The 230,686-nt window shown below is 40.5% G+C and carries 183 protein-coding genes, 1 tRNA gene and 1 pseudogene (1 of these 185 cut by a window edge); 65 read left to right on the top strand and 120 right to left on the bottom strand.

Features of this window, described 5'->3' with window-relative positions; genetic code table 11:
• The 5 genes in view from BLR37_RS16525 to BLR37_RS16505 are tightly spaced (at most 57 nt apart) and all read left to right on the top strand, a layout consistent with a single transcriptional unit that may run on beyond the window.
• Positions 1-691, top strand: the 3' portion of a protein-coding gene (locus tag BLR37_RS16525; protein ID WP_090770451.1) for an XrtY-associated glycosyltransferase XYAG1. Its footprint begins 488 nt before the window's first position; only the last 691 of its 1,179 coding nucleotides appear in the window; the start codon falls outside the window, past its left edge; the stop codon is at positions 689-691.
• Complete coding sequence (locus tag BLR37_RS16520) at positions 691-1,551, top strand: glycosyltransferase family 2 protein (protein WP_090770449.1); 861 nt, start codon at positions 691-693, stop codon at positions 1,549-1,551. The genes BLR37_RS16525 and BLR37_RS16520 overlap by 1 nt, the downstream gene beginning before the upstream one ends.
• A 57-nt stretch (positions 1,552-1,608) precedes the next feature.
• Positions 1,609-2,235, top strand: coding sequence for an exosortase Y (xrtY, locus tag BLR37_RS16515; protein WP_090770446.1), 627 nt, complete (start codon positions 1,609-1,611; stop codon positions 2,233-2,235).
• Entirely contained in the window at positions 2,235-2,792 is a 558-nt protein-coding gene (locus BLR37_RS16510) for a WcaF family extracellular polysaccharide biosynthesis acetyltransferase (RefSeq protein ID WP_090770444.1), read from the top strand. The genes xrtY and BLR37_RS16510 overlap by 1 nt, the downstream gene beginning before the upstream one ends.
• A gap of 2 nt (positions 2,793-2,794) precedes the next feature.
• Positions 2,795-3,538 carry a polysaccharide deacetylase family protein gene (locus BLR37_RS16505; protein ID WP_090770442.1) on the top strand — a complete coding sequence of 248 codons (744 nt, stop codon included), beginning with the start codon at positions 2,795-2,797 and terminating at the stop codon, positions 3,536-3,538.
• Here the strand turns inward: BLR37_RS16505 and BLR37_RS16500 are convergent.
• The 28 genes from BLR37_RS16500 to BLR37_RS16360 all read right to left on the bottom strand — a co-directional run bounded on the left by BLR37_RS16500 (position 3,528) and on the right by BLR37_RS16360 (position 29,438).
• Entirely contained in the window at positions 3,528-4,163 is a 636-nt protein-coding gene (locus BLR37_RS16500; RefSeq protein WP_090770440.1) for a class I SAM-dependent methyltransferase, read from the bottom strand. The two genes, BLR37_RS16505 and BLR37_RS16500, sit on opposite strands and share 11 nt — an antisense overlap.
• Positions 4,164-4,547: 384 nt before the next feature.
• Positions 4,548-5,378, bottom strand: a complete 831-nt coding sequence (locus BLR37_RS16495; RefSeq protein WP_090770438.1) for a hypothetical protein — start codon at positions 5,376-5,378, stop codon at positions 4,548-4,550.
• Between the two features lie 42 nt (positions 5,379-5,420).
• A complete protein-coding gene (locus BLR37_RS16490) occupies positions 5,421-6,206 on the bottom strand; it encodes a DUF4099 domain-containing protein (protein ID WP_090770436.1) in 786 nt (261 codons plus the stop codon).
• A 3-nt stretch (positions 6,207-6,209) separates the two neighbouring features.
• Entirely contained in the window at positions 6,210-7,412 is a 1,203-nt protein-coding gene (locus tag BLR37_RS16485; protein WP_090770434.1) for an ArdC family protein, read from the bottom strand.
• Between the two features lie 108 nt (positions 7,413-7,520).
• Positions 7,521-7,994 carry a M23 family metallopeptidase gene (locus tag BLR37_RS16480; RefSeq protein WP_090770432.1) on the bottom strand — a complete coding sequence of 158 codons (474 nt, stop codon included), beginning with the start codon at positions 7,992-7,994 and terminating at the stop codon, positions 7,521-7,523.
• Positions 7,991-8,410 carry a hypothetical protein gene (locus BLR37_RS16475; RefSeq protein WP_143009598.1) on the bottom strand — a complete coding sequence of 140 codons (420 nt, stop codon included), beginning with the start codon at positions 8,408-8,410 and terminating at the stop codon, positions 7,991-7,993. The genes BLR37_RS16480 and BLR37_RS16475 overlap by 4 nt, the downstream gene beginning before the upstream one ends.
• A gap of 50 nt (positions 8,411-8,460) precedes the next feature.
• A complete protein-coding gene (locus BLR37_RS16470; protein WP_090770428.1) occupies positions 8,461-10,443 on the bottom strand; it encodes a type IV secretion system DNA-binding domain-containing protein in 1,983 nt (660 codons plus the stop codon).
• Positions 10,444-10,452: 9 nt separating this feature from the next.
• On the bottom strand, positions 10,453-11,292 hold the full coding sequence (locus tag BLR37_RS16465) for a DUF4138 domain-containing protein (RefSeq protein ID WP_090770426.1): 840 nt from the start codon (positions 11,290-11,292) through the stop codon (positions 10,453-10,455).
• Complete coding sequence (gene traM / locus BLR37_RS16460; RefSeq protein WP_090770424.1) at positions 11,289-12,524, bottom strand: conjugative transposon protein TraM; 1,236 nt, start codon at positions 12,522-12,524, stop codon at positions 11,289-11,291. Before traM (BLR37_RS16460) ends, BLR37_RS16465 begins: the two co-directional genes overlap by 4 nt.
• Entirely contained in the window at positions 12,505-12,921 is a 417-nt protein-coding gene (locus BLR37_RS16455; RefSeq protein ID WP_143009597.1) for a hypothetical protein, read from the bottom strand. The genes traM (BLR37_RS16460) and BLR37_RS16455 overlap by 20 nt, the downstream gene beginning before the upstream one ends.
• 12 nt (positions 12,922-12,933) lie before the next feature.
• Positions 12,934-13,554, bottom strand: a complete 621-nt coding sequence (gene traK, locus BLR37_RS16450; protein ID WP_090770419.1) for a conjugative transposon protein TraK — start codon at positions 13,552-13,554, stop codon at positions 12,934-12,936.
• Positions 13,555-13,556: 2 nt separating this feature from the next.
• On the bottom strand, positions 13,557-14,696 hold the full coding sequence (locus BLR37_RS16445) for a TraJ family protein (protein WP_090770417.1): 1,140 nt from the start codon (positions 14,694-14,696) through the stop codon (positions 13,557-13,559).
• Positions 14,689-15,480 (bottom strand): hypothetical protein, encoded by a 792-nt coding sequence (locus BLR37_RS16440; RefSeq protein ID WP_090770415.1) that lies wholly within the window; start codon positions 15,478-15,480, stop codon positions 14,689-14,691. The genes BLR37_RS16445 and BLR37_RS16440 overlap by 8 nt, the downstream gene beginning before the upstream one ends.
• On the bottom strand, positions 15,477-16,142 hold the full coding sequence (locus BLR37_RS16435) for a hypothetical protein (RefSeq protein ID WP_090770413.1): 666 nt from the start codon (positions 16,140-16,142) through the stop codon (positions 15,477-15,479). The genes BLR37_RS16440 and BLR37_RS16435 overlap by 4 nt, the downstream gene beginning before the upstream one ends.
• A gap of 5 nt (positions 16,143-16,147) precedes the next feature.
• Complete coding sequence (locus BLR37_RS16430) at positions 16,148-16,798, bottom strand: hypothetical protein (protein ID WP_090770411.1); 651 nt, start codon at positions 16,796-16,798, stop codon at positions 16,148-16,150.
• A complete protein-coding gene (locus BLR37_RS16425; protein ID WP_090770409.1) occupies positions 16,795-17,460 on the bottom strand; it encodes a hypothetical protein in 666 nt (221 codons plus the stop codon). Before BLR37_RS16425 ends, BLR37_RS16430 begins: the two co-directional genes overlap by 4 nt.
• Positions 17,461-17,472: 12 nt before the next feature.
• Positions 17,473-18,102 (bottom strand): TraG/VirB4 family ATPase, encoded by a 630-nt coding sequence (locus BLR37_RS16420; protein ID WP_208599670.1) that lies wholly within the window; start codon positions 18,100-18,102, stop codon positions 17,473-17,475.
• Positions 18,099-19,763 carry a group II intron reverse transcriptase/maturase gene (gene ltrA / locus BLR37_RS16415; protein WP_090770407.1) on the bottom strand — a complete coding sequence of 555 codons (1,665 nt, stop codon included), beginning with the start codon at positions 19,761-19,763 and terminating at the stop codon, positions 18,099-18,101. The genes BLR37_RS16420 and ltrA overlap by 4 nt, the downstream gene beginning before the upstream one ends.
• Positions 19,764-20,343: 580 nt before the next feature.
• A complete protein-coding gene (locus BLR37_RS16410; protein WP_090770405.1) occupies positions 20,344-22,281 on the bottom strand; it encodes a TraG family conjugative transposon ATPase in 1,938 nt (645 codons plus the stop codon).
• Complete coding sequence (locus BLR37_RS16405; protein ID WP_090770403.1) at positions 22,259-22,567, bottom strand: hypothetical protein; 309 nt, start codon at positions 22,565-22,567, stop codon at positions 22,259-22,261. The genes BLR37_RS16410 and BLR37_RS16405 overlap by 23 nt, the downstream gene beginning before the upstream one ends.
• On the bottom strand, positions 22,564-22,875 hold the full coding sequence (locus BLR37_RS16400) for a DUF4134 domain-containing protein (RefSeq protein ID WP_090770401.1): 312 nt from the start codon (positions 22,873-22,875) through the stop codon (positions 22,564-22,566). The genes BLR37_RS16405 and BLR37_RS16400 overlap by 4 nt, the downstream gene beginning before the upstream one ends.
• 30 nt (positions 22,876-22,905) lie before the next feature.
• Complete coding sequence (locus tag BLR37_RS16395; protein WP_090770399.1) at positions 22,906-23,217, bottom strand: DUF4134 family protein; 312 nt, start codon at positions 23,215-23,217, stop codon at positions 22,906-22,908.
• 11 nt (positions 23,218-23,228) lie between these two features.
• Positions 23,229-23,543: a hypothetical protein gene (locus BLR37_RS16390; protein WP_090770398.1), complete on the bottom strand. Its 315-nt coding sequence runs from the start codon at positions 23,541-23,543 to the stop codon at positions 23,229-23,231.
• Positions 23,544-23,569: 26 nt separating this feature from the next.
• Positions 23,570-24,199, bottom strand: a complete 630-nt coding sequence (locus BLR37_RS16385) for a P-loop NTPase family protein (RefSeq protein ID WP_090770396.1) — start codon at positions 24,197-24,199, stop codon at positions 23,570-23,572.
• A gap of 46 nt (positions 24,200-24,245) precedes the next feature.
• Complete coding sequence (locus BLR37_RS16380) at positions 24,246-25,226, bottom strand: relaxase/mobilization nuclease domain-containing protein (protein WP_090770394.1); 981 nt, start codon at positions 25,224-25,226, stop codon at positions 24,246-24,248.
• The gene (locus tag BLR37_RS16375; RefSeq protein WP_143009596.1) at positions 25,223-25,618 is read right to left on the bottom strand and encodes a hypothetical protein; all 396 of its coding nucleotides are present in this window, start codon (positions 25,616-25,618) and stop codon (positions 25,223-25,225) included. Before BLR37_RS16375 ends, BLR37_RS16380 begins: the two co-directional genes overlap by 4 nt.
• Positions 25,619-25,758: 140 nt before the next feature.
• Positions 25,759-26,706, bottom strand: a complete 948-nt coding sequence (locus BLR37_RS16370) for a toprim domain-containing protein (protein WP_090770391.1) — start codon at positions 26,704-26,706, stop codon at positions 25,759-25,761.
• A gap of 1,859 nt (positions 26,707-28,565) precedes the next feature.
• Positions 28,566-29,438: a DUF808 domain-containing protein gene (locus BLR37_RS16360; RefSeq protein WP_090770387.1), complete on the bottom strand. Its 873-nt coding sequence runs from the start codon at positions 29,436-29,438 to the stop codon at positions 28,566-28,568.
• A 283-nt stretch (positions 29,439-29,721) separates the two neighbouring features.
• Here BLR37_RS16360 and BLR37_RS16355 point away from each other — a divergent pair, with 283 nt between their 5' ends.
• Together BLR37_RS16355 and BLR37_RS16350 are read left to right on the top strand one after the other, a co-directional pair.
• Entirely contained in the window at positions 29,722-31,992 is a 2,271-nt protein-coding gene (locus BLR37_RS16355) for a GH92 family glycosyl hydrolase (protein ID WP_090770692.1), read from the top strand.
• Positions 31,993-32,467: 475 nt separating this feature from the next.
• Positions 32,468-34,165: an SWIM zinc finger family protein gene (locus BLR37_RS16350; RefSeq protein ID WP_090770385.1), complete on the top strand. Its 1,698-nt coding sequence runs from the start codon at positions 32,468-32,470 to the stop codon at positions 34,163-34,165.
• 254 nt (positions 34,166-34,419) lie between these two features.
• On the opposite strand, the gene BLR37_RS16345 is transcribed toward BLR37_RS16350, so the two are convergent.
• Complete coding sequence (locus BLR37_RS16345) at positions 34,420-35,241, bottom strand: RteC domain-containing protein (RefSeq protein ID WP_167356627.1); 822 nt, start codon at positions 35,239-35,241, stop codon at positions 34,420-34,422.
• A 756-nt stretch (positions 35,242-35,997) separates the two neighbouring features.
• Between BLR37_RS16345 and BLR37_RS16340 the strand changes: the two genes are divergently transcribed.
• Positions 35,998-37,137, top strand: coding sequence for a hypothetical protein (locus BLR37_RS16340; protein ID WP_090770381.1), 1,140 nt, complete (start codon positions 35,998-36,000; stop codon positions 37,135-37,137).
• A gap of 159 nt (positions 37,138-37,296) precedes the next feature.
• On the opposite strand, the gene BLR37_RS16335 is transcribed toward BLR37_RS16340, so the two are convergent.
• From BLR37_RS16335 to BLR37_RS16325, 3 genes are read right to left on the bottom strand one after another with little or no spacing between them, the layout of a single operon-like run.
• Positions 37,297-38,688, bottom strand: a complete 1,392-nt coding sequence (locus BLR37_RS16335; RefSeq protein WP_090770379.1) for a RagB/SusD family nutrient uptake outer membrane protein — start codon at positions 38,686-38,688, stop codon at positions 37,297-37,299.
• Between the two features lie 14 nt (positions 38,689-38,702).
• Complete coding sequence (locus BLR37_RS16330; RefSeq protein ID WP_090770378.1) at positions 38,703-41,855, bottom strand: SusC/RagA family TonB-linked outer membrane protein; 3,153 nt, start codon at positions 41,853-41,855, stop codon at positions 38,703-38,705.
• A 9-nt stretch (positions 41,856-41,864) separates the two neighbouring features.
• The gene (locus tag BLR37_RS16325) at positions 41,865-43,319 is read right to left on the bottom strand and encodes a TlpA family protein disulfide reductase (RefSeq protein ID WP_090770376.1); all 1,455 of its coding nucleotides are present in this window, start codon (positions 43,317-43,319) and stop codon (positions 41,865-41,867) included.
• Between the two features lie 623 nt (positions 43,320-43,942).
• On the opposite strand from BLR37_RS16325, the gene BLR37_RS16320 reads away from it, so the two are divergent.
• From BLR37_RS16320 to BLR37_RS16310, 3 genes are all read left to right on the top strand, one after another.
• Positions 43,943-44,329: a helix-turn-helix domain-containing protein gene (locus BLR37_RS16320; RefSeq protein ID WP_090770374.1), complete on the top strand. Its 387-nt coding sequence runs from the start codon at positions 43,943-43,945 to the stop codon at positions 44,327-44,329.
• Between the two features lie 58 nt (positions 44,330-44,387).
• The gene (locus tag BLR37_RS16315) at positions 44,388-45,119 is read left to right on the top strand and encodes a LytR/AlgR family response regulator transcription factor (RefSeq protein ID WP_090770373.1); all 732 of its coding nucleotides are present in this window, start codon (positions 44,388-44,390) and stop codon (positions 45,117-45,119) included.
• Between the two features lie 243 nt (positions 45,120-45,362).
• Positions 45,363-46,442, top strand: a complete 1,080-nt coding sequence (locus BLR37_RS16310) for a sensor histidine kinase (RefSeq protein WP_090770372.1) — start codon at positions 45,363-45,365, stop codon at positions 46,440-46,442.
• Between the two features lie 686 nt (positions 46,443-47,128).
• On the opposite strand, the gene BLR37_RS16305 is transcribed toward BLR37_RS16310, so the two are convergent.
• Together BLR37_RS16305 and BLR37_RS16295 are read right to left on the bottom strand one after the other, a co-directional pair.
• Positions 47,129-48,007 carry a hypothetical protein gene (locus BLR37_RS16305; protein ID WP_143009594.1) on the bottom strand — a complete coding sequence of 293 codons (879 nt, stop codon included), beginning with the start codon at positions 48,005-48,007 and terminating at the stop codon, positions 47,129-47,131.
• Between the two features lie 995 nt (positions 48,008-49,002).
• A complete protein-coding gene (locus BLR37_RS16295) occupies positions 49,003-52,671 on the bottom strand; it encodes a hypothetical protein (RefSeq protein ID WP_143009593.1) in 3,669 nt (1,222 codons plus the stop codon).
• A 474-nt stretch (positions 52,672-53,145) separates the two neighbouring features.
• Here BLR37_RS16295 and BLR37_RS16290 point away from each other — a divergent pair, with 474 nt between their 5' ends.
• Positions 53,146-53,661, top strand: coding sequence for an RNA polymerase sigma factor (locus BLR37_RS16290; protein ID WP_090770364.1), 516 nt, complete (start codon positions 53,146-53,148; stop codon positions 53,659-53,661).
• Positions 53,662-53,823: 162 nt separating this feature from the next.
• On the opposite strand, the gene BLR37_RS16285 is transcribed toward BLR37_RS16290, so the two are convergent.
• A complete protein-coding gene (locus tag BLR37_RS16285) occupies positions 53,824-54,186 on the bottom strand; it encodes a response regulator (protein ID WP_090770361.1) in 363 nt (120 codons plus the stop codon).
• A gap of 486 nt (positions 54,187-54,672) precedes the next feature.
• Between BLR37_RS16285 and BLR37_RS16280 the strand changes: the two genes are divergently transcribed.
• Positions 54,673-55,035, top strand: coding sequence for a response regulator transcription factor (locus BLR37_RS16280; RefSeq protein ID WP_090770358.1), 363 nt, complete (start codon positions 54,673-54,675; stop codon positions 55,033-55,035).
• 223 nt (positions 55,036-55,258) lie between these two features.
• Here the strand turns inward: BLR37_RS16280 and BLR37_RS16275 are convergent, their stop codons facing one another.
• The 7 genes from BLR37_RS16275 to BLR37_RS16245 all read right to left on the bottom strand — a co-directional run bounded on the left by BLR37_RS16275 (position 55,259) and on the right by BLR37_RS16245 (position 61,988).
• Positions 55,259-55,603 carry a hypothetical protein gene (locus BLR37_RS16275; protein ID WP_143009592.1) on the bottom strand — a complete coding sequence of 115 codons (345 nt, stop codon included), beginning with the start codon at positions 55,601-55,603 and terminating at the stop codon, positions 55,259-55,261.
• 254 nt (positions 55,604-55,857) lie between these two features.
• Complete coding sequence (locus BLR37_RS16270; protein ID WP_090770353.1) at positions 55,858-56,082, bottom strand: hypothetical protein; 225 nt, start codon at positions 56,080-56,082, stop codon at positions 55,858-55,860.
• Positions 56,083-56,458: 376 nt separating this feature from the next.
• Entirely contained in the window at positions 56,459-57,376 is a 918-nt protein-coding gene (locus BLR37_RS16265; protein ID WP_090770351.1) for a DUF4625 domain-containing protein, read from the bottom strand.
• 20 nt (positions 57,377-57,396) lie between these two features.
• Positions 57,397-58,635, bottom strand: coding sequence for a hypothetical protein (locus BLR37_RS16260; protein WP_090770349.1), 1,239 nt, complete (start codon positions 58,633-58,635; stop codon positions 57,397-57,399).
• A gap of 32 nt (positions 58,636-58,667) precedes the next feature.
• A complete protein-coding gene (locus BLR37_RS16255) occupies positions 58,668-59,138 on the bottom strand; it encodes a DUF4625 domain-containing protein (RefSeq protein WP_090770348.1) in 471 nt (156 codons plus the stop codon).
• Positions 59,139-59,148: 10 nt separating this feature from the next.
• Positions 59,149-61,536: a TonB-dependent receptor gene (locus BLR37_RS16250; RefSeq protein ID WP_244154680.1), complete on the bottom strand. Its 2,388-nt coding sequence runs from the start codon at positions 61,534-61,536 to the stop codon at positions 59,149-59,151.
• 134 nt (positions 61,537-61,670) lie between these two features.
• Positions 61,671-61,988, bottom strand: coding sequence for a hypothetical protein (locus BLR37_RS16245; protein WP_143009591.1), 318 nt, complete (start codon positions 61,986-61,988; stop codon positions 61,671-61,673).
• A 713-nt stretch (positions 61,989-62,701) separates the two neighbouring features.
• Here BLR37_RS16245 and BLR37_RS16240 point away from each other — a divergent pair.
• The 5 genes from BLR37_RS16240 (at position 62,702) to BLR37_RS16220 (ending at position 68,558) form a co-directional block, all read left to right on the top strand.
• Complete coding sequence (locus BLR37_RS16240; RefSeq protein ID WP_090770344.1) at positions 62,702-63,271, top strand: dihydrofolate reductase family protein; 570 nt, start codon at positions 62,702-62,704, stop codon at positions 63,269-63,271.
• 335 nt (positions 63,272-63,606) lie between these two features.
• Positions 63,607-64,203 carry a GIN domain-containing protein gene (locus BLR37_RS16235; protein WP_090770342.1) on the top strand — a complete coding sequence of 199 codons (597 nt, stop codon included), beginning with the start codon at positions 63,607-63,609 and terminating at the stop codon, positions 64,201-64,203.
• A gap of 419 nt (positions 64,204-64,622) precedes the next feature.
• Positions 64,623-64,880 (top strand): DUF6922 domain-containing protein, encoded by a 258-nt coding sequence (locus tag BLR37_RS25595; protein ID WP_244154679.1) that lies wholly within the window; start codon positions 64,623-64,625, stop codon positions 64,878-64,880.
• A 483-nt stretch (positions 64,881-65,363) separates the two neighbouring features.
• Entirely contained in the window at positions 65,364-67,295 is a 1,932-nt protein-coding gene (locus BLR37_RS16225; RefSeq protein WP_090770339.1) for a TlpA family protein disulfide reductase, read from the top strand.
• A gap of 666 nt (positions 67,296-67,961) precedes the next feature.
• Complete coding sequence (locus BLR37_RS16220) at positions 67,962-68,558, top strand: GIN domain-containing protein (RefSeq protein WP_090770337.1); 597 nt, start codon at positions 67,962-67,964, stop codon at positions 68,556-68,558.
• Between the two features lie 79 nt (positions 68,559-68,637).
• On the opposite strand, the gene BLR37_RS16215 is transcribed toward BLR37_RS16220, so the two are convergent.
• A complete protein-coding gene (locus BLR37_RS16215; protein ID WP_090770335.1) occupies positions 68,638-69,564 on the bottom strand; it encodes a ClpXP adapter SpxH family protein in 927 nt (308 codons plus the stop codon).
• A 143-nt stretch (positions 69,565-69,707) separates the two neighbouring features.
• Between BLR37_RS16215 and BLR37_RS16210 the strand changes: the two genes are divergently transcribed.
• On the top strand, positions 69,708-70,088 hold the full coding sequence (locus BLR37_RS16210) for a winged helix-turn-helix transcriptional regulator (protein ID WP_090770333.1): 381 nt from the start codon (positions 69,708-69,710) through the stop codon (positions 70,086-70,088).
• A gap of 5 nt (positions 70,089-70,093) precedes the next feature.
• Here BLR37_RS16210 and BLR37_RS16205 read toward each other — a convergent pair whose 3' ends face one another.
• Positions 70,094-70,759, bottom strand: a complete 666-nt coding sequence (locus tag BLR37_RS16205; RefSeq protein WP_090770331.1) for an FAD-binding oxidoreductase — start codon at positions 70,757-70,759, stop codon at positions 70,094-70,096.
• A gap of 289 nt (positions 70,760-71,048) precedes the next feature.
• Here BLR37_RS16205 and BLR37_RS16200 point away from each other — a divergent pair, with 289 nt between their 5' ends.
• On the top strand, positions 71,049-71,645 hold the full coding sequence (locus BLR37_RS16200; RefSeq protein ID WP_090770329.1) for a GIN domain-containing protein: 597 nt from the start codon (positions 71,049-71,051) through the stop codon (positions 71,643-71,645).
• Between the two features lie 106 nt (positions 71,646-71,751).
• Here the strand turns inward: BLR37_RS16200 and BLR37_RS16195 are convergent, their stop codons facing one another.
• The 5 genes from BLR37_RS16195 to BLR37_RS16175 form a co-directional block, all read right to left on the bottom strand.
• A complete protein-coding gene (locus tag BLR37_RS16195; RefSeq protein WP_090770327.1) occupies positions 71,752-72,921 on the bottom strand; it encodes an ATP-binding protein in 1,170 nt (389 codons plus the stop codon).
• Between the two features lie 84 nt (positions 72,922-73,005).
• Positions 73,006-74,079 (bottom strand): phytase, encoded by a 1,074-nt coding sequence (locus BLR37_RS16190; protein ID WP_090770325.1) that lies wholly within the window; start codon positions 74,077-74,079, stop codon positions 73,006-73,008.
• A 1-nt stretch (position 74,080) separates the two neighbouring features.
• On the bottom strand, positions 74,081-75,340 hold the full coding sequence (locus BLR37_RS16185; protein ID WP_090770323.1) for a hypothetical protein: 1,260 nt from the start codon (positions 75,338-75,340) through the stop codon (positions 74,081-74,083).
• A 23-nt stretch (positions 75,341-75,363) separates the two neighbouring features.
• Entirely contained in the window at positions 75,364-78,141 is a 2,778-nt protein-coding gene (locus BLR37_RS16180) for a TonB-dependent receptor domain-containing protein (RefSeq protein ID WP_090770321.1), read from the bottom strand.
• Between the two features lie 262 nt (positions 78,142-78,403).
• Complete coding sequence (locus BLR37_RS16175) at positions 78,404-80,008, bottom strand: tetratricopeptide repeat protein (RefSeq protein ID WP_090770319.1); 1,605 nt, start codon at positions 80,006-80,008, stop codon at positions 78,404-78,406.
• A gap of 257 nt (positions 80,009-80,265) precedes the next feature.
• On the opposite strand from BLR37_RS16175, the gene BLR37_RS16170 reads away from it, so the two are divergent.
• Complete coding sequence (locus BLR37_RS16170; RefSeq protein WP_167356626.1) at positions 80,266-80,766, top strand: sigma-70 family RNA polymerase sigma factor; 501 nt, start codon at positions 80,266-80,268, stop codon at positions 80,764-80,766.
• A gap of 49 nt (positions 80,767-80,815) precedes the next feature.
• On the opposite strand, the gene arsB is transcribed toward BLR37_RS16170, so the two are convergent.
• The 4 genes from arsB to BLR37_RS16150 are packed head-to-tail and all read right to left on the bottom strand — an operon-like array spanning position 80,816 to position 83,575.
• Positions 80,816-81,904, bottom strand: a complete 1,089-nt coding sequence (arsB, locus tag BLR37_RS16165; protein ID WP_090770316.1) for an ACR3 family arsenite efflux transporter — start codon at positions 81,902-81,904, stop codon at positions 80,816-80,818.
• 1 nt (position 81,905) lies between these two features.
• Positions 81,906-82,322, bottom strand: a complete 417-nt coding sequence (locus tag BLR37_RS16160; RefSeq protein WP_090770314.1) for an arsenate reductase ArsC — start codon at positions 82,320-82,322, stop codon at positions 81,906-81,908.
• Between the two features lie 18 nt (positions 82,323-82,340).
• On the bottom strand, positions 82,341-83,186 hold the full coding sequence (locus BLR37_RS16155) for an arsenite methyltransferase (RefSeq protein WP_090770312.1): 846 nt from the start codon (positions 83,184-83,186) through the stop codon (positions 82,341-82,343).
• Positions 83,187-83,242: 56 nt separating this feature from the next.
• Complete coding sequence (locus BLR37_RS16150) at positions 83,243-83,575, bottom strand: ArsR/SmtB family transcription factor (RefSeq protein WP_090770310.1); 333 nt, start codon at positions 83,573-83,575, stop codon at positions 83,243-83,245.
• 198 nt (positions 83,576-83,773) lie between these two features.
• Between BLR37_RS16150 and BLR37_RS16145 the strand changes: the two genes are divergently transcribed.
• The 3 genes from BLR37_RS16145 to BLR37_RS16135 all read left to right on the top strand — a co-directional run bounded on the left by BLR37_RS16145 (position 83,774) and on the right by BLR37_RS16135 (position 88,508).
• The gene (locus BLR37_RS16145) at positions 83,774-84,694 is read left to right on the top strand and encodes a FecR family protein (RefSeq protein ID WP_167356625.1); all 921 of its coding nucleotides are present in this window, start codon (positions 83,774-83,776) and stop codon (positions 84,692-84,694) included.
• A 138-nt stretch (positions 84,695-84,832) separates the two neighbouring features.
• Positions 84,833-87,448: a TonB-dependent siderophore receptor gene (locus BLR37_RS16140; RefSeq protein ID WP_208599668.1), complete on the top strand. Its 2,616-nt coding sequence runs from the start codon at positions 84,833-84,835 to the stop codon at positions 87,446-87,448.
• Positions 87,429-88,508 (top strand): PepSY-associated TM helix domain-containing protein, encoded by a 1,080-nt coding sequence (locus tag BLR37_RS16135; RefSeq protein WP_090770304.1) that lies wholly within the window; start codon positions 87,429-87,431, stop codon positions 88,506-88,508. Before BLR37_RS16140 ends, BLR37_RS16135 begins: the two co-directional genes overlap by 20 nt.
• Before the next feature lie 6 nt (positions 88,509-88,514).
• On the opposite strand, the gene BLR37_RS16130 is transcribed toward BLR37_RS16135, so the two are convergent.
• The 8 genes from BLR37_RS16130 to BLR37_RS16095 all read right to left on the bottom strand — a co-directional run bounded on the left by BLR37_RS16130 (position 88,515) and on the right by BLR37_RS16095 (position 95,442).
• On the bottom strand, positions 88,515-89,822 hold the full coding sequence (locus BLR37_RS16130) for an HlyD family secretion protein (RefSeq protein ID WP_090770302.1): 1,308 nt from the start codon (positions 89,820-89,822) through the stop codon (positions 88,515-88,517).
• Positions 89,812-92,004, bottom strand: coding sequence for a peptidase domain-containing ABC transporter (locus tag BLR37_RS16125; protein ID WP_090770300.1), 2,193 nt, complete (start codon positions 92,002-92,004; stop codon positions 89,812-89,814). Before BLR37_RS16125 ends, BLR37_RS16130 begins: the two co-directional genes overlap by 11 nt.
• A gap of 1 nt (position 92,005) precedes the next feature.
• A complete protein-coding gene (locus BLR37_RS16120) occupies positions 92,006-93,088 on the bottom strand; it encodes a hypothetical protein (RefSeq protein WP_090770298.1) in 1,083 nt (360 codons plus the stop codon).
• A 237-nt stretch (positions 93,089-93,325) separates the two neighbouring features.
• Positions 93,326-94,258, bottom strand: coding sequence for a grasp-with-spasm system ATP-grasp peptide maturase (gwsG, locus tag BLR37_RS16115; protein WP_090770296.1), 933 nt, complete (start codon positions 94,256-94,258; stop codon positions 93,326-93,328).
• A 152-nt stretch (positions 94,259-94,410) separates the two neighbouring features.
• Complete coding sequence (locus BLR37_RS16110) at positions 94,411-94,608, bottom strand: hypothetical protein (protein ID WP_090770294.1); 198 nt, start codon at positions 94,606-94,608, stop codon at positions 94,411-94,413.
• 30 nt (positions 94,609-94,638) lie between these two features.
• On the bottom strand, positions 94,639-94,839 hold the full coding sequence (locus BLR37_RS16105; RefSeq protein WP_090770292.1) for a hypothetical protein: 201 nt from the start codon (positions 94,837-94,839) through the stop codon (positions 94,639-94,641).
• 34 nt (positions 94,840-94,873) lie between these two features.
• On the bottom strand, positions 94,874-95,074 hold the full coding sequence (locus tag BLR37_RS16100; RefSeq protein WP_090770290.1) for a hypothetical protein: 201 nt from the start codon (positions 95,072-95,074) through the stop codon (positions 94,874-94,876).
• A gap of 80 nt (positions 95,075-95,154) precedes the next feature.
• Positions 95,155-95,442: a hypothetical protein gene (locus BLR37_RS16095; RefSeq protein WP_090770288.1), complete on the bottom strand. Its 288-nt coding sequence runs from the start codon at positions 95,440-95,442 to the stop codon at positions 95,155-95,157.
• Between the two features lie 291 nt (positions 95,443-95,733).
• On the opposite strand from BLR37_RS16095, the gene BLR37_RS16090 reads away from it, so the two are divergent.
• From BLR37_RS16090 to BLR37_RS16070, 5 genes are all read left to right on the top strand, one after another.
• Positions 95,734-97,677, top strand: coding sequence for a histidine kinase (locus BLR37_RS16090; RefSeq protein WP_090770286.1), 1,944 nt, complete (start codon positions 95,734-95,736; stop codon positions 97,675-97,677).
• A 4-nt stretch (positions 97,678-97,681) separates the two neighbouring features.
• Entirely contained in the window at positions 97,682-98,428 is a 747-nt protein-coding gene (locus BLR37_RS16085; protein ID WP_090770284.1) for a LytR/AlgR family response regulator transcription factor, read from the top strand.
• Between the two features lie 307 nt (positions 98,429-98,735).
• Positions 98,736-99,989, top strand: a complete 1,254-nt coding sequence (locus BLR37_RS16080; protein ID WP_090770282.1) for a 6-bladed beta-propeller — start codon at positions 98,736-98,738, stop codon at positions 99,987-99,989.
• Positions 99,990-99,993: 4 nt separating this feature from the next.
• Positions 99,994-102,813 (top strand): carboxypeptidase regulatory-like domain-containing protein, encoded by a 2,820-nt coding sequence (locus BLR37_RS16075; RefSeq protein ID WP_090770280.1) that lies wholly within the window; start codon positions 99,994-99,996, stop codon positions 102,811-102,813.
• 102 nt (positions 102,814-102,915) lie between these two features.
• A complete protein-coding gene (locus BLR37_RS16070; protein ID WP_090770278.1) occupies positions 102,916-105,279 on the top strand; it encodes a mechanosensitive ion channel domain-containing protein in 2,364 nt (787 codons plus the stop codon).
• Between the two features lie 56 nt (positions 105,280-105,335).
• On the opposite strand, the gene BLR37_RS16065 is transcribed toward BLR37_RS16070, so the two are convergent.
• Together BLR37_RS16065 and BLR37_RS16060 are read right to left on the bottom strand one after the other, a co-directional pair.
• Positions 105,336-105,743 (bottom strand): cupin domain-containing protein, encoded by a 408-nt coding sequence (locus BLR37_RS16065; protein ID WP_090770277.1) that lies wholly within the window; start codon positions 105,741-105,743, stop codon positions 105,336-105,338.
• Positions 105,744-106,098: 355 nt separating this feature from the next.
• The gene (locus BLR37_RS16060; protein ID WP_090770275.1) at positions 106,099-107,517 is read right to left on the bottom strand and encodes a glycoside hydrolase family 28 protein; all 1,419 of its coding nucleotides are present in this window, start codon (positions 107,515-107,517) and stop codon (positions 106,099-106,101) included.
• A gap of 229 nt (positions 107,518-107,746) precedes the next feature.
• Between BLR37_RS16060 and pepE the strand changes: the two genes are divergently transcribed.
• Positions 107,747-108,442: a dipeptidase PepE gene (gene pepE / locus BLR37_RS16055; RefSeq protein WP_244154678.1), complete on the top strand. Its 696-nt coding sequence runs from the start codon at positions 107,747-107,749 to the stop codon at positions 108,440-108,442.
• A 54-nt stretch (positions 108,443-108,496) separates the two neighbouring features.
• Here the strand turns inward: pepE and BLR37_RS16050 are convergent, their stop codons facing one another.
• From BLR37_RS16050 to BLR37_RS16015, 8 genes are all read right to left on the bottom strand, one after another.
• Positions 108,497-109,039: a GNAT family N-acetyltransferase gene (locus BLR37_RS16050; RefSeq protein WP_090770273.1), complete on the bottom strand. Its 543-nt coding sequence runs from the start codon at positions 109,037-109,039 to the stop codon at positions 108,497-108,499.
• Between the two features lie 174 nt (positions 109,040-109,213).
• Positions 109,214-111,064 (bottom strand): glycoside hydrolase family 2 protein, encoded by a 1,851-nt coding sequence (locus BLR37_RS16045; protein ID WP_090770271.1) that lies wholly within the window; start codon positions 111,062-111,064, stop codon positions 109,214-109,216.
• Between the two features lie 68 nt (positions 111,065-111,132).
• Positions 111,133-112,212, bottom strand: a complete 1,080-nt coding sequence (locus BLR37_RS16040) for a glycoside hydrolase 5 family protein (RefSeq protein WP_090770269.1) — start codon at positions 112,210-112,212, stop codon at positions 111,133-111,135.
• A 21-nt stretch (positions 112,213-112,233) separates the two neighbouring features.
• Positions 112,234-113,280 (bottom strand): glycoside hydrolase family 43 protein, encoded by a 1,047-nt coding sequence (locus BLR37_RS16035; RefSeq protein ID WP_244154677.1) that lies wholly within the window; start codon positions 113,278-113,280, stop codon positions 112,234-112,236.
• Between the two features lie 89 nt (positions 113,281-113,369).
• Positions 113,370-114,347, bottom strand: a complete 978-nt coding sequence (locus tag BLR37_RS16030; RefSeq protein ID WP_244154676.1) for a glycoside hydrolase family 43 protein — start codon at positions 114,345-114,347, stop codon at positions 113,370-113,372.
• Between the two features lie 77 nt (positions 114,348-114,424).
• Positions 114,425-115,135 carry a DUF3823 domain-containing protein gene (locus BLR37_RS16025; RefSeq protein WP_090770265.1) on the bottom strand — a complete coding sequence of 237 codons (711 nt, stop codon included), beginning with the start codon at positions 115,133-115,135 and terminating at the stop codon, positions 114,425-114,427.
• 12 nt (positions 115,136-115,147) lie between these two features.
• Entirely contained in the window at positions 115,148-117,052 is a 1,905-nt protein-coding gene (locus BLR37_RS16020) for a RagB/SusD family nutrient uptake outer membrane protein (protein WP_090770684.1), read from the bottom strand.
• Between the two features lie 19 nt (positions 117,053-117,071).
• Entirely contained in the window at positions 117,072-120,275 is a 3,204-nt protein-coding gene (locus tag BLR37_RS16015) for a SusC/RagA family TonB-linked outer membrane protein (protein WP_244154675.1), read from the bottom strand.
• Between the two features lie 35 nt (positions 120,276-120,310).
• Between BLR37_RS16015 and BLR37_RS25135 the strand changes: the two genes are divergently transcribed.
• The gene (locus tag BLR37_RS25135; protein WP_143009590.1) at positions 120,311-120,682 is read left to right on the top strand and encodes a hypothetical protein; all 372 of its coding nucleotides are present in this window, start codon (positions 120,311-120,313) and stop codon (positions 120,680-120,682) included.
• A 97-nt stretch (positions 120,683-120,779) separates the two neighbouring features.
• Here the strand turns inward: BLR37_RS25135 and BLR37_RS16005 are convergent, their stop codons facing one another.
• Positions 120,780-121,796, bottom strand: a complete 1,017-nt coding sequence (locus BLR37_RS16005) for a glycoside hydrolase family protein (protein WP_090770682.1) — start codon at positions 121,794-121,796, stop codon at positions 120,780-120,782.
• Positions 121,797-121,953: 157 nt separating this feature from the next.
• Between BLR37_RS16005 and BLR37_RS16000 the strand changes: the two genes are divergently transcribed.
• The 4 genes from BLR37_RS16000 (at position 121,954) to BLR37_RS15985 (ending at position 126,694) form a co-directional block, all read left to right on the top strand.
• The gene (locus BLR37_RS16000; protein ID WP_090770259.1) at positions 121,954-125,124 is read left to right on the top strand and encodes a ligand-binding sensor domain-containing protein; all 3,171 of its coding nucleotides are present in this window, start codon (positions 121,954-121,956) and stop codon (positions 125,122-125,124) included.
• A complete protein-coding gene (locus BLR37_RS15995; protein WP_090770257.1) occupies positions 125,109-125,924 on the top strand; it encodes a response regulator transcription factor in 816 nt (271 codons plus the stop codon). The genes BLR37_RS16000 and BLR37_RS15995 overlap by 16 nt, the downstream gene beginning before the upstream one ends.
• Before the next feature lie 67 nt (positions 125,925-125,991).
• Positions 125,992-126,456, top strand: coding sequence for a DoxX family protein (locus tag BLR37_RS15990; protein ID WP_090770256.1), 465 nt, complete (start codon positions 125,992-125,994; stop codon positions 126,454-126,456).
• 153 nt (positions 126,457-126,609) lie between these two features.
• Positions 126,610-126,694, top strand: a tRNA-Ser gene (locus BLR37_RS15985).
• A 731-nt stretch (positions 126,695-127,425) separates the two neighbouring features.
• On the opposite strand, the pseudogene BLR37_RS25755 reads toward BLR37_RS15985, so the two are convergent.
• Positions 127,426-128,208 (bottom strand): annotated as a pseudogene (locus BLR37_RS25755) (recombinase family protein); the annotation flags it as partial.
• Between the two features lie 465 nt (positions 128,209-128,673).
• Here BLR37_RS25755 and BLR37_RS15960 point away from each other — a divergent pair.
• The 3 genes from BLR37_RS15960 (at position 128,674) to BLR37_RS15950 (ending at position 132,176) form a co-directional block, all read left to right on the top strand.
• Positions 128,674-129,948 (top strand): hypothetical protein, encoded by a 1,275-nt coding sequence (locus tag BLR37_RS15960; RefSeq protein ID WP_090770250.1) that lies wholly within the window; start codon positions 128,674-128,676, stop codon positions 129,946-129,948.
• 111 nt (positions 129,949-130,059) lie between these two features.
• Positions 130,060-131,094 (top strand): hypothetical protein, encoded by a 1,035-nt coding sequence (locus tag BLR37_RS15955; RefSeq protein ID WP_090770248.1) that lies wholly within the window; start codon positions 130,060-130,062, stop codon positions 131,092-131,094.
• An 80-nt stretch (positions 131,095-131,174) separates the two neighbouring features.
• Complete coding sequence (locus tag BLR37_RS15950) at positions 131,175-132,176, top strand: hypothetical protein (protein ID WP_090770246.1); 1,002 nt, start codon at positions 131,175-131,177, stop codon at positions 132,174-132,176.
• Between the two features lie 58 nt (positions 132,177-132,234).
• Here BLR37_RS15950 and BLR37_RS15945 read toward each other — a convergent pair whose 3' ends face one another.
• The 3 genes from BLR37_RS15945 to BLR37_RS15935 form a co-directional block, all read right to left on the bottom strand.
• Positions 132,235-133,233, bottom strand: coding sequence for a hypothetical protein (locus BLR37_RS15945; protein ID WP_090770244.1), 999 nt, complete (start codon positions 133,231-133,233; stop codon positions 132,235-132,237).
• A gap of 96 nt (positions 133,234-133,329) precedes the next feature.
• Positions 133,330-133,860 (bottom strand): hypothetical protein, encoded by a 531-nt coding sequence (locus BLR37_RS15940; RefSeq protein WP_090770242.1) that lies wholly within the window; start codon positions 133,858-133,860, stop codon positions 133,330-133,332.
• Between the two features lie 3 nt (positions 133,861-133,863).
• Positions 133,864-135,054 (bottom strand): hypothetical protein, encoded by a 1,191-nt coding sequence (locus BLR37_RS15935; protein WP_090770240.1) that lies wholly within the window; start codon positions 135,052-135,054, stop codon positions 133,864-133,866.
• Positions 135,055-135,214: 160 nt separating this feature from the next.
• On the opposite strand from BLR37_RS15935, the gene BLR37_RS25130 reads away from it, so the two are divergent.
• The 9 genes from BLR37_RS25130 (at position 135,215) to BLR37_RS15895 (ending at position 142,095) form a co-directional block, all read left to right on the top strand.
• Positions 135,215-135,418, top strand: a complete 204-nt coding sequence (locus BLR37_RS25130; RefSeq protein ID WP_143009588.1) for a hypothetical protein — start codon at positions 135,215-135,217, stop codon at positions 135,416-135,418.
• Positions 135,419-135,625: 207 nt separating this feature from the next.
• Complete coding sequence (locus BLR37_RS15930; RefSeq protein WP_090770238.1) at positions 135,626-136,063, top strand: plasmid mobilization protein; 438 nt, start codon at positions 135,626-135,628, stop codon at positions 136,061-136,063.
• Complete coding sequence (locus BLR37_RS15925) at positions 136,018-137,325, top strand: relaxase/mobilization nuclease domain-containing protein (protein WP_090770236.1); 1,308 nt, start codon at positions 136,018-136,020, stop codon at positions 137,323-137,325. Before BLR37_RS15930 ends, BLR37_RS15925 begins: the two co-directional genes overlap by 46 nt.
• A gap of 10 nt (positions 137,326-137,335) precedes the next feature.
• The gene (locus BLR37_RS15920; RefSeq protein WP_090770234.1) at positions 137,336-138,568 is read left to right on the top strand and encodes a YWFCY domain-containing protein; all 1,233 of its coding nucleotides are present in this window, start codon (positions 137,336-137,338) and stop codon (positions 138,566-138,568) included.
• 2 nt (positions 138,569-138,570) lie between these two features.
• Positions 138,571-139,200 carry a conjugative transposon protein TraK gene (traK, locus tag BLR37_RS15915; protein WP_090770232.1) on the top strand — a complete coding sequence of 210 codons (630 nt, stop codon included), beginning with the start codon at positions 138,571-138,573 and terminating at the stop codon, positions 139,198-139,200.
• The gene (locus BLR37_RS15910) at positions 139,197-139,418 is read left to right on the top strand and encodes a hypothetical protein (RefSeq protein WP_090770230.1); all 222 of its coding nucleotides are present in this window, start codon (positions 139,197-139,199) and stop codon (positions 139,416-139,418) included. Before traK (BLR37_RS15915) ends, BLR37_RS15910 begins: the two co-directional genes overlap by 4 nt.
• 29 nt (positions 139,419-139,447) lie before the next feature.
• Positions 139,448-140,506: a conjugative transposon protein TraM gene (traM, locus tag BLR37_RS15905; protein ID WP_090770228.1), complete on the top strand. Its 1,059-nt coding sequence runs from the start codon at positions 139,448-139,450 to the stop codon at positions 140,504-140,506.
• 81 nt (positions 140,507-140,587) lie between these two features.
• Positions 140,588-141,859, top strand: coding sequence for a hypothetical protein (locus BLR37_RS15900; RefSeq protein WP_090770226.1), 1,272 nt, complete (start codon positions 140,588-140,590; stop codon positions 141,857-141,859).
• A 53-nt stretch (positions 141,860-141,912) separates the two neighbouring features.
• The gene (locus tag BLR37_RS15895) at positions 141,913-142,095 is read left to right on the top strand and encodes a histone H1 (protein WP_090770224.1); all 183 of its coding nucleotides are present in this window, start codon (positions 141,913-141,915) and stop codon (positions 142,093-142,095) included.
• Between the two features lie 54 nt (positions 142,096-142,149).
• Here BLR37_RS15895 and BLR37_RS15890 read toward each other — a convergent pair whose 3' ends face one another.
• From BLR37_RS15890 to BLR37_RS15850, 9 genes are all read right to left on the bottom strand, one after another.
• Positions 142,150-142,734 carry a hypothetical protein gene (locus BLR37_RS15890; RefSeq protein ID WP_090770222.1) on the bottom strand — a complete coding sequence of 195 codons (585 nt, stop codon included), beginning with the start codon at positions 142,732-142,734 and terminating at the stop codon, positions 142,150-142,152.
• 102 nt (positions 142,735-142,836) lie between these two features.
• The gene (locus BLR37_RS15885; RefSeq protein WP_090770220.1) at positions 142,837-143,781 is read right to left on the bottom strand and encodes a restriction endonuclease; all 945 of its coding nucleotides are present in this window, start codon (positions 143,779-143,781) and stop codon (positions 142,837-142,839) included.
• Positions 143,782-143,808: 27 nt separating this feature from the next.
• Positions 143,809-145,539, bottom strand: coding sequence for a diadenylate cyclase (locus tag BLR37_RS15880; protein ID WP_090770680.1), 1,731 nt, complete (start codon positions 145,537-145,539; stop codon positions 143,809-143,811).
• 106 nt (positions 145,540-145,645) lie between these two features.
• On the bottom strand, positions 145,646-146,476 hold the full coding sequence (locus tag BLR37_RS15875; protein ID WP_090770218.1) for a DUF6602 domain-containing protein: 831 nt from the start codon (positions 146,474-146,476) through the stop codon (positions 145,646-145,648).
• An 18-nt stretch (positions 146,477-146,494) separates the two neighbouring features.
• Entirely contained in the window at positions 146,495-146,926 is a 432-nt protein-coding gene (locus BLR37_RS15870) for a hypothetical protein (protein ID WP_090770216.1), read from the bottom strand.
• Positions 146,923-148,113, bottom strand: coding sequence for a hypothetical protein (locus BLR37_RS15865; protein WP_090770215.1), 1,191 nt, complete (start codon positions 148,111-148,113; stop codon positions 146,923-146,925). Before BLR37_RS15865 ends, BLR37_RS15870 begins: the two co-directional genes overlap by 4 nt.
• A 25-nt stretch (positions 148,114-148,138) precedes the next feature.
• Positions 148,139-148,816: a DUF6904 family protein gene (locus BLR37_RS15860; protein ID WP_090770213.1), complete on the bottom strand. Its 678-nt coding sequence runs from the start codon at positions 148,814-148,816 to the stop codon at positions 148,139-148,141.
• 144 nt (positions 148,817-148,960) lie between these two features.
• Positions 148,961-150,328, bottom strand: a complete 1,368-nt coding sequence (locus BLR37_RS15855; RefSeq protein ID WP_090770211.1) for a hypothetical protein — start codon at positions 150,326-150,328, stop codon at positions 148,961-148,963.
• Between the two features lie 59 nt (positions 150,329-150,387).
• On the bottom strand, positions 150,388-150,795 hold the full coding sequence (locus BLR37_RS15850; RefSeq protein WP_090770209.1) for a hypothetical protein: 408 nt from the start codon (positions 150,793-150,795) through the stop codon (positions 150,388-150,390).
• Between the two features lie 152 nt (positions 150,796-150,947).
• Between BLR37_RS15850 and BLR37_RS15845 the strand changes: the two genes are divergently transcribed.
• The 7 genes from BLR37_RS15845 (at position 150,948) to BLR37_RS15820 (ending at position 154,244) form a co-directional block, all read left to right on the top strand.
• Entirely contained in the window at positions 150,948-151,595 is a 648-nt protein-coding gene (locus BLR37_RS15845) for a UPF0758 domain-containing protein (protein WP_090770207.1), read from the top strand.
• Positions 151,596-151,960: 365 nt separating this feature from the next.
• Positions 151,961-152,482 carry a hypothetical protein gene (locus BLR37_RS15840; protein WP_090770205.1) on the top strand — a complete coding sequence of 174 codons (522 nt, stop codon included), beginning with the start codon at positions 151,961-151,963 and terminating at the stop codon, positions 152,480-152,482.
• Between the two features lie 58 nt (positions 152,483-152,540).
• Positions 152,541-152,678: a hypothetical protein gene (locus tag BLR37_RS25395; protein WP_167356624.1), complete on the top strand. Its 138-nt coding sequence runs from the start codon at positions 152,541-152,543 to the stop codon at positions 152,676-152,678.
• A complete protein-coding gene (locus tag BLR37_RS15835) occupies positions 152,675-152,911 on the top strand; it encodes a hypothetical protein (RefSeq protein ID WP_090770204.1) in 237 nt (78 codons plus the stop codon). Before BLR37_RS25395 ends, BLR37_RS15835 begins: the two co-directional genes overlap by 4 nt.
• Positions 152,908-153,390 carry a J domain-containing protein gene (locus BLR37_RS15830; RefSeq protein ID WP_090770202.1) on the top strand — a complete coding sequence of 161 codons (483 nt, stop codon included), beginning with the start codon at positions 152,908-152,910 and terminating at the stop codon, positions 153,388-153,390. Before BLR37_RS15835 ends, BLR37_RS15830 begins: the two co-directional genes overlap by 4 nt.
• 42 nt (positions 153,391-153,432) lie before the next feature.
• A complete protein-coding gene (locus tag BLR37_RS15825) occupies positions 153,433-153,876 on the top strand; it encodes a DUF6908 domain-containing protein (RefSeq protein ID WP_090770200.1) in 444 nt (147 codons plus the stop codon).
• Entirely contained in the window at positions 153,873-154,244 is a 372-nt protein-coding gene (locus BLR37_RS15820) for a hypothetical protein (RefSeq protein ID WP_090770198.1), read from the top strand. The genes BLR37_RS15825 and BLR37_RS15820 overlap by 4 nt, the downstream gene beginning before the upstream one ends.
• A gap of 186 nt (positions 154,245-154,430) precedes the next feature.
• Here the strand turns inward: BLR37_RS15820 and BLR37_RS15815 are convergent, their stop codons facing one another.
• Together BLR37_RS15815 and BLR37_RS15810 are read right to left on the bottom strand one after the other, a co-directional pair.
• Entirely contained in the window at positions 154,431-155,270 is an 840-nt protein-coding gene (locus BLR37_RS15815) for a hypothetical protein (protein ID WP_090770196.1), read from the bottom strand.
• A 72-nt stretch (positions 155,271-155,342) separates the two neighbouring features.
• Positions 155,343-158,090, bottom strand: a complete 2,748-nt coding sequence (locus BLR37_RS15810; protein ID WP_090770194.1) for a DUF4365 domain-containing protein — start codon at positions 158,088-158,090, stop codon at positions 155,343-155,345.
• A 215-nt stretch (positions 158,091-158,305) separates the two neighbouring features.
• Between BLR37_RS15810 and BLR37_RS15805 the strand changes: the two genes are divergently transcribed.
• Together BLR37_RS15805 and BLR37_RS15800 are read left to right on the top strand one after the other, a co-directional pair.
• Positions 158,306-158,635, top strand: coding sequence for a hypothetical protein (locus BLR37_RS15805; RefSeq protein WP_090770191.1), 330 nt, complete (start codon positions 158,306-158,308; stop codon positions 158,633-158,635).
• Positions 158,636-158,642: 7 nt separating this feature from the next.
• Positions 158,643-160,292 carry a DUF4209 domain-containing protein gene (locus tag BLR37_RS15800; RefSeq protein ID WP_090770189.1) on the top strand — a complete coding sequence of 550 codons (1,650 nt, stop codon included), beginning with the start codon at positions 158,643-158,645 and terminating at the stop codon, positions 160,290-160,292.
• 25 nt (positions 160,293-160,317) lie between these two features.
• Here the strand turns inward: BLR37_RS15800 and BLR37_RS15795 are convergent, their stop codons facing one another.
• The 6 genes from BLR37_RS15795 to BLR37_RS15770 all read right to left on the bottom strand — a co-directional run bounded on the left by BLR37_RS15795 (position 160,318) and on the right by BLR37_RS15770 (position 172,241).
• The gene (locus BLR37_RS15795) at positions 160,318-162,093 is read right to left on the bottom strand and encodes a hypothetical protein (RefSeq protein WP_090770187.1); all 1,776 of its coding nucleotides are present in this window, start codon (positions 162,091-162,093) and stop codon (positions 160,318-160,320) included.
• A gap of 98 nt (positions 162,094-162,191) precedes the next feature.
• Positions 162,192-162,938 carry a hypothetical protein gene (locus BLR37_RS15790; protein WP_090770184.1) on the bottom strand — a complete coding sequence of 249 codons (747 nt, stop codon included), beginning with the start codon at positions 162,936-162,938 and terminating at the stop codon, positions 162,192-162,194.
• A gap of 340 nt (positions 162,939-163,278) precedes the next feature.
• On the bottom strand, positions 163,279-164,454 hold the full coding sequence (gene porV, locus BLR37_RS15785; RefSeq protein ID WP_090770182.1) for a type IX secretion system outer membrane channel protein PorV: 1,176 nt from the start codon (positions 164,452-164,454) through the stop codon (positions 163,279-163,281).
• A 10-nt stretch (positions 164,455-164,464) separates the two neighbouring features.
• Positions 164,465-164,881, bottom strand: coding sequence for a DUF4279 domain-containing protein (locus BLR37_RS15780; RefSeq protein WP_090770179.1), 417 nt, complete (start codon positions 164,879-164,881; stop codon positions 164,465-164,467).
• Between the two features lie 321 nt (positions 164,882-165,202).
• Positions 165,203-171,754, bottom strand: a complete 6,552-nt coding sequence (locus BLR37_RS15775; protein ID WP_090770177.1) for an RHS repeat-associated core domain-containing protein — start codon at positions 171,752-171,754, stop codon at positions 165,203-165,205.
• 19 nt (positions 171,755-171,773) lie between these two features.
• The gene (locus BLR37_RS15770) at positions 171,774-172,241 is read right to left on the bottom strand and encodes a T9SS type A sorting domain-containing protein (protein ID WP_090770175.1); all 468 of its coding nucleotides are present in this window, start codon (positions 172,239-172,241) and stop codon (positions 171,774-171,776) included.
• Between the two features lie 1,057 nt (positions 172,242-173,298).
• Between BLR37_RS15770 and BLR37_RS15765 the strand changes: the two genes are divergently transcribed.
• Together BLR37_RS15765 and BLR37_RS15760 are read left to right on the top strand one after the other, a co-directional pair.
• A complete protein-coding gene (locus BLR37_RS15765) occupies positions 173,299-174,615 on the top strand; it encodes an ATP-binding protein (protein ID WP_090770173.1) in 1,317 nt (438 codons plus the stop codon).
• A 979-nt stretch (positions 174,616-175,594) separates the two neighbouring features.
• On the top strand, positions 175,595-175,957 hold the full coding sequence (locus BLR37_RS15760) for a response regulator transcription factor (RefSeq protein WP_090770171.1): 363 nt from the start codon (positions 175,595-175,597) through the stop codon (positions 175,955-175,957).
• Between the two features lie 334 nt (positions 175,958-176,291).
• On the opposite strand, the gene BLR37_RS15755 is transcribed toward BLR37_RS15760, so the two are convergent.
• From BLR37_RS15755 to BLR37_RS15740, 4 genes are all read right to left on the bottom strand, one after another.
• A complete protein-coding gene (locus BLR37_RS15755) occupies positions 176,292-177,023 on the bottom strand; it encodes an acyl-CoA desaturase (RefSeq protein WP_090770169.1) in 732 nt (243 codons plus the stop codon).
• Between the two features lie 258 nt (positions 177,024-177,281).
• The gene (locus BLR37_RS15750) at positions 177,282-177,473 is read right to left on the bottom strand and encodes a cold-shock protein (protein ID WP_039473721.1); all 192 of its coding nucleotides are present in this window, start codon (positions 177,471-177,473) and stop codon (positions 177,282-177,284) included.
• Positions 177,474-177,644: 171 nt separating this feature from the next.
• Positions 177,645-177,923, bottom strand: coding sequence for a 7(1) septoil knot domain-containing protein (locus BLR37_RS15745; RefSeq protein ID WP_090770167.1), 279 nt, complete (start codon positions 177,921-177,923; stop codon positions 177,645-177,647).
• A 140-nt stretch (positions 177,924-178,063) separates the two neighbouring features.
• Positions 178,064-178,357: a hypothetical protein gene (locus BLR37_RS15740; protein WP_090770166.1), complete on the bottom strand. Its 294-nt coding sequence runs from the start codon at positions 178,355-178,357 to the stop codon at positions 178,064-178,066.
• Between the two features lie 376 nt (positions 178,358-178,733).
• On the opposite strand from BLR37_RS15740, the gene BLR37_RS15735 reads away from it, so the two are divergent.
• The 3 genes from BLR37_RS15735 to BLR37_RS15725 all read left to right on the top strand — a co-directional run bounded on the left by BLR37_RS15735 (position 178,734) and on the right by BLR37_RS15725 (position 181,805).
• On the top strand, positions 178,734-179,915 hold the full coding sequence (locus tag BLR37_RS15735) for a GAF domain-containing sensor histidine kinase (RefSeq protein ID WP_090770163.1): 1,182 nt from the start codon (positions 178,734-178,736) through the stop codon (positions 179,913-179,915).
• A gap of 272 nt (positions 179,916-180,187) precedes the next feature.
• Positions 180,188-181,396, top strand: coding sequence for an ATP-binding protein (locus BLR37_RS15730; protein WP_090770161.1), 1,209 nt, complete (start codon positions 180,188-180,190; stop codon positions 181,394-181,396).
• 76 nt (positions 181,397-181,472) lie between these two features.
• Positions 181,473-181,805 carry a hypothetical protein gene (locus BLR37_RS15725; protein WP_090770159.1) on the top strand — a complete coding sequence of 111 codons (333 nt, stop codon included), beginning with the start codon at positions 181,473-181,475 and terminating at the stop codon, positions 181,803-181,805.
• Positions 181,806-181,816: 11 nt separating this feature from the next.
• Here the strand turns inward: BLR37_RS15725 and BLR37_RS15720 are convergent, their stop codons facing one another.
• From BLR37_RS15720 to BLR37_RS15665, 12 genes are all read right to left on the bottom strand, one after another.
• Positions 181,817-184,216 (bottom strand): glycoside hydrolase family 95 protein, encoded by a 2,400-nt coding sequence (locus BLR37_RS15720; protein WP_090770157.1) that lies wholly within the window; start codon positions 184,214-184,216, stop codon positions 181,817-181,819.
• 96 nt (positions 184,217-184,312) lie between these two features.
• Complete coding sequence (locus BLR37_RS15715; RefSeq protein WP_090770155.1) at positions 184,313-186,127, bottom strand: right-handed parallel beta-helix repeat-containing protein; 1,815 nt, start codon at positions 186,125-186,127, stop codon at positions 184,313-184,315.
• Positions 186,128-186,212: 85 nt separating this feature from the next.
• Entirely contained in the window at positions 186,213-188,462 is a 2,250-nt protein-coding gene (locus tag BLR37_RS15710; RefSeq protein WP_090770153.1) for a beta-galactosidase, read from the bottom strand.
• Positions 188,463-188,541: 79 nt separating this feature from the next.
• On the bottom strand, positions 188,542-189,021 hold the full coding sequence (locus BLR37_RS15705) for a DUF5018-related domain-containing protein (RefSeq protein WP_143009586.1): 480 nt from the start codon (positions 189,019-189,021) through the stop codon (positions 188,542-188,544).
• A gap of 18 nt (positions 189,022-189,039) precedes the next feature.
• Positions 189,040-190,932 (bottom strand): RagB/SusD family nutrient uptake outer membrane protein, encoded by a 1,893-nt coding sequence (locus tag BLR37_RS15700; protein ID WP_090770151.1) that lies wholly within the window; start codon positions 190,930-190,932, stop codon positions 189,040-189,042.
• A gap of 12 nt (positions 190,933-190,944) precedes the next feature.
• Positions 190,945-194,220: a SusC/RagA family TonB-linked outer membrane protein gene (locus BLR37_RS15695; RefSeq protein ID WP_167356623.1), complete on the bottom strand. Its 3,276-nt coding sequence runs from the start codon at positions 194,218-194,220 to the stop codon at positions 190,945-190,947.
• Positions 194,221-194,434: 214 nt separating this feature from the next.
• Positions 194,435-195,487, bottom strand: a complete 1,053-nt coding sequence (locus BLR37_RS15690; protein ID WP_090770147.1) for a FecR family protein — start codon at positions 195,485-195,487, stop codon at positions 194,435-194,437.
• Positions 195,488-195,592: 105 nt separating this feature from the next.
• Positions 195,593-196,171 carry an RNA polymerase sigma factor gene (locus BLR37_RS15685; protein WP_244154674.1) on the bottom strand — a complete coding sequence of 193 codons (579 nt, stop codon included), beginning with the start codon at positions 196,169-196,171 and terminating at the stop codon, positions 195,593-195,595.
• Between the two features lie 401 nt (positions 196,172-196,572).
• A complete protein-coding gene (locus BLR37_RS15680; RefSeq protein WP_090770145.1) occupies positions 196,573-197,814 on the bottom strand; it encodes an MFS transporter in 1,242 nt (413 codons plus the stop codon).
• Positions 197,815-197,816: 2 nt separating this feature from the next.
• Positions 197,817-200,192, bottom strand: a complete 2,376-nt coding sequence (locus BLR37_RS15675) for a hypothetical protein (RefSeq protein ID WP_090770143.1) — start codon at positions 200,190-200,192, stop codon at positions 197,817-197,819.
• A gap of 14 nt (positions 200,193-200,206) precedes the next feature.
• Positions 200,207-201,907, bottom strand: a complete 1,701-nt coding sequence (locus tag BLR37_RS15670; protein ID WP_090770677.1) for a RagB/SusD family nutrient uptake outer membrane protein — start codon at positions 201,905-201,907, stop codon at positions 200,207-200,209.
• Between the two features lie 23 nt (positions 201,908-201,930).
• Positions 201,931-204,996: a SusC/RagA family TonB-linked outer membrane protein gene (locus BLR37_RS15665; RefSeq protein ID WP_090770141.1), complete on the bottom strand. Its 3,066-nt coding sequence runs from the start codon at positions 204,994-204,996 to the stop codon at positions 201,931-201,933.
• A gap of 382 nt (positions 204,997-205,378) precedes the next feature.
• Here BLR37_RS15665 and BLR37_RS15660 point away from each other — a divergent pair, with 382 nt between their 5' ends.
• The 3 genes from BLR37_RS15660 to BLR37_RS15650 all read left to right on the top strand — a co-directional run bounded on the left by BLR37_RS15660 (position 205,379) and on the right by BLR37_RS15650 (position 208,090).
• Positions 205,379-206,680 (top strand): hypothetical protein, encoded by a 1,302-nt coding sequence (locus BLR37_RS15660; RefSeq protein ID WP_090770139.1) that lies wholly within the window; start codon positions 205,379-205,381, stop codon positions 206,678-206,680.
• A gap of 266 nt (positions 206,681-206,946) precedes the next feature.
• Positions 206,947-207,663 (top strand): glycohydrolase toxin TNT-related protein, encoded by a 717-nt coding sequence (locus BLR37_RS15655; protein ID WP_090770137.1) that lies wholly within the window; start codon positions 206,947-206,949, stop codon positions 207,661-207,663.
• 10 nt (positions 207,664-207,673) lie between these two features.
• On the top strand, positions 207,674-208,090 hold the full coding sequence (locus BLR37_RS15650) for a hypothetical protein (protein WP_090770135.1): 417 nt from the start codon (positions 207,674-207,676) through the stop codon (positions 208,088-208,090).
• An 89-nt stretch (positions 208,091-208,179) separates the two neighbouring features.
• Here BLR37_RS15650 and BLR37_RS15645 read toward each other — a convergent pair whose 3' ends face one another.
• The 3 genes from BLR37_RS15645 to BLR37_RS15635 all read right to left on the bottom strand — a co-directional run bounded on the left by BLR37_RS15645 (position 208,180) and on the right by BLR37_RS15635 (position 211,350).
• On the bottom strand, positions 208,180-208,806 hold the full coding sequence (locus BLR37_RS15645) for a hypothetical protein (RefSeq protein ID WP_090770133.1): 627 nt from the start codon (positions 208,804-208,806) through the stop codon (positions 208,180-208,182).
• A 43-nt stretch (positions 208,807-208,849) separates the two neighbouring features.
• Positions 208,850-209,494, bottom strand: coding sequence for a DNA alkylation repair protein (locus BLR37_RS15640; protein ID WP_090770131.1), 645 nt, complete (start codon positions 209,492-209,494; stop codon positions 208,850-208,852).
• A gap of 194 nt (positions 209,495-209,688) precedes the next feature.
• Positions 209,689-211,350: an alkaline phosphatase family protein gene (locus tag BLR37_RS15635; RefSeq protein ID WP_090770129.1), complete on the bottom strand. Its 1,662-nt coding sequence runs from the start codon at positions 211,348-211,350 to the stop codon at positions 209,689-209,691.
• Between the two features lie 435 nt (positions 211,351-211,785).
• On the opposite strand from BLR37_RS15635, the gene BLR37_RS15630 reads away from it, so the two are divergent.
• On the top strand, positions 211,786-214,920 hold the full coding sequence (locus tag BLR37_RS15630) for a GH92 family glycosyl hydrolase (RefSeq protein ID WP_090770127.1): 3,135 nt from the start codon (positions 211,786-211,788) through the stop codon (positions 214,918-214,920).
• 118 nt (positions 214,921-215,038) lie between these two features.
• Here BLR37_RS15630 and BLR37_RS15625 read toward each other — a convergent pair whose 3' ends face one another.
• From BLR37_RS15625 to BLR37_RS15590, 8 genes are all read right to left on the bottom strand, one after another.
• Entirely contained in the window at positions 215,039-217,801 is a 2,763-nt protein-coding gene (locus tag BLR37_RS15625; RefSeq protein ID WP_090770125.1) for a glycoside hydrolase family 2 protein, read from the bottom strand.
• A 270-nt stretch (positions 217,802-218,071) separates the two neighbouring features.
• Positions 218,072-218,266, bottom strand: a complete 195-nt coding sequence (locus BLR37_RS15620) for a hypothetical protein (RefSeq protein ID WP_090770124.1) — start codon at positions 218,264-218,266, stop codon at positions 218,072-218,074.
• Between the two features lie 171 nt (positions 218,267-218,437).
• Positions 218,438-220,675, bottom strand: a complete 2,238-nt coding sequence (locus tag BLR37_RS15615; protein ID WP_090770122.1) for an alpha-N-acetylglucosaminidase — start codon at positions 220,673-220,675, stop codon at positions 218,438-218,440.
• Positions 220,676-220,682: 7 nt separating this feature from the next.
• Positions 220,683-223,235: an alpha-galactosidase gene (locus BLR37_RS15610; RefSeq protein ID WP_090770120.1), complete on the bottom strand. Its 2,553-nt coding sequence runs from the start codon at positions 223,233-223,235 to the stop codon at positions 220,683-220,685.
• A gap of 57 nt (positions 223,236-223,292) precedes the next feature.
• Positions 223,293-224,933, bottom strand: coding sequence for a RagB/SusD family nutrient uptake outer membrane protein (locus tag BLR37_RS15605; RefSeq protein ID WP_090770118.1), 1,641 nt, complete (start codon positions 224,931-224,933; stop codon positions 223,293-223,295).
• Positions 224,934-224,964: 31 nt separating this feature from the next.
• On the bottom strand, positions 224,965-228,363 hold the full coding sequence (locus BLR37_RS15600; RefSeq protein WP_090770116.1) for a SusC/RagA family TonB-linked outer membrane protein: 3,399 nt from the start codon (positions 228,361-228,363) through the stop codon (positions 224,965-224,967).
• Between the two features lie 145 nt (positions 228,364-228,508).
• Positions 228,509-229,606, bottom strand: a complete 1,098-nt coding sequence (locus BLR37_RS15595) for a FecR family protein (RefSeq protein WP_090770115.1) — start codon at positions 229,604-229,606, stop codon at positions 228,509-228,511.
• A gap of 72 nt (positions 229,607-229,678) precedes the next feature.
• Positions 229,679-230,191: an RNA polymerase sigma-70 factor gene (locus BLR37_RS15590; protein ID WP_167356622.1), complete on the bottom strand. Its 513-nt coding sequence runs from the start codon at positions 230,189-230,191 to the stop codon at positions 229,679-229,681.
• Positions 230,192-230,686: the final 495 nt, after the last annotated feature.

Here is a 230,686-nt window from a genome sequence, read left to right as displayed (position 1 = left end):
ATTACAATACTGCCATATCCATGCCACCAGCGATCAGGAAAAAGATGATATACAGAAAATTATTAATCCGAAAAGCATAACCGTAATTCCCAATCTGGTTAATTTTCAAGCATCAGCTGCCAGTTCAAAAACCATGAATTTTGATAATGATCCAGCAGTTTTCCGCCTGATCTTCCTCTCCCGTATCGAAGAAAAGAAAGGATTAGAACTGCTATTCGAAGCTTTATCACTGTTGAATATCAATTGGCAGTTAACCGTTGCCGGCTCAGGCAAGAAAGAATATGTAGATTACCTTAAGATAAAAGCCTCAGATTTCAATATCAGCAGGCATATAAATTGGATTGGACAGGTTGAAAACAAAGATAAATACCGGATAATTGCCCAACACGATTTACTAGTACTAACTTCTTTTAACGAAAATTTTGCCAATGTAGTGATCGAAAGCTTAAGTGTAGGTACACCGGTTTTAATATCCGATCAGGTTGGCTTATCAGATTATGTAACCAGTCAAAAGTTAGGCTGGGTTACCACTTTAAATGTTAATGCTATAAAAGAAACCTTGCTGATAGCCTTTTCACAAAAAGAAAAAAGGGAAATGATTAAAGCATCAGCTCCAGAGATTATCAGGAAAGATTTTAACGATGACGTTTTAGCCAACCGATACCTTGAACTTTACAAACAGTTAATATAGTGAATCCGGATTTTAGCTTTATTGTGTTAACTTTTAATGAAGAAATTCATTTGTCGAGGTTACTGGATTCAATTAAAGGTTTGAATGCCAAAATTTTTATACTCGACAGTGGCAGCACCGATAATACGCTCAAAATTGCCAAAGATTATGGGGCCGAAGTAAAAAGCAATCCTTTTATCAATCATCCCAAACAGTGGGATTTTGCATTAAATAATTTTGAAGTTAAAACCCCATGGACAATTGGTCTCGATGCCGACCAGATTGTTACGTCTGAACTTTTTGATCGACTCAAAAATTTTAAAGCTCATGATTTTGAAGGCATAAACGGTATTTACTTTAACCGCAAGAATTTTTTCCAGGGCAGCTGGATCCGTTACGGAGGCTACTACCCTATTTACCTTTTAAAAATGTTCAGAACGGGAATTGGTTATTCTGATCTGAATGAAAATATGGATCACCGTTTTATTGTTCCTGGTAAAACCACCATATGGAAAAACGGGCATATTCTGGAGGAAAATCTGAAAGAAAACGATATTGATTTCTGGTTTAAAAAACATGAAAAATATAGTGATCTGATTGCTCATGAAGAGATAGAACGGATGCAGAATATCAGAGTGCAGGCCCTTAGGCCAAATCTTTTTGGTAACCCTGATGAAAAGAAAGCCTGGTTAAAGCGGCTTTGGTGGAAACTCCCCCTGGGCTTAAGGCCTTACTTATACTATGGGTACCGCATGATTTTTAAATTGGGGATTTTTGATAATAAAACCGCCAGAAAGTTTCATTATTTGCAGGGACTCTGGTTCAGAAAGTTAGTAGATAAAAAAATTAATGCGCTAAAGCAGCGTTCCCCGAAGCATTAAAGTTTAATATTAAGTAAAAAAGAAAAGCTTACCTTTATTGCGAAACATCCCGGTATCATGAACGAAATCCCGAATAAAGAAGCCAAAAAACAAGCCGATAGGAAAGCGATTAAGTTTGTAATTGCACTTTTCATATTGTACATATTGTTTAGTCAGGGCAACCTGTTTATGAACAGTGTAACTACACCCGGTGCAAAATATTATAACGCGTACATTTCCCAGCACTTTAATTATATACAAGGCTTAAGAACGATTTTGATTATACCTGCAGTATGGATTATTAAAGCATTTGGTTTTTATGCAATTTACAATGAAACCGATGTAATGGTGGTTGCAGGCCCATATTTACGTATTAACTACTCATGTCTGGGCCTTGGCGTAATGAGTTTTTTAGCTGCTTTTGTACTCGCTTTTCCAGCTCCGTGGAAATCTACTTTCAGAATGCTGGCTATAGGATTGCTTAGCATTTACCTCTTAAATGTTTGCAGAATTGCAGGCTTGGGTGTGTTGCTCGGCTTTTTCCAGTCGCAAAGACAGAATTTCACCTACCACCACGAAATATTCAATATCATTGTTTATATCTGTGTTTTTACACAACTCTATTTTTGGATAAGAAAAAATACTAAAGGAGCAGCCAAAATAAAAACGGCGGTAAACGCTCCATCCGAATCAGATTCATTTTGATGTTGAAAAAGACACAATTACATAAAAATTTCGACACCGGAGATTTTCAAACAGGAGCATCAGCCATAAAGCAATTTTTATGGTACTTTACCGATATATTTTTTTTTAAAAGCAGGCTAATGCCCTTTAGTACAATCCTTGTTTTTGTACTAAAGTTGTTTGGCGCAAAAATTGGAAAACAGGTTAGGGTTAAGCCGGGGATTCATATCAAATATCCCTGGAGGCTTATTGTTGGAGATTACAGCTGGCTTGCTGATTGTTATATTGAAAACTTAGCGCCGGTTAGTATTGCCTCAAATTGCTGTATTTCCCAACGAGCAGTACTTATAACAGGAAATCATAATTACAGTAGCATTGGTTTCGATTTAATTGTTGCCCCCATCACGCTCGAAGAAGGTGCCTGGGTAGGCGCTTCAGCTAAAGTTGGTCCAGGGGTAACCTTGCATAGCCATGCCATATTAACTATGGGCAGTGTGGCTACCAAAAATCTTGAAGCATATAGTATTTACCAGGGTAACCCGGCAATAAAGGTAAGAGAAAGGACAATTTCCGGCTAAAAATGAATTTGCCTATTGCCATGTTTCATCATATTGCTGATAACCCTCACCCCAGTTTGAAAGGTTGGACTATAAGTATAAATCAATTCAACATTTTTCTGGATTGTATAACCGAACGTGGTTATGAGACCACTACATTCGAAACCATTAACCTAATGAATCCGAATGCAAGTCTTAACAAAAAAATCATCATTACCTTTGATGATTGTCCAGCATCATTGTTTGATTACGTCGTGCCTGAGCTGCTAAGGCGGGGAATGAAGGCCGTATTTTTTATTCCAACGGCGCAGATTGGAGGTATAAATTTGTGGGATGTTGAGGAGCAGGGATTTGAAGCAGTTAGGTTGATGTCTGCCGATCAATTGAAATATCTTTCAGCAAGCGGCATGGAAATTGGCAGCCATGGAGACAACCATAAAAGACCAGAGCCAAACCAAGAGGCTTCCAAAAACGAAACCCATCAATCCAAAGCTATATTAACAGCGCTACTGGGTAAACAAATCACTTCTTTTTCCTATCCCTACGGGCAAATACCAAAACATTATCCTGCCCTATTAAAAAGTGCCGGTTATCAATTCGCGGCAGGTATTTATACGCCCTTTCAAACCAACCTTTCATTAAGAAGATTTGGCATCCATGAAAGCGATACCAAACAATCTATGAGCTTTAAACTTGGTCATATTTACAGGGGGTTGCGTTTCATTGGTGATCCTTTACTGCAGCTCTACAATCTCATCAGGGTTTAAATAGAGCTATCTTCCACTTTTGTCCGATCTGGTTTTCTACTGTATCCATTTTTAAAGGCTTGTAGTGCTTCGTTAATTTTTCCCAAATTACATCGTGTCCGATATAATCGCACATCGAGATAATCAGGTAGCCGTTTGGATATAAATTATCTCTGATTACCTTTTCTATCGTTTTTAGCGGCCGGTCAAAATAATAAAGCGTTTCGTTGAAAACGATTACATCAAATTTTTTATCCAGCTTTTTACGATCGAAATCCAGTTGTGAAAAATTCGCTTCAGGAAACTCTTTTTTCCCAATTTCGATAGCCTGTTTTGAGATATCAATTCCAAAATACTCTAGTGAATTCTTATTCTCTCTAAGGTAGTGGTACAAGACCCCTTGCCCACATCCTACATCAAGCAGCGTTGGCGCTCGGCAGTAGAGTTTCACATAACCGGAAATTATTTGATAGTGTTGCTTTTCATTATCGCTATATAGATAATCCCAAACACCGTTGCTAAATTGTTTCTCCCAAATACTTCGAGGTACTCTATTTCCAAATGCGAATCGCCAAAATATCTTTTGGTAAAGTATATTCCCAATTTTACTGGCAATTCTATCTACAAGTAAAAATCTCACTGCCATATACTTGATAAAAACATCGCCATATTTTTTTCGTATTATATCAACAAAGTGCTCATTGCTGCCTATTAACCTTATACTTATTTATTGCTAACTTACCTGAACCATTAACTTTAATGAAGCTAAAGCAAAGGTGTAGATTTTTATTTGGTATATCGATTTGACAATCCCTTTTTTTGATGGAAAAATGGGAAAACAAGGGCATCTTCTTCATACTATAATTTGATCCTTTGCTCTCACTACTTATCTGCTAAAAGAAGTTATTTCGAAATCCTAAAGCCGACATCTTAAATTCTACCTTAAAACAAAGTCACAATTCAATAGCGAATCACTATAAGTTTTAATGAATAAACCCATCTATCTAAATATTCGATACAAAGTATTTGATTAGCGGCCAATTCTTGATTTAGTTTGCTCACTATTTGGTTCTTTATTTTGACTCACCTCATTTATATTTGACTCACTTATCTGGTCACTAATGGCAGTAGAGGGCGGAAAGATGCGTTCTGTTTTTATAGGCTGCATTTCTTTAGAATAAACATTTAGGGTTTTCATCTCAGGATTTGCCGAAAGATACACGGGCTGAACTTTTCCATCGAGTTCTAAGGGCAGCTCAATTAAGTTCCCATACTTCAAAGCCCTGATTACTGCATCACGCTTCTGCATATCTTCCAAGCCTTTAAAGTTATAGCGGTCCACTGTTGCTTCAAGATCAAAGCCGTATCCCGGATAGAACCGGTTCAAAGGATGGTTGCCGCGCTCGTTAGTTACCTGCAAATCCAGTGAAAACCAAACAGGAATACGCTCTAAGGTATCTGCGCCACCATGGGTTAGGTCACGCAAAAAAATATCCTTTTGCAGAGAAAGGCCACATAAAAGTTTGTATGACTGCAGCGCTGTCATCCGGTGATGCTTTTCAATGTCAAAGATTTTTGAAACCGGCTGATCAGTGTTGTAACGCTTAAGTGTTGCTTCAAATCCATTTAAAAAGTAGGCATCGGTTTCTCTGGATTTATTAAACTGAAGATCAAAATGCATCATATCTACTCCTTTTCCAGGGTCGGAGCGGAATTCAGCAGGAATATATTTTTGATTTAGGCCAATGTTAAATGATTCTGGCTTTTTGTAAATAGCACTTTCCAAGACTGCATTAAGCCGCGTTCCAAAGCCAAGGTGGTCAAGCATTTTTTGTAGGTATTCTAAGTTATTCTGATTCATAATGGTAAAGTTTAAAGGTTGATGAAATTGATTATTGCTGGTTTATCTAACGCGGCTTTTAGAATTCTCTTGAGTAGTGAAAGCAATTTGCAGGGCTTTGTGTTCTTGCATAGTAGGCTCTGCTACACCTTGCATATCAGCGAGCGCTTTATTAAAAGAGGGAGTATGGTGATCAAGTTGCGTGCTAATATTACTTAGCGGCTGAATATCTTTAATTAATAGATAGGAAATGCCTCCATCCACCAGCACTGAAAGGATTAGTTCCCGGCGATCTGCAAGTAGGCCGCTCGCTTGGGTGACCCGGTGCTGAAATCGCGTTCCGTCCCCTAGTTCAATCAGTTCTCCTTTTTGAAAAGATTCCTTTTGCTCCTGATCAAGTATCATCCCATTTACCAGGTCTGGCGCTTGGACTTGTGGAACACTGTATCCAACGAAATCATTGGTAACCCGGTCATATTCGATGTTGTACATCTCAGAGATGCCTTCCTCAATCTGGATGCTCTTAGCAATAAAATCCTTCTTGCCTTCAATAAGCTGATGCATTTCATGATCAGTCAACAGCGAATGTTGCCTTGGGGAATGGTAGATGGGATTGATCAAAACTTCCACTTCATTATTTGCATTGCGGCGAAGGGAAAGCCGCGCATCCAGTCTTTCGATATCAAATTTTTCCCCCTTTAGCTCAAAAAGACTGATTAGCTCAGTGCGTCTTCCGGATAATAGCGCACTGATTTCTTCTGGATTAAGCAAGAGCTGGCCTTGGTGATAAATGCCGAGTTTTTCTAATTGCGCTAAAGGCAGATCGCTAGATTGAAATAATGTTTTCATAGGTTATCTTTTTAAGTTGTGGTTTTCAGTGGGTTTCTGCTCAGTAGGATTCTGCTCTATAGTAGATCCGAGCTGTGAACTTTTAATTCCGCTAAGCGAGTGATAAAGCTGGTCGTGTTTTGAAAGGGTGAAAACAATTCCCGAAGGCTGCTGCTCGACTTTGAGCCGCCCTTGTTTTAAATGGCCTTGAATCTTATAGATCTGTCCGTTATAACTGAGCTCATCCCCGGTGGATAAGTATTTTACAGTTCTTTGCGGATTACCATTTAACAGCGTTTCCGTGCTTGTATCCTTCTCCAGGAAGATTTCTTTCTTCTGCTCAAAAGCGCTTAGGAATGAAAATATCTTTTCCGCATCTGCAGCGGCACTGAAGATTTCAAATGGAGTATCTTCCAGTATCGATACCCAGCTCTCGATGTAGGCGGTATGCTGCGAGGGGGCATGTCCGATCCGAAACTCATCTCCTATTAGCATCGATGCGATCTCTGCCCGGAGTTCCTCTTTAGCATATGCTTCCATCCCGTTACTCATGAGTTCCGCTCTGTTTAATCTACCGGGATGCCCGGTCCAGTGGGCAAGCTCATGGAGCAGCGTAGCATAATATCCTGAAGAAAGCTCAAATTGAGACCGGTCAGGCATAGTGATCACATCATATAGCGGATGATAATAAGCCCGGTCTATAAACTGGTGTTCTATTTTAGCTCCGCTGGCAGCTATCAGCGATTCAGCCCTTTCCAGTGGATCCCATTTTACCTCCGTGCTGTTAGCTGGTGCTAGCAGTGGAAGTCCGCTCATCTGCTGAGCATTAAAAACCCAGGCATTACTGATGATGGGAGATTTGAGCTGGATTTGTTCCGAAATCGCATTACCTAACTCATCATAAATCCGGTTTCCCTTCTCATCAAGCAGGGTTTTATTCTGATGGGTTTTAATGAACTGGATCAAGGTGCCGTGCTCCTTGTGCTTAACCTTAAATCCAGCTGCTTCTGCCTGCTTGAAGGTGAGCCATCTGGGATCCTCAAATCCGCTCAACAATAAATTTATAGCGTTTATGCCTTTGTAACGCTGCCTGGTCTGTTGGTTGTAAGGCATTGAAAAGCCTGGGATACCTTTAGAATTCCAAGGCTTTTGCCAGGGAGCAGTTCCTTTTTTTAATTCTTCGATGAGCCTGCGGGCTACCTGAAGATACAGAGGGGTCTTATCCATCGCTTTGCCCTTTCTTGCTTTTTTCGCGGCAGTTTACTGCACTGTATCCAGCTTTAGCTAAACCCCTCGCCTGCCCGTGGCAGGGAAATAAAATATTATCTTTCATAATCATGGAGCCACTGCCCAGCTACTTTGAAGCTGAAGCAGAAATTTTAGTGGATGAATGGGTTGATTTTGATAGCGCACGCTGAAGTGAAGGTGCTCTGCGGTACTGCGGCCGGTGCTTCCTGAAATCCCGATCACCTCACCTGCTTTTACGCATGTTCCTTGTCTAATAAGAACTGCGGAGAGATGTCCATAGATGCTTTGAATTTCTCCATGAGCGATCCGAATAAAATTTCCAAGAAACGGATTGCTTGCGCAGCTTATCACTCTTCCCGCTAACACTGCATAGATAACCGAATGGTTTGCAGCCAAATCAACCCCGCTGTGAAAATCTTGCAGGCCGGTTATCGGATGAACTCTCAAGCCGTAAGGACTGGTGACGTGTAGAGCGGAAATGGGAAGATAAACCTGAGCAAATCCAGCTTGAGCAAAAAATAAGCTTAAGCAAATCCCTATGGCTGGACACAAAAGTTTCATCTCCCGCCCCTTTCTGCAGATAAGCCTCCTGAACTAGTGATTTGCGAGCTGAGACCAAGCTGGACGGACAAGCTAACGGTTGCGAACTGAGCTGCACTGGGACTGGATTTTAGAAGTTCCATCGCCTGCAGCTGAGCGCTTAAGCCTGTTTTTTCTTGTAGCATATTGACGCTGAGCAGTAACTTAAAATCCTGCATTTCCAGCTCCTTTGAAGAAGATAAAAGCTGTCCATAGAGCGCGTTTTTATCCTTCATTATTAAAACCTGGTCACTAGGAAAGCTGGAAAGTGATAGATCCCCGAAACTCACGCTTACCAAAGTACCTGCAGGGTTAAGACCAGATATAACCCCTAATTTCATTTTTCCATGCTGGGCTGAGTCTGAAACCAGTGCCAGCATACCTGAATATTTTTCCATAAAATTTAGCATTAAGATTTATTTGGGCCAGTATTAGCCCGGAGAAGTAATTAGCTAGCTGGAAAGCGGGATATGAGCCGCGCTACCTCAGCATTAATACGTTGGAAGTTCTCAGAAAGGATTTGTTCCTTTTTACCCTTAAAGTCATAATAGACTGGCATCTCAGGATACTGGGATTCTTCTTTTGCAATTTTTTCCAGATCCAGATTTACCTTACAATTAATCACTGAGGGCGAGAAGCTCCCGTTGTAGCTTTCGTCTGTATCACCAGCAAGCATACCGACGAGTTCTCCTGCCTTCAGTGAAGCAATTTTACCTGAAGGAATCAGGTGTTCTAATTTTTCGCTTAAAGAAATGGAAGTTTTATTGCGATCAATGGAAAGGCTTTCGCTGGTCTGTTTGACCTTACCAAAGAGTTTTTCTAACCAGTCAAGGGTTTCTTTATTGCGCACCGAACCGGAAAGCACGTTTCCCACAACAGCGCAAATTGTCGATGCTACTTCCTTGCCATATTGCTGTTGGAACTGGGGAAGCTCTTGGAGGCCCATTAATACTGCGACTTTATTGCTCCTAGCTGTAGCAATCAGGTTTTCAATCCTATGCACATATATTGTGGGCAGCTCATCGAGCAAAAGCGCACTGGGCAGATTCCCTTTGGAGTTAATGAGCCTGATAAGACGGTTCAGTACCACCGAGTAACAGGCTGAATTAATGTTCTGCGTATTGGGATCATTGGCCAGAATCAGGGTTGAAGGTGAGGAAGGATCACTGATTTTTAAACAAAAATCATCCCCGGAAAACACCCAAAAGGTTTCTTTGGTGGCCAGCCTGGAGATAAAAATTTTTAGCGTTCCAATCTGCCCTTCAAGCTGGTCAAAGGCTTTGGCCCGGTAAGCGCTCATAAACGGCGAGAGCAGTGAGCTGAGTTCCGCATTACTTACCAGCGCCGCAAAAATCTGATCATAAGAGCAGTTTAAAAAGCTGAGGATATGTGGCAATGTGGAATAACGGCCATTTTCATACCTGGAAAAAAAATAAATGCAGGCTGAGAGAAAATTAACCGCGCTCTGGGTAAAAAACTGATCACTCCCTGAAGATTTATCTCCCTTTTTTAAAGCTTCTACCAGCGCTTCTGCAGTCTCTGAAGCGTCTGCTAGGGTAAGGATATAATCCGGTCTTAATACATTAATCCGCTGTGAGTTTTCAAGCTGGTTTAAATTCAGTACGTGAAAGTTGTGCAGCGGCATTCGCCCCTGTTTTTTTGCTAGCAAAAAATGATGATAAGCGATCTGCGCAAGGTCACAAAACTTAAAATCATATAAGGCCAAACAAAAGTCCTTTTCTAGCAATTGACGGATAACAGGCATCACGATGCTGAAACTTTTTCCTGAACCAGGGGTTCCTATGAGCAGGGTACCGCGGAAAATATTCTCCAGGTTAATAAAACCAGTATGAACTTTTTTACGGTAATAAAAAAGCATAGGGATACATACCCTATAAGGTCCAGGCTTTGCTTTAGTGGACTGCATAAAAGATTCCTCTTCGATATTCCAGCGGTCTCTTCCCAGTTTTGCGCTAATAATCTTAGAGATATTGTCCATGGATATATGAATTAGGATCGTCCCTGCTACCAGGCAAAAGCAATAACTAAGCTCTTCCCAACCTAAAAGCAGCACGATCTCTCCTCCCCTTTTGTTCTGGAAGTAAAGACCACAGAAAAACAAAATAAGCCCAATGGATAACGGGTAGGCAATTGCCCTTTTAGCGTCCAACTCTTTCTGCTTTCTTGCCAGCGTCCCAATAGATACTAAAACGATCAGCAGCAAAGTAAATAACCTGGAGAATAGCGGAAGAGTATAAATTATGATTTTAGAAAGCGCTGATAAAGGCCGCAACATCCAGTAGCTGGAAAGAAAATGCGGCAAGGGTGTTTTAGTACAGTAAACAAAAATCAGGATATCTAAACAGATTGAAAAATAAATGCAGAACTGCAAAAAACGGTGCAGTGCTTGCTGCTCTTTGCTTTCTTCCATAATAGCCGTTTAAAAACTGTCAGCATGGATCAAATCAGCATATGCAATGTTTAAGCTTAAGGTCCGGCTGGAAGGCTGTTTTTCACTCAAAGACACTTTGAGCAGTTTTTCGCTGGAAAAACTCACTTTTTTAATGACATAAATGTTGCGAAAATTCTTTTTAAAGCTGCATGGAGCATAAAGGGAAAACACTGGCTGAATTTCGATGGACTGTTGGTTTGTGGCCCTGTGGATTTTTTTATCTTCGATGCTGAAGCGCACCTGATCGATATCATACTGCATTAAAGTCTCATTTTTAAAACTGATATCTAAAAAAATCAGCTCTCCAATCGAGTAAACCTGACTTAATTCTGCTGAAATGCCCCGCATGCTCATCCTAGTTAGCGGATGCTTGACTCTTTTGAGGAGCATATCCATTGCATGGGATTTTATCTTTAGGGTAGAAATTTCACCCGGCGCTGGGTCTAAGGGAACCATCATGCTGGGAAGAATTTCGATATCAACCGCTGATTGATTTGCTAAGCCCGGTGGCGAGAGCAGCAGGTGATACTGGGCCATAAAAGTCTCGCCTACTATGGTGACTACGCCTAAATCAGCGCTTGACATATTCTTTTTTAACGAGTCAGTATTAATTTTAATGCTAAGCAAATTCTTTAGGGGCAGCTCACCGGTAATGAATTTAAGGGGTAAATCCACATAGCGAATTGGCTCCGGCGAGCGGAAATGCAGGCTGCTATTCGTGCTGATTTCAATTGTAGCAATAGCCGAAAGCGGCCTATAGCCGGACTCTTGCCCAAACAGGCTGACCACGGCGAATAACAGGGAGATTAGACACAATATTTTTTTCATTTTTCTTTTTCTTTAAAATTGTTTTGTCTGGACTTAAGCTCGCCTGGATCAACCAGGTAAATTATCGAGGCGTAATTGATCCGGGCTTTATTTTGCCGGATCAGGCGGCTGGCCGCACCACTGGAAGACTGGAACACCCTGCCAAGCAGGCTCATGAGCTGTTTATGCTCTTCACCGGATTCATTGAGCTCTAGGTTCCCAATCGAGGAGCCGGCGAGCTCTTTAGAAAACTCCCTGAATACAGAAGAAGGCACATAAATGCCGCGCTGACCATCGCGGTCGTAAACGCTTAAGTTTACGGGCAAGATTTCTCCGTCAATGAGCGCAGAGCTGACGCTCACCTGAACGCGCTGGGCAGAAAAAGAGGAAATCACCCCATACAGGTAACTGCCTTTTTTAATCAGGAATTTTCCAGCCCATATATCGCAAAGCAGACGCATGCGAATTCTGGAACCAGAAAATCCGGTAACCTGTTCATCGATTACAGCCGGAATATTCACCCCTTGCTTTTCTAGCGTGGTAATGGTGTTAAAATTTCGGGCCTTCGCGGGGCTGACCATACTCACTTTTAAAGCGCTCTGTTTAACGCCACCAGAGAATTCTTCAAGCGTTTTTTGCTTTGCTTCAGCGGATTTGCGCCCGGGATCATTGGCTTTGCCCATACTATCGATAATAGCCATCTGCGCCCTGAAGAGTTCCATTGGATCTTTAGCCCGGGGCTGCTGGAGCTCTAAGGGCTTATCCCCAGGCTGCATCGCACTTAGCGCTGCGCTAAGTGCACGCTCCTGCGCTAACTGAGACCTGCTGAATTCTTTTGCGCTACTGAAATTATTCAGCGGTATTGCTTGTTTCCCTGCAGTGCTTTTTTGCATTCCGGCGTACCGCGATCGGATCGAAAGCTCAATAGAATCCAGCATACGTTTTTCTTTTTCTGAATAAACAGAGCTTCCTTCAGCTTTTAGCGGATCTTCATCAGCTAAATTCTCTACCGCGCTATAACCATCTCCTTTAGTGAATTTATCCTGAAAGGCCTGGAGCTTATCCTGCAGCTTTTGGCTTTGAACCTGGGAAGAAACTTCCGCAATTTCACTCTTCAAGTTCATTTGTGCGGAATCACGCTGACTTTTGGCAAGAGAAGAACTCCGGCTAAAAACGCTGAATAAAATCAAAATAAAAGGCAGGCAGATCAGTGGCAGAATATACCTGGGGCTTTTAAGGTTTATCTTTTTCATCAGAGAGGATTTTGGATTGAAGTATTTTGATTTGACGGGTAATTTCCCCTATTCTAGCACTGTCTTTAGAGCTGATATGCTTGGCAGATAATTTACCATTCAGCTCACTTTGCAGCAACAGTACCTGAGACAGAGCTGATGCTGCCGTTAATGCGCCACCCATTTGGGAAACTCCCGGCGGCTTATGCTTAAAGGAAACGCTGGCAGATAAATGGGGAACTTCAGGATGCCTAAGCACAGTAAAACAAAGGATAAGCGAAATAATTAAGACCGTTGACATCAGTGCTAGACTTCCTTTAGGGTGCTGGGTTAACAGCTGCCTAAATCTGTATGCTATTGCGCCGAGTTGACTGGAAATCGGGCCATGCAGCCGGCTAAGATTGAATGTATTTTTCATCTTGTTTTTCATTTATAATGGATTTTTTTGAACGCTGGACAAATCTTTATTTTCAAGGGTCTTCCAGCGGGTAATCAGCACCGCATGCGGGTTATTTTCTGACCTGGCTGCCAGATCGCTTAAATATCCTTCGGTTACCAGCGAGCGGGTGATTACCGAACTTCTCCGGTCGATTCTCTGGGTACCATAGTAGCGGAAATACTTGTTTTTCTCATCGAGAAAAATCGAGTCAGCCTGAATAGTCAGCACAGCTGAGGAAGAAAGCACTGAAGAGAAAAAGTTGCGTTCTTTTAAGTTATTGTACTGCTGGACCCCGCTTTCATCAATCAGGTACATCGCCTGGCGCATCTGGCTTTCGATATATTTTTCATCCGGGCTTAGCGAAAAGAAAAGGCTATGGAACCGCGCAATATCTGCCCGGTACTCTGCTGCCCGGTTAGCCTGTAAATCCGTCCTTTTTGCTACTATGGGAATATTCCCTGCGTCCAGCAAATAAATGCTTTTTCTGGCATCACTCACCTGCCTGTAGGCAAAAAAGCAAACCACTACACTCACCACAAGACAAAGCAAAAAGCTCGTTAGACATAAAAAGCTGGCCAAGCGGATTTTGGATTCAATGTTTTTAATCAGCATAACTATCCTCCCACCACGCTAGTAGCCACGCTTTGCATCTTGGAAGCCCCTGAGCTCATCGCGCTGGTCGCTGAGTTTACCCCCGAAGTGGATACAATCCAGGTGGAGATACTGGGAACGGTAAACATGGTGAGCGCCCCGATAATAAAAGTGATAATGACTATACCAAAAGACAGCACACCGTTTGATGCAAACCAGGTCAGTTTTTCCATGCTCTCACCAGATCCTTCCAGCAGTTCCTGGTAGCGGCTAATTTCCGCCTCCAAGGCAAAATGCTGAAAGAGTGAGGCCACATACATCACTAAATACCCAATGCCAGAATACAGGTTTACCGAGATAAACCTGGCAATCCAGGTGGAAAACGAATCTCGGAAGGCTGGCAAAATACTCATCGCTACCGAAAAAGGCCCCAGGATAATCAGGATGGTAGAGAAAATGATTTGCACAATAAATATTACATATACACTGATGCGCAAAATCCAGATAGCAAGGGTTTCAAGTAGCGAACTTGCCAACAACTGAAGCCCGATCTGCAAGCGGTTGCGCATTTCCACCACCGGATTCCAGAGCTTCGAAAAACCTTCTTTTACTGAACTTTGCACCGATTCCCATGCATGCTCATACCAGCTGTCGGCTTCCTGCTTGGCAACCTCTGTCTCGGCCTGGATTTTAAAGAGCTCGTCAGCCACATCTACCATCAGCTTGGCACGCTGCATGCGTAGTGCATTGATTTCCCCTTGGCTTGTGTCAAAAAGTGCCGAAGAATTATTTTCGATGATTTCGGTGGGAAAGGCGACCACTTTGGTAAATACTGGCCACCAGAGAATGACCATCGAAAGGCCAAACGGCCTGAGCAGCGGCATAATTTCCAGTCTTTTATCCCCTGAGATCATCTCATAGGCTTTAATGGCAAAAAAAATGAGCATGAAAATGGCGCACAGCACCTGCGCATCGGCAATAAAAGCATCGTAATTCGTCCAGATGGCAGATTTCATCTGTTTTAAAAAATGCATCGTCCCTTCATCGTACACCCCATTTCCCTGCAAAAAATTAAAAGTTTCCTTGAAAGAATCATTAACTGATGGCGGAGTTGACTGCACAAAAAAACCGGCAGTGCCGGTTGATATTAACAAGCTATTCATTGCCTCCCCCTACTCTTAATTCTGCTTCTTTAAGTATTCTATCTGCAATTGCGATATCAATTTTACCCCATTTAGAAAGGGTTTTGCGAGCCCCGGAAGCAGTTTTTTTCACCTCTGAAATTGAAATGTATTTTCCTGCCAGCCGCTTTTTTTCAAGCCAGGTAGCCTGGAGCTTTTGATATTCACCAAGTAACCGCTGATAAGATAGCAGCCGTTCGCCGCGCTCAAGGGTTGTGCTGCGCGTGAGCTCCAGCCGCTCTGCAATCTCGTCCTTTTCAGCTAAATACCACTGATAGATTCCGCTGGAGACCAGGTATTTTTGCTCCTTTTCCCCTGCCCCGTCCAAAGGGTTCCTTTCAGGATAAATCAGCGGGGAGAATTGCTTTTGGTAATACAGTAGCCATAAAGGATCTAAATCAGAAAGCAGGCCAGTATAAACTGAGGACTTCGATAAAGCAGAATTCCTGAGGGTATCGCTATGCAGCCTGTATGCTTCATCGGCGCTTGAAGTGGCAGCTGTGAGCATTAACCGCTGGGTCTGCGGACCGAAAGGGCCTAATGGACGCAGATCCGTTTTGGGGTAATTTGGATGCAGTGCCCAGGTGGCCCAATAGAGTGGATTGAGTCCTAAAAATCCTGGTCTTGGTGTAAACTTACCCCTGTCCCAGGATTTAAATACCATACGCTCCTGCTGGTGCTCAATGTGTTCATCATGAATCAGGCGCTGGGCCCGGGCTAAAAGACTTCCTGCACATAGCAGGAGAAATAAGAATAGTCTAGTCATTTTCTTTTTAGTGTTTTTAAGTTAAATAGCAGATTTTCTACCATCCGCTTATCGGTGTTAATAAAGCCTTTATAGGGATTTATCGTCTTAAGCATCCCATTCACCTTAACCCAGTACATGCACTTTTTGATACTATACAGCAATGCCCGGATGGTTTTAAGTTCCAGGGAGATCTTTTTTAAAAGCTGATCGCGGCTGGCATAATCCATGAGCAGGTTTTCCCCTTCCTTAATCACAACAGCTGATACCTGTTCAACTAGCCTAAGCCCCCTGTTTCGCAGCTGCTCGCAGCTCCCTTGAGCAAAAAGCAAAAGCGCGGGTGAAGAGCGCGCAGCATCTAGCACCGCATTGCTTTCAGTGATAATTTCGGCGCTTAGCTGCCCAATCTGGCGCAGCGCTTGCGCACTTTTCAAGCCGTTTTCAACCTGGGTTAACGAGGCATAAATGAGCTGTTCGGTGAGTATAACGCCAGCTAAATTGAGCTGAATCTGTTTAAACTGGGAGGTAATTGCTCTCAGGTCAGACTGATGAGCAAGTTCTGCTGAAAGCCGCACTGCATTATTTTCGCTCACAATGGCAAAATGCTGGCGGTCGAAAACGATGCGCTGGGCTATCGCCTGGATGTTAAAGCTTAAGACAAGTAACAAAAGAATGAGTTTCATTTTTTTTAAGGTTTTAGTCTCGCTAGGTTAATGATTCGCTCTACCAGGGCGCGGTCGCGGGCGGTGAAATTTGAAAAAAGGTTGCTTTTATTCTTTTTTGCCATAGCTGATGCCCTCATAACCAGGCAAAGCCCTTTTAAGGTGCCGGATATTGATCGCAGCTGACTGATCACGCCGCTAAAAAGTAGCTTGCGGTTTGCAGCGCTCATCTGGGATAGCTCAGTATAACTTAAAGCAAGGCCATATAAAAATTTTAAAAGTTGCCCTGAACGCTCAGCAAGGTCTCTTTGCGCAGCTAATGCCAAAGGGATCTGCATGGGGTCCTGTCCGCAAAGCACAATCAGCTCAGATTCATGAGCATAAATCTCCGAAATTAATGGAGATGCTTCAAGACTGATTTGAAGCGTACTGATCAGCGGACCCGCAAGCGAAAACCGCGAAGAAATCTGCCGGTAAGTTTCTTTCAAGTTCCCCATTTCAGCTTTATTGAGGGATTCATTAGCAAGGGTTACCCCGTGCTTATCCCTTAGCTCACTCTGGCGCCTATGCTCTGATTTACTCTCAGCAACCAACTGATGCAAAAGGGCAATGTTAATTTGGGCCTGAAGGCTAATGCTAAAGCCTAGTAGCGCGAAGAAAAGTAATACCTTTTTCATCGCTTTAGGATTTTAGCTTTAGATAGCACCTCCTCTGCAATGCGCTTATCGATATTGATAAACCCGGCGTAGGGATTAATTGAGGCAAAGAATCCGCGCTGCTTCGCCCAATACATCGAGCGGTAAATCCCGTAGGATACTCCCCGGATGATGCTTAGTTCAAGCACAATTCTAGACAGCAGCTTTGCTCTCTGGCCAGAATCCATTAGCGACTCCCTCCCTCCGTGCAGCACAAAGGCGCTTACCTCGGTTGCCAGACGAGCGGCGCGGGTTTTAAATTCCTGGGCGCCACTTTGGGCGAACAGCAATAGCTGAGGATTGCTTTTAGCAATCAAAATCGCTTTATTCGCATCCTGGATAATATCCTGGGAAATATCAGAGATATCTTTTACTGAGAGTAGCGATCCCATTACAGCGGATACTTCGCTTAATCCCCTGTAGATATTCCGCTGCAAATCATTGGCTATAGCTAACTGGCCGGTGAGGGAAAGCTGGGCTTTTTGGATTAAGGTAAGCTCACTGCTGCTCTTTTTTAGCTGGGAATCCATCATCGAAGATCCCGCTGCGACTGCGCCCGAGGTTACAGGGTCAACATAAATTTGCGCGCGCAAAGAAAATGCTGCCAATTGCATTAAAAGCAGCAAAAAAATGATTGTTTTCATAAGCCTAAAATTTTAAAGTGAATGGTTAACTTTTTTCACAAAAGCATCTAAAGAAAGTCCCGAAGACTCCATTTCGGCAATGAAGGATTCGAGCCCCTGATGAAAGGATCCCTCCCTGGAAATGTAGTATTCCAATGCCCGCTTTTCAGGCTTTTCGGTTGAGAATGTGAGATACTGCCGGAGCGATACTTCTACCCCATAAACTTCTCCCACAAGACCCCTTCTGATATACACTTCCTTGAATCTACTTCGGCCCGATTTATTATCCAGGGCATTGATGGTGAAGATTTTTCTTTGTTCAGCAGCGTTTAGTGAGAGCAGAGTAGATACCTGGGCATAGTTTTCTTTAAACTTACCCTGGTCTAAAAGGCAGATGGTATCTGAGTTGGCAATGATACTATCTTTTACAATAGCATTCCCGATAATATCTCCGAGTTCCTGAGTAACCACAATGGCCTCTCCCCAGAATTTACGTACTGTTTTATACATATAAACCAGGTAAGATGCCATTAATGGAGAAGCGATCGCCTTATCGGGTAGGTCGGCGGGATTACTCCCGCTTTCCCCCCTAAGAACCGTACGTGAGAGTTTCCCCTCATACGGCTCAAGCAACTTAAAGCCCATATATATGAGCCGGCTCATGTTAACCTCAACTTGAGTTGGTCGTGGCTTCTGCGGCAAGGTTTATGTACCAATGTGATGCGAATGTCTTCACCAAACCTGCGTTTGGTAATAGCCCATTCATCATCCGCATTGATATCCCTACCACATAAATCACATTTACGGTCTTGCTTCAACCACAATGCTAACAGGGTCTTTTTACCATCCAAAGCTTCAAGCATTCTAAACACTTTGCGCTTTTGAAAGTAAGGTTCCCATTCTTGGTCAAAAGGGTTTGCATCCTGTTTGATCTGAATATGTCTGAGTATTTTAAAGTCGTACGCTCGTTTAAGGGAAAAGACTTCGCTTGTTCCTTTGTATCCAGGCGTATCAGTCGCAAAACACCAGTTTCTGTTCTTGATCCTGCGGAAATACCTTTCTGAAATCCAGTATCTCCCCTTTTTAGGATGTCTCCTTAATGCCCAAGACCATAGCTTGTGAAACATCAGGAAATCAACTTTCCTAAAGGTATCTGAGGCTGCACTAGTTTTAAAATAGTTCGCCCAACCAGTTATTACGGGGTTTAATTGCCTAATGAGAACATCCTGGCGACTGGTTTTATTAGCACGTATAATGCCTCCAATCTTTTCGGATAGTTTCGAAAGACTTGCCTTTGATGGTGAAGTCATAACAGATCCATTATCATGCTCACGAATGTTGAAGCCTAGAAAGTCGAATCCATCAGTAATATGCGTTATCTTGGTTTTCTCATGTGAAAGCGATAAACCTCTTTCTGCAAGGAATTCTTTAACTAACGGCAACACTTCTGTTTCCAATTGTTCTTTAGTTCTACCCGTGATAATGAAATCATCAGCGTAGCGGATCAATTTTACCTTTGGTACAATTACCACCTTGTTGACTTTTCTGATTTTAAACTTACTTGCAATCAATGACTGCAATCCATCCAACGCAATATTGGCCAGAGTTGGTGAGATGATACCACCTTGCGGAGTACCTTCGTGAGTGGAAAAGCGCTCATTCTTAAAGATGAAACCACATTTCAGCCATTTTTGGAGAATGCTTTTGTCCATCGGAACATTAGCAAGTAACCACTCATGGCTGATGTGATCAAAGCATCCTTTGATATCGGCTTCAAGTACCCACTCTGGAGAATAACTCTTTGATAGCAGGCTATGCGCAAACTGCAATGCATCCTGGGCGCAACGTTCCTTGCGGAAACCATATGATGGTCCGTCCGCTGTTGTTTCAGCGACTGGCTCTAAGGCCAATAGATACAATGCCTGCATTGCCCTGTCTTTCATTGTAGGAATTCCCAGAGGACGCTCCTTACCATTGCTCTTTTTAATATTAACCCGTTTTAACGGTTGAGGTTGATAACCTCTCCTTTTCAGGTCGTTGATCGCCCGAAATTTAGCAATTGGGGTAGACCACAATTTGTTGTCCACTCCCGCCGTATTCCTACCTTTGTTAGAGGTTACCCGCTTTACTGCCAAAGCTTTGGCATAAAACGAATGAGTCAGTAGCCATTGCAAAGCTTTCACTTTGTTATGTCTGAACTCTTTTTGAGCCTTTACAAGTCTAACTTGTAGCTTTCTAACTTCTGATTCACATTTGTCCCAGTCAATACTGTTCCAGTGGGAAACTTGATCAGAAGGCGCACACGATTTTTCAATTACGTTCATTTGCTTTCCTCCTTTTGAAAGTTCTAATAGTTAATTGTAATAAGTTACCATACGGAAGTCTGCCCGCTTTCGCGTGGGGTGACATTGAAACCCCTATCCAGCCCATTACAGGATGGCCTTCGCTTTTTCCGCGTTCTTATACCCGCACCGCTATCGGCTTACCTTGCGGTTCGCTTTCCTGATTGAAACAGGAACGGTACGGGCTTACCGAGTTCTACATAAGTGACAAATGAATGGGTTAGGCTCTGTCTATCCACCGGCAGTGCTAATGTTCGTGTATCCCATGCTTGGACTGGGATAACCGACTGCTTCCCTTTTGGGTTATAGCCTATCAGTATCTTTGGCTAGTGCGAAGTTACGATGGTTCAATCGACAGTTCACTTATGTTAGCCATACCACTCAACCTTGAGCCCCAATCTTATGATACTAAAGATTGTTGCTAAGCCTCACGGCTTATGCTCCTTCATCCGAAAGGGCTCTTTTACTCGGCAGCTTCATACAAAACCGTTACCAGTAATGCATGTGCCGATAGGTTACTGCTGACGAAACAACAGGTCTGGTCATAGTGCCAGACAATCACTTATGCAACTTCTCGTCGCACCCACGCTTCTTCTAAAATAATTGCTTTTCTCTGCTGGCTACGGTGGCGCATCTTTTGCAAAAAAACATCCATAATGATCAGTGTGATAATAGGAAAGAGTACTTTATGCTCGCGGATCGCATCGATTTCGAAAACGATAAAGGGTTCAGAAAATAAAGATTCATCCACCTTTTCATTGAGCAGGCTTCCAAATTCCTCGCCCGAGCAAAACTTTTTAAGCACATAGCGGTATTCATCCAGATCGAAGCTCACGCGTTCCTGCTGCTTAATCTTTGCTATTTTTTCCAGTGAATACGCATAAAAAGAATCGAAGCTTAAAGGAGGTGGGGCTTCAGCTGAAAAATACTGGGCATAGTAGGCCGAAATCACCCCGGAAATTACTGTATCCTCTACCTGGGATACTTCTCCCTGAGCTCCGCGGAAAAGCAGGCAAATCAGCGTTTTTAAAAAGTCTTTTTTTTCAATATTATATTCAAGGCGTGAAATGGCGAAAGGGTTCATGGTAATGGGATGCTCTTCGCTGTAGGTGAGGTAGCGTCCGTTGAAATAGGCGCAAAGGCCACTATAAGAATGCCCAGTATCGACAATAACCACGTCCATATTATAGCCCATATACTGCTGGATGAGTGCGTTCATAAAAAATGATTTTCCTGATCCTGATCCACCCAGTACGAATTTTGAGCGATTAGAAATCCTTCCGCTTCTCATGGGCAGATCAGCTGGATCTATACCAATAGGAATACCCTGCCTATCGGTGAAGTGGATCAAAAAATCACTCTTTTCACTCTCCGCAAGCTTTTCTTTAAACATCAAACATACCGCCGCCTGGCAGCTTAACAGATACCAATCATAGCTTTTTAGCGATACCCCGTTTCCAGGAAATACTGAGCGGTATAGCTCTAACTGATTGTAGGCATTTTTAGAGGGAATAATCCCGCTGGAGAAAAGCGAAGACTCAATATAATTAACGGCTTTAGCCATATCATCCCTTCTTGCGCACAATAGCATATTGTAATGTGCGTTGACCAGCAGCTGGTTTTCCCTAGCAACTTCCACCAGCAATTTATCAATGTCCTCCACGCACATTTGGTTTGCAGGATCGGGAATGCCAGCATGGCGTTTACGCTTCAGGGAAAGCTTATTTAAGGTTAGCCCTTGTGGTGGAATTTCCAGCAACTGGTTATAAATTAAGCATTCGTAGCTGGGAAGTTGATGCAAGAAGTAAAGGTTATCTAAAGGAAAGCCATTAAAAGCCTTTCCATCAGTCTTCTCTTTGAAAGTGCCAAGGCTCATGGGAAGATCTATTGCGTCGATATCGATCAGCGAAATGCTTTTGATTTGTTTTTCTCCTATTTCCAACCCATCCGCTTTGGCTTTTAGGTTGTTAAGGGAAATGTGCGCGGAGGAAAAGTCCATGGCCAGAATGCGCTTGATGAGCGTGTTGATTTCCTTTTCTTTAAGTAGCACTGGTTCAAGGCCATTTTGATGAAGTAAATCAATCACCTTGGTTACTTTGGAGCTAAAATCAGCCAAGGCTTTTGGATCATAGACATAAAAACTCCCTTTTTTTATCTGCCGGGTCAGTGTCAGGTAAGTTGTGATTTTGCTGTATGACCTACCTTGGAAATGATCGTAATAACTCTGCTGCAAGAATTCATCACTTTTTTTAGCCTGGTAAGCCATAGCAGAAAAAATATCCTGCTTCTGGATAATATGCCCTTCGCCTAGGATTTTTATCACATTGACCAGTAAAAGGTGAAAGGAAAGATAACTGGCACCTTCAGCGCAATACTGAAGCACTGGATTGGTCATTTCAATAATGACCGAAAAATCTCCACGCTCCCCGTAAAGCAGGTCCATGTCTGCAGATGCTGTGATCCCGCAATAAGGCAGCTCAAAGGTTTTCTTTGTTTTCATAACGGATATTGATGTTTAGGGGTTGAATGAAAATTCCATTGTGCCTGGATTTACTGTGCAATCCCTTTTTTTGCTGGGAAAGCACATAATAAAGCATCACGCCGATGCTACCAAGGGCCACAGCAGCACCCAGGTACATATTAATAAAAGCGCCGGTAGTTCCGCCCAAAATGAGCCCACCGACAAGTGCTACCGCACCCCAGGCGATGAATTTTCCCTTAAGGCCTTTATAGCTTAAGGGCTTCTGGAGCCCTTTATAAACTGGAAAGGTTTGCGGAGCGTTCATACGCCAAAAAATGCTTTGATGACCACCGAAACCAAAACCAAAAAAAGGCAAGAGCCTCCCCAGCTCATCACTTCTTTATTGATATCCCTGTCGCCAGAATTCCACTTGATATACACCATTACCCCACCAATGAGCCCAACGACCGCGCCAATGCCTAAAATCAAATTCCCTACCGGATCGACGTAGCTGGCCAGTGAAGAGGTTGCGGCATTGATCCCGGTAGTGCCTCCGCCTTGCGCGTAGAGGGAGCCCGAATACAATAGGGAGGCAAAAGAGATCGATAATACTTTTGTTTTTTGCTTGTTCATAATTTTAAAGTTTAAGGTTTAAAGAATCAACTACAGACCAAAGAGCGCGCGAAGGAATACCGAGCAGAGTAAAAGAAAAAGGCTAGAAAAAAACCAGCCCATCACCTGAGCATCGATATGGTGCCGGCCAGATTGCCAGTTCAAAAATACCCGCAGTCCTCCGAGCATGCCAACGATCGCGCCCAGCACCAGACTCAAATCAGAAAAACTATAATAATAGCCGTGCATGGAAGAGCTGGCCTGGTAAAATTCCCTGATCCCGGGGGGATCCTGCAAAAAGAGTGTAGTTCGGTTAATACCAATCAATATGCGTAAAGAGGGTAAAATTCCATTCCAGTACATAGGGCTAGAAATTAAGTAGGAATCTGCCTGGTGAAAAGGATAGCATCATTAGCTGCGAGCTCCATTAATTCTCCAAAAAGTACTCCGCCTGAACTGCGAATCTCTCCCGAGCTTAGCAGCTCCTGGGGCCCATTCGCATTCCCGCTGGGCTCAGGGCTATAAACTGAAGCGTCGATGGGCTCTTCTAAATCGGCGAGCGAGATCATTAGCGAAGGTTCACTAGTGCCAGTCAACTTGGGTTTCAAGAGATCAAAAGCGAGATTGGCCAGATAATAAAGCAGGTAAACTGCGCCAAGGCCATAAATAAATGGGGTCCAATTGGTCATAATAAAAAAATTAGGTTTATAAATTGCTATGCTTGTTTAGTGAGATAAAGCGAGTAAATCAGATCCAGGGTTGCGCAGTAGCGTTCAATCAGTTGGGAATCCAATTTAAGGGAGCTAATGCGCTGAAAACCGATATGCTCACCAATACCAGTACTCAACGGGGAAATCTGGCGCAATAAGGAATCGATTTCCAGCTTAAATTCATAACCCGCTGAGCTGACAATGCGGTTGGGTAGAAAAACCAGTGAGAGGTCTGTTTTAATTCTTTTGGCGAGGCTGGCAAAATAAATGGTTGAATTCAGGGTCGGCCTGTCGTAACAAAATGGGCAAAATAAAAGATCCAGCTTTAAGATTACACCAAGGATCCGCTCGTCATGCATACTGGAAGGAAGTTCGATGAAAACATAAGCATCATTTTCAGCGGCAAGCCTTGCATATAAAAGCTCAAAATGCGATAAATCACAATGATAGTATTCAAAAGGCAATTGGTGCTCTAGTATGGCTGATCTTTCAAAAAGGAGTCCAAGCATGCCCCCAACCTGCATATCGATAAGATAAATTTTCTTTTTTTCTTTGCTGGCCAGGTAACTGACTAGGAGTAAAAGCAGCGTACTCTTACCCGTTCCTGGCTTAATGTTGCCAAATGCAATAACCATAATGAAAATGTTAGCGGTGATAATTAGAAGTGATTTGCGTTTAAGTCTAACGCTGATGCTGCAGTTTCGAGATAAGTGGCTCCTGGGTTACCTTTCCAATGAAGCGCTGCAAATCCATGAGCTCTTCACCAGCGAACAATTGAGCCAAATGGTGATCGATTAGCACAAAGCTGGTAACGGTTTTATTTGAAAAAAGATAAACCACCTCTAAATTAGCTGCTGATAATAAAAAATCAGCTAAATCGGACCTATAGCCGATTATTTTCCTCCAGGATCCACCAGGCCCTAACTGATAAATGGGTTCAGGGCGTCTACAATGAATAAGTATAGCGCTGGAAATAAAAGATTGTATTTCCTTGGTTCTTCTATAGTCTGGTTTGGCCGCAGAAAGTCCCTCCAGCAGCGCATCCCTTCGAATCCTAAGCAAAGTCTTCCCGTATTTACGCACCAGAAAATTATCCTTATGGCTAAAGAACCGGTATCCTTTTTGGTTAAATAAGAGCTTTAGTTGAACGGTACTGCTGCAGCGGTATTTGATTAGCCGGGAAATATCATCTTTAAATAGCTTTTCCTCATCCACCCCGCAGATCCTGTTTAGCTCAGTGACCGCGCGCATGCGGTCAAAAGAATCAGATATCTTACTCCCATCTATCCTCACGTCGGTAGACACAATGTGAATGTGCCGGTTAGGGGTATCTTTATGTAAGAAAATCAGGTAAGGTTGCTCCTTATAGCCCATCGCCTCTAGCCACTTGTGTGCAATATCTAAAAATACCTTTTGTTCTATTTGGCTGCCTTTGGTAGATAACACCGCATGAAACTGATCGAAATGACTTCTTGCATTTAGCGAGGAGATTGCGCCAAAATAATGTTCGATATCAATTGTGCGAATAAAGCTGTAAGCCTTTAATAGTTCCATGTTACGAGCGCTTAATAGCTCGGCCACCCCGGTATTCACTTTCTCCATATTATAGCTTACCGCTGGAAATCCTTTAGCTTTAGTAAATAGGCGTACTACGGTGTTCATAAGCTGTTTCTTTTGCGGTTCATTCTAATCATCATCATCCTGATGGCTTTGGTAAGGCACTCGGTCACTGCCTCAAACTCACGGGCAATTATCTTTTGGAGAAAGCGCTGTTCTTCATTTACCTCATCAATTGGCTTTAGCTTAAGTGCTTCGCTTACTTTTTGCAATTGCGCATTTATCTGGGAATAATCAGCACCAATTTGGGTAAATACCTGTAGTAGCGCTGCTGGGTTTACGTCCAGCATCTGCCCATAAATAATCTCTTGCCTGATAAGTTCTGAGATGGTAATGCCCATTGGGGTGGCAAAGGCAAGAAGTCTGGAATACTCATGATCACTCAGGTAACAGCGTACTAGGTTCCCGCGGCGACCAGATCTTTTTATTTGGTTCATAAAACGCAGATTAAGAAATAATTGTTAGATCAAAGGCCTTCTTTTTTTCGGCTTGCTAATCCAAATTGATCATTTGAATCTCAAATTGGGATGCACCAAACGGGATCCTAGAAATATGCTTGTTTGGCTATTTGGCTGATCTAGCGCCGGCTTGAATTCAATGGGGGAGCAAATCTAGATGAAGCGGAGCTGGTATTTCTCCCCAGATTATGCTGGATCTTTTCATTATAATCATTATATCCTTCATAAATTTCAGAACAGTCTTTGCTGTAGTGAACGCTTGTTAAAAACTCCTCAGTTGACTTTCTCCCTGAAGGATCATGGTCAAAGAATATATCAACATTTGAATATTCGCTGGCTTTTTTTATTGCTGGTTTTAAAAAAGAAACGGAGTTTAAAATCAAAGCGCTTGCACTATTTCCTGGGTATTCAATTCTCCAGCTTAAAAAATCCATCATCCCTTCAAAAACGGCAAGCTTATGTGGATCTGCTGAAATAAAACTCATTGATTTTTTACCCAGACAGCCTTTAAACAAGCTGTTTCTTACCTCCCATCCGCCTAGATCATTCTGCCACCCAGCTGCAAACAGTTCTTTGCGATCACCATTCTCTTTTTTAATGCTATAGTATACCTCTTTAATAAATCCTTCAGCGGCTGCTGAAATTCCTCTTTGCGCTAAGTAATTGCTAATAGCGGGATTACCACCAAGCTCTCTTATCTCTCTAATTAAATAAGAAGGATGTTTTAAGGGGATTTCTATCTGAGCTGACCGAGTTTTGAGTGGTAGGGAATCAGGGTTTCCATAGACTTCTAATAATTTACCTATCGATTCCCGGAAAGAAAGCGCAGGCCAATAGCTCAATGCAAAATCAATTACATTTCCACCCTTTGCCAGGCCATGATCATACCAGATGCCAAGCTTTTCATTTACGCAGAATGAAGGCATAGTATCAGTATCGCGAAGCATAGAAAGATAAAAAAGCTCTCCTGCAGAGCGCTTAAGGGGCTGGTAGCCTAATTTAGAAAGCAGAGTTACAATGTCAGTTTCTTCCCTAATCTTGCTAAGATCATATTTATTTTCTTCCATAATGCGCTTTGTTAGTTCTCTGGTATTTAGTGAAGGGGTTGTTTTTTTGTGGAAAAGAATAGTTGATCAAAGTCATCAGCAAAAAGATAAAAATCGAATGCTTCCAAGAGAAGATTGCCTCTAACTATAAGCAGAACAGAGGTACAAAAAAAATGGGCAGAAGCGCTAGTAACGCGCCTGCCCATTTTTCTGGTTGTACCAAATTTATTTTTTCGGAACTACTCACCTCAGTTTCTACAAACTGGACTCTATAAGTCTGCCAATGCGCTTTCACCTTGCATGATCAAGGCTTCGCAAAATTTCCCGTGTTAGCAGGATAATGTTTCGTTCCCGTACGTCAAAGACCTTGGCTGCGCCGGGAAGCCAAACGTTTCCTGGGCGTGCAGCACAAAGTTTCGACATCTAACTATTTTTCTTTGAGGATCAATATGGCGATCACTAACGATTTATTTTGAAATCGTCCCTCATCTCCCGCAAAGCCAATATTCTTCCAATATGGAACGGGCCATTATTCTTTTTTAAACCTCAAACCTTCATTTTTTAGCTATTTTTTTCCTGGATAGCACGATTAACTACAGCTCTGGAATTAAATTTTCCACCTTCATGGTTTTGTTTTTCTCATCGCCTTAAAAATTTTGCCATCAAAAACCATAACACCGTATTAAAAGGGTAAATACTCCTTTTCACCAACGAAAAGTGACTATAGCTAGATAATGAACTTTATTATTTGCTTGTAGCAGCAAGGGTAATGCAGTCAGCGTACGCAATTTCTCTTGACTTCATTAAAAAAAGCAATAACGATAACAAATTTTGGCAATTTGATTCAGGATCACCATAGTGATCACTAGTATGTAATTTGACAGTTGAACTTTCAAATTACACAGTTAAGTAGACACATGGGTTTCGGCTGAAAATTCGGAGATATGGAATGAATCATGGTAGATACCATATAAAAATACCTAATGCATCAGGTTCCCTATCCTATCCGATAGTTTCTTATTGTTGATTTATTTTGCTCGTTTACTTTGGATGATTTTAATTACTCGATATGCCTTTGGGAATTAGTCAAATCAATCAAGAGATTTCGTTTATTTATAGAAAGAAAGCCCAATCCTGCTGCTGTAAAAATCAAGGGTAGAAGATAATCGTCTATTGGGCAAGCCAGCATGGTAAAAACCCCTTGTATTCCCTGAGCCTGATATATGTGTCCCGGACAATTGCCCCCCCATTAAGCGCCCGATCACAAATATTGCAAACCGTACCAGAAGTTGGACTCCAGGAACAATAATTTGCTGATAGATCAATAAAAAAATTGGGATCATATACACTGCCGCCACCATCAAACGTATAAACACGTTCTTCAGCAGGGACTAAGCACCCCCCTACAGTGCCTTGCGCCATTAATTTTGACTCAAGCAACAATAATATGCCAACGCAAAATATAAATATTGCCCTTTCCATTTGAACAAAATTAAAACTAATTGCATTATAAATACTACAAAAAACAGATAGTTTTTGATAATTATCAATGTGAATAAGAATGTTTACGAAACTTCTTTCTAATGCTATCCTGTATGAAAAAGAGGGGCTGAGAGCAATTTAGAGCTACTTAAAAGATAAATTCAAACAGATTTGGCGCTGGAAGCCTAAGCAAATCGCACATTCCGAACAGAAGTTGAAAAGTAGGAGTTGTTAGCACGAGCATAACATTACATTTTAGTGAGCCATAAAATGACTTTATCTTAAACTGTACAAAAAATAAAGCACAGGCTAAACTGCCCTAGCTAGTTAAAGATACTGCTTAGCAAAAAAGAAAGGGATGATTTGAAAACCGTAGCTGGACTACTTGGTTTGAAATATTAAGCTTTGCGTTTAAAAAGCTTAATGATTTTTTTAGTGGCGATTACAAGGGCAACTGAAGCCAAACCAACAACTAAGCCTGCACCAAATTCCTTGATTATAGAAGGAACACCTGGCAAAAGGTGGTGCATGAATTCAATATTGTGCACAAAAATCCCCCCTGAAACAAGGATTAGTGCAATTGTACCTACTACACTTAAAACTTTTATTACAATAGGGAGCGAAGAAACCAGTAATTTACCCAATGATGCAATTGCTCCTTTTCCATTAGAACGCTTAATTAACCTATAACCTGCATCGTCCATTCTAACGATAACAGCTACAATGCCATAAACCCCTATTGTGGCCAAAAGTGCAATAATCGAAACTGTTACAACCTGCAAAGTCACGCTTTCTTCAAGCACGCTGCCCAGGGCAATAATTACAATCTCTATGGAGAGAATAAAATCAGTTGTTATAGCCGATCTGACCTTAGTTTTCTCTGCGTTTTCAGTTTCTTCTATAACCTCTTCAGCAGCTTCATCGGGTCCTGCTGTACGATGAAAAAGATATTCCACAACCTTTTCAACTCCTTCAAAAGCCAGATATATCCCACCCAGTACCAAAATTACCTTAATGGCAACCGGAAAAAACACATTTAGCAAAAGCGCAATTGGTACAATAATGAGCTTATTGATTAGTGATCCTTTGGTAATAGCCCAAAGCACAGGAAGCTCTCTTGAGGATAAAAAGCCTGTAGATTTTTCGGCATTAACAGCAAGATCATCGCCCAATATGCCAGCTGTTTTTTTAGCTGCGACCTTAGCACTCACTGCCACGTCGTCCATCAAAGCACCTATATCGTCTAAAATTGCAAAAAAACCTGAAGCCATATCCTTATCTAATTGGGGCTGCAAAATACCAAATCAATCTTACTCCGAAAGAAAAAACATTAAAAGATTATTCATTGGTCAGACTTACACAACTCAACAAAAAATAGTGAGTGCTTACGTATAGCAAAAAGAGGTTATTTTTTAACAAATTTAATAAATCGTTTTACTAACTTGCTTTCCTAATTAAATAGGCTATCCGAACTGATAAATTTATCATTGAATGAAGATGGAAGCATCGAATTCAGAAATGTTAGGCTTGAGGGCTTCTGTTGAAATTTTATATATGAAAAAATACTGCTACTCTTTATTGTGCTGCATTTTAGCACTTCCTTTTTTTACTAGTGCGACAAAGGCTCAAGTAAAAAAACAACCGGTAGATTACGTTAACCCCTACATCGGCAACATCAGTCATTTATTAGTGCCAACCTACCCTACTGTGCATTTACCCAATAGTTTGTTAAGGGTCTATCCGGAACGTGATAATTTTACCGTGAATACCATCCACGGTTTGCCGCTAGTGATTACGAGCCACCGTGGCAGTTCGGCATTTAACTTAAGTCCATTTCAGGGCGATTTGAAAAACGTTAAAAATACCCTGGCCTACGGTTACGATAATGAAATAATTAAGCCGTATTATTATGAGGTAGATCTGGATGACTATGGTATTAATGTGCAATTTGCCCCTTCTCATCAATCGGGAATTTATGCACTTAACTTTTCACAAACAAGCTCTCCATACCTGATTTTAAATACCCGAAATGGCGAACTTGCAGTAAACAAAAATGTAGTGAGTGGCTTTCAGAGACTGAGTAACAATACCAAAGTTTATATTTATTTTGAAACTGATTTGTTACCACTTGAATCGGGTAAACAAAAAGGCGCAGCTATCGATACTCAAGACCCAACCGCTGCCGGCCAAAACGCTTACCTGGTTTTAAAATATCCCGCCAATACTAAACAGATCAAAGCACACTATGGCATATCTTTCATTAGCACCGAACAGGCCAGGCTAAACCTTAACCGTGAAATAAAGGATTACGAGCTAAACAAAGTAGCGCAAAGGGGAAAAAATATCTGGAATGCTACGCTTGGCAAAATTGCTATCGAGGGCACAGATGAAACGGCTAAAACCATTTTTTACACATCGCTTTACCGTACCTATGAGCGCATGATCAGCTTATCCGAAGATGGAAAATATTTCAGCGCCTTTGATGGAAAAGTTCACAATGATAACGGAATTCCCTTCTTTACTGATGATTGGATTTGGGATACCTATAGGGCAACTCACCCATTGCGGGTGATTATTGAGCCGAAAATGGAAAGCAACATGATCAACTCCTACCTGCGTATGGCGCAGCAAATGGATGATCATTGGATGCCAACTTTCCCCGAAGTTACGGGCGATAGCCGCCGAATGAACAGTAATCACGGTGTAGCGACAATAATCGATGCCTATAACAAAGGACTTCGAAGTTTTAACCTTGAAGAGGCTTATCAATATTGCAAGGCTGGTATTACCGAAAAAACTTTATCTCCTTGGTCAGCAAAAAAAGCAGGTGCCTTGGATCAGTTTTTTAAAGACAAGGGATATTTCCCCGCATTGCCTCCCGGGGAAAAGGAAACTGCACCGGAGGTTCATGGTTTTGAGAAGCGTCAACCAATAGCGGTTACTCTGGGTACTGTTTACGATGAATGGTGTCTGGGCAATATTGCGCAACAACTGGGCAAAACCGATGAGGCGAAAGACTTTTTAGAGAAAAGTAAAAGCTACCATACCGTATTTAATAAAGATACCAAATTCTTTCATCCAAAAGATATAGATGGCAAATTTATACAGCCCCTGGATTACCGGTTTTCGGGCGGATTGGGCGCAAGGGAAACATATGATGAAAACAATGGCTGGCTTTACCGCTGGGATGTCTTGCACAATCTGGGCGATCTGGTAGAAATGATTGGAGGGAAACAGGCTTTTGTTGATGAGCTGGAGAAAATGTACAATACCCCGCTTGGCAAAAGTAGGTTCGATTTTTATTCGCAGTTACCAGATCATACCGGCAATGTCGGACAGTTTTCAATGGGCAATGAACCGGCCATGCATATTCCCTATTTGTATAACTATGCTGGTCAACCCTGGCGTACCCAAAAACGTGTACGCAGCTTACTTGCGCAGTGGTTTCGTAATGATTTGATGGGTATTCCGGGTGATGAAGACGGCGGCGGATTAACCTCTTTTGTCGTTTTCTCCCAAATGGGTTTTTATCCAATTACCCCAGGGCTCCCCATGTATGTTATCGGGAGCCCAACCTTTGCGAATGTAAAACTGGATATTGGAAACGGCAAAAAATTCGAAGTAGCATGTTTGAATTACGCACCCGAAAACAAATATATCCAGTCTGCAAAACTTAATGGAGTGATCTGGAACAAATCCTGGTTTTCCCACGAAGATTTAATGCAAGGTGGAAAATTAGAACTCACCATGGGCAAGCGTCCAAATAAACTATGGGCATCTTCAGAAAGCTCGGTTCCTCCATCCTTTATAATGCCTGGAAAATAATATTATTCGTTAAGTAGTAAAATACAGTAAGATAAAAATCAATAATATTGATAAAGGGATATGTTAGTCAAAAATATGTCCCATTTTTATTTATTACATTCTGGACGATAGCGTATTAACTATCGGTTTCTCCGCATATTAAAAACTGACTTTAATATGAACCAGGTTAGGCAATCAACTATCACCCTTTTTGATGATAAAACCAGAAGGCATTGCCCCTTTCTCACCAAAAATGAGTAAGGAATAATCTACTGGCCTATAGCCGATTTCTCCACATCAGGAAATTGGTAAAACAGGGGTAGCTAAATTGGTTTACCACGCTACATGTAAATTTTCGATTTCGGCAAAAGTGGGCAAGAATCAACTTCTGTACAAGACATTCCGTTAATCCCCCCTAGTACTTTTAATGTACCGGGATTTGCATTTATGAAATATCATTGAAAAACCTATTTTTGAGTACATCTGTACTTGAAGAATGAAAGAGGAAATTACCAGCAAGAATTTTAAAACCAAATTGGATAGTGAGTTGATCAAAAAATCACAGCGGTGCACAGTCAGAGAGTGTGATGAGGTTAGCCCTAGTGATTTTGAATCCTATGTTGACGAACATGATCAAAGCTATGATGTGAGGATACAGTTAGAAAAGGGTACTGTGATCAACTCTACTTGTGAATGTAAAAGCGCTTTCTCATTCTGCCAGCATAAGATTGCACTTTTAGCTTTTATTGCCAAAGGTATAAAACCAGCCGCTAAGATCACTGCCACCAAAAAGATCGACCCTGTAAAACAGGCCTTGGAGCAAGCTGATCCCGAGAAAATTAGAGACTGGATTTTAAAGACGTTAAAAAAAAACAAGGATCTGAGTATTGCTTTCATGAATGAATTCTCTGGTAAATCTGAGAATTACACTCCAGAGGAAGTTATTGCGCTAACACATGATGCGGTAAAGGCAGTAATCGGTAAAAGACGAAAAGCCGAAGCTTTTGAAGTAAAAAAGATCATCGATCTGTGGATGGAGCTTCATAAGCCAATTTTGGATCAATATTTTGCTGAGCCCGCCAATGAAGAATATTTTAAGCAGGTTCATACCATAATTGACACTGTGATTGAATACAAATATCGTATACTAACCGGTAGCAAAAGATTTGAGACCTATTTCAAACAGGTTTTAACCCAGATAGAAGAGGTTATTTTAAATATTCGAGATGAGGAGACCTGCATAAAGTGTCTATCTTATTTTTCGAAAGAATTTTTTCTTGATGGTTATGGTGGGATTCGTCGGGAATACACGAATATATTCATAAATATATTTAATTCAAGTTCAATCCAGATGCGCTATAGGATAGTAAGTATTATAGCTGAAATTTATCGGGCTAGGAAAGACGAACGAGTAGAGGATTCAAAAGAATTATTGCAGTTGTTGCTGCACATGGTTGTATTCAATAAAAACTTCCCTGAATATAAGGATATGTTCCGTCCAATCAGGCACGCAATTGTTTATAACATTAGACTGATAGATGCACTAATCGAGCTCGGAGAATTGAATACTGCAGAAACTTACTGTATTGAGCAAATCAATCAAAATACCGATTCCCGTTACGATTTGGATTATATTTCAAGATTGAAACGGATTTACACCCAAACAAAAGATGATGAGAAACTTGTGGGAGTTCTTTCAAGGGAATTGCTGCACAAGCCTGACTTCGATAATTATACCTTTGTTATTTCTAATATTGAACATGATGCCCAATTTAAAAAATGGAGAAATCAGGTTTTAGCAAATGCAAGGCAGCTTGCCAGTTTTAACAAAAATGCTGCAGATTTTTCTCTGGCGCTGCGAAATTCAGAAGGGGATTTTAAGGGACTACTAGCATATCTGGATGAAAATGCAGATTACGACAGTATTGCACTGTATACAAATCAGTTAATCTTATATTCGGCAGAAGCTTTTATGAGAAAGCTTATTACCAAAATTGATAGTGGCCGCGATGAAAGGCTGAACCTGGATAATCCTGCTGAGCTTGAAGAAATATTGGAAAAAATTTATCAAATAGCGGCATTGAAATATGGGGTGGAAAATCTAATGCTTATAATAAAAGACAGAGTAAAGGTTTATGAGAGATGGGCCAATTTATTCGTGAGATATGTGGGTAGAAAATCATCAGCCAGTTAATTCTTCTAAATTTAAATGAACTTACTCGATAAAATAAATAACATATAGAACGGTATTGATTTGAATTAGTCATAATACTAATCGCTGTTACATTTTTAGATTTATCGCAACTGTCAGATTGAGTTATGACTAATTCATAGCATGGCCCTTTCAGCTTCCCTTTGATTGAAAACATATTTCTTCTAGGGGTAAAAACCCATGGAGCCTCTCATCCAATACAAAATCAAAAAATCTATTTGATAAGTTTGTTTAAATCACAGCTTCTTTTTGCCTGCAACTTCTCCCTCCCAGTCATAAATTTGCTTTTGCAGCGCATCGCGCATTTGATCCAGAAACTTAGTTTTGCTCATACCCTTTCGCTGCTTGATTTGAGAAAATTTACTGGCATATCTATTCAGATCGACTTCAAACATTCGTTGAAACACTTCGGCAATTGCACTCAATCCAGCTTTCCCGCCATTGAACTGGCCAGTAAGCCACAGGCCATAGATAAGTTCAATCATATCAACAATCTCACCTGTCCAGGCCAATTTTTTATTCCTTTTATTTCCGATACGGCCATCTTTCCCGAAAGTGAGCTGATCGCTTAAATATCTTTGTAGCATTTCGTAAGCTTTAAAACTTGAAAAAAGATACTCATGACCTGTGCCAAAGGATGGGTCTACCCTGGGAACTAGACTCATTTCAAGCTTGGAAGAGGTCGAACCACGTAGAAAGTATAATCGGTCAAGCTCTTCGCTATCAAGCCTGAAATATTGGTAATGAAATTCATGCAAGCGAAAAAAGCGGTTAATGTAACGCATCTGATCATTGTAGTGTTCTTTTAGTGCCTTCTCACCCCTGATTGGCTTTGTATTATCAATTGCAAATAGCTCAGTATAAAAAATCAGCCACCTGTAGAACTTAGGTTTTTCTGTTTTAAAAAACCATATTTCTTCTTCCTCACTCTTAAAGGGATTTGCCTCTACCAGGGTTTTCAACTGATCTAAGTATTTTTGCACAATTAGAATGGCATTCTTTAACATCTGGTTTTTAGGCAATGTAGAACTATTTAAATCTTCGAGATCAGCTTTCATTTGCTGATACAAATCGGCACTTAGTTTTCTTATCATATTTTTCTTCTAGGTTGGATAAGGCATTATTCTCCACAAACAAGGAGGCAATGACCTTGTTTATAGACAAATTTTATTTTTTTCTATTTATCAATCGAGTGCGCCAACTAGTATTTAAGCTATCCCTCCCTTTATTCGCCAAATATTTTGAATCGCATAAAATCCTTGACTTCGACAAATAAAATAATTTCTACAACGCTTATCAAGTTGCTGAAGAGTTGCTGAATTCAGCAACCCTAACAATTTATAAGCAAAGTTGAATTCAGTAAAAAGCGCGTTTTCCAAAGGTTATAGAACAGGAATATGCACAACCTTTAAGTTAAGGTTAAACAACATTACAAAAGATGAGATACGATTTACGTAATTTCAGGCAGGAAATCAGGTGCCGGACTTGACGAAATCCTTACAGCTAGGATCATTCTAGCCCGGATGAAGACAGTTCCTCGTAAAAAGTCTTCTGCAGTTCGTGCTCCCATCTAGCACTACGCTGTCGGAATTGGCGCAGATAAAATATACTTTCGGCGTAACCAGACAGCCATTGAGCTGATTTTGGATATTGCCAAAATGAACGGCATAACACTTTCCCTTTTTTATTCTGATTACCAACTTAAGGATTGTTCGTCCTAGTGCAATCCCCGTTGGTGTAACTTGAGATACTGCTGGTGTAAAAACCTTGGCTGATTAATAAAAGCCAGATAAATTGATGTAAAATTTATCTGTATGGTTTACGAATTCATCTTCTTTGAGGAACATTTTCATCATCTTATCACGAAAACTACCTTTCCTAAAAATTTCTCTACTGAGTCGTCAAAAAGTCTGGACAAGGAATACTCGCGCTTAATTAGAGTATTTAGAGATATAGCAGTTCTGGGAAAAAAGAAAAAGAAAATAATAACCTACTTTAACTTTCACCAAAAAAACCTAATTATACTGATTGACAAAGTTTACCAACAGTCAGAAGCGCAAAAAAGCAATCAGGGTAGAAAAACAATATTGCCACTACTGGAGCAATTAATTACAAAAATGATCGCTTTTTTGGAATGGACCCAGAAAATGTTTCCTAAATTCTTTAATGCAAATGAAAAGTTACCCAAGATTATTCTCCTTACTGAACTGGAAAAAATCGAAGCTAAAATCAGGCTGGTTATCGACGAGTTAAAAAAGAGAAAATTTCGGGACGAGTTCTCAGGACTAATGAAGGTTATCGGTGATACGAAACTTATTACAAACTATCGGGAGATAGCCTACTGGCATGCTACATGGAATATAATTTACTGCAGATTAATTGCGCATGACATTCGCGATGAATTTGGGATATTAAAGGTCATGATAGAAAATGGAATGAACCATAGCGAGTTCTACAGGTTCACAAAGAATTTTATATCCCAGGAAGTGGAAAAAAAGCCGACTCTTGATGAACAAATAAGTTCTATCTGCGGATTCCGTAAAGAAATTAGGCTATTATTTGGGAAAACCAATTCAAAGCAGTTTTCGGAATACCCTGAAATCAAAAAAATGCTTAAAAATTTTATCAAGGAAGAATTGCTTATGCTTCGGGCCATGGAGTTTGTAAATCATGGACTGGCGGAAGCTGGAATTATGAATGCAAACTATAAAGTTTCGTTTTCTGTCAAACAGCTTGCTTTTTTCGTGCATCTTCAAATGGAAACTGGAATTATCATCTGGCAGCGGGCGAAGTTCGCCCACCAATACATTGCCAGACACTTCAGTACTGTGGAACGGGATTCCATTTCAGAAAAGAGTGTTAGAAATGCACATTATAATCATGCAGGCGAAGATATCAAAAAGGTTATAGCCAAGCTTGGAGAAATGTTAGCATTGGCACAGGAACGATATTAGCATCAAATATTTTTGCATCAGGAAAAGCCTGGATCGATAACGTAAGCAAGCAAAACAAAATTCGGGCATTGTCAACGGTTCGTGAACCACCGAATCAGCTAAACAAACAGCTACTGCAAAACATAAAGGTGCCCAATTCAGGCACCTTTATGTTTATATTTATCTTGGATTTTGTGGGATATCGTGATAGGCCAATTCCGAGAGAGGTATTGGAAACACATAACGCAGATCGTTCGGAGGTAAAGATATCTCCTTGCCATCTACCGTCTTTTTCAATGTAACCGAGAACTGCGGTTCTCGGTTCAACCTTCTTAAATCTGACCACCGTATTCCCCGTCCAATTAATTCTTTTCTCCGTTCGGTTAGAATAATAGCCAAAGCTTCCTGTGCGCTTGGGGCTGTTCTTGCTACATAAGTTCCAGTTTTATATCTTTTAACAAGCAATGTATTTAAATCTTGCATTGCGGCTGCGATATTTCCTTTCCTTGCAAAACTTTCCGCTCTTATCAGATACAGTTCATCAGTTGCCAGACCACAAAATAAGTAAGCGTCTCCAGAATATGAACCCCTGTAATTTAATATCCCGATTCCTTTATTGATAAAAAAAGCACTTTTCCTAAGATCCGATACTTCATATTGGGAATACAGTTCTGGAGCCACGCCGGTTTGGGCTGATGAACTAAATGTATTCAATATCAACGAACTATAATATATCATCTCTGCGTTTCCGGCCGAAAGGGCTAGTGGAAATGCTCTTGTTGAAGACATATTCAAAGCATTATAGTCAATTAGCGTAGAATATTTGTTCAATGCATCATTTGCTGCAGCCCCAGCCTCTTCATAAAGTCCCATGCTTAAATATGCCCTGGAAAGGAGTGCATTGGCAGCTATCTTGGAAGGCCTCGATAGGTAGACAGTTTTTTCCGGCAAAAGTTCAACTGCTTGCGTTAGATCTGAAACGATCTGATCATACACTTCTGCTACAGTACCCCTATCAAAACGCTTGGTAACGTCGGAGGTGTTAGGTAGTGGAACTCCAAGCGATTCATTATTGCCAGAGGGAATAAACGGCTCGCAGAAGGTCTGGGAAAGTGCGAAAAATGCCTGAGCCCTTAGAAATAGTGCCATCCCTTTTACTGCATTATACATTTTTCTATTTTGGTCGGAAACATCGATCGTTTCTATTCCGTCAAGCACGATATTACAGTAAAAAACCTGCCGATAAGGATAGTCCCAATCAACTGAAAACATTTGGAGATCCTTACTCCATATATAGGAATCCCGTTCGTGGGCCTGCAGGGCCTTTAGTCCGGCATCGCTTATCAGTAGGTCATCCGCTGCGGTCTGGTTAAGAGAAGGAGAGACATTCTGGACGAAATACCTGTAGTTATCCAAAAGCGCCTGGAAATCATCCAAACTTTGGGGGATTACCAATGCTGAATCTGGCTTTTTATCCAGAAAGCTCTTGCCACAGGACATGGTGAAAGAAATTATCAATGCAATGGTGATCGGAATACTGATTCTATCCGATAATAATTTTTGTTTTTTCATAACTTGAATCTTAATTAAAAATCACCCCTAATTCCCAATGCTATAGATTTTGGGAGCAATGCGGACTGAAAATCTGGGTCTATACCGCTTTTGCTTTCCTGCCAGATGATCCCCAAGTTGTTAAGGTATACCGATACCTGGAGCCTTCTGAAAACCTTTCCAGTTTTGTCAGCTGGCAATTGGTAAGAAAAATTGATATCCTGCAATCTGATGTTATCCCCGTGCTCTGTTAGCACGTTAGCATACTTATAAAACTCATCCCTGGCCGTATTTGCGACAAGAGGCACACTCGGAACACTAGTAATCGACTCATCACCCGGATTTTTCCAGCGAAGGGTATAGTCACTATGGCCGCCCAATCCCTTTGTCGTGCCATAACTGATGGAAGGCCGGTGAAAATAATACCCGAAGCGGTAAGAAATATTAGCTGAAAATGACCATGGGCCGAAATCAATATTATTTCGGATCGAGCCATACACTGGAGGCCGGGCGGGACCATTGTAAACTAGATCAGCTAAAGTCGAAGATGATATTATCTTAGTATAGTCTTTTGAGGGTACGCCATTCAAAAAACCGATAGGATCTCCTGTCGAGGGATCAAGACCTCCCCAGGCGTAGCTTGAGATTGCACCAATCGGTTTTCCAACTACTGGAAGGAGTCCACCGCTAATGTATGCTGAATTCAGGTTTCCGGCTGGGTAAGCAGTTACCTTATCCATCGCAACACTAAAAAGAAGATTCGTACTCCAACCGACAATGCCCTTTATGTTCTGCGTATTTAAGGTTAGGTCAATTCCATAACCTTTTGTATCTGCTGTATTGCCCCTAAAACTGCTTATCCCAGTCGACGTTGCAACAGGGGTAGTTCCTAAAAGATCGGACGCTTTTCTGCTGTAATATTCAATACTTCCAGAAATCCGGTTTCCTTTCGTTGCAAAATCTACTGCAATATTCACCATCCTGATCTTTTCCCACCTTAAAGAGGGATTTGGCGGACTTTCTATCTGAGCAAAAGGAAGCTTGATGCTTGAAATGGTTCCGTTTGAATAACTGGCTGTGGTATATGCAGATAAGGAGCGGAACACGTTACCGCTATAACCATACGTAGTTCTGAGTTTCAAAAGCGGAAGAAACCCAATGTTATAAAAAGGTTCCCGAGCAATATTCCAGGCAAGCCCAGCTGAATAAAGCGGTACCCCCTTTTTATTAGCATCTACGCCAAAAAGATTACTCTGGTCAAGCCTCGTACTGGCAGAGAATATATAACGCTGCTTATATGAATAAGATGCGTTAACATAATATGATAGGAAACGATCGGTTAATTGGTTCATCCCGTCGCTGAAAGGAATGTTCTCAAATTGTGCCGTATTAAAAGAAAGTGGAAACCTGGTCAAATAATCTACTGTTGAGCTTCTCACATATTCTTCGCTATACCCGTATGCTCTAGTCTGGGAAGAATTGGTAACCATTTGCCGAACCTCAGCGCCAGCAATAGCACTTACATTATGGTCACTACCAATCGATTTATCAAATGCCAGCTGGCCGCGTAAATTATGGCTAATACTGTTGCCAATCGACTCATCCAATATCCCGCCAATAGGTACCCTGCGGGTTAAACTTCCATCGGCATTGATCGAAGTAAATTGGTTTATCAGGTTTCTCAAATAGTAAGAATTTTCTCTTTGGAGATTTGACTGGTCCTGCGAACTCTTGGCAAACTGATACAGAATGCTCGCAGAAAGGAATGGAAATATATTATACTTCAAACTGGTATTGATCCTAAATTCTGTATTTACTAGACTATTCTTATTTTGATCGATATCAGCTAAAGGATTATATTGCCAATCCAAAAATCCTTTTTTGACCATTTCATTTTTAAAGGATTCGCGTAGTCCTCTTGTAACATTTGGATACCCTTCAGAACCATCGACAAGGCGGGCATAAGAATATGCTATCAGCCCTTGATTATTATTATTGGTCTCTGCCTGTAAGAAACTGATGGCCGTATTTAGCTCAAGCTTTCTTTTGAAAAAGTAATTTACCTGGTTGGCATTTAGGGTAATCCGGTTACTCGAGTTGCCAACATCTGAGTTCAGGTTCTTATCAAACCCACCTGAAATAAAATGAAGGCTGTTCCCGCTCCCACCACTGATATTTAGCGAATACTGCTGATCGACGCTAGTTCGCTGCATATATTTTCGCTGATCTTCACGGACATCAATTGCCCTGTATTGATCGATCATTCTATCAGCATCCTGTTGCGATATTTTACCATCTCTTTTGGATATAAGCAGCTCAACAACGGGTGAGATAGCAATATTAGATAGAGATGTTTCTGCATCCTTATAAAACCCAGAATTGAAGAGTGAGGCTTCGATATCAATATAATCACTACTGGACATGCGCGGCAGATAATAAATATCTGGTTTCGCCCCGATTGTCAGCGAGGTAAATATTCCAACTTTGGCCTCACTGCTCTTTCCTTTTTTGCTGTTAAGAACAATTACACCATTTCCTGCCCTTGCTCCCCAAATAGATGCCGCTGCGGCATCCTTTAAAACTGTTATACTTTCTATGTCATTTGGATTTATAGCATTTAAATCTCCTTCATAGGGAAAGTTATCAAGGATTATTAAAGGAGCACGGTTTGAAAAAAGTGTGCTCTGCCCCCTAATGCTTATATTACCACCAGCAGCTGGGTTTCTGTTTACGACCAAGCCTGAAGTTACATCTTCAATGCGGGAAAGGATATTTGCAGAAATTCTTCTATTGATAATTGATTGGTCCAGTTGCACGAAAGATCCTGTGGAGCGTTCCTTTGGCAAAGACTGATACCCATCACTTATAATCGTAATATCCGCTAACTGATTATCCAATGGTTCTAGGTTTATTACAACCTGCTTTGGATCAAAAGAAAAAAGCCTTAAGGTTTTGACCTTATATCCAACATAGCCGATTCGAATGTTTATTGCAGCTGAGTCAGAAGTTAGACTGAAATTACCTTTTTCGTCAGTACTTACTTTCTTTTCATTTGAAATGTCCGTTACCAGTGCGCCTGGGAGTGGAGCGTTTTTGCTGCCCCTAATCTGAGCTTTGAAAATATGCTGTCCGTATACTTTAGTTCCAAAGGATAACAGCAGTAAAATTATTATTATTTTATAGTTCATAACTATTTTTTAATTGGTCCGCCTATACTTCTCCATTTCATTTTGCCTACCTTCTTGCTCTGAGATTACAAGTACTTGAGTAAATACCTTTTTCTCCTCCAACCGCAATCCATATTTCTCAAGGTTCCTATTAAGTTCATCCCTATCCTTTAGCGAGGATTTAACTTCAATATCCACGTTGTAATCAATTCCTGTTTTATCCAATACCAGCGGGGCATCCTGCATGTAGACCATGTCCAACTGTAGCGCAAGGATCGATAGATTGGCATTTTGGATCTTGAATCCGAAGGGGTTAAAACCGGCAATAGCTTCTCCCCCTATGGATTTCATATCCACCTTCTTAGTTCTTAGCAATACCAGACAGTTAAGTTTACGTTTCTCAATCCGGCAGTTATAATTGGGAAAAAGCGTCTTAAGCTCAGATTTCATGATGTCATAAGCTTTGATCGAAAGATGGGGAGGAACTACAAGCTCATAGCAATAAGTATGCTTCCGCATCCATTCATATACATCCTCATTTTTTGGGCGACTAAAAACACTGCTGTCAGAAATGTTATAAACTGTATTTTTTCGATTGAATTCCCTTTTGCCTTCACCAAAGGCATAGGCAAGTATTTTAGGAGCTGAGTTATTACGTACTAAAATTTTAAATCCTGATAGGGAATCCTGATTTCTATTAAACCCAGGGTGAATGCCAGGCACATAAGCCGAAAGCACGCTATGAAAAATCATCTGACGGCCGTCACCACCATTTTCGTTCATAAAAAGTGGTTTTTCTTTGTCAAAAGCAAGAAATACATCCGTTTTTGTTCTTAAATCCTTTAGGTCACCTGTAATCATCTGCTTGATCTTTGCCGAAGTTGCTTCCTCAAAACCAGTAGTTGCCCTTAATATCCCTTGTTTGTCTATCCAAACTAAGTGCGGTATCACATTGTGTGGAAATAAGGCTGCTAAGGATCTATCTGATACAATTTTGGGAAGATTAAATTTAACTCCGGTTTTAGCCTCCTGTAGTGGTAAGAAACCGTTTACTATGTCAGCAAGTTGAGCTGTTACCGGAAGGATCTGAATTTCATCGGAGAACTGTTTTTGAAGGTTCTCCATTGAGGGCATCATTGCCACGCAGGGCGCACACCAGGTTGCCCAGAAATCAATAACAATTAATTTGCCCCGCAGATGCTCAAGACTTTTATCTGTTGATTTCCCTTCAATAAGAAATTGTCTTTTAGTATTCCAGAATGATTCCGGAACCTTATCTCCTATTTTCAGAACTTCTCTCGAAGTCTCTGTCATTCCCTGTGCAGATGCACAGAAAATATTCAGACAGATATATAGTAAAGTTATAAGGCTTCTCTGGCGAAATGGCTCGCATATATATATTTCAGCAGGCCATGACAATCTATTTTTTCTATTAAAAAAAAGGCATGGCAAAGCCCTATCGATATGAAATATCGTTTTTTTCATTGTTGGTTGATTAAGTTAGTTGATGAGAAAATTGAATGAAATAGACTAAGGCAGGTGCATTATTAAAGAACCTATTTTATCATTAACCAATAGAATGACCTGCCTTAGTCTGGAATCTATTCAGGAGAACAGATTACCAGACTAATTAGAATTATAAACGCCAGACCAATAACAAAAGCAAGTTTTGATTGAAAAAATAGGAAACAAATGTTTCTTAGTCTCTCAACGAAACAGTCCTTGTAAAGAAATAAGATTTCAAATTGGTTTTTCACGTTTTCTGGTTTAAACCAAAAAACCTTGAGGAAAATAAAAAGGGCCGCCCTTAGCTTTTCTGAGACAAAGGTGTAGGACCACCACCGCCTTACGGCGGGCGAACACAGAATAGCAGGCGACCCAAGTCCTTATGCTATGCAAAGATAGCACAGGATTTGAGTTTTCACCTACCTCTTGTGTTCAAACGTCCTACTTTTTGTCACAAGGTTTTTAGGTACTAAAAAATCAAATCTTGCAGTTAATGGCTATTAACCGACAATAAATTTTATTAAGCTAAGATAAACATAATATTCAACACTTCCACATGCACCTGTGATAAAATTTTCATTTTATTGTTCCTTGCGAGTATAATGCAAAGCCTAAATTCCAACTCAGAGATTGTTATTATTGAAATTTCTCAATTGGATTACCTATTAATTGTTAATATAAAGCGTAAACGGATTGAGGTGGGTTTATCGCAAGTTTCATTAACACAAAAAATGGGTTTATCTGAAGGTTTTGTAGGTAAAGTGGAGCTTTTCACTGAAAGAGCAAAATACAGTATTAGGCACATCCATTTATTAGCAAGCGCTCTCAATTGCACAATTCAAGAAATTCTACCTGTTGAACAACCAAAGTATGATATGGTGAAGTTGACGCTAAAAAGGACAAATAAAATTAACAAAGATGGTTCAGTGTCTAGAAAGAAAATCACTGAAGTGATCAAAATAGAGCCGAGGGAAGATCTGAAAAGTTAATTTGAATATGCAGGTGAATTGAGTGGCCTTATTGGCTGAACAATTTAAACTTTGACATATGGAACAACTACGTTGCGTCGTGATTGACGATGAAAAACACTCAGTATCAATCTTATCCGATTATATCGAATCAAACCCAAATCTCCTTTTGGTTAGATCCTATATGGATCCACTAATTGCTTTATCTGGAATTAGCCTTAAAGACAAAATCGATTTTATATTTCTTGATATCGATATGCCCGATATTACAGGGATAGAGCTTGCAAAAAAGCTGTTAAACCGAGCTAGGTTTATTGTTTTCACAACGGCCTTTACAAAATATGCTATCGAGGCATTTGAAGTGGATGCATCACGCTATTTGGTTAAACCCATATCAAAACCCAAATTCATTCAAACAGTTTGGGATGTCCTAGAGTCAGAAACCAAAAAACTAGAAAAATCTAAACAATCAAGCAAAAAATTTTTCTTCGTAAGTGTTGGAGATAGAGGGCAAAGGCTAAAGATAAAAAAATCAAAAATATTGTTTTTTGAAAGCGAAAAAAACTATATCAAAATTGTAACTGAAGAGAAGGATTATTTGGTCTATTTGACCATGAAGGAGGTAGAATTAGATTTTTCGGGAACGCTATTTTACCGAGTTCACCGCTCTTTTTTCGTGAATGCTGAAAAAGTGGATAAGGTCGTTGGTAATACTCTGAAATTACGCTCCTACGTTATTCCAATGGGGAATAGTTATAAAGATGGATTTAATGAATTCTTGGAAAGAAAAACATTAAGATCCAACCGGTAGGCTTAGTGTTTTTCTTCTAGTTTTTTAGAGCGACGAAAGTTTCTGTTGCAATAATAGTGATACTAGAGTTGGTCGGATCAGTTGATAAGTCGCCACGATTTTTCAGGGATTTAAAAACAAATGCTGTTTTTTTAATCGTTTTTTTTGGAGAGTGTTTCATGTTTTTATTTTGAAGCTAATGAAAAAAACTTCAGAAAAGTTATTACCTGTAATAAATGAGTTTAAACCAATACAAATTTTAGCATGACAAAGAAAATTTCCGAATGGATAAAAACACAAAAAATCCATCTTATCGGATGGTCACTTTTCATTTTTTTTGAGATAACTCTAGTGGGACTCGCAGCAGGGGCATTTGGAAAACCTCTGAATTATGTGCTGCACTATATCTTGAACATCGTGTTATTCTATACCAATGCCCACCTAGTGCTAATGCTAAGTTTTAGGAAAAAAAAATACGCTGTTAGTAGATTGATTATGTTAATGTTAATCCAGGTAGCAGTATATATTGTTTGCCGCTCCTTTCTGAATTATTCTTTAAGCGACGCTGTTAAATCTTTCGATATACCAACTGTGCTTAAGAATTATCGTAGTTTTTTCCAATCACTTTGGAGAGGTCTTTTCTTTATTGGGCTCTCTTGTTTCTATTACCTTTTTATCACATACAAAGCAGAGAGAACCGCAAGAGAAGAAGCAGAAAGACAAAAATTACTAGAGGAAATTAGATCAAAAAACAAGGAAAATGAACTTAGAACAGCAAAATATGATTATTTGAGAGCTCAGATCAACCCTCACCTACTTTTCAATACATTAAGTTTTCTCTATGATAGCATCCGAAAACACAATGAATCCGCTGGTGATGCTGTGATGAGACTCTCAGAACTGATGAGATTTAGCTTGGATACGAGGGAATCAAACAATCAGTATCCAAAACTTGGTGAGGAAATAGACCAAATTGAAAACCTAATTAAGCTTAATAATGTACGGAAAGATAATAAGCTATTCTTTCAGACAAATCTTATCGGAGGTGTTAGGGAGTTCAAGTTCATTCCACTTGTTATTATTACCCTCGTAGAAAACATGTTTAAACACGGAAAACTCCTCGAGAAGGATCACCCAGGAATACTGGAGATTAAATTGACAGAAAAAATATTTTCTGTAACCACAAAAAATTTAATAAATACTAAATTAAACCGATCTGGCTTTAATACAGGTATGGATAACATTGTAAAAAGAATGGAACTTGCCTATGGCAATTCATACTCATTGACGTTTGGGGCTGACGAGAAAAATTACTTCAACGTAGAGTTTACTCTAAAAAGATAAAGTTCTGTTTGGTTATGTCGCATCTATCCGCTAATTTTAAGTTCAATACTGTATGCTATTGGAATGATTTTGATGATCATTACCTTTATTTTATTCTTATTGGTTTGGTCATAACGAAGTTAAAAGCTAATAGTAAAATTAAAGTTTCAATTATGATTACTCATTTATAATATCGAAACTTTATTTTGATTAAAGGTTATGTCTTTTTGGGTTGACTATTAATCAAGTAAAACAAACTGTAAAACGACAAGTAAATTCACGACGGCACACTTTACCGGATTTGTCAGGATATGTATATGCATATTATCCGAAAAATATGTCCGTGGCAGTGAACAATATTCTGGCCCGACCAAGATCATGGAAATTGTAAAAGGAAAGTATGCCCGCTTCATTGAAGATAGGGCAAGCCCTTAACACAGGTTGTTCGATGCACTCAATACCCACTATCCAGAGCATACCATCAGAATGAAAAACAATCCAAGGCCCCCATCTTTAAGGACCATCTTCCGTGAAGATAAAAGTGAAGAACGCCCAACCCAATAGCAGTCTCTTGGCTAAACAAATGAATCTATTTCCCATCAGCTGCACCCTTAGCCCTGTTTTCGATTTTGGTGTTATAATTAAACGGAGGGAAGTTTATAAACCCATTGTCTAATAGCAAATTACCAGGCTAGAACACCTTAAATCTAAAGCTTAATTGTTCTGTTTGGTCTGAACTGAAATTCAGCATTATCCGATGAGTTGTAAGGCGTAAAAAAATATTCGGTGTGAAATTCTATATTCTTTATAGTCTGATCGATATCTATTTTGCGGATGAGAAAATCATTTTGACCAATCCAAATGATGGCCGTTCCAGTCTTATAGCTGCCGCTAAGCTTATAACATAAAGTTTTATTGATCATCTCTGGCTGAAGCAGGAGATGGTCCCTCATGTCATTAAAAATATTTAACCCAAGCGCACCGTCTTTTACAAACAGGAATTTAGGGATCATAGTTGAGGCTAATGTTGAAACCCCTTGTGCAGCAGCCAAGGCTTCATCCAAAGTAAGATATGTCCTTGTTTTATTATTAATGCCCCACCAGCTTTGCACCATTCTCTTCTTATCCCGGTTGATAATATACAGGGAGTTTGACTGCCCTAGTTTATAATATTCAAAATTGAAAGGTCCGGCATCCGAATACGCTGTTCGAAAATAAATTGCTGTACTGGTTGGAGAAATGCCGGCATTTTTAAAGGTAGAAACCACCTTTCCTGAATCAAGATACCTTACTGTTTTGGCGTAGGCATCTCCGGTACGTTCAATTAATGTAGAAATAGTAATCGGATCATTCTTTAAAATAATCCCTTTAGTGAAAAGAAAAAAAAGCAGGAGTGTGATTTTGGGAGCGTACATGATATGGTTAGATATGGGTGTATTTTTTGTACTGCAAGATAGTATTTTCCAAATAACTGAAAGAAAATTAACTTCATTGGAACCAACCAATGTCAAATCTGTTAAAAACGGCACTTCAAACAGTAACGGATCGGTTACTATCGCACTTCTGCTTACCGGTACACTAGACAATTCTGGGTTGTTATCAGGGTTTATTGTAGTGCTTTCACCCTGTGCTTTATTTTTTCTGCACCGGTGAAAGCCGATCTATACTTATGGTTTGATTGTTGTAATTGTATTTTTCTTGGTGTTGACCCAATCGCGTGCTGCACTTTTGGCATTTATTACAGTCATTTATTTCTGCAGGAAAGCAGTCTGTGATAAATTGTACCATAAATTACCGAAATGGGTAAATTATGATCTAGATAAACCCATATGCATTCCTGGTCATGCTAACTCACTTATTTGTTCATGTTGCGCTCACACTTATTAAAAGGTTGCTTCGCAACCGTCGGTTCCAGACATCAAATGCACAAACAGGTCCTAATAAACCAATTAAGAAATTTAGGATACAAAGTCTGATCGGTACCAATTCAACATTTACCATTATATGTTGCAAAAACTGAATTCATCATGAAAACAAATGTCAGTCTCAACCGCTTTAAAACATTTAGCTCAAAGTGTAGGAAACTGGGGGGCAATAAACAAAAATATCACCAAAATGGCCGCTTTTTGATATTCCGAGCGTTTGCCTATAAATTTTTGCAGCAGTAAACGAAAGTATCCATCCCTTACTTAATATTTTTTTCCAGCTGTAAGTTTAATTGCAATAATTACGGCAAATAGAATAAATGTCTCACAAAACTAAGGTTGAATAGGATAACATATAAACCACTTCAAATTGACCTCTCTTCGCAGCTTTAAAAAGCCCCTCTTTGCCGAGTTAATTTTATAAGGTTCGCCAAAGCAAAAAGACCCCTCTGCGCCAATACAAGTTGCCCACTTAGAAATCTCTATTATACTGTAAACAAAACCTTTGTATCGGAATTTCTATGAATCGTTCTTAGTAAAAAGGGCGTTCCTATTTCCGGACACCCTGGCCAGTCGCTATTTTTTCTGCCACAAGATATTCGAGGCGTCTATCTGTCTAACCTTAAATTTTAAAAGACCGCCTCCAGCACCTCACCTCATGTATTCTTTTTCGCGGGATTGATCACAATCCCCCTTCCGCTGAACTGGAAGACCAGCTCGGCGACATCGTCCATATCAAGGCCGGTTGTATTTTCGGGATCGATCGCTACGGTCCACCATGTACAGGGATTAATACGTATGTACTTATTGTTGGTTACGGTTTGATTGCCCGAAACCTCGTAAAATTTTTCATCACCGGGCCTGTCGGTAAGCTTTCTGTCGGCGGTATTAAATTTCGCTTTCTGATCCTTTAAATGTGGGTAAAGACTTCGGTACTCATATGAAAAAGGATTGGGTTTACCATGGGCATAGTTCAGTATCTGACCGTTATTGTTCTTGACTGACACGAATCCCTCATGATACAGCAGTAAACTGACTTTCGTTGCAGTCGCCTCTTTCAGTCCGGGCTTACGGATCAGAAATGCTTCTACCGAGTCTATCGAAAGGTAGGCAAGTTTTGTAAACACCGGTAAATCCGGGGAAATATAGAAAGCTGCTGTACCGGTCTGCTGTAAAGTAGCAAAACTTTCTTCATGCTCCTCCCGCTGAAATGACACCCTACCTGCATCATTTTTGAACATTTTCCAGCTACCGAATTGTTTTTCCTCTTCGGCAAACATTTTTTCAGCAACCGCATCCTGTAATATGCTCAGCGAGGAGATATTGGGATTCAGCTCTATTTCGCCGGCAATATCACGGGAGGGCTTTTTTTCGTCCTGCCCCCGCAGGATATTATTGACGGCCGTCTGCGAAAACGGCTGGTCCGTCACCGAATAGAAGCGGTATGTTTTATATTCATCATATATCCTGTCCAAAATACGGTCACGCATAAAATCATACATGATCGACCAGAATTGGTCCATGCTTTCTACAGTGGGATCCTCAACCTGCGCCAGGCGTTCTCTGCACAGGGAAAGCTGGGCATTCAAAAGTGCGTTTTTTGCATACAGTTCGGCGCTTTTCACCTGAAGGGCGCGGTAATTCAGCAATAGCTCGTTCCTATTTTTCACAAGCTCCATATAACTGCCGATCGCCTTTTTGAACGCCTTTGCCTCCGCGTTGGCATACTGGGCAAATTGATCGATCATCTGCTCATATGATTGATTGTCCATTGCAATTTTGATCGCATCAAAGCCAAACTTTTCCTGCGCTTCACCCATCTTTTTACCAATGTCCCAAAGCTCTTTCGCCGTGCCCAGCACAGGAAGCACATGCTGGACAACATCCGCTCCCTTTCCATATAGCTCTTTAAAGCTCCCTGGCTCCGGGATTTCTATTTTTTTATTGATTTCCAGCTGTATCTGTTGCCGGTCGCCGTCCTCTATGATCTTTGCCTTAACTTCCTTTTTATCCTGTTTGTACTTATCGAGTGCCTCCAATGCCTTTGAAGAATTTTCAAATGAAAGCTTTATGGGGTCGGTATAAGCCTTATCGGCTCCCATCACATCCTTCAGTTTATCTATTGCAGTACCGCCATATTTGAGATACTTTCCGTAGGCTGCGTTACCTGTACTGATGAGCACTACCTGAGCAATCAGATTAAGACAGCCTATCCCGAATGCGAGTTTTAGCTTGGCATCTACCGCCTCCATAAATGACCGCTGCTTTGCCCATATCACACTCCCTTCACGGTCCATCTGAAGCCGGTAGCGCTCGAGCTGATCTTCAATTTCCCTGCGATCACTGATAATCTGAGAAAAGCCGTTGTCTATTTTATTGGTGCCAGAGTTGATCTTGATAATCGTTTTGTTCACCTTTTCGGCTACATTTTTCTGCTGCAGTTTTTCACCTTTCCATTTGAGATGTTCTTCTTCGACCAATCTACCGGTGCTCAGCATATCCCTGATCCTGGAATTATAATGTTCAAAAGAAAATACCGGTACGTAATTCCAGCTATGCCCGTAAAAATCCAAACCCGCATTGATATATCCCTGCAAGACTTCCACATTGGTCCGCAGGGCTGCCATAACAATATACTCTTTCACCTGGGTCTTCGGCACGCGGTCTAGATCCTTAAGCGCTGAAATAAGGGAAAAATCCGGAATGGTATACAACAGCCAGTCAATCAATCCTGTCAACTGTTCCATGTAAGCCCCACCCTTGAGGTAATAGGCTTTGAGGGCATGGTAGGTAATTGTCCGATGATCAGATAAGCCTGCCCCATCTCCAAAACCGAACAGAAAAGGATCGCGGTCCACACGTTCTAAAATAACGTTACCCTGGTTCCCCGGAACTGCCCTGATGTTTTCCCTACCCTTGTTTCCGCTTGGCCCCCGGTCGCCATAAACCTTTTCCTTACTGAAATCGTCATTAACTAAAATTGCAAAAATAGACGCGTCCCCGTCCATTACCTCGATCGTGATATCAGGAGGCGTACCGCCATCGCCCCCTGCCCCACCAGATGCGTTCTCTCCGGCTGCCCCACCAGAGACTATTGTGGAGATATTTTCTGCTTCATAAATGCTGCTACAGTTAAATGTTATCTTCCCCCCAGCGCCGCCGTTCCCTGATTTACCTGCATTTCCTCCATCGCCGCCACGGCCTGCTTTGTATAATGCATCCTTGATCAGCTGGTCGCGGCGTTTTCCAACGTCGAATGTCCTGTGCCCATCAATAATAACATCGGTTTTACCGCCATGAAGATAAGTACTAATAACCTTTCTCCATTCGCCGGCCTTGCCGCCATAGCCGCCCTGCCCGCCATTTTGTCCCCGGCCACCCCGTGTGCCGCCTGCATCCAATGTAAGCCTGAAACCATCAAATTCAACAGCTCCTACAAGAATACTGATATCACCGCCGTTTATCCCGTCGCTGCCATTGGATCCGTCATATCCCGGTTTTCCATTTCCCCCGTCTTGTTTATTTAGGCCCTGGTCACCTTCTCCCTTCAATGCACCTTCCTGTTCGCTGTAATCAAACCAGGCGTAAATGCGCTGCGTGGTCTCCAGAGGGTGGAGCGTATCTATGATTTCGCGGTTGAGCTTTTGGATCTGGTCCTGTTCATCAGCAGTCAACTTGGGATAGGGTTTTCCCTGAAAATCTTTAATGCTTTCAATCAATTGCGCTAATTGCGGGTGCAACTTAGTTAATCTTCCTGCAGCTGCCTTGTACATATCAGGTAGCTTCAAGGTCTGATTGAGCCAGTCTATATCATTTTTGATCGAAGACAGCTCATCACCTATCCGGCCAAGCCAGGGTACCATCTCTGAGCGCAGGTCGGCGGCCTTTTTCTTTTCCTGGCTAAAGACCTCCCCGAAAAAAACGGGTACCGCCTCCAGGTTGGGTGAGCTCCATGGGAAAGATTTTTTACCCAGGTCACTTTCGCTGACCTGCGTAGAGATGGTATAGTCACCCTCAAGGGTGAGCACACGAGCATAAAGTGAAATATTTTTTGCGGGGAAATACAGGTCACCTTTCAGAAAGATTTGGTCTGCATAGACAGTCAGGTGATGGGCATTATCCTCATCAAGGAAACGCTGCGTGAGATCCAGATGGAAGGTTGAAACGATACGGGTGTCATGAACTACATTTTCTCTGATCGGGAGATTTTCGCTGATATTAATCTTAGCTGATTGAGTGAGCATTGTGAAGAGTTTAATTTGTATGCTTAATGCTAGGCAATGTTCCTGCACTAAGCTTTTGCGGGAAACATTATAGCGCTGCATTTGGCGAGGTTAAAGATATAAAATTTGAGCTGAAGAGTTGAGCTATCGGCAAAAAGAAGGGAAAAAAGGAAAAGGGGAGCAGTAATCCCATAAACAAAACTTTAATCAAGAGCGCATGAGCGGTTACAGCGTCATCCTCCCGTAGGGAGATACAGCAGACAAAAAAAGCGGTTTTTGTTCCTACCGTAGCATCACCTGCATTGTAAACCTTTTCTACATCTATATCGATGGAAGCAATACCTTCTTTAATTCTTGAAAGTGTTGCAATTTCTTAAATATTAATAGACTACCTGTTGATTGCCAAGATATCTTTTTTATACTTTGCCAATACTGATCTTCTTGTTTTCATTGCTTTTTAAGCCTTGAGTTATTATAGCCAATTATTTTCGATAAAATAAAGTAAAAATACGCGTAATTATTTGCGAAGAATTGGTATTGTTCTTGCTTGAGTGTAAGTACCTAAAATGAAAGAATATGAATGCCAATCAATTTAATCTGGAAATTTTTAATCATTCAACTGCTTTAAAAAGCTATGCACTGAAATTCACAAAGGATTTAGAAGATGCAGATGACCTCGTTCAAGATACCATGGTGAAGGCATTAAGGCATTTTGAAAAGTTTCAGGCAGGAACAAATTTGAAAGCCTGGTTATTTGTGATCCTAAAAAACACTTTCCTTAACACTTACCACAAGACGGCCAAAAAACACGCGCTCATCACTCAGGATGATGAAATCTCATCCGCAAATTTAATGAAAAGTTCTACCAGCAATGCAGCTGTAGGTGGTTTCGTGCTGGGAGATATCAAAAAGGCTTTGGATGCCTTACCTCAGGCCTATGCTATTCCTTTTACGCGTTACGTTGAGGGTTATAAATACGAAGAGATTGCCCAGGAACTTCGAATTCCTATCGGCACGTTGAAAACCAGAATTCATGCGGCAAGGGAGCTGCTTAAAAAACGACTTGAGATTTATAAATCGAGGATCAACTAATATGTCAACAGCTTCAAATTTGAAGCTGTTGTTGTTATATAGGTCCGCTAATGCGAAGTTTAGCAGCGTGATTTTTTCCTAAAATTAGTTTTCTCAGACTTAACTGTCCTAACCTATTTTTGAAATATGAGTTTTCTCATTTCATCCATGCTTTATGATTGTTCATTGTTTGAGCAGATCAGCAGCTGTCTGGAGAAGGATGTGAGCATTATATGGCTTTCCTATGATGGCATCAGCCTGACAGTCAAATTCACTGATTTTCTGATGAGAAAGGGCGGTTAATAAAATTATTGGTATTTCTGTCGTAAGGTTTGAGTTTTTGATACTGTCACAAATTTCCCTTCCGTCTCCATCATCCAATAAAATATCCATGATAATTAAATCTGGTTTGAAGACATCTATCGAATCCCTAACCAAAGCTGATTTATCAATAAGGTCAACGATGTACCCCTCCTCTGAAAGCAATAATCCCAAAGAGCCTAGCAAAAGTAGGTCATCGTCTACCACTAAGATTTTCCTTTTCATATTTTAATTTAAAATAAGATTTTTAAGCAATGACAATTACATCATTAGTAGTTCAGTACCTTAACATATCACTTTTTTAAGGCATTACAATATGATACCTTATTTTTTGTGAAACTTTTTCTCTCAAATCTGTTGTACCAGGATCCCATAAACCTTATTATTTCGATGTTGTTGATCTACGAACAATTCCAATCATAACCTGCATCACTAAGCTAAAAATTGAAATTCAACAAATTGCGTTTTTCCATATTATTGTCTTATAAGCATTGTAGCGTATTTTAATTGGCAGAAGGCTAGATTGCTTGCAGTTTGGGTATTTTATCACTTGTTTCACAAGTCATATCCCCCCTTCTATCGTCGAATCGAAACGATAATCATTTTATTCAAACATTTATAACTTCTTTTCGTTTACTAATTAAGATACTTTTATTGCCATCGTTAGCCGATCGCTGTGACCGTATTTGGCGTCATTCAAAATCGATAACAATGGAAAAACATATTCTCATCATTGAAGATGATAAGGAGCTTAGTGAATTATATAGCCTGATTTTTGATTTGGTTCACTACAGGACGACAATTTGCAACATTGCTCCGAAACTATCTTATATTAATAGTCTCGAGGTTGATCTGTTATTGGTAGATATCAGATTAATGGGCTCCAGATATAATGGAGATACGCTATGTCGGTTATTTAAATCCAAGTATCCTGGGAATTCAACACCTTTTTTGCTCTTATCCGCAGAGGCTAATGGGGATGTCTTAGCGCATGAAAGCGGCGCAGACGGGTTTATCCACAAGCCTTTCGATGTTGACGACTTGCTTGCCAGAGTCGCGCAAATGATGGGATAATTCTTAATATATATTGCGATGGCTAGAAATTTGTTTTATCAACTGGCAATTAACAGGCATGTTATTTTTGCCCTTGTAGTAGTTATTGAATTGTAATGTCATTTACTTATAATGTTGAGGGTGAGTTTATATAATACCCAAAATCTTTCACTGCAGATTGCTTTTTAAAAACCATTATGTTGTTTAAAACAGATAACTTAAATCAAGATGGGCAATAAGAATACTATCTTTTACGATAGTGGATGTTCTTATGTCCATCTATATAAAACTCGAGCTGTAGCTGGTCACCTTCGAAAAGAAAAGGATTGTCACGGTCCGCCTTGACCTTATCCAGTATTGAATAAAGATCTTTTACCAAGGGTTGCATTCTGGAGATAGTTTCGTTAAACTGCTCTTCGGCTAATTCTTTTTCTTTCTGGTAAGCCTCTAACTGGGCTTTACCCTCGGCAGTTGTTTCTTCTTTAAGCTGTTTTTCATGCTCGAGCATCGTGTAATCTATGTATTCTCTTTGCAATAGTGCTTTCTCTTTGAGTTTAAAATATTCTAGCGCGAGTGTTGTATTTTCCATAGGCTTTTTTTTAAATAACTGCGATGTATGAGAATGGTTTTGAAAAAGTAGATTTGGTCTCATGTTTTGTCTAAGTGATCTGAAGTTTGCTTGCATCATGTTTACTCCTTAAATAGCGCTTGCTGCAATAAATGACCATTTTCATTTTTGCCATTTTTTTGTTCAGCAAAACAGCGCTCCTCACAACTGAGAAATGTTAACTGGAAGGTCGGATTTTTAAGTCGTTCTAATAATATTGTTTTTTTAGTGTCTGCTCAAGGGAATTGATATAACAATCCATGTATATCTACAAACTGGATTGTGATGCCTTTAATCTTAACCTCGCTATCATCATGGGTGAGTTCGGCCATTCTTCTGATTTTTATAAAGTCTTCTCTAGTGTCTACAACTACCCTCAACTCGCTATCCCCCACCTTCACAATATCACTCACACGATGTCCTTCGAGTTGCTGTTTTAAAATGGCAATCAGTTTTTCCATAAATATTTGTCAACAGAACCAGGTTTAATTGCAAATTGTTTTAGCTAGATAGTATAGCTAAGTATTAATCATAAACTATTATTGCTAATATTACTCAAATGATATACGCTAGGCAGCTGGGGTAATCTGAAAGTGATTGATAATCAGGAAGTAGACACCCTAACCAAAGGGTCTTTATACTTTTACCTGCTTGAGCATTGAGATGTAAATCGATTGAAATAATAAACCGCCCCATGATTGATTTATGAGGCGGTTTCGTTGTTATGTACTAATTCAGGTGCAAGGCTAAGACAGCTCCAAATAGCATCCCCAAAATAAAGGTAATGATCAGCATTAATCTGATCGAAATACTAAATAGATTACTTTTCTTTTTCATTTAATAAGCTAGCGTAATCGGAATTGATTTGTAGGTACTGATGTTGTAAGTACTGTTTTTGTAAAGAATCACCAGACTATATTTTCCGGATTCCCAGGCTTTTTCGCCGCTGATCGGATTTGCCACTGGTTCATTGCCATCTTTTTCTGCACCTATTGTAATGGTTTCGCCGCCATAAACTCCATTTACCTGTTTTAGCGTAGATACTTTTGACGCGTTCGGAAGTCCTTTGTGTTCGACTTTAGAAATTACGATGGCTTTGTTCAGGTCAAGCTTGTCTACCGATTCTGGAAAATAATTTGCTTTTCTTTTGATGAGAACGGTATACAAAACTCCGTCACCCTTTATCTCACTTACCTGAGCGTGAGCTGTAAATTCGTCGCCTTTTTTAAAAATAAGCTCTTGCTCTACAAAGGTGTCCATGTAGTAAATCATGGTGCCGTTTCGCGAGAATATATCTCGTCCGATTTTAGGATCAACGGGCATATTTGCTGCATCAATGATGATAAAATCTTCCTTGATTTCCAGCTTGGTTCCGTTTTCATCCAACACAATGAAAGAGAAATCATATTTCCCTTCTGGTGCATCTGCCGGGATGGTAAAATGCTTGTGTACATTGGTGTTTTTTGCACCATTGTACTGCTCCCAGGCCATTTCAAGTTTCCATGTTGCGGTATAAGTTTGTCCGGCTTTTTGCAAGATCTTAACTTCTATCCCCTTTATTTTGTCGCCAGCTATAACATCTGCATTCAAATGGAAATCTCTTCCCCTTATAGCCTGCTTGTTATTTGCTGTCCCTATTTCCACATTGGTAGCTGTTGGCGAAGCAATAGTTGGCGCTGTATCTTTTTTACAGCTTGTTGCAAAAACTACCAGCAGCAGTAACAATGTAAATGATTTACTGATTGAATTTTTCATTTTAATTGTATTTGGGTTTCTTAGTTATGTCCGGCGCTACTTTCAAAACCAAATAAGGTTAGCCTCACTGGTCTGGCAGATACTTTGTGTCTGATTACTTTGGTAAAATCGGTTAAGTCTATTTGTTGCACTTCACCTGCTCCCGGAACGGCTACGTAGGCATACCTTGCAGTAGCTTCTAAAACTGGCTTATACGTATCGGTAGCTACAACCGCAGTTATTGCTGCGCCTTCTTTTTTCAAGCTGCCAGAAGCTAAATCGTAAATTCTCAGTTTGCCATCAAGCGTTAAAACCAATAAGTTTTTACCTGCATAATCTACCTTGCATTGAAAGGCATCTGCTCCGGCGTAAATTGGGCTAATGCGATTGGCTGTAAGATCAATCAGGTAAGCACCTTTTGTGGCTACATATCCAATAAATTTTTTGGCACTTTCTGCATACAAGATTGTTGCCAGGCGAAATGCACCAAAACCATCGGGATTAGGGATAACGCGTTGTGTACCATTTTGCTCTACTACCAAAACGCCACCGGAAGTTGCTGCAGGCGTGGTAAAAGCACCAAATACGGCATTTTGCCCATCACTTGCATTGCCATGTATATTGCCAACATTTTGTGTAGCTGCATGCACCAATGTTCCGTTTTTATCGGTAACAATTACCTTAGTTGGAGATGCCCCTGCGGTATTGGTAGCAGTAATGGCGTAGTTGCCATTGGTAAATTGCGCCATAGCACCATGGTGTGGCAATAAGCCTGCATTTACAACTTTAAATTTGGCATTTGCCGTATTGAAATCCGCATCGCTACCCACGCTCAGTGTACCGTCTCCATCGTTAAAAATTAGAGACTCATTTCCCTTACTTTTAAAATGGGTGGGCTTAATACCATTGGCAGTAATAGCAGCCCATTTGGCGATACCATCAACATCCACATGATCGTCGTGAGATTGCAAACCGCTATCAAAAACCTCTACCAGGTTTTGCGCGCCATATAACACAGCAGCATAGCGGCCAGATGCTGTTCCATAAATATTGGCTAATGGATATTTAGCTGTAAAAGTGGATATTTTAGCTGCAAAGGGATCTATTTGAGTTAAGGTGGTCGATGTTTCATCGCTCACTAACACCCGTACAAATTTTTGCTCTTTTGCGGTAACAACAGGTTCCGGTGTTGGTGTATCGGTATCTTTTTTACAAGCGGCAAAACCAACCGTAAATAATATAAATAATGCAGCAGCTTTAAGTTTGTTTTTAGTGTTCATTTTTTTGTGTTTTAAAATAAATTGATGATTTGTTAATTGATTTTGATACTTAATCCCTTAAGCGTTTGCCATCCGGCTTTATCCGTAAGGCGAATCAGGAAATGATAATCGCCTGCATCCACATCAGCTGGCACAGTCACTTCCTGTGCTATTTCGTGTGTTTTCTGACCTGCTGACAGCGGAAAATCCTTGATCAACAAGAATGGCTTTACAGGTTGCTTTACCGCACCTAAATTGCATTCATTCACTTCTGTACTGTGGTTGTGATGATCGAAATTGTGGTGTATATCGATACTTACTGAACCGAGTTCGGCATTATCGCTCAGCTTTGCTTTGAAAACGAATTTTTCGCCTCGTTTAATTACCGAGCACTGCTGGGGAAAAGCTGCTGCGCTTACGTCAATTACCGGATATTCGGTATCGATTGCTTCGTTCTCTTTTTTACAAGCCGAGAAGCAAAGGAGAAGACCTAAAACGAGCAATGGAAATTGTTGTTTTTTCATGGGGTTTTAATTATGGATGATGTTTGAAATTGAAAGGTATTTTTACAGACAGTACTACATTTCTGCCTTGCTCGGGCAAGCTAATTAAACGGTAAAAACTGGTGTGATTGAGGTATCTGGTATTGAACACATTTTGTACCTGCGCGCTGATGCTAAGCGGATATTGTCCAATGTGAAGTCTCATACCTGCCTGGAAATTAAACAGATTATAACCTGCCGTTTTTCGTTCTGGCGGCACAATGTTATTTTGCGCCGAAGTAATGCGGTAATCTAACGAGAAGTAGGTATCTGCATTACCCAAAAACTTTTGCGGCGAATAGGTTAGATTAAATAATGCCGAAGCAGGTGGGGAAAAGGGTAAAGTATATCCTTTTTTATCTCCCGACAATTGCCTGGCATATAAGTATTCTACCAATACTTCAGAGCCCCACTGTTTACCGAACTGATATTTCACCTGCGCTTCGCCACCGTAGCGCATCACTTCGCTTTCTGCATATTCGAAAACCTGATTACCTGCACCATAGAAATAATCGTGTGCCGATGTTGGGTTTAAGTAAATGTAATTCGGGAAATAATTGAAGAAAGGACTTAACCTGGCCTGCCATTTTTCTGTTTTAAATGCAACTGAAAAATCTGCCTGGTAAGATTGCTCCGGATCTAACTTTGGATTCCCTTTTTCATAACTGAAATAATGGTAGTTTACACCATTTGCACCCAATTCTTTTGCAATTGGTATACGAAAACTCTTCCCAACATTTGCTTTTAATTCAAACAAACCGGCATTGTAGTTCATCCCAACCGACCAAACCAGACTGTTGAAGTTTCGGCTCAGGTTAGCTGCCCTCAACAATTTTTCCTGAGAACCGCTGGCCGTTTCAGAAAAGAACCAATCGGTATAACTAAACAAATTCAGTTGTGCTAGGTCATACCTTAGCGCTCCATGCAGCAGCAGTTTATCGTTTACTTTGAACTTATCGTAAGCATACAAGCCCAAACTTTTTTGCTGAAAAGCAGGTACTAAAAAACTCCAGCCATTAATCAAATTGTCTTGTATTTCACCGTTCAGGCCTACTTGCAAATGGTGTTTCCCCAGCTTGACCTGATTTTTTGCCATGAGCGAGTAAACCTGCTTATCAAATTCCCTTTCCAGATCAATTGGAATATTCATCGTAGCGGGATAAACTGCCGGCATGTAACCATGATTAACATAGTGATTGTACTCCTGGCGGAAATTACGCTGATAACCTAATTCCAGTTCCAGGTGATGATTGCCTGTTACCAAAGTACTTCTGTTAATCAATTTAAAATGGTTTACTTGTTGCGAGGGCATCATGATATCGCGGGCACTGGCATCATGTAATTCTGTATCAACTCTTCTTGGTTCTAAACCATGGGCATTGGCGAAAAATCCGCTTTTGCTGTATGTATTGCTCAGATAAAATATGGTTTTAAATTTTTCAGTCACATACCCGGCATTGAAATGGATACCGCTTTCCCCGCCTGCGGTATTCCTCAGGTAGTTTTTGTGCAGCCCAACTGCAAAATCATACACATATAAAATATCTGTAGGTACCCGGTAATCGCCATAATTCTGATAGGTAAACCGGCCGTCGAAAAAGAGCCTTTCCTTTCTTTGGAATAGCCTTACCGAGGTACCAAACAAACCATTGTTGCTTTTGCCAATTAAGTTTACATCACCCCCAAAACTATTGGGCGCAGGCATAACCGGCGCTTTGATATTGATGGCACCGCCAATGGCATCGGCACCGTAAGCAAAAGAGGCAGGGCCTTTTATAAGTTCAACTTCTTCGGTGGCAAACTGGTCAATTTCTAACCCGTGATCGGCTCCCCATTGCTGCCCTTCGTGTTTTATTCCTTTATCCACTACCACCACCCGGTTAAAACCTAAGCCACGTATCAAAGGCTTAGATTGCCCGGAACCTATGCCAATGGTTTTGATCCCTGGTAAGCGTTGCAGAGTATTCATTAAGCTTCCGCCCAAATTGCGTTGAATGAAATCGGCTTTTATGATTTCTATATTTAACGATTCCTCCCTCATCCGCTCTTCATTCGCTGTACTTTTGATGGTTACTTCCTTCAACACACGGATATGTGATTGTAGTTTTAAAACCATTTGAACAGCTTTCCCATCAACCACAATTTTGCTGGTAAGGGGATGAAAACCCATTGCATTTACCTGTATTAGGTACGATCCATCGGCAAGCTGAAAATAAAATTTGCCCAAGGAATCGCTCAATGCATAGACATTAGTCTTGCTTAATTTTACGGTTATCCCTGCAAGTGGATGATGAGAACCATCAGTAACGAGGCCATTTACCAGGTAGGTTTGGGCAAATGAGCCAAGACAAAAGCATGTGCTAAATAATAGCATCATCATTTTCTTCATAGAAAAATTGATACGCCAACGCGAATGATTAAGCCAACCGAAATGAATTCGGTTAACCGGTTAAGAATTCAGGAATAGGAAAAAACCGCCTGGATTGGACGTCGCTAAGCAAAAGAAACCAGGTTTCAGGAAATGATGGCCGGAGGACCTTTGTTGGTAAAACCCTGTAGCGTAAACTTATAGCAACCAATATAATACCTGCCTGCAAATGGAGCACTAGGTTTTATCTGTGCTGCTAATTCTAAATGATAAGCGGTTAAAATTGCTTCCGCATGATGATGCGCTAGATAGTTACACACTTCACAACTTTTAACCCATTTCTTTACGGATGTTTGGTTGTTGTTTCTATGCGTGGGTAAATCCTGATGATGGTGGTGAAAAATCTGGAAAAACGAGGTGACCACAAAAAGTATCATTAGCCAAACCGCTAAAACACGTTTCATATATTGAAGATATGTAGCTTCCCCTTTCAAATTGCAACAAAATTGCATTAATAAATTTGATTATGCAAACTAAACTTCGATTATCTTACAAAGATTCTCCCTGAGTTAACTTTCTTATTCAAATATCAATTGAATATTTGAATGTTCAGGAAAAGCCATCAAAAGATCTTTAAAATGAATAATGAATGAATATTTGATCAAGTTTCCCTCGCTTTGAAATATGGCAAGCGAAGATGCAAAACATTAAATTTTCTGGAAAATCAACATGTCCAAGGTTATTGACAATAATTTCTTGTAAGTACTCATTGCAATTTTAAACTTGATTAAAGATCTGACAAACCTCTGTTTTTGAAGTATTAGTATGTGAACATGCTAATCGATTTGCTTTCAAAATTCCTCTAATGCAGGAGATTATAAAACACCTGACAGAACTCGGAGAAGCTTGCCGCCCCTTTTCTAAAGCTAGTGATAATTAATGGAATATGCTTGAAAGTTGTTTTCGTTATTCATTTAAGATTACCCAATCTTGTAATTTCAGGGAGAGTTTTATGAAATAGATCCAAAATCAACGACTCCGCAAAGCGATAAAGCTAAGCAGCAATTTATAGCATAACTTTAGTATATAAAACACCGTAATATTGTCGCAATCCCACCTCACGGGCGCTCTTTAATACTGATTAAATTTGAATAAAATTTAACCTAATTTAAATAGCATGAGAAAGATCAGGATTTTCGAACATATTTCGCTTGATGGTGTAATAGAACACGACGGAGACTATACCTATGGCGCCTGGACCACAGCATACCGTAGCCCTGAAGGGGCAGCAATGCTTTTAGAAGCTTATGGAGCAGATTTTGATTTGCTACTTGCCCGTACCACTTACGATATCTTTAGCAATTTCTGGCCAAATGCCGGAAATTTCCCCATGGCAAACGCAATAAATGCCGCAACCAAATTCATTGTAACCCACAGGCCCGATAGCCTGCAGTGGGGGCCGGTGGAAGGTCTTAGTGAGGATGTGATCAATGCCATTGGTAAACTCAAATCGACAGAAGGGCCAGACCTGATTGTGGTAGGCAGCTCTACGCTTACTTCATTACTGCTTGACCAGGGCCTTGCTGATGAGGTGATCCTCATTACCTACCCCGTTCTACTCGGTCATGGAAAACGTTTACTGGCAGATACTATTGATGCCCGCGAACTGGTTTTCGTTGATTCAAAAGCTACACCTACGGGTTTACTTATTAATACCTATAAACACACCGGACCGCTAAAAAAATAAAACCTCACTTATATAGGGCATATCTGGTCAGGGTTTAACTGCAGGATATGCCTTTTAGCGTTTTCATACTCTTGTTTTCCACCTTTCCTTCGCTCAACAGGCAATAACTTATTTACATCTTCTGAAGTTGAGGAGGTATCCTGTCTGCAATTTTATCAAATAAGCATATTTTCTGAAAAGACGAGTCATTTTTCGCCCGATTTAAAAGGGCGTTCGTCGAGAAGTTACAGCCGTTGGTATAATACGGCCAAAACCTGTGAAACGTTTGCTGCAAGTCGACGTCTTATTATTAAAACATTCACAAATTATTATTTAAAACTATAAAACAAGATATTATGAAAACTTCATTCTCAACCCTAGCAAAATCATTAATGGCAGCTGTTGTTTTAAGCACTTCAATCTTTTCTACAACTTTAATGGCTACCGAAAAACAACCTGTTAAAATCTCTGCTCCTAAAAACTTCGATAAAGTAGTGGTAAGCGGAAATGTAGAAGTTACCCTGATCCAGAACGGTAAAGAAGGTATTAGCTACGCTGACGACAATAGCGGAAAAGTAAAAGTAATTCAGGATGGTAGCGCACTAAAAATTACTTCGGCAGATAACGAGGTAGCTAAAGTTACGGTTTATGTAAAAAGCATTTACCGTGTAATGGCATCTGATGATGCAGTAGTAAAAACTGATGGCAAATTAAATGTAACCAACCTTCAGGTATTCTTAAGCGGAAATGCAACAGCCAAAATCGATTCGAAAACTGAAAGCCTTTACACTGTAATCTCAGATCGTGCAGATTTAAAATTAAGCGGAACAACCGAAAATCACAGCCTGGTAATGGGAAGCACTCCAAAATTAAATTTAGATCGTTTTGCAGCTGTCAAAACAGAAATGAACACACCAGAAGTTGCTGTAAGAACCGCAGCTTTGGCTAAATAAGCACCCGAAGATTTAACAACAAAGAAAGCGGTATGTAGAATGCCTCCAAAAAGTTAGACACTTATTGGGGGCATTTTTATTGCATATTTAAATGAAGTTGGCTCTTTCTGTTATCACAAAAATATATAAACATAATAAAATAAACATTATTGTTTATTTTATTATGTTTATATGGAGGCAACATTAGAAAAATATAAGGGCATTCATCCAGGTTTAATATTAGACAGGGAGCTGAAGAAAGGAAATTGAAAAAGGGGCCTTTTGCGCTTGCGTTGCCTGAATATCCACAGACAATTACAGCGATTACTAAGGGTAAAAGGGCGTTGACTACTGAAATCTCACTGAAGATAGATAAGGCTTTGGGCTTTGAGGCGGGCACAATGTATTTATTGTAAGTACATTATAACATTTTTCAGGAATTGAGAAAAGAAGCGAGTTTGGACAGACCTGATTTGACGCGTTTGCGTAAAGGTCTTTTTGGGGATACGGATATTGAGAAGCTGAATTGGCGAACCCAATATTATTCGATTATCAAGCGGGTTTTTGAACGCGGCAGTGATCAGGAAAAGCAGCTTATGATGGATTTCTATGGTAAAGATAAAATCAAGGAGGTTACCGGGAGCTATAGTGTTTCGAACAATAGTTTGCCTATTTTGATTCAAAGCAAAATTCAATAAGGATGTTACATTATTTTAATATTGATAATAAGACTTTAGACTACAACTTCATCGCTCTTGTTCTTCTCACCTTGTTAGAGAATATAAATAACACTTCTAAAAAATATCTTAAATATTATTCATAACTTCAATTCCTACCAATTGTAAACTAGTTGGCAAAATGAATTATTTATACATGGGAATAATCGAAATATTACTACTGCTATTAATATTGGGCATCTTATATGCGCTTGGTCGGTATGGTAAGGATACTTGGTTTGGTTTTGGTGGTTCTATTGTTCTTGGCATATGCATCACTCCACTTTTGGCATTCATCCTATTGTCTTTTTTCTTTAAAGACAGATCGATAAATTTATAAACAACATTGATCCTTATTAATACGAAAGGAAATTATTGTTTTTTCGCTCAAAAAACAAAATAATGGCAAAACATTAAACTAACCAAAATCGTGTAAAAGATTCACATTTAAATTAGCTCAATTTCATGAAATACATTACCTCTCTTTTTTTACTTTTTGCTTTTTCTGCAGCAAAATCACAAACTATTAACAAGCCCTATATCGAATTTACCAATACAGGTATTTACCACATTGATAAAATAACAGTTAAAGATACATCAACTATAGTTGATATCAAGATTAGCTTTTTACCAAACTGGTGGACTATGTTCAGCAACGAAGCATATTTAGAAAATGCTGATACAGGAGAGAAATATATTGTAAAAGTTATCGAAGGTGCTAAGTTTAATACAAAACTTTGGACGCCGAAATCCGGTGACACCTCAGTTAGGTTAATATTCCCTAAGCTGGACAAGAACGTAAAGCACCTGAACTATGGTGATGAGGGAAAGACTTCGATATACGGTATTTCTCTGCAAAAAGAAGCTAAAACAAATAAACCAACTTCCATACCAGAAAACGTATCGAATTGGCTGAATTTGCAAATTACTGACAAAAGGCGAAAAATTGATCAGAACATTTTTTTTGTGTCGGATTCGGTTAAAATTGTTGGCTACATCAAAGGATATGATAAAAGAGCTGGATTTTCCAGTGGCATTATTTATCATCAAAACCACCTCACGCGGGAAGATTTCCCTACAACTGTAAGAATTTATGAAGATGGAAGGTTTGAGTGTAGCATGTTGGCTACTCACGCAATTTCATCCAGCATATTTTTTAACAATCAAGTTATTGACTTTTATGCCAAACCAGGAACTGTAACAGGCATAATCTTAGATTGGGACGAATTTTTATTGGCAGATAAATATCGTGATAGGCGCTATGGCTTTGAAAATCTACAGTACTTAGGTGTAAATAAATCAGTTAATGAAACCCTAAATTCGATCAAAGTTACTTTACCCGACTATGGTAAATTAGCTGAATATCGAGAGAAACAAAAACCTGAAGAATTTAAAGACCTTCAGGTTCAACATTGGGAAAAAGCAAGGAAGGCCGTAGATAGTATTATTTCAAAGAAACGCATACCTGAAAACATCAAAAGAATGATAGTGAATCAAGTAGATTTAGCTTATGCCAACTATCTTTTTGACTATGAGAACTCGCGGGGTTATTATAAGAAGGAAAAACCTGAAAATGAAATTCTAAAATTACCAATGCCAGGCAATTACTTCGATTTCCTAGATAGAATCGATTTAAACGATAAGTCACTTTTAATTTCCAGTCAGTTTTCTACGTTCATAAATCGTTTTGAATTCTCACCGCTATACGAAAGGCGATTAATTTATAATAGCAGTAATGGCTACTTGAAACTAGATTCTGCATATTTAGCTAAAAACAAGAAATCCAATTTAGTTTTTGATATCGCAAAAATTCGTTCTTTAATTTCCAACTTCAAGTTTAGTCAATACAAAAGTAAAGATTTTATTGGGGAGACTACTTATTTGTCGCAAAGCATAAAAGAACCTTTTGCAGTTAGCGAAATGAACCGAATGTATAATAAGTATAAAAAAGGCAATGTAGCCTATGAACTACCAAATAACGTAGCGGCCGAGGTTTTTAGAAAAATTATCAATCCACTAAAAGGAAAAATACTGATTGTTGATTTTTGGGCGCAGTGGTGTGGGCCTTGCCGTAGCGGAATAGAGGAAAGCTTGGAACTAAGAAAGAAATACAAGGGTAACCCAGATTTTGATTTTGTATTCGTAACAGATGCAGAAAGTACCGAATCTGCCTTTTATGATGATTATATTTCAAAAAACGCAATGATTAATACATACAGAATTAAGGCTGATGAATATCTAGCATTAAGAGAGCTCTTCAAATTTAATGGCATACCTCGTTACATTTTGGTGAACGGTGAGGGAAAAATACAAGACGATAATTTTTCCTCATATAACCTGAAAAATGAACTTAACAAATACTTCCCTGGAAAGTTTACCGATTCTTATTGGAAATAGCACTTTCCCTTTTTTGAGCTCTTTCAGATATTTGGTCACCGCCCATTGTCATAAAAATGGTTAGCGTCTGGTAGTGGAAAAACCAGAAAGCACTGCCCCCATTTCACCAGAAATGAATATTCAATAATCTGCTATTTTACAACTCATTATATTACATTTATAAATTGGAGAAACGGGCTCAATCCAATTGGTTTATCAAGATAAGAAATCGAAAATTTGGTTTGCCCAATATATTAGCAAACACCCCTATTTAGTTCTTGGAGTCTACTAAACTTGAACTACAATATATGCTTATACATATAAGAATTAACTTACAAGATTAAACTATATGCATATAAGTATAATTCTTTTTTAAAATCATTCGTATTAGCTACATGACATGCCTGGATTTACATCTCTCACCCCCATTACCTTTCCTCCTCTGGAAATCGAATGATTTAAGTCACCCTTTTAAAAGAACTAGAATCATTTTGCATGCAGTTTTTATCAAATAAGCATATTTTCTGAAAAGACGAGTCATTTTTCGCCCGATTTAAAAGGGCGTTCGTCGAGAAGTTACAGCCGTTGGTATAATACGGCCAAAACCCGTGAAACGTTTGCTGCAAGGCGACGTCTTATTATTAAAACATTCACAAATTATTATTTAAAACTATAAAACAAGATATTATGAAAACTTCATTCTCAACCCTAGCAAAATCATTAATGGCAGCTGTTGTTTTAAGCACTTCAATCTTTTCTACAACTGTAATGGCTACCGAAAAACAACCTGTTAAAATCTCTGCTCCTAAAAACTTCGATAAAGTAGTGGTAAGCGGAAATGTAGAAGTTACCCTGATCCAGAACGGTAAAGAAGGTATTAGCTACGCTGATGACAATAGCGGAAAAGTAAAAGTAATTCAGGATGGTAGCGCACTAAAAATTACCTCAGCAGATAACGAGGTAGCTAAGGTTACTGTTTATGTAAAAAACATTTACCGCGTAATGGCATCTGATGATGCAGTAGTAAAAACTGATGGCAAATTAAATGTAACCAACCTTCAGGTATTCTTAAGCGGAAATGCAACTGCTAAAATTAACTCAAAAACTGAAAGCCTTTATACTGTAATCTCAGATCGTGCAGATTTAAAATTAAGCGGAACAACCGAAAATCACAGCCTGGTAATGGGAAGCACCCCAAAATTAAACTTAGATCGTTTTGCAGCTGCCAAAACAGAAATGAACACACCAGAAGTTGCTGTAAGAACCGCAGCTTTGGCTAAATAAGCACCCGAAGATTTAACAAAAAAAGCGGCATGAGCCGCTTTTTTTGTTTCTATGTATCCTATACTTTTAATCCAAGCAATTAAGCTCTTAGCTTCCAGATACTGCCGTTTTTGGTTGTTAATTTTTCTAAACTTCCTGCTATAACCAGATTGTCCAACAATTGTTCGCTTTCGCTTCGGGCCGTTCCTGAAAGTTCAGAAAATTCTTTAGCAGTAAGTGAAGCATATTTGCCAAAAAGTGTTTCCCAGCTTTTGTTATAAATTATTTTTTCAGCTTCTGGATATAACTTTAACACAGCCGTTTCATAATAAGCATAGGGTTTAGCGCCATAAACAAATTCCTTTGAGCCGTTATCTCCCTCGAAAAACAAAGAAGGGAAACCTCTTACGCCATAAACCCGCGCTAATTTTAAGTCTTCCTCAAAATCTTTCTTTGCCTGCCCTTCCATAGCTAATTTCAACTGAACAGTATCCAATCCTGATTTTGTAGCCGCCAGTTCCAGGTGTTCCCATTTAGTAATATTCTTTTTCTCCATAAAAACCATTTCCCTGATTGCCCGCAAAAACAAAATAGCCTTTTTATTGTCCTGCAATTGTGCCGCTTTAAAAGCAATTGAGGGTGGGTAAGAAGAATCGAGCGGATCCTCCAGCCAAACATCTCCATCAATAGGCATATCATAATAAGCACTTACCTCATCCCAATGGTGGGCTACATCAGATGGTTTACTGATTCCACCACTGTTGTAACTCCAATCGGGCAATAATCCCCCCATGCGATATTCAATTTCAATACTGTCGCCATACTCCAATTTTAGCTTTCTAAGCTGAGGTTCAATCCCCCAGCAGGTAGAGCAAATCGGATCTGTAAAATAAACCACCTTAACTGACTTGGTATTCGACTGAAATTCAATTGAAGTTAATTTTTCGTCGCCTAAATCTGGCATTTCGCAAATACCTGTTTCTGGATTGCACAACAATGGGTTGATTTTCGTGTTATCGTTTGACATTTCTTATCCGTTTTCTGAATACAAAGTTAAAACAGCCCTGCTTTACAAACGTTATCAGTTACCTATTGGAAACTACTTACCCATTGGAAACCATCTGGAGTTTTGCTAGTTTTATGGCATAACCGAATGAGGAAAATTAATTGATGAAGAAAAACCAGACTGTAAATAACACCAGCATTTGCAAAGTACGGATAACTGCCATTAAAGATACTATGGAGATTTTATCGGGAAAATGGAAGTTTCACATCCTGGGTACTTTACTCGAGGGTGGTAAAATGCGTTTTATGGATTTACTGCGCGAAGTAGACGGTATAGCTGCGAAAATGCTTTCGAAAGAATTACAAGATATGGAAATAAACCAACTGGTTAGTCGTACTGTTTTAAATACCAAGCCCATTACGGTAGAATATGAAGTTACACAGTATGGCAGCACACTGAAACCCATTATAGATGAAATTGCCAAATGGGGAACTGCTTACAGAAATTCGCTTCACGAAAAGGCAAGCGATTTGCCCAACTCATAAATTCCTCACTTTTCGAAAACGACCCTATCGGGGTTTGCACCTTTATTTACCAAAATATCAGAAATCTCTTCGATCATTAAATCAGGGCCACAGATATAAAATGGTTGATTGAAATCTTTGATATTGGCATTGATGAAAGCTTCGTTAATGCGTGCGTTTTGATAGCGATTGGATGTCTCGCTGCTCACTAAAAAAACAACGTCTTCACCAAGAATTTCTGTTAACTCCTCTTTGTAAATGATATCGGCTTCTGTTTTATTCGAAAAAAACAGTTTATTGCCTTTTGCTTTGCCATCCTGATGCAACTGTCTCAGAATAGCAATAAAAGGTGTAATCCCGGCACCCCCAGCAATAAAACAGCCCTCGCCCGTATACTCAATGGCTCCCCATGAATCGGAAATCACCAATTCATCGCCCACCTTAAGCTGGTCGATCTGATTGGTAACCCCATCATGATCGATATAAGATTTTATGGTAAATTCCAGATAGGGTTTATCTGCTAAAGCGGTAAAGGTAAATGGCCGTTTTTCCTCAACCCAATCAGGTTTATTGATGGATACATCTGTTGCATGCCCCGGAACGAAATGATAGTGCTCTGGCTTCTCAAAACGAAGACATTTTACGTTGTGTGTTACCTGCGAAATTGCGTTAATACGAACTGTAAATTCCATAACCTATATTTTTAACTGGTAAATAAACCTGATTGTTTTCTCTTTATAAAAATGCGAATTATTTTATTGGTTTTATGCATTTATCGGTTAACCGTAGGCAATAAGTGATTAAACGGCGTCTATTTTTTCGTCAGACCAGTCATTTTTCGCCCGGTTTAAAAGGGCGTTCGTCGAGAAGTTACAGCCGTTGGTATAATACGGCCAAAACCAGTGAAACGTTTGCCAAAAAGCGACGTCTTATTATCAAAACATTCACAAATTATTATTTAAAACTATAAAACAAGATATTATGAAAACTTCATTCTCAACCCTAGCAAAATCATTAATGGCAGCTGTTGTTTTAAGCACTTCAATCTTTTCTACAACTGTAATGGCTACCGAAAAACAACCTGTTAAAATCTCTGCTCCTAAAAACTTCGATAAAGTAGTGGTAAACGGAAATGTAGAAGTTACCCTCATCCAGAACGGTAAAGAAGGCATTAGCTATGCTGACGACAATAGCGGAAAAGTAAAAGTGATTCAGGATGGAACAGCGTTAAAAATTACTTCGGCAGATAACGAGGTAGCTAAAGTTACCGTTTACGTAAAAAGCATTTACCGCGTAATGGCATCTGATGATGCAGTAGTAAAAACAGCAGGTGAATTAAATGTAACCAACCTTCAGGTATTCTTAAGCGGAAATGCAGTAGCTAAAATCGATTCGAAAACTGAAAGCCTTTACACTGTAATTTCAGATCGTGCAGATTTAAAATTAAGCGGAACAACTGAAAACCACAGCCTGGTAATGGGAAGCACACCTAAATTAAATTTAGATCGCTTCGCAGCAGCAAAAACAGAAATGAATACACCAGAAGTTGCTGAAAGAACCGCAGCTTTAGCTAAATAAGCCCCCGAAGATTTAGATAATGAAAAAAGCGGCCCTGGCCGCTTTTTTTGTTGTGTTTTATACTGTTAAACCAGTTATTTAATCACGTCACTTAAAATAAATGGTTTTATAATTTGTTTAGAATGTTTTTTAAGAAAAACTGCAAGCCACTTACCTTTATTTTTTCATCCAAACTAAACTCTTTTTCACCCGGAGTAACTACAAATGCCTTTTCGATCGCCAGATCCTCTAAAACATTGTAAAAACCTTTGGAAAGCGAAGGAACAGCGGCATATTTAATTTCTATAGCCACAACAGGCTTAACACCATCTACTAATATAAGATCACATTCAGCTCCATGTTGCGTACGGTAATAATACATTTCTAGTCCTTTTGGCTTTAATTGATAAATTTGCTCAATCACATAACCTTCCCATGAAGCACCAACAATCAAATTTAAAGGAAGCTCAGCACTACTTTTGATTCGGTTTAACTGATGCAGTAAGCCACTGTCCCGAATATAAACTTTAGGTGCCTTTACAACACGTTTTCCCACATTGATATACCATGCTGGTAATTGCCTAACCATGAAAGCACCCTCCATAAAATCCAGATATCGCTTTATGGTTGTACTGCTCACCCCTAACGCTCTGGCATAGTTTTCTGCAGTCCAGATACTTCCTGTGTTTGCTGCCAGCATGTACCAAAAATTACGGATGAGTACTTCGGAAAGATTAACCCCAAAAAGAAGGTTTAGATCACGTTCTATATATGCCTTAATAAAATTTTCAGCCCATAAGGAAAACTGTTGATCGGTTACACTGGTAAGTGCGGTAGGGAACCCACCTCTAAACCAATGTTGTTCCTGAGAAATCCCACTATCGATTGCTTCCAATAAATTAACAGGAGACATTTCAACAAAAGCAATGCGCCCAGCTAAAGACTCAGATACTCCTTTGACCAAGACCGGAGAAGCTGAACCAGTAAGTATAAACCTACCTGCAATCCTATGCTGATCTATAATTGGTCTTAATTGACGAAAAAGATCCGGTACACGTTGAATTTCATCAAGAACGATACAGGATTCTTTATATTGTTCAAACAAAAACCCAGGATCTTTCATTCTTAAAATATCATTATCATTTTCAAGATCAAAATAAACTACATCGTGTAAAGTACTTTTTAGCAGTTCGCGGGCTAGTGTGGTTTTTCCCACTTGCCTTGGTCCCAGTAAAGCTACTGCTGGAAATATTTTAAGCAACTCTGCCAGTTCACCTTGTATTTTACGTTCGATCATACCCAAAAATACAATTTTACCGAGTAATATTCAAATTTAATTTGAATATTACTCGGTAAATACAGTTTACATTCTCTAAACCATTTATGGATTAATCGCCAATTTCTTACCCGCAATATCTTCCCAACGGTAAAAATGAAAAGTTTTATCGTCGCTCATTGCTACCAGCAAACCATGTTTAAAATCGGCATTTAAAGGTACCGATACTACATCAATTCCATCGGTTTGATTGGCAGTGTATTTTATGGTAGCTATTAAAGGATGCTGATTCGGAGCATCTGCCTTGCCTTCCCTGCTGTATACTTTTAACTGCCTTGCGCCCTGGTCAGATACCAATACATAACCCTTGTTTCCGGCAGTTTTATAAATGGCTATGCCTTCGTTGTCAACGGCAAAGTCCCCCTGACCAAATAAGGCAAGCTCTTTATCGCCCTTAGCCGGATCGGCATAATATTTACGTACACCAAATTGCTCATCGCAGTAGTACACATAGCCAAGTTCATTATCAACAGCAATGGCTTCAATTTCTTTTTTGCCGCTGTAACTTCCAAAGTTCCTCACTAAATCGGCTTTAACATGGCCATTACCGTCATCGCTTAACAAATATTGCCACAGGTAACCTGTTTTTGGTCCGGTTTTACGGCCAACAATGGCATATATTTTACCATTCGGATCAGTATACATGGCAATACCCATTAAATCGCGGTACTCTGCACCGGTTTCTCCAACAAAAACCGGAATACCACCGTTATCAATCGGTTTCATATCCGGAAGGGAATAAATCCGGAGTTTATGACTCAATCTTTCGGTGGTAACGGCGATATCTGTTTTTTTTCCTCCCAGATTTAATCCGTAAGCAATATCAACGTTATCGGGTCGTTGCAAACCTTTAACTGTTTTCGATTTGATGATTTTTCCTTTGAGATCAAAAACATATAATCCTCCGTTTGCATCTTTATCGGTACCAATTACCAAAGATTGTGCGGCATCTGCCGGGTTAACCCAGATGGCGGGATCGTCGGTATCAAAATCAACCGGCTCTGAAACGTAAAGTGGTTTTACTGCAGTATTATCTGCTTTTTGCGCTGTTCCGTTACAAGAAAAGCACAGGGTTAAAATTGCAATTGCTGCAAAGGGTATAATTATTCTATTCTTCATTTTAAATTTTAGTACCGTAAGCGCCTACAAAAGTAGCCGGCGCAGGTGAGATATAAGTAATTCCATTTTTCATTACAATGCCTGCGGCATGGTGACGGGTAAAGTTGGTGATGCCTTTACCTAAAGCCGGCGAATTCCCCTGTAGGTGGAAATCCCAGGCGGTGTTAAAATCGGCATTGCTAACTGCAGTATTTACCGGATAATTAACAAATTTAGGGTCGTTGGCACCAGCAGTAGTGCCAATTACATCATTTTTACCGCCAATAATATCGCCACCCGGCTGAAACTGATTAACAGTAGCCTGATCGTATCCGTAATACCAGTTATTGCTATAGGCAGAACGGGCATCCTCAGGCTTTTTAGGATCTCTTTTCACGCCAAAACGAGTGTTGGCAAAAAGGTTATTGTATAAATCGGCGCGCACAGTGCTTTCCATCCATACCGATCCACCTTTTGCAGTTGGCCTTCTCCACCCGGTATTAACCAAGGTATTGTTGTAAGCAATAATATAAGTTTGTGGTGTTTTATCGCCGGTGTTTGATAGTTTCAGTGCATTAGTATTGGTACTGTAAACCAGGTTATAAGCAATATCAGCTAAACAGCCTGATTTAAAGTTCATGGCCTCACCACCGGTTACACCTGTAGTATAAAATACATTGTTGGCAAAAATGATCTTTCCGCCCTCAATATAGGTACAATCTTCCTGCAGATTACGGAAGACACTGTTTTGTACCACTAATCTGCCTTTGGCATTGGCAAACCAGAGTGCCGGAAGATTTTCGCCGGCTACGGCCTTGTAAAGTCCCATTTTAACCGAAGTTGAAGCATCGGAGGTGGTAGAACCACCATATTCGATAATGGCGTGGTCTAAAACCAGCTCTTCGCAGGTTGGGCCAGCCAAAATACCGCCCCAAAGTTTACCGAATTTCTTTTGTGCCGTTTTATAAAACTCATTTACGGTAAATTTAACCGGGTTCTCGGCAGTTCCCAACGCATATAAATTACCTTTCACAATAATTTCGGGCTTGGCAAGCGTATCCATTAAAACAGTAACTCCTTCTTCAATGGTCAACGATTTTCCTTCAGGAATAACAATATCGCCTTTAATTACCTGCGTACTTCCCTTAGCCCAAACACCTGAAACTTCTCCAATGGCCGAGCCATCTACTGCGGTAGTATCTACATCAATATTGGCTTTTTCGCATCCTGCCAGAGCAAGCAGGGCAAGCATAAGTAGTTTAAAAATCTGATTCGATTTCATGTCTTTATCTTTTTAAAATTCAATTAATTAAACTTATATCTGAAGCCAACTAAATAGTTCTGGCCATAATAATCACTCCTGATCAAGGTGTTACCGTCTTTTACCAAATCTTCGTTGATTTTGTTATTTTCAGGGTTGGTGCCTTTGATGAATAATTTTGCAGGTGTATTTAAGATGTTATTGCCTTTAACAAAAACACTGATTCCGCCTTTAAATCTTTTCTCAACCGAAGCATCCATCTGCACGAAACCTTTCTGCCACAAATCGTTGTTTAAGAACTGTGAAACAGTATTGATCCGCGAACCGGTATAAGCAGCTGCAAGCTGTGCATCCCAGCCTTTTTTGGTATCTTTAAATAACACGGATAAATTCGCAATATGCTCAGACTGTCCGTAAAGCGGGCGTTCCTGATCAACAGAAAGCGCCTGAATATCGCCAGTTGTCGGGTTAATGGTGCGGGTTGTTTTAGGTGTTACAATCCGCGAGTGGGTATAGGTATAGTTTGCTTTAACACCGATTTTACTGAAATATTTGATATAATCGACCTCAGCACCATAATTATTAGCTGTACCAAAATTACCCGGAGTATAATAAATATCCTGTCCGCGAACGGCATCAGCCTGGAAAGTATATTCGATCGGATTTTTGATACGCTTGTAAAAAGTACCGATTAACAATTGCTCGGATGCGCCTGGAAAAAGTTCGTAGCGCAAATCGAAGTTATCAGCCAGCGCACGCTGCAAGTTTGGATTTCCGCGCTCCTGAAACTCTTCATTAACCACTTTGCCAGGTACAATTTCGTAAAAACCCGGACGGTTTAATGCTTTGTAATACGAAGCATGTAATTGTGCTTTATCACTCAAAAAATACTTCGCGGTTAAGCTTGGTAAAACATCAGTATATACCTGGTTTCCTTTCGGATAAGTTTCTCCTGCAGGGAAAAGCAGATTATAACCTTGATTGGTATGTTCTACGCGTGCACCTCCAATTAGCTCAAGTTTAGCCGAGCTGTATTTAAACATTCCGTAACCCGCGGCAATTTTTTCTGAAGCATCATAAGTAAGTGAATTGGCTACGGCACCCGTTGGATTGCTCACCACCAGGTTTAAATCTGTATAACTTTGAAAATCTACACCGTACAGCTTTTTTGCATCAGCAGCACTTGGCGCCAGGTTATAATTATTAAAGAAACTGCTTCTTTGTTTATCACGGTATAAACCACCTGCCATGATATCGAGTTTGTTCTCACCCAAAGTAAAATGGTAATTAAGGTCGAGATAACCAGCGATATCCTCATCCGTGTTGCGTTCCCAACGGCGGGTTACCGGATTGGTATTCACTAAACTGGTTCGTGTACGCTGGAAATTTTGTTCGATTCCGTTTAAGCTGATGCTGGTATTTTCGGGGACATCGTTTTTAGCAGATGAATAAACTGCCGACCACTGCACTTTGAATTTATCGTCGAAAAATTTGTGACCACCATGCAGGGTACTGTTGTAAATCTGCTGCTCGGTTAAACGGCTACGCGTATCGTAAACCAGCTCTGCATTTCCGGCTGTAGGATTGTAAACACCATTATACGTGGTGCTTACCGCATCTCTAAGCTGCTGGTTTTTTAAATTAACGTACACATTGTAAAGGCTTAACTGGTGTTTTTTGTTAAATGAATAATCGACCTTTCCGTGTAAGCCGGTACGTTGCTGTTGCTCAGAAAACTCACGGTAGCTTTTACTGGTAATTACCGCATAAGCATCGGTACCAGCTACTGCATTATTGTAAAAAGTACTGTTGCTGCCACGGTAAGTATTTTGGTAACTTCCTGCCAAAACCACACCTAGCTTATTGTCTAAAAACCTTTGGCTTACTGATAAGCTTCCAATTAAATTAGGCGCAGGGCTTTTGTATTTATAATCCAGCGTTCCTTTGGTAAAATCGTTCTGCGTAGCATTATAATTTTTTCCATTTAGCTCGTAAGGCGATTTATACTGAATGGCTGATGCATCGTAGCTCGCAAATTTACGGTCGATAAACAACTGACTATAACCTGTTGAAACATTTGCATTTACCTGGAATTTTCCTGGTGCGTTTTTCATCACCATGTTAATGGCGCCACCAATGGCATCGCCTTCCAGATTTGGGGTAAGGGTTTTATAAACTTCTAAGCGATCTAATAAATCTGCCGGGAATAAATCAAGCGGTACGTAACGGTATTTGTTATCAGGGCTTGGAATTTTCACACCATTTACCAGTGTGTAATTGTATCTCTTGTCCATACCCCGCAGGATGGCGTACTGTCCGTCGCCATTGCTATTGCGCTCGATAGAAACACCTGAAACACGCTGCGTAATGTTGGCTACCGTTAAATCAGGAGAAATTTCAATGGCTTTGCCCGATACGATGTTCATAATCTGAGTCGAATTTTTCTCCAGGCGACGTGCTCCCTGATCTGTAGAAGCTACCGCATTGGTTTGGATGGTTACATCATCAAGGCTTTTAGAATCACTCTCCATATAAAATTTCAGGTGATCATTGTCCTCTTTTTCCACCGTGATGGTTTTTGTAATGGTTTTGTAGGTGATGTAGCTTACACTGATTTTGGCAGAACCGGTAGATACCCATTTAAACTCAAAAGTTCCATCAAGACCGGTATTGGTTACCCTTCTGGGATTATCGAGTACTACGGTTGCGCCAACGATGGCCTCGCCGGTTTGTTTATCGTAAACGTGCCCTTTTATTTTTGTAGCGTTGGCTGTGCCCGCACAAAAAACAAGAAAAAACAGAATTTGTAAAAGTTTGTTCATTTTGTTTGGTAATGTCTTTTTATTAACTGACGGGCCAAAGATGTATACGCCAGTTTATATGCAAAAATTATCAGGGTTACATAAAGGCAACACCGTTACAATGGGCATATACTGAAAAGCAACACAAAAGAACAAAATACTGTAAATCAAATACTTAAACAGCAACAGAAGCGCCATTATGCTTTTATTACCGTTACATTAACAAATTGTTAAGCAAGCAAATACACATAAAAAAGCAATTTTATTTGCATGGTTGTAACGCTTAAAGTGCCTGTATAAAAGCGGATAAATTATCGCCCTGCGCTAAGTTCAGCTTCTTACGTAACCGGTATCTGGAAACCCTCAGGCTATCGGTAGAAATACCCAGCAAAGTGGCGATATCAGCTGAGTCAAGATTCATTTTAAGCAAAGCTATTAAGCGCATGTCAGCAGAGGTAAGTTCGCTGCTGAATTTTTTAAGCTGTTCTAAAAACTGATGGTGCACCTGCTCAAAAGCCTGTGTAAACTCTTTCCAGTTACGCTCGTGGTTAAAACTTTGGTTAATCTCAGTGAGGATCTGGTTCATTTGCCGTTTCTGATCGCGTTTATCATCTTTAACCATGGCTTGTAGTGTATTGCGCAGATTTTCAAGAAACTGATTGTGTTTAATGAGGTTTAGGGTATGCGTAGAAAGCTCGCGGCTCTTTACTTCGAGCTGCTGTTTGAGCTGCTGCTCTTCTAATTGCAGGTTTTTAAGCTCCAGACTGGTTAAATCGTGCTGAATATCTTTCTGTTTAGCCAGCATTTGCTGATCTTTTAATTTTAAGCGCTGCCTGCTAAAAATAACAAAGCCCAAAACAATGGTTAACACCACCACAATGGTGGCCGAAAACGCAATCACCCGGTTGATCTTCTTATCGCTTTGCAACCTGGTAATTTCATCCGATTTTTTATTGATATCGTACAGCACCTGCAAAAAGGCAACCTGACGGGCGCCATCTTCTGAATATAAATCGATGGTATATTTGTAACCCAGCTTAACATAGTGGTAAGCGCTATCCATTTGGTTCAGTAATTCGTAAGCTTTCCCCAAATCACGACAGCAGGAAGCGAGCTGATAAATATTTCCCATTCTATTGGCAAGTTTCATCGCCTTTTGTGTTTCTGTAATACTCGCCTGGTATTTACCTGTTTTACGTAAAATATCGCCCAGGTTATTAATTACCTCTATACTGCCCAGTTCATTACGATCTTTCTGGTATAAATCGAGTGATTTTTTAAAATGCTGATAAGCCAGATCGTACTGCTCTAAATCCTCGTAAATGCTACCTAAGTTTTCGTAAATTTTGGCAGCACCACTGATGTCATTTGTCCGTTCGATTGCCTTTAAAGCCAGGTTCTGATAGTAAAAAGCACTATCGTAACGGTTACGTTTTTCGTAAAGCTGGCCAATCTGTCCGAAAATAGCAGCCTGCCCCTTTACATTGTGCTCTCTTTTATAAATATTTAAGGCCAGAAGATAATTTTTCATGGCTTTATCTGGCTGTTTTAGATAATAGTACAGTACACCAATATCGCTCAGGTTTGCGCCGAGCAACAAAGGTTTATCGTTACTATTGAATATCTTTTCGGCTTTTAGGAAAAAGTCGAGCGCCTGTCTGAAATGGCCTTGTCTGTAGCAAACCTTCCCCATTTGCTGCAAACATTTCCCTTCTAAAATCGCATCGTTGTTCTCGATAGATTGTGCATATATCTTCTTCAATTCGATAAGCGATTCGATTGGTTTTTTAGATTGTTGATCAAAAAACTGCCCGGGTTCTTTTTCCTGCGCACCGGCAGCAGCGCACAACTGAAAAAATATCAGGAATGCACAAATGTATTTCATCATGCTGAAAAGTAATTTTCAACAAAGAAAGAGCGAAAAGGTTAATTTAATGTTAAGAACAGAAACAAATGTAATGATTACTTTATTCCAGATTAATACGAAAGTAATTTTTGTTTAAGGTCTGTCAGAAAAGTTGCTTTTTATATTCAAAAAAAGATTCAGCATTTCCAGTGAATTAAATGGATTTTAAATACAAATTTAAGCTACTATTTGTAACAAGTCTAAATAAGATTATATTTGCAACATATCCTTATTCAGGCATGAATCATCGCGAATTTGTAGGTTTCTTTAATCTCCACTGGGCCAAAGTATATAGCCTTGCGCTTACCATGTGCGCTAATGAGGCTGTAGCAAAAGACATTTGCCAGGATATTTTTCTATCCATCTGGACCAGAAGTATAATTTTTGATAACGACCTGGAAGCGACCAAATACCTGGCGCGTTCTACCAAATACCAGATTTTAAACCACTTCAGAAACAAAAAGAATGTTGAAGAGATTACCGATCTCAATTATAGCGACAATACAGAAATTCGCCGCTACAATCCCGAATCGATATTGCTTAACAAGGAACTTGCTTTACAGCTGGAGATGATGATTGCTAAACTTGAAGAGCCTTCGAAAAGTATTTTTATGCTGAGTCGTGAACAAAACCTCACCTACAAGCAAATTGCCGATGAGATGGGTATTGCTGTAAAAACCGTCGAAAAACATATTTCAAGGGCGCTAAAAGAGCTAAAAAGCAACCTTCACCCTGCTTAGATTTTATCGGGTGTAATTTACCATCCTTTATGGAGTTGTTACTTTTAGATTATTGTAAATTTTCCCGCATTTCGGAGCGATAATAGTATTTGTTCCTGAACCAGAAGGCGAGATTCACCAATGTAATCAATGCCGGCACCTCCACCAATGGTCCGATCACACCTACGAAAGCCTGGCCGCTATTGATCCCGAAAACTCCGATAGCTACAGCAATCGCCAGCTCAAAGTTATTTCCGGCAGCGGTAAAAGCGATGGACGCACTTTGAGAATAGTCTGCACCTACTTTCTTACCAGCAAAGAAGCTTATTACAAACATTAACGCAAAATAGATTAACAGCGGTACCGCAATCCGGAGCACATCCATTGGTAACTTTACGATTAAATCGCCCTTCAAGCTAAACATGAACACAATGGTAAATAGCAGCGCGATCAAAGTAACCGGAGATATAAGCGGAATAAAACGATCCTGATACCAGCTTTCACCTTTCATGGCAATTAGCACATACCGGCTGACTACGCCAGCGGCAAAAGGGATGCCCAGGTATATGCCAACGCTCTTTGCTATCTCGCCGATAGTGATATTTACATCAAGACCGGTAATACCGAACATTGGTGGAAGCACGGTAATAAACAGGTAAGCATACGCACTGTATAGCAACACCTGGAAGATACTGTTTAAAGCTATCAGTCCAGCTGCATATTCCCTGCTTCCTTCTGCAAGTTCATTCCAGACGACCACCATGGCAATACAGCGCGCCAGCCCGATCAAAATCAGTCCGGTCATATATTCCGGATAACCGTTCAAGAAAAGCAGGGCAAGCACAAACATCAACACTGGCCCAATTACCCAGTTCAGTACCAGTGAAGTACCCAGTACTTTGAAATTACGGAATACTTTACCGATATGCTCATACTTCACCTTGGCCAGTGGTGGGTACATCATCAGAATCAGCCCAAGGGCCAGCGGTATATTTGTTGTACCAGTGCTATAGCTATTGATCCATTTTGCGAAGGACGGGATGAAATAACCCAGTCCTACTCCAATTGCCATAGCCAGAAAGATCCAAAGTGTTAGATACTGGTCCAGAAAGCCCAGTTTCTTTCGCTCTGCGGCCGGACTACAATTGTTTGCGCTCATCTTACCCTATGTTTTGCTGTACAAAGTCTTTGCTATATGCCTTGATCTGTTCACGGACTGACCTGAACAGCTCCATAACCTCGGTTTCACTTCCAGTTGCTTTTGCCGGATCAGGAAAGTTGTGGTGAAACTTTTGCGCCTTTGATGGAAAGAATGGGCAGCGCTCTTTGGCGTTATCGCAGACGGTGATCACATAATCGAAATCGATATCATGGTATTCATCCATGTTATTGGAAGTATGGCCGGAGATATCAATTCCATCTTCTTGCATCGTTGCGATTGCACGGGGATTCAGGCCGTGTGTTTCTACCCCTGCACTATAAACTTCCGCTTTATCTCCTGCAAAGTAGCGCAGATAACCTTCCGCAAGCTGACTACGGCAGCTATTGCCCGTGCACAGTACTAGGATTTTCTTCATATTTTTGTTTGATAAGTTTTAGCTACAACATCCCGGAGCGCAGCAAGCGGCTGCTTCCGTCGGTTTTTCCGCATATACGGTAATACTATGAATGCCTGTTCCAGATGATCTGAAAGCGGCAATCTGTTCGGCAGATAGGTAATTGCCCAATATATCGTCTGGAACTATGATCGGCTTTTGCTTCTGGATTACTACCGCTGTAAAACCGGCAGCATCGATCAGCCCCAGGTAATCCTGCTTTTGGATAGCACCTGAAACACAGCCCGCGTACATTTCAGCGGCACTCTGGATACCAGCTGGCAATTCACCTTCCAGTACAATATCTGAGATACTGAAATGGCCACCAGGTTTCAATACGCGAAAGATTTCTTCAAATACCCCGGCCTTGTTGGGTACCAGATTTAGCACGCAGTTGCTCACGATCACATCAGCTACATTTGCAGATACGGGCATGGCTTCAATGTCTCCCTGGCGGAACTCTACATTGTGAAAGCTAAGTTTTTCCGCGTTCTCCCGCGCCTTATCGATCATGGCAGGTGTAAAGTCAATGCCAATCACTTTACCCGTTTCTCCGGTTTCCGCGCGGGCGATAAAAGCGTCGTTACCGGCTCCACTCCCCAGATCGATCACCACATCACCTTTTTTGATAGCAGCAAATGCAGTCGGCAGGCCACAGCCCAGTCCGAGGTCAGCATCTGCATTATAGCCTTCCAATTCGGAGTAATCGTCACTCATAATGTTGTACACTTCTGTAGAGCAGCAGGACGAACCACAGCATGAAGCCTGGTTATTTTCCTTTGATTGTAAAGCTATCTCACTGTATTTTTGCTTTACCAGTTCCCTTAATTCTTTATCAGTACTCATAACTATTTTATTAATTGTATTATTGCAATATTGCGATAATTAAAGTCAAAAAAATATTAGCAGCAATCCTGCCCATTAGGCGCTACATCCTTAAAAAAGCTATTGAACAGTGCTTTGTACTGCTTCCAGATTTTGGGGTTTATACAGTAGCATACACTGGTTCCTTCAATGCTTCCCTGGATAATACCGGCCAGTTTCAGTTCTTTAAGATGTTGTGATACCGTGGCCTGTGCCAGGCCCAGTTCTTCTACAAAAGTGCTGGTAATGCAAACATTCTTTGCTACCAGATATTCCAGAATGGCAATCCGGGCAGGATGCGCTAAAGCTTTGGCCATAGCAGCCATATCATTCTGCTCTTTGGTGAATAAATCTGTTTTGGTTGCACCCATATTTAAACTACTACATCGCAATATTACGATTAATAGTTTTAAGACCACAAATCTTTCTGTCATTTATTTTTCATCTCTGCGCCTTATTCTGCTATTAAACAATTTAAAAAACTGCTATCAAGAGATACAAATCACATATCCGATAAATATTTTTTACTTTTTGCGTAGGGTATGCGCACCTTCATGGTAGTTATTAATATGGAAGATATTAATGGCGAACTACTGGATAAATACGCTCAGGGGAAATGTACTCCCACAGAGTGTGCAAAGGTAGAAGCCTGGCTGGAACAGGATAATTTCCCTGAAGCATTAACCATTGAACAGGAAGGTGTTAAACAGGAAATCTTATCTGCTATACTGGAGAAAACAGCATCTCAGCCAAAAAAGTACAAATTAAGCTGGATTACTTACAGCGCTATTGCTGCTGCGGTGGTGTTTGCGCTGGGGTTCCTATTGGTAAACAAAAAGCAACCCCTTCCTCAAAACATTGTTTTTAATGCCCCATATGGGCAACCCACTTTAATTACGTTGCCCGATAGCAGCAAAATTGAACTTCAACCCGGAAGCCGCATTGCCTACCCCAGCCAATTTACCGGAAAAACCCGACTAGTGACTCTTTTATCGGGAGAGGTATTTTTTGCCGTTAAACACGATGTAACAAAACCTTTTGTAGTAAAAAGCGCCGGTGGAGAAATTAAAGTACTGGGCACACGCTTTAACGTGCGTAATCTAAAATCTGCTGCATTAATGGAAGTTACGCTTACCCAGGGAAAAATAAGCTTTCAGGCGAAGAACAGCCCGCTTACCGTGCTTTTACCTGGCGAGCAACTTTTGTTTAACAAGGTACTGCAGCGAACTGCTGAAGTTGTTAGAATAGATACCAATGCCGTTATGACCTGGAAATCAGGACTGATTAAATTCAGTAATACCCCTATGCCGCAAGTACTGGAAACCCTGGAAAACAGGTATGGCTTACGTTTTAAAGTAAGCTGTCTACTCAATGATCCGATTAGCGGGAAGTTTGAAAAGCAAAGCGTAACCCAGGTTTTACAACTGATCCAACGGGCCTCTGACTACCGTTTCAGAAATGCAGAAAAGTATATCGAAATCTATAAATAAAATCAAAACAATAAACTACCGGAAGTGCGCCAACACCCCGATAGTTAATATTACCATCAATTCTCACAATCAATGACCAATTACAAATTTATGAATTTTAAGCCTATTCTAACAGGCTGTGCCCTTTTACTGTGCTGTTTGATATTTCAAAGAGGTTATGCCCAAAACACCCCGGTAACCATTAATCCGAGAACATTAAAAGTTAAGGCGGTAATGGAGCAACTGGAAAAAAAAGCGGGACTCAACTTTATTTATAGCGGTTTGAGTGCCGAGCTCGATAAAACAATAACCCTAAGTCCATCTGCCAATAGCGTTTCAGAAATACTAACCGAACTTTCGAAAAAAAGTGGCCTCGCTTTTACTGCCAGCGGAAAGGATATTACCATTAAAATTCAGCAAAGAGGAGAAGTAAGGGGAAGAGTAAGCACAGCTGAAGGAAAACCTGCACAGTTCGTAACTGTTAGCATCGACCGCACCCGGAATACCGTTGTAGATGCAGACGGAAATTATCGCATTAAAGATGTTCCTGCAGGTTCGCATACCCTATCGGTAAGTTACATCGGTTTGGAAAGCCAATCTAAAGAAATTACTGTAGAGGGTGATGTTACGGTAAGAGAGAATTTTACATTAAGAGAAAGCAACTCACAACTGGATGAAGTAGTGATTAATGGTGGCGAAACCAACCGTTTTTCGGTAAAAAAGACCACTACCGCAGCTAAAATGCCATTAGCTAATCTTGATAATCCGCAGGTTTATACTACTATTCCTAAAACCTTGCTAAATGAGCAGATGATTACCGATTTTAGTTATGCACTAAAAAACTCGCCGGGGGTGTATAAAATCCAGGGAGCACGTGGCATCAATTCTGATGGCGCCTCGTATTACAGCATGCGCGGTTTTAGAACTGAAGCATCCCTGGTAGACGGGCTACCCGCTCAAACGAATGGCGAAATTGACCCATCGAACATAGAGCGTGTAGAGCTGATTAAAGGCCCATCCGGAACCCTTTTCGGTGGAGCAGTTATATCTTTTGGTGGCTTAATTAACATCGTAACCAAAAAACCTATTGATACTGCTGGCGGAGAGATTAACTACCTGACCGGAAGTTTCGGATTAAACAGGTTAACTGCCGATGTTTATGGACCGGCCAAAAAAGGATCGAAACTTTTATTCAGAATGAATGCGGCCTATCAATATCAGGGTAGTTTCCAGGATGCAGGCTTCAGAAGGGCAACTTTTTTTGCGCCATCAGTTGAGTACCGTGCAAACGACCGGTTAACCCTGAGCCTGAATGCCGGATTTTTACAATCTGAAGCCACTAGTCCTTCGGTAATCTTTTTAAACCGGGTAAGAAAATTTATTGCCACTGTGCCACAAGAGCTAAACTTTGACTGGAAAAGATCTTACACGGCTAACGATTTGACCATGAAAAACCCAACAGTTAACATTAAAGCGCAGGCCAATTATAAAATTTCTGAAAACTGGCGTTCACAGACCATCTATTCAAACAACTCCAGAAAATCTGAAGGCTTCTACCAATACCAGTTTATTCGTGGTGCAACAAGTGATGAGATGCTGGAGCGCAACATCAGCCTGCAGAACTCGACCAATACCGCAAGTGATATCCAGCAGAATTTTATCGGCGACTTTAAAGTTTTGGGCTTAAGAAACAGGTTAGTGCTTGGACTTGATTACCTGAGCCAAACCATTAACAACAACAATTCGCCCTACATCGTATTTGATAACGTAAGCGGCCTGAATCCATCAGATCCCAATTATGTAAAAATTTCCAAATCGGCTGTTGAAGCGAAACTTGCAGCAAGTACCGCAGCACCAACTAAAAATACAACCAAAAGCTACATTTACAGTGTTTATGCTTCGGATGTATTGAATATTACCGACCGTTTACTGGCCATGTTGAGTTTACGTGTAGATCGTTTTCAGAACAAGGGAACTTTAAACCAGGCTACCAACACCATTGTAACAAACAGCCAATACATGCAAACAGCCGTTTCGCCTAAATTAGGGTTGGTTTATCATGTCATTAAAGACCAGGTATCGGTATTTGGAAATTACATGAATGGCTTTGCCAATGTCGCTCCGGTAGCTCAACCAGAAGGGGCAGGTGTTTCAGGCACTTTTAAACCGCAACATGCCAACCAGTTTGAGGGAGGTGTAAAAGCTGATCTTTTTAACGGAAAACTAAGCTTTACCGCCAGCATATACCACATTAAAGTTGAAAACCTGACCCGTACAGAAGATTTATTGGTTAACGGGGTTAACTACAACATTACTGTACAAAACGGAACCCAGCGCAGTAAAGGTGTAGAACTGGAACTGATTACCAATCCACTCCCAGGTTTAAATATTATTGCCGGTTATAGCTATAACGACAGTAAGCTTACCAAAGCTACTGCTGCCCTTGAGGGAAGAAGACCTGCATCTGCAGGACCTGCAACATTGATTAACAGCTGGATCAGTTATACCCTGCCAAATGGCAATCTTAAAGGTCTTGGACTTGGCCTGGGCACCAATTATGTAGGCGATCACCTGACTTCAAACGCTTTGGCAACTGGCATATTTACACTGCCATCATACGTAATGATGAATGCTACGGCCTTTTACGATACAGGCAAATACCGTTTGGGTATCAAAGTTGATAACCTAAGTAATCAATTATATTTTACAGGTCAGGGCACCTTAAGTGCTCAAATGCCACGAGCTTTTGTAGCCAATGTTTCGTACAGATTTTAAAAAAGCGCTCTATCTCTTACACCTCTGGCTCGGACTCTGCACCGGGCTGGTGGTGTTTATTTTGGGTATTACCGGCGCGATATACTCTTTTTCTGATGAGCTCAAGGACGTATTTTATCGCGACCGGCTGTATGTTGATGTGCCGGCTGGCGAAAGGCCAAAATCTTTCGATGAGCTGCTTAAGGTAGCGCAAGCTAAATTTGGGAATAAGAAAAAAATCTCGAGGGTAGAAATTCAGGTGGCCCCAAACCGAACCTATATGTTCAGGTCGCTGAAATCGGGTGTATATTTCGAAAAGGTTTATGTAAATCCATACACTGCCCAGGTAGTTTTTCATGAGGATGCCAACCGGGAGTTTTTTAACGTTGTTTTATCGCTGCACCGCACGCTTTTATTGGGCGATAAGGTTGGCCATTTTATTATCCGCTGGTCGGTAATTGGTTTTGTTTTGTTGTTGCTCTCGGGCATAGCCCTTTGGTGGCCCTCCAAATGGAAAGCTAAAGTGCTAAAGGCAAAGTTCAAAGTAAAATGGGAAGCCAAAAAGAAACGCTTAAACTACGATTTGCACCAGGTTTTCGGCTTTTACGCTTTCATTGTGTTGCTGATTATTGCCCTAACTGGACTAATGTGGTCATTCGATCTGGTTGCAGAAAAGAAAACCAAACTCACTTCAGATACCACCGGAACCATGCAACCTGCATCACATAACCAGATCTTATCGAAAGTTAATGCATTGAATAATAATACTGCGTATTATCTGTACAATATCCCGGCTGCCAAAAGTGGTACCGTAAACGTATCCGCTTATCTCGACGCTGATAAAATACACCAGCGCATTCAATACCGTTTCGACAGGTATAGCGGAAAACTGCTTTTAAAGGGAAAGAATTTTGAAGCCCTGCCCCTCAGTGATCAGATCAAAAGTTTAAACTACGATTTGCATACCGGAACCGTAATTGGTATCTGGGGAAAAATACTGGCCTTTATTGCTGGGTTAATTGCCGCATCCCTTCCGGTAACCGGTTTTCTAATGTGGTTATGGCGCAAAAAAAGTAAGTGATCAATTTTAATCTCCCTGATACCTTAAAAGCTTCCTCATCTGATAAAAAATCCGCTCTATCAACCTTAGGTCCTGCGTAACAATTTCGGCATTACCTTTAAGTTCTTTATCAAAAGCAAGGTTTTTGTGATAAGAAGTTTTCAAACCTTTAGGCAGCGTAACATCTACATAATAATTTCCTTTATCATCGGGTGCGAAGGCTATATTTTGCACCCTTCCCTCTACAATGCCATATTCCTGGTAACGGTAATTATCTAATTTGATTAAAACCTTTTCACCAGGGCTAATTTTGCCTGAATTTCCGGCCGGGACTGACATGCGGCCTACCAGTGCCTGCTTATTATCGGGCAAAACAGATAAAACGGCATCGCCCCTTTTAATAAATTGATTTTCGCCCCAAAACTGCTGAAAACTAACTACCCCATCGGTAGAGGATATCAGAAGATAATCTTGCTCCCACTGCCGCAGTGATTTTCTTAACTGCTCAAACAATTGCTGGGTTTGCGAAGCATAATTAATTTTGTCTTTTTCGGCGTTGATTGTCGAACCACTTTTGGTTTTGCTCAGGTTGGCAATGCCCTCTTCGGTTTGAGATAGGGTAATATTAATATTCTCCAGACTTTGCTGGGCCTGCAAGAACTTAATTTTTTCGGTTTCGAGCTCGTTTGCAGAAATAACGCTGAGACCGAAAAGTCTCTGCGAACGCTGATAACTTTTCTTTACCAGTTCATATTTAGCCAGCTCAAGCTCTTTTTGTAGCTTTAAGTTGGTAATCCTGCTCTTGTAAGCCGATATATTTTGGTCGGCAGCTACATTTTCAGGAGCATAAGGGCGTAACCTGTTAAACAATTGTTCGTCCTGAAAGGCTTTGGCAAAAGCATTGTAATCGGCCTGAAGTTCACCCAATTTCAGCTTCGAGATTTGATGAATCGGGAACGATGAAAGCTGATCTTGCGAAATTGAATCTGCTATTTGCTTAAGCTCGAGCAAATCGCGGTAGTTTGCGGTAGATTGCAAAACCAATAACACCTGCCCTTTCGTTACCTTTTGGTGGTTGCTGACAAATATTTTCTCGATTTTAGAATCAATCCTGGCCTGCAGTTTTTCGGGTGGGTTTTGCGAGGTAACCACAATGGGCGCCGGCACAAATTCAGGGTATTTAATGAAATAGCTCATCAGCAGTCCCATTAAAATTACAAGCAAAATAATGGCACTCCCCCAACGGAACATCCAATGAGGCGGTTGTGAAAGTACGTCCTGTACACTTTCTGAGCGCAGTTCTATGCGATCCAATATATCGTTCTTAGCTTCCAAGTTCGAGTTGGTTTTTAATTAACCTGTAGTATTCTCCTTTTTTTGCGACCAATTGTTCATGGCTACCCTCTTCCACAACCTTACCTTTATCGAGCACCACAATTTTATCTGCATGTTTTACTGTTGATAGGCGGTGGGCAATAACGATTGCTGTTTTTCCTTTAAAAAACTGTTCGAGGTTCTCGATAATGATTTTTTCGTTATTGGCATCCAGTGCGCTGGTTGCCTCATCGAAGAAAATAAAATCGGGCGATTTATAAACAGCCCTTGCAATAAACAGCCGCTGTGTCTGGCCGCCACTAATTCCCACCCCCTCGTTGCCGATTTTGGTATTGTAGCTTAAAGGTAGACTCTCGATAAAATCTTTGATGTTAGCGATTTCAATTGCTTTTCTCAGTTTCTGTTTATCAACCGTTTCTTCACCAATGGCTATGTTATTGGCAATGGTATCATTAAAGACATAGCCCTCCTGCATCACCACGCCGCAGTGGTCGCGCCACAGCCTCGAAGAAATGTTTTTCATATCGGTATTTCCGATTTTCACCTCACCGCTATTCGGATCGTAAAATTTCATCAACAATTTTAACAAGGTAGTTTTTCCACTACCACTGGCGCCCACAATGGCTGTTGTTTTCTGGTAGGGAATGGTCAGGTTTAAATGCTCAAACACAAAAGCATCTGAACCGGTGTAACGAAACGATACATTATTCAGGGCAATATCATTTTGTGGAACTTCGGTCACGTAGTTTTCCTGAAGTCTGTCTTCGTCTTCTTTTTCATGAATTTCGCCCAATCTTTCTAAAGAAATTTTAGCGTCCTGACTCTGTTTAATAAATTCAATCAATTGCATCAAGGGGCTGTTTAGCTGCCCGATGATATATTGTACCGAAAGCATCATTCCCAGGGTTAGATTCCCGGTTAGCACCAATTTTGCGGCAAGGAAACTGACCAGAATATCCTTCATCTGGTTGATAAAATTTCCACCTACTGATTGCCACTGCTCCAGGGACAGCGACTTGATCTGCACTTTAAACAATTTCACCTGCAAAAACTCCCAACCCCAGCGTTTTTGCCTCTCGGCATTGTGCATTTTTATTTCCTGCATGCCGTTAATCAGCTCAATCACCTTGCTCTGTTCCTGCGAAACCTGCGAAAACCTTTTATAGTCGAGCTCTTTCCTTTTCTTCAGGAAAAAGCTGATCCAGATCACATACACAATTGCGCCTGTTAAATAAACCAAAAACAAGCGGTAATCATAACACAACAATACAATGCTAAAAATGATCAAATTAACCAGCGAGAAAAGCGTATTGAGTGATGAACTGGTTAACAGCTGCTCAATCCGGTGATGATCGTTAATGCGTTGCATAATATCCCCGGTCATTCTGGTATCAAAGAAACTGATGGGCAGTTTCATGAGCTTGATGAAAAAATCGGAGATAATTGAAATATTTATCCGGGTGGAGAGATGCAATAAAATCCAGCTGCGAATCACTTCAATACCCGTTTTGCCCACAAAGAGCATTACCTGCGCCAGCAAAATCAGATAAATGAAATTGAGGTCCTGGTTCTGAATCCCAACATCTACAATGCTCTGGGTAAGAAAAGGAAAAACCAGCGACAATAAACTGCCAGCCAGCAGACCTATGGCCAATTGAAAAATAAGCGATTTATACTTGAAGAGATATTTGGAAAGGAAAGAAAAACTGGTTTTCTTTTCAGCTTGGTTGAAATCTTCCTTAAAAAGATCAGGACTGGTTTCTAAAACAAGTGCAATCCCTTCTTCTGTATCTTCACCCGCATTTTCACCTATCCAGCTTTTAATAAATTCAGTTTTGGTGTAAGTAATCAAACCGTGTGCAGGATCAGACACGTAAACCTTTCCTGATTTGTCAATTTTGTAGACAACTACAAAATGGTTTTTGTTCCAATGTACCATGCAGGGCAAAGGCACTTCAGCCATTAAGGTGTTAAAGTCTATTTGCACACCTAAAGTTCTGAACCCCAAATTTTCTGCTGCATTACTTAAACCCTGCAAACCACTTCCCTCCCGCGTAGTTTCGGCAAGATCGCGAATCTGCTGCAAAGGAATATTCTGTCCGTAGTATTTAGCAATAATACGCAGACAGGTTGGTCCACAGTCTTTAGAATCAGGTTGTTTGTAGAACGGGAATTTTTTCATTCTATTCTGACCAGATTTTATTAAAGGTTTTCGACAATTTATTTTTATTTATGGTGCAACCTGATGCAGAAACAGTTACTCCGGATTCTTTTAAAGTAAGATATCCTTCTTCATTATTCCATTTAGAAATGTAGGGATTGTAAACACATTCTACCTGATGAAACCATTGTTCAGCTTCCTTTTCCGGTACCCGTACATCGGTACACATATACCTAAATTCGCAATCCTGGCAAACCAGGGTTTGCTTCTTAGTGATGTTTCCAAGCTCCAAAAATAGTTTGCTATTAATTGTCTGCTGAAATTCAGCAACGCTCATTGAATTGATATTACCAAAAGCTGGTTTGCTATTGAGTCCGTTTTTAATATTGCCACTTTGATCAATATAGATTTTGCCGTTGTAATACGAGTGTTTGTTATAAGCTTCCATAAAAAACTCTTGATTTACAAACAATTTATCTACGCTTAGCAGCTGTTGGTAAACCCCAAAACTTTCGGTAAAAAAATTATAATAAATATTGTCTTTCAATTCTGTATGTGAACTATCCACTCCAAAAAAATTAACTGAGAATATGATTGGTTGCCGGGCTAATTTACGCTCATATTTTTCGAGGCATTCCGCATCAAATTTTTCAATATACAGGTATATGCCATCAATTTCCAAATGGGCAAATGACGCTACCAAATTAATGAGTTCATCGTCTATTTGTGGTGAAATGATGCTTAAGTTTTGAAGATGATTCTGATTGATTAAATCAATAAAATTATTGCTAATATTAGTATGTATAACAGCATGGGTTAGCTCGTTAGTTTGATGTAATGCCCTGGATATTTTCGGAAATCTTTTCTGTTCCTGAGCAGATGCAACCTCAAAAATAATCTCTAAACTTAAAAGAAAATCTATCAGCTCGCTGCGCTCAGATTGATCAGCAATCCTGTTGAAATTTATCAAGCCATCGGTGTTTAAAATATGATAATGCGTTTTTGAAATAAAATGATAGTCTTTGCGGCCCAAATCGTAAACGATAGCCCTGTTAAATCCAATTACCGGAATACACAATTGGTTTCTAAGGAATAATTTATTCATATCGGGGATTTAAAGTATAGGTCGAGCTGTAAGCTATTGGTATGGTAAATTTTAGAAACCCTTGTTTTAATAAGATATGTAGGTTTAGGCTTTTTTACCAATGATTTTATGTGTACTGGTGCTTCTCCGGTATCTATCAGGTCTTTTATGTTTTTCATAGGTTTTATAGATATGGCTTAATTTAAGTTTCGAAAGGGCGTTTTGGCCTGACAACAATACAAATCGGGTTAGTTAAAATTAAAGTGCCAATGCAATCTCGCGCTCCAAATTGTAATTGCAGGGGGTTGATACCATACCAAACTGGCCAACGGGATTTAAGTCTAAAAAATAATATTCAGCATCATCACTAGCGTAAATCACATCGAAGGATGCGCAGTTGAGGCCGTATGCATCAAGCATTCTTTTTAACTTTTTTTCATATGTTTTTTCTAAGGTGTACGGTGCAACCCGGTTTGGTTTATCCCTATCGTAATTTCTGAAATCGACGTTTGTATTGCTGTTGTTTTGAGAGAATATGGCCATGGCGTAAAATTTACCATTCAGGTAGAATACCCTAATTTCATAAGCCTTAGCAATGGCCTGCTGAAAAAAAGTCGGTACAAATTTCTCCGGCAAAGCGTCAATATCTTCACGGTTAACCATTGATGTGTAAGCCATGTGCGAGAAATCCTCATCATCCTGAAATGAAAACGGTGTACTAATAGGCTTAGAAATAATATGTTTTTCCTGCTCGAAAAAATTGGCAGCTGCGTTTTTGCAGCCAGTAACTATGTATTTTGGAGCTAAAACGCCATATTGCTGGCAAAGATCCATTAAATAGAGTTTGTTGATATCGCTGTTTTTGATTTTGTTTACCGATGGAATTTTATCCAACCTGTGATAAAAATATTCTATCAGGGCATTATGTTCAGTACGTAAATAGTTTTTAATTAAAGCGTTCTTGAATTTAGCAAACAAATCCAATCCACCTCTTCTATACCACATTTTAGTAATTTGGCTGCCCAAAATTGTTTCCCCATTTACAGAGATGGCAAAATCTGACGAAGTAAGCCAAAGCAATTCAAATAAGGTATCCTCATTGATTCTGATAAAAGGCTTTTTGAGCCGTATAAGCCAACTGATTACGGAGCTGGTAGAATAATCGCTGTTTATGGAGAATATTAATATCACGGAAACCTGATGTTATAATTTTTTATAGCTTATCCAGCCACTTATGTTTTACCTGTTGTATTTTATTTGCGCAGTAATATCAGCGTTGTACTTTAGGTTTTTAAGGTAACCATCGAGCTTATTATCGCCCGATGGTTAATTAATCTAATGAATTAGACTTGCCATGCAGAAGAAGCAGGGGTACCAATGGTATTGCCTTGATCGTCGTACATGGTTGTTGTTTTATCTGCGCAATGATCACCATAGGTAAATTTGGTACATAATGCGTTAGTGCTCATAGCGCGGCCACCGTTAACCTGGCTGTCATTTAGGGCTATTCTTTTCTCGAGCAATTTTTTACTGTTTTTCATGTTTTTAATTTTTTAATTTTTTGAGGATGGTTATGGGCAGTTTGTGAAAAAGCATTCTTCAACCAGCACGTTGCCATCGGTCCTTACTTGTGCATCGGTTACCGTACAACCATGTTGATCGGTGTACGTATGGTTTACGTTTTTATAAGTCTCGCCTAAAGCACGTCCACCACTAATTTGACTATTTTTCAGTTCGATTTTTTTCTCGAACAATTTGTTGATGTTTTTCATTTCCTATAAGTTATATTTTTTAGAAAAATGGTTATTACGGGCAGTTTGTGAAAAAGCATTCTTCAACTTTTACGTCGTTATCGGTCAATACTACTGCAACGGTTACCGTACAACCATGTTGATCGGTAAAGGTGTGGTGTTGGTTTTTATAACTCTCGCCTGAAGCACGTCCACCACTAATTTGACTATTTTTCAGTTCGATTTGTTTCTCGAACAGTTTGTTGCTGTTTTTCATTTCCTTTTTTGATTAAGGTTATACATTAATTTGCTTTCGATTGACCCGTTCGTTGTGTCAAATCTTAAAATGAGCAGGTATTATTTTCCTGTTAATGTTGGGTTGAAACCCATTGGCACATTAGTTCCAGGTTGGTCAAAGCCAATGTCTGTGCAAGTATCAGGGTTTTCTCTTGTTCCTGTTTCTGCAACAGATACGAGGTTGCTTAAACCAAGTTTACCACCATTAATTTGGCAATCTTTTAAGTTGATTCTTTTTTCGAATAAACTTTTGCTTGTCTTCATAATTATAAAATTTAAATTGATAGATAATTCCGCCATCTTACCCTGGCGTTTGGGTTTATACTGTATTAAAACTGATCGTTTCATCAGCAGAAAAAGCCATTTAACTTACTGCTATCAAATAAAATTAGCGGCAAATTATAAATCTCACAAGCGAGAGTTTATATTTGATACATGATTTCCAATATTCGTAGCCTTTGCGCCGATATCTGCTAAAAAGCGCCTTTTAATGCCCGATTTCGAATATGAAGCTAAATGCTACGAATATGGAATGGAAACGGGTGTATATGCATTAGCTGTTTTTAACAACAAGGCTTTAGCTATATTTAAACCAGGTCGTATTTACCCCAGACATGCATTAATAATTGTCCCTTAGTTATGTTTTTTCAATTGTTACAAACATTTAAAACCAACAATACCAAATTCATTTCAGCTGTTTTTTTCTGCCTGGCAATTTTATTGTCAAGCGCCTGCAGACAGGAAAACAGACAGCAAAACAAGGTAGCTGGTACCAAAGGTCAAAACAGTTCGCGCACTGATTACCTGGCACAGATTATGGCCATGGACACCTTAGCACCGAACGATTATAAAAAAGCGATTTACAGGGCAGATAGCATGCTAAATCTTTCATCAAACCAGGCAGATAAACCTTTCCGCTACTATTTTAGCGGCAGACGTTTAGTATTGGAAAAGCATCGCGATAGTGCCATTTTCACCTATCAACAGATGGATAGCAAGGGTACAAATGCAGAAACTGACCTGCTTAGCGATTACAGCATATTAAGCGCACAAACCAATGGAGGAGCTGCTGTAGGTGCTAATCTTATGAAACAAACCCTGGCTAAAATAGAAAAGGCTGAATTGTTGAAAAGCAAGATCACCTATCTTTTTTATGATTTGCTGGCCAAAACTTATTACCAAAACAATAAACCAAAAGAGGCATTACGCTACGCCACACGCTACTATAACAGCCATCCATATAAGTCACACAGGGTTATTGAGCAAAGGTATTTCGACATTTCGTTTTTGCTCGCGACCAAACTCGGCGACTTTAACAAAATGATCTTTTACAATAATAAAGCCCGTATCCTGGCCAAAAGCATCAACGATAGCCTTGCCCTGGCCCGCACGTACGATAATGAGGCACAAATTTATGACCGCCAGGGCCAGTATGCTAAATCACTGGCTTGCAGTAAAATTTATTTTAGTTACCTTAAAAGTAGCAACAACCTCAACGATATCGCTTTCAATAATCTGGCTACCAGTTTTGAACATAACCAAATGCCCGATTCGGCCATTTACTACTACCGTCAAGGTATTGCCTTCGAGAAAAAGAACCCGGCAGGAAGAAGAAAAAGCATGTTTTATAACGGGCTCCTAAGCGCGTATAAAAATAAGGGAGCTTATGCCCAGGCACTTGAGGCTGCAGATTCGGCCTACACCATAGAAATGCGTGATGTTGCCGCAATAGAAGCGGTAAAAATTGCCGAACTGCATGAAAAATATCAGGTAGAAAAAAAAGACCAGCACATTACCGAACTGAATAGCAGGAACGAACTTTACCAAAAAATCATCACGCAGCAGAAGTGGACTTTAGGTTTGGCATTTTTTGTATTTTTAAGTGTTCTTTTTTTTCTATTTATCCTTTACCGGCAGCAACGGCTGAAAGGAAGAAATACGCTGCTGGCCTCAGAAAACAAACGTTTAAATATTGAACAGAAATTATTGCAGGTGCAGCTTAATCCGCATTTTATTTTTAACGCCATAGCTAACCTGCAGGGGCTCATATCATCGGGCGATTCGAAAGAAGCGGTGCGTTATCTCAGTACCTTTTCTAAATTACTGCGCAATGTTCTGGAACAAAACACCAAAGAATTTATTGAGCTGGATGAAGAAATAGCCTCCTTACATAATTACCTGCAATTGCAGCAAATGCGTTTTGCGGGATTATTCGATTATCAGATTTCAACAAATCATCTTGAAGGTGGAAACATCCTGATTCCCCCAATGCTTGTCCAACCTTTTGTAGAAAACGCTATCGAACATGGCTTTAGGAATATTGCTTACCACGGTAGTTTGACCATTAATTTTCAAACGGTAAAAAATCAATTGCAGATCATTGTAGACGATAATGGATGTGGTGTGAGTGCCAAAGCAGCAGTACAAACCAAAAAATCGCTGGCGCAGGTTATTTTAAAAGAAAGGCTCGATGTACTCTTCAATACTGCAAAGCAGCAGGCAGGTTTCGAACTCGAAGATAAAAGTAATACAGGCGGCCGTGGTGTAATGGTAAAAATTAATATCCCACTGGTAAAAGATTAAAGATATGAAGATTTACATATTAGAAGATGAGGTACACATTATGCAACACATTTTGCAGATTGTGAAAAAAATAAGTGCCTTCCAGATTGTTGGTCATTCGGGCGAAGTAGCCAGGGCCGCCGCCGAAATACCTGTACTCAAACCGGAGCTAATCCTGGCCGATATCCGGCTTAAAGATGGAGACAGCTTTAGCCTATTTAACGAGATTGGTATGGAAGATTTTCAGGTCATTTTCCTTACAGCCTACGATCAGTATGCCATACAGGCACTAAACATGGGTGCTTTTGCTTATCTCTTAAAACCGGTTGATGAAGTATCGTTAGGTGAAGTATTGGGTAAATACCTGCGCCAGCGCGAGCAGGAACAGTTTGACAGGCAACAGCTGGAAATTGCCCGTGAGCATTACCTGGCCCAGGGTGTTAAAGGCATTAAACGGATTGCCTTAAAAAGCCTTGAGTATATTGAGATCGTAGATCTAGATGATATTATTTATTGCAAAAGCGATAAAAGCTACACCACTTTTTGTTTAAAAAACAAACGCGAAATAGTGGTTTCAAAAGGCTTAAAAGAATATGAGAATATGCTTGCTTTTTCGGGCTTTTTGCGCTGCCACCAGTCTTACCTGATTAATTTCCAATATGTAAAAAAATATTTCAGGGAGGGATTTTTACAAATGGAAAACGGAGAAAAAATACCGGTTTCGAGCCGGAAGAAAGAAGAAGTACACCGCTACCTGCAAAACATTGCTTAGCAGGACTAAATTTTTAATATGTAGCGCTCAGGCGTTCTCCTCAAAAGGGAGAGCGCTTTTTTATTTTGCTAAAACACCAAATAGTCTGATTTTAAGTAGGAGTCACTTATTCTAAAATTCGAACAAACGTTTGCCCGGTTAATTAACAAAAGATCACAACAACATAACAAACAAACCATTAAACAGTAAAATATTCTTTCTCTAACTCTTAAAAAATGTTAAATTCAAACGCATTGAGTTGTAGCTAACGTATTTTATAGTTATTATTGTTAACCGCTATTGTGGCAAACCAAATCTAAACACACGTATGAAACGCTTCAAGCATTGCTTATGCTTTTTGGCATTAACCTGCCTATCCTCTCTCACCGCCTTTTCGCAAGAAGGCGTAATCGACAGCTCACATGTTGTTACCTTACGAATTGATCCGCAAAGTGCGCGCGGAGCCGCTGTTTCGCAGATTTTCGATGAAGTTAAATTTGTACCGCTGGAAACAACCAGGGAAAGTTTGTTCGGAAATATTTCTGAACTTAAAATTTCGGGCAACAAATTTTTAATTTATGATTACGATACTAAGGCCGTTTTAGTCTTTACAAACGAAGGAAAATACCTGACCAAAATTGATGCGGCCAAATTGCAAACAGAAAAGGCCGATAAGGAAAAAGCAGTAACGCATGGTTTTACATTGGTAAAGGAAGGAAACACAGAATACATAGCTGTTTATACCCCAAACAATGTGCAATATTTTACCCTGGAGGGTAACTTTGTAAAAAAAACCAAAAACTTCAATTACTACTCGCCCAAGTTATCTTTTGCAAACAGCGATGTTGTGATCAGGCCCTATACCTATATTAAAAAAGGCAAAGATAGTACGCAATATTCGGTTGTAACCATCGATAAAAAAACAAAAGATACCGTCGGTTACTTTAAACGGGATCCGAAATTTTTCGAAAAAGACGATTGGTATGGCGACGACCCAATAACCAAATACAATGATAGTGAAGCTTTTTACACCAATTACTACGATTACCGCTTGTATAAGCTTACGGCAAAAAAAATGGAACTGGCTTACAAGTTCATTTTTCCTGCGATAAATACATTGCCTAAAGATTTTATTACCAATCCCATATACGTTAAAAAGAGGTTCGAATATTTCGAGAAAAACAAGAAAACCATTCACGGTATTGGCAGCAGCTATTTAATTGGCGATCAGCTCTACCTCAAATTATCAAACATTTTTTGGGATAAAGACCAGAAGAAAAGCTTGATTTATAACACCAAAACTACTGAACTGTTATCCTTCCAGGATCTGGAACCTGATAGCCTTTCGAGCTTTTTGCCAGTAACCGATTCAGGCTTTGCCTACGATTTTGAAAATCGCGGATTCCTAGCCTATGAAGATAAAAAATTCTATACGAGTTATTCTGCACTGGCCATGTTTACTTTTAAAGAGCGTAGTGCTGGTAAAACAAATAAATACCCGCCATTGCTCGAAAATTACTTCAAAACTGGCGATAGAAAAAGTAACCCTGTAATCATCATCTTAAAACCGAAGCAAATCTAAATTCATGCGCGCTCATTTCTTACTCCTTTTAAGCATTTTTTGCTTAGGAACAGGCTATTCTTTTGCCCAAACTACACCTCCAGCCCCAACGGGTACCATTAAAGGCGTAGTGCGCGATACGGTGCACAACTATGTGCTTAAAGCGGCTACAGTTTCTATTTACAAAGCCGATAATACGGTAATAAATTATCAGTTGAGCAATAATTATGGCGAGTTTAAATTCAGTAACCTGCCCATTGATAAACCGCTGCGACTGGATATCAGTAATGTGGGTTATCAAACTATCCAGAAAAATATCACTATCCCTAAAGGACAAACGCTACTCGATCTTAAGAATGTAATCATTAACCCACAGGATGTAAATTTACAAGAGGTTACCGTAACAGTTCCTCCAATTTCTTACAATAACGATACACTTGAAATTAACGCCATTGCATTTAAGCTCGATACCAATGCCACCGTTGAAGATCTGTTAAAAAAAGTACCCAACATCACCGTGTGGGGCGATGGTATTATTACGGTTAATGGCAGGGAGGTGAAGCAACTTACTGTTAACGGAAAACAATTTTTTGGCGGCGATAATAAAATTGCCCTGCAAAACATCCCTAAAAATGCACTGGAGAAAATACAGATTTTCAACACCGCAGACCGGGATAAACCACTAGACAGCAACCTGGTAGCGAACTTGAAATTAAAGAAAGGCAAAGACCGATCCTATTTCGGCAAAATAAGTGCGGGTTACGGAACCGACAAGCATTACCAGTTTGATGGCAATTTAAATTTTAGCACTCCTAAACTTCAACTCTCCGTCATCGGAGCATCTAACGATATTAACAAAATCCCCAATGATATTAATACGCTGATTAGAAACAGTACCTATAAAGGTGTTGGCACCTCGGTTGAATACCAATCAGATTTCAGGCAAACCGGCCTAAACAAAGGCAACGTGGCCGGGGCACAGATGACTTACAATTTTACTCCCGATAGTAAAGACTGGAACAATAAAAGTTCATTAACGGCCGATTATTACTTTAAAAACCTCGAATCATCAAACATTGGTGATTCACAAACCATCACTACCATTGCCGATAATAATCAGCTTTATGCAAACAGCAGTACCACTTCATCCAATACCAGCGACAGACACCGCTTTAACTCCATCTATAATTATTATAAAAAAAGTCATCGCTTAGACCTCAGCGAATCATTCAATACCGAAAAAGGTGATAACAGTAATTCCAGTATTAGAAGTGCCCAGAATAATGCAGGTCAGCTTACCAGTACCAATAACAGCAACGGACAAAGCAACTACACCAATACCGATTTCACTTTCAGGGCAAGCTATAATTACCAAAACTACAACAACTGGAAACAGCGGTTTAAATCACTTAATGCCAGCTATGATGTCAGCATGAGCAATCGCAATAACGATAGAACAGAAATAACCGCTTTCAGGGATTTATTGAATGATGCCAACAACCGCGATTTTAACCGCAAATACCTGACTGATAGCAAGAATTTATCACAAACGATGACCTTGGGTTTGCCCAATCTGAAATCTATTTTTTTTGGCAATGCTAACCTCAGTGGATTTGATGCTGAAATTACCGGCAAACTAGTATTGACCAATAACCAGGAGCACAATTTTATTGAAGATTTCGTGAATGGGAATTACCAGCAGAATAGTTACCTTTCTAATAACCTAAAAACCAATGTCACCGATTTTACTCCCGGAATTTCTGTAAGCAAAACATTTTACAAAAACCTAAGCAACCGCTACTACAAAAACCTTACTATTAAAGTAACTGCGGCACAACAGGTTATTAACCAAGATAATAAATCAGACCGTTCTTTCCAAAATATAAAGCGTAATTACAACAACTTTGTGCCTACAATTTCAGTGAATGCGCTGAATCTTCAAACCGGGAGCTATCAGGAAAATCTAATGGTAAGCTATCGTACAGATGTGCAGGCACCTACCATATACCAGCTCGCCCCCTTAACAGACAGTACCAATTTATATAACTTGCAAAGAGGTAATTTGAATCTTAGGGAAGAAATAAAAAGGTCAATCAATATCAATTTTAACCACTACGATATGAAAAGTAAAAATACCTTATATTTCAATGTGTATACTTCAGCAGGCATAGTTGAGAATGATATTGTAGATAGCACTTTTATCGATGAACAAAACCGCAGAACGGTATACCTAACCAATGCCAACGGAAATAAATATATTAATTTGATGGGAGATATTCGCAAATCGTTCAAATTCAAGACAAGCGAACTGCAATTGGGCTTCAATACCTCCTTCAACTTTAGCAAAAACCCAACCTATACCAATACCTTATTTAATTTTTCGAACAATTTCAATACCAACAATAGTGTAAAAACTACTTATACCTACAAGGACAAACTGGGTATTGAAGCATCTCAAGGCATTAGCACCAATTTGGCAAAACAAAGTGCTTTGGGTACATCCTATAAAAACATTGGCCTAACCACTTCATTTAGCGGCAACTATAATTTCACCAAAAAATTCTCACTCAGCAGTAATATCAATTTCAATAACAACAATCCATCGGTAGGTGAAACCATTAATTTCGCTATCTGGAATGCAAACGCCACTTACCGTTTTACCAAAGGCAACAATGCTGAGGTGAAATTTTCGGCGCTCGATTTACTCCGCCAAAACAAAGCCATTATAAATAGCGTAGGTGTAAACAGCTTTACTACAAGCACTAAAAACGTATTGCAGCAATATTTTATGGTAACCCTTTCTTATTATCCGAGGAAATTTGGTGCCAACGCTACTAAAAAGTAAGACATTGAAATTTAGCACTCAGGCGTTCTCCTTAAAAAGGGAGAGCGCTTTTTTATTTTCTATTATTTATTTTTGGCTACAATATCTTTCGTCAAAAAGAAAATGATTATAAAAAGTTCTTCCCATTTACGCATCGTTTTGTTGGTAGTGGCCTGCATTACCTTTTCTTTCTTTTCAGCTTTTGCTCAAAGCGGCAAACCTGCAGATAAGAATCCTGAAACTGCTTTTTTGGCCGATTCAGCGGTGCTAACCAAGAGCGATTACTTATTCCGCCTGGAAAAAGTTTTCGAAGTAGTAAATAAGGTGCCTGTTACCGTTAATTCATTTACCAAACTTAAACCCATTGACAAGCACCTCACGCAGGATGAGGCTGCGCTTGCGCTCTTAAAAAGCAGGTTAACCAATTCTGACAGGAATTTAAACTTGCAGAACCTGCAAATGGACGAAACTTTACTTGAAGAACTTCAAAGTAATAACCGCGATTGTCTGGCTGATTTAGACGAATACGAAAAAGAGCTCCGCAAGTTAAAAACAGAAATACTTAACCTGCGCAAAGATACGGTGCTGGTAAAAATATTTACTTCGCCTGCTCTGCGCGAAATGTTTAAGGCACAGTTTGCCGAACTTAAGAAAAAGCGCTTGGTGATGGATAGCCTGATTAAAAATGCTTCGTTAACCATCAATAACCAGCAGGCACGTACCTCGGCCAACCTGATTAACATTAAAGAACTGATGTACCTTACCGATAGCCAGCTTAGTGCGGTAAGCATCAAGGCCTTTGGTAAAGAAAGACGCTACCTGTGGGAATCGGTAAATAAACGTGCCAACAGAGGTATGGGTTTCAGGAAGTTTATGAACAGTGAGCAACAAATATCTGCTTACTATTTCGTTTATACCCGAAGCAGCCGTGCCCTACTCCTTTTTACCTGCCTGGTTTTCTTTTGCTGGGTGTTTTTTAATTTCAGGAGCTTAAAGCAACGCGACCGGCTCGAAGCTGTAGAGGATTTTAAATTCTCAATGCTTTCTCCAAGGCCTTACCTGGTTACTTTAATTATGCTTTTTGCGCTTGCACCGGTTTTCGATTTGCGAGCACCTGCTTTATATATTGAATCGGTACACATTCTGCTGGCCATTTGCCTTACCTTTTTATTCCGCAAAAAACTACCTAAAAAGTTATTTTTTCAATGGTGTGTATTTGTACTGTTTCTCTTTGCACCGGTAATCCTCCGTATTTTGGGTATGCCGCCACGTTACCAGCGTTGGTTGCTTTTGGCACTAAGTCTCGGAGCCACTACTTACGGTATTATGGTTTGGCGCACACTCGAAGAACAATATAAAAAGTACAAACTCCTGATCTCAACAGGCTTTATTTACATCATATTTGCTTTTATTGCCACTTTTTGCAACCTATTCGGCCGCTTTACGCTTACGCAGATTTTTTATAATACCGGCGTAAGCGCCTTTCTGAATGCGACCTCATTAATCGTGTTGGCCAAAATGTTTGTCGAAGCCTTTTTACTCCAAATGAAAAGCAGCAGGATCAGAAAAGGCTATCCGGAGTTTTTTGACTGGATTCCGGTTACCACAGGTTTAAAGCGTATCGCCAAAACAGGGGCTATTATCATCTGGGCAGTTATTTTTACCACCAACTTAAATATATTCAACAGCATTTATTCGGCCATTACCGATGAGCTTACCCAAAGAAGAGTTGTAGGCAGCTTTTCGTTTACTTTAGGCGGCGTAGTACTATTTTTAGCGATTATCTGGCTGGCCAATTTCTTACAAAAATACATTGCCTATTTCTTTGGCGATGTAGGCGATGATGCCCTGGACGATAACAAAGGCGAACGCTCTAAACTCCTGGTTACCCGTCTGGTTTTACTTATCAGTGGTTTCTTAATTGCAGTTGCAGCTTCTGGCTTACCCATCGATAAAATAACTGTGATATTGGGTGCTTTAGGTGTGGGTATCGGACTAGGTTTACAGAATATTGTAAGCAATTTTGTTTCGGGTATCATCCTCATTTTCGATAAAACCATCCGCATTGGCGACGTGGTTGAACTCAGCAATAAAAAAGGCAGGGTAAAAGAAATTGGTGTACGATCGAGCACCCTGCTAAGCGATGAAGGAGCTGAAATCATTATCCCAAATGGTTCTATCCTTTCCAACAACATCATCAACTGGACTCTGAGCAACAACCAGATGCGTGTTGATCTGCTGCTTTCTATTGCCAAACCTTTCAATTCATCTGAAGTAACCACCCTGATCCGCAATGTGATTATTGAAAATACTAACGTGTTTGCCGCCAAAGAGCCTGTCATCATGATTAGTCCGGTTAGCCGTGCAAGCAGCGACGTGCGGATATTTTTCTGGTGCAAGGATATTTCACAGGCAGAATTAACCAAAAGCATGGTGAACGCGCACATTTTTGAAGCGCTGGAAGAAAAAGGTATCGAGATTTTATAAACACAAAAGTTTAACCGAAAGGATTATTTTTTTACTCCTTTCGGTTAACGCCAGTTTTAAGGTTTCATTACCACCAGTGTTTTTCCTTTTTCTACAATATAGGTAGCCAGCTCAACAGCCTTATTCTTGCCTACATTTTTGGCCTGATGATTTTTCCCTGCGGGGATAAAAAGTACATCACCAGCTTTAAGCCTCACCGGTTTTTCGCCATCAATCTGATACTCAAATGTACCTTTGAGCACATAAATTACCTCTTCGCCCGGATGTGAATGCATGCCAAAGTGAACGCCGGGCTCAAAGGCTATACTTGCCTGTATAGTTTCGTAACCTGGTACGCTAATGTCGTGCCTTTGATGGTTGGTTCTGGTAATGCCTGTTTGCTGGGCAAAAGTTGCAAGTGCTATAAAAGCTGTTAATGCGAAAGCCAAAGCGCTGCTAAAAATAATTTTTTGATATTTTTTCATGGTTTTAAATTCTGTAGGGAGACAATGTAATTTGCCGCCCGATTATGATTTAAAGGTAGCCATGCTATTGATGTGGATGAATTTGTTTAGGACCCAGTTTGGCAAATAGCCTGCTGAACCAGACATATTTAGCCCTCAAGTTCAACCGGAGTTTAGCGGGTGTTGAGAAAATAATTTGTTAATTAAATTCAGATTTTGTGAAAAAACAAAAAATTATAATACCTTTGACACCGCAGGGGGTGAGAGCCCTGCATCAATCATAGATTGAGAGCGTTAATTTAGATAAAAAGGTACGACAGCGAGTGTTGTACCTTTTTTTATTGCCCTATTTTTTCAAAACACAACCTATGCTGCATTAAGGCTTTACGTTCGTTGCATCTGTTACTTTTAAAGTGCTTCCATCGCCAGCCGCAATCTTCACCTGGTCGAATGTCCAGTTTTCGGCAAATTCGATATTCCCAGCTGTAGCCGTAGCAATATCTAAATTTTTAAAGTTGAAATTTTTTAAAATCGTTTCGCTGAAACCAGTGGCATTGATGGCTTTTTTAACGTCTTTTGCCTTCACGTTGAAAACATTAATATTGCGTATTTGGGGTATGCCTTTGCTTGCTGGTTCAACATGTGTGAGTAACTTGGTCCAATGTACAGGGATCGAATCAGGATTGTAGCCAGCGGGCAAAGTAGAATAACTGTAAGCCGGGTTCCAGTTGGGGTTAACCTGAATTACATTACCTCCCCCTTCCATCGTAATATTACCGAAATAAACATCTTCTACGGTACCACCCCTGGTTTTGGCAGATTTAATGTTTAAAGCATTTCCGGTACCATACCCTACCAAATCAGTAGCCCAAACGTGGCGGATACTGCCCGAAGTTTCGCTGCCTAAAGTCAGTAAACCTGCACCTTTACGCGCAATGCAATTGCGGATTACCACATATTCAGTTGGCCGGTTTACGCGCAGGCCATCCCAGTCGCGACCAGCTTTGAGGCAAAAATTATCATCGTTACAGTCGATATCGCAGTTTTGGATTAAAGTCCAGAGCGATGAATCTACATCAATGCCATCAGTACTAGGGCCATGGCCATCTACATTGTTGCGGATGGTAATTTTATCAATGGTTACATGGCTCGAATATAAAATCTGAACAGTCCAGAAGCCTGCCTGCTGTAAATTCACATCTTTTACCACCACGTCGTTAGCCGATTCGATCAATACTGTCCGCGGGCGTTTGGCATCATAATCAACAATCCAGCGCAGGCCTTTGGCGTCGTAATCTTTTCTGAGGTTCCAGTAATAATCCCAAAAAGGTTTGCCCTGGGCATTAATCAACCCTGAACCCGAAATAGCTGCTTTGTTCTGCTTCAGGATATTGATCAGCGCTGCAGGCCATTTCATTTCGATGCCGGCCACACGTGTATCAATTTCAGGGTAATCTTTTATGTCCTGGCTCCCCAATAACTCCACACCTTTGCCCACTTCGAAATTTACACCGGTTTTAATAAATAAAGAACCTGTTAAATACTTGCCTGGCAGAAAAGAAACGGTGCCTCCGCCTTTTGCGGCACAATCATCAATAGCCTGTTGAATGGCTTTAGTAGCTAAGGTTTTACCATCATTTATTGCTCCATATTGGTTAGCCTGATAGTTTTTTTGCTTAAAACTGAATTTTCGGGCACCAGCCTTACTCACCCATTCGGGCGTTTTAAACTGTGCTGAAACTGCAGTTGTAAAAAATATAAAAGCTATAAGCATTAAAACAGATCTGCTTCTCATAAATCGGGTGTATACATTTGGTTAACCATACAGCCTATATGTAAATCCGGGCTGCTTATTTGCGGTTAAGATATAGAATATGAGCGATGAAACTATCCTGTTGCATCCTGTAAGGCATAATGCTTTGGCCAGTTTATTTTGTCTATGTTATTTTTGTGTGTATACGATCAATGTTTACTTTTGAATATCAATTAGCTAACTTAACTATCCCTAACTTGTGTAAACAATTATGATGAACATTATCCTTGCTTCAACTTCTACCCTCTTCGGAGGCGAATACCTGGCTTATTTAAAAACAGAAATTCTTGACCTTTACCAGGGAATTGATGAAATCATATTTATCCCCTTTGCCCGTCCGGGTGGTATTTCCCATGAAGAATATACCCAAAAAGCCCGCGATTTTTTTGCAACTCTCGGTATCAAAGTACGTGGATTACATGAATTTGAAGATCAGCCAGCGGCAATTCATTCAGCTAAAGGATTTTTCACCGGAGGAGGCAATACCTTTCTGCTGGTAAAAACCTTACATGAAAAGGGGCTGATGCAGGTTTTAAAGTCAAATGTAGAAAGTGGCAAAGCCTATCTGGGTTGCAGTGCAGGAAGTAACATCGGTGGGTTGAACATGAAAACCACCAACGATATGCCGATTGTTTATCCAACATCATTTGAATGTATGGGGCTGGTTCCTTTCAACCTCAATCCGCATTACTTAGACCCAGACCCAACACTTAAGCACAATGGTGAAACCAGGGAAACCCGGATTAAAGAGTTTTTAACCCAAAACAATATCAAAGTGGTTGGACTTAGGGAAGGAAACTGGATCAGAAGAAAAGGTGATCAAATCACTGTTGAAGGCACGCAACTTACCCGCATTTTTGAACCAGGCAAAGCACCTTACGAACTGCCTGAAGGAAGTTTGTTGTAATCATCCACCATCGCATTGGTTCGTGTCTGCACGAGCCAATTATTCCGATCAGGATTATGCTTTAGAAAATGTGTACGTGAGCATACCCGGCACGTCCTCATGCGTATTTTCATATTCCTGAGAAGCGAGTTTAAAACCTAACCTCTCGAGCAGTTTTACAGAAGGCGGATTATCACTTGACGGACAGGCGATGATTGTTTCTACCTCCATTACCTCAAAGGCATATTTAATCGCATGCGGAACAGTCTCGATCATAATCCCTTTACCCTGAAACTCAGGAAGGAGTTCGTAACCCATTTCGATAGTTTTATTTTCGTTTCTGAAATCCCAAAGGCAAACGGCCCCAATCATAGGCGCAGTCTCGTGCTCAGCGATAACCCAATAGATAGCTTGGTTGTTATTAATCAGGTTATCGATTTTGTTGATATAGGCAACGGCTTCATCCATACTCCGATAGGGTTCTTTTCCAGTTAGCACGGCTACTTTTTCATCCGAGCGGAGTTCATAGATTACAGCGGCATCTGTTAATACGAGCCTTCGCAAGGTAAATCTGCCTGTTTTTAATATCGGGAAGGTTGAAAAGTCAAATGGTCTCATAAGATAGGGCTAAGCTGAATTTAAAGTTATCAATAATACCAGAACAAAAAAATCTAAACCAACAACGTGGTAACTCACACCAGGCCGGTCTGTGAAAACACAGACCGGGGACAATGACTATAAAAAAAGCCAACACCTTTGCAGGCATTGGCTTATTGCTAAAACAAAAAGATACTATTTTTTTACTTCAACCGGTATCTGATAGAGTTTTTGATGAATTTGTTTCATCTCAGCTTCCGGAAACTTAACCACCTTACGGTCGTAAGTCATAAAGCCATTTGTTTCTACTTCTACGTCGGTAGTTTGTGTATAAACCCCGGCCGATAAACCCACTTTGATCAGTTCGCCCAAACGGCCAACAAACTCCGAATACTTTTTAAACAAGTCGGCTTTGTTTTTAAAGCTCTGGTAGCCCCAGTTATTTTTTTGCTGCCAAACATGGCCATCAACAGGCAAACCTAAACCACCAAACTCGCCCAATACCAGCACGTAATCCTTTCCAAAATAATCGGGACTAGGCATAGCCGGATGAGGATAATTGTGCAAATCGATGATATCGCCAACGGGAAAAAAGTTACCTCCACTGGCGGTATTTACCAAACGCGAAGGGTCTTTTTCTTTTGTCCATTTGGCAATTTCTACCGTTTTAAACTGCCCCCAGGCTTCATTGAATGGTGTCCACACTACAATTGAAGGCACATTATGCAGCTTCTCCATAATGGCATTCCACTCTGTTTTGTAGTAACTTTCCGATTCAGGACTTCTTTTTTGCTCGGTTTGATGATCCAATACCCCCGGACGGTTTTCCCACCTATTGCCTAAATCGCCACTAGGCATATCCTGCCAAACCAGCATACCTGCTTTATCGCAGTAATAGTACCAACGTGCAGGCTCTACCTTAATGTGTTTTCTGATCATGTTAAAACCCATTTCTTTGGTTTTATCTACATCAAATTTCAAGGCTTTATCGGTTGGTGCGGTGTACAAACCATCAGGCCACCAGCCCTGGTCTAATGGACCGTATTGGAACAGAAAAGCATTATTTAAGAGCATTCGCTCAATCCCGTTGGCATCTTTACCCATCGAAATTTTACGCATGGCAAAGTAACTTTTAGCCTCATCTACTTTTTTATTTTTGGAAAGCAGTTCGATTTTCAAATCGTATAAAAACGGACTATCGGGACTCCATAATTTAGGATTCTCAATCTTTAAACGCACAGTACCTTTAGCATCGGTAGTTTGCTCAGCTACTTTATTGCTGCCATCCCAGGCCGAAATTTTTACCTGATCGCCGGCATTTGCATTTTCAACGAACGAACTAACCTCAACAGATTGCTGATCGAGATCAGGTGTAATTTTGATATGGTCGATGTGTACTTTGTTTACTGCCTCTAGCCATACCGTTTGCCAGATACCGGTAACCGGGGTATACCAGATTCCTTCAGGTCTTTTCACCTGTTTTCCTCTTGGCTGTGGCCCTTCATCAGTCGGGTCCCAAACTTCAACAGTAAGGGTTTGGTTACCACTTTTGTTTAAGAAAGGGGTAATATTAAAACTAAAGGGATCAAAACCACCCTCGTGTTTACCTACCTCTTTACCATTAATGCTTACCGTTGCACGCCAGTCAACCGCGCCAAAATGCAACAAAATATCCTTTCCTTTCATGTTTGAAGGGATGGTAAAAGATGTTTTGTACCAAAGCAGGCTATCTTTACCAACAGTTTTGCCTACACCCGAAAGCGAAGCTTCTACAGCAAAGGGAACCAGAATTTTGCCCTGATTAATGGCCGGACGCTGCGATTTTTCGGCAATGGCATAATCCCATAAGCCGTTCAGGTTTTTCCAGTTTCCACTACGCTCAAACTGCGGACGCGGATATTCGGGAAGAACAGCAGCAGGATTAACTTCATCGGCCCAGGGTGATGATATTTTCCCCTTCACCGCCGACCATGTTTTGCTGCCCTGCTGTGCAGAAAGGGACAGCGAAAGCCCCAGTAGCGCAAATAAAATAGACGTTTTTTTCATTTTTGGTTTCAATTGGTGTGTTTATAACAGTTCAAAACAATATGGATTCTCAGCCCTGTATGATCTGCTTATTTGTTGTTTAATTTTTTAATCAGGTTTACTTCGTCCAAACGGTAAGGTGTGCCATCTGGCTGAAAAATTTCGTGAAACCACTCAATAGGATCAGAACCATCAGCAAGTGGGGTATCCCAGGCATATTTGGTATTGGTTTTACCTGCGGCAAAACCCCAGTTAATGGCGCCAACGTTTTCTGCTTTTAACATGGGTAAAATGTTAGCAAAACGGCTGTTGCGCGGGCGTGCCATATATTCGGTACAGATCAAAGGGCGGCCGCTTGCTTTTAACAGATCGATAGTCCGCTGGTGCCAGTCTGGCGCCTCGTAGTTATGGTAAGTAACAATGTCTGAATTGGCCAATTGTATTTCATTCAGTTTTTCGAAACCCCAGCTCCAAAGCCCGATACTGATCGGCTGATCGGGGTTTACTTCGCGTGCCCAGCTAATGGTTTTGGTTAACAATGGAATGGTTGCTTCCAGTTTGCCGCTATTGCCAGGTTCGTTGTATAAATCCCATAGCAAAATGCGTTTATCATGCGCAAAATGGGTCAATACATCTTTCACATATTTTTCCAGCTCGGGGAAATTGGCTTCTTCTTTAAAAGCCGGATCGCCCGGATCCTGCAACCAGCCAGAATTGTGAATACCTGTTTTTGGTTCAGGTTGTTTACCTATGGCAGAAGTTTTGTTCCAGCAATCATCAAAAAATACGAACATGGGTTGAATGCCGTGTTTTTGGGTGATGGTTAAAAACTGATCCATGCGTTTTTTAAAACCTTCAGGATCCTGGCTCCAGGCTTTGCTGTATAAAAATACGCGCAGCGTATTAAAGCCAATGCTTTCGGCCCATCCCAGTTCTTTATCAATTACCTGGGGCGAAAAGGTATCTGCCTGCCACATTTCTAACTGATTAATGGCATTGGCCGGAATGTAATTCGCGCCGGTAAACCATTTATGCTCTTTATACCAGGCATTGGCTTTCTCTACCGACCACACTTTTGCAGGTTCAGTAGCTTTTTTGTTTTTCTGCGCATAGCCTGTGCTTAAACAAAGCGCAAAAGCAAAGGGAAGAAGATAGTTTTTTAAGTTCATTGGTATTTTATCTGATTATTTTTACTTTTTAACTGAGGGAGCTGCCAGCGGTGTACCTGTTTTCAAAGGAATGCCAAAATTTGGTGTTCCATCTTTATTCCAGGTAAATTGCTGTGCCCTTGGCGAACGGAAACCACCACAGCCCTGCCCTGGTTTATCGTTAGCATGGTACAAAATCCAGTCTTGTTTACCATCGGGCGATTTGAAAAAAGAGTTATGACCGGGGGCATATACACCATTTTCGATTGAACGCTCAAATACGGGTTTTTCTGATTTTTTCCAGGAAGCAGGATCGAGTAAATTGCTTTTGGCCGATGCGGTAAGCATGCCTAATGCATAAAAATCCGTCCAGCATCCACTGGCCGAGTAAATGATAAACAGTTTATCACCATGAGGTAAAAATTGGGGGCCTTCATTCACATCCACATGTTCGCCTCCTCCTAAATCGCCGTTCTTTTCCCAGCTAAACTTTGGAGAAGATATTTTAACGCGTGGCCCATCTATTGTCCATGGATTTTTCAGTTTGGCTATGAAAATTTCCTGCCTGCCATTGGTATCACCTTCCCACCCAGACCAAATCATGTATAACTGACCTTTAAAATCAATCACATCGCCATCTATCGCCCATTTATCTGTTTTATCGGCTATTTTACCTTTAAAAACCCATTCGCCCTGCATGGGATCGGCCGAAGCATTTTCCAGCACATACATGCGGTGATTATCGTTTTTACCATCATCGGCAGCAAAATAGGCATACCATTTCCCTCTTAAAAACATCACTTCGGGTGCCCATATTTCTTTGCTATAGGTGGTGCCGGCAGGTGCTTTCCAAATGGTTTTCCGTTCGGCATCCTTTAAGCCATCAATGCTTTTGCTTTTCCACAAATCGATGCGGTTGCCTGTGGTATGGGTATAGTAGTAATAGCCATCTTTATAAAAATTATAAGGATCTGCTCCGGAAGGCAACAAGGGGTTGGAAAAATTTTGTGCCTGGGTAGCCAAAGCGAGTAGCAGACCTGCAAAAACTAAGTAATATTTTTTAATCATACCATTTATTTGGTTAGGCATTTTCCGGTTAATTCTCCAGCGCTAAAAAAGCAATTTTCTTTTTCCCGGACGCCCCTTATCGTTTCAATTTTTCTACAAAACCGATCATTTTACTGCCCGTTTTGTACTGTTAATGTCCTGAAAGTTTTCGGATCAATCTGCATTACCATCTTTCCATCTTTCTCTTTTACAAATTTACCTGCTACAATTACTGTTGCGCGGGGTGATACTTTCTGATCGGAATAATGCACATGGAACACATATTGCAACTGACCATTGGCATCGACCAGAAAATCGCCATGCCCGGTGCCGTTTTGTTTAATATTAGCCTTGCTGATGATCGGATTTCCGCTGTACTTGGTCCAGGGGCCAAAGGGCGATTTTGAAGTGGCATAACCCACCGCATAATCGGGATTTCTAAAGTCGTTTGCCGAGTAAAACAGGTAATAAAGCTTATTCTTTTTCATTACTGTTGGTCCTTCAGTAACCGGCCAGTCAGTCTTGGCTGTATTTTCCCAATTGTCGGTACCCGAAATGCATTCTTTTAAAGTGCCGGGTATAATATCAGAAAAATCGGCTTTCATTTCAGCTACGAAAATGCGGTTACCACGATCTAAGCGCACATGGTACAGATAATTTTTACCATCGCTATCGGTAAATAAAAAGGGGTCGATTTGTTTACCATTACCCGATATCTCTTTTAATTTTTCCTGTTTAAAAGGTCCTAAAGGACTGTTGCTTTGGGCAATGGCGATCTGCTCATCGGCAGTGTAGGCCATGTAATAGGTTTGCCCGCGTTTAAAAACCTGTGGAGCCCAAAAACCTTTTGTACCAAAGGCATCACCTTTTTTTAAGGCATAGCCATTTTTGATCCCGGCAGGGCCAATCCAGTTTTTAAGGTCAGCAGAGCGATACACGAGAAAACCCTGATCGCCACTGGTACCATAGAGGTAATAATTTCCTTCATCGAAAAAGATGGTTGGATCGGCCAGGTAAATGGGTTTCGCATCCACCGTTTTTTGCTGCGCGCGAACCAGCTGCACCCACGCAAACAGGCACAACAGGAAAAATATAGAGCGGTATCTCAAAATGATTAAATTGGTTTAACTAAGATAATGAATAAAGGCAGGCATAGGATTTAAATCCGTATGCCTGCTGATTGTTATTAATAGGTAATTTTGGCTACCGGTGTGAAAATCATATCATCTACTCCTGCAATTTTTACACCTATACGGGCAAAAACATAATTTTGCGCCGGGGTAATAGCCGGAATGGTTACCGAAAGGTTAAGGTTGTTCAAATCGGCAATTGCAGCACCTGAAAGGGTTTGCACTGCCGCTCCACCAAAATTATTGCCCCCATCTACAAACTGTGTTTTATTGATGTAAAGCGATACACTTTCTACATTTTTTGCATTGGCATCGGTAATAATTTTCTCGAGCTTGCAGAAGCCATTTACTTTACCAGAAGCGGCTGTTAAGGTAGCGCCGCGAATCATATAATAGGGTGTTACTTCAATATCCATAGTCTTACTCCCACTAATGTTCACTGCAAGGGTATCTTGTTTGCCAGCTGCATTCTTTTTCCACAAAAATGGTCCCTGGTTAACCGAGAAAACCAGTTTGTAGTTACCATCAAATAGTTTGGCAGAAAAACTTCCTTCCTGGTTTACATTTACGTTTAGTGCCGAATAGTTACCAAAACCCGATTGCCAGAGTTCGAAATTCACCTGCCCGTATTGCACACCTATGGGCTCGCCTTTATATACAATTCTACCTGTAAAATCGGCCTGGGGTGCATCGTAATTATCTTTTTTACAAGCAGAAAATAATACGGCTATAATGGCCCCAATTATAAAATAAAATCTATTTTTCATCGCTCTATTTGATTATTGATTAGGGTTTCTGATAATTTTTGGATTGCCGTTTAATACATCCTGGCCTATTGAAGAATAATAGTTGCCAATGCGGAAACGGTGCGCTGCAGTAACGCGGCTGGGTTTAATTACTTTAAAAACATACTTTAAATGATTGGCGTTGCCTGGGTTGTAATATTTATAAGGCCATATACCAAATACCTGGGTACTGGTACGGGTTGCACTACCAATATTGGTGGCATTAATAAAATCGGCTGCCGACATATTACTGCCGTTCCATACTTTATCGGCCAGTCGCCAGCGTTTCATATCCCAAAGCTGCTGCCCTTCAAAAGCAAATTCTACTTTACGTTCGTGAACAATCCTGTCGAAAGTAATCTCTGCAGGGGTTAAAGCTGTAGTTAAGCCAGCGCGATCTCTTACGGGTTTTATATAGCCAGCTGCTGCTGCAAAATCGCCCAATTCGAAAGCGGCTTCGGCTGCATTTAATAATACTTCTGCATAGCGGTAACGAATCCACCAAACATCGCTACGGGTACCAATTTGACCCGATCCCGTTGCGGGATCTAAATATTTACGGATATAAAAACCAGATTGGGCGCTGAATTCCAAACCATCAACAGGTCCGTCTTTTCCAACCACCTGTACCGATGCCGGATTATCAGGCAAAACTTTATCCTTAGTCTGCCCAAAATTATCGCCGGTGATAATGGTGCCGTTGGCTAACTGGTAACCTGCCCAGATATCAACGGTTTTACCTTTAAACTGTGTTCCCGGAAGAATTACGGTACCGGCTAAACGGGCATCGCGACCTGCAAAAATATCGGTAATATTGGTATAGTAAACCGGATTTCCGCCTGCATCAACCGAAGCGAGTGAAGCATAGGTATTATCGAGTTTTTCGAAAGACTGCACCAGGTTTAACGATGGGTTTAACCTGCCACCCTGCGCTTCTTCTGCCGATGAACGGGGCTGGTTATCGATGGTAAAGCCATGCACTTTGTTGGTTTTCAATTTGAAATCCTTTACAAATATGACCTCAGGGTTGCTGCCTTTATCGGTAAATAGCGCAGCAAAATTATCAGAAAGGTTCGGATTCTTTTGGTAAAGCGAATATTTACCGCCATCAATAATCTGTTTGGCTGCGTTTAATGCTTTGGTAAAATAACCATTAGCTAATGTTGAAGAAATACCCACTTCGCCACCTGGCAAACTTAACTGAGAGTTGCTATATTTGGCAATAGAGCCTGCATAAAGTGCTGCTCTGGCCTCCATTGCGAGAGCGGCAGCTTTGGTTGCCCTGCTTTTTACGGTTGCATCATCAGGCAGTATGGTTTTAACAGCTTCCAGTTCGGCAATTACAAAATCATAAATTTCGGCTTCTTTTGCTCTCGGGTATTGCAGATAGCTGGGATCGCCGCTATAATCGTAATCTAAAGGTACGGTGATCAAGGGTACACCGCCCATGCGTTTTACCATTTCGAAATATACCCCTGCCCTGATAAAGCGTGCTTCGGCCATGAAACGGTCGCGGTCTGCGGGTTTCAAAGCTGTAGATTCCTGTCCACGCTTAATAAACATGTTCAGATCCCGGATGTAACCATAAACGCCCATATCCCAGTATCTCCAGGCATCGTAACCATATTCTAAATTCTGGTGACGGAAATAATCGCCCCCTGCCGAGGCAAAACCTTCGTCGAAATCGGCAAAGAGCCACCACGACTCTATGCGTTGAAAATCAGGATAACGATCGTATAAATCGCCCACCACGGTAAGTACCAGGTTGGGATCTTTCCAAACCGCGTCAATCGGTAAGGTACTGGTGGGTTGCTTATCTAAAAATTCTGAATCTTTTTTGCACGACTGCCCAAAGCTTAAATAGGCTATGGCCACAAATGCGTATATATATTTTTTCATCTGACTAGTCTTTTTCATGTTACAACGTTAATTTAATACCGATATTAAAAAACTTGTTTTGTGGGTATTGCAATCCATTATCATCAGCAATTTCCGGGTCTACGCCATAATCTTTCAGGTTATCGAAAGAGAAAAGATTATATCCGTTTACATATACCCGTGCATTCTGGATCTTGATTTTTTCGGCCCATCTTTTTGGCAGGGTATAACCCAGTTCGAGTGTACGCACCCTTAAATAGCGTACATTGTGCAGCCAGAAAGTAGAGTTGCGGTTATTGTTACTGTGATCGCGATCGTTAAAACGAAGTGCCGGATATTTTCGTGCTACCCAGGGGCTGTTCAGGTTAAACGGATCGGTACGGTGCCAGCTGTCGTCAGCAAAGTTTTGCAATAAAGCGCCGCCGTTTTGGAATGCCCAGCGCTGTTCCCAGTTCTGGTTCCAAGAATACATAGCACCGCCTGAAAAATCGGCTGTAAAATCGAAGTTTTTGTAAGAACCACCCAGTGTAAAACCAAAACCAATGTTTGGCTGGCCGGTAGTGGTATATCCGATTGGCCTTTCGTCAAGTCCATCGATAATGCCATCGCCATTCTGATCTTTATAAATTAAATCGCCAGGCAATAACGAACGGTTTCCTTTTCCATCGATATTCACTTTGTAGTTATTGATCTCATCAAAACTCTGGAACTGTCCGGTTACTTCGTATCCCCAGAAAATATTGGTAAAGCGGTCGGTACTGTTATTTCTGTAATTATCCCACGAGTTTCCGTAACGTGGTTTATATTGTTCTAAGAATTTTCTTCTGCTGATAGAGAAGTTACCGCCCACATTGTAATTAAACTCGCCAATTTTATCGCGGTAGTTTAAAGAAAACTCACCTCCATATTGTGCATCGCTTTCTAAATTCTCCTGAGCCAAGGGATAGCCCAGTTCAATAGGCACCAACACATCATTTTTAACCGCCATTAAGCCGGTACGTTTTCTGTAAAAGTAATCGGCTGTTCCGGATAGCTTACCTCCGAAAAGGGTAAAGTCTAAACCGATATCGGTTATTTTACTCTTAAACCAGGTCAGGTTGTTAATAATCGGACCTTTATCTCTTGAAGTTGTGATGGTTTTTCCATCGAGGATTGCTGTACCCTGATTGTAGTTATAACCCGGGATGTAAGCAAAAGGATCGATACCCAGATCATCATCACCGAGTACTCCATAAGAAGCGCGGAGTTTCAGATCGGTAAGCACATTGCTTTCACCCAGAAGCGATTTCATAAACTGCTCTTGTGTAATTCTCCAACCAATTGATGCTGAAGGGAAATAACCTACCCGTCTGTCTGGTGCAAATTTCCATGAAGCATCCCTGCGGCCCGAAAGCTCCAGGTAGTATTTGTTGTCGTAATTGTAATTTAACCTGGCTACATAACCAATACGGGCTTGTTCTTCCTGTATGTCGGCAAAATCCTGTCCGTCCATATCGGCAAACTGCAATACGGGCAAAATATTGGTTTGTGGTACCGCATGCTGGAAGGTGTAGGTTCTGAAACGGTCTAAACGTTCGGCCACCAACACGCCTCCAACGGTATGCTTGCCAAAAGTGCGGTTATAGTTGGCCTGAAGCTGGTAAGTATTGGTGTAAATTTTCTCGTTCCTGCGCTCGCGGTAAGGGTTTGAGCTGCCCACCTTCTCTTCATAAACACCAGTTTCAGGGTGATAAGTATATACATTGTAGGTGTACTCGTGCCCGTTAATAATATTATCGGCAATATAATAAGAGTATAAACCTTTTATTTCCAGCCCTTTTATCGGGGTATCGTAAGTGGCCGATAAATTGGTTTGCAATACGCGCCAGTCTGATTTCCAGTAACCGCTTAAGGCTTTGCTTTGTACGGCAAACTGTTCGGTATTGTGGCCAATATCGTTCGGGTAGTTCGGGTTACCATTGGCATAGGCTTGCTCGGTTGGGCGGTTGCGCAAAAGTGCAAAGCGTGCAGCCCAGTAATCATCTCCACCGGGTACGCCGGGCTGGTCGCGACTTTCAATACGGCCGTTAATTAGCATCCCTACCTTAAAGCGGTTGGTAATTTTAGCTTCGATATTGCTCTGGATATTGGTACGGTTAAATTCGAACTCGCGTGCAGTTCCGTACACGCCTTTCTGATCTAAACGGGTAGCTGAAAAGTAATAGTTTACTTTATCACTTCCGCCAGATGCGCTTAAGTTAACCGAAGTTTGTGGTGCATTGGGTGCAATGATAATATCTTTCCAGTTCTGGCTTTGGTAACCATACTCGGTACCGGCTTTCCATTTATCAAGCTCAGCCTGGGTAATATTGGTTGAACCGTTCTGGTTCATTTCGGCAGTTGCCTTGCCCAGCATCCATTGGTAAGCGTCGGTAGTTTCCGGAAAACGCACCCAGTTTTGCCATCCGGTGTAGGCATCAACACTAAAAGTATTGCGGGTATCGTTTTTACCTCTTTTGGTAGTTACTAAAATTACCCCGTTGGCTGCACGGCTACCATAAATAGCGGCTGATGCGTCTTTTAACACACTGATTGATTCGATATCGTTTGGCGAAATGTTATTGAACTGGCCTGCATCCTGCTGAATTCCATCAATTACATACAAAGGGTTACCCATATTACGGATCTGAATATTGGCCGATGCACCTGGTCTTCCATCCGGCATCCGGAAAGATACCCCGGGCAATTTACCTGCAAGACCTGTACTTACGGTAGAGCCGCCATGTACTTTTTCTAAATCTTTACTACTGATAGACGAGATAGCACCGGTAATGGCTTCTTTCTTTTGTGTGTTATAACCCACCACTACCACTTCCGAAAGATCATTATCAGCGGGTTTGAGTTTAACATTAACCTGCGAACGACCTGCAAGCGCAACTTCCTGGTTAATATAACCTATGTAAATAAAAATCAGCGTGGCGTTTTTATCCGCTACCTGAATTTTAAATTTTCCATCGCTACCAGTGGTTACCCCAGTACTAGTTCCTTTAACTTTTATGCTTGCACCAATAATGGTTTCACCTTTTTCGTCGGTTACCGTACCGGTAACGGTAGCTTTCTCCTGCGCGCTGAGTTGCAATGAAAGTAAAACCAGGGTAAATGAGGCGAAAATAACTGCGAGTACCTTGTATTTCAAAAATAGCTTTTGAAAAAGGTACCAATCGCGGCAGGCCATGCTGCCAGAAGAGAGTAGACTTCTTTTCATAAAGGTTTAAAATTTGGTTAGTTTGTGATAAAGGTGTGTACACCCAATTATCTATTTCAAAGATTGGCTTTTTAGGCACCGGGTGGGCTAACACTTTGTATCAATCTTTCTTCAATTTGTCTCGTTTTATCGATTTAGCACAATGCTTTAACTACTGTACTTATGCAATCAGGTTTAATTTCAGCGCCTATATCTTTGCTTTTGCTTTAATTTCAATGAAAGCTTCCTGCCATGGGCAGCAGCAAATCATTGTGGCAATGAAACCTTCCCGCCATGGGCAGCAACAAATCATTGTGGCAATGAAACCTTCCCTCCATAGGTGGCGACAAATCATTGTAGCAATGAAACCTTCCCTCCATAGGTGGCAACAAATCATTTTATTTAACAACAAAAATAACCACAGATAAAAATATGGACACAGCTATTTATGCTAATCTGCGTTTATCTGCGCGTATCCCCGTCTGACCGGCTGGGCAGGTGTGGTTAAAAATTAAGTCACCCTTATTAAGGTTGCCCCAGATAGAAATCAAATGGTTTATCGCGGTCGCAAACCAGTGTGCCATCTTTAAACTCGAGTTCGGCTACGTGTATGGAGGTCCGTTTGTTCGAATAAGAAAATACACCATCTGCATCAAGCGTGCCTTCGAAATGCACTTTCCTTCCGGGATGGGTAAAATAAAAGATATAAGCCTTATTCCCGATTACCTGAACGTCGGCATGGGCACCTGTTGGGGTATCTTCTGGCCTATGACCGGGTACATCGAGCACCAGACCTTGTTTTTCCCAGCTTTTACCATCTTTTGAGCGGTATACGCGCTGACCATGCCACTCATCGGTAATCATCCAGTACCAGTTGTTAAAAAAGAAAGCCTTTGCTCCTTCATGTGGTGCGCCACCAATGGCCGGCTCGGTTTGTGCTGTCCAGTGCTGCAAATCGTTGCTTTCGGCTGTCATGGTAATACTGCCTTTCGAGCTGTCTTTGTACCAAATATGCCATTTGCCATCAGGCATTTTTAACAAAGTCGGATCAATTACCTCTTCTGAATTCAGGGAGATGAAACCCTTATATTGCCATTTCCACAGGTTTTTACTGGTATAATGCGCTATTCTTGCCTTCCCTCCCCAGTGGTTACGAACGCCCTCAATGTAAGCCAGGAACATATGATACACACCTTTTTCGTAAATTACATCGGGCGCCCAAAAGGTATTTAAGCCCGGCTCGAAATCCAGATCAAGCGCCCCTTTGTAGACGAAGGTCTGGCCGTTATCGGTGCTGGTAGCCACACCTATATGGGTACCGTAGCAATAGGCAACATCACTGGTTTGGGCGTTGGCCCTGCGCTGGGTGTACAGCATCCACCAGCTTTTTTCGGCATGGTTATATACCATTACCGGGTCGGCGGCGCCATCGTAAATCGGATCGCGATATAGCGGTGAAGGTGCAATACGCATTTGCTGTGCCCTAGCTGCAAGCGAGAAAATGAGCAGGATAAATAAGCCGAAAGTTTTAATATTTTTCAATTTGAAACTGATTTGGTTAGCGGAACGCAAATAATGGCATTTGCCCCACTGCGCAAAACCGATCTGTCTCAATTTTTCTACTTATCTGCTCAAATTCAATTTTGGCTTAAAACCAGGCAGATCTTTAATATATTTGATCTTGCTGACCAATATCCAATTGAAAAAACTTTTCATCCTTTTTTTATTCCTCTTTACCGCCCAGATTTTGCTGGCCCAGCCCTACTATTTCAGGCGCTACCAGGTAGAGAACGGCCTATCGAACAACACCGCGTTTTGCAGCGTACAAGATGCCAACGGGTTTATGTGGTTTGGCACCAAAGACGGATTGAACCGTTTTGATGGTTATAGCTTTAAAACCTACCGCCATGATGCCGACCAGCCGGGTAGTTTGGGTAACGACCTGATTTACGCCCTGCACCACGATGATAAAACCCTTTGGGTAGGCACCAATGATGGTGTTTATGAATATAATCCGCTAAAAGAAAGTTTTACTTCGGTTAAAGCGACCAAAGGCATGCGCATTATTGATCTGGGGAGCGATAATAAAGGTAATTTGTGGGTGCTTTCCTCCTTTAAAATCTACCTCTACAACAAAAAAAATAAAACCACTACCGCTTTTACCACCAATGCCCCTTTCGATGCTTCATCGGTAGCGGTGCTTAAAAACGGCAGCATCTGGATCAGCACAGGCAGAGGTACGGTTGAAAAGTATAACCCAGAGCGCAACAACTTCCAGAGTTTTAACATTAACGGGAAAGGTAAAAAGCCTGAATACGGCTGGGTAGCCAAAATTGCAGAAACCACAAAAGGAGAACTTTTAATCGGAACCACCAACCAGGGGATTAAACTGTTTAATCCGCTTACCTTACAATCGAAAGATCTGCTGAGGCTGAACAGTGATCAAACACCCATATTTGTACGTGATATTAAACAGGTAGCCAGTCACGAATTCTGGATCGGAACTGAATCGGGCATTTACGTGTACAACGATGAAAGCAGTCAGATTACGCACATTACCAAGCAGTACAATAACGATTATTCGCTGAGTGATAATGCGATTTATACCATTTGTGCCGATCGAGAGGGTGGCGTGTGGACGGGTTCCTATTTTGGTGGCGTAAACTATTATTCGAGCCATACCTCCTTCTTTACCAAATATTTCCCCCAGGAAGGCCGCAATTCCATTAGTGGAAGCGATGTAAGGGAAATTACCAAAGATAAGAAGGGTAATTTCTGGATCGGAACAGAAGATGCCGGCTTAAATAAACTCGATGCCCAAACCGGTGCCTTTACACATTTTTTGCCCGATGGAAAAAAAGGCAGCATTGCTTATTCCAACATACATGGCTTGCTCGTAGATGGCGATAAACTCTGGGTGGGTACTTTTGAGCATGGCTTAGACCTTTTTGACCTGAAAAGCGAAAAGGTAATTAAACACTACCAGGCTGGTGTGGGCAATGCACTGCGCACCAACTTTATTGTTACCTTTTGCCGCACACGCAGTGGCGAAATTATAGTAGCTACCATTAACGGCATTTACCATTATAACCGCAAAAAAGATGATTTTGAACCCATCCCCGACTTGCCTTTTATTTTTTACGATTCGGTTATCGAAGATCATCAAGGCAATATCTGGGCCGGTAGTTTTAACGATGGCGTGTACTGTTTTAATTTATCCAAGCCCGGGTTTAAAAATTACCGCAACAAAGCAACCGATCCCGGGAGTTTAAGCCACAATACGGTTAACAGTGTTTTTGAAGATAGCCGTAAAAACATCTGGGTTACCACCGATGGTGGCGGCCTCTGTAAATTTGATACCCAAACGCAGCAATTTAAGCGCTATGGCAGTAAAAATGGTTTTCCGAGCAATTACCTTTTCCGCATTGCCGAAGATGCCAGCCACCGATTCTGGATTAGCAGTACGCGCGGGCTTATCCATTTCGATCCGGTAACCGGGCTTAGTAAAACCTATACCAAAGCAAACGGGCTGTTAACCGATCAGTTTAATTACAATTCGGCCTTTCAGGATAGCGATGGCCGCCTGTTTTTTGGCAGTGTAAAGGGGCTGGTAAGCTTCAACCCTACTAATTTCAGAACCAATTCTTACGAAACACCTGTTTTTTTAACCGGTTTTCAGGTAAACAGTACCGAAATTGGCGTAAAAGGTGCCGATTCGGTGTTAAACAAATCGATCGTATATACCGATACCATCGAGCTCAATTATGATCAGTCTTCATTTAGTATCGATTTCGCCGCATTAAGTTACCTTTCGCCGGCCATGACCGAGTATGCCTATAAAATGACCGGCCTGTATAAAGACTGGGAATATTTAAAAACAAACAGAAAGGTTTACTTTACCAAACTGGCTCCGGGTAAATATACTTTTGAGGTGAAAGCCATGGTAGAGGGCAGCAACAAATGGAGCAACAAAAATGTAAAATTGCTGATCAGGATCAGGCCACCTTTTTATCTGAGCCCGCTGGCTTATTTTATTTATGCAATTAGCGCCGCAGCCATTATCTTTTACCTGGTGCGCCGTTACCACCTTAAAATTGCGCTAAAAAACAGTCGCCGGATGGAAGTTTTCGAACACGAAAAGCAGAAAGAAGTGTACCAGGCCAAGATCGAATTCTTTACCAATGTAGCGCACGAAATCCGCACGCCGCTTACCCTCATTATTGGCCCGATGGAGAAACTGATTAAACAGGCACATGCAGTACCAACGATTGAAAAGAATTTGAAAATAATGGGCCGTAATACCGACAGATTGCTAAAATTAACCAATCAGCTGCTCGATTTCAGGAAAACAGAAACCAGTGATTTCTCGCTTAACTTTGTAAAGGCCGATATCCAGGAAATTTTGAAAGACGTATTCCTGCAATTTCAGCCCGCAGCGGAGCAGGAAAATATCAATTATCACATTAACCTGCCTGAGAAGGCACTTCTTGCTTACATTGACGTTGAGGCCTTTTATAAAATTATCAGCAACCTGCTCGATAATGCTATCAAATACAGTAAAACTACGGTAGAACTCGTTTTAGAGCAACCTGAGGGCGAAGATCAGTTTAAGGTATTGGTTAAAAACGATGGAAACCGGATTGGCATGGAACTTAAAGATAAAATTTTCGAACCCTTTTTCAGGGCTAAAGAAACTGAAATTAAAGCCGGTACGGGCATTGGGCTATCCATTTCCAAATCGTTGGCCCAGCTGCACAGCGGCGAACTGTATGTTGATTTTAATCACCCTGATTTTAATATATTTGTATTGGCGCTCCCCATCCATCAACTTATTGAATTTAACCTGAACGGAAAATGGAAGAAACTGTAACGGCGCCAGCTTCGAAAGATGCAGAAAAATCGGTGGTATTGCTGGTTGATGATAACGAAGATATCCTCGATTTCATTTCTGACGACCTGGAAGAAAAATACCAGGTGCTACAGGCACGCAATGGCATAGAAGCGCTTGAAATTTTACAACACGAAATCGTACAGCTCATTATCAGCGATGTAATGATGCCCGAAATGGATGGTTTTGAGCTTTGTGCTAAAATTAAATCTACGCTCGAGTTTAGCCACATCCCGGTTATCCTGCTTACGGCTAAAAACACGCTGCAATCTAAAATTGAAGGTTTAGAACTTGGCGCTGATGCTTATGTAGAAAAACCTTTCTCGCCCGAGTTTTTACAGGTGCAGATTTCGAGCCTGATTAAAAACCGCAACAAAATCAAAGAATATTTCTCGAGCTCACCGCTTCTGCACATTAAAAGCATTGCCTACTCAAAGGCCGATGAGCTGTTTTTAGAGAAATTGCAGGATACCATAGATAAGAACATCCACAACCAGGATTTGGATGTAGAACACCTGGCCGAGAAGATGAACATGAGCCGGCCTACCCTGTATCGAAAAATTAAATCGATTTCGAACCTGAGCCCCAACGAGCTAATTAATCTGGCGCGGCTAAAAAGGGCTGCAGAGCTTTTAAACGAAGGAAATTTAAAAATATACGAGATTTCGGAAATGGTAGGTTACAGTTCGCAATCGCACTTTGGCCGTAACTTTTCGAAGCAATTTGGCATGTCACCAACCGACTACCTGAACAGTAAACTGGCCGAGAAAAAGAAATCTTAATCCAGTCATTATCAATTTGTTTTGCGGTTATTTTTACGTAAATTGTTCTAACCAAAATATAGAAGTTATGAATATGCTTAAGAAAATCCAAAACTGGGGTGACCACCACCACCCAAAATGGTTAGACTACTTCAGAATTTTACTCGGACTGGTTTTAATTTGGAAAGGTGTAGATTTTTACATCAACATGCAGGCTTTTAGTAACCTGATGCGTGGCGCTTTTCTGGGTACAGCCATTAGTATCAGTTTACTGGCGCATTTAATTATCCTGATGCACATTATTGGCGGCATGGCCATTGCATTAGGCACTTATACGCGATTATTTTGTCTCTTAAATTTACCCATTTTGATTGGTGCGGTATTTTTCATCAATATTTCGGCAGGTATATTTAAACCTTACTCTGAATTTTGGTTTTCTTGCGCCGTACTCTTCGGATTAGTCTGTTTTTTAATTGAAGGGAATGGAATTTTATCGGTCGACAGGCAGAAACCTTACCCCGGCAAGGCGGCTTTAGGTAAAAATCACAATTAAAAATAGCCGAAAACAGCCGGTTTCAGCCTGCTAAATCATTTTTTTAAAAAAAATATTGCAGCTAACTAAATGATTAGCAGAACTTAAAAAATTAATATCAATAATAAGTTATAAAAGGTTTGCAGATTAGCTTCAACTTCGTACTTTTGCAGCGGAGAGCTGGCAGAGTGGTCGAATGCGGCAGTCTTGAAAACTGTTGACTGTAACAGGTCCGGGGGTTCGAATCCCTCGCTCTCCGCATGAAGGGATTGCTTCAGAAAAATCAGAGGGTTGCTCCAAAAAGAGCAGCCCTTTTTCTTTGAGTATCAATAACTTATGTCCGAACTCTACATTGATCGAAGGTGTTCTAAAACTACCCTCTTTAAATGTGAGTCCCTGTTTGAACACCTGATGTAAAATAGCGTGTTTCTGTGCCAGACTAGAATCCAGCAGAATTTTCGGCATATTCATCAAATAAGGCATCAATTGTAATTCTCCATGCAGATCGCTTTCCAGTCTTTGAGATAAATCGAAGTCTTCCTTAAGTTTCGCTTTCTCTCCTTCATATTTGATCATCCAGCGTTTATAGGTATGATCTATAATGGTTCCGTCAAACAATTTATTTTCTACATTTTCGATTTTGGCGTCAATGGCTTTCAATTGCGCATTCAGAACCTTTTTCCGCTGTTCACTGATCTGCAAAGTAGATTTAGCTAAACCTGTTACCCGGCTAATTAGATGATCTATGGCCTTTTGGTTAAAACTCAGTTCTTTTATCAGCAAATCAAAAGCATCGTGTACTTTTTGTCCGGAAATGTTCAGGTTGCTATGATTGATGCAGCGATAATACAGATAATAATTCTTTTTGCCTTTGCTCCACCCTGCCGTCATGTTGGTATTGCAGCATGGGCTCTTCAATATCCCCTTTAATGGAAATTCATCTTTAGGTTTGGTTTGCATGGTACGCTTGTTCAGCCCCAGCAATTCCTGAGCCCTGTAATATTGTGATTCGGTAACCATCCTTTCATGTAGGCCTTTTACCAGCTTTTCAGGCATGTTTACGCCGGCTGAAACCCGAACCAGCCCTGCGTACAAAGGATTGATTAGAATGCGGTGTATGGCCGAATTTCCACTATGAGGGAAGCCCAGTTCCTTGGCTTCTTTGGAAATCATGAATTTTGGCACTCCGGCTAGAAAATCCCTGTAGATCTTTTGAACGATAGGTTGTTTAATTGGGTCTATTTTGATGATCATTTTTCCGCCCTGCTCTTTGTGGTTAATATACCCATAGGGAGCAAGATTGATGTAACGGCCTGACTCCTGAGCATGGCGGGCACTTACTTTAGCTCTTTTACGAATGGTAAGCAGTTCCTGGTTGGCGATCAGGTATTTAAAAGCCCTAAGTAAGAAAACAGAGGGATCTTGGGTGTCAATATCCAATGGTTCACTGGTTGCGATTACTTTTAGTCCATACCGCTTTTCCAGCGATTCAATTTTCTGAAGTGCTTCAGGTAGGTTTCGACTGAAACGGTCATGATCAAATACGATCAGGTATTTGATTTTAGCTTTTCCTTTATTGCCTTTTATGAATTTTTCCAGGGCTTGATAATCCGGCCGGTCAAAAGTATAACTGCTTTCCCCGTCGTCTATAAATAGCGAAGCAAGCATAATTTGGTTTCTCTGGCAATATTCCAGGATTGCCTTTTCCTGATATTCCAGTGAATGGGTTGACTGGTCTTTTTTACTGATCCTGATGTATCCTATTGCGTCCATCTCTAATTCTTTTTACAATGTTTTCAACTATGATCTCTGCTATTAAATTTAGCAAATTATGATCGCTTTCGAATGATATTTCAGGATTTTCTATCAAAAAATTGTCTTTTGCCAGGGAGTCCCGCTCGTTATTATTTGAAACAGATTTAAGCAGATTTTGAAATAGGTTATCCATTTACGTGATCTTTTATAGGACAATTATAACCTTACCAACAATATAATTATGGGTAGTTCTATAACGTGTCCATAAAATTAAACTGAGGTAGACGTAAATAAGTTGCAAAAGGATGGTATTGTAGCGGCGCTGTAACGGTAATCAACGAATGTTGAATTATGCTTACAAAGGATAATGTTTTACACTTTTTGTTGTATTATGCACTGTCGAAAATTGTAAAGAAACGGTTCGACAATTATTTAAAAATAAAATATAACCGACTTATAAAATATCTAAACTAATCTTATTACATGCGTGATTTTTCAATCGACCTTCAAGCCGAAAAAATATATTCTGCAAAAACAAAGACTTATTTCTCCGAGGTAATAAAATCTTATTATTCAGAAAGCTATCGCTCCGCAATTGTTATGCTCTATTCCATTACGATTGCGGATCTGTTATTTAAATTAGAAGAACTCAAAGATCTTTACGATGATGACAGCGCTAAGGCAATTTTAAGAGAAATTGAGATCGCGAAAGAAAATCCAAAAAGTCTATCCGAATGGGAAAGCTTGTTGGTCGAGAAAATCAATAAACAGACCAATCTCTTCGCTCCAGAGGATTTTGTCCATATTAAGACATTAAGAGAACACCGACACTTGTGCGCCCACCCAGTAATGACCGAACATTATGAACTCTACCAACCAAACCGAGAAACCGTAAGAGCACATATTAGGAATATGCTAGAGGGTGTGTTGGTTAAACCAGCTATTTTGTCAAAAAAGGTACTCGACAGCCTTTTAGAAGATTTGGCTGACAAAAAGAGGCTTTTAAATAATGACCAGAAACTTGAAAATTTTCTGGGAGACAGATATTTAAAACGCTTCAACCTCAAAGTAAAACTGAGCGTATTTAGATCATTATGGAAAATTATTTTCAAATTAAATGACGTAAAAAGCGACCAAAATAGAAACATCCTTTACCGTACATTATCCCATTTGCTTAAAATAGATTATAATAACTATCTATTGGCAATTGAAGCGGAAAAGGATTACTATAGTGATATTGCAGAAGAACAGTTTTACCTTGCTGCGACCTTATTCAACCGGAATCCAAGTATTTACTTAAAACTCAGCGATACCTTCAAGACGCTTTTTCATTCATATACCCAAAGGAATGCTAATATGGATGCATTCTGCGTCTTTTTGTCAGCAGATGTTAAGGAGCACATGGATAAAATATTAGATATGAATACCGGTTGGGAATCTCCTTATGAATATACCACTATTCATACAGAGACCATCAGTGAAGTTGTGGGCATTGGTGTATTGCACCATCACCGTGATGAAGCATTTGGCTTCCTAATTGAAATGTTTAGCTATAGTAATCAATATGCACAAGCTGATGACCGTTATGATCAGCTCATCAAACCCAATTTAGATAAATTTACGCAAGCCGAATTGATTTTGATTCTAAAAAAAATGAACAGCAATAACCAGATTAGCGGGCGCAGAAAAGGTTCAATTACTAAACAAGAAGTTTCTGATGTTTTAAAGATGAGATTTAACATTGAAGATCAATCTTAACTCTATCAAATAGTTTGCTATTTGATCGTGCAACCATCGTTTTGTTCATTTTTGTTAATTTTACGAAACCTGGATTCTTTTCAATAAGTTTATAACTTAAATTTCACTCTCATGAAAACTAATGCTTTCCAGTTTAATAAAATAGCGATATACCTTGCATTGCTTTTTAGTGGCAAACAATCCTTTTGTCAGAAAATTATAAAAGACAGCCGTGGAAAGGATGTCTTAGAATACTATAAAGGAGGCGCTATTCAAGGCGATTTTTCACCAACTCAAACCTCTCTTTCCGTTTCATATAGCCATGTACTGGGAAGTCCAGTATTCTATTATGTAAATAGTGATACTACACAAAAGACAGTTGGAAAATCACATGCAATTAGTTTTACCGGAAAGGTAGAAGGAAGTGGCACGGATGCCGGAAAGCCGTTTAATTTTTCAAAAGGCTTAGTAAGGCCATCTTACAGACTGGAGATCGGATACCAGCGGACAATTGATAAGTTCTATAATATCTCAAAAATACCAAGTAGCAAACCCTTTGCATTTAGTGCTGGCGCCAATATTTTTGGGGAATACCAAGATATTAACCTTTACGACACCTTGAGCAAAACCCAGAGCAGCCTTCATCCTTTTGTTTATGGACTACACGGCCATTTAACATTATTTAATTCTAAGGGTTTTAAAAAAGGTTTGCTCAAAGAATTCGCCTGGGCGTTTTCAATATCGGGTGATATTTCAAGCACATATAATTCTGAAAATTTTATTTCTTACCAGGAAAGGACGGCAAGCGGATATATTGACCCAAATATAATTGCATTGGGAGATGAATCGGGAAATATTGGGACATACAAACGTACTGGTGCTTATAGACTTCGTGCATCACTTCCGATTTTCCTGAGCCAATATGTTAACCTAACGCCGTATGCATCAATGTATGGGTTTAATGGTAGTTCCAACAACTGGCTACCTGGTTTTTCAATCAATTTTTTTACTGGCTCGCCAAGAGCTGAAAAAAGCAGTTTAGAACAGGGATTCGGTCTTGCAGTTGACTGGGCAAAAACAAAAGGCGTTCGAAAACCAACCGTTGCCATTTATGGGAGCATAGCTTTCGATAAGCTCAAAAAATTAATAAAAGGAATATCAGAATAAGGAGTAACAGCGTGACTTTTTCAATGAATATTTAAAAAATAAATGTTTATAATCACTCGCTTATTAGTCAAACGATTATTATGTCAACCAAAACATTACTCAACATTTTACAACTTGCATATTCCCCTATTAGCAATTATGATTTTGCCGTTATAAAAGATGATAAGCTGATCAAGGGGTACATGAATAAAGCAAGCATTTATGCCATCGTTCAACGGCCAGTATTAACCTTCCAAAACCTTGATGTCGACAAAACCAATCCTATAGACCCTTTTCTAACCTTTGAAATCCATCAGCAGGGCAACAAAGAAATATTAACTGGCCGGCTTCGTATCTATCAGCGAAATTTTGGAGCAGATAAGGATCAAGGAATTTATATCGCAGTAACACATACCTATCCTAAGCCAAATGATGAGGAACCATCATTTCCTTTTTTTAACGTAGCAAACTTCATTTTCAAAACTGCTAAACAAGATGTTATTTGGTTATCCCCTGAGAAACTTATTTATCATTATCTCCGCGATACAATTGAGGTAGATATTTTTGGGAATATTCCAACCCTTTTAAAATACCAGGTATATTATGTAGGAAAAAGTACAGAACAAGATATTGTCGAACGATTGACTGGGCATTCACATTTACAAGATATCCTCTCTTTGGAGCGCCCCCTTCATTATGGTACATTGCCTACCGATGAGATCGCAATATTATTCTTCGAATTCCAAGAGAATTTCAATATCGCAAGCGTTGGTGAGGAAGATGGTGAGGAAGAAATGCAGGAAATGGTTGATTTGATAATGGGACGAACGAGCATTGATGATAAAGCCATTTATCTAGACGCTGAAAAAGCACTGATAAATGTACTTAAGCCTAAACACAACCGGCAGTTATATAATAATTATCCTAAAAGTGCCGATGGCCTTTACAAACATAATTTGAATCTTTTAACTTACTCATTGTATGATCCCCTGACACTAATGTATTCAGACGGAGAGATTAGCGGAGATCCGAACTACTTAGGTGCTGATAGGATTGTAATAGAAAATGGTTCTAATTTATATATTGAAAAATTTAAAAAATAACCTCGCGTATTAAACAAAAAATTAAACTTGCTGCCAAAGGCTTACGAGCAGAAATATCCTAGTTCCCTCGTAGTCGTTCAATTTGCGATTCTATTTCTGCATCAAGTGCATGTGCGGCGTTTCCAAGCGCGTCAAAAATCATATTCATTTCTGTGCGAAACGCAATTAACTTACACAGTGCTTTATGAGGACTCAATTTTATTATTTGTTTGAAGGTATTCTCCAAGGTATCAAGCCTTGTGGGCTTTACATACGTCCAATTTTTTTTATAAGCAAGTATCATTTTCTTGTGCCCATCGTTATAAGATAAGCTGTCATTCCCTGCCTTTAAATTTTTTAATTCAAACTCTTTTGCATTATAGAATGAATAAAAAATCAGGTATTCATTTAATTTCCAATCATCGGAAGAAAAATTACCCTGCTCTTCTAGAAGGAATTGATAATAGCCTTTCGCTATCCCCACCTTATTTAGTAGATGTTCGGATACCATAGCTGAAATTCCTTTCACCTGATCGGTTTGGAAGGTAAAGTATTTTTCCAAGAATGCAACCCATTCTTCCTTACTGTTAGCAGCCCAGCCAGGTTTAATGTCGCTGTTTGTTAAATATGGGTCTTTAGTAGTCATATTTATACTCATAAAATCCCTTCCCGATCTCCAGTCTGGTTGATATTTCAAAATAGCATCTGTTAAAAAACGTAGCGCTATGGTTGTGAGCAAAAGTTCCTCTTTAGCCTGGTGATATAAATTGTTTCTTACATCATGACAAAAACTGAGCGTATCTCTCTCTTCCCTGGTAATAATGTGCTCAGAGATGCAAGCTTTCAGCATATCGTCATAATTATAAAGTATTTTTTTCCTAAGGGTATAACTATACTTCGGTGGCCTTGAAGTAAACCAATCGTCACGCGAAAATCGATTTTTCATGAGTTCTGCGAGCTGTATTTCGATGAAATTGTCAAGCAATATTACCGCTAAACGTTGTTTTGCAAATTCGTTTGATTTTGCAAGTTTTCCAGCTTCTGCCAGTTGCGTTTTCAGTAATATAACTCTTTCCATATTAAAATTTAGTAAAACACATTGCAGGTACCAAACATGCCAATCAGATCTTTCAAATCACACACAAAACAAGATATCTTATCTATAATTACCAGTTTAGTTGAGCGGATAAGTTTTTCCTGTACCCCTTTCAGTCACTGTAATTTTTACTGTACCGTCCTCTTGCCCATTGGCGAAAAATTGGCTGTTATTGGGAAGGTTATTTAAGATATGTGGTGTAATTATATGATCAATTTGTATTTCGATAGTTGGGATGTGATTATAGTGGCAGGTAATAATAATGGTAAATGTTTTTACACCGTAGTTTATCTGTTTGTTAAACGAAACTTCTGCGCTCGCCCTCCCTCTTCGTATAAAATACTTCAGAACCTTTCCTAAAACAGCAGCTTCAACAGCACCTAAAAGACCATCACGGATATGGGAGACAATGTTGAAATCTGAAAAAACGAACTCTAATACTTCCTGTGCTATATTTGCTTTATTCAGCGGTCTATCAACCGTTATTCCAACAGCCTGAAATTCTTTGTTAATCGCTTCTAGTTCTTGATCGGATATCTTACCGTTTATTAGTAAAGTCTTTGGGGAATTTAGCACAAACTGAGATTTTTTCCTCGTAGGTTTCTTCATTTTTTATTTATCTTTCTTTGTTTTAGGTATTAAATTATCATCAATAAAATGGTTAGGTTTCCATCCTTTAATTAATTTGTCCAGAAAAAATTCGTCTATTAATGACAAGCCAGTACCAATAGCCGTTCCAACACCACCTGCCCCCATAACATCCAAGGTGATTCCTATACCTTCAAAAATCATAAACCTTGTTGCCTTGACTGGTAGTTTGTCAACGAAGGTTTCTCTGGTACTTTCCTTGTAGTATTCACCAATAAAGCTTTTATCTTCAGGAACTTTTGCGAGCCATTCTCGAAATTTATCGGCCTTTTCCAATAATCCAATTAAATCTTTAGGTGTAATAATACCCTGAATAAAAGCATCGCCGATGGAATGACAATCTGCCAGCACATATTCCCCAAAAAGATCAAGATTTTCCTGACTGTTTGTTCTTCTTTGGATGATATCTTCAAACTGTTGATTGATAAAATCAGAATACAATGTTGTAGTTACCAATTCACTTTCAAAATGTGAAGCAATAAAAATGTCTCCTTTTGATTCCGATAAAGCCAACAGAAAGCCACTGTAATTGAAGTCAAAGTGTGTATCTCCTTTGACTTTTTTACTCATGGTATTATAATTTTTGATATCAAGATTGGTTTTTAAAGAAAAGGCATCAAATGGGCCAAATGAGCCGTCTTTTACTATCCCAATTTCCAATTGCGCTGGCAGCTCAAATTCAGGTAACTGACTGGTAAGATAAATTGGCAATAATTTTTTCAAAAGTTGTTCATTTTCAAAGTCTGACTTTATCTGATCGACGATTTCAGTGTCATATCGAAATGGCTCAGTGATTTTGGAAAGCTCATCAGAGAATTTCATGTTTTTGGCGCTATTGCTTACAAATTCCCTATGTGCCTGATAAAGGATACCCGAAGCAGTTTCGTTCTGTGCAGCCCAAAGTTGAATCCCATACCTGTCACCATCAAAAATCATTGAACCTAAAATATTTTCCCTTATCCGCAATGTAAGACGTCCGGACTGGATGAGCTCCTTAAGAAAGTCTTCACCGAAATACTTCAATAATATTACAAGCTCCGCCTTATGTACCAGGACTACGATGTTCCCATAAAACAGCATGCTATCTATCAAAAATGAAACATCCAGATTTTCATTACCCCGCTCTTTCGACTTTATACATATCTTTTCAAACATGCTCTAAAATGATGATTTTTTAACCTTCAGTCAAATATATTTATTAACTAAAACACATCATATACTCTATTAACTAATGAAAATCACCAACTCCCCTATATATACCCCAATATACTCTGCTGCCCTTCTCCAATTTTGGTTCAGTCAAAAACATTGAACCATGAACAATACACCTGAACCAAGAGGCCGAAACTTTAACGGCAAACATTACCCAAAGCTCAGAAGGATCGTAACCGCGCCGCGCAAAATCATCCGTACAAAACTTAGAGGTTTTCTATCCTTACACCTGGAGCAATTGATCGATACTCTACCCATAAGCCAGCCGATCAACCGGCGCAGACCAGGATATAACAACGGAATTTAACCATCAAATTGTATCACCATTTTTAATCAGCACTGCTTCAGTGAAAGGGGTAACTCCGCCTGTTTCTTTAGCGGAGTGAAATGTACGTTTGTGATACAAACGGATTTCACTCTCTTGCCTCGAAACTCGGACAAGGCAGGAAAAACGCTCGGAACTCTGTTTTTCTGACAATTATAAAGGATCTGATCAGTGCAGCAATGAGCAGCGATGAAAGGCAAAAATAATAAGCAAAAAGATTCAAGGCGTACCGCATGGATACACATCCGTTTAACACCGGCAGAAGCCAGCAAGATTAACGAACGCTTCCGCAAGACTCCGTATAAAGACCTCAGCACCTATCTCAGAAACGTGCTACTGAATAAACCTGTCACCACAATTGCCCGGAACCGTTCTTTTGATGACTTTATCCAGGAAATGATCCTACTTAGAAACGAGCTCAGTGCCATCGGCAGTAACCTGAATCAGATGGCTAAGAAGATGAACAGCTATGCCACTACCCCCAGCGTTAAACTGCTGATGGAAAGCTATAAACTGGTTAAAGAAAATGTAGATACAAAAATAGATGGGATTAAAACCAGGCTGAACCAATTTTCGGATAAATGGTTGCAAGAATCGTCAGTGGTAGAAGCATCAAAGGAGCGCTAAACTACAATGAGCAGAAAGTTAGCAAAGGCAAAGCTGTGTTCCTTTCTGCCGTGAACTACCTGAAGGATAGCGTAGCGTTAAACCCTGCAGAGAAGCTTTTTGTTTTGAAGTATCGGGCCGGGTTAAATCAGCGCGTGAAGACCAACTGCCTGCACATCTCTCTAAACTTTGAAACCAATGAAAAAATATCCGCTGAAAAAATGCAGGAAATTGCAAGGGACTATATGGAAAGAATTGGTTTTAAAGACCAGCCTTACCTGATTTACCACCACCAGGATGCTGCTCATCCGCACTGCCATATTGTGAGTACCAATATTGATGCACTGGGTAATCGGATCAGTTTACATAACCTGGGCCGTGACGTATCTGAAAAAGCGCGGCAGGAGATTGAAATAAAATATGGACTGATAAAGGCATCAGGCCGGGGAAAAGATGAGGAGATGCCCATTCTGGATATTTCCAGACTTAAAAAGGCTGAATATGGCAATTATGAAACCAAAAAAACAATTACCCAGATTGTGAATACCGTCGTGCAAAAATATAATTACAGTAGCCTGGCTGAACTCAATGCGGTATTGAACTGCTTTAACATGATGGCTGACCGGGGGCATGAAAAGTCGGCTATGTTCAAGCAAAACGGTTTGCTTTACCGGATGATTGATGAAAAGGGGAACAAATTAGGCGTTCCGATCAAAGCCAGCCGGATTGCAGGGAAACATACTTTAGATAAGTTAGCGCAGCGTTTTGAAAAGAATAAATCCAAACGGAAGATAATAGCGGCTTCTTTAAAACAGCGCATTGATCGTGCGCTCAAAGCTCAGCCAGATCAGCAGGGTTTTGAGGACCGGTTAAAAGAGCAGAAAATTGAGGTACTATACCGGACCAGCAAGGATGGCCAGGTATATGGAGTTACTTTTATTGATCATGCAGGAAGAGCCGTTTTCAATGGCAGTGAACTGGGAAAAGCTTATGGGGCTAAGGCGTTACTGGATGGTTTCACTCAATCCGCGCGTCAAAGAGTAACCGCTGTAAATGCAGTCAGGCCCTCATCCACAAAAAACACCATCCTGAATACGGCTACATCTCAAATCAAGGTTCAAAATCAACCGGGCGGTAAAGAAACTTATTTGCCACCGGCTAAATCCACCAATTACCTGGAAATGCTATTGGGTAGAACTGAACCTGAACTGGCCCCTCAACCGGCTAAAAGGAAAAAGAAACGAAGAAAACGGGGACAGCAAACTGAACAAATCAACCTTTAATAATTAACTTATGAATACTGAAGAAGATACCCAGGGGCTACGCAAGATACTTGATTTTACAAGGCTGATCAGCCTATTTATACTTGCCATACATTTCTACATCAGCTGTTATCAGGCATTTGAGCATTGGGGATGGACGGCGGCACTTACCGATCGGGTGGTACTGAATATCGCAAAAACGGGATTGTTTACCGGTATGTTTAAAGCTAAACTCGCTGCCTTACTTTTCCTGTGTATATCATTACTGGGCTTAAAAGGCAAAAAGGACGAGAAGATCCAAAGGAATAGCATCGTGGCTTACTTGGCAAGTGGCCTACTGGTGTACCTGGTTAGTGTATTGGTTTTTTATTTGCCTTGCAATGTACCTGTAGTTGCTGCCTTGTATATCGCTTTATCGGTATGTGGTTATCTATTGGTGCTTACCGGGGGCACCTGGTTAAGCAGGCTAATCAAAAATAACCTACAGGCTGATGTGTTTAACTCCGAGAATGAGACTTTCCCCCAGGAAGAACGCCTACTGGAAAATGAACACTCTTTCAATCTTCCTACGGTATATAACCTGAAGGGAAAGACAAGGGATGGCTGGATCAATTGCGTGAACCCTTACCGGAGTGTTCTGGTAGCGGGTTCGGGTGGTGCAGGAAAGACTTATTTTGTGATCCGGCATATTATGGATCAGCAAATCAAAAAGGGATTTTCGATGTTCATTTATGATTTTAAGTTTGATGACCTCACCAGAATGGCTTACAATAAGCTGTTAAAATACCAGGACAATTATAAGGTTAAGCCTGCGTTTTACATCATTAATTTTGAAGACCTGAACAGAACGCATCGTTGTAACCCGCTTGATCCTGGCAGTATGGAAGACATTGCCGATGCTGCTGAAGCGAGCCGTACGAACATGTTAAAAATCGATATTTCCCAGATCGGGGAATCGGGGGATACGTTTTTTAGCGCTTCAGATAGCGCATATCTTGTGTTTTTGGTGATTGGGATCGTGGGTTATTTCACGGTGCCGAACGTGGCCAATTATATTGTTCATGCCGGTGGTGGTAATGCGATCCTGCAAAAAGTGAATTCGCTGGTAGTCGGTGGTGGCAGGTCAGCGATGAATGCTACTGGCGCAGCTGGTGGAATGGCGGCCGATGCGATGGGGAACGCCTACCGAAAAATGCGTGGTGGCGAGGTTTCAGATGGCAATGATTACATGAAGGATAAAATTGCAGGAGGTAAAAACGGATAGCTATGGTATTTACGCAACTAAAAAATATAGACCGTGCTTTTCAGCACATTAAACGCTTCAGCATCGTATTTCTGGTTTGCTGTGTTTTGCTGACCTCTGTAGCGCTGTACTGCTCTTTTTCATTGGTACGCGAAAATGGTTCGAGGATATTTATCCTGCACAATGGAAAGTTGCTGGAGGCGATTTCCGCTGACCGAAAGCAGAACCTGCCGGTAGAAATGCGCGACCATATCAGCACTTTTCACCGCTTGTTTTTTACGCTTGATCCGGATGAAAAGGCGATTTCGGCAGGAATTGCCAAGGCTTTGTACCTGGCAGATGGCTCGGCTAAAAAGGCTTATGATAATTTAAAGGAGAGCGGCTATTACAATAACCTGATCTCTGCCAATATCTCCCAGCACATCGAAATTGACAGTATTGCTTTATCGCTGGATCATGCGCCTTATGGCTTTACCTGTTATGCTACCCAAAAGCTGATCCGCTCCAGCAGTACAGTGGTCAGAAAGCTGGTCACACGCGGGGAACTGCGTGTACTGGAATCCCAGACCGATAACAATCCGCATGGTTTTCTGATCCAGAAATGGGAAACACTGGTTAATGCGGACGTGAACCCTAAAATGCCGGAACCATGAAGTTATTCAGGAAATATAGCAGGCCACTATCTGATGGTCAGGAAAGGTTTGCCTTTAGGATAGCAGGCAGGATTCTGGCCGGACAGCGCCAGTTGTCGGATTGGCTAAACGCTAAAACTGCCAATCTGCATCCTAAAACCTGGCTGTTTTTACTGGTTTGTTTTTGCGCTGGTTCCAGTGCTTACCTGATCAGGCTACTCGTCCAGGCATTCAATTAACAATATTATTCACCTTTTAAATGACAACAATGAAAAGAAATCGAATGGAAAAAAGGAAGGTACTGATGCTGCTTCCCTTTTTGATACTGCCTTTTTTAGCCTTTGGCTTTTATGCACTGGGCGGTGGTAGTGGTATAAGCGCTCAGCAAGCGGCTTTACCAAAAGGCATCAATACGACTTTACCGGATGCGCAGTTTAAGGGTAAGCAGGCTGATGATAAAATGGCAATTTATAACCAGGTAATTGCGGATTCGGGTAAAATGGGCGGTATAGATGCCATTGCGGCTAAGTTCGACTTGGATGTTAAAGAAGATCAGCAGACTGCCCAGATCAATGAAAAGCTGGCAGCAATTAATAAAGAAATCAACACACCTTATGCTGCGCCGAAAAACAATGCTGCCACTGGCATTGATCTCACCGGTGGTTTTCGGGATAACAAAATGACCAGCGATGTGGACCGGTTGGAAACCCTGATGAAAAACATGAAGGAAAGTTCGGGTGAAGTTGATCCTGAAATGGTGCAGTTGAATGCGATGATGGATAAGCTCATTGCTGTGCAGAATCCTGATCTGGCTGGGCAGATTTATAAAAAATCGGATGCTAAGATTGTTCCTGATAGTTTATTTAAAGCCATTCCAGCAGTGATTGCAGCGAACCAAAGAGCAAGACAGGGATCGGTGGTGGAGCTTCGTTTGCTGGATTCGCTGGTTTTAAATGGTGTGGTTTTTCCAAAGGGGCATCCCCTATTTGGTCTGGCCGCTTTTTCTAACCAGCGATTAAACCTGGAGATCAAAAATGTGCGTCTGGGTAACCAGGTCATCCCGGTTAACCTGACTGTATTTGATCAGCGTGATGCCATGCAGGGAATTAATGCGCCGGAGGCATTGTTAACCGATGCGGTGAATGGTGGCACAACCGATGCGATCGGAGGTCTGGGGCTGTCGGGATTTGATCTGACCACGCAGATTGCAGGGGCAGGTATAGACGCAGCGAAATCTTTGCTGACCAAAAAGATCGGCCGGGTAAAGCAGAACCTGAAGGCTGGTTATCCCCTATTGCTGCGTGACAATACCAAAAAACTGAAGTGATGGCACCTGAAGTCAATAGGGCTATACCGCTTTGGCGGAACTGGGAAGCTAAGGAAAAAATGCTGCTGGAAATTTTAGGGCATGGTGAAATTAGCAGATAAAGAAGGGCTGGCAGCTTATCTGGCAGCTTATCTGGAAGAACAAACCAGCCTTGGTTTTAGCTGGGTAGTATATGACAGCGATCAAGCGATTAGTGGCAGCTGGGATCTGGTGTGTTACCGGGATCAGATTTCTGCCCTTGAAGATGCCGCGGAAAACCAACAGATTTTTAACTGGCACATTGCCCAGCCGATTTCAGAGCTGAACGCCGCTTTTAAGAAAATAGATTATGAACTAAAAAAAATTGATATGAACAGAAATTCTTTAGAAAACTTTCTGGATGAAGCCAGGACATTAAAAGTGCCTGAAGCAATGATTGCCACTGCTGAGTCTATGATGGAACAGGGTATTGAAAAATTCACAGTTCGCGGGCAGATCCAGGCAGATATAGGAAAAATGGACCTGACCATACACTTAAAAAAGTCTGGTCAAAGTGATTATTATTATTTTAACCGCTTTGATATTGCACAGAGCAAAGCTAAGCCCCTGGAAATAGATCATAAATATTTGGTCTTTAGCCCTGATCCTTCCGGAAAGCACGATAACCTTAGCCGCAAGTTCGATAGTGCAGTCCTGGCAATGGATTATTTCAGAGAACAGAAAGGTACTGCTGAGCTGGCATTAGGCAAGTTCGATGACAAAAACTTACAGTTCAAGGATACCTTGGCAACGATGAAGGAAGGTAAGATCGATTATGTGAAGAAAGAGTTCCAGCAGGTATTTTATAGTCCGGTGCTTAAAAACTCTCATTACATTGATCGTGGAAAAGGTTTCAGTGTGGAACAGGCAGCAAATATGCTCCAGGGCAGAGCTGTTTTTCGTGAAGATATGGTGAGCCGTGCGGGTGAACAGTACAAGGCCTGGAGTGTTTACCAGTTTGATCAGCCCAAAGATCGCTACGGGAATTATACCATGAAGCAGTTTGGTGAAGGCTACGGCTTTGATTTAAAAAAGGAACTTTCGGCTTATGAGCTCAAGGATCTTGACAAGCCCGAAAAATTAGCCGGTCTGGTGGAAAAACTGGAGAACGGTAACAAGCCGCTGGTGACTGTGGTATATTCGGATGGCGAGGAGAAGGCTTTACGCATTGAAGCCGTGCCGCGTTACAACAACCTTAACTTCTATGAAATTAATGGTAAACCTGTTAAGCGGGAGGAATTGAAGAAAGAGCAGGCCCAGGACCAGGCGACTGGTAAAGATAAATCGAAATCCAAAGAGAAGAACAAACAGCAGGAAAATTCGATGAGCATGTAATTCATGCTGTTTTTTCCCGTTTTCTATATTTGCAAACTTAAAAACAAAATAATATGAATTCATTTGAAAAATTAAAGGAGCTGATTGCAGCAACTGAAGCTGATGCCAACTCGTTTTATGTTAAGGGCAACAAAGCTGCCGGTACACGTCTGCGTAAGGCTTACATGGAAATCAAAAACCTGGCTGCAGCTGGACGTAACGAGGTTACCGAACTAAAGAACACAGAGAGTAAATAGCAGTATTGCTGTTTTGGGAAATTTTAGCCCTGCTCAAATGAGCAGGGCTTCATATCAAAATTGACCATTTTTTAGGTTTTTAAATTCCCTAGTTGCAGCTTGTCGAAGAAACTCTTCATATTCTTTACAAAGTTCCTGCAACCGTAAACAAGTATTTGTTAGCTGGTCTTTAGCCATATCATCATATTCTCCAGCATTTACCATTTTTAAGATGTAAGCAATTTTGTTCTCGCAGATCAAAATGTCATGTCCAAAAGATCGCACCCCACCATCTAAATAGTGAATCTTACTAGCGTTATTTCTATAGTATTTAACGAAATCCTTAAGCCCCGTATGTAAAAATTCGAACGCTGGTAATTCCGATTGCACGATTGTTTCATCGGTCAGTCTTCTAACTTTATACACCTCATTTAACAATTCTTCGTTATAACCAATCTGATTTTTTTTTAGCGTTAAAAAAAGCTCAGATCTCTGTTTAAACTGCTCAAGTTCTATGGCGTTCGTTTGGCTTTTCCTTCTGTCTCTCTCTTTACTGAGAAATTGAAAGATACCAAAAACTACTCCGATTGCTCCCGTGACATAAGCTGCTATAACTTCATTGGAAGTGTTCGAAAAAATTTCAAGGTTTAATAGAGGCATTATTAATAATGATTAGCGTTAAGTAAAGTTAATCTTTCGGATCTTTAACCAAAAATTAATTTTAGAAGACACTAATTGCACCCTCAAAAGCCTCAATTATTCTTAAATAATTGTAAAAAGAGGTCGGTGAGGATCGATCAAATTTTGATCAGGATCAGACAAAGCAATCAAAAAACCTGTAGCCACTGCGTTTTCTACCTCATTAATTATACAGCTTGATCGTGATTCATAGTTCCGTTTTGTGCCTGACAACAATACTTTTTCCATTATCGAATGGTTTTCCAGTAGTTGTAGGTGTAAAATTTTTTCCTCATTGACATGAAATAAAACAGCGTCTTCAATGTCTTCAACAAAAAAATCCCAGTTGAGATCAACTTCGACATTAAAATGTCCATTATAACGAAGATTAGGCTGACTTTTTAACTCATAAAGTACGCTTGATTCATTGACATTGATTTTTCCAACCTCTATACGCACATTCATTTCTGGCAGCTGCTTTAATGAAGAAATAATATTACGATAGATCATCTGTAGAAACGAAATTCGTTCACTTCCTTTATATATAATGTATTGTCCCGTATCGATTGCCATAGAATTCTGCTGTATCCCGTCATACACAACCTGAACCATCATTAATCCTAAAGTGCCAACGGATATCACATATGGAATTTTCAAGAATGGTTTACCCAAAGTAAACGGCTGTAAAAGTTCAATTCCTAATTTCTTTGCCCGAGTTATTGCGGGCTCGGTATAACCCATATTTGAAAACAAAATCACCTTGTTTGCCCGTATCTCACCACTTAAATATTTCCCCACCAGGGCATCTATTACTTCAGACCCCACTGGTTCACTCCAGTTTTTTGCCTCCCCGCAGATAAGAATTTCAGCAATACCGAGCCTGCCCTTTATTCTAACATCAATTTGCCTCTTATTCTCACTTTCATTACCCGTTTGCTTATAGTCGTGCTCTATTGCAAATCCTGGAGGAAAATCCTTTTTGCAGAATTCAAGCAGCAACTTTTCGAACTGTATAGCGGTAATTTCCATATCTTCTTAATATTTTTTCTAGTTTCATTAATCCATATAATAAGTATCGTTCATTTTGGCATTTGGAACAAAATCATCACAAACTATATGGGCCATTTTGAGATCAGTTTCGAATTTTACTTCTATCTCTTTTCTAGTATCGTTTATCATATCGCATTCGTCTTGTCTTAAATAGAACCGAATGGAATTAAAAAAATGCATACTCATATTGAAAGCTTTTTTATCTAGTGTTGTTTCTTCCAATATTTTTTTGAAATCATCTATGGCATACTCGATCTTACTATGCTTGATTTGCGGAATAAGATCAGGTAAAACATTGATCATTCCATCTTCTGAAACTATGAGGATAGCTAATGCTCCAGCATCTTTGAATTTTTCATAGTATCTAATGGCTGAATTATATCTTGCACCTCTGGAAGGGTCGCCCTTTTCAGTAGCCAGGCCATCTAAAATAACTCCAATGGCGTGACAATTGGCATCGCGGTCAAGTAACACTGCACCATCTATTGAGGTCACTTTTCTAACCATGGACTCTGTAAGCTTGATTGGTTTTACAGAAAAGCCCTGTTTTCCTAATCTATCAGCTTCTGTTTTCGCCTCATCAGATATAACAATCATAGTTCCGTGTTTTTGACCACATGCCTCCATGGCAACTTCCCAGAGATCATCCAATTGTTTCTTTGAAATACCTTTGAAAATCCTTCGAAAATCAGAATACAGTTTTTCCCGGTCAATTTTATCCGAGGGAAGTTTGGGCTGACGGTATTCTACCTCCATTAGTGGATTATTATCATGGAGAACAAGCCAGGTAAAATGATTAGTAAAATTGACGGTGAACAAATTTTCATCCTTTGGATTGTATTTCCCTCTTATCTCACCTAAGCCATAAATTAAAGCAGAATCACTTACGATAGCTGAACTATTATCAGAGACTTCAAGAAACTTTCTCACCATGCGAAAATCTGTCATTTTGATCGGGCGATCAAGTTCCAGCGTTAACTTGATATTTTTATGGTCACGCGGCGCAATCAAAATGCTGCCCAGTCCTATTGCTCCTTCATATCGCAACGACGCAATTTCATTACAAGCATCATAAAACCTGTGCAAACCGTCAAAATTCCCTCCAGCAGTTGCTATGGTATACATGAATTGTCTTCCAGCATCACGCAACAACTCATCAGCCCTTTTCATCACTTCTGCAAATCCCCGATTCGGGTCTTTTAGTTCAAAACTGCAGGCATTAAGAAAAGATGCGATGACGGCTTCCGTAAGCGATCTAAAGATTGGAAACCTATCATATTTATTCTTTACAAGTGAATAATGTTCTTTTATAGCCAGACTTGACAAAGACAGCACTGTGAAAATTAAAAAGCCTTCCAAGTAAACCGGAGAGGCAACGTGGTAATCTATTTCATCCTCAAAATCACTTTGTTTGAGAATTCTCTTTATTGCATCAATATATCCACGCTCAGCGATCCGTTGCTCGTACCTGTCTTGAGCTAAAGGATGTGAATGGCGAATACTGCCATCCTGATCGGTCGAACTCAATTCCGCAGCTAAACTTTTAACATACGAAAATTGAAAAGTGCTAAATCCACAATCCTCCGGTTCTAAACATATCGGGTGACGGTCATCCCTATTATCGACCAGGATTCCTAAAAAGAAAACCTTGGGGTCCAGGCGCCAATCTATTTTTTTAAAGACTTGTTCAGCGGATACTTGAAATGATATATTCATGTGCCGCTGGTAACCCCACATAAAAAGGTCTATTGTATCACCATTCATTTAGCTAAGATAAAAGATTATTTACCGGTTGTTATCATATTGAAATTGACAAGAAAAAGTCAAATGGTTTACCTATATATTAAGTTACATAGATCGTACCCATTTGATGATTTTTCAAATACCCTGCCGGATACATCACATGTGTTTTGGAATCAGCTCCTATCCTCTCCAAGAGAATTAGAAACAGCAGGGCAAGATTTCCATATTCCTGGTTGCCTACTACCCATGAGTGAGCAATATTTTCCTTGTCAAATTCCATTTGGCCCTGAAAATAAATAGGCTGGTTCGCAAAAAGAATAAATCCTTTCTTTAACACAAAAATACCATCAACAGAATTGGAATTTATTTCCTGCTTTTCAGTTCTTCCCACAGGCAGGCTGATATTAATCAAATTCAACTTATTGTGGCTGCTTATTATCCAATTATAGACTTTTCTGCCGTCATCCGGGCCATCGTATGCAATCACATAATTCTGTATATCCTCTGGTTTTTTCCTGTTGGTAATCTCATTGTGCAGTTGCGGATCAAATGATTCAGCCAGCGATTTAACTATGTTTGCAGCCTTAACGGCCTGTAGAACACCTTGTTCATTCAGGGTTGACTTAATTTCAATTGTGGCAATAACTGATTCAACCATAAAAGCACTAACGCCGCCACCAAAATCCAGTTTGGGATAGCTGCTTTTATATATGATAATATCATGCTGACTTCGCATTTCACCAGGCTTCGAATTACAATCAATGATTTCTCCAGTACCTATAGAACAGCTTTCTGGTAAGTGCGATTTAAGAAATTCTTTAATAAAAAGTTCTCTTGGGGTTCCTTTATGATTAGGATGACCAGAGTTTCCTGGAATCTTCGCTTTTATAGCCAAACTATCTTCAATGGCATCAAAATGTGTCTTTAACATAGGATATAGTGGATAGGACTACAGAAATATCTGCATATCTGGTTTAATGCTCCTTAAGAAAACTTTAAGCTTGTCAATTTTTTCATCAAGAAGAACCTGATCTTCAATACTATCCGAGACAACACCCCTGGAATTTAAACTGATGTAAAATTCTATTTTGGTCAACCTTAAAAACCAGCCAATATTTTCAACAAATGTATCTTGTGAAGTCGCTAATATTTTTCTGTAGGAATCAAGATTTGTTTTTTTTAGCAATCCACCTTTTATCCATAATAAATATTTAGTGTTATTATAGTTACAGTATCCCAGTATCTGATCGCCGGTGAATTCAACATTAGCATCCAGACACTCATATTCCCCTAATTGACCAAACAGACTTTTAGTCAATTTTTTACCGTCGATTTGAACGGTTTTTATTTCAATTTTGTGATTCGCACCCTGATTTGTCATTTCTTGTAATTTCTATTTTCTGGCCGATGGATTAATATTTGATCATTTTTTTTCTCTAAAAAAGCCACCATTTCATCTGAAACCGGTGATTCGACTACAAAATCCCCGAATCGTTTTCTGAGTTCTCCCCATACTGCTGAAAGGTGCCCGGTTCTTCTTTCCTTTGGACATATCCAAACCCAGTCCAGTCCCCATAGTTTTATACCGTCTTTGTCCGTTCGGTCGCGAAATGAGCAGGCTCCAACAATGGCATTATTTTGATTGGTTAATAAGAGTCCATTAACATTTGGATCATCATCCCCTTTTGGGGACTGCCACTGTATAAAATCATAATGAAATTCTCTTTTGAATGCTCTGGCGCGGGTATACATTTCGAAATGCTTCCATCCTGGGGAATCTGTAGTCACCCATTCAGCTGCACTATGTTTTTTCTTCTCGGCTATCAGATCCGCGTGCGGTTTAGGATCAAGATAGGCCATCCTTTTTTTATGTTCTTTTCGATGGTTCGCACTGGAATCAGGATCTCCTTTATACCATTCCATCCCACAGTCTTCACATTGGACGCGATAAGGGTTTCTTGTGTCTCTATATTTAGGTGAGTCCACCGTAAGGCTAATCAGGCTACTTTCTTCATCTGACTTTAAAGTAATCTGATGACCAGATTCTGTTTTTAAGGTTTGTTTGATACTCCCAGCACGACCTTTTTCGGTAATTAAATCCACAGATGCAGTTTTATGACGGCATTTATAAAACCAGAAAATCTCCAGTTCTGAACCCGAAAACAGTTTCTTTTTCCTTGATTTGATTTCAGGTAAAAGCGCCTCAACCAGATAGCTAGGGTCAACCTTGAACCCCAGACGCTCCAGCAGTATAAATAAAACAGCGGCATCTTCTACCCTTATAGCTTCATATTCACTTACCGAAATGGACCGCACATTTGGACGATAGCAGATCAGTTCCCAATTCATCCCAAAGGCCTTAACCAGATCAATCAGCTCCAGACGATTTGGGTTCAAGCGAGAATCTGCATAATCCAACGCATCTTCCAAATCCGTCCGAAATGCCCATTTATCCTTTATAAATTTATCAAAGCAATTGCGCATTTGTCTGGTTTGCCGATAGCTCTGTTTTTCATTCAGCGCAGACCATAAAAAACGAATTGTTTCCTGATTAACTAAATACTCCATGTTTCTTATTTAAGTTCTGGGCTGTTTACCAGATTAATTTATCATAATCAAGATCATCGTCGCTTAATTCCAGTTCTTCAATCCCACACTTTAACCTCTGGGCTTCTATTGTAAGAAAACTGTGGTAGGCCTGATAGTCGTCTGTGCCGGCGGCAGCTCTTCTAAATAGTTTTGAAAGCTGCCTGAATGCCGTTTTCCCTCCTCGCAATGCAAAATAATCAGCGTTGATACTTCTCATATATTGATATAGATAAGGATTTGCTGCATCAACATTGCTATTTAGATATCCTATCAGAGATAAAGCTCCCTGGGCATCAAAACTTCTCAGAGATTCCTCTATCCAATATTCAATTTGAAGTAGTAAGCCAAGATCCATTTTATTGTTTTCGAAGTAACGCATATTGAATCTAATTGCATTAATAGAAAAAATGATGTGTACCCAGGATAGCCTGCAACCGAAGTGCGGCACCGGATCTGGCATGAAATGACTATACTCTCTTGTAAGCCGCTGGCCCTCATATGCTTTTCTGATTTCATGGGCAAAGCCACTCAGAATCTGATCTCTGGTGAAAAAACCTGATTTTTCAGTGTAACCTTCTTGCGACCAGAATTTGCCGATCACTTCATATATGGTTCTTAGATCGTCATAAGTGCCCCAGAGTTCTGCACCAAGGCCTTTTTTTGTTGGAGTAAAATAAAACACGTTAATATAAGATTAGAAAGCTAAACTATTAAATTCCTTTCCATTCGTAAAACGAAAATCATGGATGTTAAGAAATAAATTATGTACGGTTATACGCACAGATGTGTTTTAAATCTGATTCAACCTTATTTGATATTCATTTTATTATAATGGATTTGATGGGTTATGCAGCGCATTATAAAAATCTTTATAAGTTCTATCCGAAATAATGGATGGAATTATTTTATCCTGGCCAAAACCATATGGAAAATCATTCAAAAACTTTTCATTTGATTTTTTTAAATAGGTTCCATAAAAAGTGATTATTTCCTTGTGCACACCAATTACTTTGAAAATTTTCTTTTCCAATAAGGATGAATAACGAAGCTGGGAATCGGACGGCTTGGTATGTATACTTTGATTGCGAATTTTTTGAAGACGTTTAAACTTACCCCACCAAGGTTGGCTTTCTGCTGGAGGAGTTGAGAGAACAACATCTGAAATAGTTTTCAATTTCGTCTCAAGTGAATACCAGTCAACATCTGCTTTAGTATGGATTATGTTATTATCTGTTATTATTTGGATGTCATTTGGGATCAGTAAATTTGCTAAAGCTTCAACCGCGGTGTAGGCAAAAATTAACGCTGTAGTGATCATTTCAAAATAATCATAGTACTCAGCCTGGATTTTTAGGTCTGGAAAATTTCCATGATAGTAGTTGAAACGAGGCAAAATAGTCTTATTATAAAAATCGATAGCCTGTTTCAAATTTCTGTCGGCAGTACTTGAAAATAACCCGATATCATTCGGCCGGGTCATCAAAGTGGATAGCCGATCGAATTCTAAAACCCAATTATCGCTAAAAGTATACCGTTTGTCTGGAAAATCTTCATGCAACATTACATCAGGCTTATTTGCCCTCTTATCTGCAGTTTTGAGATAATCTGTATTAATTTGATCAGCGATCGTAACTATCGGATCATTTATTTGCCATTTGTTTCCAGAATATCCGAAAAAGATAACCTTATCTTTGAGATGATAAGTAAGTTCAATTTCTTCTATCAGATAATCCGCCTTTCCAATTTCCAATTGAAATAACAACTCAAAAATACTTAAAGCTCTGCGCATCAAAATCTTTGCAGTTTGGGTTTGTAACTGGAACATTAAAACATATCCATTGAAAGTATAATAAAATGAAAATGTGGCACTTCTAACCGAGGCAGATTCTTTACCAGTAAACATAGAAGAATACATCTCAAAAATCTTATTTAAATGTTGATAGAAAGAATTCCAAAATTCGGATGTCTTGTCATAATCTTCTAAAATGAAATTTTTAGTTAAAAAAATATGAAGCCTAGACGGTATGTATATAAATCTTCCTAACGGCAGGTCTTCATCTATGTATTGCTTTAATAAACGAACTTTAAAGCCAGCTTCTTGCAATGGTTTCACAAACCTATGCTCCAATACAAGCTGATGAACGCTACCATAGCCCGACACGGCTATATTTTCGTCGAATTCTGGAAATTCCATTGCAAACTAATATCAGTGATCAAAATATTTTATTCCTGTTGTTCAGCTTTTTTTATCTACTAAACTTCTCCTTGTTCTGGAAAATCTTTGATATAAATATATTCATCTCCAATGCTGAACCCCATTTCGAATACACAATACCACTGCATTCCACTTTTATCTTTTGTAATACTAGTGAAAAACTTGGGGTTAAAGCCCTGAGCCATTATATCAATAGTATTTGTGAATATTGTTTCATTGTCATCAAGCGGCCTCTCTCGTCCTTTTTTAAGAATTTCATAATTCTTTTTAATAATCCGGAAGATTTCTGGAGTATTTACATGCTCCTTTATTTTCTCAGCTGTCCGCTTGTGGCGATTATATGTATTTCGACAAGTGTCGTTGCAAAAACGTTGATCGCTTCGTCCGTGAAGAATTTTACTACAAAAGGTACACTTTTTTTGATTTTCAGGGTTTATCTGGCTCATTCTAAGTTATTGCTATGATGCAATATAGCCGATTTTATCGGGTATTCAATTTTTAGATCGGATAATGAATAAGTTGATCGGGTAATTTGTTTTTGTACCGATTTCTTGGCTTCTGGTAAGCGAAGTTTGCTGGGAATCAACTCGGTATCATTATGAAAAAGAAACAAATACTGGCATCAGAATTCTTTTCAGCCAGTTCTAAAAGACATTATTTTGTTGACCTAAAACGGGCAGAGAACAATAGCATGTATATACAGCTAACACGCAGTGAGCAGCAGCAGGACGGAAGTTTTAAGCGCTGGCGTTTTATAGTGTTTGAAAATCATCTGCCGGAATTTATCAATGCTTTTGCTTCCGTCTTTCAGGCAGCAGCCTATCAAGACGCGGATTATCAGACCGTTAAAGATATCGCAGAAGAATACAAGGCCGCCAAAGGAATCAAAGCGATGCCGGAAGATACCCGGCCGAGGGAAAAATTGTTTGCTAAAGGGTCCCAAAAGCTCCGAACAGAAGAATTGCTGGCCATATTGGTTGGTTCGGGTACTCCTGGGGAATCAGCTGTTGAGCTGGGAAAGCGGATATTCGATGGTCATGGTGGCAAAGCCCACCTGCTAAAAGGGTGTAATTTCTCATCACTATGCAGATATAAAGGTATGGGGGTTGCGAAAGCCAGTACTATCCTGGCTGCTGTAGAGCTTGCCCGCAGGCTTTATCTGCCACCGCCCGAATTCAAAACGGTTTATCTGGTCAAAAAACCAGATGATACGGGCGATGAACCCGCGTATTTTTTCGACAACTGATTTATTGGTGATTGTTTTTCGGGAGAGCAGCTGCTGCCGCTTCGCTACTTCTCTCCTGTCGCTAAGCTTTTAATGAAGACGGGCTCTTGTTTAGATGCCCAGTTAAGGTTTGATCAGATTTAACAGAGATGGTTTAGGCTGTTTGCGCAAAAAGTTCTGATCCGCAGTTTCGTCCGAAAAGACCAAGCCCCAAGGGGTTTGCTCGAAAAAAATCTTCCCTGCTCGCTGCGCTCCCGAGGTTTTTTTTTCGGCAAAGTCTTGTCTTCCGTTCCTGCTATGATCAGGTGAGGTTGCTTAACAAAAAGCCAGAAATGGCTCCTGCCGAATGGTAGTACGCAGGTTCTAACAATTTAATTTTTCAAAAAATGGAAACTAAAGTTAATCAAAACGGACAAGCAGCTGTAAACAGTATCAAAGCGGACAAAACCCCAAAATTTGTTGCTGGGAATCCCGTAAACAAGGAAGCAAAAAAGGCCGAGGCCAAAAATGAAGCTGAACCATCTAAATCCGAAGAAGGCAAGCCACACGCTGCCCCGGAAGGCTCTAAAGCTGAGTTAAAAGAACAATTGGCGCAGCAAAAGCCAGTGTTGAATTTGGACGAGACTTTAAAACTGGTAGCCGAACTGAGCAAAAGAACGGCTTTGCGTGACCGCTATAAAGGTTATATCGATGCTTTAACCGGCTTTGAGCAGGAGCAAAAAGATAACGTAGATGAATTGGAAGATGAAACGGCATTTCAAATGTGCGAACTGGTGATTACCGATAATAAAGGCAACAGGTTTTCCACTAAAAGCCCATCGGTGATTAAAGGAACGGTTACGTTTATAAGTGGTCGTTTTGGTGAACGTTTGGGCGAGGTGGAAGCAGGGATTGTTTTACCCGCCTAAATCTTAGTGCCTCCCGAGGTTCTCGGGAGGTTATTTATTCACGCTAAAACGATCAGTTATGTTAGAGGCATTTAAAGAATTTTTAGATAAGATGTATTATGAGGGTTATGCAAATGAATTTGAAGATGATAACCCGACCGCTTTCTATAGTCAGTACAGAGAGTTTAAAATTAATCACGGAGGCTTACCGCTATGAAATATGAAACGATTTTTTTAATGGTACGTGTGACGGTTCATGCGGATCATGAACATGTTTTTGATACAGTTAAGGAACTGGAAACCCAGTCTACCCTTTCACTGACCGACACAGCCAATATCAATGTACTGGAAACGGAAATACTTGTCTCCAGGATTCACAACCCTAAAGTGAACAGGGTCAAAACACATAAAAAAGTATTTGCGGTTTCAGCTGAAAATAAAGGTTCATGAAGTGGTTTAATGAATGTAGGACGCTTGACCAGGTTAAAGCGTTATACAAAACACTGGCTAAACAGTATCACCCCGATCTAGGGGGTGATACTGAAACGATGCAGGCCATCAATAAAGAATATGCGTTTGCATCAGCCAAAGCGATTAAAGACGGGAACCTGAGCGAGGAGGAAACGGAAGCTGAAATCCGCTTTTCAGAGGAATACCGAACGGCACTTGAAAAGATCATCCATTTAGAGGGGATCACCATTGAACTGGTCGATTATTGGATATGGGTAACGGGGAATACCATTGTCGTTAAGTCAGAGCTTAAAAATGCAGGGTTCTTTTTTGCCTCAAAAAAATTAGCATGGTATTTCCGTACAGCTGAATATAAATGCAAGGGTGGTAAGAAAAGCCTTGAAGAAATCCGTCAGAAGTATGGTAGCGAGGTTGTAAAAAGCAAAAAGCCAATTAACAGGAATTATTTACAGCATTAAAAACGGAGGCGCTACCGACCAAAGCGCGCAAACATTATGGAAATGAGAATTTTAAGCCCAGATAGCACACAGATATTCTGTAACCTGATCGAAAGGATGCAGGATAAACAGCATTTAAAAATAGAGAACGAACCTTTTATAGCTTTAAGCATTGAAAAAACCGCACAGGATATAGCCTTGACAGGTTATGGCAATGCCAGTGTTTACAGCCTTGCACATTATTATACTTTGAATGGTGATCTCATGAGCGATCCCGAAATGACCTTCATTGTTATTCATAAAAATGAGGCACTAAACATTTCGGATGGCACTATTATCCTGCCCCGCTCCTTTCAGCAATCCGATATGGGCATTTATGAGGAAAGTATTATTTTTCATTTGCCACAAGGCATGGAGGTTAGTAAGAACATGCAGGCTGAACACACGGAATTTGCGGAGGTTTGGCTGAACAATATTAAAGATCAGGGATTTTTGAAAAGGGTATGAAACCACTTACCGATCTTTCAGGCTCTGAAAAAGCAAGGCTTTTGCACGAGCTATTTCCAAAAGAAATACCTTTGCTGTTAGCGGATATCAAAATGTTCTGCGAAAGTTTTAAGCAAAATAAAGAAGTCTTCCGCTCCCAGTGGGGTGATGGTTTTATGTCCTTTGATTATTGGCAAAACCATTCGGAAGAAACGGCCGGCATTTTAAGAAAACATACTTTTAACATGACTAGAAGCAGTAAGGTATTTTCTGACCAGTTATATTTTACCTACACCTCTTTGTTCGTCACTGATCGTATCATAAAGTATGCAGAACATCAAAGTAAGGACGAAAAATTTAAATTGATCGTTCAGGTTTTATTTACTTAGTAGCTTTAAGGGGAATAATTATTCCCCTCATCGTTATTTATGGCTGGTGTCGACGAAAATTGCCGGCGGCCCTTACGGGCATCAAGATTCAGTAGATGTTTTATCGGACCGAATAAAACTTTTAAATACAAAAAATAATTTCTAAATAAATTGATCTGTTTTTTGTGCCCATTGTCCTACGCGACATTAATTAAGGTAATTGTAGTAACAGAAATTATTAAACCCCTTCTCAAACTCATATTTTCCCTTTATTATATTTTTGATTTTTTTATCTACTTCCGAAAGGTCTTGAAAATCTAAAATCCCCATTCTGATTGGAGTGTCAATGAAATTTTCTACATGTACCTCCTTTAAATAATGAGTAAAAATTGCTTTGCCGCAGGAATCATTAACGGTTAGATACCATCTTTCCTTATTTATTGCTGGAATGCAACGTAGCACCAATGTAAATCTGATTATATCATTCAGGTCTAAATAATTAAGCGAAAACGTTTGAAGGCCGCTCATCACATCCCACTGTCCTCCACTCCAACCTTGCCTTACTGGTAGTTTAACTTTCTTGTTAAATGGTTTTGCAGCACTGCTTAAGAAAAAAGTGTGAACAACATTGGTTGCTTTATATAAGATCAGGGTGTACCTGAAAATTCTTTCATCCCGATGCTTAAAATCACCTGTATAGCAATCGAATAGTTCAGGCCTTTTGTTTTTATCATTATTGAGATTTCCCTCAATAAAAATGGCATCCGCGACAAAAGGATATTCTATTGGCGCCAAGTTGAATTTAGTAGGATTATCAAAAGTTCCATCTTTTTCATAGAGTTTACGAGAGACAATGCTATGGCGATCCCTGATATGCTCCATGCCTGTATGATCATCACCATGTATAAAAATCAATCCCTTAGCCGAAACCTTAAAAATATCCAGTTTTTTAAACGTAAAATTGAATAGGTTATCCTCGCTGTATTCAGGTTTTCCTGCCTCCTTTAATACAGCGGCAATTTCATTAGCAGTTAGCAATTCTTCCATAATATTTCAATTAATTATCTGAGCCGACTTTACTCATTTATTTATAATACATTGAGCATGATGTCCATTCGTTTAGTCGAAATCTAATTCAATACCATCATCCTGAGGATTATAAATATCAAAATACAATCGTTCGACCTGAAGGTCTCTATTGTTACGCAAATATCCTTCTATCGTTTTTCTTAAAATTAATGGTTTCGCAAAAGCTCTCAAATAAAATTTCGTCGGATAAAGGCCCAACCAGGATATTTTAAAATTATCATAGTCAAAACCGTGCAAATCGAGCAGCCAGTCATAATATTCACCAAAACCTTCCATTTTTCTATCAGTAATTTCAGAAGGATGCAAGCCAAATTTGAAACACAGGTTGAAAAACATATCAAACAGTGGGTACTCATTATCCTGAGGTCCATAAAATGTATTTCTAAAAGAAAACTTATCGGGGTCAGGATAAGTTGCCGCTATAAATTTATCAAGGAATTCTGACTCCTGAAAAGATAATACATCGGTTATCGCCGCATAATAATAATGGTATGCATCGAATTTAATGTGGAGCTGTGAAGTAATGCGTTTCTTGATTTCCTTTTTGAGAGATTTATCTGCAACTGGATGAAAAAAAGCAAGAGTATTGAAATGCTGCAATAAATCCCGGTCTCCTTCAAGGGCGTACTTAAATAGTTGCTTACGGTCAAGAGCAGATAGCTTAATGATTTGTTCCCTCGTCTTCAATTCTGCCGTGAAAACCCCCAATCGTTTTTCAAGATACATGTCTTTTTTTTGCAGAAAAAATGTAATGAGCTCCTTCAACATATTTGTAGAAAGCTGGTAACGCTTACTACTGAAAAAGCTATTGACCTGAGCATAAGCGTCTGTACCCGGTAAATCTGCTTTAGAAAGACAACTCATAATTGCTTTGGTAATATTTTCTACTTGTTTGTCATTCATTTCAATCATTGCCGCAAGACAAAGACAATTGTTAAAAACCTCTGGGTATGGGTTACGCCAAAATGCCCCCTCTTCTGGTGAGTAGGCTTTGTAAGCGTCATCAACTAGATGATGATTTGCTAATAGGTTGCTGATCATTCCAAAGAACTTCCCATCCTTTCCTTTGTAAGGAATTGATTTAAAGTGGTATTTATTGAAATATCGCCAGGTCACTTTATGTTGACCATCAAAAATAAGACGCTGGATATGGTAGTCATTAAATTCGGATATCACATAACTATTGGTCTCACGAAGCGCCAAAGCTATAAATATTCCCTCCGTAAATTCCTCCATTTGAAGACTGAATTCACCAAAACTGTCATACACTATCCAGTTTCCACCAATAAAAGAACTCAATTGGGCAAATCCATTCAGCAATTGATCGTAAGAATGTGTATTGAAACTTCCTCCTCCGATAAAGCTTTGATACTCACTTCTCAATTTTGATATGGCAGTCTGGATTTCATAGGCACTATCAGAATAAAAACGAACATCCTTAATGTAATTAAAAAGTTTTCGGTGATGGCTTCTGTTCCGGGCAGAATAGACAGCTTGATCCAAATTGATCTCCATCAACTGCTTTCCATGCTCCATTGTTTCATAATCGTAATAATTGCTTTTTATTAACCTTCCCAATTTGATCAGATTAAATTGGGTAATCAGAAATAAGGTCTTTTTGCCTTTATTGAATGCTTGTTTACCAATTTTTTGAAATGCTTGTACCGCTTTAAGATAATTACCAAGTTCATAATGCATATATGCAATCTTCATCTGGTCATCTAAAGATTTGTTTTTGGGTTCTGCAAGTTTTTCTATGGTCTGCGGAATTTCCAGCCTGTTATAGCAACAGACTACACAATTGCAATTACCATGGCTGAAATACCGTGTGGATACTTCCTTCCTGGATTTTTGAGAAACAATTTCATAAATATGATTTTGAGTGAACTTTACCAGCACCGCTTTTGCCTTTTTTTCATAATCTTCGACATCCTGAATGTAGGAGGAATCGGTAAACACAATTTTTCCGTCAGGCTGGACCTTGAAAGTATCTAGCATTTTCACCAGGTCATCATTATCTGTATACAATTTAAATTGCTGATAAAACGATGATTGAGCATCTGAAATCTTGAATGGGTAATACTGGGTCAATAAATGCATTGGAAGATATTGCACTTCCTCGAAAAGGTACTCAAGCAGGGTAAACAACTGCTCAAGGAGCGGTTTGCCACGATCAACCTGAAAATCTGTACCAGCCGTTAGGGCATTTACATTTCCTTCAGATACCCTGAAAAACTGTGATGTTTTAGATGCCTCTGCATCCCTTATAAAATCTAAAAAACTGTCGGGTTTCAGAATATTTTTGGGGTCTATAAAAATCTGTATGGATTTACTTTTTTTAGCTATCGATTCATTCAGTCTGTCTTCCAGCGTACTATCTAGTTGAATCGCATACCAATAAACTGTTTTTGTTGAGTTATCGCAAAGAAGAAACAATAATGCCCAGGGCATTTCCTGCTGATAATAGCGGATATGCCGGTTATCAATCTGAAAAGATATCAGTCCCCTGTTAGCAGTAGTTTTTAAGGGAGTTACAGGCTCATCAGTAGCTTTTACCTGTAGTTTGAACATATCCAGTGTATTTTCATTTGGTTTACTGATAAGTTCGATCTGAAAATCAACACCTCGGTCTTTTTGATGTTCTTCTGAAGTTTTATTGATCTTAAGGTCCTGATATTTTGTCCTTATAAGTTCCAGAACATTATCTAGTAATATATTACCCGATTCCTGAATCTCTTCGGTCGTTCTGGAATTCGTTGTTTTCTTGCCTTTTGCCATTTTTTGAGCGTTGTTGTTCAGCAAATTTACTCATTTATTGAATTGAGTACATGAGCCCAGGTTGTACAAGGATATTGGGTTATTTTTCAAAAATCACATTAAAAAATTAATGTGTAAATAAAAACCATCAAAGTTGATAGCCTGATACTATCTAAACCCCTGTCAAATACTATCACACTGAATTCTTACCTTTATACAAATTAAACGCGATCACAATGACTGAAGAAAAATTACAAAGGCTTAAAAAAGTACTTGCAAAGATTGAGAGCTACAGTAGAGACGAAAGGTATTTCAGCGAGCTAGAGGCACTGCGGGAAGAAGAATATCATATAGAAGGTGGTAAAACTGCTGAATATATAATGGGGAATTACCGCCACAATTTAGAGCAGACCGGCTGGAAACAGGCCGAGAGTTACAGGCTTGCCAAACGTAGAAGGCCCGTAAAAGGAGCACCTTCCGAATACTCGGATTATATCCGCAACTTCAAGCATGATGTCCAAGATGAATTATTCCGGGTTGAAATGTTCATAAGTAACCAGAAATAGACCAAGCATGGAAAATTTTGATGGTCCTGGATTATTAATCGATAGTAACATTTATGGCTTTGATTTAATACAATTGCTATGGAAACAACGATACGATCAGCCTGAACATGAGAAAATGCTGACCGTAATTTTGAAACTTATCAAGGTTGATTTGCGGCATTGTGAAGAAAAAGATCTGAAAGCGTATTTTTCAGAGGATGAAATCGAGGTCTTTAAAGGTGCAATTTCTATTCAAGACACTGAAAATACGGAAGTTTTAGCGAGATGGTTTGATGTGATGTTGACCCTGAATAAAAAAAACATCAAAGACTACATCATTCCAGCTCATCAATCTTATATGGAAGTACATTCTGCAACTAATGAGATAAACTACCTAGTCCGTGCCCTGGCACTTGTCAAATATGCAAAGACATTTTTCAAAGATAGGCTCGATGAGATATTGATTCAGGCAAAAAACTCAATAGTTAACTGCACTTCGGCGTATTTTCAACAGCTTATCTTAATAGAATTAATCTCTATCTACGGACAAAGGCGATGTCATGCCGAGTTTAGCAAGTTTCTTGAAGAAAAAATAAAGCACTTCATCTCCGTCAAAGACTTTCGGTCTGCAAGATTTTGTATCAAATCATTGCAGCTCATTGGCATGTTAAACAAAAACCAGTGCAATATACGCATGGCTGAAATTTACGAGGCAGAAGGAGATCAGCATGTGTCAGAAATGCAGCCCAATACCTTCTATCCTACAATTTCCGAGGTCTATCTAAAGGGCTTCAAGCTGATCGCATCCGCAACTGAATGCCAAGAGTTACACGATAGACTTGAACGAAAAGTTGCAAAATTCCAACTGGAGGTTTTTCGAACATTGCAGGCCGGTGGCTTACGTATGATACCAGAAATTGATTTGGATGACATTCATAAAAAGGTTCTGAATTTGAATCTGCATAGCTCCAATCTAGCTTACTATACTCTATTAGATCTTCCTGTGATTTCAAAATCCGCTGTTGAAGAATTAGCCAAGCGCGATAAGGAATCTCCAACGGTACTGGAACGATTTTTCTCTGAACAGGTTAAAATCACAAAAAAAGGCGCTCAGGTAGCTTCTCAGGACATTACGGACAGTTACACCAGTAATGCCCGGACTTATATGCGGGAAAAACTGATGGCCTATATTTATTTTATCAAAGGTACGTTGGATGGATATATTGATATGAACAAGGCGATGGTGATGCGTCTTTTGGAAGATGCAAAAAGTCCCTTTGTTCCAGGAGACAGGATGCACGACTATTGTTTAGGACTTACAGCAGGTTTCCAAAACAATTTTGTCACCGCTGCCCACGTGCTCATTCCTCAAATAGAAAACAGCCTCAGGCATTTAGCGGCTACGAATGATATTATTGTCACCACTTACGACAAAAGATTTCATTTGGAAAATCTCTTGGGAGGTTTGCTCACAAAAATCCGTCCGCTGGCTAACGAGGATATCATTGAAGAACTCAACAGTTTTCTTGTCGACAATAACAATGTTAATTTCCGGAACGAATTGTTACATGGATTAATGGAAACTACACTAGTTCACAAGTATGGGCAATATGCTTGGTGGCTATGTTTAAAGATGATCTTACAAACCAAGTCTATTTTTCCAGGAATAAAACAATAACTTTTTTGAAATTAACTTTTCGAAGTTACCCTCGTTTATTTTCTCTTTCGGCTCTTGATTGCATGTATTCCATAATGCGATCTGCAGGACGGAGTTTATGAAAAGTGGTTACGGACTCTTCGTAAAGATCACGTCGTTTCAGTTTTTCGGAAAGATTGAGCTCGTCTTTAAAGCCAAAGCCTTTATAATAAAATAAATCAAAAAATTTGTTCACGTCAGGCTGAGAAAAAAAGATGCCATCCTTCAAACACATTTTAATGAAATTCTCGTTGTCGAAAAGAAAATAGGCGCATAGTTCCAACTCGTCATAACAAAATACCCGTTCATGCAATAGTTCCCTGGAGAGTAAAAACTCCTTAAAACCCTGAATATGATCATCTTTTCTTTTGAGGGTAATTAAAAAACTTTCCAAATCATTGATGCATACCGCCCAGGGATACGGGCAATCCAAGGGTAATTGCAACAAAAGTCCCAGATCACACTGAATTTGCCCCAACCGTTCCTGAGTAACTACAATGGTAAATACCTCATCAAAGTCAGCAGGATTAATTGTTGCTATGGTTTGTTTTGATTTGTTCTTTATTTTAAATACCTCCTGGCCAAGAAAGAGTGTTTCTACTTCCCTAGCCTGCGAATATCCATTCCCAATTGATTTTTGAAAATCATCCTTAATTCGGTCATAAGCTCTTACAGGATCACGAAGTGGTTGCCGTTGTCGCTGTGCCTTACATTCTATAACATATGCAATTCTATTATGCAATATCAATAAATCCTTTTCATTACCATTCACATAATAGCCCCTGTAAAAATTTGCACCTGAATCAAAAAAATCCCGAAAAACTTCAGTTGTTTTTTCTTCCAGGTATAGGTCTCTCCTTTCAGAAATCTTTCTTCCAGGGGCATTAGGTCGATTACATACCTCATAAAGAAAGTCATAAATGGCATTGATTAATTGCTTAGAATAAATCATTAAGATACTTTCACCATCCATGATCAAAATAGGTTTACTCAAATACGGGCATTTATCGGTGTAATAGAGATAGTCTTTGTTCTCATTTCTTAATAGCGTAAAATAGGCTAGAAAAAGTTTGGCTTTTTCCGGATCGGCTAATTTATAAATCTCAGCTATTGGAATGGCCATATTAAATACCTTTCTGTCTGTTAAATCCAGAAGATGGATTTTTTGAGATTCTGAGAGTGAGTTGAAACGTTTTCCAAGCTTTAACGACCTCAAAACCGGATCGTCTTCGTCTTCCATGTAACGTTTTCCCCGCCCGATTTCCATATTGGTTAGCAGGATAAAAAAATCAGTATAATCATTAAGAGCCAGCCCAGTTTCCAAAAAAATGAATTCCTTATGGTATTGAAAAGTGCGTTTGATCCTTTCAATATCCTGCTCCATATAAGACAGTGTGGCGTTAAGATAATAATTAAGAAATGTGCTCTTTGTGGTGAGCATGTGATTAAATTCTTCCTGGGACATTTCACCTTTTTTGGTGCGCTCTGCCTCATATCCATATCCCTTTTCTATTTCGTTTAACAAACGAATAATAGCTTTGTGATCATCTGTTCCCGCCGCATAGAGCGCTCTTCCTCCAATTTCGGTTGCATGGTAGAGACTAACTAGATACATGAGCTGACGAACAGGTGAACGAAGCTTAATCTGCCCGGTAGATTGCCTGACATGCTGGTTAGCCAGAAAAGCTATATGCGCTGTAAAATTCCGATGATCGTATTTTCTTATAATAGATTTTAATTCATTCGCAATCGCTGTTGCTCTATCTTGTGTAAGCTCTTTCATTATGGGTAATCCAAAGTTAGATATATCAATTAGTTACAAGCTTGCGATTTATCCACAACCGAATGCATGGTGTTATAAATATTTTCAATCAAAAGGTCTTACTTCTGGTTGGACTTCTTTGGATAAATTTCCCTCAAAACGGCAAAAATACCATCTAGGTGTTGCAATGGGCTCCCTCCGTCCCCGCAGGAAGGGATTCCTTCAGAAAAACCAAAGGGTTGCTCCAAAAAGAGCAGCCCTTTTTCTTTGAGTATCAGTAGTTTATGTTCAAATTCAACATTTATTGAAGGTGTTCTAAAACTACCCTCTTTATACCCGAGTCCCTGTTTGAACACCTGATGCAAAATAGCGTGTTTTTGTGCCAGACTGGAATCCTGAAAAATTTTCGGCATATTCATCAAATATGGCATCAACTGCAACTCGCCATGCAGATCGCTTTCCAACCTTTGGGATAAATCAAAATCCTCTCTCAGCTTCGCTTTTTCCCCTTCATATTTGATCATCCAGCGTTTATAGGTATGATCGATAATAGTACCGTCAAACAGTTTATTTTCGACAGCTTCTATCTTGGCATCAATAGCCTTTAATTGGGCGTTCAAAACCTTTTTTCGTTGCTCACTAATGTGCAAGGTAGATTTAGCCAGCCCCGTTACCCGACTGATCAAATGATCTACGGCACTTTGAGTAAAGCTCAATTCTTTTAACAAAGCTTCAAAAGTATCATGTACTTTTTGACCGGGTATATTTAAGCCACTATGACTTACACAGCGATGGGCTCCCTCCTTCCCCGCAGGAAGTATTAAAACGCGTGTTTTAGAACACGCGTTTTTGTTTTTATATAGCACATTTGCAAAACGACAAAAAGAACAACCTTTGATGGGTATTAACGTTTTATACTAAAAATCATATTGTTTTTCTAAAAATAGACCATAAAACCCCGAGAGTTTTAGGGGATTCGAACACCTTCAATTTACATCCTCGGCAGCCAAAAGTGCAAATTTCACTATAAAATCAAGTATTTCCTGCCCCCTCTACCCCTGACAAATCATTACCAATGCTATAATTCATGCTTCAGGATCTTATCAGCCATTTGTTCTGGAAGGTTATTTGAGTTCAGCGCAATTACCCTAATCAAAAAGTAAGACTAAAATGAATCCTTTACAGAAGCTTCTATTTTTCCCAAACTTACCTCATCCTGTGAAAATTCGCCTGTATCCCAAATCTTAAAGTGTTACGTAAAGGATTATAACCAGATCCGGCTATGTATGAAAAATCCAGAGCCAAACGGCTATAATGTACCCCTAAGCCCAGAGTAATATATGAATCGCCCGCCTTTTGGGCATTTTGATAAAGATAGCCACTCCTTAGATAAAGAATTTCCTTAAAACTCAGTTCAACTCCTCCGGATACCCCCATCTCCTGCAACTCCTCTCTAAATCCCCCAGGAGCATCGCTGAAGGAACCAAATACGCCAGCGGGAACTGAACGGTCAGGATCTTTTCCTTTTATTATATTTCCCGCCGAATCATAGACCGGTTGAGTCGGCACCATTAGTTTATTTAAATCAAGAGCAAAAGTGACTTTTGTTGATCCCTCACCAAATCTCAAAGAAGATCCCAGTTTAAAGTTTGCAGGGAGGAAATAAGACTTTAGCGTACTACCATAGATCATCTTTGTACCAATATTGGAAAGCGCCAGACCAAAACTTAAAATAGCCGGCGTTCCAATCAATTGTATTTCCGACTTTTCAAAAGCAGATATATCCACCGCTACAGCTTTGCCCGCACGCACATTTTTATTCCCTGCGCCGCCTCCAAGCAAATTACTGTTGATATAACGCAGATTACCACCGAGCGCAAATCCGGGGCCAAGCTTTAATGCATAACCGAGGTCTAATGCAACCTCACCAGGATTATACACACCCAGATTCTGAAAGTTTTCATCACTGAAACTTACCTTCCCTATGGAGAAATACCTCAGAGAAGCAGACAACGTATTTCTTTCATTCAGTCTATAATAACCACTGAGATAAGAAATACTCATATCAGGCGCGAGTTGCTTTAACCAGGGACTGTAAGAGCATGATACACCAAAATCTCCTTCCGGGAGAAAAGCTAAGGCCGATGTGTTAATGGCCGTCGCATTAGCATCAGCATCAAGAGCTACACCTGCATTACCCATAGCCCCAGACCTTGGTTGGGGTATAATCAACAGGAAAGGTACCGCAGTGAGTATATTGTTCCTTATCCCCGCATCTGCTTGTACACCATTTATTGACTGAGCCAATAGCGTATGCTGGAAAAGCACTAAAATACCCAATAGGAAACCTCTTATTGAACACACAGATACATACTTTTGCATAAAATACCTGCTATACGTACAAATCCATATCAAAATGAACATTTAACTTTCCAAAATAAGTATTATAGTCATCCCCTAAATGAATCCACGGGGTACTCATCTCAATACCTGCTTCCAAAAAAATAGCACAGGAAAATTCGCAAGAGTATTTTTTACAAATGTCATTAAAAACCGCTGTCTTGTTTTTTGCCAATTCAATAAAACCGTTCATCTGCATTTCAAAATCATCATCGACTTTAAAATTTGGAGAACAAATCAGCCATCTATTTAAGGTAGCCAGTTTTCCCTGGGATAATTTTGGATTGATTGGCAAACCCTTAAAATATTCTTTAACGGGTGTGATTCCAAATAAGTTAGTCAGTTCTGCGTGAGTTATATCTTCAAATCCACTCACACAAAAACGTAATTCAACTTTATGTTTTTTCATATACTTTTAATAATACATTACGGATTACTTTTCCTAAAACGACCGATATTCCATAAAAGATCTACACAATATTCTATTAGCATAGTTTCATTTCTCTCCAGATAGGATTTTTTTCCAGACGCTTAAACGGCTAACATTTTAATAGCAAGGCCTTCTGTCAATAAACGGAACACCTTAGGCTCCATATCTATCATCCTAGTTCATTCTTACTTATTTCTTAGGTGAGTAAAGTATATCAAAAAAGCTTATAAAATGTACTACAATGTTAGCTCTATTTTTTGTTATAGTTTTTAAAATCTAGATCCGATATTTTTCATTTCCTTAAAAAATTGGTAAAAGCTCTGGCAAAAATATCCGTGGCGCTACAATCCTAGGGGCTATTATTGGCATTGTTGGCATTACCGGAACCGTCACAACAGGAGCAGGTGAGATTACAGGAAGCGTTAAACCACTTCTGTACTTTATATGCCACCAACCATTATTATAAACTTTCATCTGATCTAAATTTTTCAAATTGATATAAGTGGGTTCAGGTGGCCCATTCCCGCCTTTTCGTACTTCATATACCCATCCATCTTTATCTTTATAGAGATCTATTTTTCCACCACCCTGTTTGTCAGAGTGATCCCACCCACTATCCTTCAATTTTTGTATCTCTCCTTTGGATAGTAACTTTAATTGTCTCTCATTGGGATCTGGCTGAAATAGGTTATGAGCCAAATGGTTCAATCCGGCAATTATTGCTCCGGTACTTGCGCCCCTCCAGAAATCACCTCCTGTTAGTTCAGCTGTTACTCCTCCTGAAACCGCAGAAAATGCAAGCATTCCGATAGGACTATCTGCAAAATCTCCACCCCAAGTACCCCAAGCACTACCTGCAACTGAGCTTATTGCGCCTGTGGCAAAACCTGTCAGGAATTTACCACCTGAAAGCTCAGAAATACCACCCTGAGCTAGTCCGTGTGCCGCACCTCTTAACATTTCATGCCCGAATTTGCCAATACCACCGAACTGCTCGCCAATCCCCATCGTCACTGCCCCGGAGAGAGCGCCAAAACCTACCGATTTACCGAACTGTCCCCAATCCCAATTTTTAAATCCTCCATTGCTCAGTCCCACGCTTGCAGTGTAACTCACAGCCCCTACACCTGCACCAATGATTGCACCGGTAATAATGGTCGCTACAAGTTTGCCTACAAGAGGAATAAGAAATGCGAAAATAAATTCTCCACTAGGATCTGTAAACATTAAGGGATTATTCATCGCATAAGCATACCGGTTAAAATTTTGGGTATTTGAAGGATCTTGTATATTATTGTCCGGACTTAAGAACCGATGTAGTTTGGGATCATAAAGTCTTCCATTCATGTGTATAAGTCCTACCCCAAGCAGGTGCTCATGGCCTGTAAAACCTCGATCCAAGATCTGGAATACAGCGAGTGCATTTCCATAACCATCTTCAATCTTCAAAATATTACCCCAGGCATCAAATTGTCTCTTCTCCACCACCCCACCTTGCTCATCTGTAATCATGACTATACTACCGAGATAATCACGATGCAAAAAGTATAGATTTTGAGTATGCTGGCTACTTTGAAACTCCTCCTTCCAAATGGCCGGAGCCGAGTAAGGATCTCCGTCAAGATAAAAGATAAAGCTGGTTTTTCCAGTCTGCATATCGCTAGTAATCTCCATGCCACCATCTTCACTGTAATGCCTCCTGAAACGCCTGTTCAGCGGATCAGCTTGCTCGTCACCATAATACACATGAGACCTGGACATACCAGCATTATACTGAAACGAGATTCTTTCCTTACCTTGCTCAATTATTTCAACAGGAGCTTTAAACGCATTATAGCTAATCTGCTGAAGAGCATGTTCTTGCTGATAGTATCCATTTGCAGTCGCATTATTACTAAGATCGAGCTCCGTCTGTTTATAGCTTCCTCCATCGTAAGTATAATCCCCCAACTCGCTATTATTCAGTATCCGCCCCCGATTATCATAAGTCTGACTCTTATTTCCCTGGTTATCGTTAAAATTAGTCAGCCTATCCTGATTGTCATAACTAAAACTTTCAGCCCAATTAAAGGCACTGTTACTTCTGTTTGTTAATAAGCCACGTTGCGAGTCAAAAGTATAACCCAAATCCATAAGCGTTACTGGATTCCCCGAAACATTCTCTACAATAGTCTGCTGCGGCAAACCATAAGAATTATACTGATAAGTATTCTTCAATGCTAATCCCTGTGTGCTAATACTGAGTTTACCTTTACTGTCCAGATTATTTAATTTCCAAATAACCTGACCTGTTCCCTGAAAAACAGTCTGCAGGAGCTCTCCGTTTTGATACTGTTTTTCAATCACTTTCTGAACGGTGATATTACTCTGCTTATCCTTAGCTTCATAGCCCTCAGTTATTACCCTTCCGAAACTGTCGTAAGTATAAGACCTAACAAAACGCGCATGCAGATTATCCTCCACCGTGCTACTCAATCGTTTATAACTATCGTAAGAGTAGCTATAGCTGGCATTATTTCCATCCGAATTGGTCAACGCAAGGTTAGAAATCAGCCTAGTCGCAGGATCGTAGGTATAATTATATTTCATGTTGGTACCATCCCCAACGATTTTCTTTTCATCCAGGTTTCCCGCCGCATCATATTTGTATTCCGTATAACCTTTAGGTGAGACCTCTTTTGTCAGCTGTCCCCAGTTATCGTATTCATATTGATAGATTCCCGCGCTCGGGTCGGTCAGTTTTGTTTTTCTACCCCAACCGTCTTGCTCAATACTCTGAACAAATCCTCCATAATTCACCGTTTTAACATTACCATTTGCAAAATGGGTGTAATTGATCGTTCCCCCAGGATCCACAAGGCTCGCAATTTTCCCAAAAGCATCATTCGTTGTGGTAATTGTCTTTACCCCATCATTAGCAGTAATACTTAAACCGTTATAGCTCAAATTGACAATTTTACCAGTGTAGCTAACAGTCTGCTTACTCCTACCGTATTCATCATAGCTTGTGGTATTCCACTGTGAATAATTTCCTGCCTGAGAAGGTTCACTTACCGCACTCTCCCGTCCGTAAACATCATACTGAGTGGCAGTACCGATATATTGTCCTAAAATATTCTTCTTTCTAACCTCAATTACCTGCCCCAAAGCGTTGGTAACCGAGATAGAAGAGTGTCCCTCATCATCAGTATCGGTAATGAGAATATTAAAGCCATCGCGCTGGTAGCTCGTTTGTGAATTGGTACTAAGGTAATCAGTAGTAGTTACCAACCTGCCCCAGGTATCATAAACATAGCTCTCCACCTGACCGGTCGGACTTGTTGAGCTTAACTTATTTCCCATCACCGGATCGTAGACAGAACCAGATGAAATACCATTAACATCGGTAGAAGATATCACAAATCTCCCTGAAGCATCATAGATCATAGACATTGTTCTTTGTCCACCACCTGGTGCGGTAACAGTTTTTTGTTTTAGGTTACCGAAGCTATCGTACTGAATATCTTCAGTTAACCAACCTGTTCCCTGCCCCTTCTTTTTGGCCTGCGTAGGAAGAAAACCCGAATAAGTATATTCCTCTTCCTTACTTGTGACATCTGAGCCATTGTTAAGGGTCATGGATACCTTCAGCGGTCTGCCTATATAATAACCTGAAGGATTATTATCATAAGTTACCTCAACAATCTGACTACCAACCCCATTTATATTATTGGTTGTCTTAGTTCTATTAAAATAACCATCATATTGGGCAACCTGGGTCTGGAAAGTATTCTTTAGCATATCCTTCTCACAGGTGGCAACAGCTACGTTAATAAAAACCTTGTTGGCAAGCAGCTGGCTACTGAAAGCCTGGTCAGACCTGCTTATATAATCAGTCAATGAAGCCCCATCAGCCACCCCGGCATTAGCTGGTGGAGAAGTAAACACCATATTCTTTATCGAGGGATTGATATACGTGCTCTTAGAGACAAATTGCCTAACCAATGCACCTCGCAGTTGCGGATCAAAAACTTGGGTAGTAAAATTACGGTTATTGTCACCATTTCCTGTAGACCAATTACTCCGGATAACCTCACCAAAGCCAAGGAAACCAAGCCCACCGGCGTGGCTCACAGCCTTTCCATAGCCAAATACCTGGCTAAGCTGTTCGGAACCATAATAACGGGTAACCTTACTGACCACATTCAAACCCGGAATAGTCTGCAAGTCGACATAAGGATAACTCTGATCATAACCTGCAGCATAAACCTGAATATCATTGGTGTAGACCTGCTCACTATCAATAGATTTATATTCTATAGCATGGGTTACACCATCCTGATTGACACTGGTAAGTTGAGACTCGATCTTAAAATCCCTATTGAAGCGATAAAGAGAAATACTATTATTGCTCATAAAGCCAAACTCCAACCTAACATTAGGTTTAGATGGATTTAAAAAGATCGGAATAGGATAATGCTTTAAAGGACCATAATTACTTGTTGAAGCTCCATAAAAGAAATTCGGCTGTCCATTTGAAGATGGAGCGCCACTATAATAGACAGTCATATAAGTACTGCCATAGTTGCTGTTGTTGGTGGTAACGGTCCTCGAAGAGAGAATATCTGTTTTACCATCCCCATCGACATCGTTGGCAACCAGATAATAAAGATCAAGCGTACCAGGAGGATTTCCGTTCCAGGTTCCGGCAGTATTATTAAATGGTTGGTACTGTTCCCTTTTTTCAAAGGATTTCCCTGTCGACATAAAGGTAGCGAAGAGAGAATTGTTCCCTGTAGAAAACATCACGTCAAGTTTTCCGTCACCATTGTAGTCACCTAGAAGTATTTGCTGAGAAAGGCTAATCCTGTTATCAGGAAGGTTCCAAAGCAGCTGAAGACCACCTGTACTATTCATACTGTAGACATTCATTACCCCATTTTTTACATGAAGAATATCTGTCTTACCATCACCATTAAAATCTCCGGTTAACAGCTTCTCTCCTGTAATATAAGTCTGAGCAAGTCCACCTAAGTTAGTAACATAATTAGCGGTAAGTCCCCTATCCATGTTTACAAAATAAGCATTAGATCCCCTATCCTCATATTGCGGCATTCCATAATAATAGCTTGCCCGGTCATCCCATGGATCTTGATAATATTCAAGCGACTCATGGGTCACCACAAATCCGTCATTGACCGCAATAATATCCGTTAAGCCATCACCATTGAAATCCCCAGAAACAAATTTCATCGTCAAAGGCATCCCATCATGAGTCTGATAATCATAATCTGAAAAATATGCCGGCCCTGCAGGCACATTATCCCAGGTTTTGGTATATTGATAATAAACCGGCTGAACCGTTCCTGAAGAGTAAACATCGAATTTAAACGCATTTGAACCATTCTGCTTAACCAAAAGCATTCCCTGTCCTGAAAGAACCTTATTGTTCCAACTCAGCGAAGTGGTCGGAAATATATCTAAAAAAGCGCCAGTATTTACCTGATAACCAACCTGATAATAAGGCGAGTTGGGTTCCATATCATAAAAGGCCCAGAACTTATCCTTATAACCGTTTGGATACAATAAAAAATCCATAGTACCATTCCCGGTGAAATCAGCCGTCAGGATCTCCGAGTTATTACTCGCTATTCCTGAAAGACTAAGATTACTTATCGTATTGGTAACTACAACATCATTTGTAGCGCCATAGCTAAAATAAATTGGACTAAAAGAAGACTGCTCACTTCCATTGAACTCCTGTATGCTAATAAGCTTCTGATAATTTAAAGTCCCTACCACACCATAAGAAAGCTTATAATGTCTGGTATAGCTACCACTTCCGATTACCGATATTTTATCTAAAATCCTATCCTGATAGGACGAAATTCCACCAGTGTAACCTTGCTCAGCCCTATAGGCATATCCGTAGCTAAAGACAACCTGATTGATACCAGCCGCAGCTCCAATCCCACCATATTCGATTTGAGAGATAAGCATAACATTATTTGCGTTAAGATACTGATAGCTAATACGCGCCCCAACCGGATTTTCAGTATAAGTCAGCGCATACTCATCCGGAGTCCTGGAAGATGAACTACTCCCATAAAACGCCTTAGAGCCATCAGGATATAAAACCTCAAAATATTCAGGCCCGCTATTATTACCAAAAGGCGAGCTTCCATGAGAAATAATCCTAAGATTGGAATAATTCTCAGTCTGGTATTCACTCCCATCAGCTCCATAAATGCCACTTTTAGGAAGCAAACGTTGACCATCAAGGGCAAACCTATCAGTTTGGTTAAAATTTACCCCATCAATCCGGCCATCATGGAACATACTAGTAGAGATACGTCTTATCGCAGATAGTCCCGTCACGCTCCAACCCAATCCCGCAATACCGCGCCCAGCCTGACTATTATACGAAATGGAAAGCTGGGGAAGCACCTTACCGATCCCTGGAGGAACGGTAATTGGAACACTATAGGTTGACCCGCCCGTTGCAGAAACGTCCAAAGAACTGGCAGTCCTGCCAGCATCAACAGTTACCCCTCCACTTGGCGGATCTACAGGGTCTACCGGATCAACAGGTGGATAACCTGGGTCCCCAGGATCACCAGGAGCCACCACTTTATTGGCAGTATTTCTAGATACCTTCCCCCCTTTAGCACCCTTCAAAGCCAAAGTATCCTTTTTCGAAACAGGAACAGCCCCCTCTACATAACGGATTTCTTTAAACAGCAGAGGTTTAACAGAAGTAGAATCCATTACAGAGGTATCAGCCTGCTTAGTTGATTTCCCAGGTTGCGTTTGAGCTGAACAGAAGGCAATAAAAAAGACAGAAAAAAAACTTGAGAGCAAAAAATGTTTCATGAGTATATGGCGATATTATCTAGATTTTAATGAGTTTAACGGACTCTGAAGTACTGTCTGAGTATTTGATAACCAACAGGTAGGTTCCTGGTGGAATTTTATTTAAAACAATCTGGGTATTTTTATCTTCAGGGCTATACTTACCTGTAAACACCCTATTGCCTCCCATACCAATTACCTCCATGGATTTGACATAAGCCCTATTGGGAAGCGTCCAGGATACATTCACACTCTCACTTACCGGGTTCGGATAGACTTTCAGTGTTTTTTCCGTAATCCCATCGCCCTCGTTTTGAGCTGGTGAAATCCCAGTTGACAGTTTTTTTTCCGCAAGCAAACCAGCTGCAGGTCTACAATTGATGCAAACCCACCGTCTTTCGGACTGATTGCCCGACGCGTCATAACTGAAGTTTAATTTTTGTGCACGTACTTGTACAGGTACATAGCAAAATACTATGGCTAAAAGAAGTAGATAGACTTTAGGCATTTTGAGAGCTTAAAATGAGCAGTTAATTCTTAGTTTAATTTTAACGCCACGAAGATGTAAAACTGGCAAACAACACCATTACTTTTTTACACGAACACGCTAATTTATTACACGAAACCACTAATAAATCCATCAATTTGATATACATCAAAATATTCAAAAGCAATAGTGGAGTTTCTATATTTGACTAGAGTGATTTAGTCGTCAGATTTAGAAAGGAACTTTTAAAGTTGATTATATGAGGTATGGTGGTTACTCCGTTCCATAATCATGTTTTGCGTTGAACTTAGATTCCTGCTGTTCACCGGGAATTGACTAGTATCGGTGCCTTACGAAAGCCATCAAAATTTTATCGATCAATGTGATGCTCATTTTAAGAAAAAAGGCTGTACGACTGTAGATGACCTAATTGCTCATGCAAAAGACTGTGTGACAATTAACAATATAAAATTAGTAGCGGATGGCAATTTAAATCTGCGATTAAATTCAGCAAAATCATCCTTGCTAAGATGCGATACAATAATGGAGAGAATCTAATTTTAAGTATGCTAGTCAACCAGTTAATTATTCAGACTTTTTCGAGTAAATATCCTTTAAAACAGAAAAGATGCCTTCGAAGTGTTGCAATGAACTCCCTTCTTCCCCGCCATAAGTACAAAAGCGCGTGTTTTTAGAACACGCGCTTTTGTCTTTTATATAAGATTGATAATCAATCATTTGTAAAACAACAAAAAGAACAACCTTTGATGGGTATTAACGATTTGAACTAAAAATCGTACTGTTTTTCTAAAAATAAACTATAAGACCCTGAGAGCATTAGGGGATTCGAACACCACAACTTCCCCAACATTGTTGGACTTTATTGTTTTAAGGCCTTCGTATACAATCTTTTAGTGTTCTAAATTTGTCCTCTAAACTTAAATCAGTATGTAACTGATAGAAGAGGAGTAACTATTGGCTAAATAATTTGTTGAACCGAGAAAGTTTACATAGATTTACACACTTTAATGCCATTTATGTGATTTAAATCACACAAATCATACTAAATACGTGGATCATGCAGATTAAAAGAACGGTACAGAAAAATTTATCCTCCTGGAAAATAGACCCAAACCGTAAACCGCTGGTACTCCAAGGCGCAAGACAGGTTGGTAAAACATGGTTATTGAAACATTTTGGTGCTTCCGAATTTGACAATGTTGCATATTTTAATTTTGAGGAACAGCCGGATTTAAAGCAGTTTTTTGAAAATACCAAGGATATACAGCGCATTATACAAAATTTATCACTAGTGCATGGTTTACCGATACTGCCGCAGAAAACACTGATTATATTTGATGAAATACAGGAATGTAATGAAGCACTAAATGCTTTAAAGTATTTTTATGAGAATGCACCTGAATATGCGGTGGCTAGTGCAGGTTCGCTACTTGGGGTTGCGATGTCAAAAGGTAATTCATTTCCGGTAGGGAAAGTTGATTTTTTAAGGGTAAATCCAATTAGTTTTTCTGAATTTTTATCGGCGGATGATCCTCAACTTTTTGCCTATGTTGAAAGTATAGATAAGCTGGAACCTATACCCGATATCTTTTTTAATCCGTTGGTAGATAAATTAAAAAAGTTTTTTATTTGCGGGGGAATGCCCGAAGCGGTAGTTGCTTTACTGGAACAACAGGACATAGAAAAGACACAGCAGGTGTTGCAAAATATAGTGAACGCATACGCTCTTGATTTTTCGAAATATGCGGAGAGTAAGGATGTGCCTAAAATTAACCATCTATGGGCTTCAATTCCTTCACAACTGGCAAGGGATAATAAAAAGTTTCTTTACCAAAGCGTAAGAACAGGGGCACGTTCAAGAGAATATGAAGACGCCTTGCTTTGGCTTTCGCATGCGGGCCTGGTATACAGAATTTTTAGAATAACCAAGCCAGGGTTGCCTGTTTCCGCTTACGATGATCTTTCGGCATTTAAACTTTATCTGATTGATGTAGGTTTGTTGCGCAGGCTTTCATTACTTGATCCGATAGCTATTAGAGAAGGAAATCGTTTATTTACAGAATTTAAAGGCGCTTTGACCGAAAATTATGTGTTGCAGCACCTAATTAAAAATTTTGAAGTGCAGCCGCGCTACTGGACTTCGGGTAACCAGGCCGAAGTTGATTTTATTATTCAGATTAAAAATGAGATTGTCCCTATTGAAGTGAAATCTGATGAGAATGTACGCAGTAAGAGCCTATCGATATATAATAGTCTTTATGAACCATCTGTACGGGTAAGATATTCATTAAAAAACCTGAAAAGAGATGATGGGCTAATTAATATTCCTTTGTTTTTGGTCGACTATACAGAGAAATTACTTGCACTTATTTAGGAGAATTTATGACCGGTTTTTATGCTTATAGATATTCCTTATTATCCGTAAAAGCTCTAGCAAGTGTTCTAATGGGTTGACTTCTTCCCCGCCAAAAATGGTTCAAAACCTTATAAAAGCCCGCAAATCGTATGATAGCGGGCTTTTTTAATTTTCGGAAGTACCAAAATATGTATAAAATAGATACTTGAGGTGAGCAGTTCGGTGAGTAAATTCAATTTTGAAAAGTGCGCACTCGAAACGACATAAAATACTAATCTTCAATATATTAAGAAGATATACATCTTGATTTTTAATGACTGCAAAGCTAGATTTGTTACACTTTAAGGTGAGTCATTATGAAAATTAATTTGAGTTTACTCTTCTACTTAAAGAAGAGAAAAAGTTATAAAAACGGCCCTACATGGGGATCTCGGCAATAGTATCCACCTGTTTTCGAGCATAGTGGCCAGCTTTTTCGGTCTATATTACTGACTCTATTTCGCTTCAAAATGGCCACTCGGCTCACTTTAAGAAGTTTTAAGCTTTCCGGAAGCCTGACTGGGCTCATTAATTGTTTTGCATGGAGAAATTAAATTGTCGATGCGCTAAAGACCTTAAAATCGAAATTTATAAATCTTTAGTTGGAGTATTTTTGATCGAAGGTAATTTTCTGTTAGTCCAAGTCTAAATTGTCCTTTTAGACGCTGAATATTGCCTTCTAAGGAATCAGGTGAAGGGTCAGTGAACCAACAATTACGAATACTGTTTGAAAAATGACCAGGTCAGATTGGGCCGGATTGGATATATTTGGGTCAGTCTTTAGGATACCATCAAGATCAGATGGTAAAAAATGGAGTGTACAGTTGCTAAACTTCAGCTATTATTTTAACATTTACTCAAACTTTCCGGTTAAGCCTGCGTTTATACTCCGAGATACTCTTATCGCCTTCGACTTCGATTGCCGTGACCGTATTGGAATCACTTAAAATCGACATCGATGGAAAAGCACATACTTATAGTAGAGGATGATAAGGAAATTAGCGAATTATTTCAATTAATCTTCGAAATCGCAGACTATCAAACCACTGTATTCACGATTGCACCTGATCCTGAATTTATAAATAAACAGAACTTTAATTTGGTTGTAATGGATATCAGGCTCTTAGGATCCAGATATAATGGTGATGAACTCTGTAGAATATTTAAAACGCGATTCCCGGAGAATAAAACTCCCGTATTACTGATGTCGGCGGAGTCTAACGGGAATATTTTGGCAAGAAAATGTGGAGCAGATAGTTTCATGGATAAACCGTTTGATATTGATAAACTTCTTGCACGCGTTTCCGAGATGATGGTTTAGAGTGTGTTTTCCTGTATATTATATCAAAATCCCTTATCATGTTTGGATATTTTTATCCATAGAAGAAACTGATGCATTCAAGTCTCAAGCCGCAAAAGAATAGTACATTAAAAAGAAGTTGAGGGCTTACACCGAAAATTTCAAACTCGTATTTGTTGTAAAGATTCAGGCTTAAAATTTCGGTATCGAAAACTCGGGTAGCTCAAATCGAATTTGTTTTTTTAAAATTATGTGAAATCGCTATCAGCGGGGATGTATTTTATCTGATCATTAAAATCCCACGCGATCGAAAAATGATTATAACTATTTTGAAATAAATCAATCTGGTCAGGGATTAACGCATTGCTTTAAGCTTGATTATCTTCAATCTATGCATGAGCTTAATAACAGCATAACCAGTATCCAATTCGAACCACTTTACTGCATTATTTGCTCTTCCCGGATTTTTGTGATGGTTATTATGATATGCCTCTCCCCAGAAAAGCAGATCCAATGGCAGGATGTTCCGGGAGGTATTTCCTAGCGCGTAGTTTCTATAGCCAAACCTATGCGCCCACCAGTTGACAGCAATTCCCTGCAAAGCGCCCATAGAAAATGTTAGGGGAAGGAATAACCACATCCACCAGTGGGTTACAAAGACAGCGTAAATAGCAGTGTACAGCGCTCCCCAAAGTACCCGCGCCAACCAATTATGAGCAAATTTATCAAAGGATTGCCACTCGGGAAGATCTTTACTGTACTTCTCCTCCACAATTGTGTACCCTTTGAAGATATCATTATAGCTATTGCGTGTCTTCCAGAGCAATGCCGGTATACTCTGGAAAAATGAAGGAGAATGCGGGTCATTCACCGTATCTGTATGGGCATGATGAAGCCTATGCATCAATCCGTAGGCCCTTGCACTGATATAAGATGAACCCTGCGTGAGAAAGCAGCAGATATAAAAGAATTTTTCCCAGGCCTTGCTCATTGTAAAATGATTATGTGCCGCATAACGATGGTGGAAGAAAGACTGGAAAAACAAAGAAGCATACCAGTGGATAATCAGGAAGATGGGGATTAACATATTTTATCTTGAAGTTTAATTACGAAAAATTAAACTAGCGGCCAAAATAGGCCCGTGTCGGATAAAATTAAGTACGGCAATATAGTTATTATTTCTCGGCTTCGAGCAAGCCCTGGAAATTTAAGCAGCATCGGTATGGGAATGCTCACTTAACCGATGCAATTCAACTTTAATCAGATTAATTTTCTTGCATAAATTACTGGAATAAAAAAACACCTTTCCTTGCGGAAAGATGTCCATACAATATAAAGGTTTATCTTATGCGATCTTAACGTTTATTGCATTAGGGCCCTTTCGGCCTTCTTCAACCTCAAAGTTTACGACATCATTCTCGCGAATAGTATCTATTAAACCTGATACGTGTACAAAAAGTTCCGCAGCGCCATCAGCGGGTGCGATAAATCCGAAACCTTTTGTCTCGTTGAAAAATTTTACTGTTCCTTGTTGCATTATTTCTTTTTTAATGTCTTCAAATATACATAAATATATTGAAAATCAAAAAGTTATATTTTTAAGCCGATCAGAGCAGGCATCTTAACAAGATCAGCGCACATTAATCAGCTCTAGTCGCTCCTTAAGGTTGATCTCTCTGGATATAAATAATTGAACAACAGATTGTATTTACCCAAATTTCCCCCTGAAGAGACTTTCATTTTGCCACCCGGCATCCTCGTAATTGCTGGTAAAATAGACTTTCACCTGCGCGCTGTCTGCCGAGGTAAAATAAACTAGAAAGGTTGCATCTTGTTTATCCGGAGTGATAAACCAGTAACACTCACCATGCGCGGTTTTAATTGAAGAGACGCGGTATACCCATAAATCGGCCTGAAAAGGATCGGTCACTACAGCTAACCTGATATGGGCGTCTCCAATAGATAGAGTTTGAAATATTATTGCCATGCGGAACAAATTTGTTTTTTGAAAAATATGCTAAAGAGGGAAACTCTTGAGGCCTTTTAAACATTCTGCTCTATCAATGGCGCACCCGGGCACATCAATAGCCTGGAAAATTACAGCTACCCTGAAGGTCTCATATTGATCTAACATACCACATTCCAGCAGGTCTCCGACAGCTTGTCATTAACGATAATCGTCAGTTCGCTGCTATGAACTTTATTCAGGAAAACAAGTTGTATCTCAGATTTAAAGTCAACAAACATTCCCATTTTAGGGAAAAGGGTATGGATGAAGGTCTTGGAAGAGGCCTGTTTGAGGAAGTGGATGTAGATAACATGCTTATTTTTAAAGCAGAAACGATCAAAAATATCCGGCCATTCCAGTATTATTTTGTCTACAAAAGCGATTACCTTTTGCTCTTCGGTGAGATTTTCCATAGCTAAATATTAAAACAGTGAGGTAGTAGGAGAATAATTGAACAACGATGATAAGAGGGCAAAAAAATATCGTGAACATTCTAATGTAGTCTAATTAAATGGATTGTTCTTATTTAAAATGATTTAGTTTCCCACAAATGGTAGTAGGCACGGGCCTGTAAGTAAAAAATTAACCTCACCCTTTATTATGTAATCATTAATCCAGTGAAGCTAGTAAATCCTGTCCAAGTCAAACACTGCCGGCAGATGATAACCCCCAGGGCTAGTTTTCTCAAAGTATTTTAGTGCCTGGTAACATTACTGTTCCAGGACAGACCAGGCACTAATGGTTAACTGATTTTTTCTAAATTTACACCAAAACCGGCCAGAATATTTAATGAGCAATCCAGGAAAACACATTTTGAAGGATATTGAGCGAGTATCCAACATCCCTTCCGTAAACCATATTCTAGAGCTGGCCTGTGAGACCACGGGAATGGGATTTGCAGCCATCGCCAGGGTTGATGAATTTTCCTGGGTCGCATGTGCTACACTGGATAAAATAGGCTTTGGCCTTCATGCCGGTGGCGAACTGAAACTAGAAACGACGATCTGTAATGAAATCATGCAGCATCGGCAGGTAGTCGTTATTGATCAAGTTGACCAAGACCCCTTATATAAAGATCATCATACCCCAAAAATATATGGCCTTCAAAGCTATATTTCTGTACCGATCATATTAAAAAACGGATCTTTTTTCGGAACATTATGTGCCATTGACCGCGTTCCAGCAAAAGTAAATAATCCCAAAGTGGTTAATACCCTTAAACTGTTTGCTGAACTTATCGGCTTTCACTTGGATTCTCAGGAGCAGCTTGCTGATAGGGATCGTACCATTGCCAAAGAACGAAACGAGGCCGAACTCCGGGAGCAATTCATTGCGATGCTAGGCCATGACCTCAGAAATCCGGTAAGCGCCATCTCAAGCGCAGTTCAACTTCAGTTAAAAGGAAACTTAGATGAGCGGAATCAGCGTCTAGCGCAGATCATCAGCGATGCGGCTGTTCGTACACGCGGGCTGATCGATAACATTTTAGACTTCGCTAGCGGAAAACTGGGCTCAGGTATTGTCCTCAACTACGATAACCATCTCAGCCTGGAGGAAACTATCGAACAGGTAATCACAGAACTTAAGATGGCATGGCCAGATATAATCATCAACAAAAATATTACCTACACAGACATTCCGGTAGTAGATAACAAGCGTATAGCGCAGTTAATTTCTAACATACTCTCAAATGCGATCACCCATGGCAGCAAAGGAAAACCAATAGCTATTGATTTCACTCAACAAGAAAAAGGTTATCTGATTAAAATCTCGAATGACGGAACCCCGATCCCTAAAAACATCTTGCCGCATTTGTTCAAGCCATTTTCCAGGGGTAAAGTCCAGCCCGGCCAGCAGGGGCTTGGCCTGGGACTATATATTGCAAGTGAAATTGCACGGGCACATGGCGGATTCATCAGCGTTTCTTCTATTAATGAGCGGACGTGTTTTGAGGTTGAATTACCTGGATAAGGCTCATGCCTCTTCCTCAAATTGAGGCACTTTTAGCCAGAACGTTAGACAAAACGGATGGCAGACCAAAATTGGGGAAGAACCAGTTTTGTCGAAATGTACAATTTAAGCACGAATTTAAATCCTTTGAGGACTAAAAAGACCGCTCTCCTTCATTTTTACTTACCCAGATAGAATATTCAATTTTATGACAGACATTTCATTCAAAAACTACAATAGTTTTGTTTATTAAACAAAACTATTGTAGTTTTGTGTCAAACACTTTTTTTTTTATGATACTTCAAAATATCCTCGATCAGATTATCCAGGCACAAAGGCTAAATATAGCGAACAAGGATACAGGGCTAAAAAGAGATGCGCTACCACTACTGCCAAATTTAGCTTCACATGCCCTTATTGTATCAGGAATAAGAAGATGTGGAAAAAGCACTTTACTATTTCAGTTGTTAAGCAGTAAATATCCCGGAGCACTATACCTCAATTTTGAAGATCCCAGGCTATATGAATTTGAAAACAAGGATTTCCTAAGGTTAGACGAATTGATCAGAGAACAAAAACTCTCTGTTCTGATGTTTGATGAGATCCAAATTATTCCCGAATGGGAAAGATATGTTCGGCAAAAATTAGACGAAGGTTATAAGATTGTTGTCACCGGCTCAAATGCCTCACTGTTAAGTAGAGAACTAGGAACTAAACTTACAGGAAGGCACATTACTAAAGAGTTATTCCCATTTTCCTATCACGAATTTATCTCCCATCAGAAATTAAAGCCTTCAGCCGAATCGCTAATTAACTATTTGACAATCGGTGGCTTTCCAGAATACATTAAAGAAAGAACCGACGATATTCTAAACCATCTTTTTGAAGACATACTGATTCGTGATATCGCAGTGCGTTACAGTATCAAAGACATCAGAACACTCCGGCGCCTGGCCCAGTATTTAATTTCAAATGTCGGAAAACCCGTATCGGGTAATAAGCTTAAAAACATTTTTGAAGTAGGTGCTACCAGTACCGTCTTGGAATATTTGTCACATATGGAATATTCCTATTTATTGCATTTTGTACCTAAGTTTAGCTACTCTCTAAAAAAACAAATTGCAAACCCGAGGAAAGTATATGCGATTGATACTGGTCTCGTCAATGTCAACTCAGGATCTTTTACCGAAGACAATGGGCGTAAATTCGAAAACCTCATTTTTTTGCATCTTCGCCGAACTTATAAAGAGATTTATTATTTTTCAGAAAAAGGAGAATGTGATTTTATTACATTTAAAAATGGAGCTTTTCATCAGGCCATTCAGGTATGTTATGAATTAAACCCAGATAATTTAGACAGAGAACTCAATGGAATGATTGAAGCATTGGAATTATTTAATATAGAAGAAGGAACTTTAGTCACCATTTCACAAAAAGATCAATTCGAAAAAAATGGAAAGGTCATTCATGTTATTCCTGCCCATGAATATTTGCTAAGGTAGCAACAACGAGATTAAGTGTCTTACTATTTGAAGTAAATATCTTTCAAAATCAAGAAAATACCCTTTAAGTGTTGCAATGGAATCCCATCATCCCCGCCAAAAAAAACGAAGCCCGACGATAGTCGGGTTTTTTGTTTTCCAGACTTTTCACCAAGGCGCAGCTTTAAATGGAAAACCGGGAAACAATAAGATGAGTGTAACGAATGCTTCGTTTTGTGAATCCTCCCCTTTGGAGACCACTGGAGATGCAATACACATAACCCTAGCTCCGCAGGAAAAAATTAAAGCCGGAAATAGAAATATTCCCGGCTTTTTTATGCCTAATTATTTAAACATCATTAAATTTAAACAAAGCTTCTTCAAAACGGTAGCCGGGACAAAGCGATGTTATTTCGCCGGAGTTTTTTAACCGCCCCAGCTTTAAAATTTCACCAGATAATTTTTACCGGGTTGGGTGCTCAATACTTTGGTTTTACCCATATAGCTGATTTTACAATTACCACCTTTACGCGAAAGTATGCTGGTGTTAGTTAATTTTCCGTCTTTCCAACTCATATCTATTACAAAATTCCCTCTCGCTACCAAACCTTTAACGGCACCAGATTTCCACTCTATAGGTAAGGCTGGCAATAGTTCAATGTAGCCCTGATGACTTTGGAGCAGCATTTCGGCTATGCCTGCCCCACCACCAAAGTTTCCATCAATCTGGAAAGGTGGATGGGCACCAAACAAATTAGCATAAATACCGCCACCCCCATATTTGATGGCTGCATCCTTACCTACAAAGCGCATTAATTTTTTCACTGCATCGTAAGCCCGTTCGGCATTTTGCATCCTTGCCCATAGGTTTATCCGCCAGGTGATGGCCCAGCCTGTACCTTCATTGGTGCGCAATTCGAGCGATTTACGTACGGCATCGGCCAGTTTTGGTGTTTCGGAAGTGGTGATGCTATAACCCGGATAAGCCGAAAACAGGTGCGATAAATGTCTGTGGTGTGGCTCACGATCTTCCCAATCATGATACCATTCCTGCAAATTTCCTTTTTTACCAATCTGATAAGGGTAAAGCTTTGCCATGGCTTGTTTTACTTTGATTTGAAGCGCTTCATCAACTTTTAATAAGTCGGCAGATTTCAAATAATCGGTAAATAGCTCCCTAATCATGGCCATATCGGCAGTACTACCGTACAAAGTCTGACCTGCGTAGCCTTTATCGTTGATGTAAACATTCTCGGGCGAAGTGGAAGGTGCCGTTACGAGATAACCTTTTTTGTCGGTAGTTAAAAAATCGAGGCAAAACTGTACCGCACCTTTCATTAAGGGATAAGCCTGTTGCTTTAAGAAATTCTGATCGCGTGTAAATGCGTAATGCTCCCACAAATGGGTACTTAACCAGGTACCTCCCATTGGCCAGTTGGCCCAGCAGGGATCGCCCTCACCACTATCGCCCACGGGGTTAGTCATGGCCCACATGCTGCTGTTGTGGTGACATACCCAGCCCCCGGCATTGTAAAAGTTTTTTGCAGTAATGGAACCTGGCCCAGCCAAACGACCAATAAAATCAAGCAAGGGCTGATGCATTTCGGATAGATTACCTGTTTCTGCCCCCCAGTAGTTCATTTGTGCATTAATATTGGTGGTGTAATTACTGCTCCAGGGCGGTCGTACCGATTCGTTCCAAATGCCTTGTAAATTTGCTGGAAGGCCGCCCATACGTGACGAGCTGATTAACAAATAACGGCTGTACTGGTAAAACAAAGCAATTAAACTGTTATCGGTTTTACCAGAGGCAAAACGGTTAAGCCGGTCTACAGTGCTTAATTTTTCGTTCTCGGTATCTCCCAGCTGTAACGATACCCGGTCAAAATAATTCCTGAAATCGACCTGATGAGCAGTTTTAATGCTTTCGTAATTGCGATTGACAACGTTTTTAAGGTAAGCAGCTGCTATCGCATTTTCATCCTTACCTGCTGTTCCGGGATTCTTATCCACACCGTTGTAACTGGTTGCCATAGAAAGGGCTAAAACCACTTCTGTTGCGCCTTTAATAGTTAAAGTACTATCTTTCAAAACCTGTTTACCATTAGTTTTTAACACTTTCAGCATGGAAACAAAGCGCATGGCATTTACTGTATCGTTTACTACTGCGTTAGCTATATTGCCGCGGTAATTGGGCTCAGTATGTACCGGCGCCCAACCTTTAAGTACCAGCATACCTTGTTTAACCAAACTTTTAGCTAACAGTTTACTATCGAAATTGCAGGAGAAATTGAGTTTGTCCTTTCCGGAAGCGGTTAACCTGAAAATGATAAGTTGCTGTGGGTGTGAGGCAAAAGTTTCGCGCGTGTAGGTAGTTTGGTTGGCCTGATAGCTAACTCTTGACACGGCATTTTGAATATCGAGTTCTCTCTTGTAACTGAAAACCTTGCCGCTATGGGCTAAATTAAAAAACAGGTTACCCAGTGGCATAAAAGCTTCAGAATATGGCCCCTGCATAAAATGCACCAGCGAATCAGCTTTTTTATAATCTTCATTAAATAAAGCATCGCGTACAGGCTGTAGGTATTGGTGGGCATTTGGATTGATTTTGGCGGCATCTATTGATCCACCAGACCATAATGTTGCATCGTTGAGCGAAATCCGCTCTTTCTCAATACCTCCATATACCATGGCACCCAAACGACCATTACCGAGTGGCAAAGCTTCTTCAAACTGGGTTGCCGGTTTGGTATACCAGAGTTTAAGCGCATTATTTTGCTGTGCATGCACACTCAGGCAGGCACCGATGCAAAGTAAATTCAGTAAAAATCTTATTTTCATTTGGTTAATCTGTTGAATCAAGGCGTAAGTTAAAGAAAAACAAAATTTTAATCTTCAATGGTTTAAACCAATTGCTAAACTAAATCCTGCCTTTAGTTAATTCTTTTTTAAAGGAACTTCGAATTTAATATCCGATTTGATATCGCTTTTAACCATATCTTTCAATTGGATCGCAGATTTTTCATCGACAAATTGATTTCCTTTAATTTGTACACCTGTACATCCCCAAAAATTTAACGCTGCACGTGCTTTACCAGCCGGCATAAAATCAGATTTTTCTATTTTGTTATTGATAAAAAAGATTCCATTTGTGCTCTTTGCCGATAAAACCGGATAATCGTATTGTTTGAAGATATTATTTTCAATCCGGATGTTGCGATGGACATAGTAATTTTTAACCCACTCGTTGTTTTCGGGATTAATTTTGATCGCATAATTATCTGACCCACTATTAAAACCACATTCGATAAACTGATTGTTGCGAATGGTTACATCGGTTACCGGACCAGATTCGTACCAGCCCATGGCATCATTTTCGATCAGAATAGCCTGCATGCCGGTGCGGTAGTAGACATTATTTTCGATCAGCACTTTGCGCCTGGTAGTAATTAACGTACCCCGAGAAATGGTACCTTCGAACCTGCAATTGGTAATCTTTACGACTGGTGTCCAGGTTACATTTTCTAAGGCATCACCCACTTTTAATCCGGCCGGAAAAGGCTTTTCGAGCTCTACAAGCATTTCGCGTTCGGAGATTAATTTGGCAGATTTAATTACCCCCTGTGCAAAAATCTGTAATGCAGCGCTGTGCACATAAGCCACAGTATCGCCTGGAATAAAAGCATTAAAACCATAAGTCTGGTGGTGCATAAATTTTAACTTTAAAGTATTGGGTGATACCACTTCGCTCACCTTTAAATGTGTACCATGCACATTAACAGGATCATCATGCATGCCATTATAACGGCAATTATTAAGTGTAATCTGCCCTTTACAACCCGAAAAATGCATACCATCGGCCGATGATGCAATTACGCGGCCACTCCCAGGTTCTGGTGCAACGGCAACATTATCGTAGTGCAGGTTTTCGCAAAATTGAGATACAATGCCTAAACCATGCATCGAAAACATGTTAACGTTTTGCAAACTGATGTTTTTAGAGCGGTTTTGAAATGCCCCTACGTAATCGCGGTAACGATCTCTAACGGTCAGCACATCGCCAGGAAGGGCTTTAAATCTGGAAAAATCGCCGGTAAATTTCACTACATCTGGTGCAATTTGTACAACTTTACTTTTGGCAAAAACATCCCAGTTACTGTAAAACAAGGTGCCTGCAGTTGGCCTAACCAGCACTGCATGATGATTTTTAGTGATCCATTTTTCGCCATACCATTCTAAATGGCCATCAATAATGGCAAACCTGCTATCGGGATGTACTTTAGCAGTAACCAATGTTGGTGTAATTTCCTGCAAGGTCATTTCAGACATGCCCGGGCGCTCATAGTTGACTGAAAGATTTTGGATCCGGATATTTTCGCTGCCATCAATTACCCAGGTAATCATTTTACCGTGAAATACAAAAACAGATCCGTTGCCTTCAATGGTGAGGTTTTTCAAATCTTTTAGGTACAGCCCCACCCGTTGTTTTTTAACCCGGAACTCAACTTCAGATGAACTGTTTGAAATGTAATAATGAGTCTCAATAGCACTATCGGGCCAGAAATCATATCTCCCTTTGGGAAAATTCAGCAGGGTATTGACTTTTCCTTTTGCTGATTCAATTGCCTTTTGAACACTTGCAGTAGCATCGGCAAAGCTGTTGGGGCTAGCACCAAACTGAGTAACATCTATGCTTTGTGCATAGAGCTGATGGCCTATGCACAAGAGCAGGAGGGTAAGGTATTTTTTCATTGTGTGGTTATAAATATAGCTTTAACCTATTCATAAAATCTATCTTGTGTAGTCTTGTTGCTTAAAAAAGCTGGTATATTTATGGTTAGGGCTTCAAATTTATAATTGTTTTGTATTGTGGAACTGCAGTGATAGCCGTAAAACCTGTTCCTTTGGCTTTTATTTCCTGCACCAAATTGGCTGGTACTCCAGTAGTTTTATCATCCCAATCTTGTAAATTGAGGCTAAGGTTGCCTTTTTTCCAAAATCTATTGAGGCTGATTTGCCATGTTTCGCCGTTAAATAAATTATCTGTTTTAATGGCTTCCTGTTGAACAAGCTCACAGGCATTGCCGCGGTAATTTACGTTTAAGATAACATCATTTACATTTTTAGGTAGTGCAGGGTTCAAAGTAATTTCAGCGGTTTTATGGGTAGGGTATTTGATGGCAATTTGTGGTTTGTAAACCGCTGACTGCCATGTATAGGTATCGAAAAGTGTATTGATAGACTTTTTAGCAGCGGTATTAAAGGCTTTCAAGCCATTAGGGTAAACCATCATGCTAAACACAGGTTTGTTTAATTGTGCTAAGGTAAGCTGGCCTTTTTGCATTAAAACATCCGCTTGGGTAATTAAAAGTGCATCCTGTCCATTCAATTGGGTTCGCCATGCATTTTCGGCTTGTGCAGTGGTAATAAATATTATTTTTAGCTGGTTTCCATCTACATCGGTAAAGCTACAATCGTTGCGGCTACCGGCAACTAACTTTAACTGATTACTGCCTTGGGTAACTTTCCAGCCTGCAATGTTTTTACTTTTTAGCGTTCTGCTGTCGATTGCCAACTCAGGGTTTACACCGTTTAAACGTTTAAAAAATAAGCTGATATTTTTACCATTCACCAATTTGGCAAAGGGCTGTGCAGTGGCGTACTTAATTAAAGTAGCACCTGTTTTTAAATTGAAAGGCAAAATGGCTGTAGTTTGTCCTTTAAGTAATAATGTTGGAAAATGGATCGTCTCGTCAGCTAAATTTACCTGTATCGAAACCGTTTTATCGGGCATGGTAATGCGTACTTGCGTGTTACCTAAAAACAGAAAGCCACTATTGCCATTTGCCCGGACTACATACCTTAAATCGCTGGTATTCTTTTCGTCACGAACGGGATTTGCGGGCTCATAAACCTGCATAGGAGCCAGTTCTTTTCCAAAATCGTTAACAAAAGTATGCAATACTTTAAGTTGTTTATATGAAGGGCGCAGCAACCCAAATTCATCAATCGGCGCCTGAAAATCGTAACTTTCGGAGTAACCAGGTTCTTTTAAACCCGGAGTTTGTGTACCTCCATGAAACATATAATAACCTACGAGGTTCATTCCGCGGCCGATCTGGTTCTGCAAATGTGCAGCTATAACTTCAGGCGCTACAACAAAGCGGTTGCGGTAAGTCATCTGGCTGCCCGCACCTTGCTCGCAAAGTCCACGTGGAAATTTATTTACATCATAAAAAACCTTGCCTAAAGCGTCAGTCATGATCCATTGGTCGTTACCGTACAAAAAGTCTTTTGTAGCTCCTCCGCCTGCCCTTTCCCAGCCTCTGTAAGCATAAGAACCCTGCAAAGGAATTACTTCCATCTTGCTATCGTCGAATACGGTATTGGCCGTTACACTCCAGTAAACGGGATTAATCTGTGCTTTTTGGGCCATTTCTTTCAACTTACTGATGTGTGCTGCCTGACCGCTGGCATACTCGTTTTCTAACTGAGTACCGATAATTGGTCCGCCATTGGCAAAAAACAAACCCTTGGTTTGTTGTGCAATCTGATCGAACAAAACAGCCGATGCTTTTAAATATTCGGGATCGTTACTACGGTGTCCTTTGAGGCGTTGAATCCAATCGGGGAAACCACCGTTTAACTGTTCGCCATGACTCCACGGACCTATGCGTAACCATACATACATACTATGTTTTTGGCAAAGCTGAATGAATTGGCGAATATTCCGGTTACCTATCCAGTCCCATTGCCCTTTCTCTCTTTCATGCTCGTTCCAGAAAACGTAGGTAGCCACAATAGACAAGCCTCCGCTTTTCATCTTTAAAATTTCAGTTTCCCAATCTTCTGGCCTTACGCGATTATAGTGTAACTCACCCATCATCGGAAACCAGGGCTGATCGTTTTTAGTGAAGTACTGGCTGTTTACCCCAAGCTTTATACCAGCCGGGTTTATCGCCGACATGGCAATATTGCTCCGTTCTAAAAGTGGTTTATTTTTAATATCTATCTGGTAAACCTGCGCTTGTAAAAGCGATACAAAAAATGCAAGCAGGCCTGATAAAAGTATTTTTACCTTAATCATCTTAATTAATTTCAAATGTGTGTGTGTGAAAAAAAGAGCCGCTAAAATTTTTAGCGACTCTAAACTAAACCAACTAAACCTAATTATTTGTAAACGAGGTTATATTAATCGTCCATACCCTGCTCGCTCCGTTTGCTGCCGTTACCACGTATTTAAGTGGTTTGGTTGCATCGGTTGGATCGCCAAGTGTAGCTGTTCCGCCAGTTGGTGCAATGCTTGCTGCTGTTGAGATATTCATATAAAACCACAATTTACTTTGCACTACATTAGCTTTTTCGGCAGCGGTAAACTGCCCATTGGCAGCAGGTACTGATATAGCTACATTAATAATAGCATTTGTTTTATCAACTGTTTGGGTTGCATTCAATTTCTGATAGACAACAATAGGCTGTCCATTCATTGTAGCCGAACCATTGAAACGATGTTCGACATTAACCAATGTGATTTCATTGATGTCATACAGGGGATAATCCTTCAAATCCTTTTTTAAACAAGAGGAAAATAAAGCCAATGATACGAGCATCATCAGAAAGGATATATGTTTTATGTTAAATTTCATAATTTGATTGATTTAGGGTTACCATCCTGGGTTTTGCGGACCAAATTTTGGATTGTTATCGATTAAGTTTTGCGGTATAGGGAAGAGGTATCTTCTGGAAGCATCAAATTTCCTGTCGTTATATTGTCTCCCAAATGGTCCGGTTACAATAGAAAACGATTTACGGTCTTTTGATATGTCCATTACACGCATAGGCTCAGTTAACTCTTTAATGGTACCACCAGGAGCTATACCATCATTTGCATCGCCACCAAATCTTCCCCAGCGTAACAAACTGAAATAATGATCATTTTCCTCTGCCAGTTCTACCCTTCTTTCGATTTTATAATCTTTCCAGGCAGCAACCAGCGTTCCTGCTGTAGAGGCTGGAAGTTTTCCGTGAAAAGTACGGGTTTTATTCAGGTTTAGTAAAGCATTGGTTAAATCGCCTTTTAATAAATAGGCTTCGGCCAGGTTTAAATATACCCTGCCCAAACGCATACATACAAAATGATAATCAGTACTCACACTATTTAAGTATGATGGGCTTACATTGGTGTACAAACCTTTACGCCAATACATATTGCTTAAAGTACAATCGTAACCACCACCATTAATGGTACCTAAAAAGCGGCCAGAATTACCTTTTAAACCAGTAGTAAACAATTCGCCGTAAAAACGGGTCGAATCGCTGATGATAGAGGCTTTCCACCTGGCATCACGGTTTTCGTTGGTTAAGCTCCACATGGTTTCTGTGCTTCCAGGTTTAATACGGCCCATTTTAACCACTACATCATTGTTTAGCTTAGCAGTTTTATCATCAGGAAAACCCGATTTAGCAAACGGTGCTACCACATTTACACTTTCATCAACTGCATTCAGGTATTGAGAAGTCTGGTTCCAGGGCACCACTTTGGTTGGATCAGCCTTATCGATAGTTAAATAATCGTCGGTAAAGTTTTGCGCCGGGAAATTTTCGGGCCAAACCTCAAAAGGCACGGGTTTATTAAACAAAGGTGTACCACTAAACTGAATAATGGTTTCGGGTTTAATGTTAGGCAACTGGTGCTGCATGGGTGTACTTGATAAAGAGGTATTGATTGCCTTTTTGTAAATAGCGAAGATGATCTCGTTCGAAGTACTTTTGGTTTCGTTGAACATGCCTTCGTAATCTGCTTCAAGAGCATAACCGCCGCTTATTACCAATTGGGCATTGGTAATAATTTTATCCAGTAATGGATCGTTAGGTGCAACATTCGGTGCCGCAGGGTAGTTTTTATATGCCAAAGCTTGCAAACATAACTCAGTTAAAAATGCCGCTGCCACATATTTGTTGGTACGGCCGGTAATTTTTGTGGTTGGCAAATCGGCAACAGCGTCTTCCAGATCTTTAATAATGTAATTATAACTTTCAGTCGGACTGGCCGTGCTGGGCACTTTAAGATCATCGTTTTCGGTCAAGACCTTATCTATCCAGGCAATACGACCGGTTCTTCTGGCAATATTGTAATAAGACATAGCCCTTAAAAACTTAGCTTCTGCAATTAATGCCTTTTTATCGACATCTGCTATACCAGCCGATTCGGTTACATTTTTGATAATTACGTTACAACGGCGCACTGCTCCCCAATTGTCAAATCCGTAATTACTTCTGTTAGTTAAGGTTTCAGAAAAAACAGTAAAGGCATTATCGCCATTACCATATGCCCCTAAAATATTGGCCGTGTATATGTCCTCGGCACCTTTGAGTCCCGAATTATAAGGATCCATAATACCATAGGTTGCAAAAACAAAAGTTTCGGCATTGGCTTTACTGCTCCAAACCACATCCGGACTAATCAGGCTTAGCGGATCGGCATCTAATACCTTTTTACAAGAGTTTAAAGCCAGCATAACGGCACAAACCCAAATTGTTATTATAATTTTTTTCATGACTTTAACTAATTAGAAACCTACATTTAAACCTATTGCGAACGTTCGCTGGATCGGGTAATCGTAATTGTTGGTGTTCGATTCCGGATCGATAAAAAAGTCGGTACTGTTTGATGAGGTTAACAAATTGGTACCTGACACAAACAAACGCAATTGCTGAAATGCTGATTTTTTAAATACGCTTTCTTTGAAATCGTAACCAAACTGTACATATTTCAAGCGCACATATTTTGATTTAACCAACCAGAAATCACTTCCTGTAAAATTATTACCTCCGTTTACAGTTGTTGCACTTACTGCACGAGGAAATAATGCATCGGTATTATCTGGTCGCCAGTAATCTAACTGAAAGCCATAGGCCAAAGGGTTTTGCGGATCGCCGCCCTGCACTGCATTTCCCAAATAACGGTCACGGTTACCAGCACCTTGTACTACTGCATTGAATGAAAATCCTTTATATCCCAGATCGATGGTTACACCGTAGTTCGTGCGCGGGAAAGTATTGCTTCCAATTCTTCTAAAATCATCAGCATTAATCTGTCCGTCGCCATTAAGGTCCTGATATCTTAAATCGCCCGCTACTACATTGGTAGAACTGATGCGTCGTGCTCCATTTAACAGCTGGCTATTTGATGTATAAAAGCCTGAATTATAGTAGCCTGTTTGTAAAAAGCCCCCGCTGGTATTGGTTGTGCGGGTGTAAGGATTTTTTAAGGTTGCATCGTCATCGCCGGCAAAGCGCTCCCAAAGTGAGTTATAACGGGTAAAATTAATTCCGATTTTATAGGTGAGCTTACCAATGTTGCTTGCCCAGTTGAGGTTAAAATCATAACCTTCGGTACGCAGGGCTCCTTCGGTAAAGTTAATTTGCGGTAAACCAATACCCAGGGTTTGCGAGAAACGTGGATCGCCGGTAACGAAACCTGTCCTGCGGGTATAATAATAATCGAAGGTACCGCTTAAACGGTTATTTAAAGTTCCAAATTCCAGGGCCAAATCACGGCTACCTATGGTTTGCCACGAGTAGGTACTGTTTGGCAAGCTTCCGGGTTCGGAGGTACCTTGTACCAGGTTACCATTTACCACATAAGCTGTTGGATTAATGCTGTAAGAAGGTACATAGCCAAATGCGCCTACACCGGTTTTATCGCCCAAAACGCCATAAGAACCTCTCAGTTTTAAAAAGTCAAGAATATGCCTGTCTTTCAGCGATTTCATAAATTTCTCTTCAGAAATAATGTAATTTCCTGAAACAGCATAAAATGTACCCCACTGACGACCGGGAACAAACAGATAATCTCCATCCCTTCTAATTGATCCTTCTATTGAATATCTTGATTTATAACTGTAAGTTAACCTACCCAGTAAGGCAGCCCTTGCAGCCTCCGATTCGCCGCCACTTACTGATTGATCAAGTGCGGGACCGGCAATCAGCTGATCAAAAATAATCTGATAATTTTTGCGGTTGCCCGAAATGTTAGAAGCTTCATCTTGCTGATGCTCCACAACACCTGTAAAATCGATGCTGTGATCGCCAAAAGTTTTGCTGTAAAGAATATAACCTTGTAGCGTTAATGTACTACCCTGGCCCTGTCCTACCGTTAAGCTCGGTGGATTGCCATATATTGGTGTTGTACTGTTGAGGTTGTAAGCTGGTGCAAGGTAATTCCAGTTTTTGCTAACATTGTTGTAAGTTGTATAGGTACCGTTTACTTTAAATTTCAAACCTTCTAAAAAATGAGCAGAGTACTCTAATCCAAGATTAGTGTTTAAAATTTTGGCTAACTGCCTGTTGTACCCAGATTGTGGATCGAGTTCACGGACAGGATTGTCTGGTTGGGTGGTTGGCAAACCAAATTCGTTTACAGCAAGTTGCGCCGATCCCCTATTTTGTATGTGGCTGTAAATGCTGCCATATCCCACTCCGGGAGTTACATTACTTTCAATAAAACCATCTAATCCGGCGGTTACTTTAAGGTTTAACTGATCGAACTGGCTGGTGGTATTTAAACGGTATGTAGTTCGCTTATTATAGTTATTATCGGTTCGTAAAATACTTCCCTGATCATAATACGAAAGACCTGCATAATAGGTTAATTTCTTAGTACCTGAAGTTACAGACAGATCGTGCCTCATTTCGGGTGCGAAATTTTTCATGGTAAGTGCTTGCCAATCTGTATTTGGGAAATTAAAGGGATCGGAACCAGTGCGTAATTTTTCTAAATCAGCTGCTGATCTGAACGGGCTCCTGCCTTCGTCGGCATATAACCTGTTTAAAGCAACTGCCTGATCGTAAGAGCTGATTTTTTCGGGGAATAGCGTGGGCTGCGAGAAGATCTGATTGTAGGAATAATTAATATTTACCTTGCCTTCGCTACCCCGTTTTGTTGTTACCAGAATTACACCGTTAGCGCCCTGATTTCCGTACAATGCTGTAGCGCCCGCATCTTTTAATATCGAATAACTCTCAATATCATTTGGGTTTAGATTCGCAAAATCGTTGGCCGAGCGTACGATGTTATCAATCACAAAAATAGGACTCTGCCCACGAATAGAAATACTGGCTTTAGCACCCGGTGCACCACTACCTGCAGTTACAATTACCCCCGGTAACCTACCGGCTACCGCATCGTTTATAGATTGCACGGGTAAAGCGGCTACGTTACCCATATCAAGGGTAGAAATAGCACTGGTAGTTTTGCGTTTGGTTGTTTTACCATAGGCCTGTACCACTACTTCATCCAGGTTATTGTCTAAAGCTTTTAAGACTACGGTTAATGCACCTGTAGCCCTTCTTTCAACGGTTTCGTAACCGATGAGGGAAAAAACCAATGTTGAATTATCGGGTACTGACAGGCTGAATTTACCATCCCCATCAGTAGAAGTACCGATTCCCTTAACGCCTTTTACAGCAACGGAAACGCCGGGTAGCCCAACACCTGTACTGTCCTTAACCAGACCTTTTACAATTATATCCTGATTGGCCATTTCATCTTTCAAAATGGTAATGAGGTTATTCTGCTGCACCGAAAAGTTCAGTGCGGTACCTGAAAGCAAAGTACGCATAACTTCTTCAAGCGAGGCCTGATTGGTTTTGATGCTGACTACCTTATTAAAAGGACCTTCGGTTGGGCTATAGACAAAACGATAACCACTTTGTTTTTCAATAGTTTGCAAAGCTTTCTCGAGCCTGATGTTTTTAAGATCGAGTGTAAGTTTTTCTTGCGAAAAAACCTTTGCAGAAACATTTAGGCAGGTAATAAAGACTAATAGGAATGCAATCTTCATTTGAATGATGACTTTAGAAAGGAGCCTGAGCCATGGCGAGGCTTGACTAATGTAAATTTTAATCATATTTTTGTTTTTTTGATTGGTTTATTTGGGGCTACGCATGTCCAGTGAGGAACCCCAGATTAGAAAAAAGATCAAAAAATTATCGGGGGAATGTGTTCGAGCACTTCCCCTTTTTCTTTTCGATACAGGTTTATTTTGGTTAGTTTGGTTATTTGGTTATGGTGATATGTTCTCCTTTCTTTTTAAAATTAAAATGTTTTACGCGTTGCAGGTTATCCAGAATTGTTAAGATATCTTCGTTTTCAAAGTGCCCTGTATAAGTATAGCCAGCCAGTTCTTTATCTTTAAATTCGATAGTTACATTAAACCAACGCTCCAGTCGTGTTTTAATATCTTCAAAATTGTCGTTCGCAAAAATGAGATTGTTATTCGTCCATGCCGATTCTACTACTTCTTTATCAATCAGGGTAAGATTATTGACTTCAATTTTAGGTAAGCGCTCTGCCTCATCTGTAACAGAAAGGCCTGGATCTGTCTGGGCATGTAACAGGTGATAGGTAATTTTCTGACCGGCTTTAAGAATTACAATATTTTTGTTTAAGCCGGTATTGTCTTCGAGCTTAATGGTACCCCGCACCAGTGTAGCTTCTGATTCATGTTCGTTAGCATAACTTTTCACATTAAAAGCAGTACCCAAAACGCTGATTTTAAAATCTTTGGTCCGCACAAAAAAAGGCCTGGCGGCATCGTGCTTTACATCAAAATAAGCTTCGCCTGTTAACCGTACATTTCTATCGCTTTGGTTGAAATGATCTCCAAGTTCAATTTTACTATCAGCATTCAGGTATACCAAAGTACCATCGGGCAGCGTAATTTTCTTTTTCTCTCCTCTTTTGGCTACAAAATTTCCGGCATAATGTAAGGCCTTGTTTGGACGTTCGTTGATCATGTAAATCAGTCCTGCTAGCAGTATAATTAAAACAGACGCAGCAATAGCGTAATGTACTTTCCTGAACTTTTTAACTTTGATTAACGGGTTGAGTTGCGCCGTAAGATAATCGACTTGCTGATTAAGCGGCTTTAAATTACCGCTTAAAAGCTGGTACATTTTTTTTGCAGCGTATACTGTATTATGTTTTTCGGGATGTTTATTAATCCATTCCTCCCAGAAAATCACACATTTTTGGTTGCTACCTTCGCAATATTGCTTAAAGGTATCATCCATTAAAAAATCTTCGGGGTATCTATGTTCATCAATCATGGAACGGCTTTTTTATACCAGTGCACAGTAATTGAAATTTTTACCAAGTATTTTTTAACTTTTTTTAATTTATTCTAAAAATCTATCCTGGCGGACATGTAAAGGCTAAAATTTAAGCTGGGTACGCAAAAATTTTAACGCACTATAAATGGTGTTATAGGCTGTTCTAACGGTTAATTGTGTTCTTTTGGCCACGTCTTCATAACTCAAGCCATCATAAAACCGTAACTGGATTAATTTTCGCTGTTGGGGAGTTAATTTTTCGAGAGCGGCAAGTAAACTGTTTTTAACCAGCTCATCGGATTGGATTTTTACAATCAACTCTTCATAAGGCATTTCCAGCAGCGCCTCATCTTCGGTTACAATTACTGAGATTGCTTTATTTAACCGTTGCTCCTGTGCGATTCGTTTTAAGATTTTTCGCTTTAAAATGGTACGAAGGTATGATTCCACCTGTTCTACCCTCGGCAGCTTATCGTGTTTCTCCCAAAGTTCGAGAAATACCTGATTTAATGTATCGGTAACCATTTCAGAATCGGCATGAACCCGCAGGCCGAATCCGGCCAAACTCCTGTAAAGCCCTTTGTACAGGTTTAGAAAGGCATCTTTCTCGCCCATGCACATCGCCTCCCACCATAAGGCATGCAAGGTACTTTTACCATCAGGAAAATTAAATTTATCCATGGTAAAATTTCCTACAGTTTATTCCTTTTAAGGGGTACGACGCTCCTGTTTTAAAAAGTTTTTGCAAAAATATAGTCATTCGCTGTTTAACCAGCACGCCACTTCAGGGATGTTACGTTGTGCTGAGTTTTTGGGTTTGTTGTAAGCTTGGCTGGCTCCAAGATACAGTTTAATCTTTAAATAACATTTTTAAATCATTAGTGCTTATTTACTATTATCAATCGTTTTTTATACATGCACTTCAGATTTTGTTTAGCAAAACTAAAAAAACTTTCACCAACTATAAACATAACAACTTATTTCCAATGCCATAAAACAAAAAATGTTGGATTCAGACCAAACTGAATCCAACATATTGAAGACCAAACAATAGTTTTTTTAAGAAATTAAAAAGACGGCTGTTAATCCTGCTCTATAAAATTAAGTTCCCTATCATGCGTTTCGGGTATGGTAAGCACGCTGTAAATACCAATGCCAAAACAAATTAAGCCCACTACCGCAGCAGCACGAAGCGGTAAAATATCGGGTTTTAAGGCCCCATATAAAGTAGTCATTAATACCACTGTTCCTCTAACCATGTTGGGAATGGTTGTTGCTGCAGTAGCCCTTAAATTTGTGCCAAACTGCTCGGCGCCGATGGTAACAAACATGGCCCAATACCCAATGCCAAAGCCCAGCCAAAGGCACATGAGGTATATACCTGTGGGATTGGCCACACCGCCGTACAGGTAAATAACGGTCCCTAATAGCGTAAAAAGCATGAGCAGGATTACCGCTTTTTTTCTGGAGCAAAGCAGGTAGCTTAATACGCCACTCAGCAAATCGCCGGTAGCCAGACCAATATAACACCACATTACAGCAAGGCCTGGTTTTACCACTTCGGTTATACCCAAAGCTCTTGCAAATTCGTTGCTGAAAGTAGCCAGTATACCGATTACATACCAGGTTGGCAATCCGATACCAATGCACCTGGCATAAAGTTTTAAGCGCCGGCTATTGGTAAAGAAGGAGCTGAAACTCCCCTTGCGTACCTGCTCGCGTTCGGCAATCTGCGTGTACATACCCGATTCGAATACGCCAATTCTTAACAAAAGCAGCAATATGCCTAAACCACCACCTGTAAAGTAAGCATAACGCCAGCTAAAGAGCTCGACGGTAAAATAAGCAGCCACAGCCCCTAACAAGCCTACGCCTGCAACTACTGAGGCGCCAATGCCCCGGAGTTTTTTGGGCAAACTTTCAGAAACCAATGTAATTCCGGCCCCCAGTTCGCCTGCAAGGCCTATACCGGCTACAAAACGCAAAACTTTGTAAATGGTAATATCCTGAACAAATCCACAGGCAAAATTAGCAATAGAATAAGTTACAATGGAACCAAAGAGAACAGATAAACGTCCTTTTTTATCACCCAAAATACCCCAGAGTATACCGCCTATCAGTAAACCACTCATTTGCCAGTTCAAAATGCTGGCTCCCTCTACAGATTGTGCAGTTTCATCAAGCCCCAGTTCTATCAGGCTTGGAATCCTGACAATACCAAACAGCAGCAAATCATATATATCTACAAAATAACCCAATGCAGCAACGATTACTACGGTGCTGAATAAATGCTGCCACACACTTTTACCATCAATCTTTTCCATAATTACTGATAGTTAAACGTAACAGTGGCCATGCAATCATTATCGGTTATCGCCCTAACCCAGTGCGCACTAAAACCAACTGGAAATTCGTATTCAACTGATTTTCCTGGCGTAAGCGTAAAGGTTTTGTAATGGTGAAAACCGGTGAGATCGAAATCTACTTCGAGGGTAATTTTTACTGGTTTATTGGCTGTTAAACTTACTTTTTTACGATCATAACCTGTCATCAGGTAAGGGAGCGAAATCTCGCCTTTCTTAATGCTACTGTTCTTCCAAACGCTACCTACACCAACTGCTTTTCCCATCTTCCACATATCGTCTACGCCACCGTACCATAAACCATTTGCTTCATTTCCAAAATATTGTCCATCGGGTTTGGCATCTTTCTTCGTACCACTGAAGACCAATAATCCACGCCAGGTACAGAAATCGACTATTTTTTTGTTATGCGTAGTTACCGGGCGCAATGCGATAAATCCACTCTCCCGGCCAACCTCGTAAAAAGTACCTGTGATATTTAGCATAAAACGCTCAGATTCTATTTCCCGCTTATCGCGATAGGCAAAAGTTTCGTAAGCACCTGAGCCTTTAGGCAAACGGAAAGTACCTGTTGCATCTTTTACAATTACCGAAGCATCATCAACTGCATATCCTTTTGTTAACTTCCCTAAACGCAAAATCTGCGCACTGCTATCGGCAGTATTGTTAACAGTGGCAAGCTTCTCATCTATTTCAGTATACTTATTTTCAGGAACTTGCAGCACCTGCAGGTTCTTGTTAAAATTTGCAGGCCGGATAAGGTTTGCATTAATCTCGCTGTTATCGGTAATATCGGCCAGCGACTTAAATAATGCAGGATTTGAGCTATGTGGCTTTCCGCTAAAATGCATAAAAGCGGTTGCAATACAATCTTTATCTGTCTTAAACCTGATCCAGGTAGCTTTTAAACCGGCAGGTAGCAGAAAATACTGGTAGTTATTGGCTTCCAGATTGATTTTTTTGTAATCTTTCCAGTTATTGTTTCCTTTTTGGTCTATCTGCAGGGTTACCGTAGTTTGCTTATCTGCTAACAGATGCAGCAACCTGTTATCGAAACCATTAATCAGATAAGGATCTGAGGGAATATTGGCCTTAACCGCATCTTTTTCCCATGGTCCACCCCAACCTGTGGGGCTACCCCATGTTTTTAAATCATTCCACTGGCCAAACCACAAGTTGGATTGCGCCCTTCCGGCCAAAGGATTTTCCAGCACCGTGGTTTCATCGGTGGCAATTACAATCTGGTTGTTCCAGTTGCAAAAATCGGGGATATAGCGCAAATGGGTATTAAGCGGAGCAATACCTCCACTGTTAGCACGCGAAAAGGTTTTAGGGAAATCGTACATCATGGCATGCATATCCATCAGAATTTTACCATTGCCCACTTCACGTATGCGCGGCCACTCGGTGTACCAGCCTCCTCGGTGGTCGTAGGTATGTGCCGCCTTAGGCAAGCGGTAAGTGTACCATTGGCCATTATCAAGCAATTTGAGTATTACAGAACGTTTATCCCAGCCAATACTCCACAGCGGGGTTTTATTACCCGGACTGCCATAAATACCACCCGGACCAGTTACATCAGTAAATTGCCTGCGTTCAACAATCTCCCATTTTTTGCCATCCCAGCTGGCCAGCACGCCTTTTTCTTCATTGTTTTGTGGCAGGTTCCCGGCCTGCAGCATGTCTTTGGTAATTTTAAAAACAGCTTCCTCGCCGTTATTGGCTACCACCAGTTTGCCCTGGGCAGTATAGGCACCTTTACCATGCCAGCCGGGAACAGGCTTGTGAAAGAGCTTGTTCACCGCCAGGGTATGTACATTTACTTCATACAACATGCCCTCCATATCATAAAAATAGACCATATTTTCAGGATCAGTGAGGTGTCTTGCGGTTGCAGTCATCCGGCCAGGCATTACACTGAATGGGATTGTCCTCACCTTCCCTTTGTCATCAATAAAATAACTACTGGTAATGAGCTGGTTTGATTCGCGATGAATCATGCGGTTAGCCGGCGTACCTCCAATGCTTTCGGGATGGATGGTTACATTTAAATCTTTATCCAAACTGTAAAGTTTATCGGCACTGCCATGAGGCTCGTGTGGCGAATAGGTAACCATCCAAAGCTGCCCGGCCCAGGGCGTTATTGCACCAATACCATTTTCAAAGCCCTGGCCGCCTTTCTTTTTCTGCTCCTCGGTTTTTGGCCATCCCTCGTTAAAAGTGGCCAAATGAGGATACACCCCACTTACTTGTAATGGTTTTGTTTGGGCGCTGACTAAAAATGGTGTGGCAAGTGCCAATGCGACACCCCAGCAGATACTTGTTTTTATGTTTTTCATCTTTTTAAAAATTCTTAATAATTAGGGTTTTGCGTCAGTTTCGGATTTGCCCTTACCTCTCTGGCTGGTATAGGCCACAGGTATTGTTTACTCTTATCAAAATTTCTGGTGTAAATTATTTTTACATCAGCACCAAAACCACTGTAATCTGCAATGCCGTCTGCATCGATTGGCGTTACGCCAGGAAACGGCCATTTAGCCCGGTTTTGATTTGCCGGATCCGGAAGACCAATTACAGGTTTTGTCAATGCTTTTTCGGCCAGTTTCCAACGGATTAAGTCCATATAACGCAATCCTTCAAAAGCAAATTCAACACGCCTTTCCCTTCTAACGATCTGCTTAAGTTCTGTAAGGTTTAAGGTGGTTACAGCAGGATAGGATGCTACCTGGGTTACAGGTACACCATATGCCCTGGCACGCACACTGTTAATTGCATTTAAAACGCTCGCATCTGCTTCGCCCAATTCAATTTTGGCTTCGGCATAGGTTAAAAACATCTCGGCAAATCGGATAATGATTGCATCATTGTCTTCATTTAACTTATCGGCCCAGCTTTGCTCAACCCCTTTACGCCAAATGAAACCGGTAAAACTGGCAAAGGGTGCTACAGCCCGTGTATCGTTGTTGGTCACCAAACGTCCTAATTTGTTGCTCCATACCCTTAAAGAATCAGGATGCGGGTTATAATTGTAACCTAAAAAGTAAGTATTAAAAGGAACCACCGTTGCGGCTAACCGTGGATCCCTGTTTTTAAACGGATCGAGGGGATTGTATAAGGGCGATTGGTTAATGGTTTTTCCATCTGTACACTCATAGGCATCTACCAGTTCCCGGGTAGGCATTGTTGCTGCAAAACTTCCGCTAACATTCCTGGGCAATATATCAGTTGGCGAATTGGATGAATTTAGAGTCTGATCGCGTGGTATACTAAAAATGATTTCACTGCTGAGTTCCCCTGCTTTTTGAAAAATACTTGAGTATGGAGTTGTTAAGCTATAAGCGCCTGCCCCCGTTAAAGCCATTACAGCAGCTGATGCTGACTTTGCTGTTGCCCAGTCGCCCATATAGAGCGCTGTCCTTGCTTTAAAAGCCAGGGCTGCACCTGATGTCAGCTTTTTAATCCCAGTACCATAGCTTTGGGGCAGGTTTTGAGCTGCAAAATCAAACTCGCCTATCAAAAATTTATAAATATCTTCTTTCCTTGCTTTTTCTACTGCTAAAGACTGCTCCAAGGTAAGCGTTGTTAAATTTAATGGTACGTCGCCAAAATGGGTAATCAACTTCATGTATTGATAGGCTCTGATCAATCTGGCCTCTGCTTCGAGTTTGGTAATTACCGCTGCCGGCGTATTTGCAGCAGCCTTGTTCTTGTTGTCCAAAAAACTATTTATTCTGGCAATAGCCTTATAACAATTCAGATAATACGTTTCGATATCTGCGTTGGAAGAGTTTACAGTACCAGCAATTATGGAATTTCCGCCCGCTCCACCCCTGTAGAAACAGTTGTCTGAGAAAAACTCTTCCCAGCTACCGGTACTCTCTTTTACCGGTGTCCAAAAATCAATCCGGTACATATCATATACAGCCAGTTCCAGTTCATTCTGGTTAGAGTAGAAGCTCTCAGAAGTTGGATTGGACGGCGAGTATAAATCAAGTTTTTTACAGGAATAAAGACCAACGATCAATATTGATGCTATTATTAATATTTTTTTCATTTTCATTTGAATTTTAATGGCCATTAAAATTTAACACTTACGCCCCCTAAAAAAGTCGAGACAATCGGATAGGTAGCATTTCCGGTTTCAGGGTCAGCATATTTTGGGAATTTGCTTGAGGTAATAAAATCATTTGCTGATACGTAGAACCTCACTGACTGTAATCCGATTTTTTTCAAGTATTCCTTGTTTGATAAGGTATAGCCCAGGGTAGCATTTTTAACCCTGAAATAGGCAGCATTTACCAGCCAGAAATCTGATGAAGCATAATTGTTGCCGGAATTGGTATTGCTCAGCTTAGGATATTCAGCTGCTGCATTCTGTTCGGGGCTATTATTTTTGCTCCAGAATTTACCATCCAGCTGTACCGGAAAATTACCGAACTGCTCCTGAAACGGGCGGATGATATCATTACCCAAACGGGTTAGCCTTTTGCCTACACCCTGGAATACCACTCCAAAATCAAAGCCTTTGTAACCCAAATTGATATTGCCTCCATATTGATACCTGGGCAGCGAGCCACCTAAAAGTACCCTGTCATTGGCATTTATTATTCCATTACCATCTAAATCCTGATAGCCCACATCGCCAGCTTTAATGGTATTGTTATTGGTCCTCGCAGCTGAGGCCGCCTGGGCATCCGTTTGATAAATACCTGTGCTTAAATAGCCATACCATTCATTAAATTCACTTCCCTCCATATTCACTACGGTCGAACCAGATTCCTGTACCGTACCGCCCATATTTAAGATTTTGCTTTTGGCATCTGCAATATTGAAACCTGCACTATAGGTAAATTCGTTAATCTTATCTTTCCAGTTTAAACCCAGTTCCCAGCCTTTGACATTCAGCACACCTGCATTTTGGGTAGGTTTATCATAACCAAGATTGAGCGGGATATCCAGGCGGAGCAAAATATCTTTTGTTTTTTTATTAAAGTATCCACCTGTTAAATTTAACCTGTTGTTAAAAAAAGTCGCATCAATCCCGATATCAGCGGTAGTTGTAGTCTCCCAGCGTATATTGGTTATGGCAAAAGCACGCTGTGCTGCAGTGGTTTTGGCAACCAATACGCCATTCTGATATAATAGTGCTGTTCCATCCAGGTTCACATTGGCCTGGTAAGGATAATAATCCTGGTTTCCATCAGCATCAGTGATACGCTGGTTACCAACCTCCCCGTATGAAGCCCTTAACTTCAAATAATTAACCCACTTTACCGGTTTCATGAAATTTTCTTCTGAAATGGCCCAACCGGTAGAAAATGACGGATAAGTTACTTTTCTAAATTCAGGGGCGAACCTTGAAGACTGGTCATGCCTTAAGTTAGCCTGAAAATAATACTTACTCATGTAGTCGTAGGTTACCCGGCCAAAGAACGAATGGAGACTTTCTTCATTTGCAGAACCTGAGTTTGTTCTTAAAAGAATCGATCCGACATTTAAATAAGGATAATCGGTTAACTCAAAACCTTCCCTTCCTGCACCGAGGGATTCCGCATTATAGTAAATACTCTCCGCACCAGCCAGGGCAGCGAAATTATGTTTGTTATTAAACGATTTGGAATAGTTGGCCAGAAACTGGCTGTTTAGCTGGTAACTTTCATTCCGGGATTCGTTTAACAAAGAATTAGCCCGGTTTGTACCCGTGGTAGCACCGTCAGGACTGGTATACACGATTTTTTTGGAAAACGATTTTTCCTTGTCAAAATTAAAAGTAGGCGATATTAAAGCCGTTAGCGTTAAATCCCTGATGGGTTTAAAATTTAATGCGATTCTTCCCTGCAGCTGATTATATTTATTGGCCGTTGTTCCACCTTCCTGCAGCTGGGCCAATGGGTTACGACCGTCTTTAGCTATTCCATAAGCACCATTGCTATAGTACGCCGCATAAACCGGGGGTATCACCCTGGATTCGTAGATCGGGTTCTGGCCACTAAAAGGTGCATTAACAGGCGCCAATGCATTTACTCTTCTATAGGATAAATCAGCAATGACGTTAAATTTATCACTAATCTTTAAATCGTTATTTACCCTGAACTGATAACGCTCGTAATTGTAATTGTCATAAAATGCGCCAACATCCTGATAGCCTAAAGAAACCTTTGTTTTCAGCTTCTCTGTACCAGAAGTAAATACAAGATCATGTTGTTTTCTTGGCGCATACTTATTGGTCATAATCAAATCCTGCCAGTTGGTATTGGCATACGGAAATACATCAGGCGTCTCAACCAGTCGTTTTTCATAGTTATTGATAATATCGTTAGAATACGGCATTGCTGTACCATCGTTTGCATTCAACTCATTGATATATTTCATGTATTTCAGGCCATCCACATATTCTGGTAATGCATTTGGTCTTTGCTGTGCATACTCAAAGTTGTAATCGACAGTCGATACCCCTGTAGCGCCGCGCTTTGTGGTTATCAAAATTACCCCTGCGGCACCACGTGATCCGTAAATTGCAGCAGATGCCGCATCTTTTAGCACACTTAAACTTTCAATGTCGTTCGGGTTCACCAAATCCATACTGCTAACCGGAATTCCGTCAACCACGACCAGCGGGGAATTGGTATTCAGTGTAGTTACCCCCCTGATTTGCACTGTTGCTCCGGCACCAGGTGCAGAGTTATTCCTGGTTACCGATACTCCCGGTACTGCACCCTGCAGCGCTTCAGAAACCTGCAGAGTTTGTCTGCCTGAAAGTTCGCTGCCGCTTACTGTTGCAATGGCGCCGGTTAAATCTTTTTTCTTTTGGGTACCATATCCGACCACTACAACATCATTCAAATTGTTCTGTTCGGGCAGTAGAGCAACCTCAATGGGCTTGCCTGTAAGGGTAATGGTTTGCAGCTGATAGCCCACATAACCGAAAGTGAGGCTTTTTACAGCATCGGGGATGCTAAGGCTAAATCTGCCCTGGTTATCGGTAACAGTACCTGTTTTTGTACCAGGTACACTCACAGTTACACCGATCAGGCTCTCCTTTGTTTTTGCATCGGTAACTTGGCCCGAAACGATCTTTGTTTGTGCATGCGCTGCATAGTAAATACAGGTCAGCAGAAACAATAGCAATAGGTTCTTTTTCATTTAAAATTTGGTTAGTTGTAAAATAGTTTGCTGGTTTTGCCCGCCGATGGCAACAGCAGACAACTGTAAATTTATGGGCACATTTAGCCAAAAATGTACTTAAAGGCTGACCAAAGCTGAGCCATTATTTAATACAAGACAAAGCATTGGTAAACAATCAATTAAACAACAAAAAGAACTAAAATGGATAAGCTTAAAAAAGGCTGTAAAGCCTACATTCGGGCCCCGGCTTGTAATTATCATTTTCAAATCATGATCCACAAGGCAAAATCATATTCTTTTATTTTGATATGGGGCCTTTTTCTGTATTTTTATGCGCAGCTGATAACCGATAAACCAAGCAAACATTTGTAGCCATCCCCCTAACCAGAGGTATCAAAGCATGAACGAAGAATCTTTACAGGCCGAAAACATTTTATTCTTCAGGAACCTGGACAGCTGCTGCCAAAAAATCGCAGAACAGACCGGTAATCAGGATATCGCTTCGTGGAAAAACAGCGATTATGTGAAACTCAGTGGCTTGTTGTACCGGAAAACAAAGGTTCACCTGGGCGAAAACACCTTAAAGCGAATATTTGGTAAGGTTAAAACTTCTAACCGTTACTATCCTCAAAAAGCTACGCGTGATGCACTGGCCCAATTTATAGATTTTCGCGACTGGCAGGAATTTGAACGCATTAACTCGCTTACTATTGAAAAGGCACCTGCGCCAAGGCCTCAGCCCTTAGAGGTGCCCATACAGCCATCAAGAAAGGCCAAACATACGCTTAAGGTGATTTTGCTTGCCATTGTACTCCTATTGGGTACTAGCCTGTGGGTTTACTTGAAGAGCCTGATTGGCGACCGTGACATTCAACTGCTGTGCCTGAACCCTAACGGAATAAGTCCGCATTCTGCACTTTTTAAACTGAGTGTTAAAAACAATGCAAAGATTAAGCGTTCCGAATACCTGATCGATTTTGCAGATGGCAAAAGCGTGAAAAAAAGTTTTTCGGCCGATTTGGTTAACCATTATTATGAGGCCCCCGGAAGATATTTTCCGGTACTTTTTCATTATCAAAAGCCAATTGATACCGGGCAGGTTTACCTTCAAACAAAGGGCTGGGATCTGATTGCCGCTGTAGAGCACGATACCACCAGGGTGTATCCGGTAAATTCAACTGTGCTTCAAAACCAAAAGAAAGTATCTGTATCTACTACTGCACTCATTCAATCGGGTGTTGATACTACCAAAACCTTCTTTGTTTCATTTGCCAATATTAAACCCACCACCATAAGCGCAGATAACTTTGAGTTAAATGTTTTCATCCAAACCTCTCCCTCACGTCCGGGAGTTCGCTGTTCGCAAACTGATTTAATTGTATATGGAGAAAATAACTTCCATTCCATTAACCTGATTAAGCCTGAATGCGTAGTATGGAGTAACTTAAAATTTTCTGAAAAGCAGCTTGATGGTGCCAAAGACGACCTGAGACCGCAAGGGCAGGATCTTCGGAGCGGAAAACAGGTCAAACTCAGGATCGAAAACCAAAATGCACATCTTTTTGTCGATAACAGGGAAATTATTAATACCAGTTATAAAATCCCCATTGGGAAACTTATGGGCGTAAAAATAAGATTTGCCGGCGTAGGTAGCTTTGAAAATTTTCAGCTCAATGATTTAAAAACAAAAGAAAGCTTTTAATGCCAGTTAAATTTGGCAACTGAGTGCTGAACAAAACCTTAAATCTAAAAAATAAGGCATCGTCTAAATCGTCGATGGCAAAGGTTACGTTACAGCTATATCCTGAAAATAGTCTAGTCTAAATATGTAGTAGATATTATGATTAATTTGTATTTTTTATCATTAAAAAATACTAGCTTAGCCGCGCGGTAATATGTCTTATTTTACTGCCATGGTCACTCTATTTTTTCCCGAAATCTTAATTTAAATAAACTAAACCAATAACTATGAAAAATTTATTGAAGTATTTCCTGTTTTTAAACCTTGCATTATGTGCTGTGGCCTGTCGCTCAGACAAGGATGGGCTTTTAGATGAACCGCCAGTTACGGTAACCACCAATTTCTACAAAAATGCCAATGAACTGGCTGCAACCTACGATCCTACCAACACCGTAAGTCAGACGATGAGGGATCATGTTTACGATTTATACAAGGCAAAAAAGTGGAGCGAACTGGAAACGCTGTTTACAAACAATAATTTAAACGGAAAATGGCCACCTGCAAACGGAGGTTTCAATACGGTAGATGATACGCCAATTACGATGGGACAAAAATACGATAGATACAGTAATGCTATCGGGACCTACAGCGGAACAGGAGCTCCGACTTTAGGAGGTAGTTTTACAAGTCCAATCATCAATGGAGCCGTATATACTTTTGGGCAAAGAGCGTTAAATCAACCAGAAAATGCTTATGATTTTTATTATGAAATAGAAGTTTTAAATAATTCATTAACTTTCAAAGGCCAAACAGCAGATATTATTCCCTGGTTTAATCAGGTGGGTAATGGTAAACAAACCATGTGGAAGATTCCGATCGATCCGGCAACCGGCTACCAGAAAACCTGGAACAAGCTGGCGCAGGAAGGATATATTAAAGTAACAATTAAGAAAAACCCAAGTGGAAAATACCCGGGAGCTGTGGGGGTAGTGATTGCTCAATAAAATAATTTAGATGTATTCGATATCAAAAAAAATATTGATAGAAAAGCAGGTTGCTGTTGAAAAAGACAGCTTCAGCAATGCGGAAATCGGCCACTCAGCAGCAGTAAATTTTAAATGCTGTAACTGTGGGCATAAAAACAGCGTTAAAATAACGCCTTATGAATCGGGTTTTCCGATTTTTCAATTATACAATGATGAGAAAGTTTTAGCTAAAAAGGAATTGTTGCGCAATAACATTGTTTCCGAAACCGCTGTAAATCTGCTCCATTTTGGAGAATTGACCGTAAATAATTTACCCACCCTGTACTTTGGGACAGATTGTCCATCCTGTCATGCAAAATATATTTGTGTTTTCAGTTATGGCGAAAAACAACCCGGGCTGACCTTACTTACCATTTCAGGCGTATGGAAGTATAACGAAATTTAAGGCTGAACATCCGCTCTCAAAAGGCGAAAAACAGTAAAGCCTGAATTCATAAGATTTCAGGCTATTTTTTTGTTAGCCCCCATCGGCTACTAGAGCTCTTTCTTATATTTCGCGCCAGCTTTGCGAAACATATCATGGTACTTTTGATATTTTGATTCCAAAGCGGATCCCTTATTGCGAGCGAGGTGAAAATCGATATAATCCAACAGTGTCATCTGATCATAGAAATCTATTTTGTTCAAATCCAGCTTCCATTTGATCGCATCTTCCAGAAATTGATCAAATTTATCAGCAACGGCATATTTCAAAAGATTACCATCTCTGATATCAAATGTACTTGCGTTGCACGCTGTATATCCCGTTTGCTGGTAAATCTTCCACATTGCAGAAATCTTATTGGCAATAGCTTGTTCATTATCGTGTAAAGTATCGACTCTGGCAGCGAGATAAAATCGTTGCTGATACATGTATTTAAATCGCGTACCATACTCTTCAGGAGGTGTCCAGTCACCTACCATTAAACATATATGCTGCATCTTTTTCAAATCCCACTCTGGGAAAAGTGTTTGCAAATAGTTATGGGCCGCGCTGGTTTTCATTCCCGCTTTTACAGACAGGAACTTAGCAATCCGTGGGTCCTGACCGGCTTGGGCAAATAATGAAGTAGCAAAAAATACAAGAAGTATACTAAGCCTCAGGCGATGTATTATATTCATAATCGAATTTAACAAAAATAAATGCAGGATTAAACCCTTCCTATTATTCTCTCCCCAGTTTTTCAACCTGAATAGCGATGTATAACGGCAGGTAGTTTGGCGTACAGTTTTTAGCGATCTTTTCATTTTTATACAATCCTGTCCGTTCGCCAAGGGCGATACATCTTTCCCGATATTCTTGCTGAAATATGCCGATTTGTGCAGCTGTAAAGTTCATTGCCCACTGCACTTCTGGTACTTCTTTTTCAATATGACTTTCAATTTTAGAAAGCAGTGTTTCAGAATTTGGTGGAGGGGTTTGCCCTACCCAGCGCAAACGCCCCTGGTAATACCAAAAAATTCGTCTCTGTAATGGTGATGAGCTGTTTTCCCAGCGCTCCATCAAGGCAATGGTCTTCTTATCCTTCGCCAGTTGATTGGCCATCAACCAATCAATTAACTGGAGTCGTTCATCGCCATCATGTTCATCTATATCTTTATCCAACACATCAATCAACTTCTGGCTAAGCTGTTTTTTATCCATAATGAGCATAGCAAGCTGGCGAGCCAGGTATTTCGAGGTCGACCAAAGCTCCATGGCCAGTTCGTGGTCCTTTTTGATTTCGGCGGCAATTTTTCTCAAATCGCCTAGTTTGGTATCCGATCCAATACGGGCAAGTATGTCTGTTGCTTTTGTTGAAAGATTCATATGCTGTCACTGGTGCATCAGCAAATTGCAAAATATTTCGGAATAAAATGATTCTGTGAGTCACGTTTTTGAAAGCGCCCTAAGCGTATATTCTACTTCGATTTCAAACTTATTAATATCCTTAAAGCCTCAACAAACAAAGCCTGAAATCTTACGATTTCAGGCTTTGTTTGTTTGTAAATTTGAATATCTGTTTAAAAATTAACCAGTGCCTGCCCGTCATAATATGATGGAGGCGTAATACCCAGAAAACTTAATATGGTTGGTGGCACGTTGTACAAATAAGGTGCACCATGGTAATCGGTTGTTTTACGGTAAAAGATAGCTGTAGTTAAGGCACTGCGCGTAATTGTAGCACTGCTTTTGGTCAGGATATCAATTTTTGGGGTAACCAATGTACCATTATAAGCCGTTCCTGAAGTTTCATCGCCCTTGGTATATAAAACCAAATCTGCCTGTTGCGGATGTGCTGATGTTAAAGCGGTAAAACTGTAGGTACTGATACTGCTAGCGGGTAAAGCCGATTTAAACAACCTTATTTCGGAAATATTACCGGTAAAATAAGGACTGTAATTGGTAGTTCCGTCTTGCCCGATTTTAAAAGTTGTGCCGCTCTGCAAATCGCCAACCGCCGAAATATTGCCTTCGGCTACCTGGATGCCACCATCGTACATTGTCGCTTTTTGTGTAGTCCGGTTAACTACTACAGCTACCTGGTGCCACAACTGATCTGTCAGGTCTACTCCATCTATATCCAAACGGTGCGTTCCATCTCCAAAGTTGGCCCTGATTACGCCATTTCTGTTGGCTATAATTATGCCCTTATTATAACCACTGGCCCAGTTCTTATTCCCGATAATTACCGGATCGCTGGTAGCTGTGGTTGCCCTGGCTCTAAACTCGATGGTAAAGCTGCCTGTTGCACTTAAATCGAGGTTACTTAAAGTTGGTAACTGTCCATACACATTTGTTTTAAAATCGACAGTGGTAATACTATGTGGGTTCGATTCGGTAGTAGTGCTAGGCAAAGTATTTACCAATTGTGGCGTAATAGCACTGTTGTTCAGGATAAGAAATGCATTCCGTTCCAGGTAACTGCTACCACCGTGACCTAAATCGCCGCCATGATCGGTAGCCACAACAATCAGCCAATCTTCATTGTTATAGGTAGGTCTTGCTTTTACAGCATTCAAAATCCTGCCTACCCTTGCATCAACCGCTTTTACCGAATCCATATACATCTGCGTGGTAGTCCGATAATTACTGGCGTGGCCGGCATGATCTACATCATCGAAATGGCAAAAGGCAACATCTGTATTGCTGCTGGTAATTTCCTGTATAATCCGCACTTCAGTAGCGTTATCACTTGCACTGTTTTGTTTTACCGTTACATCAGGTGTGGCCACAATATTATTATTTATCGACGACCAGGTTACAATTGACGCGGTTCTTAAAGCAGGCAAACTGGTTTTAATCTGCCTGAAAAAAGAAGGGTAGTTTACAAAGTCGGCACCCGAAAAGCTGTTATCAGATGCTTTGTGTTTAGCAACACCTACACCGGTAAACAGCGCCGACCATCCGTTTGATGACCAGGTAGGCACTTCGGCCAACGCATTGGTGCTGGTATAAGACTGATCCATTAAGGTTTTCAGGTTTGGTGCATTAGCTGCAGTAATTGCTTTCCATACGCAACCGTCGATACCAATAAAAAGCACCTTTTTAGGTTTGCCCGCTAAAACGCTCCGCGCAGTTGTTTGGGTTGAATCGCCTTGAATTGACTCAGTTGTGGCCTTTTTACAGCCAAGTGTAACCAGCCCCATCGCGATGAGGAGTAGTAGAGGTTTAAATTTTCTCATAGTTTAAATGTTTAATAAAGCAATATAAATGTTTAATAAAACTAAACATTCGAATATTAATAAAAAATTAATTTTTAAATTATTTTAGTTAACACTCAAACAGTTACCATCAGTAAAACGAATCCAAAACAGCACCAACGCATATTTCTTATCATACTGAATCCGATATAAATCAACACACTTTAAAAACTGTATTTTACTTCATACAACATTTCTGTTTCTGCTACAACATTTGCTAAACCGCAATATTGTACATACATATTATTTTCAATCCTCAAGTGAGTTTCATCCTCATAATCAGCTAAAAAATCTTATTTTTTATTTTCATCACCAAAAAATGCTAAATTCTAATTAACTTCAAACACTTAATATGTACATACAAATACACTAACGATTTAGAGTCTGATTGAGGGAAATTCGAAAAAGTAAACATCGATGAACGAAAGAAAATTATACTTAAACAAATTGCTAAGCCTTGTTTTGTTGTGCCTTACTGCTACAGCAGGGGCGCAAACAACTTTGTGGCAAATTGGCCATGCAGATAACAAGGCTACAGAATTTGCGCTGGCCCCATCGGGTTATAAACATTTTTTAGCAGCGGATTTTGGTTGGGAAGATAAATTTTACCTTATTGGAGTTTCGAAACCAGAAAAAGATTGGGCTTATATTTTACCAGGCCCTAATGATACCTGGGGTGGCACTGGTGGCACCTCTGGTTTGCGCACGCACAATGCCAATATTTTATTTGGGTTACAGCAGCAACCCACCGGATCGGGCTGGAAATTTGTAGTCGAACTGATTGGCTACCAGGGCGCATTACCGCCTTTGTTTAAGGTTACCATTAATGGAAAGCCTTATGTAAAGCAATTACCCGAACAGACAGCCAATAAAATTTTTGAGGGAGATTTAAGTGCCGCCCACGAATATAAGATCGAAATTCCGCTTGAAGCAAATCAATTGCGCAAAGGTGGTAACGAAATTTTGATGACTACCCTTGAGGGCTCATGGATGGTGTTTGACCAGATAAGACTGGAAGGCCCTGCTTCGGCCAAATTAGTCCATAACCAAAACGTATTTCTCCGCAGCGTAAAACCAGCAGACTATCAACTGGCGGAACAAGGAAAAAAAATACAGCCCCTGCTGGTTGATGCACATTTAGTTGCGGGTAAACCTGTATTAACTGTGAAACTGGATGGCAATGAGGTATTCCGTGAGCGATTAGATAGTGCAAGATACCAGTTTGAGGTGCCTATGCCAGCTGTTACCACAGCAAAACAAAGCAAATATGAAATTTACAGCGATGGAATATTGCTGGAAAGCGGCATGGTAAAACGATCTGCACAAAGACTGTTTACGCCTGCAGATTATGTAGATACACACATAGGCACTGCCCACTCGCGCTGGATGATTGCGCCAGGTCCCTGGATGCCCTTTAGTATGGTAAAATTAAGTCCCGATAACCAGAATAGCGGCTGGCAGGCAGGCTATGAACCCAGTTTTGAAAGCATTGGCGTATTTAGCCATATCCACGAATGGACAATGGCTGGCCTGGGCATTCTGCCGGTAAACGGGCCGTTAAAAATCAAGACCGGCGATCAAAGGAGTACCGGTGAGGGCTACCGCTCGCAGATTGACAAAGCAACCGAAGAAGCCCCTCTGGGTTATTACAAAGTGATGCTAAGCGATTATAAGGTTAAGGCAGAATTAACTGCCACCACACGTTGCGGTTTCCAGCGTTATACTTATCCAAAAGCTACCGATTCAAGGGTGATGATCGATTTACAAATTCCTTCGGAGTATGCCTATACGCTTAAAGATGTGACATTGAAAAAGGTAAGCGACAAGCGGATTGAAGGGGTATCGAGACAGTTTACCCCAGGTGCCTGGTCGGGCGATGTAAACCAGGATTACAAACTACATTTTGTGATTGAATTTGATCAGCCCATCAAAAAATTCGGGACCTGGCAGAATGATGCGCTTAGCAATAAAGATTTAGTAAATACCGGCGAGGTAAAAGATGCGGGTGCTTACGTAGAATTTGATACCAGAACAAATCAGGTAGTACAGGTACGCACCGGGATTTCGATGGTGAGTATTGAAAATGCCTCAGATAACCTGAAACAGGAAATTACAGGGCCCTATGGCTGGAGTTTTGAAAAAGTACGGAACGGACAACGTGATACCTGGAATAAGCTGATTGGCCGGGTGGCTGTTCAATCTAACGACCGGAGAGAAAAAATCCGTTTTTATACCAATATGTACCGTGCGCTGGCCAGCCGCAATACCTGGAGTGATTTGGATGGCAGCTGGGTAGATGCTTTCCAAAAAGTACAGAAACTAAAAGACCCTAATTCGCTGGCACTGGGTTGCGATGCCTTTTGGAATACCTTCTGGAACCTGAACCAGTTCTGGAACCTGATTACGCCAGAGTGGTCATCGAAATGGGTAAAATCGCAACTGGCCATGTACGATACCAATGGCTGGCTGGCCAAAGGTCCGGCCGGTATGAACTACGTACCCGTAATGGTTGCCGAGCACGAAATCCCGTTAATGGTGAGTGCTTACCAAATGGGCATCCGCGATTTTGATGCCAATAAAGCATTCGAAGCGATGAAAAAAATGCAAACTACCCCATCGCAAAAAGTAGGTTTGGGCTATGCGGGCAACCGCGATCTGGTTCCTTACTTAAAGTACCATTATGTGCCCTATGATCTTGGCCGTTTTTCCAACACTTTAGAATATGCTTATGATGACTGGACGGTTTCGCAGTTTGCAAAGGCATTAGGCAAAAAAGAAGATGAAAAAGAATTTGCCATTCGAGGAAATTACTGGCGCAACGCCATTGACAAGGAAACGGGTTATGCCCGGATGCGTAAATCAGACGGCAGCTGGGCACCTAATTTCGATCCCTTTAAATCGGGAGCCAACGAACATTATGTAGAGGGCAACGCCTGGCAACTCACTTATTTTGTGCCACAGGATGTGCCTGGACTGGCGAAAGAGATCGGTGCAGATAAATTTGTAGAACGCCTCTCCTGGGGTTTTACAGAAAGCAACAAATTGCGATTCAATGCACCTGGCGACCAGTACTGGGATTACCCGGTAATTCAGGGGAACCAACAGTCGATGCATTTTGCCTTTTTGTTTAACTGGGTACAAAAACCCTGGCTAACACAGCAATGGAGCAGGGCCATTATCGACAGATACTATGGCAGCGATTTAGCCAATGCTTATCTGGGCGATGAAGACCAGGGTCAAATGAGCGCCTGGTTTGTCATGGCAGCATTGGGTCTTTTCCAAACAGACGGTGGTTGCAGTAGCGAGCCGGTTTATGAAATTGCAAGTCCTATCTTTCCATCGGTAACCATTAACCTTGGTGAACAATATGGCCGTGGGAAGGCTTTTACGATTGAAGCGCCGAACGTATCCCGCGACAATAAATATGTACAAAAAGCTACCTTGAACGGAAAACCACTGCAATCTTTTAAATTTCCGGCAAGCGAGCTATTGAAAGGCGGGAAACTGATATTGCAAATGGGATCAAAGCCAAACAAGAATTGGGGGATATAAAACCCAGTTTCATATTTAGGCAATTCACAAAAAATAAAGCCTGAGATCTTAAGATTTCAGGCTTTATTTTTATCCATCCGCTTTACACGTAAAATCCAGCAGAATGTTATTGCTTGTTTTAAGGTTTTGAACGGAAATCAAACCATAGCGTTCCCTTAATCTTTTCGCCACCAGCATGGCTCAGTTCGCTTTCCGGCCCCATCACTTTTGCCGATTGAAACTTGGTACCAATGGGGCTAATGGCATTTAAAAAGCCAATGTTTCCTTCGGGAAAAGCCGGTTCGACATTGTTATTGGTTAGTGCAGCTGCCTCACGCGCAGGCTTAAACATTTGCAGATAAGTATTTTTATTGGCTGAATACACGGTAAAGGGTGCTTCGGTATTTTCTATCCTTACCCAGTTTACTTCGGCATGATAACCCTTAAATTCGGGATATTTCCAACTTTCGCCGGTAATGGTATTGTTGTAATCTTTCTGCCAAACACCAAACTGCTGACCTTTTAACCTGTTTTTCCAAACGCGGTACGGGCCGCGCCCCAACCATTTCATTCCGGTAACTTTTTCTTCGGGGTAGTTGAAAGTAATGCCCATGAAATTCACATCGCCTTGTTGGCTATAATCGTAATCAAGCTTAACGGGTTGTCCTGAAGTGAAAGTCCATTTTACATGCAAAGGAGCATCGCCGGTATAATCGGCTTCTACTATATATTGTCCATTAACAGCCTGATGGGCAAATGATTTCAACGTAGTATTTACGCCCGCCAAAACCGGTCCACCTGATAAAGAAACAGTACCGTTTGGCTTCACTACTTTTTGGATATAACCGGTGGCTTTATCAAAATCGTAACGGATTCCATCGCAGTTAATACTCAGTGTAGCATCGGTTTGAGTTAATTTAATATTCGGTTTGGCTTTAACGCTGCTGATTTTAGGAGCGAAAGCTGCAGGCGCGGCAATGGCCCAGCTCCAAGTAAAGATTTCTTTATTATCGGGGCTATAAGCAGTAAGGTATAGTGCATCGTTTTTGGCCCAGGTTGCGGGTAAAGGCAAGTTTAACATACCCTTTTCTGCAGGTTTAAGGTTAAAAGGCTTTAATGCACCTGTCGCAATTACAGTAGGCTCCAAAGTTTTAGCCGTAGCTGACGGGAACTTAACCAGTTTCCATTTAAATGTACATTGATTGAGGTTGGTAAACGAATAACGGTTTTCGACCGGTATTTTACCATCAAAACCAGCAGCAATGGGCTGTGGATTAATGTACACCGGCGACCAGATTTCTTTAATGGTATAATAACTTCCTTCCTTTTCGCGGTGTGGCCCTACAATACCATCAGGCGCATGGTTACCATCACCATCGTAAATGTTATTTTTATCGGTACGGATAATCGATTCATCTAAAAAGGCCCAGATAAAACCACCGCCTCCATGCGGATGTTTTACGATTTGCGACCAGAAATCATCCAATGCAGCACCGGCCCCTCCATCGTATAAAGCGTGCATAAACTCAGTTGGAAAAAACACTTCTTCGCCGGTGGCGGTTCTGCTTTCCATTCCTTTATAATCGGGATAATGCTTGGTATCGGTCCCGTTAAATTTCTCCCAGGGATGGATTACGGTACGGTTTTGCGGATCGTATAAGGCATACTGATTATCAAGATCGCGGTTAAAGCCCCCTTCATTGCCATTGGCCCAAAATAAAATGGAAGGATGATTTACATCGTGTACAACCAGCTCTTTAACGAGTTTTTTGCCTATTTCGGTATCGTAATTGCCTTGCCAGCCGGTAAGTTCATCTATCACGTATAAGCCCAGCGAATCGCAAACCTCCAGGAAATCGCGGTCTGGCGGATAATGCGACATGCGTACGGCATTCATGTTCATATCTTTCATCAGTTGTACATCGAGCACATGCACCCCATGGCTAAGCGTACGACCAGTTTCGGGCCAAAAACTGTGGCGGTTACTGCCTTTCATTAAAACGCGGGCGCCGTTAACATACAAACCATCTTTTGTGCGCAGCTCTACTGTGCGGAAACCAAACTTTTGTTTTATCTGGTGGATGATTCCTTTATCATTTTTAATGCTTACCACTACCTGGTAACGGTTCGGAAATTCGGCACTCCACAACTGGGGTTTATCAAAGCTGGATTTCAATTGGTAATAATCTCCCGATTGGCTTGCCTTAGCTGTAAAGGGTTTACCCAGGTCTTCGCCATTTAATTTTTGTACCTGGGCTTCAATTTCTTCGCCTTGTTTTAAATTTTGCGCATATACATCAAGCTGGAAAGCACCATCGGCTTTCGCAGCTACAGCTACCCTTTCGATAAAGGTTTGCGGAACAATTTCGAGGTATACCGGCCGGTAAATCCCACCAAAGATCCAAAAATCGCCACTGCGCTCGGCTTTATTTACTGAAGCATCTGCTGATTGTTTATCAACAGTAACTTCGAGCAGATTTTGGGCATTGGGTTTTACCAAATCGGTAATATCATATTTAAAAGCATAAAAACTACCCTGATGCACGGGCCCAGCCTGCTTGCCATTAATCATCACCTTAGTATCGGTCATCGATCCTTCAAAAACGATAAATACCTTTTTATTATTTACCTGATCGATGAAAAACTGATGTTTATATTGTCCCTGCTCTTTATTTTTGATTTTATCGTGGCCATAATTATAGGCACCAAAGCCTTGTTGCTCCCAATTAGAAGGTACAGCAATTTTGGTCCATACGCCGCTCTTTCTGCCTTCCGTGCAGTAGAAATCCCAGTTTACGGTGTGGTCTTTATCGGTTCCGGAAAGGTATTTGATAATGGTTTGTTGCGAAAATGCGCTGAAACTCATCAGGGCAGCTAATAATGACAGGGATAATTTCTTCATGGTTTTGATTCAGCCTTAATTGGTGTGATGAACTAAAACTACACAAATATTCCTACCCCGGTTTGTAAAATCCTTGTACCACAAACAGATGATAACAGTTTTAGCTATTTTATGTCATCAAAAACAACCTGTAAACTTTTTCCCTTATTTTCCCGCATCGGGCAGTGTGATGTGCCTGATTACAGGTTTACCGCTAATCTGAACGGTTAAGCTTAACTATCGGTAATTTTTGAGCGGAATCTGCAAGCCGCATTTCGGGTGTATTCGTATTTATTTTTTTGCCATTGCAAGGCAGGGCTGACTGAATTGTTTTGCCGTAGGTTCATCCAACCAGTCATTATCAGCATTATTGGGATCAAAGTCATGCATTTTTAGCTTCCATTTGATTATGCTTAATTTTTTAAGCTTTGCGATCAATGAGCTGGTGCCTGTAAATTCAAAACTGATATCAGTATTCTTGAACATTTTACCCACTCAAGCGATCAATTTTGATAAAATCCGCTTCTTTTAGAAACAAAATCACCTAATAAAACCTTTAAACAGAAAATAAGATCTTAAAATAATGTGAATTACAGACCAAAACACAAATGGCCAGGATTGTTCCCGGCCATTTCATTTGATCATTTGTTACTTATTTTACTTCAACAGCTTGTTTGCTGCAGGTAGCCATTTTTGATAAACCTGTACTACGGTTTTTATTTCATCACCATCTGGTCGGTTGCTAAAATGTTCATCATTTCGCTCGCTCCAGTCAGATTCCCATTTGGCCATGGCCTTATAAAAGTCATTTGCAGTATTACTTGGCCGGTTAAAGCGGTGATTGATCTTTTCTTCTTTATAACGGTCTTGCGCTTCCTTTTGAAGTTCGAGGGTTAAGAAGTCGACAAACTTTTGCCACCTTACTTTATAAAAATTTTTAACCATGCCGTTCCATTGCCTGGCCGAATAATCGTATTGAATGGCATTCTCGTTATAAGGCCCCCAGGTGGTAATCAGGGCCCTGGCATTCTTCTCATAAAGATCACTTTCAGCCTTTGTTTTCCCTATTGCCCGGGCATCTGCAATCCATTTACCTAAAAGGAATTCTTTTCGTGTAGCCAGCAACTGATCAAAATCGTCCATTAAGTTGAGGTATTCTTTTGCATTTTTTGCAAATGCTGCCTTATCTCCATTGCGATAAGCATCGGCCATTTCTTTTTGCATGGGTATGGCTAAATCGGCCATACATTGACGTGCTAAATCAACCAGATCATAGCGATAGGTTTCTTTTTGCTTAATATTTGCGGGTGCATGTTGCAGGAGTGCCAGTGCCTCCCATAAACTTTTAAAGCGGTATTTCTTTTCCGAATTTAAAGCACCATTTGGCGATGCTCCATTTACTTTCAGGGCTGGCCTTGCACAGATACTGCTTTCCATAAAGGTTACAATGCCACTTTTACCATAAGCGGTGTGCAGCAAAGTATCCCAGGCCAAACTTACTTTTTCATCGCTGCTACCATATCTGGCCAGCAGGTAATCGTCCATCCACTTTTTGGTATCTGGTTTTTCACGCCTCCAGGCCATTTCTGCGGCTGCATCATAAATAATGGGGTTGTGTTCTATGGCTTCAGGGAACATGCCTATGCCCTGAAACTGTTTCGATTTTTCGGGTTGGTTTAAAATAGCCGGGTAAGCCGCCAATACAGCATCCAAATCGCCACCCATGGCGGTGTTACCACCAAAGTTGTGAATAATGCCCCCTACCCAAGGTCTTCCCCAGAACGCTTCGCTACCTTTCCATTTAGAAGCATTCAAATCCAGCATCAATATCCGATCGGGCGGAATAGACTGCACAATGGCTTTTTGCATGCTCCAGGTTTGCATGGCAATTACTGCTTTGGGATCCACACTTGCTGTAGTGGTATAAATCGCTTTTCCTACCTGTGCCAGATATTCATCACCGGCTACAGGTGCTTTTCCTTCGTGAAAAGGATCGGCAGCATAAATGTGGTTGGTGCCAAAAAGGTGGGTTTGCTCTTCAATAAAAGTTTTGCTCATGCGGGCATACAAGGGATCTAAAGGATTAAGTTGCGCCGTTCCGGGACCAACATAAAACCAAACTGCCTTTTTACGAATATCGGCCTGTGGCTGTTTTTCCATGAGTTTAATGGGCACGTAACCAGTAAAACCCTGAAGAATGGGTTTCATCCCCAGTTGCCGCTCGCGGGCCAGGATTTTCTGCCCCAGAACAATGCTCCTGTCGATCCAGTTTTGAGGTAAAGGCCCGTTAATGCTTTCAATATTGGTCATCCACTGCCAGGCAAAATAGGCCGGTCCGACTAAAAAGGAACGGATCTCCTGGTCATTCATCCCGTATTTGCGCAAGGTATTTTGCCAAACGGCTTCTTGTCCGGTAATGGCTAACGGCATGTTAATGCCCTGCATGGCCATCCAATCTATTTCCCTTTCCCAGCGTTCCCAATCCCACCAGCTCATCGAGTAATTGAAAGTACAGTAGTTTAAATACACGCGATCTTTGTAAGGCGAAGTAATGCGAACTTTTTTGGCTGGAATGGGAAGCTTTGCAGGCAAATCCATATTATCGCCGCACCACGAACGCTGTGCATGGCAATAATATTTAAGGTACCAATTTAAGGCCGAGGCTACCTCAACAGGTGTATTTCCACGCAACACAATTTTATTTCCTTTGCCCTCTATTTCAAAAACATCCTGGTCTCCTGCTGCCGGAATTTCTGCTACCTGAAAAAAAGCGGCATGTTTGGGAATTACGCGTTTGATGAGACCTTGTGTCCCCATTTCAAAATCGGAGGCCAGGGCCTTTGCCGCCGGTACCAACAGCAAGAGGTATAGTATTATTTTATGAATTGCTTTCATATTCTTTTTAGTGTGTTTTATTGATTAATACAATGGTTTGCCTGCGGCTGTCATTGGTTATTGGCCAGAGTTTATCATGCCCTGCTATCACTTTTTTTCCCTCAACTGCCTGCTCTATCAGTAAAAAGCTTTTAAAGGCGCCGGCACCTTTGTAGCTGATCTTAATTTTCTCTCCCAAGTAAGGTTTTAAATCAAAACTGGCCATGTTCCATGGTTTGGCCTGGGTACTGGGCATACCTGCTATGGCGTAACCGGCAAAATTGTTTATTTTAGATTTACTGGTTCTCGCGGGCACTAAAGGCTTGCCATCTATACTCAGCTCCGGAAGATCAGGGAAACCGGTAACCAGCAAATCACAACGGTCTTTTACAGTTGAAGGAAGCACAATTTCGCTGTTTGGCCCATCGGCGTCTTCGGTTGTTTTGCATACTGGTAAGGCAGGTAGCGGAATCGCATTCCTGGCCTTTCCTTTTTCAAACTCAAAAGCCATGGTGGCATAACCCGGCAAAATGATTTCGATATCCTGGCCTGTTGTGAAATTTTGAGGATAGGCATCAACATACGGAAACACTACATTGGCATGAAAAACCGCTCCACTCTGCCCGCTAAAATGCACGCTCTGGTTAAAAGGAATGATAAGTTTCTGTGCTTGTGCATCCGGATTTCGCGCCACCAATACACCTTTATCTCCATCCCAGCCCATATAGCCATAAGCATTACCTTCATCGGGCCTTCCGCCTACATAAAAGGTATTGTTTAATGCTTTCTGATGTGCTTTAGCCCAATTGTGCACGGTACATAAAGCTTTCCACTCCTCAGGCTGCATGGCAGAAGGTGAAATGTACCACTCTTTTAAAAGGGTACCCCTGCCATAATGCATTAACACGTATTCCTGCCAATCCTGAAGGTTATCGCTTTTGCTTTCCGTCCTGCCGTCGCTGGTTTTGATAATACCATGCGTCATTAATCTCGAAATGGGCACCAGGGGCCTGTCGGCAGGGTTTCCCCACATGCGCCATAAATAGGTATCGCGATCGGTCGAGGCCATGGCGCGTGTTGAAATTTCTGGCCAGTTGCCATTGGTTCCGTCATCACCGGCCAACATCCAAAGGGCATCGGCATATTTTAACCACCAAGGCGAAAACCAAACCCAGTTGGTCATGTTCTGATAGATACCGGGATTCATTTTACGGGTGGCCACCAACACTTCAAGACAGGCATCGAGATTGGCTTCGTGACCATGCCGATCGGTGGGAGGATGATTATTACCCGCAGCCAGATCACTTAACTGGTTAAAATCGTGTTTAAAATAAATGGTACCGGTTTCTTTTGCCAGTAGCGGAATTTTCTTCAAAACAGTGTCCTTGTATTTGGTTGAAGAAAGGCTATAGTAGCGTCCGAATTTGGCAAAATAGGCATTTGGCTTTGCTTCGCTATACCCTTCGGCCAAACCCCAGTCTATTTTATTTACGTAACCATTAATAGAAAGCCAAAGTCCAAAGCCTGTACCCTCTGCCTTTAAACGGTCGCTTAAACGCTTCACATCTTTAATTCCATTGGGAAAAAATTTCGGCAGCGGATCCCAAACCGATTTGGTGTTTTGCCAGCCATTATCAGGTACTACGGCATCTAAATTAATGCCATAAGGAACTGTAGCAGCTTTAAATTCCCGGTAAATATTAATCAGCCCATCGCCACTTAAATCTTTTGCTTTTGGTTCAAACCAGTTGTTGTAATGCAGAAAAGATTTCGGCTTTTTCCACAATCCTTCCAAATAAGTCATAAAAGCCATCTCTGCCGATTGATTGTGCAGGGCAAACCCATTTACAGCGGTTTTACTGTTAATTTCATACCGGTTATCTGCCTTTTTCAGGGCATACCCTGGAAAGTGCATTAAACGGATCAGACCTTTTCCTCCCTGAGGGTCAATGTCTCTTCCCTCAAGGTTAATATCACTGTAGTTACCAACTTTTTCGTAGTGCCGGCTATAATCTTTAGGGCTGTTGCCATCTGTACGTCTGGCGTAGCCTCCGGGGTATTCCAGCCCTAAAAACAATTGATTGCCTACAAAAACAGGCTCACCTTTTCCTCCCCCTTGTTGCGCTTGCGCAATGGTTAAACGCTCTACTTCCAGGCGATCGACGGTTGCGGCAGCTTTGTAAACCAGCTGTAGTTGTTTACGCAAATAGTTTTCTCCTTTTTTCAGGCTGTACTGCACTTTAATCAGTTGTGGGGCAACCGGATCTTTAGTCGCCTGCGGAAGTGGCTTATAGCTAAAGGTTAAAAATGTAGTATCGGCCCGGTTATATTTTTCAGGAGATCCGGTTGCTGTAAAATCGGCTATGGTTAGTCCTTTTTGCTGATCCATGGCCAGGAGTAAAAATTCGTCGCTTTTAACCGGAATGGCCTGATGTGTGGATTGATTACGAAAAGCTGTGGTTCTCCAAACTTTGCCATCGAAAGTAAATTCACGCGCCACCAGTCCATTACCAATCTGGATGTGTTGTGCCCTTGCTTCGGTAAAAAACAAAAGCAATACGGCTATTTTTAATAGTTTCATGTGTGTTGTTTAATCAGGCTGCATCAAGAAATAATGATGCAGCCTTTTAAATGATACTTATTGCAAGGGATCAAAAGTTCCGTTTTCCCAGCCTGCATTTTGCAGAATTTTAGGGTTATTCTGAATTATACTCCTTGGAATGGGATAAAAAAGACTATTGCTCTGAATTACGATAGGCTGAAGATCAATCGGATCTAAACTTTCTGTAAATAAGGTAGCGCTGGTTGGCGGTACAGCCGGAGTGGGATTAATGAGTTTTAAGGCTTTACGGGTTTTACCATTCAGCGTGCTGGATAAGGTATTCCAACGCAGCAGATCAAAAAAGCGGATTTGCTCAAAAGCCAGCTCAACCTGTCTTTCTTTCTGGATGCGGCTTCTTAAATCACCCTGGCTCATTGCCGGCGCTAAACCGTAAAGGTTGTTAATACCTGGTAAGATTTTAGCCCTGGCGCGTATTTTAGTTAAGGCATCGTAAGCTACTGCAGCATTTCCCGTCTCATTTGCTGCTTCGGCCGTAAGTAATAAAATATCGGCATAGCGGATAGCAATAAAATCAGTTCCCGAGGTTCCGGCCTGTGCAGCAGTTAAAGTGGTATCGACTGCTTTTTTACAATAATACCCAGTGTAGGTGCCGTTCACATCGCGATAGCCATCAATACCGGAGTTAACGTAGGTCCACTGTTTACGGCCAAAATAAGTAGCCCCGTTATAAACAATTGTAGCATAAAAGCGATCGTCGCGATTACTAAAACGCTGCTGATAACTCAGCGCGGGATTAACATCCGAACCGTCTTTCATCGGATAGGCATCTGCCATTTCCTGCGAGGGTTGATTTCCCCCTGTCGAGTTTACAGATACAGAAATTGGCCTTACGGTGGCATCGCGTCCTTGTGTGCGTCCCGGATTAGCAAAGCGGATGGCAAAAATCACTTCTTTATTCATTTCGCTGAGAAACAGGCCGCCATACGAATCGAAAAGACCATAGCCACTTGCATTTAATTTGGTTAATGCTTCGTTACAGGCTGTATAAGCCGCCTGCCAGCGGGCCGCATCGTTATTGGGATTATACCGCGGCGAAGCCCAGTCGACCAAAATCCGGGCTTTTAGTGCCAGGGCTGCTTCTTTACTTGCCCGCCCCACATTTGAACCTGGCGTAACCGAAGGCAGTAAAGCAATCGCTTCATCCAAATCTTTCACCATAAAACTGATGCACTCGGAAGTTTTATTCCTGCTTACAAAAATATCGTCGGTAAGTTCTTGTGGCACTGTAATAATGGGAACACCGCCATGCCTGCGCACCATTTGAAAATATTGGTAGGCTCTTAAAAACTTTGCTTCGCCGGTAAACCTGTTTTTTAGACCAGCACTTCCTGCAGCAGTTGGTAACTGTCTAATCATTAAGTTAATTTTACGGATTGCTGTATAAGGCCAGTAAGAAATGCTGGCATCGGGCGTAACCGTACCGTTAATTACCGGTGAACCATTTCTCGATTCGTCGGTATATCCCGTTAAACTGAGGTCCCACGAGGGCACGTCCAGGTAAAGGTTATTGGCGAACGCGGTTATTAAAACCGTATCCTGCCACACCAATGCATCCTGAATGTTATTGATATCGTTCTTTTCTGTTATTTTTTTGCAGCTCCAGGCCATTACAAGCACCGCAGTTACAAAGCATATTTTAAAGCATATTTTTTTCATGTTCTGATCTTTTTAATTGGGCTTACATTGTTTAAAAAGAAATACTTGCACCTGCAGAAATGGTTCTGAGCATCGGGTATTGAAATGCACCGTAACCGGTTTCGTTTGTTGGTAATTCCGGATCGTACATCTTAATATCATCGCTGATGATGAAAAGATTGGTTCCGGTTAAAAACAAGCGGCATTTTTCTAAACCAATACTTTTGGTTGCCCTTGCCGGTAAAGTGTAACCCAACTCGAGACTTTTTAACCGCAGGTAGTTACCGCTGCGCAACCAGAATGATGATGCAGGGCCTTCTGTTCCATTTAAACCTCCAATTTTAGGGTAAGCTGCATTGGGGTTTTGTGGCGACCAGAAATCGGCCCAAAAGGCAAGTACATTTTGCTCCTGCCACTGGCTCCTGTCGCTCAGCATTACTTTACGGGCACCTACGCCTTGCAGTAATACACCCAAGTCAAATCCTTTCCACGACGCGCCCAGCGGAATGCCATAGGTAATCCGTGGATCGTAAGAAAGATTAGATAAAACCACATTATCATTCGAGTTGATTATACCATCAGGAGCACCATTGCTGGGACCAAAAAGATCGGCAAAACCAATATCACCAAGTTCGAAAGCCCTGGTTCCGTATTTTAGTTTCAGGTAATTGGCCAGCTGATCGGTGTTGCTGATGATACCATTAGCCTGGTAACCGGTAATGAAATTAACCGGCCGGCCTGTACGGCGCTGATAATCGGGAATATTGGCCTGCTCAGGATATTTAATTACCTTGTTGGTGGTATAAGCAAAGTTAAATCCAACATAATACTTTACCTGCCCGATCTGATTATCGTGCCTCAAAGTTAGCTCAAAGCCCTTGGCGTTAACCTGCCCGTAATTAACCTGAGCCAGTGCAATACCAAATGTAGATGGGATTACGGTTTGATTGGCAACTAGTAGATCGGATGTTTTTTTATAAAATAAATCCAGGCTACCGCTAATTAACCCTTTGTAAAAACTGGCATCCAAGCCCACGTTGGTGGTCGCTATTTTTTGCCATTTGATATCCGGATTAGGATAGCGTTGCGGTGCAATGGTATTTACCGGAGTTGAAAAAACGGCACTGCCTTGCAACGAAAAATAAGAGTACCATTGCGAGAGGTCGATATTATCATAGCCCAGCAAACCATAACCTGCCCTGATTTTGAGGTTATCTACATTGGGCATCGCATTTTTAATAAATGGCTCTTCAGATAAAATCCATCCGCCGGATAGCGAAGGGAAATATCCCCATTTATTTTTAGGGGCAAAAGCTGATGAAGCATCGGCACGTACAATGGCATCTAAAAGGTATTTACCTTTAAACTTGTAGTTTAAGCGGCCAAAAACCGACGAGCGACCAAATTCATTTCCGGTACCAGTTAGCGAACGGCGGGCAGGATCGCTATTGGCTACAAAAAGCTGATCGATGGTGCTCGACAGGAGATTTTCGCCTTTGGCCGAAAAATTATCGCCTGCGGATTCCGATTGCTCATAAAAAACCTGCAAACTCAGGTCGTGATTGCCAAAAGTACGGTCGTAATGGGCTGAAGCATTAAAAACATAGGTTTTGTTCTGGATGTACTGCTCCTGAAAAAAATCGTAAGGTTGCTGTGCAGCGGCTTTGGTACCAATTACCTGATCGCCAATTAAGTGGTTGTTGCCCCCAAAACGGTTAAAAAGGTAAAGTGTATAAGGCTGGTACCGGGTTTTATACAAATCGGCCTGTTTATTATAGTTATAGCTTACATCAGCCCCAAAACCCTTTAGGTAACTGGGATTGTAACTCAATTTTAAGAAACCATTTAAATTGGAACGATCGCCTTTTATGTAGCCGTTTTTAATTACTTCAGGCACCAAAAAGTGGTATAAACTTCCATCGGGCAGGCCATTTACATAAGCCGGGCTTAAAGGCGTAAAGTTCATGGCTGCACGGGTAAGATCGCTTAAAGTAGTGGTATTTACCCCGTCGTACCACCACGGCGTAGTATTGGGGCGTAGTGTAGCCTGCAAATTTACCTTGGCCGAAAAACCATTTCCAAATTTGAAATCGAGGTTACTGAGTACATTAAATCGTTTCGATTCGAGCTTATCAAATAAACCGGTTTCGCTAAAGTAGCCAGTAGAAACATAATACCGGGCGTTTGGCGAACCACCGGTTACGCTTAAATTGGCATCGGTAGTACGCGGCGTTTTCTTAATCATTTCGAAAAGATCGGTATTGATGTTTCCTGCTTTATAAAACTCCAGTTCATCGGCAGTATAATATCTTGGATCGTTAGCCGCTACCCCCTGGTTGAGGTAATAATTATTGCGGTAAAGTGCATCCTGGTACGAGTTTAGTCTTTTAGGGGTGCGTGTAGGTTCTGACTGACCATGACTGATGTTAAAGCTAAATTTAGCTGGTCCTTCGGCACCTTGTTTGGTAGTAACCAATACTACCCCGCTACCCCCTCTTACTCCATAAATAGCTGCGGCACCGTCTTTTAACACCGAAATACTCTCAATATCATTTGGAGAAAGTAAGTCGAACTCTTGTTTGCTGCGCGGAATATCGTCTATTACGTAAAGTGGATCCTGACCGGAATAAGAGGTAGTTCCTCTTACCCTAACCGAAGAACTCACGCCCGGAAGACCACTTGGCGACATGACAACCAGACCAGCCAACCTGCCGGCCAGGGCATTTGAAACGTTAGAAACCGGAATATTGCTCACTGTACTTCCCGAAATGGAAACTACAGAACCGGTTAAAAATTTCTTTTCCTGCTTGCCATAGCCAACAACTACAACTTCATTAAGATCTGCTGCATCTTCTTTCAGCATCACGGTCATAAAGCTATTGCTTGCGCTCAGCTCCTGGGTAACATATCCCACAAACTTAAAAATTAAAATGGCCGATGCATCGGTGACATTGATGTTAAATTCTCCGTTTTCGTTGGTTACCGCACCATTTTTGGTTCCTTTCTCTAGCACGCTTACCCCTGGAATGCCAACATTCTTGGCATCGGTTACCTTACCCCTAACCACGATCCGGTTATGATCGCCAAGGGTTAAAACCACCAGATTTTCTTCTACAATGCGATAATGAATACCTGTATTGGCCAGCACCGTAGTTAAAACTTCTTTCCATGATTGATTGGCAAAGCTGGCAGTAAATAGTTTTCCGGCAGGCAAAATCTCATCATTGTAAACAAAATGGATGTTGGTTTGATTTTCAATGGATTTAAAAATCTGTTTCAAGTCTGCCTGCTGCATAGAAATAGAAACTTTTTCCTGTGCAACGCTCCGGGTGGCAAACGTTTGTAGCGTACCTAATAAAATAAAAAGTACAACAATTTTCATCATAAGCAAAAGCTTGAGCATAGAACGGTACGACCGTTGCAGAACGGCCTGTGGTTCATTTTTTTTCATATATTTGTTTTTTGGTTTTGTTAATAAAATGGCTGTTACGTGTTCAGCGAGGGGCCATTTCGACAATTCACAATTAAAGGGGAATGCGTCAACATTCTCCTTTTTTAGTTTTTTTAAAGTCTAGGTTTCTTTCATATCATTTGGTTTAGTTTTTAGTTGAGGTTATAGATTGGATATAAACCAGATTTTTCTCTATCCGGTAGTTAAATCTGCCTGCATACTGTAATGAATGCAGCACTTGTTCAAGGGTATAGTTTTCGTAAGTTCCTGATAAATTAATGCGTTTAAGATCTTCATCCTGAATAATAATTTCCTTATTGTACCACCGGCTCAGCTTAACAGTAATATTCTGAAAGGGTTCGTCATCAAAAACCAGCTTGTTTTCTGTCCAAAGGCTTTCTTTGGCTTTATTATCGGCAATTTCGACATTCGATTTACTTAACAGAATGGTTGGTTGTTCTTTTTTTAGGGTTTCTTTCTCATGGTCTTTAAGCTCATTGTGCACTCTTAGCTTTTCTCCAGGTTTTAGGCTAATGCGGCTTAAAGGCTGGTCGTCCATACTAACTTCTACCAAACCATGAATAAGTGTTGTTTCGGTGTTCTCATCGTCAGGATAAGCTTTCAAATTAAAAGCGGTTCCCAGCACTTTTACCTTAATCCCGTTAGCTGAAATGATGAAGGGATGTTTTTTATCGTGTGCCACTTCAAAGTAGGCTTCTCCACTTAAGCTAACCGATCTGGTTGCTCCGGCAAATGATTTGGTGTAAAAAAGTTTGCTATCGCCATTCAGCCAAACTTTTGTACCATCGGCCAGTACAATCTTATTTTTTTCTCCTTTTTTTGCAATGAGTACCAATTCCGTATCACGCTGCTTTCTGAACATCATAAAGCAAAGCGGAAGCCCTATTAAAAGCAGGATTGCAGCAGCCTGGATGAGCCTGCGATAAAGCTTAATTGTTTTTTTCTTTTCTGACTGGTTATTTTCGGGTGATGGCGTTGAATCCTGGACCACCTGATCAAAGTGGCCTGCTAACTGCATTTTGGCATAATGAGCCATATACGCCTCCATGGCCTCTGCTTTTTCTGTCTGGCTTTGTGGCTCAGCTTTGGCCGTAAGCAAGGCATAAATATTGCGTAAACCCGGGTTTTGCTCCATGAGTTGATGCAATTCGTTCAATTCTTCGTCTAAAATATTACCGGCATTAACCTGGTTGATCAGCCAGTAAAAGCGTTCGTCGTCCATCGATAAAAAAGGTTATTACCGACTAAGACAAGAGAAAGGAGAAAAGTCCCCAATTAAATTTTAAATATTTTTTTAACGATCGAGATACACGCTCAAAGCGGCACCTAATTTTTGCTGTGCCAGCTGCAGATGCCGGTCAACAGTATTCAGAGAAATTTCCATGATTTCTGCTACTTCGCGGTAAGAAAGGCCATCCTGTCGGTTTAACATAAAGGCCATCCGGCATTTAGGAGAAAGGGCTTTAACACATTTTTCAATCTTTTCTTTTAATTCAGCATCCAGCATTCTTTCCATCGGCGTAGAAAGTTCTACTAAACTTGATGGCGCTACCTGATCAATATCCCAGGTGGTGTATTTTCTATTGCTGACCAAAAAATTAATGGAGCTGTTTTTAACTGCGCAGAAAAGGTATACTTTGGCATTCGAAACATCGAGCAATGCCTTTTCCATTGTCCACACTTTTAATAAAACATCTGATACGATTTCTTCGGCTATTTCTTTTTGCTTTACATAGGTAATACTAAAGCGCAACAGCCCTGAATAAAAATGGAGAAATAGCTTTTTGTAAGCTGTTTCGTCTCTCATTAATGCAATTTTATGCTGTAGTGCAATAATATCCATTCTTATAAACAGATGACTGGTTCGATTTTGGTTAGCTTTTTCGGCGAATGCCTTAAGTTGAAGATAAAGCTATAGACTTGAAAGCATTACCACAAATGAGGAGCTTAAAAAATTGTATGCGCCAATATCATTCAACAGTGCCTGATCTGGTTTTTAATATGAGGTTAAAAACGTAGCTCATCACTAAAAAAGCAAGCTTTTCACTGTCATCAGTTCTTCTTTTTACAAGCCAGAAAGTGGCCCGGAAACGACAATATAATTTAATAAAATACTCATAAACTTTAATAAATAAATAAATGGACTACACAGGAACAAAGGTTAACATTTTGAATACGATCAAACAATTTCAGATCCCATTTTAGATGGATCGAGTAAGAAGCAGGGAATTAATTTCCCTGCTGTCTCCTCACACCACCGTACGTACCGTTCGGTATACGGCGGTTTGTTAGAATAACTTCG

It is taken from the genome of Pedobacter soli (assembly GCF_900101435.1).
Taxonomy (GTDB): domain Bacteria; phylum Bacteroidota; class Bacteroidia; order Sphingobacteriales; family Sphingobacteriaceae; genus Pedobacter; species Pedobacter soli.
This window is presented reverse-complemented; position numbering and strand designations above follow the sequence as displayed.

Bases quoted from the DNA above. Each gene is read 5' to 3' on its own strand.
- BLR37_RS16145 (WP_167356625.1), top strand. From the start codon at position 83,774: ATGGAAGATATTAATGGCGAACTACTGGATAAATACGCTCAGGGGAAA.
- BLR37_RS15665 (WP_090770141.1), bottom strand. From the start codon at position 204,996: ATGAAAAAGAACCTATTGCTATTGTTTCTGCTGACCTGTATTTACTAT.
- traK (WP_090770232.1), top strand. From the start codon at position 138,571: ATGGTATTTACGCAACTAAAAAATATAGACCGTGCTTTTCAGCACATT.
- BLR37_RS16260 (WP_090770349.1), bottom strand. From the start codon at position 58,635: ATGAACACTAAAAACAAACTTAAAGCTGCTGCATTATTTATATTATTT.
- BLR37_RS15880 (WP_090770680.1), bottom strand. From the start codon at position 145,539: ATGTGGGGTTACCAGCGGCACATGAATATATCATTTCAAGTATCCGCT.
- BLR37_RS16280 (WP_090770358.1), top strand. From the start codon at position 54,673: ATGGAAAAACATATTCTCATCATTGAAGATGATAAGGAGCTTAGTGAA.
- BLR37_RS15760 (WP_090770171.1), top strand. From the start codon at position 175,595: ATGGAAAAGCACATACTTATAGTAGAGGATGATAAGGAAATTAGCGAA.
- BLR37_RS16420 (WP_208599670.1), bottom strand. From the start codon at position 18,102: ATGAGCCGGCTCATATATATGGGCTTTAAGTTGCTTGAGCCGTATGAG.
- BLR37_RS16480 (WP_090770432.1), bottom strand. From the start codon at position 7,994: ATGAAACTTTTGTGTCCAGCCATAGGGATTTGCTTAAGCTTATTTTTT.
- BLR37_RS16430 (WP_090770411.1), bottom strand. From the start codon at position 16,798: ATGAAAAAGGTATTACTTTTCTTCGCGCTACTAGGCTTTAGCATTAGC.
- BLR37_RS15830 (WP_090770202.1), top strand. From the start codon at position 152,908: ATGAAGTGGTTTAATGAATGTAGGACGCTTGACCAGGTTAAAGCGTTA.
- BLR37_RS15875 (WP_090770218.1), bottom strand. From the start codon at position 146,476: ATGTTAAAGACACATTTTGATGCCATTGAAGATAGTTTGGCTATAAAA.
- BLR37_RS15930 (WP_090770238.1), top strand. From the start codon at position 135,626: ATGAAAGGCAAAAATAATAAGCAAAAAGATTCAAGGCGTACCGCATGG.
- BLR37_RS16390 (WP_090770398.1), bottom strand. From the start codon at position 23,543: ATGACCAATTGGACCCCATTTATTTATGGCCTTGGCGCAGTTTACCTG.
- BLR37_RS15845 (WP_090770207.1), top strand. From the start codon at position 150,948: ATGAAAAAGAAACAAATACTGGCATCAGAATTCTTTTCAGCCAGTTCT.
- BLR37_RS16250 (WP_244154680.1), bottom strand. From the start codon at position 61,536: ATGATGATGCTATTATTTAGCACATGCTTTTGTCTTGGCTCATTTGCC.
- BLR37_RS16345 (WP_167356627.1), bottom strand. From the start codon at position 35,241: ATGAAAGCTGATCTCGAAGATTTAAATAGTTCTACATTGCCTAAAAAC.
- BLR37_RS16380 (WP_090770394.1), bottom strand. From the start codon at position 25,226: ATGAACACCGTAGTACGCCTATTTACTAAAGCTAAAGGATTTCCAGCG.
- BLR37_RS16285 (WP_090770361.1), bottom strand. From the start codon at position 54,186: ATGAAAAGGAAAATCTTAGTGGTAGACGATGACCTACTTTTGCTAGGC.
- BLR37_RS16190 (WP_090770325.1), bottom strand. From the start codon at position 74,079: ATGAAGAATAGAATAATTATACCCTTTGCAGCAATTGCAATTTTAACC.
- BLR37_RS16470 (WP_090770428.1), bottom strand. From the start codon at position 10,443: ATGGAAGAAAGCAAAGAGCAGCAAGCACTGCACCGTTTTTTGCAGTTC.
- BLR37_RS16195 (WP_090770327.1), bottom strand. From the start codon at position 72,921: ATGATCGAACGTAAAATACAAGGTGAACTGGCAGAGTTGCTTAAAATA.
- BLR37_RS15800 (WP_090770189.1), top strand. From the start codon at position 158,643: ATGGAAAATTTTGATGGTCCTGGATTATTAATCGATAGTAACATTTAT.
- BLR37_RS16045 (WP_090770271.1), bottom strand. From the start codon at position 111,064: ATGAAAAAAACGTCTATTTTATTTGCGCTACTGGGGCTTTCGCTGTCC.
- BLR37_RS15850 (WP_090770209.1), bottom strand. From the start codon at position 150,795: ATGAGCCAGATAAACCCTGAAAATCAAAAAAAGTGTACCTTTTGTAGT.
- BLR37_RS15660 (WP_090770139.1), top strand. From the start codon at position 205,379: ATGAACGAAGAATCTTTACAGGCCGAAAACATTTTATTCTTCAGGAAC.
- BLR37_RS15600 (WP_090770116.1), bottom strand. From the start codon at position 228,363: ATGAAAAAAAATGAACCACAGGCCGTTCTGCAACGGTCGTACCGTTCT.
- BLR37_RS16330 (WP_090770378.1), bottom strand. From the start codon at position 41,855: ATGAACTATAAAATAATAATAATTTTACTGCTGTTATCCTTTGGAACT.
- BLR37_RS15695 (WP_167356623.1), bottom strand. From the start codon at position 194,220: ATGAAGATTGCATTCCTATTAGTCTTTATTACCTGCCTAAATGTTTCT.
- BLR37_RS16245 (WP_143009591.1), bottom strand. From the start codon at position 61,988: ATGAAACGTGTTTTAGCGGTTTGGCTAATGATACTTTTTGTGGTCACC.
- BLR37_RS16400 (WP_090770401.1), bottom strand. From the start codon at position 22,875: ATGAACAAGCAAAAAACAAAAGTATTATCGATCTCTTTTGCCTCCCTA.
- BLR37_RS16500 (WP_090770440.1), bottom strand. From the start codon at position 4,163: ATGGCAGTGAGATTTTTACTTGTAGATAGAATTGCCAGTAAAATTGGG.
- BLR37_RS15740 (WP_090770166.1), bottom strand. From the start codon at position 178,357: ATGGAAAATCTCACCGAAGAGCAAAAGGTAATCGCTTTTGTAGACAAA.
- BLR37_RS16310 (WP_090770372.1), top strand. From the start codon at position 45,363: ATGACAAAGAAAATTTCCGAATGGATAAAAACACAAAAAATCCATCTT.
- BLR37_RS16025 (WP_090770265.1), bottom strand. From the start codon at position 115,135: ATGAAAAATAGATTTTATTTTATAATTGGGGCCATTATAGCCGTATTA.
- BLR37_RS15685 (WP_244154674.1), bottom strand. From the start codon at position 196,171: ATGGATAAATTTAATTTTCCTGATGGTAAAAGTACCTTGCATGCCTTA.
- BLR37_RS15950 (WP_090770246.1), top strand. From the start codon at position 131,175: ATGTCAACCAAAACATTACTCAACATTTTACAACTTGCATATTCCCCT.
- BLR37_RS16360 (WP_090770387.1), bottom strand. From the start codon at position 29,438: ATGGCTTCAGGTTTTTTTGCAATTTTAGACGATATAGGTGCTTTGATG.
- BLR37_RS16445 (WP_090770417.1), bottom strand. From the start codon at position 14,696: ATGAATAGCTTGTTAATATCAACCGGCACTGCCGGTTTTTTTGTGCAG.
- BLR37_RS15910 (WP_090770230.1), top strand. From the start codon at position 139,197: ATGAAGTTATTCAGGAAATATAGCAGGCCACTATCTGATGGTCAGGAA.
- BLR37_RS15815 (WP_090770196.1), bottom strand. From the start codon at position 155,270: ATGGAAGAATTGCTAACTGCTAATGAAATTGCCGCTGTATTAAAGGAG.
- BLR37_RS16485 (WP_090770434.1), bottom strand. From the start codon at position 7,412: ATGGATAAGACCCCTCTGTATCTTCAGGTAGCCCGCAGGCTCATCGAA.
- pepE (WP_244154678.1), top strand. From the start codon at position 107,747: ATGATGAACATTATCCTTGCTTCAACTTCTACCCTCTTCGGAGGCGAA.
- BLR37_RS16255 (WP_090770348.1), bottom strand. From the start codon at position 59,138: ATGAAAAAACAACAATTTCCATTGCTCGTTTTAGGTCTTCTCCTTTGC.
- BLR37_RS16475 (WP_143009598.1), bottom strand. From the start codon at position 8,410: ATGGAAAAATATTCAGGTATGCTGGCACTGGTTTCAGACTCAGCCCAG.
- BLR37_RS16315 (WP_090770373.1), top strand. From the start codon at position 44,388: ATGGAACAACTACGTTGCGTCGTGATTGACGATGAAAAACACTCAGTA.
- BLR37_RS15920 (WP_090770234.1), top strand. From the start codon at position 137,336: ATGAATACTGAAGAAGATACCCAGGGGCTACGCAAGATACTTGATTTT.
- porV (WP_090770182.1), bottom strand. From the start codon at position 164,454: ATGCAAAAGTATGTATCTGTGTGTTCAATAAGAGGTTTCCTATTGGGT.
- BLR37_RS15680 (WP_090770145.1), bottom strand. From the start codon at position 197,814: ATGGAAAAGATTGATGGTAAAAGTGTGTGGCAGCATTTATTCAGCACC.
- BLR37_RS16035 (WP_244154677.1), bottom strand. From the start codon at position 113,280: ATGCCTAACCAAATAAATGGTATGATTAAAAAATATTACTTAGTTTTT.
- BLR37_RS16325 (WP_090770376.1), bottom strand. From the start codon at position 43,319: ATGAAAAAAACGATATTTCATATCGATAGGGCTTTGCCATGCCTTTTT.
- traM (WP_090770228.1), top strand. From the start codon at position 139,448: ATGAAAAGAAATCGAATGGAAAAAAGGAAGGTACTGATGCTGCTTCCC.
- BLR37_RS15855 (WP_090770211.1), bottom strand. From the start codon at position 150,328: ATGGAATTTCCAGAATTCGACGAAAATATAGCCGTGTCGGGCTATGGT.
- BLR37_RS15670 (WP_090770677.1), bottom strand. From the start codon at position 201,907: ATGAAAAAAATATTAATAATAGCATCAATATTGATCGTTGGTCTTTAT.
- BLR37_RS15710 (WP_090770153.1), bottom strand. From the start codon at position 188,462: ATGATTAAGGTAAAAATACTTTTATCAGGCCTGCTTGCATTTTTTGTA.
- BLR37_RS16320 (WP_090770374.1), top strand. From the start codon at position 43,943: ATGCAAAGCCTAAATTCCAACTCAGAGATTGTTATTATTGAAATTTCT.
- BLR37_RS15700 (WP_090770151.1), bottom strand. From the start codon at position 190,932: ATGAAAAAAATTATAATAACAATTTGGGTTTGTGCCGTTATGCTGGCT.
- BLR37_RS15840 (WP_090770205.1), top strand. From the start codon at position 151,961: ATGGAAACTAAAGTTAATCAAAACGGACAAGCAGCTGTAAACAGTATC.
- BLR37_RS16425 (WP_090770409.1), bottom strand. From the start codon at position 17,460: ATGAAAACAATCATTTTTTTGCTGCTTTTAATGCAATTGGCAGCATTT.
- BLR37_RS15655 (WP_090770137.1), top strand. From the start codon at position 206,947: ATGAAAAATTTATTGAAGTATTTCCTGTTTTTAAACCTTGCATTATGT.
- BLR37_RS16050 (WP_090770273.1), bottom strand. From the start codon at position 109,039: ATGAGACCATTTGACTTTTCAACCTTCCCGATATTAAAAACAGGCAGA.
- BLR37_RS15620 (WP_090770124.1), bottom strand. From the start codon at position 218,266: ATGTTCAAGAATACTGATATCAGTTTTGAATTTACAGGCACCAGCTCA.
- BLR37_RS15870 (WP_090770216.1), bottom strand. From the start codon at position 146,926: ATGACAAATCAGGGTGCGAATCACAAAATTGAAATAAAAACCGTTCAA.
- BLR37_RS16465 (WP_090770426.1), bottom strand. From the start codon at position 11,292: ATGAAAAAAATATTGTGTCTAATCTCCCTGTTATTCGCCGTGGTCAGC.
- BLR37_RS16290 (WP_090770364.1), top strand. From the start codon at position 53,146: ATGAATGCCAATCAATTTAATCTGGAAATTTTTAATCATTCAACTGCT.
- BLR37_RS16265 (WP_090770351.1), bottom strand. From the start codon at position 57,376: ATGAAAAATTCAATCAGTAAATCATTTACATTGTTACTGCTGCTGGTA.
- BLR37_RS16240 (WP_090770344.1), top strand. From the start codon at position 62,702: ATGAGAAAGATCAGGATTTTCGAACATATTTCGCTTGATGGTGTAATA.
- BLR37_RS16375 (WP_143009596.1), bottom strand. From the start codon at position 25,618: ATGAACCAAATAAAAAGATCTGGTCGCCGCGGGAACCTAGTACGCTGT.
- BLR37_RS16150 (WP_090770310.1), bottom strand. From the start codon at position 83,575: ATGGGTGCAACCAAAACAGATTTATTCACCAAAGAGCAGAATGATATG.
- BLR37_RS16070 (WP_090770278.1), top strand. From the start codon at position 102,916: ATGATTATAAAAAGTTCTTCCCATTTACGCATCGTTTTGTTGGTAGTG.
- BLR37_RS16495 (WP_090770438.1), bottom strand. From the start codon at position 5,378: ATGAATCAGAATAACTTAGAATACCTACAAAAAATGCTTGACCACCTT.
- BLR37_RS16270 (WP_090770353.1), bottom strand. From the start codon at position 56,082: ATGGAAAAACTGATTGCCATTTTAAAACAGCAACTCGAAGGACATCGT.
- BLR37_RS16295 (WP_143009593.1), bottom strand. From the start codon at position 52,671: ATGCAGCGCTATAATGTTTCCCGCAAAAGCTTAGTGCAGGAACATTGC.
- BLR37_RS15630 (WP_090770127.1), top strand. From the start codon at position 211,786: ATGAACGAAAGAAAATTATACTTAAACAAATTGCTAAGCCTTGTTTTG.
- BLR37_RS16505 (WP_090770442.1), top strand. From the start codon at position 2,795: ATGAATTTGCCTATTGCCATGTTTCATCATATTGCTGATAACCCTCAC.
- BLR37_RS15890 (WP_090770222.1), bottom strand. From the start codon at position 142,734: ATGCCTCTATTAAACCTTGAAATTTTTTCGAACACTTCCAATGAAGTT.
- BLR37_RS16220 (WP_090770337.1), top strand. From the start codon at position 67,962: ATGAAAACTTCATTCTCAACCCTAGCAAAATCATTAATGGCAGCTGTT.
- BLR37_RS16225 (WP_090770339.1), top strand. From the start codon at position 65,364: ATGAAATACATTACCTCTCTTTTTTTACTTTTTGCTTTTTCTGCAGCA.
- BLR37_RS16350 (WP_090770385.1), top strand. From the start codon at position 32,468: ATGAAAGAGGAAATTACCAGCAAGAATTTTAAAACCAAATTGGATAGT.
- BLR37_RS15960 (WP_090770250.1), top strand. From the start codon at position 128,674: ATGCGTGATTTTTCAATCGACCTTCAAGCCGAAAAAATATATTCTGCA.
- BLR37_RS16155 (WP_090770312.1), bottom strand. From the start codon at position 83,186: ATGAGTACTGATAAAGAATTAAGGGAACTGGTAAAGCAAAAATACAGT.
- BLR37_RS16235 (WP_090770342.1), top strand. From the start codon at position 63,607: ATGAAAACTTCATTCTCAACCCTAGCAAAATCATTAATGGCAGCTGTT.
- BLR37_RS15625 (WP_090770125.1), bottom strand. From the start codon at position 217,801: ATGAAGAAATTATCCCTGTCATTATTAGCTGCCCTGATGAGTTTCAGC.
- BLR37_RS16410 (WP_090770405.1), bottom strand. From the start codon at position 22,281: ATGAAAACAAAGAAAACCTTTGAGCTGCCTTATTGCGGGATCACAGCA.
- BLR37_RS16090 (WP_090770286.1), top strand. From the start codon at position 95,734: ATGTTTTTTCAATTGTTACAAACATTTAAAACCAACAATACCAAATTC.
- BLR37_RS25130 (WP_143009588.1), top strand. From the start codon at position 135,215: ATGAACAATACACCTGAACCAAGAGGCCGAAACTTTAACGGCAAACAT.
- BLR37_RS16335 (WP_090770379.1), bottom strand. From the start codon at position 38,688: ATGAAAAAACAAAAATTATTATCGGATAGAATCAGTATTCCGATCACC.
- BLR37_RS15955 (WP_090770248.1), top strand. From the start codon at position 130,060: ATGAAAACTAATGCTTTCCAGTTTAATAAAATAGCGATATACCTTGCA.
- BLR37_RS16015 (WP_244154675.1), bottom strand. From the start codon at position 120,275: ATGAAAAGAAGTCTACTCTCTTCTGGCAGCATGGCCTGCCGCGATTGG.
- BLR37_RS15825 (WP_090770200.1), top strand. From the start codon at position 153,433: ATGAGAATTTTAAGCCCAGATAGCACACAGATATTCTGTAACCTGATC.
- ltrA (WP_090770407.1), bottom strand. From the start codon at position 19,763: ATGAACGTAATTGAAAAATCGTGTGCGCCTTCTGATCAAGTTTCCCAC.
- BLR37_RS15610 (WP_090770120.1), bottom strand. From the start codon at position 223,235: ATGAAACTATTAAAAATAGCCGTATTGCTTTTGTTTTTTACCGAAGCA.
- BLR37_RS15730 (WP_090770161.1), top strand. From the start codon at position 180,188: ATGATACTTCAAAATATCCTCGATCAGATTATCCAGGCACAAAGGCTA.
- BLR37_RS15990 (WP_090770256.1), top strand. From the start codon at position 125,992: ATGAATATGCTTAAGAAAATCCAAAACTGGGGTGACCACCACCACCCA.
- BLR37_RS16385 (WP_090770396.1), bottom strand. From the start codon at position 24,199: ATGGTTATTGCATTTGGCAACATTAAGCCAGGAACGGGTAAGAGTACG.
- BLR37_RS16370 (WP_090770391.1), bottom strand. From the start codon at position 26,706: ATGGAAGAAAATAAATATGATCTTAGCAAGATTAGGGAAGAAACTGAC.
- BLR37_RS16160 (WP_090770314.1), bottom strand. From the start codon at position 82,322: ATGAAGAAAATCCTAGTACTGTGCACGGGCAATAGCTGCCGTAGTCAG.
- BLR37_RS16275 (WP_143009592.1), bottom strand. From the start codon at position 55,603: ATGGAAAATACAACACTCGCGCTAGAATATTTTAAACTCAAAGAGAAA.
- BLR37_RS15595 (WP_090770115.1), bottom strand. From the start codon at position 229,606: ATGGACGACGAACGCTTTTACTGGCTGATCAACCAGGTTAATGCCGGT.
- BLR37_RS16105 (WP_090770292.1), bottom strand. From the start codon at position 94,839: ATGAAAAACATCAACAAATTGTTCGAGAAAAAAATCGAACTGAAAAAT.
- BLR37_RS15650 (WP_090770135.1), top strand. From the start codon at position 207,674: ATGTATTCGATATCAAAAAAAATATTGATAGAAAAGCAGGTTGCTGTT.
- BLR37_RS16355 (WP_090770692.1), top strand. From the start codon at position 29,722: ATGAAAAAATACTGCTACTCTTTATTGTGCTGCATTTTAGCACTTCCT.
- BLR37_RS15945 (WP_090770244.1), bottom strand. From the start codon at position 133,233: ATGGAAAGAGTTATATTACTGAAAACGCAACTGGCAGAAGCTGGAAAA.
- BLR37_RS15795 (WP_090770187.1), bottom strand. From the start codon at position 162,093: ATGAAAGAGCTTACACAAGATAGAGCAACAGCGATTGCGAATGAATTA.
- BLR37_RS15720 (WP_090770157.1), bottom strand. From the start codon at position 184,216: ATGAAAATAAGATTTTTACTGAATTTACTTTGCATCGGTGCCTGCCTG.
- BLR37_RS15770 (WP_090770175.1), bottom strand. From the start codon at position 172,241: ATGCCTAAAGTCTATCTACTTCTTTTAGCCATAGTATTTTGCTATGTA.
- BLR37_RS15590 (WP_167356622.1), bottom strand. From the start codon at position 230,191: ATGAGAGACGAAACAGCTTACAAAAAGCTATTTCTCCATTTTTATTCA.
- BLR37_RS16455 (WP_143009597.1), bottom strand. From the start codon at position 12,921: ATGAAAAATACATTCAATCTTAGCCGGCTGCATGGCCCGATTTCCAGT.
- BLR37_RS16135 (WP_090770304.1), top strand. From the start codon at position 87,429: ATGTTTCGTACAGATTTTAAAAAAGCGCTCTATCTCTTACACCTCTGG.
- BLR37_RS16440 (WP_090770415.1), bottom strand. From the start codon at position 15,480: ATGACTAGACTATTCTTATTTCTCCTGCTATGTGCAGGAAGTCTTTTA.
- BLR37_RS15780 (WP_090770179.1), bottom strand. From the start codon at position 164,881: ATGAAAAAACATAAAGTTGAATTACGTTTTTGTGTGAGTGGATTTGAA.
- BLR37_RS16060 (WP_090770275.1), bottom strand. From the start codon at position 107,517: ATGAGAAGCAGATCTGTTTTAATGCTTATAGCTTTTATATTTTTTACA.
- BLR37_RS15705 (WP_143009586.1), bottom strand. From the start codon at position 189,021: ATGAAATTTAACATAAAACATATATCCTTTCTGATGATGCTCGTATCA.
- BLR37_RS16185 (WP_090770323.1), bottom strand. From the start codon at position 75,340: ATGAAATCGAATCAGATTTTTAAACTACTTATGCTTGCCCTGCTTGCT.
- BLR37_RS16020 (WP_090770684.1), bottom strand. From the start codon at position 117,052: ATGAAAAAATATATATACGCATTTGTGGCCATAGCCTATTTAAGCTTT.
- BLR37_RS15900 (WP_090770226.1), top strand. From the start codon at position 140,588: ATGGTGAAATTAGCAGATAAAGAAGGGCTGGCAGCTTATCTGGCAGCT.
- BLR37_RS15690 (WP_090770147.1), bottom strand. From the start codon at position 195,487: ATGATTGATGAACATAGATACCCCGAAGATTTTTTAATGGATGATACC.
- BLR37_RS16170 (WP_167356626.1), top strand. From the start codon at position 80,266: ATGAATCATCGCGAATTTGTAGGTTTCTTTAATCTCCACTGGGCCAAA.
- BLR37_RS16490 (WP_090770436.1), bottom strand. From the start codon at position 6,206: ATGAAAACATTATTTCAATCTAGCGATCTGCCTTTAGCGCAATTAGAA.
- BLR37_RS16175 (WP_090770319.1), bottom strand. From the start codon at position 80,008: ATGATGAAATACATTTGTGCATTCCTGATATTTTTTCAGTTGTGCGCT.
- BLR37_RS15750 (WP_039473721.1), bottom strand. From the start codon at position 177,473: ATGCAACAAGGAACAGTAAAATTTTTCAACGAGACAAAAGGTTTCGGA.
- BLR37_RS16435 (WP_090770413.1), bottom strand. From the start codon at position 16,142: ATGAAACTCATTCTTTTGTTACTTGTCTTAAGCTTTAACATCCAGGCG.
- BLR37_RS16075 (WP_090770280.1), top strand. From the start codon at position 99,994: ATGCGCGCTCATTTCTTACTCCTTTTAAGCATTTTTTGCTTAGGAACA.
- BLR37_RS15745 (WP_090770167.1), bottom strand. From the start codon at position 177,923: ATGGCAATAATATTTCAAACTCTATCTATTGGAGACGCCCATATCAGG.
- xrtY (WP_090770446.1), top strand. From the start codon at position 1,609: ATGAACGAAATCCCGAATAAAGAAGCCAAAAAACAAGCCGATAGGAAA.
- traK (WP_090770419.1), bottom strand. From the start codon at position 13,554: ATGCTGATTAAAAACATTGAATCCAAAATCCGCTTGGCCAGCTTTTTA.
- BLR37_RS15805 (WP_090770191.1), top strand. From the start codon at position 158,306: ATGACTGAAGAAAAATTACAAAGGCTTAAAAAAGTACTTGCAAAGATT.
- BLR37_RS16395 (WP_090770399.1), bottom strand. From the start codon at position 23,217: ATGTACTGGAATGGAATTTTACCCTCTTTACGCATATTGATTGGTATT.
- BLR37_RS15775 (WP_090770177.1), bottom strand. From the start codon at position 171,754: ATGAAACATTTTTTGCTCTCAAGTTTTTTTTCTGTCTTTTTTATTGCC.
- BLR37_RS15635 (WP_090770129.1), bottom strand. From the start codon at position 211,350: ATGAGAAAATTTAAACCTCTACTACTCCTCATCGCGATGGGGCTGGTT.
- BLR37_RS15865 (WP_090770215.1), bottom strand. From the start codon at position 148,113: ATGGAGTATTTAGTTAATCAGGAAACAATTCGTTTTTTATGGTCTGCG.
- BLR37_RS16110 (WP_090770294.1), bottom strand. From the start codon at position 94,608: ATGAAAAACAGTAAAAAATTGCTCGAGAAAAGAATAGCCCTAAATGAC.
- BLR37_RS15640 (WP_090770131.1), bottom strand. From the start codon at position 209,494: ATGAATCTTTCAACAAAAGCAACAGACATACTTGCCCGTATTGGATCG.
- BLR37_RS16120 (WP_090770298.1), bottom strand. From the start codon at position 93,088: ATGAATAAATTATTCCTTAGAAACCAATTGTGTATTCCGGTAATTGGA.
- BLR37_RS16085 (WP_090770284.1), top strand. From the start codon at position 97,682: ATGAAGATTTACATATTAGAAGATGAGGTACACATTATGCAACACATT.
- BLR37_RS15615 (WP_090770122.1), bottom strand. From the start codon at position 220,675: ATGAAAGCAATTCATAAAATAATACTATACCTCTTGCTGTTGGTACCG.
- BLR37_RS16040 (WP_090770269.1), bottom strand. From the start codon at position 112,212: ATGAACTTAAAAAACTATCTTCTTCCCTTTGCTTTTGCGCTTTGTTTA.
- BLR37_RS15755 (WP_090770169.1), bottom strand. From the start codon at position 177,023: ATGTTAATCCCCATCTTCCTGATTATCCACTGGTATGCTTCTTTGTTT.
- BLR37_RS15935 (WP_090770240.1), bottom strand. From the start codon at position 135,054: ATGTTTGAAAAGATATGTATAAAGTCGAAAGAGCGGGGTAATGAAAAT.
- BLR37_RS15895 (WP_090770224.1), top strand. From the start codon at position 141,913: ATGAATTCATTTGAAAAATTAAAGGAGCTGATTGCAGCAACTGAAGCT.
- BLR37_RS16095 (WP_090770288.1), bottom strand. From the start codon at position 95,442: ATGAAACGATCAGTTTTAATACAGTATAAACCCAAACGCCAGGGTAAG.
- BLR37_RS15605 (WP_090770118.1), bottom strand. From the start codon at position 224,933: ATGAAAAAAATATGCTTTAAAATATGCTTTGTAACTGCGGTGCTTGTA.
- BLR37_RS16100 (WP_090770290.1), bottom strand. From the start codon at position 95,074: ATGAAAAACAGCAACAAACTGTTCGAGAAACAAATCGAACTGAAAAAT.
- BLR37_RS15885 (WP_090770220.1), bottom strand. From the start codon at position 143,781: ATGGAAATTACCGCTATACAGTTCGAAAAGTTGCTGCTTGAATTCTGC.
- BLR37_RS15675 (WP_090770143.1), bottom strand. From the start codon at position 200,192: ATGAAAAACATAAAAACAAGTATCTGCTGGGGTGTCGCATTGGCACTT.
- traM (WP_090770424.1), bottom strand. From the start codon at position 12,524: ATGAAAAAGATAAACCTTAAAAGCCCCAGGTATATTCTGCCACTGATC.
- BLR37_RS15835 (WP_090770204.1), top strand. From the start codon at position 152,675: ATGAAATATGAAACGATTTTTTTAATGGTACGTGTGACGGTTCATGCG.
- BLR37_RS15735 (WP_090770163.1), top strand. From the start codon at position 178,734: ATGAGCAATCCAGGAAAACACATTTTGAAGGATATTGAGCGAGTATCC.
- BLR37_RS16510 (WP_090770444.1), top strand. From the start codon at position 2,235: ATGTTGAAAAAGACACAATTACATAAAAATTTCGACACCGGAGATTTT.
- BLR37_RS16180 (WP_090770321.1), bottom strand. From the start codon at position 78,141: ATGAACAAACTTTTACAAATTCTGTTTTTTCTTGTTTTTTGTGCGGGC.
- BLR37_RS16210 (WP_090770333.1), top strand. From the start codon at position 69,708: ATGAAGAAAAACCAGACTGTAAATAACACCAGCATTTGCAAAGTACGG.
- BLR37_RS16215 (WP_090770335.1), bottom strand. From the start codon at position 69,564: ATGTCAAACGATAACACGAAAATCAACCCATTGTTGTGCAATCCAGAA.
- BLR37_RS16200 (WP_090770329.1), top strand. From the start codon at position 71,049: ATGAAAACTTCATTCTCAACCCTAGCAAAATCATTAATGGCAGCTGTT.
- BLR37_RS16340 (WP_090770381.1), top strand. From the start codon at position 35,998: ATGGTTTACGAATTCATCTTCTTTGAGGAACATTTTCATCATCTTATC.
- BLR37_RS16065 (WP_090770277.1), bottom strand. From the start codon at position 105,743: ATGAAAAAATATCAAAAAATTATTTTTAGCAGCGCTTTGGCTTTCGCA.
- BLR37_RS16405 (WP_090770403.1), bottom strand. From the start codon at position 22,567: ATGAACGCTCCGCAAACCTTTCCAGTTTATAAAGGGCTCCAGAAGCCC.
- BLR37_RS15940 (WP_090770242.1), bottom strand. From the start codon at position 133,860: ATGAAGAAACCTACGAGGAAAAAATCTCAGTTTGTGCTAAATTCCCCA.
- BLR37_RS16205 (WP_090770331.1), bottom strand. From the start codon at position 70,759: ATGGAATTTACAGTTCGTATTAACGCAATTTCGCAGGTAACACACAAC.
- BLR37_RS15715 (WP_090770155.1), bottom strand. From the start codon at position 186,127: ATGAAAAAATACCTTACCCTCCTGCTCTTGTGCATAGGCCATCAGCTC.
- arsB (WP_090770316.1), bottom strand. From the start codon at position 81,904: ATGAGCGCAAACAATTGTAGTCCGGCCGCAGAGCGAAAGAAACTGGGC.
- BLR37_RS15765 (WP_090770173.1), top strand. From the start codon at position 173,299: ATGCAGATTAAAAGAACGGTACAGAAAAATTTATCCTCCTGGAAAATA.
- BLR37_RS15810 (WP_090770194.1), bottom strand. From the start codon at position 158,090: ATGGCAAAAGGCAAGAAAACAACGAATTCCAGAACGACCGAAGAGATT.
- BLR37_RS15995 (WP_090770257.1), top strand. From the start codon at position 125,109: ATGGAAGAAACTGTAACGGCGCCAGCTTCGAAAGATGCAGAAAAATCG.
- BLR37_RS15645 (WP_090770133.1), bottom strand. From the start codon at position 208,806: ATGAATATAATACATCGCCTGAGGCTTAGTATACTTCTTGTATTTTTT.
- BLR37_RS16080 (WP_090770282.1), top strand. From the start codon at position 98,736: ATGAAACGCTTCAAGCATTGCTTATGCTTTTTGGCATTAACCTGCCTA.
- BLR37_RS15725 (WP_090770159.1), top strand. From the start codon at position 181,473: ATGGAATCCCATCATCCCCGCCAAAAAAAACGAAGCCCGACGATAGTC.
- BLR37_RS15925 (WP_090770236.1), top strand. From the start codon at position 136,018: ATGGTTGCAAGAATCGTCAGTGGTAGAAGCATCAAAGGAGCGCTAAAC.
- BLR37_RS16125 (WP_090770300.1), bottom strand. From the start codon at position 92,004: ATGAAAAAATTCCCGTTCTACAAACAACCTGATTCTAAAGACTGTGGA.
- BLR37_RS25395 (WP_167356624.1), top strand. From the start codon at position 152,541: ATGTTAGAGGCATTTAAAGAATTTTTAGATAAGATGTATTATGAGGGT.
- BLR37_RS15820 (WP_090770198.1), top strand. From the start codon at position 153,873: ATGAAACCACTTACCGATCTTTCAGGCTCTGAAAAAGCAAGGCTTTTG.